General features: G+C 58.2%; 194 protein-coding genes and 2 pseudogenes (2 of these 196 only partly in view). 122 read left to right on the forward strand and 74 right to left on the reverse strand.

From position 1 onward, the window contains the following. The 4 genes in view from V6582_RS23745 to V6582_RS23760 are tightly spaced (at most 58 nt apart) and all read left to right on the forward strand, a layout consistent with a single transcriptional unit that may run on beyond the window. Positions 1-570 carry the 3' portion of an amino acid ABC transporter permease/ATP-binding protein gene (locus tag V6582_RS23745; protein WP_156633095.1) on the forward strand. 1,194 nt of this gene lie to the left of the window's left edge, so only the last 570 of its 1,764 coding nucleotides appear in the window; the start codon falls outside the window, past its left edge; its stop codon occupies positions 568-570. A 53-nt stretch (positions 571-623) separates the two neighbouring features. Further along, positions 624-1,562 (forward strand): ABC transporter substrate-binding protein, encoded by a 939-nt coding sequence (locus tag V6582_RS23750; protein WP_156633092.1) that lies wholly within the window; start codon positions 624-626, stop codon positions 1,560-1,562. 58 nt (positions 1,563-1,620) lie between these two features. Further along, entirely contained in the window at positions 1,621-2,556 is a 936-nt protein-coding gene (locus V6582_RS23755; RefSeq protein ID WP_156633090.1) for an ABC transporter substrate-binding protein, read from the forward strand. Between the two features lie 42 nt (positions 2,557-2,598). After that, on the forward strand, positions 2,599-3,678 hold the full coding sequence (locus V6582_RS23760) for an LLM class flavin-dependent oxidoreductase (protein ID WP_156633088.1): 1,080 nt from the start codon (positions 2,599-2,601) through the stop codon (positions 3,676-3,678). Positions 3,679-3,906: 228 nt separating this feature from the next. Here the strand turns inward: V6582_RS23760 and V6582_RS23765 are convergent, their stop codons facing one another. From V6582_RS23765 to V6582_RS23775, 3 genes are all read right to left on the reverse strand, one after another. Further along, positions 3,907-4,998 (reverse strand): IS5 family transposase, encoded by a 1,092-nt coding sequence (locus tag V6582_RS23765; RefSeq protein ID WP_349508847.1) that lies wholly within the window; start codon positions 4,996-4,998, stop codon positions 3,907-3,909. Positions 4,999-5,120: 122 nt separating this feature from the next. Further along, on the reverse strand, positions 5,121-6,491 hold the full coding sequence (locus V6582_RS23770; RefSeq protein ID WP_156630423.1) for an ATP-binding protein: 1,371 nt from the start codon (positions 6,489-6,491) through the stop codon (positions 5,121-5,123). Next, positions 6,484-7,209 (reverse strand): response regulator transcription factor, encoded by a 726-nt coding sequence (locus V6582_RS23775; RefSeq protein WP_156630422.1) that lies wholly within the window; start codon positions 7,207-7,209, stop codon positions 6,484-6,486. The genes V6582_RS23770 and V6582_RS23775 overlap by 8 nt, the downstream gene beginning before the upstream one ends. A gap of 380 nt (positions 7,210-7,589) precedes the next feature. Here V6582_RS23775 and V6582_RS23780 point away from each other — a divergent pair, with 380 nt between their 5' ends. Genes V6582_RS23780 through V6582_RS23790 form a run of 3 tightly spaced genes read left to right on the forward strand, consistent with a single transcriptional unit; the run spans position 7,590 to position 12,705 of the window. Next, positions 7,590-8,666, forward strand: a complete 1,077-nt coding sequence (locus tag V6582_RS23780; RefSeq protein WP_156630421.1) for an efflux RND transporter periplasmic adaptor subunit — start codon at positions 7,590-7,592, stop codon at positions 8,664-8,666. Next, positions 8,663-11,767, forward strand: coding sequence for an efflux RND transporter permease subunit (locus V6582_RS23785; RefSeq protein ID WP_337739163.1), 3,105 nt, complete (start codon positions 8,663-8,665; stop codon positions 11,765-11,767). The genes V6582_RS23780 and V6582_RS23785 overlap by 4 nt, the downstream gene beginning before the upstream one ends. Continuing rightward, the gene (locus tag V6582_RS23790) at positions 11,764-12,705 is read left to right on the forward strand and encodes a DUF3313 domain-containing protein (protein WP_420360147.1); all 942 of its coding nucleotides are present in this window, start codon (positions 11,764-11,766) and stop codon (positions 12,703-12,705) included. Before V6582_RS23785 ends, V6582_RS23790 begins: the two co-directional genes overlap by 4 nt. Before the next feature lie 79 nt (positions 12,706-12,784). Here V6582_RS23790 and V6582_RS23795 read toward each other — a convergent pair whose 3' ends face one another. Beyond that, positions 12,785-13,720, reverse strand: coding sequence for a helix-turn-helix domain-containing protein (locus V6582_RS23795; protein WP_156630420.1), 936 nt, complete (start codon positions 13,718-13,720; stop codon positions 12,785-12,787). Positions 13,721-13,935: 215 nt separating this feature from the next. On the opposite strand from V6582_RS23795, the gene V6582_RS23800 reads away from it, so the two are divergent. Together V6582_RS23800 and V6582_RS23805 are read left to right on the forward strand one after the other, a co-directional pair. Further along, a complete protein-coding gene (locus V6582_RS23800; RefSeq protein WP_156630419.1) occupies positions 13,936-15,321 on the forward strand; it encodes an NtaA/DmoA family FMN-dependent monooxygenase in 1,386 nt (461 codons plus the stop codon). Between the two features lie 59 nt (positions 15,322-15,380). Next, positions 15,381-15,890, forward strand: a complete 510-nt coding sequence (locus tag V6582_RS23805) for a flavin reductase family protein (RefSeq protein WP_234889554.1) — start codon at positions 15,381-15,383, stop codon at positions 15,888-15,890. A 193-nt stretch (positions 15,891-16,083) separates the two neighbouring features. On the opposite strand, the gene V6582_RS23810 is transcribed toward V6582_RS23805, so the two are convergent. The 4 genes from V6582_RS23810 to V6582_RS23825 all read right to left on the reverse strand — a co-directional run bounded on the left by V6582_RS23810 (position 16,084) and on the right by V6582_RS23825 (position 20,946). Continuing rightward, positions 16,084-17,574 carry an MFS transporter gene (locus V6582_RS23810; RefSeq protein WP_156630418.1) on the reverse strand — a complete coding sequence of 497 codons (1,491 nt, stop codon included), beginning with the start codon at positions 17,572-17,574 and terminating at the stop codon, positions 16,084-16,086. 85 nt (positions 17,575-17,659) lie between these two features. After that, positions 17,660-19,105 (reverse strand): acyl-CoA dehydrogenase family protein, encoded by a 1,446-nt coding sequence (locus V6582_RS23815; RefSeq protein ID WP_234889553.1) that lies wholly within the window; start codon positions 19,103-19,105, stop codon positions 17,660-17,662. A gap of 206 nt (positions 19,106-19,311) precedes the next feature. Further along, the gene (locus tag V6582_RS23820; protein WP_071584492.1) at positions 19,312-19,833 is read right to left on the reverse strand and encodes a hypothetical protein; all 522 of its coding nucleotides are present in this window, start codon (positions 19,831-19,833) and stop codon (positions 19,312-19,314) included. Positions 19,834-20,322: 489 nt separating this feature from the next. Continuing rightward, complete coding sequence (locus V6582_RS23825; RefSeq protein ID WP_156630417.1) at positions 20,323-20,946, reverse strand: TetR family transcriptional regulator; 624 nt, start codon at positions 20,944-20,946, stop codon at positions 20,323-20,325. Between the two features lie 204 nt (positions 20,947-21,150). On the opposite strand from V6582_RS23825, the gene V6582_RS23830 reads away from it, so the two are divergent. Together V6582_RS23830 and V6582_RS23835 are read left to right on the forward strand one after the other, a co-directional pair. Then, complete coding sequence (locus V6582_RS23830) at positions 21,151-22,440, forward strand: D-arabinono-1,4-lactone oxidase (protein ID WP_156630443.1); 1,290 nt, start codon at positions 21,151-21,153, stop codon at positions 22,438-22,440. Next, the gene (locus V6582_RS23835) at positions 22,440-23,606 is read left to right on the forward strand and encodes an alanine racemase (protein ID WP_156630416.1); all 1,167 of its coding nucleotides are present in this window, start codon (positions 22,440-22,442) and stop codon (positions 23,604-23,606) included. Before V6582_RS23830 ends, V6582_RS23835 begins: the two co-directional genes overlap by 1 nt. Positions 23,607-23,665: 59 nt before the next feature. On the opposite strand, the gene V6582_RS23840 is transcribed toward V6582_RS23835, so the two are convergent. From V6582_RS23840 to V6582_RS23850, 3 genes are all read right to left on the reverse strand, one after another. Continuing rightward, complete coding sequence (locus tag V6582_RS23840; protein ID WP_156630415.1) at positions 23,666-24,847, reverse strand: OmpP1/FadL family transporter; 1,182 nt, start codon at positions 24,845-24,847, stop codon at positions 23,666-23,668. A gap of 569 nt (positions 24,848-25,416) precedes the next feature. Beyond that, a complete protein-coding gene (locus V6582_RS23845) occupies positions 25,417-26,847 on the reverse strand; it encodes a coniferyl aldehyde dehydrogenase (RefSeq protein WP_234889560.1) in 1,431 nt (476 codons plus the stop codon). 20 nt (positions 26,848-26,867) lie between these two features. Then, entirely contained in the window at positions 26,868-28,004 is a 1,137-nt protein-coding gene (locus V6582_RS23850) for an MFS transporter (protein WP_234889552.1), read from the reverse strand. Positions 28,005-28,458: 454 nt separating this feature from the next. Between V6582_RS23850 and V6582_RS23855 the strand changes: the two genes are divergently transcribed. The 6 genes from V6582_RS23855 to V6582_RS23880 all read left to right on the forward strand — a co-directional run bounded on the left by V6582_RS23855 (position 28,459) and on the right by V6582_RS23880 (position 34,955). Continuing rightward, a complete protein-coding gene (locus V6582_RS23855) occupies positions 28,459-29,490 on the forward strand; it encodes an AraC family transcriptional regulator (RefSeq protein ID WP_156630412.1) in 1,032 nt (343 codons plus the stop codon). A gap of 130 nt (positions 29,491-29,620) precedes the next feature. Then, complete coding sequence (locus V6582_RS23860) at positions 29,621-31,219, forward strand: xylulokinase (RefSeq protein WP_156630411.1); 1,599 nt, start codon at positions 29,621-29,623, stop codon at positions 31,217-31,219. After that, on the forward strand, positions 31,212-31,865 hold the full coding sequence (locus V6582_RS23865; protein WP_156630410.1) for a class II aldolase/adducin family protein: 654 nt from the start codon (positions 31,212-31,214) through the stop codon (positions 31,863-31,865). The genes V6582_RS23860 and V6582_RS23865 overlap by 8 nt, the downstream gene beginning before the upstream one ends. 7 nt (positions 31,866-31,872) lie before the next feature. Next, the gene (locus V6582_RS23870) at positions 31,873-33,327 is read left to right on the forward strand and encodes an aspartate aminotransferase family protein (RefSeq protein ID WP_234889551.1); all 1,455 of its coding nucleotides are present in this window, start codon (positions 31,873-31,875) and stop codon (positions 33,325-33,327) included. A gap of 7 nt (positions 33,328-33,334) precedes the next feature. After that, on the forward strand, positions 33,335-33,982 hold the full coding sequence (locus V6582_RS23875) for a hypothetical protein (protein ID WP_156630408.1): 648 nt from the start codon (positions 33,335-33,337) through the stop codon (positions 33,980-33,982). 172 nt (positions 33,983-34,154) lie between these two features. After that, complete coding sequence (locus V6582_RS23880) at positions 34,155-34,955, forward strand: SDR family NAD(P)-dependent oxidoreductase (RefSeq protein ID WP_156630407.1); 801 nt, start codon at positions 34,155-34,157, stop codon at positions 34,953-34,955. 308 nt (positions 34,956-35,263) lie between these two features. Here the strand turns inward: V6582_RS23880 and V6582_RS23885 are convergent, their stop codons facing one another. The 5 genes from V6582_RS23885 to V6582_RS23905 form a co-directional block, all read right to left on the reverse strand. After that, the gene (locus V6582_RS23885) at positions 35,264-36,487 is read right to left on the reverse strand and encodes a DUF1501 domain-containing protein (protein ID WP_156630406.1); all 1,224 of its coding nucleotides are present in this window, start codon (positions 36,485-36,487) and stop codon (positions 35,264-35,266) included. 3 nt (positions 36,488-36,490) lie between these two features. Next, on the reverse strand, positions 36,491-38,059 hold the full coding sequence (locus V6582_RS23890; protein WP_156630405.1) for a DUF1800 domain-containing protein: 1,569 nt from the start codon (positions 38,057-38,059) through the stop codon (positions 36,491-36,493). 76 nt (positions 38,060-38,135) lie between these two features. Next, complete coding sequence (locus V6582_RS23895; protein ID WP_156630404.1) at positions 38,136-38,585, reverse strand: periplasmic heavy metal sensor; 450 nt, start codon at positions 38,583-38,585, stop codon at positions 38,136-38,138. Continuing rightward, complete coding sequence (locus V6582_RS23900) at positions 38,582-39,019, reverse strand: hypothetical protein (protein ID WP_156630403.1); 438 nt, start codon at positions 39,017-39,019, stop codon at positions 38,582-38,584. Before V6582_RS23900 ends, V6582_RS23895 begins: the two co-directional genes overlap by 4 nt. Next, entirely contained in the window at positions 39,012-39,590 is a 579-nt protein-coding gene (locus tag V6582_RS23905) for an RNA polymerase sigma factor (RefSeq protein ID WP_156630402.1), read from the reverse strand. The genes V6582_RS23900 and V6582_RS23905 overlap by 8 nt, the downstream gene beginning before the upstream one ends. An 81-nt stretch (positions 39,591-39,671) precedes the next feature. On the opposite strand from V6582_RS23905, the gene V6582_RS23910 reads away from it, so the two are divergent. Beyond that, positions 39,672-39,866, forward strand: coding sequence for a hypothetical protein (locus V6582_RS23910; RefSeq protein ID WP_156630401.1), 195 nt, complete (start codon positions 39,672-39,674; stop codon positions 39,864-39,866). Between the two features lie 36 nt (positions 39,867-39,902). On the opposite strand, the gene V6582_RS23915 is transcribed toward V6582_RS23910, so the two are convergent. Continuing rightward, positions 39,903-40,205, reverse strand: a complete 303-nt coding sequence (locus tag V6582_RS23915) for a zinc ribbon domain-containing protein YjdM (protein WP_337739161.1) — start codon at positions 40,203-40,205, stop codon at positions 39,903-39,905. 335 nt (positions 40,206-40,540) lie between these two features. On the opposite strand from V6582_RS23915, the gene V6582_RS23920 reads away from it, so the two are divergent. Beyond that, a complete protein-coding gene (locus V6582_RS23920; RefSeq protein WP_156630399.1) occupies positions 40,541-42,970 on the forward strand; it encodes a glucose/quinate/shikimate family membrane-bound PQQ-dependent dehydrogenase in 2,430 nt (809 codons plus the stop codon). A gap of 156 nt (positions 42,971-43,126) precedes the next feature. Here the strand turns inward: V6582_RS23920 and V6582_RS23925 are convergent, their stop codons facing one another. After that, complete coding sequence (locus tag V6582_RS23925) at positions 43,127-44,266, reverse strand: ROK family transcriptional regulator (RefSeq protein ID WP_156630442.1); 1,140 nt, start codon at positions 44,264-44,266, stop codon at positions 43,127-43,129. Between the two features lie 99 nt (positions 44,267-44,365). On the opposite strand from V6582_RS23925, the gene V6582_RS23930 reads away from it, so the two are divergent. The 6 genes and pseudogenes from V6582_RS23930 (at position 44,366) to V6582_RS23955 (ending at position 51,210) form a co-directional block, all read left to right on the forward strand. After that, positions 44,366-45,739, forward strand: a complete 1,374-nt coding sequence (locus V6582_RS23930; protein WP_156630398.1) for an ABC transporter substrate-binding protein — start codon at positions 44,366-44,368, stop codon at positions 45,737-45,739. A 69-nt stretch (positions 45,740-45,808) separates the two neighbouring features. Next, positions 45,809-46,740 (forward strand): annotated as a pseudogene (locus V6582_RS23935) (carbohydrate ABC transporter permease). Beyond that, entirely contained in the window at positions 46,740-47,804 is a 1,065-nt protein-coding gene (locus tag V6582_RS23940; RefSeq protein WP_156630397.1) for a carbohydrate ABC transporter permease, read from the forward strand. Before V6582_RS23935 ends, V6582_RS23940 begins: the two are co-directional and overlap by 1 nt. Positions 47,805-47,809: 5 nt before the next feature. Next, on the forward strand, positions 47,810-48,922 hold the full coding sequence (locus tag V6582_RS23945) for an ABC transporter ATP-binding protein (protein WP_156630396.1): 1,113 nt from the start codon (positions 47,810-47,812) through the stop codon (positions 48,920-48,922). Positions 48,923-48,934: 12 nt separating this feature from the next. Beyond that, positions 48,935-49,657 (forward strand): glycerophosphodiester phosphodiesterase, encoded by a 723-nt coding sequence (gene ugpQ, locus V6582_RS23950; RefSeq protein WP_156630395.1) that lies wholly within the window; start codon positions 48,935-48,937, stop codon positions 49,655-49,657. Continuing rightward, entirely contained in the window at positions 49,657-51,210 is a 1,554-nt protein-coding gene (locus V6582_RS23955) for a metallophosphoesterase family protein (RefSeq protein ID WP_156630394.1), read from the forward strand. The genes ugpQ and V6582_RS23955 overlap by 1 nt, the downstream gene beginning before the upstream one ends. Positions 51,211-51,258: 48 nt before the next feature. Here V6582_RS23955 and V6582_RS23960 read toward each other — a convergent pair whose 3' ends face one another. From V6582_RS23960 to V6582_RS23970, 3 genes are read right to left on the reverse strand one after another with little or no spacing between them, the layout of a single operon-like run. Then, positions 51,259-51,807, reverse strand: a complete 549-nt coding sequence (locus tag V6582_RS23960; protein ID WP_156630393.1) for a GNAT family N-acetyltransferase — start codon at positions 51,805-51,807, stop codon at positions 51,259-51,261. Positions 51,808-51,832: 25 nt separating this feature from the next. Beyond that, on the reverse strand, positions 51,833-52,144 hold the full coding sequence (locus tag V6582_RS23965; protein WP_156630392.1) for a DUF6916 family protein: 312 nt from the start codon (positions 52,142-52,144) through the stop codon (positions 51,833-51,835). After that, entirely contained in the window at positions 52,141-52,815 is a 675-nt protein-coding gene (locus V6582_RS23970) for a phage tail protein (RefSeq protein ID WP_197434270.1), read from the reverse strand. The genes V6582_RS23965 and V6582_RS23970 overlap by 4 nt, the downstream gene beginning before the upstream one ends. 397 nt (positions 52,816-53,212) lie before the next feature. On the opposite strand from V6582_RS23970, the gene V6582_RS23975 reads away from it, so the two are divergent. From V6582_RS23975 to V6582_RS23985, 3 genes are all read left to right on the forward strand, one after another. After that, positions 53,213-58,585 carry a putative Ig domain-containing protein gene (locus V6582_RS23975; protein ID WP_156630390.1) on the forward strand — a complete coding sequence of 1,791 codons (5,373 nt, stop codon included), beginning with the start codon at positions 53,213-53,215 and terminating at the stop codon, positions 58,583-58,585. 342 nt (positions 58,586-58,927) lie between these two features. After that, positions 58,928-60,946, forward strand: coding sequence for a LodA/GoxA family CTQ-dependent oxidase (locus V6582_RS23980; RefSeq protein WP_156630389.1), 2,019 nt, complete (start codon positions 58,928-58,930; stop codon positions 60,944-60,946). Between the two features lie 40 nt (positions 60,947-60,986). Beyond that, a complete protein-coding gene (locus V6582_RS23985) occupies positions 60,987-62,087 on the forward strand; it encodes an FAD-dependent monooxygenase (RefSeq protein WP_197434269.1) in 1,101 nt (366 codons plus the stop codon). A gap of 18 nt (positions 62,088-62,105) precedes the next feature. Here V6582_RS23985 and mnhG read toward each other — a convergent pair whose 3' ends face one another. Genes mnhG through V6582_RS24015 form a run of 6 tightly spaced genes read right to left on the reverse strand, consistent with a single transcriptional unit; the run spans position 62,106 to position 68,109 of the window. Then, the gene (gene mnhG, locus V6582_RS23990) at positions 62,106-62,474 is read right to left on the reverse strand and encodes a monovalent cation/H(+) antiporter subunit G (RefSeq protein WP_156630387.1); all 369 of its coding nucleotides are present in this window, start codon (positions 62,472-62,474) and stop codon (positions 62,106-62,108) included. Next, positions 62,471-62,752, reverse strand: a complete 282-nt coding sequence (locus tag V6582_RS23995) for a K+/H+ antiporter subunit F (RefSeq protein WP_156630386.1) — start codon at positions 62,750-62,752, stop codon at positions 62,471-62,473. Before V6582_RS23995 ends, mnhG begins: the two co-directional genes overlap by 4 nt. Further along, on the reverse strand, positions 62,749-63,225 hold the full coding sequence (locus V6582_RS24000; protein ID WP_156547297.1) for a Na+/H+ antiporter subunit E: 477 nt from the start codon (positions 63,223-63,225) through the stop codon (positions 62,749-62,751). The genes V6582_RS23995 and V6582_RS24000 overlap by 4 nt, the downstream gene beginning before the upstream one ends. Next, positions 63,225-64,856: a monovalent cation/H+ antiporter subunit D gene (locus tag V6582_RS24005; RefSeq protein WP_156630385.1), complete on the reverse strand. Its 1,632-nt coding sequence runs from the start codon at positions 64,854-64,856 to the stop codon at positions 63,225-63,227. Before V6582_RS24005 ends, V6582_RS24000 begins: the two co-directional genes overlap by 1 nt. After that, positions 64,853-65,188, reverse strand: a complete 336-nt coding sequence (locus V6582_RS24010) for a Na+/H+ antiporter subunit C (protein WP_012653663.1) — start codon at positions 65,186-65,188, stop codon at positions 64,853-64,855. Before V6582_RS24010 ends, V6582_RS24005 begins: the two co-directional genes overlap by 4 nt. Further along, positions 65,188-68,109: a monovalent cation/H+ antiporter subunit A gene (locus V6582_RS24015; protein ID WP_337739165.1), complete on the reverse strand. Its 2,922-nt coding sequence runs from the start codon at positions 68,107-68,109 to the stop codon at positions 65,188-65,190. The genes V6582_RS24010 and V6582_RS24015 overlap by 1 nt, the downstream gene beginning before the upstream one ends. Before the next feature lie 126 nt (positions 68,110-68,235). On the opposite strand from V6582_RS24015, the gene V6582_RS24020 reads away from it, so the two are divergent. From V6582_RS24020 to V6582_RS24050, 7 genes are all read left to right on the forward strand, one after another. Further along, positions 68,236-68,484 (forward strand): helix-turn-helix transcriptional regulator, encoded by a 249-nt coding sequence (locus V6582_RS24020; protein WP_156630383.1) that lies wholly within the window; start codon positions 68,236-68,238, stop codon positions 68,482-68,484. Between the two features lie 218 nt (positions 68,485-68,702). Next, positions 68,703-69,689: a BMP family protein gene (locus V6582_RS24025; RefSeq protein ID WP_156630382.1), complete on the forward strand. Its 987-nt coding sequence runs from the start codon at positions 68,703-68,705 to the stop codon at positions 69,687-69,689. A gap of 7 nt (positions 69,690-69,696) precedes the next feature. Beyond that, positions 69,697-71,106, forward strand: a complete 1,410-nt coding sequence (locus V6582_RS24030) for an amidase (protein WP_156630381.1) — start codon at positions 69,697-69,699, stop codon at positions 71,104-71,106. Next, positions 71,103-72,623, forward strand: coding sequence for an ABC transporter ATP-binding protein (locus tag V6582_RS24035; protein ID WP_156630380.1), 1,521 nt, complete (start codon positions 71,103-71,105; stop codon positions 72,621-72,623). Before V6582_RS24030 ends, V6582_RS24035 begins: the two co-directional genes overlap by 4 nt. Then, positions 72,613-73,662, forward strand: a complete 1,050-nt coding sequence (locus tag V6582_RS24040) for an ABC transporter permease (protein WP_156630379.1) — start codon at positions 72,613-72,615, stop codon at positions 73,660-73,662. The genes V6582_RS24035 and V6582_RS24040 overlap by 11 nt, the downstream gene beginning before the upstream one ends. Beyond that, positions 73,659-74,603, forward strand: a complete 945-nt coding sequence (locus tag V6582_RS24045; RefSeq protein ID WP_156630378.1) for an ABC transporter permease — start codon at positions 73,659-73,661, stop codon at positions 74,601-74,603. Before V6582_RS24040 ends, V6582_RS24045 begins: the two co-directional genes overlap by 4 nt. 16 nt (positions 74,604-74,619) lie before the next feature. Then, on the forward strand, positions 74,620-75,909 hold the full coding sequence (locus V6582_RS24050) for an amidohydrolase family protein (RefSeq protein WP_156630377.1): 1,290 nt from the start codon (positions 74,620-74,622) through the stop codon (positions 75,907-75,909). On the opposite strand, the gene V6582_RS24055 is transcribed toward V6582_RS24050, so the two are convergent. From V6582_RS24055 to V6582_RS24095, 9 genes are all read right to left on the reverse strand, one after another. After that, positions 75,903-77,510, reverse strand: a complete 1,608-nt coding sequence (locus tag V6582_RS24055) for an amidohydrolase family protein (protein ID WP_156630376.1) — start codon at positions 77,508-77,510, stop codon at positions 75,903-75,905. The two genes, V6582_RS24050 and V6582_RS24055, sit on opposite strands and share 7 nt — an antisense overlap. Next, the gene (locus V6582_RS24060) at positions 77,507-78,553 is read right to left on the reverse strand and encodes a questin oxidase family protein (RefSeq protein ID WP_156630375.1); all 1,047 of its coding nucleotides are present in this window, start codon (positions 78,551-78,553) and stop codon (positions 77,507-77,509) included. The genes V6582_RS24055 and V6582_RS24060 overlap by 4 nt, the downstream gene beginning before the upstream one ends. A gap of 14 nt (positions 78,554-78,567) precedes the next feature. Continuing rightward, a complete protein-coding gene (locus tag V6582_RS24065) occupies positions 78,568-79,386 on the reverse strand; it encodes a creatininase family protein (RefSeq protein ID WP_156630374.1) in 819 nt (272 codons plus the stop codon). Beyond that, positions 79,383-80,864 carry a SidA/IucD/PvdA family monooxygenase gene (locus V6582_RS24070; protein ID WP_156630373.1) on the reverse strand — a complete coding sequence of 494 codons (1,482 nt, stop codon included), beginning with the start codon at positions 80,862-80,864 and terminating at the stop codon, positions 79,383-79,385. Before V6582_RS24070 ends, V6582_RS24065 begins: the two co-directional genes overlap by 4 nt. After that, a complete protein-coding gene (locus V6582_RS24075; protein ID WP_156630372.1) occupies positions 80,857-81,654 on the reverse strand; it encodes an ABC transporter permease in 798 nt (265 codons plus the stop codon). Before V6582_RS24075 ends, V6582_RS24070 begins: the two co-directional genes overlap by 8 nt. Then, positions 81,651-82,529, reverse strand: coding sequence for an ABC transporter permease (locus V6582_RS24080; protein ID WP_156630371.1), 879 nt, complete (start codon positions 82,527-82,529; stop codon positions 81,651-81,653). The genes V6582_RS24075 and V6582_RS24080 overlap by 4 nt, the downstream gene beginning before the upstream one ends. Continuing rightward, a complete protein-coding gene (locus tag V6582_RS24085; RefSeq protein WP_156630370.1) occupies positions 82,526-83,641 on the reverse strand; it encodes an ABC transporter ATP-binding protein in 1,116 nt (371 codons plus the stop codon). The genes V6582_RS24080 and V6582_RS24085 overlap by 4 nt, the downstream gene beginning before the upstream one ends. Positions 83,642-83,644: 3 nt before the next feature. Continuing rightward, on the reverse strand, positions 83,645-84,727 hold the full coding sequence (locus V6582_RS24090; protein ID WP_234889549.1) for an extracellular solute-binding protein: 1,083 nt from the start codon (positions 84,725-84,727) through the stop codon (positions 83,645-83,647). Positions 84,728-84,832: 105 nt separating this feature from the next. Further along, positions 84,833-85,822, reverse strand: coding sequence for a LysR substrate-binding domain-containing protein (locus tag V6582_RS24095; RefSeq protein WP_156630369.1), 990 nt, complete (start codon positions 85,820-85,822; stop codon positions 84,833-84,835). Positions 85,823-86,091: 269 nt separating this feature from the next. Between V6582_RS24095 and V6582_RS24100 the strand changes: the two genes are divergently transcribed. From V6582_RS24100 to V6582_RS24150, 11 genes are all read left to right on the forward strand, one after another. Next, on the forward strand, positions 86,092-87,741 hold the full coding sequence (locus V6582_RS24100) for an ABC transporter ATP-binding protein (RefSeq protein ID WP_156630368.1): 1,650 nt from the start codon (positions 86,092-86,094) through the stop codon (positions 87,739-87,741). Between the two features lie 387 nt (positions 87,742-88,128). Continuing rightward, positions 88,129-88,578, forward strand: coding sequence for a MarR family winged helix-turn-helix transcriptional regulator (locus V6582_RS24105; RefSeq protein WP_060717212.1), 450 nt, complete (start codon positions 88,129-88,131; stop codon positions 88,576-88,578). Between the two features lie 189 nt (positions 88,579-88,767). After that, the gene (locus tag V6582_RS24110; RefSeq protein WP_156630367.1) at positions 88,768-90,099 is read left to right on the forward strand and encodes an NAD(P)/FAD-dependent oxidoreductase; all 1,332 of its coding nucleotides are present in this window, start codon (positions 88,768-88,770) and stop codon (positions 90,097-90,099) included. Positions 90,100-90,302: 203 nt separating this feature from the next. After that, entirely contained in the window at positions 90,303-91,967 is a 1,665-nt protein-coding gene (locus V6582_RS24115) for a peptide ABC transporter substrate-binding protein (RefSeq protein WP_156630366.1), read from the forward strand. Between the two features lie 176 nt (positions 91,968-92,143). After that, complete coding sequence (locus V6582_RS24120) at positions 92,144-93,094, forward strand: ABC transporter permease (protein WP_156630365.1); 951 nt, start codon at positions 92,144-92,146, stop codon at positions 93,092-93,094. 32 nt (positions 93,095-93,126) lie between these two features. Next, a complete protein-coding gene (locus V6582_RS24125; protein ID WP_156630364.1) occupies positions 93,127-94,017 on the forward strand; it encodes an ABC transporter permease in 891 nt (296 codons plus the stop codon). Positions 94,018-94,203: 186 nt separating this feature from the next. Next, entirely contained in the window at positions 94,204-95,343 is a 1,140-nt protein-coding gene (locus V6582_RS24130) for an ROK family transcriptional regulator (RefSeq protein WP_156630363.1), read from the forward strand. Beyond that, a complete protein-coding gene (locus tag V6582_RS24135) occupies positions 95,340-96,107 on the forward strand; it encodes an ATP-binding cassette domain-containing protein (RefSeq protein WP_156630362.1) in 768 nt (255 codons plus the stop codon). The genes V6582_RS24130 and V6582_RS24135 overlap by 4 nt, the downstream gene beginning before the upstream one ends. A gap of 36 nt (positions 96,108-96,143) precedes the next feature. Then, positions 96,144-97,202 (forward strand): sugar ABC transporter substrate-binding protein, encoded by a 1,059-nt coding sequence (locus V6582_RS24140; RefSeq protein ID WP_156630361.1) that lies wholly within the window; start codon positions 96,144-96,146, stop codon positions 97,200-97,202. Between the two features lie 61 nt (positions 97,203-97,263). Further along, positions 97,264-98,259 (forward strand): ABC transporter permease, encoded by a 996-nt coding sequence (locus V6582_RS24145; RefSeq protein ID WP_156630360.1) that lies wholly within the window; start codon positions 97,264-97,266, stop codon positions 98,257-98,259. Then, positions 98,256-99,026: an SDR family NAD(P)-dependent oxidoreductase gene (locus tag V6582_RS24150; RefSeq protein ID WP_156630359.1), complete on the forward strand. Its 771-nt coding sequence runs from the start codon at positions 98,256-98,258 to the stop codon at positions 99,024-99,026. The genes V6582_RS24145 and V6582_RS24150 overlap by 4 nt, the downstream gene beginning before the upstream one ends. Before the next feature lie 44 nt (positions 99,027-99,070). On the opposite strand, the gene V6582_RS24155 is transcribed toward V6582_RS24150, so the two are convergent. Then, complete coding sequence (locus V6582_RS24155) at positions 99,071-99,568, reverse strand: MarR family winged helix-turn-helix transcriptional regulator (protein WP_156630358.1); 498 nt, start codon at positions 99,566-99,568, stop codon at positions 99,071-99,073. Between the two features lie 177 nt (positions 99,569-99,745). Here V6582_RS24155 and V6582_RS24160 point away from each other — a divergent pair, with 177 nt between their 5' ends. The 11 genes from V6582_RS24160 (at position 99,746) to V6582_RS24210 (ending at position 109,840) form a co-directional block, all read left to right on the forward strand. Then, entirely contained in the window at positions 99,746-100,291 is a 546-nt protein-coding gene (locus V6582_RS24160) for a flavin reductase family protein (RefSeq protein WP_156630357.1), read from the forward strand. 233 nt (positions 100,292-100,524) lie between these two features. Beyond that, a complete protein-coding gene (locus tag V6582_RS24165) occupies positions 100,525-101,652 on the forward strand; it encodes an acyl-CoA dehydrogenase family protein (RefSeq protein WP_349508983.1) in 1,128 nt (375 codons plus the stop codon). Continuing rightward, complete coding sequence (locus V6582_RS24170; protein WP_349508984.1) at positions 101,570-101,809, forward strand: hypothetical protein; 240 nt, start codon at positions 101,570-101,572, stop codon at positions 101,807-101,809. The genes V6582_RS24165 and V6582_RS24170 overlap by 83 nt, the downstream gene beginning before the upstream one ends. 72 nt (positions 101,810-101,881) lie before the next feature. Next, positions 101,882-103,204: an MFS transporter gene (locus tag V6582_RS24175; protein WP_156630355.1), complete on the forward strand. Its 1,323-nt coding sequence runs from the start codon at positions 101,882-101,884 to the stop codon at positions 103,202-103,204. Between the two features lie 26 nt (positions 103,205-103,230). After that, on the forward strand, positions 103,231-104,613 hold the full coding sequence (locus V6582_RS24180; protein WP_156630354.1) for a carbohydrate porin: 1,383 nt from the start codon (positions 103,231-103,233) through the stop codon (positions 104,611-104,613). A 62-nt stretch (positions 104,614-104,675) separates the two neighbouring features. Then, positions 104,676-105,095, forward strand: a complete 420-nt coding sequence (locus V6582_RS24185) for a nuclear transport factor 2 family protein (RefSeq protein ID WP_012653703.1) — start codon at positions 104,676-104,678, stop codon at positions 105,093-105,095. 72 nt (positions 105,096-105,167) lie between these two features. Next, on the forward strand, positions 105,168-105,758 hold the full coding sequence (gene gstA / locus V6582_RS24190) for a glutathione transferase GstA (RefSeq protein ID WP_156630353.1): 591 nt from the start codon (positions 105,168-105,170) through the stop codon (positions 105,756-105,758). Positions 105,759-105,770: 12 nt separating this feature from the next. Continuing rightward, on the forward strand, positions 105,771-106,670 hold the full coding sequence (locus tag V6582_RS24195; protein ID WP_156630352.1) for a VOC family protein: 900 nt from the start codon (positions 105,771-105,773) through the stop codon (positions 106,668-106,670). Positions 106,671-106,776: 106 nt separating this feature from the next. Then, the gene (locus V6582_RS24200) at positions 106,777-107,667 is read left to right on the forward strand and encodes an acetoacetate decarboxylase family protein (RefSeq protein WP_156630351.1); all 891 of its coding nucleotides are present in this window, start codon (positions 106,777-106,779) and stop codon (positions 107,665-107,667) included. Positions 107,668-107,682: 15 nt separating this feature from the next. Continuing rightward, positions 107,683-108,534 (forward strand): fumarylacetoacetate hydrolase family protein, encoded by an 852-nt coding sequence (locus V6582_RS24205; protein WP_156630350.1) that lies wholly within the window; start codon positions 107,683-107,685, stop codon positions 108,532-108,534. A gap of 175 nt (positions 108,535-108,709) precedes the next feature. Continuing rightward, positions 108,710-109,840 carry a PQQ-dependent sugar dehydrogenase gene (locus V6582_RS24210; RefSeq protein WP_156630349.1) on the forward strand — a complete coding sequence of 377 codons (1,131 nt, stop codon included), beginning with the start codon at positions 108,710-108,712 and terminating at the stop codon, positions 109,838-109,840. Between the two features lie 17 nt (positions 109,841-109,857). On the opposite strand, the gene V6582_RS24215 is transcribed toward V6582_RS24210, so the two are convergent. The 9 genes from V6582_RS24215 to V6582_RS24255 form a co-directional block, all read right to left on the reverse strand. Continuing rightward, positions 109,858-111,171, reverse strand: a complete 1,314-nt coding sequence (locus tag V6582_RS24215; RefSeq protein ID WP_156630348.1) for a glycoside hydrolase family 130 protein — start codon at positions 111,169-111,171, stop codon at positions 109,858-109,860. Between the two features lie 135 nt (positions 111,172-111,306). Then, the gene (locus V6582_RS24220) at positions 111,307-113,586 is read right to left on the reverse strand and encodes a glycosyltransferase family 4 protein (RefSeq protein WP_156630347.1); all 2,280 of its coding nucleotides are present in this window, start codon (positions 113,584-113,586) and stop codon (positions 111,307-111,309) included. A 118-nt stretch (positions 113,587-113,704) separates the two neighbouring features. Continuing rightward, a complete protein-coding gene (locus V6582_RS24225) occupies positions 113,705-113,971 on the reverse strand; it encodes a hypothetical protein (RefSeq protein WP_156630346.1) in 267 nt (88 codons plus the stop codon). Between the two features lie 141 nt (positions 113,972-114,112). Then, complete coding sequence (locus V6582_RS24230) at positions 114,113-114,343, reverse strand: hypothetical protein (RefSeq protein ID WP_156630345.1); 231 nt, start codon at positions 114,341-114,343, stop codon at positions 114,113-114,115. Between the two features lie 243 nt (positions 114,344-114,586). Further along, a complete protein-coding gene (gene catE, locus V6582_RS24235) occupies positions 114,587-116,743 on the reverse strand; it encodes a catalase C (protein ID WP_156630344.1) in 2,157 nt (718 codons plus the stop codon). Positions 116,744-116,937: 194 nt separating this feature from the next. After that, positions 116,938-118,542 (reverse strand): inorganic phosphate transporter, encoded by a 1,605-nt coding sequence (locus tag V6582_RS24240; protein WP_156630343.1) that lies wholly within the window; start codon positions 118,540-118,542, stop codon positions 116,938-116,940. A gap of 333 nt (positions 118,543-118,875) precedes the next feature. Beyond that, positions 118,876-119,451, reverse strand: coding sequence for an aldehyde dehydrogenase family protein (locus tag V6582_RS24245; RefSeq protein ID WP_234889548.1), 576 nt, complete (start codon positions 119,449-119,451; stop codon positions 118,876-118,878). A gap of 32 nt (positions 119,452-119,483) precedes the next feature. After that, on the reverse strand, positions 119,484-119,789 hold the full coding sequence (locus V6582_RS24250; RefSeq protein WP_234889547.1) for an ROK family protein: 306 nt from the start codon (positions 119,787-119,789) through the stop codon (positions 119,484-119,486). Between the two features lie 14 nt (positions 119,790-119,803). Further along, positions 119,804-120,718 (reverse strand): tagatose-bisphosphate aldolase, encoded by a 915-nt coding sequence (locus V6582_RS24255; protein WP_156630342.1) that lies wholly within the window; start codon positions 120,716-120,718, stop codon positions 119,804-119,806. 275 nt (positions 120,719-120,993) lie between these two features. On the opposite strand from V6582_RS24255, the gene V6582_RS24260 reads away from it, so the two are divergent. The 5 genes from V6582_RS24260 (at position 120,994) to V6582_RS24280 (ending at position 125,710) form a co-directional block, all read left to right on the forward strand. Next, the gene (locus V6582_RS24260) at positions 120,994-121,935 is read left to right on the forward strand and encodes a sugar-binding transcriptional regulator (protein ID WP_156630341.1); all 942 of its coding nucleotides are present in this window, start codon (positions 120,994-120,996) and stop codon (positions 121,933-121,935) included. Between the two features lie 111 nt (positions 121,936-122,046). After that, on the forward strand, positions 122,047-123,036 hold the full coding sequence (locus V6582_RS24265; RefSeq protein ID WP_156630340.1) for an ABC transporter substrate-binding protein: 990 nt from the start codon (positions 122,047-122,049) through the stop codon (positions 123,034-123,036). Between the two features lie 119 nt (positions 123,037-123,155). Further along, positions 123,156-124,202, forward strand: a complete 1,047-nt coding sequence (locus tag V6582_RS24270) for an ABC transporter permease subunit (protein ID WP_156630439.1) — start codon at positions 123,156-123,158, stop codon at positions 124,200-124,202. Continuing rightward, on the forward strand, positions 124,192-124,941 hold the full coding sequence (locus tag V6582_RS24275) for an ATP-binding cassette domain-containing protein (RefSeq protein WP_197434268.1): 750 nt from the start codon (positions 124,192-124,194) through the stop codon (positions 124,939-124,941). The genes V6582_RS24270 and V6582_RS24275 overlap by 11 nt, the downstream gene beginning before the upstream one ends. A 40-nt stretch (positions 124,942-124,981) precedes the next feature. After that, complete coding sequence (locus V6582_RS24280) at positions 124,982-125,710, forward strand: SDR family oxidoreductase (protein WP_156630339.1); 729 nt, start codon at positions 124,982-124,984, stop codon at positions 125,708-125,710. On the opposite strand, the gene V6582_RS24285 is transcribed toward V6582_RS24280, so the two are convergent. The 3 genes from V6582_RS24285 to V6582_RS24295 are packed head-to-tail and all read right to left on the reverse strand — an operon-like array spanning position 125,657 to position 129,042. Continuing rightward, positions 125,657-127,102: a M20/M25/M40 family metallo-hydrolase gene (locus V6582_RS24285; protein ID WP_156630338.1), complete on the reverse strand. Its 1,446-nt coding sequence runs from the start codon at positions 127,100-127,102 to the stop codon at positions 125,657-125,659. The genes V6582_RS24280 and V6582_RS24285 overlap by 54 nt on opposite strands. 42 nt (positions 127,103-127,144) lie before the next feature. Continuing rightward, positions 127,145-128,317, reverse strand: a complete 1,173-nt coding sequence (locus tag V6582_RS24290) for a PLP-dependent transferase (RefSeq protein ID WP_156630337.1) — start codon at positions 128,315-128,317, stop codon at positions 127,145-127,147. Beyond that, positions 128,314-129,042 carry a FadR/GntR family transcriptional regulator gene (locus V6582_RS24295; RefSeq protein ID WP_156630438.1) on the reverse strand — a complete coding sequence of 243 codons (729 nt, stop codon included), beginning with the start codon at positions 129,040-129,042 and terminating at the stop codon, positions 128,314-128,316. The genes V6582_RS24290 and V6582_RS24295 overlap by 4 nt, the downstream gene beginning before the upstream one ends. Before the next feature lie 230 nt (positions 129,043-129,272). Between V6582_RS24295 and V6582_RS24300 the strand changes: the two genes are divergently transcribed. The 12 genes from V6582_RS24300 to V6582_RS24355 all read left to right on the forward strand — a co-directional run bounded on the left by V6582_RS24300 (position 129,273) and on the right by V6582_RS24355 (position 144,555). Continuing rightward, entirely contained in the window at positions 129,273-130,892 is a 1,620-nt protein-coding gene (locus V6582_RS24300; protein ID WP_156630336.1) for an ABC transporter substrate-binding protein, read from the forward strand. Positions 130,893-131,224: 332 nt separating this feature from the next. Continuing rightward, positions 131,225-132,304 carry an ABC transporter permease gene (locus V6582_RS24305; protein ID WP_156630335.1) on the forward strand — a complete coding sequence of 360 codons (1,080 nt, stop codon included), beginning with the start codon at positions 131,225-131,227 and terminating at the stop codon, positions 132,302-132,304. Positions 132,305-132,312: 8 nt separating this feature from the next. Further along, positions 132,313-133,266, forward strand: a complete 954-nt coding sequence (locus V6582_RS24310) for an ABC transporter permease (protein ID WP_081344082.1) — start codon at positions 132,313-132,315, stop codon at positions 133,264-133,266. A 7-nt stretch (positions 133,267-133,273) separates the two neighbouring features. Beyond that, the gene (locus V6582_RS24315) at positions 133,274-134,290 is read left to right on the forward strand and encodes an ABC transporter ATP-binding protein (protein WP_234889546.1); all 1,017 of its coding nucleotides are present in this window, start codon (positions 133,274-133,276) and stop codon (positions 134,288-134,290) included. Then, on the forward strand, positions 134,287-135,261 hold the full coding sequence (locus V6582_RS24320; RefSeq protein WP_156630333.1) for an ABC transporter ATP-binding protein: 975 nt from the start codon (positions 134,287-134,289) through the stop codon (positions 135,259-135,261). The genes V6582_RS24315 and V6582_RS24320 overlap by 4 nt, the downstream gene beginning before the upstream one ends. 21 nt (positions 135,262-135,282) lie before the next feature. After that, positions 135,283-136,428: a M24 family metallopeptidase gene (locus V6582_RS24325; RefSeq protein WP_156630332.1), complete on the forward strand. Its 1,146-nt coding sequence runs from the start codon at positions 135,283-135,285 to the stop codon at positions 136,426-136,428. 186 nt (positions 136,429-136,614) lie between these two features. Then, positions 136,615-137,331: a FadR/GntR family transcriptional regulator gene (locus V6582_RS24330; RefSeq protein WP_156630331.1), complete on the forward strand. Its 717-nt coding sequence runs from the start codon at positions 136,615-136,617 to the stop codon at positions 137,329-137,331. Between the two features lie 52 nt (positions 137,332-137,383). Further along, positions 137,384-138,892 (forward strand): ABC transporter substrate-binding protein, encoded by a 1,509-nt coding sequence (locus V6582_RS24335; RefSeq protein ID WP_156630330.1) that lies wholly within the window; start codon positions 137,384-137,386, stop codon positions 138,890-138,892. A gap of 100 nt (positions 138,893-138,992) precedes the next feature. After that, positions 138,993-139,940, forward strand: a complete 948-nt coding sequence (locus V6582_RS24340; protein ID WP_156630329.1) for an ABC transporter permease — start codon at positions 138,993-138,995, stop codon at positions 139,938-139,940. Continuing rightward, positions 139,937-140,806, forward strand: coding sequence for an ABC transporter permease (locus V6582_RS24345; RefSeq protein ID WP_156630328.1), 870 nt, complete (start codon positions 139,937-139,939; stop codon positions 140,804-140,806). Before V6582_RS24340 ends, V6582_RS24345 begins: the two co-directional genes overlap by 4 nt. A gap of 47 nt (positions 140,807-140,853) precedes the next feature. Next, a complete protein-coding gene (locus tag V6582_RS24350) occupies positions 140,854-142,638 on the forward strand; it encodes a gamma-glutamyltransferase family protein (RefSeq protein WP_156630327.1) in 1,785 nt (594 codons plus the stop codon). 81 nt (positions 142,639-142,719) lie between these two features. Next, entirely contained in the window at positions 142,720-144,555 is a 1,836-nt protein-coding gene (locus tag V6582_RS24355; protein WP_156630326.1) for an ABC transporter ATP-binding protein, read from the forward strand. 127 nt (positions 144,556-144,682) lie between these two features. On the opposite strand, the gene V6582_RS24360 is transcribed toward V6582_RS24355, so the two are convergent. From V6582_RS24360 to V6582_RS24375, 4 genes are read right to left on the reverse strand one after another with little or no spacing between them, the layout of a single operon-like run. After that, positions 144,683-145,837, reverse strand: coding sequence for a glutathionylspermidine synthase family protein (locus V6582_RS24360; RefSeq protein ID WP_156630325.1), 1,155 nt, complete (start codon positions 145,835-145,837; stop codon positions 144,683-144,685). A 1-nt stretch (position 145,838) separates the two neighbouring features. Further along, the gene (locus V6582_RS24365) at positions 145,839-146,435 is read right to left on the reverse strand and encodes a DUF1190 domain-containing protein (RefSeq protein WP_156630324.1); all 597 of its coding nucleotides are present in this window, start codon (positions 146,433-146,435) and stop codon (positions 145,839-145,841) included. A gap of 10 nt (positions 146,436-146,445) precedes the next feature. Beyond that, positions 146,446-146,847 carry a DUF350 domain-containing protein gene (locus tag V6582_RS24370; RefSeq protein WP_156630323.1) on the reverse strand — a complete coding sequence of 134 codons (402 nt, stop codon included), beginning with the start codon at positions 146,845-146,847 and terminating at the stop codon, positions 146,446-146,448. Between the two features lie 27 nt (positions 146,848-146,874). Beyond that, positions 146,875-147,534 (reverse strand): YjfK family protein, encoded by a 660-nt coding sequence (locus tag V6582_RS24375; RefSeq protein ID WP_156630322.1) that lies wholly within the window; start codon positions 147,532-147,534, stop codon positions 146,875-146,877. A 266-nt stretch (positions 147,535-147,800) separates the two neighbouring features. Here V6582_RS24375 and V6582_RS24380 point away from each other — a divergent pair, with 266 nt between their 5' ends. Together V6582_RS24380 and V6582_RS24385 are read left to right on the forward strand one after the other, a co-directional pair. Next, on the forward strand, positions 147,801-148,247 hold the full coding sequence (locus V6582_RS24380; RefSeq protein ID WP_156630321.1) for a YjfI family protein: 447 nt from the start codon (positions 147,801-147,803) through the stop codon (positions 148,245-148,247). After that, on the forward strand, positions 148,244-148,981 hold the full coding sequence (locus V6582_RS24385; protein WP_070147760.1) for a PspA/IM30 family protein: 738 nt from the start codon (positions 148,244-148,246) through the stop codon (positions 148,979-148,981). The genes V6582_RS24380 and V6582_RS24385 overlap by 4 nt, the downstream gene beginning before the upstream one ends. A 111-nt stretch (positions 148,982-149,092) precedes the next feature. On the opposite strand, the gene V6582_RS24390 is transcribed toward V6582_RS24385, so the two are convergent. The 3 genes from V6582_RS24390 to V6582_RS24400 all read right to left on the reverse strand — a co-directional run bounded on the left by V6582_RS24390 (position 149,093) and on the right by V6582_RS24400 (position 153,575). Then, positions 149,093-150,439, reverse strand: a complete 1,347-nt coding sequence (locus V6582_RS24390) for an SLC13 family permease (protein WP_156630320.1) — start codon at positions 150,437-150,439, stop codon at positions 149,093-149,095. 126 nt (positions 150,440-150,565) lie between these two features. Beyond that, positions 150,566-152,080, reverse strand: coding sequence for a malonate--CoA ligase (locus tag V6582_RS24395; protein WP_156630319.1), 1,515 nt, complete (start codon positions 152,078-152,080; stop codon positions 150,566-150,568). A gap of 97 nt (positions 152,081-152,177) precedes the next feature. After that, positions 152,178-153,575: a malonyl-CoA decarboxylase gene (locus V6582_RS24400; protein ID WP_156630318.1), complete on the reverse strand. Its 1,398-nt coding sequence runs from the start codon at positions 153,573-153,575 to the stop codon at positions 152,178-152,180. A gap of 166 nt (positions 153,576-153,741) precedes the next feature. Between V6582_RS24400 and V6582_RS24405 the strand changes: the two genes are divergently transcribed. From V6582_RS24405 to V6582_RS24445, 9 genes are all read left to right on the forward strand, one after another. Then, positions 153,742-154,392, forward strand: coding sequence for a GntR family transcriptional regulator (locus V6582_RS24405; protein WP_156630317.1), 651 nt, complete (start codon positions 153,742-153,744; stop codon positions 154,390-154,392). Between the two features lie 272 nt (positions 154,393-154,664). Next, entirely contained in the window at positions 154,665-156,980 is a 2,316-nt protein-coding gene (locus V6582_RS24410) for a helix-turn-helix transcriptional regulator (protein ID WP_197434267.1), read from the forward strand. 174 nt (positions 156,981-157,154) lie between these two features. Continuing rightward, positions 157,155-158,183, forward strand: a complete 1,029-nt coding sequence (locus V6582_RS24415) for an ABC transporter permease (protein WP_156630315.1) — start codon at positions 157,155-157,157, stop codon at positions 158,181-158,183. Then, the gene (locus V6582_RS24420) at positions 158,183-159,058 is read left to right on the forward strand and encodes an ABC transporter permease (protein WP_156630314.1); all 876 of its coding nucleotides are present in this window, start codon (positions 158,183-158,185) and stop codon (positions 159,056-159,058) included. Before V6582_RS24415 ends, V6582_RS24420 begins: the two co-directional genes overlap by 1 nt. A gap of 2 nt (positions 159,059-159,060) precedes the next feature. Further along, the gene (gene nikE, locus V6582_RS24425; protein ID WP_156630313.1) at positions 159,061-160,728 is read left to right on the forward strand and encodes a nickel ABC transporter ATP-binding protein NikE; all 1,668 of its coding nucleotides are present in this window, start codon (positions 159,061-159,063) and stop codon (positions 160,726-160,728) included. A 25-nt stretch (positions 160,729-160,753) separates the two neighbouring features. Continuing rightward, complete coding sequence (locus tag V6582_RS24430; protein ID WP_337739159.1) at positions 160,754-162,307, forward strand: hydantoinase/oxoprolinase family protein; 1,554 nt, start codon at positions 160,754-160,756, stop codon at positions 162,305-162,307. Beyond that, positions 162,304-163,428, forward strand: a complete 1,125-nt coding sequence (locus V6582_RS24435; protein WP_156630312.1) for a DUF917 domain-containing protein — start codon at positions 162,304-162,306, stop codon at positions 163,426-163,428. The genes V6582_RS24430 and V6582_RS24435 overlap by 4 nt, the downstream gene beginning before the upstream one ends. A gap of 2 nt (positions 163,429-163,430) precedes the next feature. Continuing rightward, positions 163,431-164,507: a DUF917 domain-containing protein gene (locus V6582_RS24440; RefSeq protein ID WP_156630311.1), complete on the forward strand. Its 1,077-nt coding sequence runs from the start codon at positions 163,431-163,433 to the stop codon at positions 164,505-164,507. A gap of 41 nt (positions 164,508-164,548) precedes the next feature. Further along, a complete protein-coding gene (locus V6582_RS24445) occupies positions 164,549-166,123 on the forward strand; it encodes an ABC transporter substrate-binding protein (protein WP_156630310.1) in 1,575 nt (524 codons plus the stop codon). 50 nt (positions 166,124-166,173) lie between these two features. Here the strand turns inward: V6582_RS24445 and V6582_RS24450 are convergent, their stop codons facing one another. From V6582_RS24450 to V6582_RS24465, 4 genes are read right to left on the reverse strand one after another with little or no spacing between them, the layout of a single operon-like run. After that, entirely contained in the window at positions 166,174-166,617 is a 444-nt protein-coding gene (locus V6582_RS24450; RefSeq protein WP_337739158.1) for a response regulator, read from the reverse strand. Next, on the reverse strand, positions 166,614-168,968 hold the full coding sequence (locus V6582_RS24455) for a PAS domain S-box protein (protein ID WP_156630309.1): 2,355 nt from the start codon (positions 168,966-168,968) through the stop codon (positions 166,614-166,616). Before V6582_RS24455 ends, V6582_RS24450 begins: the two co-directional genes overlap by 4 nt. After that, positions 168,968-169,618: a response regulator gene (locus V6582_RS24460; RefSeq protein ID WP_156630308.1), complete on the reverse strand. Its 651-nt coding sequence runs from the start codon at positions 169,616-169,618 to the stop codon at positions 168,968-168,970. The genes V6582_RS24455 and V6582_RS24460 overlap by 1 nt, the downstream gene beginning before the upstream one ends. Beyond that, complete coding sequence (locus V6582_RS24465; protein ID WP_156630307.1) at positions 169,615-170,709, reverse strand: sensor histidine kinase; 1,095 nt, start codon at positions 170,707-170,709, stop codon at positions 169,615-169,617. Before V6582_RS24465 ends, V6582_RS24460 begins: the two co-directional genes overlap by 4 nt. Positions 170,710-171,008: 299 nt before the next feature. Between V6582_RS24465 and V6582_RS24470 the strand changes: the two genes are divergently transcribed. After that, positions 171,009-171,473: an SgcJ/EcaC family oxidoreductase gene (locus V6582_RS24470; protein WP_156630306.1), complete on the forward strand. Its 465-nt coding sequence runs from the start codon at positions 171,009-171,011 to the stop codon at positions 171,471-171,473. A 189-nt stretch (positions 171,474-171,662) separates the two neighbouring features. Here V6582_RS24470 and fucP read toward each other — a convergent pair whose 3' ends face one another. The 6 genes from fucP to V6582_RS24500 form a co-directional block, all read right to left on the reverse strand. Further along, on the reverse strand, positions 171,663-172,937 hold the full coding sequence (fucP, locus tag V6582_RS24475; protein ID WP_156630305.1) for an L-fucose:H+ symporter permease: 1,275 nt from the start codon (positions 172,935-172,937) through the stop codon (positions 171,663-171,665). A gap of 433 nt (positions 172,938-173,370) precedes the next feature. Beyond that, complete coding sequence (locus V6582_RS24480; RefSeq protein WP_156630304.1) at positions 173,371-174,408, reverse strand: sulfate/molybdate ABC transporter ATP-binding protein; 1,038 nt, start codon at positions 174,406-174,408, stop codon at positions 173,371-173,373. A 14-nt stretch (positions 174,409-174,422) separates the two neighbouring features. Continuing rightward, positions 174,423-175,292, reverse strand: coding sequence for a sulfate ABC transporter permease subunit CysW (cysW, locus tag V6582_RS24485; RefSeq protein ID WP_156630303.1), 870 nt, complete (start codon positions 175,290-175,292; stop codon positions 174,423-174,425). Further along, positions 175,279-176,136 (reverse strand): sulfate ABC transporter permease subunit CysT, encoded by an 858-nt coding sequence (gene cysT / locus V6582_RS24490; protein ID WP_156630302.1) that lies wholly within the window; start codon positions 176,134-176,136, stop codon positions 175,279-175,281. The genes cysW and cysT overlap by 14 nt, the downstream gene beginning before the upstream one ends. A 27-nt stretch (positions 176,137-176,163) precedes the next feature. Next, entirely contained in the window at positions 176,164-177,180 is a 1,017-nt protein-coding gene (locus V6582_RS24495; protein WP_156630301.1) for a sulfate ABC transporter substrate-binding protein, read from the reverse strand. Positions 177,181-177,373: 193 nt separating this feature from the next. Beyond that, positions 177,374-178,411, reverse strand: coding sequence for a LacI family DNA-binding transcriptional regulator (locus tag V6582_RS24500; RefSeq protein WP_156630300.1), 1,038 nt, complete (start codon positions 178,409-178,411; stop codon positions 177,374-177,376). A 356-nt stretch (positions 178,412-178,767) separates the two neighbouring features. Between V6582_RS24500 and V6582_RS24505 the strand changes: the two genes are divergently transcribed. From V6582_RS24505 to V6582_RS24560, 12 genes are all read left to right on the forward strand, one after another. After that, positions 178,768-179,808, forward strand: coding sequence for a Gfo/Idh/MocA family protein (locus V6582_RS24505; protein ID WP_156630299.1), 1,041 nt, complete (start codon positions 178,768-178,770; stop codon positions 179,806-179,808). 11 nt (positions 179,809-179,819) lie between these two features. Next, on the forward strand, positions 179,820-180,752 hold the full coding sequence (locus V6582_RS24510) for a sugar phosphate isomerase/epimerase family protein (protein ID WP_337739157.1): 933 nt from the start codon (positions 179,820-179,822) through the stop codon (positions 180,750-180,752). 75 nt (positions 180,753-180,827) lie between these two features. Then, the gene (locus V6582_RS24515; protein ID WP_156630297.1) at positions 180,828-182,060 is read left to right on the forward strand and encodes an ABC transporter substrate-binding protein; all 1,233 of its coding nucleotides are present in this window, start codon (positions 180,828-180,830) and stop codon (positions 182,058-182,060) included. A 137-nt stretch (positions 182,061-182,197) separates the two neighbouring features. Next, on the forward strand, positions 182,198-183,100 hold the full coding sequence (locus V6582_RS24520) for a carbohydrate ABC transporter permease (protein ID WP_156630296.1): 903 nt from the start codon (positions 182,198-182,200) through the stop codon (positions 183,098-183,100). Next, the gene (locus V6582_RS24525) at positions 183,097-183,924 is read left to right on the forward strand and encodes a carbohydrate ABC transporter permease (protein WP_156630295.1); all 828 of its coding nucleotides are present in this window, start codon (positions 183,097-183,099) and stop codon (positions 183,922-183,924) included. The genes V6582_RS24520 and V6582_RS24525 overlap by 4 nt, the downstream gene beginning before the upstream one ends. Next, positions 183,921-185,021, forward strand: a complete 1,101-nt coding sequence (locus tag V6582_RS24530; RefSeq protein ID WP_156630294.1) for an ABC transporter ATP-binding protein — start codon at positions 183,921-183,923, stop codon at positions 185,019-185,021. The genes V6582_RS24525 and V6582_RS24530 overlap by 4 nt, the downstream gene beginning before the upstream one ends. Before the next feature lie 450 nt (positions 185,022-185,471). Further along, the gene (locus V6582_RS24535; protein ID WP_156630293.1) at positions 185,472-186,461 is read left to right on the forward strand and encodes an ABC transporter substrate-binding protein; all 990 of its coding nucleotides are present in this window, start codon (positions 185,472-185,474) and stop codon (positions 186,459-186,461) included. 5 nt (positions 186,462-186,466) lie between these two features. Beyond that, positions 186,467-187,240 (forward strand): ABC transporter ATP-binding protein, encoded by a 774-nt coding sequence (locus V6582_RS24540; protein ID WP_070148004.1) that lies wholly within the window; start codon positions 186,467-186,469, stop codon positions 187,238-187,240. Between the two features lie 55 nt (positions 187,241-187,295). After that, positions 187,296-188,051, forward strand: coding sequence for an ABC transporter permease (locus V6582_RS24545; protein ID WP_060717571.1), 756 nt, complete (start codon positions 187,296-187,298; stop codon positions 188,049-188,051). 117 nt (positions 188,052-188,168) lie between these two features. Further along, complete coding sequence (locus tag V6582_RS24550) at positions 188,169-189,152, forward strand: isopenicillin N synthase family dioxygenase (protein ID WP_420360150.1); 984 nt, start codon at positions 188,169-188,171, stop codon at positions 189,150-189,152. An 86-nt stretch (positions 189,153-189,238) separates the two neighbouring features. Then, complete coding sequence (locus tag V6582_RS24555; protein ID WP_156630291.1) at positions 189,239-190,141, forward strand: LysR family transcriptional regulator; 903 nt, start codon at positions 189,239-189,241, stop codon at positions 190,139-190,141. 69 nt (positions 190,142-190,210) lie between these two features. Further along, positions 190,211-191,599, forward strand: a complete 1,389-nt coding sequence (locus tag V6582_RS24560; RefSeq protein WP_156630290.1) for a cytosine deaminase — start codon at positions 190,211-190,213, stop codon at positions 191,597-191,599. Here V6582_RS24560 and V6582_RS24565 read toward each other — a convergent pair. After that, the gene (locus V6582_RS24565) at positions 191,571-194,597 is read right to left on the reverse strand and encodes a glycoside hydrolase family 2 TIM barrel-domain containing protein (RefSeq protein WP_197434266.1); all 3,027 of its coding nucleotides are present in this window, start codon (positions 194,595-194,597) and stop codon (positions 191,571-191,573) included. The genes V6582_RS24560 and V6582_RS24565 overlap by 29 nt on opposite strands. Positions 194,598-195,144: 547 nt before the next feature. Here V6582_RS24565 and V6582_RS24570 point away from each other — a divergent pair. Beyond that, positions 195,145-196,335, forward strand: coding sequence for an ROK family transcriptional regulator (locus tag V6582_RS24570; RefSeq protein WP_156630289.1), 1,191 nt, complete (start codon positions 195,145-195,147; stop codon positions 196,333-196,335). Between the two features lie 15 nt (positions 196,336-196,350). Here the strand turns inward: V6582_RS24570 and V6582_RS24575 are convergent, their stop codons facing one another. From V6582_RS24575 to V6582_RS24605, 7 genes are all read right to left on the reverse strand, one after another. Further along, on the reverse strand, positions 196,351-197,208 hold the full coding sequence (locus V6582_RS24575) for a formate/nitrite transporter family protein (RefSeq protein ID WP_234889545.1): 858 nt from the start codon (positions 197,206-197,208) through the stop codon (positions 196,351-196,353). Between the two features lie 176 nt (positions 197,209-197,384). Then, entirely contained in the window at positions 197,385-198,749 is a 1,365-nt protein-coding gene (gene guaD / locus V6582_RS24580) for a guanine deaminase (protein WP_156630288.1), read from the reverse strand. Positions 198,750-198,768: 19 nt separating this feature from the next. Then, entirely contained in the window at positions 198,769-199,617 is an 849-nt protein-coding gene (locus V6582_RS24585; protein ID WP_156630287.1) for an aromatic ring-hydroxylating dioxygenase subunit alpha, read from the reverse strand. Positions 199,618-199,643: 26 nt separating this feature from the next. Then, positions 199,644-200,579, reverse strand: coding sequence for an ABC transporter permease (locus V6582_RS24590; RefSeq protein WP_156630286.1), 936 nt, complete (start codon positions 200,577-200,579; stop codon positions 199,644-199,646). Positions 200,580-200,590: 11 nt separating this feature from the next. After that, the gene (locus tag V6582_RS24595; protein ID WP_156630285.1) at positions 200,591-201,637 is read right to left on the reverse strand and encodes an ABC transporter permease; all 1,047 of its coding nucleotides are present in this window, start codon (positions 201,635-201,637) and stop codon (positions 200,591-200,593) included. Beyond that, positions 201,630-203,228: an ABC transporter ATP-binding protein gene (locus V6582_RS24600; RefSeq protein WP_156630284.1), complete on the reverse strand. Its 1,599-nt coding sequence runs from the start codon at positions 203,226-203,228 to the stop codon at positions 201,630-201,632. Before V6582_RS24600 ends, V6582_RS24595 begins: the two co-directional genes overlap by 8 nt. A 73-nt stretch (positions 203,229-203,301) precedes the next feature. Then, positions 203,302-204,414, reverse strand: a complete 1,113-nt coding sequence (locus tag V6582_RS24605; RefSeq protein WP_156630283.1) for a BMP family ABC transporter substrate-binding protein — start codon at positions 204,412-204,414, stop codon at positions 203,302-203,304. Between the two features lie 484 nt (positions 204,415-204,898). On the opposite strand from V6582_RS24605, the gene V6582_RS24610 reads away from it, so the two are divergent. The 23 genes and pseudogenes from V6582_RS24610 to V6582_RS24720 all read left to right on the forward strand — a co-directional run. Further along, positions 204,899-205,132: a hypothetical protein gene (locus tag V6582_RS24610; protein ID WP_156630282.1), complete on the forward strand. Its 234-nt coding sequence runs from the start codon at positions 204,899-204,901 to the stop codon at positions 205,130-205,132. Between the two features lie 50 nt (positions 205,133-205,182). After that, complete coding sequence (locus V6582_RS24615) at positions 205,183-205,890, forward strand: Rieske 2Fe-2S domain-containing protein (RefSeq protein ID WP_156630280.1); 708 nt, start codon at positions 205,183-205,185, stop codon at positions 205,888-205,890. Further along, positions 205,890-206,522 carry a glutathione S-transferase family protein gene (locus V6582_RS24620; protein WP_156630278.1) on the forward strand — a complete coding sequence of 211 codons (633 nt, stop codon included), beginning with the start codon at positions 205,890-205,892 and terminating at the stop codon, positions 206,520-206,522. Before V6582_RS24615 ends, V6582_RS24620 begins: the two co-directional genes overlap by 1 nt. Positions 206,523-206,718: 196 nt before the next feature. Further along, positions 206,719-208,518, forward strand: coding sequence for an adenine deaminase (locus tag V6582_RS24625; protein WP_156630276.1), 1,800 nt, complete (start codon positions 206,719-206,721; stop codon positions 208,516-208,518). Further along, positions 208,518-209,468: a LysR family transcriptional regulator gene (locus V6582_RS24630; protein WP_156630273.1), complete on the forward strand. Its 951-nt coding sequence runs from the start codon at positions 208,518-208,520 to the stop codon at positions 209,466-209,468. Before V6582_RS24625 ends, V6582_RS24630 begins: the two co-directional genes overlap by 1 nt. Positions 209,469-209,562: 94 nt before the next feature. Then, positions 209,563-210,063, forward strand: a complete 501-nt coding sequence (locus tag V6582_RS24635) for a thiamine pyrophosphate-binding protein (RefSeq protein ID WP_156630271.1) — start codon at positions 209,563-209,565, stop codon at positions 210,061-210,063. Next, entirely contained in the window at positions 210,060-210,668 is a 609-nt protein-coding gene (locus tag V6582_RS24640; RefSeq protein WP_156630269.1) for a thiamine pyrophosphate-dependent enzyme, read from the forward strand. The genes V6582_RS24635 and V6582_RS24640 overlap by 4 nt, the downstream gene beginning before the upstream one ends. 13 nt (positions 210,669-210,681) lie before the next feature. After that, the gene (locus V6582_RS24645; RefSeq protein ID WP_156630267.1) at positions 210,682-212,262 is read left to right on the forward strand and encodes a GMC family oxidoreductase; all 1,581 of its coding nucleotides are present in this window, start codon (positions 210,682-210,684) and stop codon (positions 212,260-212,262) included. 45 nt (positions 212,263-212,307) lie between these two features. Continuing rightward, positions 212,308-213,702, forward strand: coding sequence for an amidohydrolase family protein (locus V6582_RS24650; RefSeq protein WP_156630265.1), 1,395 nt, complete (start codon positions 212,308-212,310; stop codon positions 213,700-213,702). After that, complete coding sequence (locus V6582_RS24655; RefSeq protein WP_156630263.1) at positions 213,699-214,565, forward strand: aromatic ring-hydroxylating dioxygenase subunit alpha; 867 nt, start codon at positions 213,699-213,701, stop codon at positions 214,563-214,565. The genes V6582_RS24650 and V6582_RS24655 overlap by 4 nt, the downstream gene beginning before the upstream one ends. Further along, entirely contained in the window at positions 214,565-217,738 is a 3,174-nt protein-coding gene (locus tag V6582_RS24660; protein WP_156630261.1) for a molybdopterin cofactor-binding domain-containing protein, read from the forward strand. The genes V6582_RS24655 and V6582_RS24660 overlap by 1 nt, the downstream gene beginning before the upstream one ends. Next, entirely contained in the window at positions 217,735-218,220 is a 486-nt protein-coding gene (locus V6582_RS24665; protein ID WP_156630259.1) for a (2Fe-2S)-binding protein, read from the forward strand. Before V6582_RS24660 ends, V6582_RS24665 begins: the two co-directional genes overlap by 4 nt. A 1-nt stretch (position 218,221) precedes the next feature. Further along, positions 218,222-219,736, forward strand: coding sequence for an aldehyde dehydrogenase family protein (locus tag V6582_RS24670; RefSeq protein ID WP_156630256.1), 1,515 nt, complete (start codon positions 218,222-218,224; stop codon positions 219,734-219,736). A gap of 161 nt (positions 219,737-219,897) precedes the next feature. Continuing rightward, complete coding sequence (locus V6582_RS24675) at positions 219,898-220,605, forward strand: CoA transferase subunit A (RefSeq protein ID WP_156630254.1); 708 nt, start codon at positions 219,898-219,900, stop codon at positions 220,603-220,605. Further along, a pseudogene (locus tag V6582_RS24680) lies at positions 220,605-221,253 on the forward strand (3-oxoacid CoA-transferase subunit B). The gene V6582_RS24675 and the pseudogene V6582_RS24680 overlap by 1 nt, the downstream one beginning before the upstream one ends. A gap of 216 nt (positions 221,254-221,469) precedes the next feature. After that, on the forward strand, positions 221,470-222,237 hold the full coding sequence (locus tag V6582_RS24685; RefSeq protein ID WP_156630250.1) for an FCD domain-containing protein: 768 nt from the start codon (positions 221,470-221,472) through the stop codon (positions 222,235-222,237). Next, positions 222,234-223,373, forward strand: coding sequence for an FMN-dependent L-lactate dehydrogenase LldD (lldD, locus tag V6582_RS24690; RefSeq protein ID WP_156630248.1), 1,140 nt, complete (start codon positions 222,234-222,236; stop codon positions 223,371-223,373). Before V6582_RS24685 ends, lldD begins: the two co-directional genes overlap by 4 nt. A gap of 408 nt (positions 223,374-223,781) precedes the next feature. Further along, positions 223,782-224,621, forward strand: a complete 840-nt coding sequence (locus V6582_RS24695) for a VOC family protein (protein WP_156630239.1) — start codon at positions 223,782-223,784, stop codon at positions 224,619-224,621. Positions 224,622-224,669: 48 nt separating this feature from the next. Continuing rightward, complete coding sequence (locus tag V6582_RS24700; RefSeq protein WP_156630237.1) at positions 224,670-225,521, forward strand: fumarylacetoacetate hydrolase family protein; 852 nt, start codon at positions 224,670-224,672, stop codon at positions 225,519-225,521. Positions 225,522-225,697: 176 nt separating this feature from the next. After that, positions 225,698-227,341, forward strand: a complete 1,644-nt coding sequence (locus V6582_RS24705; protein WP_337739156.1) for a bifunctional 3-(3-hydroxy-phenyl)propionate/3-hydroxycinnamic acid hydroxylase — start codon at positions 225,698-225,700, stop codon at positions 227,339-227,341. Between the two features lie 623 nt (positions 227,342-227,964). Beyond that, positions 227,965-229,182 carry an ABC transporter substrate-binding protein gene (locus tag V6582_RS24710; protein WP_234889544.1) on the forward strand — a complete coding sequence of 406 codons (1,218 nt, stop codon included), beginning with the start codon at positions 227,965-227,967 and terminating at the stop codon, positions 229,180-229,182. A 174-nt stretch (positions 229,183-229,356) separates the two neighbouring features. Further along, on the forward strand, positions 229,357-230,214 hold the full coding sequence (locus tag V6582_RS24715) for a branched-chain amino acid ABC transporter permease (protein ID WP_197434264.1): 858 nt from the start codon (positions 229,357-229,359) through the stop codon (positions 230,212-230,214). Between the two features lie 9 nt (positions 230,215-230,223). After that, on the forward strand, positions 230,224-230,686 hold the 5' portion of the coding sequence (locus V6582_RS24720; protein WP_156630229.1) for a branched-chain amino acid ABC transporter permease. It continues 536 nt past the right edge of the window; only the first 463 of its 999 coding nucleotides appear in the window; its start codon is at positions 230,224-230,226; its stop codon lies beyond the right edge, outside the window.

The raw sequence follows: 230,686 nt of genomic DNA on the forward strand, positions 1-230,686 counted from the left end.
GGCGAACTGGTCGGCTATAACAGGCGCGGCAATGTGCTTTACGAGTTGAAGGAGAAGGACATCCTGAAACGCCGCGTCGAGATCGGCATGGTGTTCCAGAGCTTCAATCTCTTCCCGCATCTGACCGTGCTCGAAAACCTGATCGAAGCGCCGATTGCTGTGCTTGGCCTACCGCGCGACGAGGCCATTCTGCTGGCCCAGGACCTGCTGGCCCGTGTCGGCCTCAGCGACAAGATCCATGCCTATCCCCGGCAATTGTCCGGCGGCCAGCAGCAGCGTGTGGCGATTGCACGGGCGCTGGCGCTGAAGCCCAAGGTTCTGCTGTTCGACGAGCCGACCTCGGCGCTCGACCCTGAACTGGTGGGGGAAGTGCTTGATGTGATCAAGGAACTGGCGCGCACCGGTACGACGCTGGTAATCGTCACCCATGAAATCGGCTTTGCCCGTGAAGTCGCCGATACGGTCGTCTTCATGGAAGGCGGACGCGTGCTTGATGTCGATACCCCGGAACGGATCTTCAGCCATGCCGCTCACCCGCGCACCCAGGAATTCCTGGCCAAGGTGCTGTGAGCGCCCGCACTGAAACTCAACCCCATCAACCCCATTTCTGACTGGAGAGCAGCATGACATTTCGGAAAATCCTGCCGGGCCTGGCACTGGCGGCATTCACGGCATTGGCCGCAGACAGCACCTTGGCTGCCGACAAATTCGATCTTAGCCCGGATATATCGAACCGGGTGCGGGCCGAGAAAAACGAGGCGGCGATTGCAGCGATCAAGCCCGGGTTCAAATTCACGACGCCAGGCAAATTCACGGTGGCTGTCAGCCCTTTCGATCCGCCGGTCGTAACCTATGCATCCGATGCCAAGACGATCGTTGGAGCGGACCCGGATCTTGCCCAATTGCTGGCGGATTCGTTGGGATTGGAGCTTGAAATTGTCCCGGTGGCCTGGGCGGATTGGCCGCTTGGCATCGCTTCTGGCAAATATGATGCTGTCATCAGCAATGTCACCGTCACGGAGCAGCGCAAGGAGAAATATGATTTCTCCACCTATCGCCGCGACCTTTTGGGCTTTTACGTCACCAAGAACAGCCCGATTACCGAAATCAAGGAGCCGAAGGATGTAGCGGGTCTGAAGCTGATTACCTCATCGGGCACCAACCAGGAAAAAATCATTCTCGACTGGGATCGCCAGAACGTCGCCGCCGGCCTGAAGCCGATCGAGGTGCAATATTACGAGGATAGCGCCGCCAGCGATCTGGCGCTTCAGTCGGGACGTGCCGATGTGCGGTTCAACACCAATGCCAGCCAGGCCTATGGGGCGCTGATCAAGGGCAACACGCGGCTGGTCGGCAATGTCAATGGCGGCTGGCCGCTGACGGCGGATATCGCCACCGTGACCCGCAAGGATGCGGGGCTTGCCGATGCCTTGACCATTGCCACCAACGCACTGATCAAAAACGGCAAATATGGCGAAGTGCTGAAGCGCTGGAACCTGACGGCGGAAGCCATTCCGGAAAGCCGCACCAATCCGCCCGGACTGCCAAAGAGCGGTTCGTAACCTCATGCAACCTTGGGGCGGACGGCCAATCCGCCCCACATTTTTTCAGGAGGTTTCCATGGACCATGCCAAGCGGCGGGCAAGCCAAGTTTTTGCCGCCTTGATGTTCTTTCTGCAAGCAGTTTTGCCGGTTTCGGCTGAACCCTTCGATCTTTCGCCACAACAGCCGGGCCGCCTGCATGCGGAGCAGGATGCAAAGGCCGTAGCGGCCCTTCCGGCGAATTATAAATTCGTCTCCCCTGGAACCCTGACGGTTGCCGTTGCGGTCGGTTCGCTGCCGATTGCGGCCTATGCAACCGACGCCAGCACGGTGATCGGCTTCGATCCCGATCTTGCCCTTCTGGTGGCGGAAAGCCTTGGTCTGAAGCTGGACCTCGTTTCGGTTGCCTGGGCGGATTGGCCGCTGGGACTTGCCTCTGGCAAATATGATGCGGTTATCTCCAATGTCGGTGTCACCGAGCAACGCAAGCAGAAATTCGATTTCTCCACCTATCGGCATGGGATGCACGGTTTTTACGTCAAGAACGACAGCCCGATCACGGTGCTGAGGGAGCAGAAGGATGTCGCCGGTTTGCGGATCATCGTCGCCTCCGGCACGATCCAGGAGCGCATTCTTCTGGAATGGGACAAGCAGAACAGGGCAAACGGCCTGAAACCGCTGGAATTGCAGTATTACGATGACGAGGCCGCCGCCGATCTGGCGTTGCAATCGGGCCGGGCCGACGCCAATTTCGGACCCAACGCCATGCAGGCCTGGCAGGCGGCAACGCTGCACCGCAAGCGGCTGGTGGGCACCGTCAATGCTGGCTGGCCGTTGACGGCGGATGTCGGTGTAACCACCCGCAAGGGGAGCGGTCTGGCAGAACCGATCACCGTTGCCATCAACGATCTGATTGCTGGCGGGATATACCAGGCAGCATTATCGCGCTGGGGTCTTTCCCATGAAGCCCTGACGCAATCGCAGGTCAATCCGCCCGGTCTGCCAAGCTATTGAAGACTCCCGATGATCATTTCTCCCGCATAAAAGGACCGCTCTATGGCCATTGCGATCAATCACATCGGTTTCCTGATCCCGGGTAACTATCCGGAAACGGACCCATTATCCGGCCTTGAAACGACGCTGAACCTGTTCGAATTCGCCGAACACCTCGGCTTCGACTCGGCCTGGGTGCGCCATCGCCATCTGGAGCCGGGCATTTCCTCTGCCGCTGTTTTCCTGGCCGCCGCCAGTCAGCGGACCCGCCGGATCGAGATTGGTACGGCGGTCATTCCGCTGGGCTATGAAAGTCCTTTCCGGCTGGCGGAAGATCTGGCGCTTGGCGATGTACTGTCCGCTGGCCGGTTGAATATCGGCGTCAGCGCTGGCCTGCCCGCCCATCTTGAACTGATCGGCAAGAAGGTGTTCGATGGCGATTGGACGACCTATGATTTTTCCCATAACCGTGTTCTGCGCTTGATCGACAATCTGCGCAGCGACTATCTTGGTGGCGAAGATACAAGGCTGAAAACGCCGTTCGGTCCGCAGCGCCCCAGGCTGCAACCGCATGCGAAAGGGTTGATCGACCGGATCTGGTATGGTGGCGGTTCCATCGCTTCGGCCAGATGGGCGGGGAGCAACGGTCTCAACCTGCTAATCGGCAATGTCACGTCCGGCGAGGATACCGACAATTTCTATGAGGCGCAGGCCCGGCAACTCAGTCTGTACCGCGCAGCAGGCGGGGGTGCCAGCCGGGTGGCGCTGGGCCGGGTGATCGTACCGCTCGATAGCGCCGACGCGCCGACCCGGCGCAAATATCTCGATTTTGCCGCCGGGCGTCTGGAGCGAACGCTGCATCCGAATGGAGAGCGCCGCACGCTTTTCCCGCGTGATCTGGTTGGCAGTTCTGACGATATTCTCGAATGGCTCCATGCCGACCCGATCTTGAGCGAGGTGACGGAGTTGCGTCTGGAACTGCCCTATGAGTTCGAGCAGGACGAATACCGGCAGATCCTACAGGATTTCACCACCAAAATCGCCCCGCAACTGGGATGGCAAGCTCGCAATGAAGATGGCACTCAAGCGCTTGGCTCCGCGCTGGACCACAGTCATACGTGGAGCGCACGCCAGGCCCATTGAGGTAAAGCCCCTTCACCATGCGGTAAGACGGGTCATTTCCAATAATATTCCGTATCGCACATCTCACGCGTCCCTACTGCATAATTGGACACCTCGATTTACCGGTCGCAGTTGGCAAGATGGTGCCGTGGATGTATTTCCGCGATGAACTCGCGCGGATGATCGCCCATTTTTTGTGATGATTGCCGCATCTGCGGCATGCATTTCGGCCTTCCGGCCAGCTGCGCGTTATGCGGTCCGTGGTTTTCCAGTCAGCCAGACATAGCGAAGCATGTTGTAGGTGATATTGGCCATGCCGATCTTCACCCTCGCTCGGCTGATTCCGATGGTGCGCACGAAGAGCTTCATCTTGTCCTTCTGCCGCGCAAAGACATGTTCGATGGCGGAGCGGACCTTCGAACGACGGCCGTTGGCGCGCGACATCGCCTCCGGCATGGGTTTGCCCTTTGGCTTCTTCTGATGGATGTCGGACTTTAGGCCATTGTCCTGCAACCATTCCTCGTTGGTCTTGGAGCGATAGGCCGTATCGGCCCAGACCGTCGACGCGGTATTGTCTTTGGTCACTACGTTTCGAAGCTGGGCTCCGTCATGGGCGCTCGCACTCGTCACCGTCCATCCCCGGATAAAGCCATGGGCTCGGTCGATGCCTGCATGGTTTTTGTAACCAAACATTGGAATGGCAATATCGTGCTGGCCAGTCGTCGTCGACGTCGGCGTCTCCGTTGGCCGTTTCGCCTTGGAATACTTCACTGTCCATCGCGCGTCGCGGTCCTTCTGGGCCAGCCTGGCGGGTTTATCCTTCCAGTCCTCAGGGATTTCGCCGGCCTTGATCGCGTCTTTCTCGTCCTGGCTGTTATGTTGCTTGGGAGCCTGGATGATCGTGGCGTCAACGATCTGCCCGCCTTTGGCCAGATATCCGGAACGTGAGAGATGCTTGTCGAAACGGGCAAACAGATTATCAATGGCACCTGCACGCACCAAACTCTCTCGGAACAGCCAGATCGTCTTGGCATCCGGCACCTTCTGCGAAAGGGAAAGGCCAAGGAAACGCATAAACGACAGCCGGTCCTGGATAACAAACTCTGCTTGGTCGTCGGAGAGATTATAAAGCGCTTGCAGCACCAGGATTTTAAACATCAGAACCGACGGAAATGGTGGACGTCCACCCTTCGATCCGTCGGACCGCTTCAGCGCCTTCGCTAAAGGTTTTTCAAATATCGCCCATGGAATGATGCTGTTGAGCTTCTCCAGCGGATCGCCGACGGCACTCAGCCGTTCGTAACGATCATCCAAATCCCAAAAGCCCGGTTGCCCACGCATCATCCGCTCCCAGAAAATCACACTGGCCGGATTGAATCATGAAACGCGGAAAATGGGGAGGTTTTTAGAGGTGTCCAATTCCTTAAATCGGCATCGATTTCAGGAGAAATTATGCAACAGATCTATAGTGTTACAGCGTCCTTTGTGCGTTTTATAAAACCCACGTCGCTGTAAAGCGCAAGTTGGGGTATGTCGATCTGGACAATCAGGCCCGTCGGATGGTTGGACAGCAGGGTAACTTTGCTCTGATGGGCATGGGCTATATCTGCGACAATCGACAGACCGAGGCCAAAACCGGCGCTTTTGCTACGCGACGCATCTCCTTTGAAAAACGGTTCGAAAACCTTTTCTCTGAGATCTTTGGGAATGCCCGGTCCGTCATCGATGACCAGGATCGAAAAAACCGTGCCATTGACCTGGAGTTTAACGAGGACGGTTTTTCCAAACTTTGTTGCATTGTCGCAAAGGTTGGTGACTGCCCGCATGATTGAGAGCGGTCGGCAATTGGCGATCAGCTTGTTTGGCCCCTGATATTCGACATCGAAGCCGATGTCTGAAAAGTCACTGCAAACGGTTTGCAGGATGCTTGCAACATCAACGCGTTCAATGCCTTCGTTTGCAAAATCGTCACGCAGGTAATTCAGGCTTTCGGTCAGAAGATCATCGATATGGTCGATATCCGCCAGCAGGGCCTCCCGCAAAGCGCCGGCCTCCATGCGCTCCGAGCGTAGTCTCAGCCGCGTCAAGGGCGTGCGAACATCATGGCTAATCCCCCGCAGCATTCGGGTCCGGCCATCCACCATGATGCGAATACGGTTTCGCATCCCGTTCAGGGCGCGGGCCAGCGACAGGATCTCGACCGTGCCGCGTTCCTCGAAGATCTGGGAGCTATTGTTGATATCCGACTTTATCGCCGCCTCGGATATTCTCTTTATCGGTTCGGTCACCGCCCTGATCGCAAAGGCAAAGAAAAAAGCGATCAGGACGACCACGGCGATGAAGTAATATGTCGTTTGGCTAAGAAACGAAGTCGTCAGGATGGTATCGGGAAGACCGAAAAATACAACCATTGTCTGGTCATCAACTTTCTCGGCAAACACACGACGACCATCCAGAAACGCCCGCCAGCCGCCAAGGGGCGGTTCTCCCTCAGGCGGAAACAGAAAATCGACGACGGTCTCGGCAAAGCCCTGGAACTCCGGGGAGGTCTTGAACTGCTCAGCCAGCGATATCGGTGCAAGCGAGACCTCCAAGCCTGCGTGTTGCGCGTTGGTCAGAATGGAGGTGCGTTCGTCAGGAGAGGCCTTGGCCAAAAGCAGCGCGAGTGTCCTGACTTGTGTGGCCGTGCTTTCCAGATTGGGAATGGCATAATCATTCTTCGCAACATTTTCCAATGTCCTGCCTGTTACGATGACAGTGACCAATGCCAGGAGGATGATAACGGTGATTTGGCCGCGAAGGGTTCTTGGTAGCGCGCGGAAATTCCTAGACATGAACCTCTTCCACGGCGGCAGTGAAGACATAGCCACCCAAGCGAACCGTTTTCAAAAGCGCCGGATCTCGCGGGTCTTTTTCGATTTTCTGTCGCAAGCGGCTGATATGAACATCAATGCTGCGTTCAATCGGCCCTGCCAGGCCAGCATGGGTCGCGCTCAGCAATTGCTCCCTGGTCAGCACGCGTCCAGGATTTTGGCAGAAGGCCAGCAGCAGATCGAATTCATGGGTGGTCATCGCAACACGCGCGTGGCTTGGATCGTGAATCTGCCGCCGGGCAGGATCGACCTGCCAGCCATCGAAGCGGAAAAAGCTTTTCCGTAAACTGTCTGGCCGCTGGGAGGTCGCTCTGGAGCGCCTGAGAAGGCCTTTGATCCGCGCCGTCAATTCCCGGAGAACGAAAGGCTTTGTGACATAGTCGTCAGCGCCGATTTCCAGGCCGACGACACGGTCGATATCGCTGCTCACCGAGGTCAGCATCAGGATGGGTATATCGCTACTGCCTCGAAGCCGCCGGCAGATGCTAAACCCGTCTTCTCCAGGCAGCATCACATCGAGTACGACGAGATCGAATTCCAGTACGCGCATCTTGGCGTCCATGGCGGCGCTATCAGCAGCGACCTCGACAAGCATTCCTTGCTCGTTGAGGCTATCGCGGACCATGCCGGCGATCTGCTCGTCATCTTCTACAATCAGGATCTTTGGCGCATCTGACATCGCTTATCCACTGTCGCTTATAAGAGTAACTTCGCCTTCAAGGCACTCTCTTACAGTCTATCCAATAATCGCCGCTGGCCGTCTGCAAATGGCAATTTCTGCGCTTCCGGTCCTCACGTACTTAAGTACGCTCCGTTCCAGTTCTCGAAATCACCATTTTCGCCAGGCCAGCATCAATTCTTGAACAGACTCTTAGCATAATCGTATCCGGCTTCGGACGACTTAATATTAAGTTTTGTTATGGCCGACCGGAATTTGCGGCGTCGCCTTAATAAAACTTAACACAATGCAACGCCTGCCCGACTGCGGGCGTGGGAGAAAACGGCAGTTAATCTGCTGCCTCTTTCACCAGAGGCACGCCAGCAAACACTGGAGTGCTCATGCTTAGACGAATGATCCTATGTACGACAGGCATTTTTGCCGTGTTTCTAACCGCCTGTTCGGATGAAGCCAGCACGCAAAAGACACCTCGCGCCATTAAGGCGGTCACAGTCAAATCGGAGCTTGTCGGAGAAGTCTTTCGCCAGACCGGCGAGATCCGTCCGCGTTATGAAACGCCGATGAGCTTCAGGATCGATGGACAGGTGGCTTTTCGTGTCGAGACGGGTTCATCCGTCAAAAAGGGTGATGTGCTTGCGACGGTAGAAAAGACACCGGCCTTGATCAATGTGGCGTCCGCGTCTGCGCAAGTCGATGCGGCAAAGTCGGATCTGGCGTTGGCGGATGTTACCGCAGCCCGTAACTGGGAACTCATCGCCAAGAATGCGGTATCCCGAGCCCAGGTCCAGCAGAGCGATGCCAATCTGCAAGCGGCGAAGTCAAAGCTCGAGGTCGCCAACGCGACCCTGGCGAGCGCACAACAGAACCTCTCCTATACGGATCTGAAAGCAGGACGAGACGGGGTCGTTTCAGGCGTCTCCATCAATGTGGGCCAGGTCGTGACCACGGGGCAAACGGTCCTGACCCTCAGCTCAGATACCGAACTCGATGCCGTTTTCGATGTGCCAGAACAGATGTTGATCGAAAACCTGAACGATAGCGACGTGGAGGTCAGTCTCCTGTCCAATCCGGCCCTGACCGCCAAAGGAAAGGTTCGTGAAGTCACGCCTTCCGCCGACGCGGCGACGCGGACCTACCGGGTTAAAGTCACGCTGGATGGCGCCTTGGGTGGGGCGCCTCTGGGTGCTGCGGTTGCCGGCAAAGTAACCCTTTCGCCAAAGCGTCTTTTCAAGGTCCCGGCATCCGCGCTGACCAGCCGGGGGCAGGACCAGGCGGTTTTCGTCTACCGGCCGGAAACCAGCACACTCCAGGCTCGCCTGGTCAAGATCGAACGATATGGCGAAAACGACATGCTCATCTCTGAAGGACTGGCCGATGGCGACATCGTCGCCACGGCCGGGGTGAGCAAATTGCGCGATGGCGAGGCGGTTACTGTTGAGAAGGGGGCGCAATCGTGAGCGAACAATCACCCCAGTCGCGTGCCCGGTTCAATTTATCGAAATGGGCTCTCAGTCATCAGTCGTTTGTTATCTTCCTGATGTTTGCCGCGATCATCAGTGGCATCCTGAGCTACCAAAAGCTCTCGCGCAATGAAGATCCACCTTTCACCATCAAAACGATGGTCGTCGGGGCACGCTGGCCGGGCGCTAGTGCTGCAGATACCGTGAATTTGCTGACCGACAAACTCGAAAAGAAGCTCTCCGAGACGCCGCATCTCGATTATACGCGAAGCTACACGCGGCCTGGCCAGTCGGTCATCATGGTAAACCTGCGTGACGACACGCCGCCCGCCGAAGTCGATGGTATCTGGTACACGGTTCGCAAGAAGATTTCTGACATCACCTCGACATTGCCCGAAGGGGTCGAGGGGCCGTTCTTCGACGATGAATTCGGCGACACCTATGGAAGCATTTATGCTTTCCGCGCAGAGGGGATCAACCGACGTGAACTGCGCGACCGCGTGGAGGCAATCCGTGGTGAAATCCTGTCCCTGCCAGATATCGGCAAGGTCAACATTCTCGGCGCTCAGGACGAGCAGATCGTCATCGAATTCTCGCAGAGCAAGCTTGCCAGCCTGGGTATCGATCCGTCTGCCGCTATCGAAGCCATCAGAGCCCAGAATTCCGTCAATCCGATTGGAACCATCCAGACCAAAGAAGAAAAGATTTCGGTTCGTGTCACTGGCGCCTTTGCCTCCGAAGACAGCCTGAAAGATATAACCTTAAAGCTTGGCAGCCGATATTTCCGGCTCGACTCCATCGCGACGATCTCCCGCACGATCACCGATCCGCCCGCCGCCTCGGTGCGCGTAAACGGAAAGGAGGTCATTGCTCTGGCCGTTTCGATGGCCAAGGATGGAAACCTCCTCACCTTCGGCGAGGCCCTGAAAGATCGCATGCACGCGATTGCCTCCAATCTTCCCTACGGGATCGACATGATCCAGGTCGCGGATCAGTCGACGGTCGTCAAGGATGCCGTTAACGGCTTCATGAAGGTTCTGGTGGAGGCGATCATCATCGTGGTGGCCGTCTCCTTTGTCTCTCTGGGGGCGAGGGCCGGGTTGGTTATCACCGCCTGCATTCCGATTGTTCTTGCCCTGACATTCCTGGGTATGGAATTGACCGGTGTCGGACTTCAGCGCATTTCTCTGGGCGCCTTGATTATCGCATTGGGCCTGCTGGTGGATGACGCGATGATCACCGTCGAAAGCATGGTCTCCTGCCTTGAAAAGGGCAAGTCGCGTCTGGTTGCGGCAACCCATGCCTATGAGACCACTGCATTTCCGATGCTGACCGGCACATTGGTGATGATCGCCGGCTTCATTCCGGTGGGTTTTGCCGCCTCAAGTGCTGGAGAATATACCTTCTCCTTGTTCATGGTGATCCTGATTGCGCTGTCGGCCTCCTGGATCGTCGCGGTGCTGTTTTCGCCGATCCTTGGCACCTGGATATTGCCGCGCAGCCTTGCGCATACCCATAAGAAGACGGGTATCGTCATGGCGACCTATCGCAAAATACTGGGCTGGAACCTCAAGCATCGGTGGCTGACGATCCTGTTAGCGATTACCGCTTTTGCCCTGTCCCTTGGTGGGCTCGGACAGTTGAAACAGCAGTTCTTCCCGGCTTCCGACAGACCGGAACTGCTGGTCAGTCTCACGCTTGCGCAAAATGCATCCCGGGCCGCCACAGACATTCGTGCGCGTGAATTGGAAGCGATCTTGCGAACCGACCACGATATCGATCATTTCATCACCTATGTCGGCTCAGGCTCCATTCGCTTTTATCTGCCGATGGATCTGCAACTCGACAACGACAATGTCACGGAAACAGTCGTCGTCGCCAAGAGCGTTGAAAAACGGGAGGCCGTCCGCCGCAAGATCGAAGCGGTGCTCAATGAGCATTTTTCGGATCTCGTCACCCGCGTTTCGCCTCTTGAACTCGGTCCTCCCGTTGGATGGCCGTTGAAGTTCCGGGTTTCGGGGCCGGATTATCAGCAGGTTCGTGCCCTGTCGACAAAAGTGGCTGCGATCATCGGTCAAAATCCAGATACCCGCGACGTCAATCTCACAGCCGGCGAACCGCAGAAAAGCGTGACGATCAAGGTCAACCAGATCGAAGCGCGTACCCTAGGCATGAGTTCGGAATCCATCGCCAGCGAGATCGCCTCGGTCTTTTCCGGATCAAAGGTCACAACGGTTCGCGACAAGGACAAACTCGTTGATGTCATGGTCAAGGGCGTTGAAGCCGACCGTAACTCGGTCTCGACCATCGGCAATCTCGAACTGCGCACCGGCGATGGAAACTATGTGCCGCTTCGGCAAGTCGCTTCGGTCGCTTACGGGGTGGAAGACCCGATCATCTGGCGCCAGCAAGGAAAGCCGATGATCATCGTTCAGGCCGACGTTCAAAAGAATGCGTTGGCCGCCACGGTCGCCGAGCAAGCAGATGCCCAGCTCAATGCTCTACGCGCGGAGCTTCCCATGGGTTACTCTATCATTGCAGGCGGCATCACGGAGGAATCCGAGAAAGGCAATTCGTCAATCTACGCCGTTATTCCTGTGATGCTGTTTGCCATTGCAGTTCTGTTGATGGTCCAGATGCAGAGCTTTTCCAGGATGGCCTTGGCCCTGTTCATGGCGCCATTCGGCCTCATCGGCGTGGTCGCAGCTATGTGGCCGACCGGTACGCCCATGGGTTTCGTCGCGCAACTTGGTGTCATCGCCTTGTGCGGGATGATCATTCGCAATGCCGTCATCCTTATTCAGGAGATCGATCAGAACGTCGCGCTTGGACAATCGCCAAAAGACGCCGTCATCGCTGCCTCGATCCATCGCGCCCGTCCGATCGTTCTGACCGCCTGTGCCGCAATTCTCGGCATGATCCCGATTGCCGCCGAGATTTTCTGGGGCCCCATGGCCTTTGCCATCATTGGCGGGCTTGCCGTGGCAACCATGCTGACCCTGACGCTACTGCCTTGTGCGATGTCGTTGCTACTGGCTGCTGAACAAAAATCGCGCTCGAAAAGTGATCCGGATGGCAAGGCGGAGGCTCAACCGTGAAGACGATCGTTCGACATCTGCCGGAACCGCAATTTCAAAAAACCATCCATTTCATGAAAGTCACGAAAATGCAGACGCATCTAGTCGATAGGAAAACTCCCAACTCGCCTGTTTTCCATGGTCAGTCGGCCAAGGGAAAGGCAGTGGGTCTCTTGCTTGTGCTGGCATTGGCTGGGTGTAGCTCCGTTCCGCTCACCCAGTCCGGTACGCTTTCCTCCTATAAAGGCTTGGGGCCCGTTGTAGGTCGGGTCAGCAAATCGCGCAGTTTTGCTGACACCCCGGCTATACTGGCGGCGCAAACGGTTTCCATTTCTCCCACACGGTTGTCGCCGCTTGCCTCTTCGAGGCTCCATGACGCCGGAAATGACAGGCTGGTCTCCAATGCTCTGGATCGCGCAATGTGTATCGATCTCAGTGACAAATACCGGGTCGTTGGTCCCGGAGAGGCAGCTGATCTTACCATTCACGCCGTGATAACCGACATAGTCCCGACCAGCAAAGCCGTGGCGGGCCTGTCGACCGCAGTCACATTGGGAACCTCCTTTGTTCTTCCCGTAGGTGTCCCGCGCCTGCCGATCGGACTGGGAGGCCTTGCTGTCGAGGCGGAGGCGGTTGACGCAAAAGGTGCTCAACGAGCGGCCATCGTCTGGTCCCGCGGTGCAAATTCCATCACCAACACTGCGCGTGTTTCAGAAGTCGGTGACGCCTATGGTCTTGCATCGTCATTTGCCAGCCAGTTCTCAGAGATACTGGTAAAAGGCCGACAATCCTCCGGTTTGGACCTTTCCTTGCCCTCGGGACAAAAATTGAAGTCGCAGCTGGGTGGAAAGCCTAAAAATGCGGCGTGTGAGGCGTTTGGGCGGGCGCCGGGTCTCCGGGGTGTTCTGGCCGGAGTCGTTGGCGCTCCGCCGTCCTGGACAGATCGCCCAACCAGGTGATGTCATGCCTTTGGGGAGATGAACCGGATCGGCGTTATCGTCGATTGCTTCGTCGCATAGACGGCGCCGCAAGCGCCGCCTACTGGCCCCGATAGTCGCGAGGAGCCACTCCGAAATGGTGCCTGAAGGTTTTGCTGAAGTGCGAAAGGTCGTTGAAGCCCCAACGGAACGCGATTTCGCTGATCGAAATAGCGGCCTCAGCACGAAGATCGTCGGCACATCGCTCCAGACGCCGCTTGAGCAGCAGCCGGCTGAAGGTCTCGCCGCTCTCCTCAAGAAGACGGTGGACGTAGCGGACAGATATCTTGAAATGCTGCGCTGCTTTGGCGGGGGTCAGTGTGGGGTCTGCGGCATGCGCGCCAATAAACTGGATAACCGACCGGGAAAGTTGCGATCTGAGTGTCCCACGGGCGCGGTCTTCTTCGCTTGTGGACACGCCTGCCGTCAAGGCGACGAGATCAACGATGTGATTTGCAATCGGGGTCGAGGCAGATCCAATGTGCTCCGCATTCTGCGCGACGGATTTCAGATAGTCGATGGCGACGGACGCTATGGGATGCGCACTGGTAAAGCGGATTGCCGTCTGTTTGTCTGCCTGCTTCAGCAACGGTTTGAGCATGGCTCGCGGGATGCGGAAGGAATATTGGGTCCAGTCATCGCTACAGTAATCGTTGAGATAAGGCTCGGTTGAGTCCACAAGCGAAAAATCACCCGGCTCCAGCAGCGCTGCCCGGGAGCCTTGCATCATCCGGCACTGTCCCTTTACCTGAAGATTGAGAAAATAGACTTCGTGCGGCATACGGCTGATATCCAGGGGTCTGCGATGGATCTTCTGCCGGCTCGATGAAATGGTTGTCACGTTGATGCAATCGAGAAGATTGGCCTTAACCTCCCCCTTGAAGCGCTGCTCGCCCTCAAGAGTGGGATTGAGGGCGATATAGGCTTCGCACAGAACCTCCCTCCAATAGGGAAAGCGGTCCCGCTCCGGCATTTCGTTCGCGTTCCAGACTGCCATGTCATCGCCTCCGGGGCACAATTCCCGAATTTGAAGCAATTATCATGCCAGTCATCTGATGGGGCTCGCAAACGGCAGTGCCGCGAATTCGAAAGGCTGATGGCTTCCCTGCACGGTCAGCATAGTCGGTGTTCACTGTCAGCCAAGACGGGAGGCGATCTGTCTCATAATCTTTGTTTTGGGAGGAGCAACAAAGATCAACAGGAGCAGCAGACATGCGCAAACGGCTTATTTTCAATTGCTTCACGATGAACGTTCCCTCGCACATCTACCACGGGACATGGCGGCATCCGAAAAATCAACTCGCCCGCTTCAACGAGTTCGAGACCTGGTCAACGCTGGCGACAAAACTGGAGGAGGGGCGGTTCGACGCGATGTTCTTCGCGGATATTCTCGGCATCGATCCGGCCTATGATGGCAAGTGGGATGCTTATTTCGAGCAAGGTCTTCACATGCCTTGTAACGACACCTTCACCTTGTGCGCGGCCCTTGCGGGGGTAACGAAAAACCTCGGCCTTGTTTTCACCAGTTCGATCCTGTCCGAGCATCCTTTCGCGTTTGCAAAGAAGGCCTCGACCCTCGACCATATCAGCGGTGGCCGCATCGGCTGGAACATTGTCACAAGCGTGACAGACAATGCCGCCCGCAATTTCGGCTATGACAAGATCGTGCCCCATGACCAGCGCTACGACTGGGCGGACGAATATATGTCCGTTCTCTACAAGCTCTGGGAAGGGTCATGGGAGGACGGCGCGATGATCGCAGACCGTGAAAGCGGCGTGTTCAGCGATCATACCAAAGTGCATCGGATCAACCATGTCGGAGAGCGTTACAAGGTGCAGGGGCCGCATCTCGTCAGCCCTTCTCCGCAGCGGACGCCGATGCTCTATCAGGCCGGGGCCTCCAAGCGTGGAAGCCAGTTCGCGGCGCAGCATGCGGAAGGAACCTTCGTTCTCTATCCGAATGTCGACGGTGCCCGGATCGGAATTGCTGGCACCAAGGCGGTGGCGGCGCAAATGGGACGCGGTGCCGAAGACCTCAAGTTCATTCAGGGCCTGTCCTTCGTCGTCGGCAGCACGATGGAAGAAGCGGAGCGAAAGGCAGCGGAGATCGACGAATGGGTCAGCTATGAAGGCCTCGCCGCGCATGTCAGCCGCGATATGGGTGTCGATCTCTCCAATCTCGACCCCGACAAGCCAGTCGATGAGTCCGGTCTCGATGGCCTGCAAGGTTACGCACGCATGATCGAGATGGGCAAGCCAAATGGCGAAAAGGCCACCGTCAAGGAGGTTGCAAACGCGCTTTCCTACAATTGCCGTATTGTCGGCACGCCGGAAAGTATCGCTGACGAATTGGCGCTTTGGCAGGATGCGGGCATTGATGGCATCAACATGATCTGCCAATTGCATCCCGACACCTATATCGACTTCATCGATCACGTCACGCCGGTCTTGCAGGACCGTGGCCTTGCCCAGCGTGACTATGCCGAAGGCCCTTTGCGGCAAAAGCTGTTCGGTCACGGCCCGCGTCTTCCAGATAACCATCCCGGGGCGGCACATCGCGGTGCGTTTTCCCAATCCACCCAGGCTGCTGCTGAATAATGTCGCAGGGGAGCCTGCTGACGCCGGGTTCCCCGCCTATCAATTCTGGAGGGATTGGAATGTCTGAGATAATCCATATGGGTGCTGCTGATGATGTGCAGTTCAAGGACGCAATGGCTATGATGGCCGCAGCCGTAAAAGTGGTGACAACTGATGGCCCTGCCGGGCGGGGGGGTCTGACCGTAACCGCTGCCTGCTCGGTGTGCCAGGAGCCGCCGCGACTGCTGGTCTGCGTGAATGTGACCGCTTCGGCGCATCCGTTCTTGCAGCAGAATGGCAGGCTAACGCTGAACATCCTTGCCACCGACCAGCAGGATGTCGCAATGGCTTTTGGCGGAAAGGTTGCTCAGGACAAGCGGTTCGACATTGGCGAGTGGGCTGAGGACGACCTTGGGCAGCCATCGCTTCAAGGTGCATGCGCGCGCTTCACCTGTTCTGTGTATGAAACAATGCAGTCAGGCACGCACACGATCTTCATCTGCAATGTCCATGTCGCATCCGGTGACAAGGACAAGCTGCCGCTGATCTATTTCGACCGCAACATGATGCCTCTGGCGAAAGTAGCGTGAACCGCGTGGTCGCTTCTTAAGCCAAAGGCCTTGAAGATACCAATGCGTTGCCGCATCGAAGAGAGTAAAAATAAATCAACTGCATCAATGGCTTGAGGCATTTGCAAAGGAATGCCAAGGGTCATTTTTAATGACCCTTGGCATTGTGAAACAAGCCCTGCGGCTGGGTTGGCCCGGTTGAGCAAGATATGGCCTACGAGGTTGCCGTTGTCGCCCGGCTGGGCCCTGTGTCTGCCGAGGGCTGATGGAGCACCCATGGTTTCGGGTATCTCGGAAGCATGGCAGCGAGAACGACCGCGACCAGGGCGATTCCAGTCAGCATCAGCAGTGGACCGACATAGCTGCCCGAGCTTGTCTTGACCACACTGACAAGGAATGGCGCCAATGCCAAGGCCGGGGAGGTGATCGCGAGGCTGAGACCTTGCAGGGCGGCGAAGGACTTCAGCCCGAAATACCTGGCGATCAATGTCGGACCGAGAGTGGATTCTGCGCCGGTTGCGAAACCGAGAAGCGCCATGGAAAGATAGAGAAGCGCAGGATTGCCGCTGTTTACGAGGGCAAGTGCCAGACCGATCGGAACCGTCGCCAGGAGAACCGGGACCACCCAGGGATGATTTGCCCGATCAAGGACGGCTCCGGCGGCGAGCAAACCGATAACCGATGTACTGAAGCATAAGGACAGCGCAAGAGACACGGTTGCCGGATCGATACCGGTCTGGCCGTAGAAGTCCACTGCGTTCTGGCGCATGGCAATCGGCCCGGCGGCGGCGAATGCGATGAACAGCGTGATCGAGATCCAGGCACGTGTCGGAATGGCCTTCTTGAACGGCACGCCGGGCAGGTTGGCATCCACGGTCTTCGGTACCTCCGCAGCCGTGCTCACCTTCGGTTCGGAGATAAGCCAAAGGGCCGCGGGGATACCGATGACGGCGATTGCGACTGCGATCACGTAATAGGCGCCGTTCCAGCCAAGCCCGGCGTAAATGTTGGGGTCGATGGCTGCAACCACCGCTGCGGGTTTGGATGGCGCTTCAGTGCCCATGCCTGGCATCATTGGTAGTGACACCGGCGCATTGCCGTTTACAAGCCATTGGAACAGAGGAGAAAAAATTGCGCTGAACAGGCTGGATGCGACCCCGATAAGACCGAAACCGACGCCCCGATGCTTGGGGAACCACTCGGAAATCACCTTGAACGCTATACCCAAACTGGACCCAAATCCAAAAATCGACGCGAGAACGAGAAGTATTCCCATCAGCCAGAGCTTGCCCGCCGCAAGCGGTATGATCGCCGTGAGAAGTGCGTAGAGGACGATCCCGGGAAGAGCGACACGTCGGGCACCCAACCGATCGACCCATTGTCCGGCGAAAGGCAGGACGAGCGGACCGATAATCAGTGGCAAAGCGACAAACATCAGCATAGCTTCCGGCAGCGGCGTCCCGGTTTTCATCGCGAATGCAGGCACCACGAACGGAGTGAGCGCCGAGAGGCCAGCCGGCCCCATGGCCACAAGAAGAAGACTGCCGACAAGTGCGGCTTTTGCCTTGCTGGGGGCCTTTACGAAGTCGGCGATATACTGTTTCCAGCTGACTTTCGGCGGAGCGCCATCGCGCGCCGGCATTGTTCCACTTGAATAGGGCGTAGCGGGAAGCCCCTTCGCCATAGATAGATCCGTTTGAGACATCGGAACTCCTTGAACTCAGTGAAGGCGGACGCCGACGGTGATGACCGCGCTATCCGAAATTGATGATGGCGACCGGTAGGGAGGCTTAACCTCGCGCGGGTGTCATACCTGGTGGGGGGGCCATGCCTGGTGGTGGCGCCATGCCGGGCGGCGGTGTCATGCCCGGAGGAGGCATTTGCGATGGACCCTTACCAGTAGGAGGTAAGCCCGGAGGAGGTGAACTCAGGGCGGCAATCATCGGGAAAGGTTCGAGACCGAACATGTCGCGTCCGTTGATTTCGGCCATTGGATCGATCCGGAACGCACCATGTGTCGCCAGCACATGGATATCGCGCAAGGCGCGTTGCAACGGATTGCTGAGGACGACAGCAGATGAGCCAAGTGCGAGTAGGAGCCCGTCGACCACGCGCAGGCATTCGTGGATCTGGTGGACAAGGTCCATGGTGATCTCGGGTTCGTTCCAGGGGAAAAACTCTTCCCCTGCAATCGCACGCCGGTCGATTTCGTCGGCGTGGCGCCAGAGCACGGCATTCGCTCCGTTGATAACGGCGCGCGCCTTACCGGCAACCATTTGAATGGAGGCCATTTCCGACATCGTCTTATAGGGAAGGTTGAAGGGTGGCCGCTTCTTTGCCTGTTCGAGGAAAGAGTCGAGGGCGCCTTGCGCGATGCCGACTGCGAGGGCGGCGAAGGTGCATGTCATGGCGACCATGCCGCCAATCGGGCTGTGCTTGAAGGCTAGCCCAGAATATTTTCCCTTCAATGAGTCCATTATCCGCGGCAGGTCATTGGTGTGAACAACGCGGTAGTCAGGAACAAAAATCTCCTGGTCGGCCCGGACGCTGTTTGAATTTGTCGCTTGCAGGCCCATGACATGCCAGTCATCGACGATTTCATATTGGTCGCGTGACAGGATACCCATGGCGCGCAGCCGCGCTCCGCTTGCCGGGTCGTCATATTCGAAACCGACAGCCCCCCAGGCGGCATGTTTGCAACCGCTGCCGAAGGACCATTTTCCCTGCACCATGTAGCCGCCTTCGACCTTGCGACCGTCGCCAACCTTGGGCGCGAAGACAGTGGCGCCAAACATGATTGGCCCAACCCAATCTTGAATGCCGGCGAAGACCTCATCGCGGGCCTTTGGATCAAAGCCCAGAGCGTTTCTGGCCGCGCTTGAGACGATCACCAGCCAACCGGCGGAAGCATCGCCCTGGCCAAGTGCTTTGACGATTTCCGCAGCATCGCGAGCGCCCAATGCATAGCCTCCAAGCTCGGTCGGGATGGTGATCTTGAAGGCACCGGAGCGATCGACGGCCGCTAGCGTCTCCGGTGCAAGCGCGCCGAGCTGTTCGCTCTCAGCCGCATGTTTGCGCAACAGCGGCAGCATCTCGAGAATGTCGTCGCGTATCCGACGCCCAATCTCACTGAGATACGGCGAGTCTGGAAATTTCGGCTGTTGGGGCAGGGCCCCTGCCAGCGGTGGAAACTCCGGAGGAAGACCCCCTACAGGCGGTTTGTTTTGCAAGGTCATCGGTTGCTCCACTTTACAAGAGTATGCCAGGTTCAGATCGAGCCAGACACACGCTCGGTTCTCTTGTTTTCGTTTGTCTTTTCGGGGATATTGGCTTTCACTTGGTCCCTGACAAACTCTACTCGGCGATGTCGGCGATGTCGGCGATGTCGGCGAACCCGGCCAAATTCGTCCACAGATCTGGCGCGCGATCGTCTTCTATATTCTCAATTCCCCATCGGGTTTTGACCGGGAACGACCTTGCGGAAGGTGCTCCAATGTTCCGCGATCTTGCCGTTGTGGACCCGGAAGACAGTCAGGATGTTCCATTCGTAAACCGCACCCGGCACGACCGGATCGGGCGCGAGCTCGCGCATCATCAGGCAACCGACCTCGCCGTCGAGAATGACGCTCACCACGGGCGGCGGAGTCGAGCCGGCGATAGGCACCAGTCGGAATTGCTCAATGAGTTTTTCACGGCCATGGCCGAATGCGTTTGGGTCGTGCTGAATGTAGTCCTCGGCGATGTACTTCGTCATCACCTCAACGACCCGCTCTTTCACGACATTGTCACGGACGATCCTGGAAAGGTCGGCTTCGAACTCGATCAGTAACCGCTTGATCGCTGTGCGCTCTGGCGATGGATCGGCCGCGACCGCGGCTTTGAACTCTTCGTTGTCAAGCCAGTTGGTGTAGATAGCAGGATCGCTGATCTCAGCGATGCCGTTGACAATTGTGAATCCGCTCACTGTCTGGGGTCCTTTGTTTCTGGTATTTTAAGGCGCTAAAGCGCAATGACGACATCTAAGTCGGCGCACAAATCCGTTCACCGTGACACGGCGTCGGCATATAGGGTAATGATTTGTCCTAGGCTTTTCGCGGATGTCGCGATTCAATCCGGTCAATCAGTTTGACTGGCATTTCAGCTGAAGGGTACCGCCGGACAACGCACGGCTTACCAAGCATAGGGCGCATATTGCGCGACTGTGTGGACATGTGAACTCCTCCTTTGATTGATCGCAACCCAAAGGCGCTTTTTAGATCAATCCCTCCGAAACTGATCTAAACGGTACAGTACAGAAATGTCAAGCGCTTTTTGCCGACGGTGGCCCTCGTGAAAACAGAGTGGGACCGAGCGTTTACAAGTGGGGCTATGGGGCTCGGACATAGACATTGTCCGCTGTTTGATGTCCGTCAGCTTGCTGTCAAAACATGGAATAGCCGGCCCATTCCCGATCTTATAGCTGTTCGAATTGGCTGAACCGGCCACGAATAAGACGTCGATAATCATCAATGATCACAGCGCCTTTTTCGTCATTCTCATGCAAGGCCAGACGAATTGCAGCGCTGGCGAGCTGGAACAGCAAATAGACGGCGCGGGCATATTCCTGCCTGCAACTTTCCGCCAGAAAGACCTCTGTGCTCCGACTGAACTGATCGGCCTGCCTGAGGGTTTCCTCGATGTCGAGATTATGCAGTGCCTTGTCCGCATGAATGGCGTCGAGCAGGTCCTGCACGGCAGGGTCATTCCGGACGCGATTATAGTAAAAATCGACGATCACTTCCGCTGTATCGCCAATACCAGAGGCATCCTTGATGTCCTGAAGAGCCGTATCGATGACTTCGCGTGTTCCCTCGGAATATCGCTCAAAAAGCGTAGCGATGACTGCGGTTCTGTTTGGGAAGTAATGGTAGACGGTCGCCAGAGGCATGTGGCTCGCGGAGGCAATGCTGCGCATGGTGACAGCAGCGCTGCCCTTTTGACCGATGAGCTCCATTGCTGCCGAAAGGATATCATCAATGCGATCTCTGCTGCGCTCCTGGCGGGGTTGCCTCCGCAATGCCTTTTGGTCGCTCGTCATGGCATGCTCCCCTTTCTCGTTGACAAAATCGCGTCATAGGCCAAAGTAAAATTGACACAGTGTCAGCTTTTCTCGATTACCATAGCAAATGGGCATGCTGGCGCACAGCGAGAAAGCAGAAATGATTGGAGTTGCATGAATATGGCCTCAAGGCTTGCCTGTCGGCGTGGCCAAAGAGGACTCTTATAAACAGGGGAGGTTATGATGATTCCAGGCGACAATTTGTCGTGGAGTAATTGGTCAGGCAGCGTGGAGACCAAACTGAAAGCAATTCTTCGTCCCAGGACCAAGGAGGAACTGGAGAGTGCCATCCTCTCGGCGCCTGGACCGCTCCGGCTCGTTGGTTCGGGCCATTCATTTACGCCGCTTGTCTCAACCCCTGGAACGATCGTGGATCTGTCGGCTCTATCCGGCTTGATCGATTATGACCGTGATGCCCTGACGGCAACGATTGGAGCGGGCACCAAGCTTGGCGATCTGACGGAATTGCTCGCCGGGATTGGTCAAGCGCTGCCCAACATGGGCGATATCGACAAACAGTCTGTCGCTGGCGCGCTTGGCACGGCAACGCATGGCTCGGGACTTAGCCTGGGCGCTTATCATTCGCAGTTGAAAGGCATGCAATTCATCGATGGTCGCGGTATGCACCGGGAATTTACAGCCGGACGCGATGACGAGATGATCCATGCGACCGGTGTGACGCTTGGTAGTTTCGGAGCCTTGACGGCCGTCACCTTTCAGAATGTCCCGGCTTATAATCTGCGCCGCAAGCGGACAATGCTGCCGATTGGCGATACGCTTGAAAACTTCGAAAGCCTGATGGCAGCCCATCGATCGGCGGAGGTTTTCTTTGTTCCCTTTGCCAATCATGCTGTTTTTCAGACATTGGATATCGCTGACGGGCAGGGTGGTTTTCAAGTCACGTTGGAGGACGAGGACGCTATTGCGACGCTGAAAAAAATCAGAACCTTTCTCCGCTGGTTTCCGGGCTTGCGGCGCAAATTGATCGGCAATGCCATGGCAAAGCTGTCCGATGAGGAAGCCGTGGGTGAATGGATGAAGGTCTATGTCACCGACCGCCAGACCAAGTTCAATGAAATGGAATATCATTTGCCGTTCGAAGAGGGAGCCGGAGCTCTGGCGGAAATCATTGAACTGATTGAGAAACGTTTTCCGGAGATCTATTTTCCGATTGAAGTCCGTGCCGTCAAAGGCGACGAATTCTGGCTAAGCCCGTTCTACAAGCGTGACACGTGTTCGATAGCCATTCATCACGGCATCGGGGAAAATCCGGCGGCGTTCTTCCTTGCTGCCGAAGCCGTGTTTCGCAGGCGGGGCGGGCGACCGCATTGGGGTAAATTGCATAACCTGACAGCCGCTGATCTGGCCGGCATCTATCCGCGATTTAAGGACGCGATGGAGATCAGATCCGAAATCGATCCCGAAAATCGCTTTATCTCGCCTTACATGGCGAAGCTTCTTGGGGTTCGGTAATGGCTGAAGCCGATTATTTTCGGATGCTCTCCGATGCGCTTTCCCAGGCTGACCTGTTTCGTCCCGTGCTTGTTGTCGACCGAGATCGGCTCGATGCAAATATTGCCACGATTGCGCGCGGTCTCGCGCCGGGTCTTGGCCTAAGGGTCGTCGATAAGTCTCTGGCATCCCTCCCATTGCTCGAGCGTATTCTGACACAAGCCGGAACGATGCGGCTGATGAGCTTCCATCTGCCGATAACCTGTGCCGTATTGGAGGCTTTCCCGAAGGCGGAAATCCTGTACGGGAAACCGCTTCCTATAAGAGCGCTTGCGGCTTGGATGCGGCTCGCGTCTCCTCATCTGGTCGATGATCTTCTGCGCCGCACCGTGTTTCTGATCGATAGCCCGGACCGGCTCGATCAATATGCGGCATTGACGCGCGAAGCTGGGCAAACAATCAGAATAGCGTTTGAGACGGATACCGGCATGCATCGCGGTGGGTTTGAAACGCCTGATGCGCTGGCTGCCATCTGCGCGCGCGCCATTCAGCAAAAGGAATTGAGAATAGAGGGGCTTGTCGGCTATGAGGCGCATATCCCGGAGGTCGCGCGTCTCATCGGAGGCGCTGCGGAAAGGGAGAAAGTCGTATCGCGCATCAAGGCCTTTGTTTCGGTCTTTCCGGATGGCGCGTGTACCATCGTCAATACGGGAGGCAGTAAAACCGCGCTCTCCTATCATGATGCCGGTGCCGCGAATGAAGTCTCCGTGGGCTCGGCTTTCCTGAAGCCGACGGATTTCGACATGCCGTCTCTTCAGGACGTGCAGCCTGCCGTGTTTATTGCCACGCCCGTGTTGAAAGTGGAGGAGGTCCGCCTGCCGGGGCCTCCGTTGCTGACAAGCCTGATGCAGGCGACAGGCTTTTTTCCGCGCAAGGGGTGTTTTCTCTATGGCGGCAAGTGGATGGCCAAGCCGGTTTTTCCCAAAGGCATGCGGGAAAACCGGATCTGGGGGCTTTCATCCAATCAGCAGATGATGGCTCTCCCTTACGACAGTACCTTAAAGCCCGACGATTTTGCTTTCTTTCGCCCGACCCAGAGCGAGGCGGTGCTGCAACATTTCGATGGAATTCACGTTTTTTCCAAAGGCCGGATTATTGAAACCTGGCCCACTCTTCCGCCGGGTTGACGGAAGAGGCTTGTGATATTTTCAGGCATCGGTTCCATTCCGAGCATCCATTGGCATACTCAAAATTCGATCAGATAGCCCAATCCAACGGCGACCGCCCAATCATGCTTGGCTGTTGCATCATAGGTCGCTCCGGCGCTGACGCTCTGCGATCCGGCCGTCAGGTAAGACACGGAGGTGCCGAGATCGAATTTACCGAATTTGGTTTTGTACTCGGCGCCTAGTCCGAGCGACCATGTGTCGGTCGTAATGTCTGCTCCTGTCCCGACGCCTTCATCCCAGGTCACATTGATGGTTCCAGACAGTTTTTCTGTAAATTCATGACCGACACCAATCTGGACCGTATAGCCGTCCTTGTAGTTGAAGGTCTTGTCGCTTGTGCCAAGCCCGGTGACGTCATATCTGAAGTTTTGAAGAACGCTCCAGTCTGTCCAGGTCAAGGAACCGTAAACCAGCCAACCCGGCGCCACGCCGGTCTGGGCAGACAGCTTGATCGACTGCGGGAGGGTTCCGGTTCCGTTAGCAGGTGCAGTGTCTGTCACACCGGCGGCGGCGGCAAGCGCTGAGGGCGTAAATGTCCCCTCCGCATCGTGCGACACCTGCGACCGGTACAGGAGCTGGAAGCGCATGGCATATTCGGGAATGTCGTAAGCGGCACCAACTCGATAGCCTAAGGCACCGTCATCCTTCAATCGAATATTGCCGTAAAGGGTATTCTCCTTATACTCGAAGCTTTCCAGAAAAACGCCGCCGATCATGTAAAAGCGGCCCGGCCCTGCGTCGACCCGCACATCGCAGGTCGCACCATATTCATCCGTCGAAAACTGCATCTTTGAGGTCGGATTGACGAGTGCCAATCCTTGGCTCACAGCTGTGGTATATTCGGCGTTCTGGGCTTCCCTTCCATACGTTGCAGATGCGCCAAATGGTTGCGTATATGTCAAAGCGCAGGCAATACCGGAACCCAGTGTTGCCTTGACGGCGACGCTTGGTATCCAAAACTCATCCGAATAGGCTTTATCAGAGGCACGTGCGCCGTTCAGGGTTGAAAATGAGCGGCTTGGTGAGACATATATCGCTCCGGTGCGGAAACTATAGTTTCCATCCGTAAAGAGAATATCGGTGTCAGCTTCGCCTCGGCTAAAACCTCCGGCAAGTGCAAGGCAAGGCGCAAACGATATTGCGCCGACACATATTGCCAGCGCAAACTGAGGTGCTTGCCAAAAACAGTGTCTGTTCATTTCGTTCCCTCTTTTTTGTTATGTGTCGTCTCGAGCCTGTCAGGTTCAGATCGAAGCAGTCATCCTTTGGATTTCTTTGTTTTCGTTTGTTTTTTCGGAAAGCTTTGGCCTGCCTATCCCCCGACAAATGCCAAATCGACTGCCGCCTCCAGCGGTTCGATGCCCTGGCCGCAACGGTTCAAACGCGCGGCATATGACGGTTCCCCAATTCAACGACGATAAATTGGACAGCGCTTCCATCAAGGGAAAACCTGGTCATATTGGTGTCATATGAGGCCAAGTCTTTGCCCGCGGATGGAGCAATTCTGTTCAGCTGGGATCGGGATATGGTTCTTGTCCCAACGGATGAGACTGGAAGGTCATGCTGGTCATGAAGGAAACCGATGACTTACGCAAAACTCTGCCGTATCGGACCGAACCTGACCGCTATACGGTCGCCCCAACGCGGCTACAGCGCCGTGCGTTTAAAATCGCACGGCGCTGTAGGGGTTCAGTAAAAATTACAATATTATCAATGTCTTAGATGTCTGAATATGACACTTCAAGCGTTATTTAGTCGCCTGTTGGCATTAGCCGCGGGTCATGAACCAGGCCAGCAGCTTAGCCATGCGTCCGTAGGGAGGCATGGCGAGGCGGGCAGGATTGAAAAGACGGACTTTCGCAATGCCGCGGGCATGGGAAAAGCGCTTGAAGCCCTCATGGCCGTGATAGGCCCCCATGCCGCTTGGCCCGATACCGCCAAACGGCAGGTCGTTTTGAGCGATATGCAGCAGCGTCCCATTGATGGTGACATTGCCGGAAATCGTGTTCGACAGTGTTTTTTTCTCGGTCGCCCGGTTTCCAGTGAAGAGATAGAGCGCCAGAGGGCGCGGGCGCTCGCGGATAAATTTCAATGCAGAATCAAAGTCCTCATAGGGAATAAGGGGCAGGACCGGCCCGAAGATTTCCTCTTCCATCAGCAAGCAGTCGCCAGGCGGATCGATTGCCAGCGTGGGAGCAATCGCTCGCCCTTTGGAGGGCATGTCAATATCAGCGGTGATGAGTTTGACCCCACGAGCGCGGCATTCCTCGATCCCTTTGAGCAATCGTTCATGCGCTCTGGCTCCGACAAGGCTTGAATACTGCCCTTGGCCCGCGTGTTGGGGATCGGCGTGTTGATCCTCTGCCTGTTTTGGATAAAAAGCCTCTGCATGAGAGATCAGCGCGGATGCGATTTCCTCGATTTTTGATTTTTCGACCAGAACATAGTCCGGCGCAATGCAGGTCTGGCCCGCATTCATCAGTTTTCCGAAGGCGATATCACGGGCCGCACCGGCAATGGAATAATCCGGGGCGATGATGACAGGTGACTTGCCACCAAGTTCCAGGGTGAGCGGGGTAAGATTAGCGGCCGCTGACGCCATAACCTTGCGGCCCACGGCGGTTGAGCCGGTGAAAATCAGATGATCGAATGGCAGGGCAGAAAAGGCTGCGGCAATCTCCACTCCTCCTTGGATAACGGCAACCTCCTCCGGGGTGAAATAGGCCTCGACAAGCTTGGAAAGAAGAGCCGAGGTCTCCGGCAGCAATTCCGATGGCTTGATGATCGCCCGGTTTCCGGCAGCCAGAATGTCAATCAGCGGGCCAAGAGCCAGTATAAGCGGATAGTTCCACGGCACCATAATGCCAATCACCCCGAGCGGCTGGTATTGAACCCAATTTGCAAGCTGGAGAAACTCAATCGAGCGCCCACGGCGTTCGGGTTTCATCCATTTGCGCAGATGGGACCGTGTGTGGCGAAGCGCGCCCATCAGCGGGGCAATCTCCAACTGCACCGTTTCATGATGGGATCTATGACCAAAATCCCGCGAAACCACGTCGCACAACGCTTGTCGGTTCTCCTTCAGCAATCGGCCGATCCGGTTCAGCCGGTCCAGACGCAAGGTCAGTGACGGATAAATGTCATGCAGGAAGGATTGACGCTGGCGTTCCAGGACAGGCTGGAGAGTTTCAATGGCCATATCGAACAAGGTTCACTCCGCTATTTATTGACGACAGTCGCTGGAAAGCTGCGGTGCAGTTGGCCAAAGATGATTGCAGCAAAGATCGCCGCGATTGCCAGGGGCAACAGACAGGACCAGGCGAAAAGGCTTGAATCGTAGCCTTCAAAGATTGGCCCGGCAATTGCTGTTCCCAGCGTGGCCCCCACTATGGCGACCACCAGGGTTCGTGACATCACCGACCCATCTGGGTCGTTTTCGGTCAGTATACCCGTGATAAACGGGGTCACGATATAGAAGCCGATATTGACCAGAACCTGCGTCATCACGAAAATCAGGGGTGTTAGCATGGTGAACAGGAAATAGATCGACATCGCCATGGTCAGAAAACCCAGCAGCACGGCTGGCAGTCTTTTGGCCTTGTCATGGGTGAAAGAGGGAATGATTGCCCCCAGAAAGCCTACCAGCGACGATAGGGCGAGATAGAAGCCAACTTCACCATTGCTGAGCCCCACTTTTTCCCCCACATAGCCGCAGACTGCCCATTGCGCTGCCTGTACCCCATAAACGAGAAATACAACCATCATTGCAAGCAGCATTTTCCCATTGTTGAGTTTGGCATGATGGCTTGCCACAGGCAGCCGGGACGAGCGCCTGGCAACGAAAAAGATAAGCGGCGCAAGGATGGCGGTGAACGCGCCCAGCATGAGAAAGACAGGTGCTCCGGCTTCGTCCGGTGGCATGAGCGATACCACGAAAAGCAGCAGTCCCATGGCAGTTCCGCCAATCAGGCTAAGCGCGCCCCAGTATCTCTCGGCATTGGCAAGCGAGGCAAGGCTCATTGAAACCAGGCTGAACAAAGCGCCTTCCCCCAGGCCGGTTGCAAATCTTGCGGTGGCAAGGCTGTAGGGGTTTTGAAGCCAGAAACTCAGTGCTTCACCGGCCATAACCGCGACAATGCCGCCAATCGCCACGGCTTTCCATGATCTGAGTGCCAGTTTGGCTAGGAATATCCCGTAAAACGCAATTCCCGCGAGTTCGGCGCTGGCGACGATTGTCGCCATGGCTTCGCTATAGCCGGCCAGTTTGCTTATCGACAGAACGACGACGGGCATAACCATTGTACCATTCAGCGCGACCGCATAGGCAGCACTCAAGCCGAGTATCCACAAAAGCATCGTCATTCTCCCAGAGAGGTTTCCCCTCTGAGAGGTTGATCCCTAGAGAGGCCGGGTCGCTTTTCGCTTACCCAATGTTCCGCCTGTTCTTATTGTCCGGCCCTTGAAGAGCGCGGTGAAATTCAGAATAGGAGGACGACACCGCATCACAAGGGAGTTCGGGGACACTGTGGTGTCATATCCGGCCAATCTATCTTCCAGGGCCGCCCCGGCATTGACTGCTGTCATGGAGGTGTCTTTGTATTTCATGCTCCGCGCAGCGGCTATACTTGGGCTGAATGGTCAGTTGCCAGCCAAGGAATATTGTAGGCTTGGGGAAAGTGCCGCATGATACCTGCTATTTCCGGCCATAACCGGCTCTCTTGGAGGAGAATGAAGCAGGTGCAGGCATGGCTGACGCGGTGGAAATGGACGTGAAGGATACGTCACAAGGATAAGTCATAAGGGGGGTCCGATGAAGACAGTCGATGCGCGTTACGTGACTGCCAATATCCCGGCATTTCTCATTCGCAGCCTCGTCATGACGCTGACGGATTTTGGTCTTGATGCTTCGCGACTAACTGCGGGCCTCGGCATTCCCATGGAGGATCTTGCGGACCCAGCCTGTCGTGTTTCGTTTCGCCAGGGACGCGAGGCGATCCTGCGCGCCATGAAAATGACCAGGGGCAAGGCGCTTGGACTGGAGACCGGGATTCGCGAAAAGATTACCTCTGTTGGCCTGGTCGGCTACGTGATGGTGACGGCAGCGACTGTGGGTGATGCGGTCAAGCTTGGTCTCGATCTGCAAAAAGATACCGGCAGCATGCTGGAATTCGACACCAGGGAAAGCCCGGAGGGTGTCGTCGTCACGGCGGCAAGCCGGTTTCACGATCCCGATATCTATGTTTTCCTGGTGGAAGAGGCTTTTGCCAGCTTCATGGGGGTAGCCCACGGTCTTGTCGGGGAGGGCTTCAAGCCGGTCCGGGTCGATTTTGCTTATCCGGCGCCAGCCCATACGGAAGCCTATCAACGGGTCTTCGGGTGTCCTATTCGATTTGGCCAGATGGAAAACGCGTTTATCTACGATGCCGCCTGGTACAAGCAGCCGCTGCTGACCTCCGATCCTCTTAGCCACCGCCAGCTCCTTGAATTCATGGCCTATAACCGGGCCAGAAGCCGCGAAGCGGCGGAAATTATCGAATCCGTCGAAAGGGTTCTCCGGCAGAAACTGCATAGTCGCACCCATATTTCCAAGGTGGCCCGGGCGCTTGGCATGAGCGAGCGCACCCTGCGCCGCAGACTTGCCGAAAGCGGGGTATCCTTCCAATCGCTTCTGGATGATCTTCGCAAGAACCGCACGCTCGAACTATTGGGCAACAGGAACATGTCTGTCGAGCAGATCGCCTTTGCGGTCGGATTTTCGGACCCTCATAATTTCCGGCGCGCCTTCCGCCGTTGGACCGGCACCACGCCCGGTGCGCTTCGTGCGGATCTCTCACCTATTTGACCGGTAAAGACCCCTCAAAGGACAGCTTCACCGCTACGCATCAGGCGGGTATCCCCCCTATTATAGGTGCAATAGCCAATAAAAATGGGGAGTGGCCTGGAATCTATCCAGGCTGCATGCACGGCAAGAGATGGCCAAGTCTGACCAATATGTTTTATCGATCGATCTTGGCACCAGTGGCTGCAAAGTCGGATTGGTGTCGACGACCGGACAGGTGGTTGCCTGGGCATTTCGGCCGGTTCCGCTCCAGGTCATCGATACGATCGGGGCAGAGCAGGACCCCTCGCAGTGGTGGAACGCCTTCATTGAGGCAAGCCAGGATGTGCTCCGCCAGAGTGCCGCATTGCGTCAGAATATTGTTGCGATCTGCTCATCCACCCAAGGGGAGGGAACCGTTGCCGTTGACCGCGACGGCAATGTGCTGATGAACGCGATTATCTGGCTCGATATGCGCGGCGCCCGCTATCTGAAGAAGGAAATGCGGGGGGCAATGAAGGTTGCGGGCTATGACGCGATCAAGTTGCAGAAATGGTTGAGGCTGTGTGGCGGCGCCCCGGCTTTGTCCGGCAAGGACCCCGCGGGCCACATGCTGCTGATCCGCGATGCTTTCCCTGATATTTACGAGAAGACCTACAAGTTTCTCAACGTTCTCGATTTCTTCAATCTGCGGCTGACGGGCCGGTTTTGCGCCACGCAGGATTCCATTCTCACCTCCTGGGTGACTGACAACCGCGACGTCAACCATATCCGCTATGACGATGGGTTGATCGGTGCCAGCGGCATCGACAAGGCGAAATTTCCCGATCTCGTCAGGTGTACGGATATCGTTGGAACCCTGCTTCCTCCCGTCGCCGATCTGTTGGGCCTGTCACCGAAAACGCCGGTCGTTGCCGGTGCCATCGACAATTCAGCCGCCGCCATCGGCGCTGGAACGCTGGCCGATTATGATGCCCATCTCTACATGGGCTCATCGTCCTGGATCTCGGCGCATGTGCCTTTCAAGAAAACCAGTGTCATGGACCAGATCACGTCTGTTCCTTGTCCGGTGCCGTCGAAATATCTGATGATCGCCATGCAATCGAGCGGGGCGAGTAATATCGCCTTCCTGAAGGACCGGATCGTCTTCCATGACGATGGCCTGATCGATTCCGAACCGACGCCTGATACTTACAGACTTCTCGATGAGATTGCCGCCCGCACCCCTGCCGGAGCGGCTGGCATGATGTATCTGCCCTGGCTTTTCGGTGAGCGCTGCCCGGTGGATGACCCTACCCTTCGGGCCGGTATCTTCAACATGAGCATGGAGCATAACCGCGAGACATTGGTGAGGGCGGTCTTCGAAGGCGTGGCGCTCAATACACGGTGGATGATGAAGCCGGTCTCGCGGTTTCTTGGCCGCAGACCTGAGGCAATCACCATGATCGGCGGCGGCGCGATGTCGCCCGCGTGGTGCCAGATCTTTGCGGATGTTCTGGGCGTCCAGATCCGCCAGCCGCATGATCCGATGAAGGCCAATGCACGCGGTGCGGCCTTCATCGGAGCTGTAGGGCTCGGCCTCATCCAGTTCGATGATGTCGCGCGCCATGTGGTGATCGACCGGGTCTATGAGCCTGATCCGGCAACGCAGCGGCTCTATGACGAGCGCTTCGGTATCTTCACGGAACTCCATCGGCGCCTGGCGCCGCTTTACAAACGCTTGAACGGATCGAAGGGCAAGATTCATGGCTAAATTCATAGCCCAGCGGCAGGAGATTGCCGATATGTGCCGCTATTTTGCGGATAACGGCTATTTTGCCGGAACCGGCGGCAATATCGGTGTCCGCGTCGATAGCCGATTGATGGCTGTCACCCCCTCGGCTACCGACTATTACGCAGTTGAAGCCAAAGACGTGGTGATCCTCGATATCGAGACCCTCGACATTGTCGAGGGTGACATGACGCCGACCGTGGAAAAAGGACTGCATGCCAGGATGCTCCTCATGCATCCTAACCGTCATGCCAGCGTTCATACCCACCAGCCCATCGCAAGCGCTGTCGCCCTGCTACATGAAATCCTGCCCTGGCCAAGAGGCAGCGATCTTGGGGCGCTTGGTCCCCACATTGCGCTTATTCCCTACAGGCCGTCGGGCACGGGAATGCTGGCAAAGATTTTTGCCAAGTCGCTGCGGCCCGACATCTTTGCGTATCTGCTGGCCAGCCACGGCGTCATTTGTGCGGGGGCCGATCTCAAGACCGCTGCGGGCATGATCCGCAAGATCGAAGCCGCTGCCGCCGTCCATCTTCGTGAACGCATCAACAAACACCTCAACCTCGATCGGCAACTCCAGGCGTTCATTCTGAACGTTCTGGACAAGGCTGAGACCAAGGGAGCTTGAAATGAACATGGCAGCTCGTAACTCAGAACTTTCCTACAGCATCAGTGCCTGGCCTGATAACAAAGACCTCATGGACCGGCTGAACGCCCTGCTGAAACAACCGCCCAAAGGCATCTCCAAGACCAATATGCCGAAGGTGCTCGATTATTTCGAACAGAAATGCCAGACCTCCAAGGCCTGGGCGGCCCGGGCGGCGGAGGTCATTCCGGGTGGTGTCCAGCATAACCTCGCCTTCAATTATCCGTTTCCCATTGCGGCTACGAAAGTCGATGGCGCCTATATGTGGGATGCGGACGGCAATCGCTATACCGACTTTTTGCAGGCGGGTGGACCGACATTGCTCGGCTCCAACTATCTGCCGGTGCGCGAAAAAGTGCATCAGCTGATCGATGAATGCGGCCCGGTGACGGGCCTGCTTCACGAATACGAATTCAAGCTCGCCGAGATCATCCGCAAATTCATGCCTGGTATCGAAATGTTCCGCATGCTCGGCTCCGGCACGGAAGCCTGTATGGGGGCCATTCGTCTGGCCCGCGCCCATACCGGCAAGAAATGGGTGATCAAGGTCGGTGGCGACTATCATGGCTGGAGCGACCAGATGGTCTACGGCATGCGGGTGCCTGGTACGGGCCGGCGCGAAGCCACGGGCATTCCGAAAGGCGTCACCGGCTATACCCAGGAAGTTTTCCCCAATGAGATTGGCACGCTCCGGCGCAAGCTGATGCTGAACCGTATTCGCGGCGGCACAGCAGCGGTTATTCTCGAACCGCTGGGGCCGGAAAGCGGCACGCGGCCTGTGACGCCCGAATACAATCGCGAAGTTCGCAAACTCTGCGACGAATTCGGCGCCTTGCTGATCTTCGATGAGGTCGTCACCGGTTTTCGTGTCGGCATGGGTGGCGCGCAAGGCTATTTCAACGTGACGCCCGATATCACCGTGTTCGGCAAGTGCCTCACCGGTGGCTATCTGATGGCAGGTGGGATCGGCGGTCGCAAGGATATCATGATGACGCTGGTCGGCGGGATCGGCACATCGAGCAAGCGCGCCTTCGTCGGCGGTACGCTTTCGGCCAATCCGCTGTCCTGCGTGGCCGGTTATTATGCAATCGAGGAAATGGCACGCACCAATGCGCCGGTTATTGCCGGGCGGGCCGGAGACCGGCTGGCCAAAGGCTTGAAGGAGATCCTGAGTAGGCTCGGCCTTCCCTATGTGGTCTATAATATGGGCTCCATCGTCCATCTCCAGACGTCCGCCGTGCTGTTGATGAGCATGCGCAATCCGATCAAGCTGATGCGTGAAGCCAATGCCCGCAAGCACCTGATGGAGGAAATGGGAGCGGCCTATATGGCCCATGGCATCCTGACCCTGGCGGGTAGCCGCATCTATACCAGTATGGCGGACACCGATGAGGTGATCGACGATGCCCTTGAACGTTTTGAAACCGTTTTCCGTTTGGTGTGACATGCTTATGAACGTCAACACTGTCTCTATCGAGGAGGCTCTGGGCCAGGCTGCGGCACGCCTTGCGGGAAAAGGGCTTCTCAAACCGGGCGATGTGCTGTCGCAACGCATTCCCGAACAAAACGCCTTTGTGGCTGTCCGGATCAACTCCGGCCAGGACGTGCCCGATGAATTCGAATGGACAAGCCTTTCCGCGCCGCCGCAGAGCTTGCATCACCGCATCTATCGGGCACGCCCGGATGTGGGTGCCATTGCCTCAGGCGGGTTGACCTGGACATCAGCGCTGGCGCGTCTCGACCTCTCCATGCCGGCAATATTCGATGAGCAGGTCCGTCATCTGGGCCTGGAGGCAAAACGATTGGGCATGTGCTCGACCGATGACCCGACAAAGGCCTTGTCGAACGGCGCCAACGCTTATTGCCTTGATGACATGGCGCTGTGCTTTGGCATGGGTCTTGAGCGCCTGCTGCTTAATATCGAGACCCTGGAAAAATGTGCTGAATGTTTCATTCTTGCGCAAAGTGCCACGGTCAAGGTCAAGCAGATCCCATGGCTCATCAGGTTCATTGCCAATGGTCGTTTGAAGAAAGATCAGAAAGAGGCCGCAGCCCGGCATCTTCGCGGAGAACGATCAATCATGAAGGCCGGATACTGAATGAAGCGCTACAGCGCCGTTCCAACATAGTGGGCGGCAGGCCAATGGCACGATTGCTGCGTGGAACTGTCTTTTTGCCTTCGGGCCGTCCGCAGATTTGTGCTTCGTAAAACGCACGGCGCTGAAGGCAGGCCGGAGAAACAGGCGACAATAGCCGGGGAGGAGATCGATCATGCATTTCTCAGGAAAGATTATTTTGATCGTCGGCGCGTCCTCCGGCATGGGGCGGCTGCTTGCCCTGCGGCTTGCAGGCGAGGGTGCCAGGGTGATCGTTACGGCGCGGCGCAAGCCGATGCTCATCGAATTGTCCGAGGATATCAGCAGTGCCGGTGGCGAGTGCCTGGCCATCGCGGCTGATGCAACCGATCCGGATGCCGCCGCCGAGGTGGTGAAAACGGTGGTCGAGCACTATGGCCGGATCGACATGATCTATCTTAACGCAGGCGGTGCGCCAGCGCTGGATATGCGGCTGATGAGCGCCGTTGAGGTTAACGCCTGCATGCGTTTGAATTACGATGTCGTGGTCAATTACCTCTTCCCGGTCTTGAAGCAGATGATGCGACAGGGTGGCGGCCATGTCGCGCATACGAATTCGCTCGCTGGCTTCCTCGGCGTACCGCTTCAAGGCCCTTATTCGGCAGCCAAGGGAGCGGCGATGCTGCTCATCGACACCTGCCGCATCGAATTTGCCCGCTATGGCATCAAGTTCACCAGTGTTTATCCTGGGTTTGTCGCCACCGAGGCGACGGCAAGCGATGGGATGCCTGCGCCTCTTGAGATTTCGGCGGACAAGGCCGTTGACCACATCCTCTATGCGCTGAGAAATGAGAAGGCGGATTATCTGTTCCCGTTCACCCTGCGCTGGTTAATCCGGCTCACCCATATTCTGCCCAAGCCTCTAACGCTCTGGATTTTGGGCAAGTCGATGCCGGACTTGCCGGAGATCGGACATACGCAACCGATCTCGACCTGACAGGCGGTTTTTGAGCACCTCACCATGTTCGAACTTTTCCAACGTGCCTCGAAAGCCTCTTTCTCGCGTTTTGCCGACAGGATCAAATCAGGCAAACAGCCAAGGCTGTCCTACTGCATAATTCTTTAAACCGGAATCGGTTTAAAGAGAAAATTATGCAGCAGATATAACGAGCTACAGCGAACCTTTGTGCGCCATATATGGCGCACGGCGCTGTAGCATGATTAAGGCTTGGCCGAGTTTCGGCACGAAAGTCTGTCCGGGGAGCATGGAACCTGCCAGACTTTCGTGCTGGGGGATCTCTGGTTTTACACGATGAGACCCTTCATAGGCTGAACACTGTCCGATCCTGGAAATACGACGCTGGCCAGATGACCGGCACTGGCGCCGAGCAGATCGACCGCCATGCCTTTGATGACGGCGCGAATGTCGGTGGTGGCGGCGAGATCCCGGCCTTCGAACAGCTGGTTCTGTTTGAGCCCCGGCCAATCGGTGATGACGCGGCCACCCCGCACGGCACCGCCAGCGAGAAAGGCGGTCGTGCCGGTGCCGTGATCGGTTCCGTCAGTGCCGTTGATGCGTGCCGTGCGACCGAATTCGGTCGCGACGATGATCGCCGTATCCTTCCATGCGGGTCCAAGTTCCTGTTCGAAGGCGGCAATAGACTTGTCGAGCCCGGCCAGAAGCTTGGCCAACCGGTCGATTTCCTGCGCGTGGGTGTCCCAACCCTCGAAGGCGAGTGCTGCGACACGCGGGCCATCCGGTTGGGCCAACAACCGGGCAGCGCCGCGGGCCATCTGCTCCATGCCGTTCGGGTCGCCGGGGCCGCCCTTTGATTTCATGTCGAGGCCGGATGCGATCTTGCCGGTCTGGATGCCTTCAATCAGAAGCTTCGAGAGCATAGGGTCCGTGCGGCCATAAAGATCCATCAGGCGCGGTGCAAGGTCGCCGTCGGCGGGTCTAAGCACGGATGGTGCCCAGCCGAGTACGGGTGCCTTGCCGCGAATGACGAGGGGTGCGGTTGCCCCGACGGAAAGCCCTTGCACGCGTTCTGCCGCACCGGGAGCGATCTTGTCACCGGCTGGCAATCCCTCCAGCATACGGTTCATCCAGCCGGTTTCGACATGGCCTGGCGTCGGAAAACCGGATTCCAGCACATCCTGTCCGTCGAAATGCGAGCGCTCACGATAGGCGGTGGCACTGGCATGCACCACGGCGGCCTGATTGGCGCGGAACAGGCGTTGGAAATTCGGCATCGAGGGATGCAGTCCGAAAAAGCCATCGAGCGGCAGCACCGGCTTGTCTCCATCGAGCCTCAGCGCAATCGACTGGCGCAGGCCTTCATAATCGGGATCGCCGATGGGCGGAACGGCGGTCAGCCCATCCAGCGCGCCGCGCAGGATGATGGTGACGAAGCGGGGGTCGCGTCCGCCAGCCGCATGGGCAAATCGGGGCATGAAGGCCCAGGCAAACAAGGCGCCGGATGTGCCGAGAACGGCGCGGCGGGTGGGGGAGAGGTTTTCGCACAGCATGGTTCAGCGCCTCTGAAATTCGGGGGAAAGGAAGGCAATCGACAGGCCCTGCGGTCGGGTTTCCGCCCGGGAAATCGCTTGCAATGTATCGGCGGTGAGAAGCGGTCCCAGCCGGTCACCGGCAAAGGCACGGGGATCGACTTGGCCCTGGATCTGATGGGCAAACAGGTTGGCCGCATCGATGCGGGTCGCCAGTGATTCCGACGAGGCCCAGGCATCGGTAACGTCGGAAAAACCGTTGGGACCGGCGGGGTTCCAGAGCGGCTGGCCAAGCGCGTTCAGCATGGAAATGATCTGCTCCGGCTTCGGCCTGATCCCGCTGGTGCGCAGCATTGCCGCCACATAATCCTGTGGCATGCGCATTTTCGTCAGTGTCGGGTTCCAGGCTTCGTCGGCATCGACAAGGGCTGTATAGACAGCCGAGAGATCGCCCTGCGACTTGGTATAGGCGGCGGCCAGTTTCGTCACCAGGGCCGGGGGCGGCTGGTCGGCGACGAAATGCCGGACAAGTTTCGTAGCAATATGTCTGGCGGTTGCCGGGTGGCGGGCGAGGTCGCGCAAGGCGGTGCGGCCCTGTTCCACATTGCCCTCGGCATAGGTCATGCCCATCACCGTGTGGTCGCCCGGTTCATGGGCATTGGCGTTGAAGATGAATTTGCCTTGCGGGCCGGGTCGCTTTTCATCGCGATAGAAAGTCCAGCCGGTAATAATCCGCGCCAGCGATGTCACATCTCCCTGATTATAGCCGCCATCGACGCCGAGCGTGTGCAGTTCCATGATCTCACGGGCCAGATTTTCATTGAGGCCCCGCTTGCCGTTCTTGTTGGCGGGCGAGGTCGGGCCGATGGATTGCTGGTTATCGAGGAAAACCAGCATGGCCGGATGGGTTTCGACCGCCAGCAGCATATCTTCGAACCTCCCAAAGACATGGGGACGGATGGCCTCCCGCTCGAACGCGCCAGCCAGAATATGCACTTCGCCACCCTTGCTGATCGCCACCGAAAAATGGTTGGCCCAGAACATCGCCAGCCGTTCGCCAAAGCCGATCAACGGTTGGTGGATCGTTCCGTTGAAACGGGCATCGGCCTCCGCAAGCAGGATCTGCTGCGGGAAATAGGGTCGCTTGGAAACCGGCATGTCCGGCTTTTTGTCCATGGTCTGGGCCTGGGCCTGGGCCTGAGCTTGAGCTTGAGCTTGAGCCTGGGGCGGCATGGCCCCCGCCTGCACGCCATTGCCCTGCATGGCATTGCCTTGCATGCCGGCAGCCTGGGGCGGGCCGCCCGCGCCCTGCATCGCATTCGCTCCAGCCATGGCAGCGCCCGCCATGGCACCGGCTGCGGGTTGCTTGTCGCGCTCGGCTTTTACCTGTTTTTGGTATTCGTAAAGCGCCACCAGCAGATCGGAGCTGGAGCGCAATTGCGCGCCGACTGGTGTTGGTACAGCACGCTCCGTGATCTCTTCCTTCAAAAGATCGCGAGGGGCATCCTTGATGGCGGTGATCCCGCCATCCGCAGCGCCAAGGCCGAAGCGCCAGAGCGCCAATGCGGCATCGACATCGTTGGAATTGGACATGGCCGATATGAACTCCGTTTCATCATCGGCCTTTCAACGTCGCTATCGGTTCAAATCCGTCGCTTTTGAAATATGATCATTTCGTGGCAGGCCGTGGCGCCTCCCGCTGGATCAATCCGTCCGCCAGACGGCGGCGTTCATCGACCGACAGGGTGGCTACAAAATCGATGGCCTTTTGCTCGGTGGCGGCCCGTACCGCATATTCGGCCTCGCGGGCCCGTTTCAGCGCATCGGCCAGCGCCACACCGTCGAGATCCGGCTTGCCCATCAGGGCTGCGGCCTCGACCCGTGCTTGCCGTGCTTCAAGCCCGGTGGAGCGCACGTCACGGCGCGCATCGTTCAGGGCCTTTTGAAACTCACCGCGCAATTTTGAAGGCAGTTGTTCGCCCGCCAGCGGCAGACGCGAGGGCGGCACCGTTGCATTGTCATAGAGATAGAAAAAACCGGCCCCGGCAAGGGCGCAGATCAGGAAGGTGTTGAGCACCAGAAGGCCGATGGCCAGCCGCTTGAAACCGTGTTCCGTCATCGTAACTCCTGGGCAATCTCGCCTTCGGTCATGATATTGCCAAACGCCGTCGCGGTATCGGTCATCGGGATCTGGGTGGGCGGCGCAACTATTGCAACCGCCAGCGCACCGGTAAGGCCCCCCGCAAGGCCGACGCCGAGAAGCCCCGCGCCGACCAGCCAGCGATGCAGCCTGCGGCGCAGTGTGACGCGCTTGTCCGCCGATTGCAGGATGCGGCCTGTCAGGGCAGCGGACGGAGAAGGTGGGGCTGCCCGTGCGAGAAACACATCCAGGCGGGACGCCTCCTTCACCATGGCGCGACCGGCTTCGGTTGCGGCAAAAATCTCAGCCGCACCGCGCCGGTCTTCGGGCCAGCGTTTGCGGTCGCCGCCATAGGCTTCGACGAGCGCGCGAAATCGCTCCGCATCCATGCCTTGCTTGTTGTCATCACTCATTACCATCTCCGTTCAGCCCGTCGCTGGTCAGACCGTCTGCGGTCAGCGTCTTTTGCAAAGACCGTCGTCCACGCGCCAAAAGGCTTTCCAGCGCATCGACGCTGATCTGCATCACACTGGCCGCCTCCAGGTTCGACATGTCCTGGTAGTAAACCAGGACGATTGCTTCCCTTTGCCGGGGGGCGAGCGCCTGCAAGGCCGCATTGACCTGCTGACTGTCTGCTTCGCCTTCCGTCAGCCCGGCATCGGGCAGAGGCGCTTCGTCCATCCGGTCCGGGGGCTCGGCCATCAGCACGTCACGCCGCTTGCGCAGCCGGTCGTAGCAAAGGTTGATTGCCACGCGGTGCGCCCAGGTATCGAACCGGGCACGGCCTTGTCGCCAACCGCCGGCATGTTTCCAGATGCGCAGAAAGGTTTCCTGCGCCACATCCTCCGCCTCCACCGGGTCTGCGAGCATGCGATTGGCAAGCGCCAGAAAACGCGGCAGCTTGCGCGCGACCATGGTCCGCATCGCAGCCTGATCGCCCGTCGCAACTTGTCTGACCAACTCTTCATCGGGATCGTCGGTCATGTCCTCTTCCGCAACCCATCCACCGCAACTCGGGCAGCTTCGCGGACACGGCTGCTCTGTTTTGCCTCGTTGGAGGTCAAAATGCGCAAGGACCTGGGAAGCATCAAGGTGAGGCGGATCAAATTTTCTCCCGAAGATGAGATAGGACAGCTCAATCGATGGATCTTCAACGCGGGAGAAACGCAATTCCGTCGCTCATTCAGAGATTTTTTTGGTGAATATCCGGCACTTGGCCCGGCGCCAGGGCTGGGCGCCTTGGGAGTCTGGGCGCCTTGAGAGTGCAGGCCGAGTTTTCGCCCGGCCCGCCGATCATCAACGCTTCTTGACGAATTCCGTCCGCAGCACCAGTCCCTTGATCGCGTCATGACGGCAATCGATCTCTTCCGGGTTGTCCGTGAGGCGGATCGATTTGATGACGGTGCCCTGTTTCAGCGTCTGGCCAGCGCCCTTGACCTTCAGATCCTTGATGAGGGTGACGGAATCGCCATCCTGCAAAATATTGCCCGAAGCATCACGGACCTCCGATGCCTGAGCGGCAGCAGTTGCCACTTCGGAGGCGGGGCGCCATTCGCCGGTCGCTTCATCATAAATGTAATCGTCGTTATCGCCAGCCACGGACCCTGCTCCTGAAGTGAATGTTATCTGATCTTCGTCGCTTACAGGAGCAAGGCCCGGTGTTGCAACGAGAACATCCGTTAATTCGAACATGAGGAACGGTTTCGTCCGCTATAGCGATGACTTTTCCATGCGAGTTTGTTGTCTCTTGTCAAAAAGGCGCGGACGAAGGATAAGCGGGACAGGCAGACATGCCTCCGGCGAACCCTGTGACGGGAGGGCAGTGTCCCCGGAAATCCAACCATAGAAGGCGTTCGGGCTCGTGTCGATCTGGCGAAACCTCATGCGATCCGTTGACTGTCGATCCGATCAACCTTTCAAGGAGCTGAAATACGATGGTCCAACAAAAAGGCGCCCTCTCGGCGGTTGCCAAACTCTGGCTGATCCTGCTGGGCACGGTGCTCATTCTCGCCGGTTTATTTCTTGCCATCGGCGGCTATCGACTGATCACGCTGGGCGGTAGCTGGTATTTCATCATCACCGGTATTGCCGTGGTCCTGTCCGGTCTGCTGGTTTTGATGCGGCGCCCGCTCGGCGCTGTGCTGTTCGTCATCATTACGCTGTTGACCGCCATCTGGGCGATCTGGGATGCCGGTCTGGATTTCTGGCCGCTGATCTCGCGCCTGCTGGCCTTCGGTATCGGCTCCACCGTGGTGCTGCTTTCGCTGCCGCTTTTGCGCAAGGCGCGCGGCCTGGCACCCGGCTATGCCGGTTCGTTCACGTTTGCCGCAGTTCTGGCCTTGGCGTCCGCAGGCGGTGTGGCCGGCATGTTCATGCCCCATCCTTCCGTGCCGTTTACCGGCACTCCGATTGCCCGTGTGCCGGTCGATCCGGCAAGCGAACAGAAGAACTGGGAACATTACGGCAATACATCAGGCGGTAGCCGCTTTGCCGCGCTCGACCAGATCAATATCGATAATGTCAAAGCTCTGACGGTCGCCTGGACCTATCATACCGGCGACACGCCGATCAGCCCCGGCAACAACGGTGCGGAAGATCAGGAAACCCCGTTGCAGGTTGGCGAAAAGCTGTTCCTCTGCACCCCCCATAACAACGTCATCGCCGTCGATATCGATAGCGGCAAACAGCTTTGGAAGGCCGAGATCAACGCCAAGTCGTCGGTGTGGATGCGGTGCCGCGGTCTTGCCTATTTCGACGCGACCCGTCCGCTGGATCAGCCAACGGTTCCCGGCTCGACGCCGGTCTCTGCGGTGACTGTTGCACCGGGTGCGCTTTGCGAACGCCGCATCCTGATGAACACGATCCAGGCTCAGTTGATTGCACTCGATGCAGATACCGGCGCGTTTTGCCCGGATTTCGGCACCAATGGCCGTGTCGATCTGAAGATCGGCATGGGCGATGCGCCCGATCCGCAATATGTGTTGACATCGGCACCCACGCTTGCCGGAACCACTGTCGTGGTCGGTGGCCGTATCGCCGATAACGTCCAGGTCGATATGCCGGGTGGTGTCATGCGTGGTTTCGATGCTGTCACCGGTGAATTGCGCTGGGCATTTGATCCCGGCAATCCTGATATCACCAAACTGCCGCCTCCGGGCCAGACCTACACGCGCTCGACGCCGAATGTCTGGGCTGCGATGTCCTACGATCCGGCCTCCAATACGGTGTTCATGCCGGTTGGCAGCCCATCGGTCGATCTTTACGGCAAGACACGCACAGCGCTTGATCATAAATACGGCGCATCCATGCTGGCGCTTGATGCCACCACGGGCCGTGAAAAATGGGTCTACCAGACGGTCCATAACGACCTCTGGGATTTCGACGTGCCGATGCAGCCGTCGTTCATCGATTTCCCGAAGGCGGATGGCACCAAGGTTCCGGCCCTGGTTTTCGGCACCAAGGCCGGTCAGCTCTACGTTCTCGACCGGCAAACCGGCCAGCCGCTGACGGAGGTCAAGGATATCACGGTCAAGGCGGCCAACATTCCGAACGAGCCTTACTCTCTTACCCAGCCCCTGTCGGTCGGCATGCCGCAGATCGGTACCGGTCCTTTTACCGAGTCCGACATGTGGGGTGCCACGCCGTTTGACCAGCTGATGTGCCGTATCGCCTTCAAATCCATGCGCTATGAAGGCCTGTATACGGCTCCCGGCACCGATACCTCGCTTGCATTCCCTGGCTCGCTCGGCGGCATGAACTGGGGTGGTCTTTCCACCGACCCGGTCCACAACATGATTTTCGTCAACGACATGCGCGTCGGGCTTTGGGTGAAAATGCAGGAAGCGGCACCCACGGCCAAGACGTCAAATGGCGGCGAAAGCGTCAATACCGGCATGGGCCTCGTGCCGATGAAGGGGACGCCCTATGCGGTTCTCAAGGATCGCTTCCTCTCAGCCGCAGGCATTCCCTGCCAGAAGCCGCCGTTCGGTACGCTGACAGCGGTGGATATGAAAACCCAGAAGATCGTCTGGCAGGTACCGGTTGGTACCGTCATGGATCAGGGACCGCTTGGCATCAAGATGGGTCTGCCCATTCCAATCGGCATGCCGACACTTGGTGGCACGCTTGCCACGCAGGGTGGTCTGGTCTTCATCGCCGGCACGCAGGACTATTATCTGCGTGCCTATAGCGCGGCGACGGGCGAGGAAGTTTGGAAAGCCCGGTTGCCTGTCGGCAGCCAGGGCGGCCCGATGACCTTCAAGTCACCCAAGACCGGCAAGCAATATGTGGTGATCTCGGCAGGCGGCGCGCGCCAGTCGACCGATCGTGGCGACTACGTCATCGCTTACGCTTTGCCGAACTGAAAATAACGCTATGACAGCAAACCGCCCGGAGGCAGCTCCGGGCGGTTTTTACATCGACAATGGTTTTAAAGTTGAGCCGGGGCACGGAGCGATTTCAGTTCTCCGCTCGATCAAAACCGGAATGCCTTTCAGGCGTCCTCCAGGTGTGGAGAGAGATCAGACACCCGGATTGCCCGGCACGCTATGAAGGATCATAGCTGCGGCGCCAAAAGCGACGGCATCGACCGCTGCGATTTGCGGGAGACATATGTCCGGTTGAATGACCCGTGCTCCATCGAACGGATCCGATGTTGAGAAATCAAGCCAGGGTGCAAGCTGTTCCCGAACCAGTCTGGGTAGTGTTCCGCCGATATAGATCGCCGATGGTGCAAGAACGGCTGTGACCATAAAGGCGAGCGTGGCTAATTCCGGCCCGGCTCTCTCCAGCCATGCGTGAAAAACCGCTGGGTTAGCCTCCAGATATGCCGTCCATTGGTCTGAAGACCGGCCTTTCGGTATGTTTCCGTGATGTTCTTTGCACCAAGCCGCAAGATCGTCAAAAGAGGGGCGCGATAATCCTCGCGCACGAAGCGCACCCACTTCGCCGGCATTTCCCAGATTGCCGCGATAGAGTTCCTTGCCAATGATGATGCCGCTGCCGATGCCCTCGGACAGGTACAGATACGCAAAATTGTCGTGTTCGGTGGTATTGCCCAAGGCAAGTTCGCCCATGGCCGCAGCATTGGCGTCGTTTTCAATCATCACTGGGCAGTCAAGTGTCTCGCGCAGGGTCGAGGCAAGATCTGCGCCTGCCCAGGATACGATTTCCTCTGCGAGATCGAGGAATGCCGTGCCATGGCGAAAACGGGTCGGCATGGCCACACAAGCGCCGATCAGCAGGCGTTGATCAATACCATTCGATGCCAGTAAGTCGGCCTTGAGAGTTTTGATGGTCGTTTGAACGTCGGAAAATCTGTCGTAAGGCCCTTCAACCTGCTGTTCGCCAATCCGGTTGCCGCAAAAATCGAGCAGCGTCAGTGTCAGCGAATAGCTGTTGGCATGGACACCAAGCGCATACCCGATGTTTTCGCAGAGCATGAGGTCGATATGCGGTGCGCCGCGCTGACTCTGTCGCCTGGCTCCCTGCACGATGATACCGCGCTCTATCAGGTCACGGGTCATCATGCTGACGGCGGCCTGGGTGACGCCACATAAATCCGCGAGTTCTGCACGCGATGCGATGCCTTTTCGCCGCAAGTGCTTCAGCACCGCTGCTTGCGTATGGCCGATGCCGTGCAAAGGACCTCGTTTGTTCAGCACAGGCTTTCGTTTCTCCACCTCACTGATCCGGCGATGTCATAAATCAGTTACTTAAGCAAGTTAATTAAATAAATACCATCAACTGGATCGACAGTCATGACCAAATGCCTTGCCCTTCTCGCCACCGTGGCGATTTCTGCGCTTTCCACTGGATGGGCGCATGCAGAAGACATCAAGATCAAGCTTTCGACGCTTGCCGATAAGACGGCTCCGGCGCGCATCACCAATATTGAAGCCGCCGCAGACATCATGAACCGGCAGTTCAAGGCGGCTGGCGTCGATAAGCATATTGTCATCGAAGCCAACAACAGCACCGTCAAAGGCTGGGACGATCTGGCGCTCGATACGCTGAAGGCATTTTCTGTCGGTCAGGGGCCGGACATCTATGTCGTGCCGCATGAATGGATCAGCAAATTCGCCGAGGATGGCGATGCGCTGCCGATGGACGAACGGATCGCTGCTGCCCCTTGGGTCTATGGCGACATCCTGCCGGTTCTCTGGAAGGCCGCCAAGGGCAATGATGGCAAGATCTACGGCATACCGCAGGATGCCGAGATCCGTATGTTCTTCTATAACAAGGACATGCTGCGCAAGATCGGCAAGGATGAGGCCTTTATCGAAGGATTGCCGGCCAAGGTTGAGGCCGGCGAATTCACGCTCGATGATCTGACGGCGCTGTCCAAGGAAGTGGTTGATGCGAAGGCCGCTCAATATGGCATGCTGCATCGCCCCAATGTCGGCATCGACTATCTGATGGTCTTCCAGTCCTATGGCGTCAAATTCCAAGATGAGAAAACTGGCAAGCTGGTGTTTCCGAAAGCGGAAATGACCAAGGCGCTCGGCTGGTACGAGCGCAATGCCAAGCAAGGCGTGACCCCTGTCGACAACACGGCGATGAGCTGGGACGCGATCCAGGGCGCCTTCAAGCAGGAAAAGGCATTCATCTTCCATCAGGGTGTCTGGGCGGTTGCCTGGCAGCTCGGCGAGATGAACGGCGCCACCTGGCCGACGGATCGTGCTGGCTACTTCCACAAGATCGGCTGGATTCCGGCGCCAGCTGCCGAAAAGGGCGGCAAACCCTCCAATCTGTCCCATCCATTGCTCTATACCGTCAATGCCAAGAGCAAAAATGCTGACATTGCCGCTGATCTCGTAGCACTTGCAACATTGCCGTATTTCAACAACCAGCATGCCGTTACGTCTTATCATACGGCCATCAGCAACGCCCAAACGGCGATGCCGAAATACAAGGACAATTGGGTTCTGTCTGCGGCATCGCCGATGATGGCCCATGCCGGGTTCGTGCCGAACCATACCCAGTTCGGCAGCTACAACAAGATCCTTTTCAGCGGCTTACAGGCCGTGGAAACCGGCAAGATGAAGGCGTCCGATGCCGTTGAATTCATCGCCGACGAACTTGAGACGCAGTTCGGTTCTGACGTCGAAATCCGCGATACCGCCAGCAACTAAGCTTGGCCCTGCTGCGTGCCGCCCGTCTCTTCGTCGGGCGGCATCTTTTATTCTCATTGGTAATCCACAATGTCCCAATTCCAGCTTCGAGCGCATCGACCGGCCCGGCCAATTTTTTACCTCGCGCCAGCAATCGCGCTGCTTACCGTGTTTTTTCTGGCGCCGATCCTGGTCAATGCGGTGATCGCCTTTACCGACATGGGGTCGAACCTTCGGGTTGGCCATTTCACTTTGCAGAACTTCGAACGGATCGTGCAGCGTGATGCGCGTATCCCCATGGTGTTGTTGACGACGCTGATCTACGTTACCGCGACCCTTTTCATCTTCAATGTTGGCCTCGGCGCGCTTCTGGCGATGACCTCAACCGCGATTCCCGACCGATTGGGTAATTTCTTCCGTGGACTATGGCTTTTGCCGCGCATGAGCCCGGCTGTGCTCTATGGGATTTTGTGGATCTGGATCGCCGATCCGACGCCCTTGGGATTGCTCAACCAGGTGACGGGCGCATTTGGCCTGCCACCGGTCAACCTGCGCAATGATTTTCCGCTGCTGCTGGTCATTCTGGCAAATGGCGTCGTCGGGGCCTCCTTTGCAATGGTTATCCTGACCTCGGCGATCCGCTCGATCCCTTCGCATCTCGCCCATGCAGCGCGGGTCGATGGCGCCAGCGAATGGGGTGTGCTGCGCCATGTGGTGGCGCCAGCGCTCTCGCAGCCGATCCGCTTCATCACCATCTATCAAGCACTCTCGCTGATGACGACCTATGAATATATCCTGCTCATCACCGCTCATCACCGCTCATCACCGGTGGCGGGCCTGTTTACGATTCCACGCCTTACGCGCTCTACATCTACCGGCGGGCCTTCGAAAGCGGCGCCTATGCCTATGGTGCGGCGCTGGCGCTCGGCCTGATGGTTCTCGGGGTTGTCGTGACCTTGGTGCAATGGCGTTTTGCCAACATGCGCTCCACCTTTGCCGCTCCAAAAATCGAGGTTCTGTGATGTCACTGGTCCAGGCCGATACCATGCCGTCCACCGATTGGGCACGCCTTGAACGTCGGGGCATTGCTCATCGTGCTGGTTTCCTTTCGGCGCTCATCCTCTTCCTGACAATCGTTTCGATCCCAATTCTGCTGCCTTATCTCTGGTTGCTGGTGAAATCGCTCACCTCGTCCGACAGCGCCGTCAGCCGGCTGGTGTTATGGCGCAGCACTGCGCTTGCCGGTACCGGTTATCTCGGTGCGATAGCGCTGGCTCTGCTGGCGGATCGGCTGCGCAGGCCCGGTCTTTGCTGGGCGGTGCTTGGGGCCGTGATCGTCGTTTTGGTGGCGATTTTTCTCGCTCCGAACCTGACATTCGACAATTATCGCTTTCTGTGGAACCCTGATATCGCTAAAATCGGCACTAATCGCATGGACCTGATGCCATCGATCTGGTCGGCGCTCGGCACGTCGCTGGTGTTTGCGATTTCCCAGACGGCCATCGTCACACTCGTCGCCACGCCCGCGGCCTACGCGCTGTCACGGTTCGCCTTTGCGGGGCGCGAAAACATTCTGCGCGGCCTGCTTCTGCTGCATGCCTTTCCGGCGCTGGCGCTCACCGTCGCGATCTTCATCCAGCTGTACTATATGGGCCTGCTCAACAATTTGGTCGGTGTCGTGCTGGTGTTGAGTGCGCTGGAAATGCCGTTTGCGATCTTCGTCCTTAAAGGGTTCTTTGACGGCGTGCCATGGGACATCGAGATGAGCGCGGTCACAGATGGCGCAACGCGCTTCCAGGCGTTTCGCATGGTGATCCTGCCGCAGATCCGCGGTGGCCTGATTGCGGTCGCCACCTTTACCTTTCTCAGAGGCTGGGAAGAATATGTCTTCGTCCAGACGCTGCTGATCGAAAAGAACCAGATGACGATGAGCCTCTACCTGTTCTTCGTCGCGCAGGATCATATCGGCGCGGACTACGGCATGATCGCCGCCGTCGGCATCGTCTATCTCCTGCCTGTGCTGGTCCTTTACACCTTCACCCAGAAGTACATCACGCAAATGAGCTTCGGCGGGATCAAAGGATAACCGAAATGGCCAAGATCACTCTCGACAACATCACCAAAAGCTGGGGCGAGACCCAGGTCCTGAAGCCGATGAGCTTGACCATAGAGGATGGCGAGTTGGTCGCCATCCTTGGACCTTCCGGCTGCGGGAAATCGACGACGCTGTTTCTGCTCGCCGGTCTGTATGCGCCGACATCCGGGCAGATCACCTTCGACGGACACATCGTCAACCGCGTCGACGCCCGCGATCGCAATGTCGGCATCGTCTTTCAGTCCTATGCGCTCTATCCAAACCTGACGGTGCGCGAAAACATCGCTTTTCCGCTTCGCTTCAAAACCATGCGCAAGGACGAGATTGCCAGGCGTGTCGAAGAGGCAGCAAGCCTTGTCCAGATCAGCTCCCTGCTTGACCGCCGTCCCTCGCAGCTTTCCGGCGGCCAGCAGCAGCGTGTGGCCTTAGCCCGTGCGCTGGTGAAGGAACCGAATATCCTTTTGCTCGACGAACCGCTTTCCAATCTCGACGCGACCCTGCGCATCACCATGCGGGCCGAGTTGAAAAGCATACAGAAGCGGCTCGGCTTTACCACGCTGATCGTCACCCATGACCAGATCGAGGCGATCACCATGGCAGATCGGATCATCTGCATGAACAATGGCGAGATCGCGCAGGTTGGCACGCCGGATGATCTCTATCGCCGCCCCAGCAATCTGTTCGTGGCAGGCTTTATCGGCACGCCGCCGATGAACCTTCTCAAGGGGCATGCCATGGGGTGCCGATTGCGTATCGGCGAGGCATCCGTGGCGCTCACGGCGCAGTGCGAAGGGGAGGTGACGCTCGGTCTGAGGCCCGAAGACATCACACTTGTTTCGCATGCAGATGCGCTGCTCGGTGGGGACATTATCAGCGTGGAGCCTATGGGGCGTGAAGTGTTCTACACGATCGACACGCCCGCAGGCGTCATCCATGCGCTGGAATATGGCGAAGCCGTGCGGCATGCGCCCGGCACCAGGGTCGGCATCGTCTGTAAGCCGGAACACACGCTTTTGTTCAACGCCTCCGGCAATCGTATCGTTGATCTCAACGCCAGGTTTTTGCATCATTCCGACATAAGGGCGAAAGCACTCGAGCCGGCAAACTGACAGGATTTTTCAATGACCAAAATCGTATCCCATCGCGGGGCCAACCGGTTTGCGCCGGAAAATACCTTTGCGGCAGCCGATCTTGCCCTCCAGCAAGGGGCAGACTACATTGAGCTTGATGTGCGAGAGAGTGCTGACGGTGTGCTCTACGTCTTCCACGACGAAACCTTGGACCGCACCACCAATGGCACCGGCCCGATCGGCCATGCAATGTCGGACGAAATCGACACTCTGGACGCAGGAAGCTGGTTCTCCCTCGCCTTCAAGGGCGCGGTCGTGCCAAGGCTTGATGCCTATCTCCAGCATCTGCGTGGCCGCGCTGGCGTCTATATCGAGCTGAAATATTGCGATCCGGCCAAGGTGGTTGCATTGGTGCGAAGCCTCGGCATGGTGCGCGACACATTCTATTTTTCGTTTTCCGAAGACATGCGCCGTGATCTGCAATTGATCGCGCCGGAATTCCGTAAGATGATGACGCTCAATATTGCCAAGTCGCCGTCTCTGGTCGGTGCCGTCCATCATGCCACGATCATCGAGATGACTGTTGAGCAAATGCGGCGGCCGGGTCTGTTGAATGCATGCCGCAAAGCCGGGCTTGAGGTGATGATCTATTACGGAGGGGACGACAGGGCCATTCACCGCGAAATCGCCAAAGCCGGTGTCGATTACATCAATCTTGACCGTCCGGACCTGTTTGAGGCCGCCCGTTGCGAACGTCAGGAAGCTGCCGCCTGATGCAGATCGCAGTTGTCGCCGATGTCCATTTGCATGATTTGTACGGCGGGTATGGCATGGTGGAGGAGGGCGGTGGACTTGCCCTTCGCACGCTGGCGGATACCATGGCGTCAACCCGCGTGTTCAACGAGAGCCATGCTGCCTTTCGAGCTGTGCTTGACGATATCGTTCGGCGCGGCATCCGCGATGTCGTGCTTCTCGGCGATTATTCCGATGATGGCCAGGTTGACGCGGTTGCAGCCGTCAAACGCCTTCTTTCCGACTATGAAGACAGACACGGCCTGCGGTTTTTCGCAACCTTCGGCAATCATGATTGTTACGGACCGGCGCCGCGTCATCTGGCCAAGCTGCTGACGCAGGCAGATGGGCTTGATCCTCTGTTGGTGACGAGTGATGAACGTGCTCTGGCACCGGCAATCGTCTGCCCGGGGATGCGTGGCATGTCGACAGCTGAGGCTGTGGAGGCCATGGCACCCTATGGCGTCACGCGCCCCGCCACCATTCTCCATTGGGAGTCTCCTTATGACACTCTGGAGGACGGTGCGCCCCGACACTTGCCAACCGACGAGTGCGTGCATCTTGACGCATCTTATCTTGTCGAGCCGCAGGAAGGGCTCTGGCTTTTGATGCTGGACGCCAATGTTTTTCACAAAATTGGCGATATCTGGCAGGTGAGGGCGGATGCCGCATGGGATCATGTTCTGGCGGAACGGCCCTCTCTCCTGACATGGATAGAGGATGTAGCTGAACGTGCCAGCCGTTTGGCTAAGACCTTGCTGGCTTTTTCCCATTACCCGGCCTTGCCTTTGGCATTGGCGGGAGAAGGAAACAGCGTGCGGGCGGCGAGTACGCCGGACTGGTCGAAGCGTATGCCATCGCCTGAAAGTGGCCGGCGTCTCGCTCGTGCCGGGCTTCGATTGCATTTCAGTGGCCATATGCATGTCGCCGGGCGGGTTGAACTGGAGGGTCTCGTCAACATCGCCGTGCCGTCGCCCGTCGCCTATCCCGGTGGATACGCTATCGTCACATGTGGCGCCAGGCAGATTGACGTAGAGATCGCCCAGCTTGAAGACGTCTCGGGTTTCGACGCCGCGTTCCCGGCCTATGAGGTCCAGTCCGGTGATAAAAACAGCGCATGTTTGGCCAAGGTGCTTGATTGCGGGACCTATGCAGAGTTTCTGCGGGTCCATTTGCAAAATCTGATCGAAGCGAAACATATTCCCGATGATTGGCCACCTGAGTTTCAGGCATGCCTCGACGTGCCGATAGGGCGCATATTCCATGAAGATGCCGGTCTGGAAGGCCTTAACGTCGGATACTCGGAGGTTATGTCCCAGCCGTTTCGGCAGATGGTCGAGGATTATTACCTCTTCCGGGCTGCCGGACGACATGCCTTGGGAGACATTCCGGCAGAGAGGGTGGCGTTCTACCGCGATCTCGCCAAGCATCTCAGTTCGCAAGAGCGTGTTGGGACCGGAATGTCCGGAAAGATTGCCAAATTTCTGGAATTATTCGCCGCTTGCACACATTTTGATAGCTGGCTGGATGCGTGATTGCGTCGTCAACGAGAGAAACCAGAATATGGCGGGTTCAATCAGAGCCTACCGTCCCACTCCATTGACTCCGGACATTTCCTTTCGATCAGGATGACCAGGAGGAAACCATGCCATATGAATCATCGGCGGCTGTGCCTGGACGACCTGAAACCCAAGCCGCTGGTACATAGGAAAGCCGTTTGAACCAAAGACCGGCGTTGAAAGCGTCAGTGGAATGTTGCCGTTCAAAGCAGCCGCCTGCAACCCTCTGATGACATTGGAGCCTATTCCTGCGCCTCTGGCCTGCTTTAAAACCTGCAACTCGGAAATCCGCCAATCTGCATATCCCAGGTCGATGATGGTGCGTCCGACTGCGGAACCAAGCCGCTCAATGATAAAGTCGAGATGATCGGGATAGACGCTTTCAACACCGGTACGCATGGTCTTGAATTGCTGTTCATAGAGATCACGAATAAAATCGGGTTTTCCTTCCGCCCATGCGAGCCAGGGGCGGGTTTCGATAAACAGTTTGAAAATCAGATCCTGATCGCTCGGCCGAACAAGACGCAAATTCAAACCGTTTCCGAATGCGAAAGAGCCGGTAAAACCATTCATATATGTCTCGTCCACCTCACCACGATCAATTGAAAGCAACTTCCAAACGGATAACGCCGGGCTGAGGGCTGAGGATACGCTCAATATACGCAAACCCGATCTTATCCAGACTGCGATGCTCGATGACGTAGTCTCCGCTTTGAATCTCGGGAAAAGCGTTGTGCTGGACGCAGAGAAAAAGGCTGAAAGCCGTTCGCGCTGCTCCCGGTGCGGTACTGGCAGGATATTCGACAACCTTGGCCAACACCGCGTTGATCACTGTCTCCTGCGCGGTCAGTGTGAAATCGTCGCCGATATAGGGCGTGAATTTTGCTGCATTCAGAATGAGACCAGTCATTGACGAACCGGGTAGAGGCCTTGAACGCAGAAAATGAAGTTGATCGCCAGGTAAGGAGGCCTGGCGTCAATCGCCGCACCGGCGCCAAATGGCTGCACGGCGACAGCTCCGCCAGTTATCGCATTGGTGGCAATGCTCTGCGCCGCCGTCGGCGCATTTCCGGAAATCGCAACGCTGCTACTATCGAGGGTGATCGGGGCGCTTGAAGCAGCGCCGTAGATCCTTGTCGCAGCCGTATTTCCACCTGCAAGGGCAGAGCCCGTCGTTGGCAACTGAGACGTTCCCGCAGCGGGGCTTGCCTTCAAGGTTGCAGTCTGGCTTCCTGTCTGCGCGGGTATATTCACTGTTGCCTGGCCAGTGGGCGTAAAGACAGCTGCATGGGTATGGGCAGGAATCTGGCTCGAATTCAACGAAATGGTGTCGTTTCCGCCTTTGCTACCAATCCCGTAATCGGGGCTGGTGGGCAAGCGTTGTCCATATCCAATGGGCATTTTGCCGCGCAGGTCCGGTAGGTTAAAATAGGTTTGCTGGTCGCCACCGTAATAATTTGAAACAAGAGAATAAACGGCAGTATATTGATTTACCGTCAGTTTTTGACCCCAGCACATGAGCCAGCCTTCGGTCGCATAATTGAAGCCTACCGGCAAAATAGTCGCAAGATATGCATCCATAATAATCCTCCATGGGGACCGGAACATCGCTGATCAACGGCCGATTCGGGCTGATGAGATTTGAGCATATTTATTAACTTTAACTTAGTAAAATAAACTATTGCAATTTTTTGAGGGAGCTCGCAAGGACAAATTTCGAAAGCATCATCCCATGTCTGCTTCTGCCGAAAACTCTACCTAGGCGTTTAGAGCGATGTGTTTTAGCCACAGTCGAGACAAAACAGTGGAGGACATCGACTCTTCGCATTTGATGAGATTGTCATTCAACCAACGCTCGAATAATGCTCGAATGACGGGCGTCTTGTGGTGAGCGCTCGCTTTAGGGGCGGTATATCTTTGTTCGTCAAACGACAAGATTGATTATCGCTGCCTTGATTGAGCAGGGGTTTAGATAAGCATGCAATGCGGTAAATCGTTTCGTGTCACGCCTGCTCTGGCAAAGACAAAAAAGGCGGCATGGACTTGGCTCAAGCGATCAGCTAACGCCGTCTTCCGGGCTTTCATCGGCATCCTCACCATCCTGATTACCGGCTTGAGCTTTGCGACGGCGGCCAATGCCGCACTTTCAGCGTCATGCAGCCAAGTCAATTCAGACTTCAGCTCACCACGCTATCTCACCAATACCGACAACTTTTCCCCTGATTATCAAGGCTTGAGCGCTGGAGAGTATATCTCCTGGAGCTTTTCCACTACTGGAACAGCAGCTGGCGGCACCTCATCGGCAATTGTCATATACAGCGACAATTATAACAATCTTCTCGTCAACGAGAGTAATCTTGGTGGAAATATCAATAAATCCGGCAATTTTACAGCCAGTGCTTCGGTAGACAATCTACAGATGATCCTTGATGTCACTCAGGATTCATCAGCTAGTCCTTCCAATTACAACACACTCACATTCAGTGCCGCGTGTTACGCTAGTGCGCCGACTGTTCCCGGTGCGCCGACAATCGGAACGGCCACACCTGGTAACGCCCAAGCCACGGTATCCTTCACCGCCCCGGCCAGCAATGGTGGCGCGGCGATCACCAGCTATACCGTGACGGCAAGCCCGGGTGGGGCGACGGCAAGCGGATCGGCAAGCCCGATTACCGTGACTGGCCTGACCAATGGTACGGCCTATACATTTACCGTCACCGCCACCAACAGCATCGGAACCGGTGCGGCTTCGGCAGCAACGAGCGCGGTCACCCCGACAGCGCCAACCTTTACCTTCTCCCCGGCTTCCGGCTCTTTGACAGCGGCAACCGTGGGGACAGCCTATAGCGAGACAATCACCGCTTCAGGTGGAACGTCGCCCTATACCTATGCAGTCACATCGGGGACACTTCCCGCCGGTTTGAGCCTCAACACGACGACCGGGGAGATTTCCGGCACACCGACGACGGCCGGAAGCGCCAGCTTCACCATCTCAGCCACGGATGCCAATAGTGCGACGAGCTCGGCAAGTTATTCCCTTGCCGTAGCCGCAGGCCTTCCTGGTGCGCCGACAATCGGAACGGCTACAGCTGGCAACAGCCAGGCCACGGTGTCCTTCACCGCCCCGGCCAGCAATGGCGGCGCGGCAATCACCAGCTATACCGTGACAGCAAGCCCGGGTGGCGCGACGGCAAGCGGCTCGGCAAGCCCGATCACCGTGACCGGCCTGACCAATGGCACGGCCTATACGTTTACCGTCACCGCCACCAACAGTGCCGGAACCGGTGCGGCTTCGGCGGCAACGAGCGCAGTCACCCCGACAGCGCCAACCTTTACCTTTTCGCCTGCCTCCGGCGCTTTGACAGCGGCAACCGCGGGGACGGCCTATAGCGAGACAGTCACCGCTTCGGGCGGAACGTCGCCCTATAGCTATGCAGTCACATCAGGGACACTTCCCGCCGGTTTGAGCCTCAACACATCGACCGGCGAGATCTCCGGCACGCCAACAGCCGCAGCCAATACTAGCTTCACCGTCACAGCCACCGATGCCAATAGCGCAACGGGATCGGCGAGCTATTCGCTTGCCGTGGCAGCAGACCTTCCAGGCGCACCGACGATTGGGACGGCGTCCGCCGGAGATACCCAGGCGACCGTTTCGTTTACCGCTCCGGCCAACGATGGTGGCGCGGCGATCACCAGCTATACCGTGACGGCAAGTCCGGGCGGCGCAACGGCAAGCGGATCAGCAAGCCCGATCACCGTGACCGGCCTCACCAATGGCACGGCCTATACGTTTACAGTGACCGCCACCAACAGTGCCGGAACCGGTGCGGCTTCGGCGGCAACGAGCGCGGTCACCCCAACAGCGCCAACCTTTACCTTTTCGCCTGCCTCCGGCGCTTTGACAGCGGCAACCGTGGGGACGGCCTATAGCGAGACAGTCACCGCTTCGGGCGGAACGTCGCCCTATAGTTATGCAGTCACATCAGGGACACTTCCCGCCGGTTTGAGCCTCAACACATCGACCGGCGAGATCTCCGGCACGCCAACAGCCGCTGCCAATACCAGCTTCACCATCACAGCCACCGATGCCAATAGCGCAACGGGATCGGCGAGCTATTCGCTTGCCGTGGCAGCAGACCTTCCGGGCGCACCGACGATTGGGACGGCATCCGCCGGTGATACCCAGGCGACCGTTTCGTTTATCGCCCCGGCCAGCGATGGTGGCGCGGCGATCACCAGCTATACCGTGACGGCAAGTCCGGGCGGCGCAACGGCAAGCGGCTCGGCAAGCCCGATCACGGTGACCGGCCTCACCAATGGCACGGCCTATACGTTTACCGTGACCGCGACCAACAGTGCCGGAACCGGGACGGCTTCGGTCGCTTCGAACTCGGTCACCCCGTCTGCCGTTCTCCAGGCCCCGGTTGCCAACGCCGTCTCCGAAACAGTTGCGGCCAATTCGTCGGCCAGCGCAGTTACGCTGAACATTACCGGCGGCACGGCCTCTTCCGTTGCGGTCGCCTCAGCGGCATCGCATGGAACGGCCACAGCCTCCGGCACGTCGATCACCTATATGCCGACGCCGGGCTATTCCGGCTCCGACAGCTTTACGTATACTGCCACCAATGCCACAGGAACATCCTCGCCAGCTACGGTGACCATAACGGTCACAGTGCCAACCCTGGTCCTCTCGCCCTCGGCTGGTACCCTTGCAGCAGGCACGGTTGGTGCGGCCTATAGCCAAACCATTGCGGTCTCCGGTGGCGCAGAGCCGTATGATTACGAATTCCTGTCTGGATCCTTGCCAGCCGGCCTGTCCGTAACGTCAAGCGGCGCCGCCGCTGCCAGGGTTCTCTCCGGCTCGCCGTCGGCTGCCGGAACGAGTAACTTCACGGTTAAAATTACCGATGCATATGGCGCAACGGTCACCGCATCTTATTCCATCACCATCAATGCAGCAGCGCCAATCGCCAATGCGCTGTCGGCAACGGTGACGGCAAACTCTGCGGATAACGTTCTGGCACCCTCCATCACCGGTGGTGCCGCGACGTCGGTTGCCATTGCCTCCTCGCCAAGCCATGGGGCAGCAACGGTATCCGGCACCACCCTTATCTATACGCCAACGGCTGGCTACTCTGGCTCAGACAGTTTTACCTACACGGCAACCAATGCCACGGGAACATCCTCGCCAGCCACGGTGACCGTCACCGTCACAGACCCGACCTTCACCCTATCGCCGGCCTCCGGCACATTGACAGCGGCAACCGTGGGAACGGCCTATAGCGAGACGGTCACCGCTTCGGGTGGCACGTCTCCCTATAGCTATGCCGTCAGTTCCGGCACGCTTCCATCTGGTCTGACGTTGAACACTGCGACCGGCTCGATTTCCGGCACGCCGACGACCGCTGCCAATACCAGCTTCACCATCACGGCCACCGATGCCAACGGCGCCACAGGATCGGCAAGCTATTCGCTTGCCGTCACGGAGCCATCGGTAACGCTGACTCTGTCTCCTTCTTCAGGAACGCTCACCACGGCAACAGTGGGCACGGCCTATAGCCAGTCCGTCACGACAACCAGTGGTACCGCTCCTTATACCTACGCTGGAACCGGCCTGCCGGATGGCCTTGTCCTTGATACGAGTACCGGAACCATCAGCGGAACGCCGACGACGGCAGGAAGCTATGCTGTCGCTGTGACGGTCACCGATAGCGCGTCGCCCGCCAATAATGGCTCGGGCAACTATACGCTGACGGTTAACGCCGCGGCATCCATCGCCTTCTCGCCGGCTGGCGGAGCGCTAAAAGAAGCCATGGCGGGCGAGGCTTATAGCCAGCAGATATCGGCAACAGGCGGAACGGGATCGCTGATCTACAGCCTAGCCTCTGGAAGCCTGCCGAAAGGCATGGTGCTGAATATCTCGACCGGTGCGCTCAATGGTCCGCTCGATGCGGGGACGGAAGGCGACTATTCCTTTTCCATCCAGGCCCGTGACAGCAATGGTGTGACCGGTGCGGCAAGCTATACTGTCAAAGTGACCACGCGCGCGGTAACTGTGGCGGATCATGTGGTCGAGGTTCCCGCAGGCTCCACGCCGAATAACGTCTATCTCAACAAAGACGCCACCGGGGGCCCGTTTACCGAGGCCGATATTGTCTCCGTCGAGCCTCCCGAGGCAGGGACGGCGACCCTTATTCAAGGTGAGGTTGCAGCCGTCTCTTCAGCTTCGCCTGTCGGCTGGTATTTGAAATTCACCCCGAACCCCGCCTATTCAGGACAAGCCCGCATCAGCTATCGCCTTGCCAGTTCGCTTGGAAATTCCAACACGGGCACTGTCACCTACAACATCAATTATAATGCCGAGCAGGTCGCAACGGATATCGACAACCTCGTACACAGCTTCGTAGAGACCCGCCAAAACCTGATCTCCTCTGCGATCAAGGTGCCAGGCCTGATGGAACGAGGCAGAATGGCCAGGGCGACGACCCCGGTGACAACCAAAATGTCTCCTTCCGCGCAGGGAATGACATTCGGCTTTTCCACCAGTCTTGCACAGATGGAATCGGCCCGTGACAGTGCTGACGGCATTGCTGGCGGCTATTCTTCGCCGTTCAATATCTGGATTGATGGCGTCTTTTTGGCCCATAACGACAAGGATACCAATGGCAGCAAGTGGGGGAGCTTTGCCATGATCAACATGGGAGCCGACTATCTGCTGACCGACAAGGCGCTGCTGGGTCTTTCGTTTCACTACGACCGGATGACGGACCCGACGGATGAGGACGCCACGCTGACCGGCAATGGCTGGCTGGCTGGCCCCTATACCTCTTTCGAAGTAAGCAAAGGCCTGTTCTGGGATGCAAGCCTGCTTTATGGCGGGTCCTCAAACACCATCGATACCCAGCTCTGGGATGGCAATTTTGAGACCCGGCGCTGGATGTTGGATACGTCCATCAAGGGAAAATGGGCTTTAGACGAAGCGACCGTGGTGACACCGAAGCTAAGAGCGGTTTATTTTTCCGAAACCGTCGACGATTACGCCGTGGAAAACAGCTCCGGCGACACGATCGATCTGGACGGTTTTACCTCGGAGCAGTTCAGGGTGAGCCTCGGCGCTGAAATCGCCCGTTCCTTTACGCTTGCAAGCGGCTCGACCCTGACGCCAAAACTTGGTCTCACCACCGGCTTTTCTGGCCTTGACGGCTCCGGTTTGTTCGGATCGGTCACGGCTGGGGCATCACTGCAAACCTCCGAGGCTTGGGCGATTGAAGGCAATCTTCTGTTCAATATTGAAGGTGAGGGTGAAAAATCGGTCGGTGCGAAAGTCGGATTGTCGCGGAAATTTTGACGCAAGTCAGAGAGACAGGATTTTGAGCTGAGCATGGCTGCGGATAGCCAGTCTCGGCTCATTATCCGCTGTCGCGTTGGTTTGAAACAGCATTGGTTTGCCGGGTCAGGCAGTAATTTACCGCCCTCTCATAGGCCGTAGAGAGCTGTTGTTTGGATGACGGGGCAGGCTCAGCGATACCCTGATTTGTCAGATGACCGATGGGTGTCAGCACTTTTTACTAGGGGGTTGAGGGGCGCTGACGGAGGGCCGTCATTCAAGGCAAGGATAGCTTTAAGTTGCTTATTTTATAAATATTCTTCTTATAAGTGTAATTTGTTGGCAATTGAGGAGGAAAGCGCCATGGATCACATGAAATCATCTGCTGAGAGTAACGCGCCAAAGGTCGGTGACACGGTCATCGTGCGCGCCGCAATCCATCCAGCCATCGGCATTGCCCGTATTGGTGATGCCAAAACAGAATATTTCATCGGCCCCGAAGTTACCGATGCCCCTCCGGAAAATGCACCGCCGCCATCATTTTACCGAGACAAGACGGGCGCCATCAAGCGGCAGGCTGCCCGGTTTCGTATCTATGGCTATAATGCTGCCGGCGATGTCGTCAGCGAACTGACCAGCGGCAATGCCGATATCCATTGGACTGTGCATGTCGCCAATCGTAAAGCGCAATGGTACCAGTTCCAGTATGCTCTGGATATTCCAGAGGCAATCAATGCGCCTGACAATGCCTTTCCCCTGCGCAATCCAAAAGTCATGGATCGTTCGACCCTTGCCATCGATCCCGGCCCCCGCAGCATTTCAGGCTGCGATGTATCTGGACCGGCCTATGCCTTCGACACTGGCACCTTCAAGGCGGCCGCCGCCGAGCCGGTTGTCGTGCCGCTGGGTGAACTCAAGACGGATGCGGAAGGGCGACTGATCTTCCTGGGTGGGCATGGTAAATCGGCCTCGCCGACCAATGCCCCGGTCTTTGATCCGGCTAACCCGCCGAGCTTCAACAATGCCAATGATTGGTATGACGATACGTCCGACGGCCCTGTGATGGCGCAGGTTTCCATCAATGGTCAATCGATCCCGGTGGAATCGGCCTGGGTGGTGGTGGCTCCGCCAAATTACGCGCCCGACATCATCAGTTGGCGCACGATGTATGACCTGATGTGCGATGTATCGGTTCAGGCGGGCTGGATGCCGATGCCCAGTGAACCATCCTTTACGCAAGACATCCTGCCGATATTGCAGCGTCTCAGCAATCTGCAATGGGTCAACAAGGGCTTTGCGGCTTATTTCGGCAAAGGCTGCCCGCTGGATTTCAATAATCCCGATCTGCTTGCCAAGCTGTCGCAGAAACCGGCAGGGTTGAGGGATGGCGATGATCCCTACGGCGAATTGCGCCGCGCACTGTTCAACAGTTTCCGCCCGTCGGCGCCTATTGTGGCCGAGCCGGTGCAATGGCCGCATGTGCAGCCTTGGATCTATGGAGATGCTTTCGGCAGTTTCTCCGAAACTGGCCCCGGCAACATGCTGACCATGACGGGTCTGCAAGAAGCCATTCTGCGCAAATGGGTGGGAGGCAGCTTTATCGACGACTGGCCGGAGGCGATAAAACCGGTCTCGAAGATTGAAGAGGTTCCGCTTGCTGGGCAGCCACATATGCTGGATAAGGCCGCCTTGCATTATTGCCTCTCCGACACATTCCATCCGGGCTGCGAGATGACCTGGCCAATGCGCCACGCCAGTCTTTACTCCGCCCCCTTCCGCATCCGTCTGCGTCCTGCCAGTACCCCTGAGCCGGACTATGGATCGACCATGACGCCCATTCTGGTGGAAAAGGTTGGCGGACCGCTCTACGCCCAGCCGCCGGGCGGCATTACCCGTTGGATGGCCATACCCTGGCAGGGCGACACGGCTTTCTGCCGCTCGGGTTACGATCCAGAATTTGATCCTTATTTGCCGACTTTCTGGGCGGCGCGCGTGCCCAATCAGGTGCTGAGCGAGGAGGATTACAACAAGGTCATCGACACCTCCCTGCCACGCGCGGAGCGTCTTGCGGCCTATAGCCGCCGCGTCAACTGGCTGCGTGCAATCATGAACCACGATACGGCGCAGGTCATGATGGATATGATCGCGGAATTCGGGCAGCTCGGCATTGTCGAGGCACGGCCGGGCGTAAAGGATGATCCTGATTTCCCCGAGTATATCTATGTCGAGACATTGGCCGTCAGCAAACTCAAGCATGCCGCCGATCATGCGGTTCGCTTGCTTGCAGAGGCTCCGCAGCCGCTGACCAAGCTGGAAAAGGCCGGTTGGGCAAGCCGCGAGCAGTTTGAAGCGTTTCGGGCTGTCCGTGTTCAAAAGCGTTAAAAATCAGGAGCCAACGGCCCCGCCGGAGGGCGGCGGGGCTGTGTTCGATATTGTTGTGGCCGGGGCGGGACCGGCAGGGGCCATTGCCGCCCGTCACCTTGCTCGCGCAGGCCGGTCTGTCGTCATGCTCGACCGGCTGCGTTCCCATACACCGCGTCTAGGCGAAACATTGCCGGGCGCGGCGCAAAGGCTTTTGGTTCAGCAGGGTCTTGCCGATCTTGCCGTGCCAGGGCCGCACCATGCTCCGGTTGGCGGCGGCCTGACGGTCTGGGGCGATGAGCATGTGGTGGCAAGCGATACTTTGCGTGATCCCTATGGGCCTGGTCTGCGCCTGGATCGTGCCCAGTTCGATGCGGATCTTCGCAATGCCAGCCTTGAAGCCAATGGCCTTTGGTGGAAGGTGAATGTCAGCGACATCAAAAGGCAAGACGGGTTGTGGGTGATCGGGCTGGATGACGGGCGTATCATCCGCGCTCCCTATATTATCGATGCGACGGGGCGTTCGGCGCGGATTGTCCGCCTGCTTAGTGTTGCACAGCAACGCGGGGCTGCGCTGGTCTCTCTATATCAAGTCGCAAAGCCCCAAAAAAATGCTGATCTGGAGCGGACGCTGATCGAGGCCACGCCTGATGGCTGGATTTATGCGGGCCGGCTTGCAAATGGCTTTTGGGCCGTTGGCTATCACACATCGCCCCAGGAGGCTGTGCGGCTGCGGCGATTGCCCGATCGCCGTATTGCAATTTTTACTGAAGCGCCCCATTTGACCTCCTGTCTGGGGGCGCTGGAATGGGAGGGGCCGGTCTTTGCCCGTGATGCCCGCAGTCTGAGCGCCATCGCACCGTGCGGTGAAGGTTGGTATGCTGTCGGGGATGCCGCCCTGGCTTTTGATCCGATTGCAGGCCAAGGCCTGTTCAATGCCCTTCGCACTGGAATGGCAGCAGCCGAGGGCATTCTTGCTTCTTCAGCGACGGGCTTGTCGTCTTACACGCAGGAACTGGCGCGCGTCCGGGCAATCTATAGCACCCGGCGGCAAAGCCTCTATTGCTCTGAAAGCCGTTGGCTGGAAAATGATTTCTGGAGAGTGCAGCAAGATCGGGAGACTGGACCTATTGATGTGGCTCGCCAACGCATCGCCACATGAAGGGCTGCCAAGCGGGTTTTACTCCCCTTGAGATTTTGCAATCTGTTTGGGCGGCACATTTCCATTTCTCTCGACCCGGTCACGGTGAAGCGCCGCACGGGCCAGCATCATCAGCGTGACTGGTGTTGTGACCGTAACGAAAATGCCGATCAGGATTTCATGGATCGCCAGGCGCGACGATGCAATTGAAAAAAAGATCATCGATCCAAGCATGATCCCACCGACGCCCCAGCTGGTTCCAAGCGTTGGCGCGTGGATGCGCTCATAGAAGGTTGGCAAGCGCAGGAATCCGATTGCGCCAATCAGCGCCAGCGTCGCGCCAACCAGCAGGAAAAAGGCAATGCAGATGGCGGCCCAGACCGGAATATCCGTTGCGGAATAGATCATTCGATCACCTCCCCACGCATCAGAAATTTACCCAGGGCTACGGAGGCCACAAATCCCAACATGCCGATCACCAGGGCGGCTTCAAAATAAATCACCCGGCCCGTGCCGATACCGAAAGTCACCAGGAGCAACATGGCATTGATGTAGAACGTGTCGAGGCCGATGATCCGGTCCTGAGCGCGGGGTCCGATGAACATTCGCACCGAAACGATAGCCATGGAGGCGACGAGCATCAATTGGGCGAGCGAGACGGCGCTGAAGAGAATAATTGCACTCATGCGAATATCTCCAATAGCAGTTTTTCGTAGCGGTTCTTGATCGTATCGCGCCAGACGGATTCGTCTTTGATATCGAGCACATGAAGAAGCACGGAATTGTCGTTGGAATCATATTCAAGCCAGGCCGAACCCGGTGTGCTTGTCAGGATCACCGCCAGCACTGCTAGTGCGAATTGGCTCTTGATTTCCAGCTGAATAATCACAAATCCCGGATCGTGCTGCCGCGATCCGCTCCTGATGATGATGGCGGCCACGGCAATGTTCGACTTGGCGATATCGTAGAGCACGACAAGAAACAGCTTGGGCAGAAGATACCATTTTTTCAGGTGCGGCTTTTCAGGACGCAGCGATGCCATGGCCCAGCCTGCGAAGACAGCGACGAATATGCCCAGGATCAAATGGCCAAGGGTGAAACCATTGAGCAGCAGCCACATGACGACCAGCGACAGGGTGAGAACCGGATAGGGCAACATTACTCGCTCTCCTTTCCGGCGCTGGGCTCGATTTTAAAGGCGGGAATTTGCGTCGCATTGCGAACCGCATCGATGTAATTTGCCGGCTTGCTCAATGCGCGGATCGTCGTGTCCATATATTGCATTGCCGGTCCGGCCTGGATGGTCAGAGCGAGCGTGAGCGCCAGCAAAAACATCACGGGTACGATTTCGATGACGAGGACACGCGGAACGGTGCCTTCGATAGAGCTCCAGAACGTGCGGATGCCAGCGCGGGTCATGGAAATCAGCGCGGCGATACCCGAGAGAATGACCAGCACGATCAGCGCCCAGATCGCTATGGTCGGTGGCGACCCGATGGCACCGGTGCCCATCATCGCCGACAGCATCGCAAATTTGGCGATGAAGCCGGACAGCGGCGGCAGGCCGGAGAGCAATATTCCGCAGGCAGCAAAACAAACGCCGAGGATCGCCATGGTGCCGGGCATTGTGACGCCCTCTTCTTCATAGGGCGCCTGCTCATCCGCATCGCCATAGGCATCCATCGTCACCGCAAGAACATTGGCGCCGGCATCCTGCCCCCGTTCGACAAGCTCGATCAGCATGAAGAATGCGCTGATGGTCAGTGTCGAGCTGACAAGATAAAGCAGAGCGCCAGAGGAGACGGCCCCGTCATTGATCCCGACAACCATCAACAAGGTACCCGAAGACACTAGAACCGAAAACCCGGCCAGCCGCCCAAGGGCCTGGGAGGCGAGGACACCAATCGTCCCGAAAATAAGCGTTGCCATGCCGCCATAGAGCAGCACGCCCGCGCCAAAGCCCGCCGATGGGCCTTCCCCGAACAACAGCATGGTCAGCCGCAGGATGACATAGATCCCGAGCTTGCTCATGATGGCGAAAATGCCGGCCACGGGAGCCGCCGCGGCGCTATAGGCGGTCGGTAGCCAGAAGCAGAGCGGCCACATGCCCGCCTTAATGAGGAAGACGACACCCAATATGCCAGCGCCTGCTTCCATCAACATGCGACGGTCCGGTTCCATTTCAGGAATGCGGGCCGCAAGATCGGCCATGTTGAGGGTGCCAGCCGTGCCATAAATCAAGCTGACGCCGATCAGGAACAGCAGGGCGGCGACCAGGTTGACGGCAATGTAATGCAGCCCCGCCTTGACCCGAAGCGGTCCGGACCCATGCAGCAGGAGACCATAGGATGCGGCCAGCATCACCTCGAAAAACACGAAGAGATTGAAGAGGTCTCCCGTCAGGAAAGCGCCGTTGACGCCCATCAGCAGCAGTTGGAACATGCTGTGAAAATGTGCGCCGACCGCATGCCAGCGGGCAAACGAAAACACCAGGGCCGGGATGGCGAGCAATGCCGTCAACAGCAGCATCAGGGCCGACAAACCATCCAGCACCAGCACGATGCCGAACGGCGCGGCCCAGTTGCCAACCAGATAGACGCCCTCGAAGCTGTTCGGTCCGCTCTCGATGCGAAACAGAATAATGGCGATGGCAGTCAGCACGACCGCGGAGACAAGGCTGATCATCGCCTTGGTCAGCCTTCGGCGCTCATCGACGAGCAGAAGCACCGCACTGGCAACCAACGGCACCAGCACGGGTGCAATGATCAGATGGTGGGCCCAACCATTCATTTCGGTTCGTTCCTCCCATCGACATGGTCGCTTCCCGTCAGACCGCGCGAGGCCAGCAACACCACCAGAAACAAGGCGGTCGTTGCAAAGCCGATGACGATAGCCGTTAAAACGAGCGCTTGCGGCACCGGGTCCGCCAGATGTCCAGCCCCGTCATCGCCAAGGATGGGTGGCACATTGGCCTTGACGCCGCCGACACCGAAGATGAACAGGTTCACGGCATAGGACAGCAGCGAAAGCCCGACGATTACCTGATAAGTGCGAGGACGCAGGATAAGCCAGACGCCGCAGCCGGTCATGACGCCGATGGCGATCGATAGAACAAGCTCCATCACCCTTCCTCCGATTTCGAAGCATCGATCGTGCGCAGACGATTGATGCGCAAGGACTGATGCGCGAGAGCGACGAGAATAAGAACCGTGGAGCCGACCACGAGAGAAAACACGCCGAGATCAAACAGCAGCGCCGTTGCCGCCGGGATCTTTCCAATCAACGGTAAGTCGATATAGCGGGAATGGGAGGTGAGGAAAGGATATCCCAGCAACCAGGCGCCGATGCCGGTGGCGACAGCGGTTAGCAGGCCTGCACCCATCCAGCGCAGCGGCAGAATACGGATACGATCTTCCGCCCAGCGTGTGCCACCCGCCAGATATTGCAGCAGAAACGCAATCGACAGCGTCAATCCGGCAGAAAAACCACCGCCCGGCAGGTCATGTCCACGCATGAACAGGTAGACCGACAACGTGACGATGACTGGAAACAGCCATTGCATGATGACCGAGGGAACCAGAAGATAGTCACGCACCGTATCGCCCGCCGACCGTTCCGGCCGTTCCTCATCGAAGCGGTTTTGCGCCTGCTGCTGTTCCGGCATGCCCATGCTGTCTTCGGCAGGGCGGAAGCGGCGCAAAAGCCCGTAAACCGTCAGTGCCACGACCCCGAGAACGGCGATCTCGCCCAGCGTATCGAAACCACGGAAATCCACCAGTATGACATTGACCACATTGCGGCCACCGCCCTGCGAATAGGCGTTTTCCAGGAAATAGCTGGCGATAGCATCGGGAACCGGCATGGTCATCACCGCATAGGCGGTGAACGACATGGCGACACCGCAGAGAACCGCGAGGGCAAAATCCCGAAACCGGCGAAACCTCGCCCTCAAGGTCATGGTCTCACCAAGTCCTTCGGACCGCTTGGGCAGCCAGCGCAGGCCGAGAAGGATGAGGACCGTGGTGACGATTTCGACCAGCAATTGGGTGATGGCGAGATCAGGGGCCGAGAGCCAGACGAAGGTGAGGCAGACGATAAGACCGACGCCACCGAGCATCACCAATGATGCGAGACGGTGGTATTTCGCCAGATAGGCGGTGCCGAGGGCAAGGCAGATGCCGATGGCCCAAAGGGCTGCAAACACCGGATCGGCGCCGGAATAGACAAGCGGGCGAACCTCGAAGCCTCTGAGGTAAAGAGGCAGCATTCCCGCCGCAAAACCCACTGTCACCAGCCAGCGGAGTTGCGGCTGTAGCTTGCGGGTGCCGAGACGACGTTCGGCGATACGTGCCCAGTGCCAGGAGACTTCAACGATAACGCGCTCGAAAATGCGCTGGCCTTTGAACTTGTGAAAAAACGGCGGACCATCGTGGCAGCGGGCGAAATAATCCTTCAACAGGAAATAGATCAGTCCGCCGCCGACAAGGGCGATCATGCTCATCACCAGGGGCAGATTGATGCCATGCCAGATTGCCAGACTGTATTCCGGCGTATCGGCTCTGAGAACACTGACGACGGCGACGTGAAGAAAGGGACCGATCGAGATTGCCGGGATGACGCCGACGATCAGGCAGACCAGCACAAGAAACTCGACGGGAAACCGCATCCAGCGCGGCGGCTCGTGTGGACGGGTAACCGGGAGATCCTGAGGCGGCGGGCCAAAGAACACGGTATGAATGAACCGCAGGGAATAGGCGACGCTGAAAGCGCCAGCAAGCGTAGCGACATAGGGCAGGATGATATCCAGGATCGAATCCGCATGGGTTTCAACCGCTTCGGCAAAGAACATTTCCTTGGACAGAAAACCGTTGAGAAGCGGAACGCCTGCCATGGCGGCACTGGCGACGATGGCAAGCGTTGCGGTGAACGGCATGAAACGGAACAGGCCGCTCAGCCGTCGCATGTCGCGGGTTCCCGTCTCGTGATCGATGATCCCAGCTGCCATGAAGAGCGACGCCTTGAAGGTCGCATGGTTCAGCATGTGGAAAATGGCCGCCACTGTTGCCAATGGGCTTCCCAGGCTGAGCAATGTGGTGATCAGTCCGAGATGACTGATGGTCGAATAGGCAAGCAGCCCTTTGAGATCCTGCTGGAACATCGCAAAATAGGCGCCGAGCAACAAGGTCGTGATCCCAGCCGCTCCGACGATCCAGAACCATTCATAGGTGCCTGATAGCACAGGCCAGAAACGAACCAGCAGAAACACCCCGGCTTTGACCATGGTTGCCGAATGCAGAAAGGCCGAAACCGGGGTTGGAGCGGCCATGGCGTTTGGAAGCCAGAAATGAAACGGAAACTGGGCGCTTTTCGTCAATGCGCCGAGCAATATGAACACTAGGGCGGGGACATAAAGAGAATGTTCGCGAATGACATTGCCGGAATCGAGAATGGTATCGAGATCATAGCTGCCGACGATATTGCCGAGCAGAATAAGGCCGATCAACAGGCAGAAACCGCCAATCCCGGTAATGGTCAGCGCCATTCGGGCGCCGTCGCGCGCATTAGGGTTGTTGTGCCAATAGCTGATCAGCAGGAATGAAAAGATACTTGTCAGTTCCCAGAAGACCGACAGGAGGATGACATTTCCCGAAAGCACGATGCCAAGCATCGCGCCCATGAAGGCCAGCAGAAAGGAGAAGAACCGGGGAACAGGATCTTCTTCAGACATATAATAGCGGGCATAGAGCACGACCAGAAAGCCGATGGCTGCGATCAGCATGGTGAAGATCCATGCCAGGCCATCCATCCGCAGCGTAAAATCCAGACCAAGCTGCGGCAGCCATGGCATGTTGAACTTTACGACGCCGCCATCGGCGACCGCCGGATAGAGACTTGCCGTCAGCGCCAGCGAAATGAGCATGACAATAGCGGCCGAGCCTGCCGGAAGGCGGCGAGATGGCGTATTCAGCAAAAATACAGATAAGAGACTTCCGACGAACGGCAGAAGCAACAGAACAACGAGCAGAGACGGTCCAGCTGTTATCCCAACGCATTATTTCCTTTTGATTCGAGCCCGGATTGCATACGCAGCTCAATGGATTGGCATCTAGCGATCCGCGCTTTATTGCGCTATATGATGGATATCAATCAATATGGGTGATACTTGGCGATGGGTCAAGGAAATGAGTCCAAGTTTTTAACACCAGCGCTGTGTCGCGCAGCACGCGGCCTTCTGGATTGGACGCAACAGGACCTTGCCGAGCGCGCGGGTGTCTCGCGCAGCACCATCAAGGATTACGAAAACTGTCGTCACGATCTTCATCGTGCCACCGCAGCCCAGTTGAGCCTTGCTTTGGAAGGGGGAGGTGTCGTCTTCCTTCGCCTTGATGATGGCAAAGTTGGGCTATGCTCCAAATGATAATGGAATGTATGCTGCCAGAAGGCTTTCTTCCCGATGTGCGTTAGAATTATTGCGCAAGTGGCTGGCTGACGTTTCGTTGTTCAAGCGTCTTGCATGCTATGTCCGTCCGGTTCCAGAAACGCGAAATTGCTCATTTTATAATCGCCCCGCGTGCTTGACACATTTTTAGGCCACCCTTAACAATTTCTACCAAATGGTAAAAAAAGGGGTTCAGAATGGGTAAGCAGTTTTTGATGTCGCGTCGGTCCATACTGGCGTCGGGTATGGCTCTGGGTGTCAGCGCTTTTGCGCCATCCTTGCGGGCGGCAGCGCCGATCAAGGTGGCTGGCATTCATGGTTCGCCTGTGGAAAATGCATGGAACTCGGTGCTGCACAAGGCTTTGCAGGATGCAGCCAAGGAAGGCGTGATTGAATATGTGTTTTCCGAGGGCGTGTCCGGCACAGATTATCCGCGCGCGATGCGCGAATATGCCGAGCAGAATGCCAAATTGATCATTGGCGAAACTTTCCCCGTCGAAAAGCAGGCGCGCGAAGTTGCTGCCGATTATCCGAAGACGGCCTTTGTCATGGGCTCCAGCGGCAAGCTGTCCGGCGATAATTTTGGTGTTTTCGGCACATGGAATTTTGACGGTGCCTATCTGGCCGGGATGCTGGCTGGCAAGATGACCAAATCCAACATCGTCGGCTCTGTAGGTGCCATGCCGATCCCGGAAGTGAATATGCTGATCAACGCATTTGGCGCAGGCGTAAAAGCCGTCAACCCCAATGCCAAGCACCTTGTGACCTTCATCGGCACGTTCTTTGATCCGCCAAAAGCACGCGAAGCGGGCCTTGCCCAGATTGATGCAGGCGCAGACATTCTGTTTGGTGAACGCATTGGCACGGCAGATGCAGCCAAAGAACGCGGCATCAAATCCGTTGGCTCGTTGATCGATTACACTCCCCGTTATCCCAACACAGTGTTTGCCAACGCGCTGTGGAACTTCCGCCCAATCCTCAATGCCGCTCTGGCCGATGTTGCAGCCGGTAAACCAACCGGCCGCGATTACACCGCCTATGGCCTGATGAAGGAAGGTGGCAGCGACATTGTTTTCGTCAAGGGTGTGGCTCCCGCTGATGCCGAAGCGGCCATGGAAGCCAAGCGCGCCGAGATCAAGGCCGGAACGTTTGAAGTGCCAAAAATCATGACCGAGCCAAAGTAAGCCAACCATGCAAGCTGATGCTACTGCTCTGGCCCAAGCAATCGCACGCGGTCGCTTGTCTGCAACCGAGGCAATGCAGGCCGCAATCTCTGCCACTGAGGCGCTCAATGATCTGGGTGCCATTGCCTATATCGATGCGGAAAAAGGCCTTGAGGCGGCGAGGACACTCGATGCCCTGCCGCTGGACGCCACGCCGCGCTCTGCCATGGCCTTTGCAGGCGTGCCAACGCTCGCCAAGGATCTGGGCGGGCCGTTTGCGGGTTTTCCGGTGGTGGCGGGATCAAGGCTCATGGCGCGCCGTGGCGGGCTGGTTGATTCCGATCTGGCGGTGCGTTTTCGAGCTGAGGGCTTTTGCGTTTTCGGCCTGACCACCAGCCCGGAATTTGGCCTTTCGCTGGCAAGCGAGCCGCAGATTGGCCCCATCTGCCGTAATCCGCTGGATAGTGCCCGCACGGCTGGCGGATCTTCTGGTGGTGCTGCGGCCGCTGTTGCTGCTGGCATTGTGGCCATTGCCCATGCCACCGATGCGGGCGGCTCCATCCGCGTGCCCGCCGCTTGCTGCGGCCTTGTTGGCCTGAAACCCAGCCGAGGGGCCATGCCCTCTGGGCCCAGCTTTGGCAATCATTTGGGCGGTATTGCCAGCGAGTTGGTCATTTCCCGATCCGTGCGCGACACGGCAACTAGCTTTTCTGTGCTCAGTGGCAATGTGAAAGGTCCATTCCCGCCATTTTCGCCCACGCCGCCAAAGGCTGGCCGCTTGCGCATCGGCATTCTCACCGACACTGGCGATCAATACGCCACCGACAGTGACCGCTTGGTGGCAATTGATGAGGCAGGGCAAGCATTGGAAGCCGATGGCCATCAGCTTGTGCCCATTGCCTTTTCACAAATCGCCCAGCCAGCGGCGGCAAGCAACGATGCCTTTGTCAATATCGTCTGTGCTAATCTCGCCGAAACGTTTTCGAAATTCAACCTTGATGCATCCAAGACCGAAACACTGACACAGGCGACCATTGAGCGCGGACTGGCACTGCCCGCCGCCCATCTCTGGCGCAGCCTTAACGCCATGGTGCTTGTCAGCCGCGATCTATGGCGGTTGTTCGAGGATGTTGATTGTCTGTTGTGCCCGATGCTGTCATCAGCACCCTTGCCAATCGGCTCTTTCCCCAGCGATCATCGCGATACCGATCTGCATTTCGACCGTATGGCGCGCTTTGCACCGCTCGCAGCCCTTGCCAATGCGTCAGGCTGCCCGGCCATCACCCTGCCATATGGAAGCGATGCTTCCGGCTTGCCACTTCCGGTGCAAATGCTGGCCCCGATGGGCAGTGAGCCGCTGCTTTTACAACTGGCGGACCGCCTTGAGCAGGACGAGCGATTCCAGCAAAGATTTCCGATTGCTGGATTTGCACCATGACCGTGCCAGTGCTCGACATCATTGGGGTCAGCAAACGGTTTGGCAGCAATCGGGCCAATGATGACATTTCGCTATCACTGGCGAAGGGCGAAATTCTGGCGCTACTGGGGGAAAACGGGGCGGGAAAAACCACCCTGATGAGCATCCTTTTTGGCCATTATGTGCCAGATACCGGCAAGGTTCTGGTGGAGGGCAAGGAGTTGCCACCCGGCAAACCGCGCGCCGCCATTCGGGCAGGCATTGGCATGGTGCATCAGCATTTTTCGCTGGCCCCAAACCTGACCGTTTTGGAAAACGTCACAACGGGAACAGAGAGCCTATGGTCCCCGCGGTCACGGCGTGCGCAGGCACGGGAAAAGCTCATGGCCATTTCCAGCCGCTTTGGCCTGAAAGTCGATCCCGATGCCCGTCTCGGTGATCTCTCGGTGGGCGAGCAGCAGCGTGTCGAAATCCTCAAGGCGCTCTACAATGATGCCCGCATTCTGGTGCTGGATGAACCGACCGCCGTTCTCACCCAAGTTGAGGCGGAAACACTGTTTGCCACCTTGAAAGACATGGCAGCACAGGGCCTGTCGCTGATTTTCATTTCCCACAAGCTGGATGAGGTGATGTCTGCCGCCGACCGGATCGTGGTGCTGCGGGGCGGGCGGCGGGTGGCGGAACGCAAGGCAGCAGATACCAGCAAGGCAGAGCTTGCCGAGCTTATGGTGGGGCGCACTGTGACCCGACCCGTGCGAGAGGCCTCCAAACCCGGTGATATTGTTCTGGAAGCAGCACACCTGAGCGTCCGCAAAGACGGGGTCGATGTGCTGAAGGCAATCGATTTCCGGCTGCGGGCTGGCGAGGTTCTCGGCATCATTGGCGTTTCCGGCAATGGTCAGGGCGCTTTGGCGCAAGTGCTCTCCGGCACCATGCCGCATACGGCTGGCAACCTTCTGGTGTTCGGCACCCCGATGGATAGTCTCTCGGTGGCAGATGCCGTGACGGCTGGCATCGGTCGCATTCCTGAAGACCGCAATAAGGAAGGCGTGATCGGCGAGATGGCGATCTGGGAAAATGCTATCCTTGAGCGCCTCCCTGCCTTTTCACGGCGCGGTCTTGTTAATCGCAAGGCGGGGATGGAATTCGCCCGCACCATCATCGAACAATTCGATGTACGCGGTGGCACGCCCGCCAGCCGCATCCGGCTGCTGTCCGGCGGCAATATGCAGAAACTTATTCTGGGCCGCAACCTCATCAATCGACCCCGTATTCTTCTGGCGGCCCAGCCCGCGCGGGGTCTGGACGAAGGGGCGGTGGCGGCGGTACATGAGCGCATTCTCGAAGCACGCAGGGCCGGAACCGCTGTGCTGCTGATTTCCGAGGATCTGGACGAGGTTATGGCGCTAGCCGACCGCATTCAGGCCATTGTTGGTGGAAAGCTCTCGCCGCCGATCAACGCGGAGGACGCCAATGCCCGCAAACTCGGCCTGATGATGGCAGGTGAATGGCAGACGGAGATGTCCCATGCGGTTTGAGCGACGCGAACATCGTCCGCTTGTGCTGGTTATCGCCACGCCGATCATGGCCATTGTCGCCGCGTTGGCGATCTCAGGCATTCTCATTGCCATAGCCGGTGCACCGGTTCTGGAAGCCTATTGGCGGATTCTCACCGGTGCTTTCGGCTCGCGACTTTCAACCACAGAAACACTGACCCGCGCGACACCCCTGATACTGACAGGTCTTTCGGCGGCAGTGGCGTTTCGGGCGCGGCTGTGGAACATTGGGGCCGAGGGCCAGCTTTATCTCGGTGCCATCACCGTTGCGGCGGCAAGTTCGCATCTTTTGGGTGATTTACCCCCAGTGATCCAGATTCCCGCCCTGCTGATCCTCGGCGCACTTGCGGGCATGGTTTTGTTGCTCCTGCCGCTTTGGCTGCGCCTGCGCTTTTCCGTGGACGAAGTGGTGACAACCCTGCTGCTCAATTTCGTTGCCGTGCTGTTTGTCTCAATGCTGATTGATACCGTGTTGAAAGACCCGATGGCTTTCGGTTGGCCGCAATCGCAATCGGTGGCCGATGCTGCCATGTTGCCAAAGCTGCTTTCGCGCTCACGCCTGCATTTGGGCCTCGTCATTGCCGTGCTGCTGGCTCTTGTGCTGCATTTTGTCCAGCAGCGTACGGTGTTTGGCATTCGCTCAAGAGCGGCTGGCCTCAACCCGGCAGGGGCCGTTTTTGCTGGCGTGCCGCTTGGCCGCACGCTGGTCACAGTTGCCTGCATTTCCGGTGGTCTTGCGGGGCTTGCAGGGGCTGTGGAAGTCATGGGCGTCAAGGGCTATGTGACGACGGACCTTTCTCCCGGCTATGGCTATTCGGGCATTGTGGTGGCCATGCTGGCCAATCTTAATCCGCTGGGCGTTGTGCTGGCGGCGCTGTTTACGGCCACCATGTTCGTCGGTGCCGACGGCATGAGCCGCGCCATGGGCATTCCCAGCTATATTGCCGATGTGACGGTGGCGCTCTCGCTACTGACCATGCTGACCGCGCTGTTTTTCACCCAATACAGGATTGTCCGATGAGTGCCATGATGGACATCCTTGTTTCAACGGGTCTTTGGGCCGCAGTCCTCAGGATTGCGACGCCACTGATTTTCGGCACGCTGGGCGCTTTATTGTGCGAACGGGCGGGCGTGCTTAATCTCGGCATCGAAGGCATTATGACGTTCGGTGCCATGATTGGCTGGTTATCGGTCTATCACGGTGCTGATCTGTGGACTGGCCTTTTGATTGCGGCACTTGCGGGCGGTGTTTTCGGCACTTTACATGCGCTTTTGACGGTCACGCTCGGACTATCCCAGCATGTCTGTGGCCTCGGGATTACGCTGTTTGCGTCCAGCTTCAGCTATTACACCTTCCGTCTGGCGGTTCCAGTCGCAGGCTCCCCGCCCACCATCGTTCCGTTCAAGCCGATAGCCATTCCGGGTCTCAGCGATCTGCCCTTTGTCGGCCCTGCCTTTTTCGTGCAGACACCGCCAACCTATCTTGCCATTCTGCTGGCGGTCATTCTCGCCTATGTCATCTTTCGCACCCCACTGGGCCTTGCCATCCGCATGACCGGCGAAAACCCCCATGCGGCGGAAGCGCAAGGAATTAACCCAATGGCGGTGCGCTACGGTGCCGTGATTGCTGGCTCGGCCCTGATGGGCATGGCCGGGGCTTTCCTGACGCTGTCGGCGTTCAACAGCTTTTTCCCCACCATGGTGCAGGGACGCGGCTGGATTTGCATTGCACTCGTGGTGTTTTCATCGTGGCGTCCGGGGCGGGCGCTGCTGGGTGCACTGCTTTTTGCATTTTTCGATGGCTTTCAACTGCGCCTGCAAACGGCGCTGGGCGGGGCAGTGCCCTACCAACTGTTTCTGATGACCCCCTACATCCTGTCCATCGCCGCCCTTGCGGTGATGGCGCGCCGCGCCCGCGTACCGCAGGCGCTGATGCAACCCTATCGGCGCGGCGAGCGCTGAGCGAAGGAAACACGCCATGTTCGATCTCATCATCCGCAATGCCAACCTGCCAGATGGCCGCAAGGGTTTCGATATTGGCCTTTCCGGCGGAAAGATCACCGCCATCGAAAAGCGGCTGGATGCTGTGTGCGGCGAGGAGATCGATGCAACGGGCCGCCTCGTTAGCCCACCCTTTTGCGATCCGCATTTTCACATGGATGCAACGCTGTCACTTGGCATGCCGCGCATGAATGTGTCAGGCACATTGCTGGAAGGCATCGCGCTCTGGGGCGAGCTGCGACCGCTGCTGACCAAGGAGGCGCTGGTTGAACGCGCCTTGCGCTACTGCGATCTCGCGGTCTCTCAAGGCCTGCTGTTTATCCGAAGCCACGTCGATACGTCCGATCCAAGACTGGTCACAGCAGAAGCTTTGATTGAGGTGCGCGAACGGGTGGCACCCTATATCCAGTTGCAGCTCGTGGCCTTTCCGCAGGATGGCTATTACCGTGCTGAAGGCGGCGTTTCCTCGCTCAACCGCGCACTGGATATGGGCATAGACATCGTCGGCGGCATTCCGCATTTCGAGCGGACGATGGATGAGGGGCGATTGTCGCTGGAGGCTCTCTGCCGTATCGCTGCCGAGCGGGGCCTGCCAGTCGATATCCATTGCGACGAGACTGACGATCCGATGTCACGCCATATCGAGACGCTGGCGGCGGAAACCATTCGCCATGGGCTGCAAGGCCGCGTGGCGGGATCGCATCTCACCTCCATGCATTCCATGGATAATTATTACGTCTCCAAGCTTATTCCGCTGATGGCGGAAGCGCAGATCAATGTCATCCCCAACCCGCTGATCAACATCATGCTCCAGGGCCGCCACGACACCTATCCGAAACGTCGCGGCATGACACGGGTGCGCGAGTTGATGGCGGCGGGCCTCAACGTCTCCTTCGGTCAGGATTGCACCATGGACCCTTGGTATTCTATGGGATCAGCCGACATGCTGGAGGTGGGCCATATGGCCATCCATGTGGCGCAGATGGGTGGGCTGGACGACAAGCGACAGATTTTTGACGCTCTCACCGTCAATTCCGCGAAAACCATGGGTCTCGAAGGCTATGGCCTAGAGATTGGCTGCAAGGCCGATCTCGTGGTGTTGCAGGCCGCTGACGTGTTTGAGGCGCTACGCCTCAAGCCCTCGCGCCTGTTCGTGGTCAAGGGCGGCAAGGTGATTTCCCGCACAGCACCCCGCATTGGAGAGCTGTTTCTGGAAGGTCGCCCTGCGGCTATTGATAGCGGGCGCGATTACGTGCCGGTTTACTGATCCGACATTGAATTGTAGCGGTAACGACGATAACCAGCCCCAAGGCCAAGCTGGCGCAGGCTGGATTCGAGATGCGGTAGCAGCGTTTCTACCGCCTGCCAGGCGTCTCGTTCCGCTGATGTTTCCGGGCGTGATAAAATGGCCTCGATTTCCGCCATCACGGCATCGCGGTCCACGGTTGTCACGCGACCGCCATCGACGACCAGTCTTCCACCAACGAAAACCTGTTCTATGGCGTGACGCCCACCGCGATGCAGCAGGGCTTCCACGGGCGGAGTGCGTGGGTTGATGGCTGGGCGGGCGATGCGGTTCATGTCCATCAGCACGATATCGGCTTGCCAGCCGGGTTCGAGGCGTCCGGTAAATCCACCGAACCCGGCAGAGGCCGCGCCATGTTCGCTGGCCATTTGCAGTACCGCGCCCGCATCCGGCCTATCGTTCCAAAGCCCGGTTTCCCGATGCAGCGCCCAGACCAGTTTCATTTCCAGCGTCATGTCGCGGTCGTCGGCAATATTCGACTGGTCGATGCCGAGGGCCACCGGAATACCACGCCGCCGCATCTCGTTGAGAGGCGCGATGCCACTGCCGAGCCTGAGGCCGGAAGAGGCATTGTGGCAGATGGTACAGCCGCAGGAGGCGATGATGTCGAGATCCTCGCCGCTCGTCCAGTTGCCGTGGCCAAGCGTCACATTGGCATCAAGGCATTGCAGTTTTTGCAGATGCTTGACCGCGCTGCGGCCATAGGTGCGCCGGGCAAATTCCGCCTGCCGCTCGGTTTCGAGAAGATGCATGTGAACCTGGCCACCAGCCGCCTTGGCCGTCTCGAAAATCGTCTGCAAGGCATCATCGCTGCACCAGTGCAGATTGGCGGGCGCCAGATTCATGCGGATATGCTGCGGGTCGTTTTTCATAAAACGATTGCGCAGGTCCTGGTAGAATTCCATCAGCCGGGCTACCGGAATATCGGCATTCGCCAGCTGTGGCGCAATCCAGTCACGCGCCTTGGCAGGCAGGCGGCTCAAGATATCGGCATCCGGCTCGTAGGACAGAATATTGCGGTCGCGGATCATGAAGCAATAGCCGAGCCGCATGCCGATTTCGCCATAGGCCGAGATGGTTGCTTCTGCCGTCTGCATCCAGCTATCCGGCGTGCCGGAAAAGCCGCTATGGATGTGCTGCACGGTGGTCGTGCCGCTTTCCAGCATTTCGATCGCCGAATAAAGCGTATCCAGCCGCTGGTCGATGCGGCGCATGGCGCGAAATTGCGGCAGCCAGAGTTCCAGTGGCGCAAAAGGCACGCCTTGCATCAGCGGCGTCACACCGAAATGGTGGTGCGCGTTGACGAGGCCCGGCATGGCAATCATCCGGCGCGAGCCAAAGCGTGGCAGGTGGTCATTGCCATAGCCGACCGCTTCCATCGGCCCGATTTGGGCAATCATCCCCTTCTCGACGCGGATACCGACATCGTGACGCATGGTCATTTTGCCATCCGCGCCAAGGCCGGTCAGCCCGGTGCCGGCCTCAAGGCCGGTCAGCACGGTGCCGGCCTCGATGATGCAATCTGCGCCGGGATTGTCCGGCATCGCAATGGCCTGTGTCATGTCCGATAGTCTCCAATCAGGCCGAGACGCCGCGCTGCGGCCACGCGACAGAGCGGGTCTGCATAGATCGTCATTTCCTGCGCTGCCGAATAGGCAAGGCTGATATCATGTTCGTCATAGCTGCTGGCTGCCGCCGCAAAAATCTCCGGCCAATCCGGTACGGGCAGCGCACGCCAGCGCGAGATCTCCTCCTCCAGCGGCAGGGTCGGAAAGTCCAGTTCACGCATCAGCGCCGCAATCGCCTGCCAGAATACCCGCAGCAGGGTGCCCTGGGTTTGCCGGTCGCAAGTGGGGCTGAGCAGGCGTATCCAATGCAGGCCTGTGACCACATGAAGGGCGGCGAAATGCTGAGTGGCCGCAAATAAGCGGATGGCGACATCAGCCATTTTTTCCATCGTATCGGAGCCGATCTCTAGCCAGTCTACAACAGGAACAAAATCCGGCAGGGCGGCAGCGTCACGCATGTTCTGCCACAGAAGATCATGAAGCGTCAGCGTGTGCATGGGGGCGATCAGCGTGACCCGGCGCAGCACTTCTGCCGGATCATCGGTGACAGGGCTTGCGCCGGTCGCAGGCGGCAGTGCCAGATAGGTCGCCGCCCAATAGGCAAGCGCAATGGCGATATCATCTTCGTTTTGGCGCAACACGCCATAGGCCGTGCGCATCAGGGCGTGGAAGGCGCTTGCCGCTACGCCTGGTGCAAGATCCGGCAGATAGTGCTTGAGCGCTGCCTCTATTCCGAGCCGGGAGACTTCAGCGGAAAAAAACAGCCGCAGATCCGGCTCCCGCTCGCGTTGACCGAGAACGGAGCGCCAGCTTGCTGCATCAAGCGGCGTGGATGGCTGGCCGAAGGGCAGCAGTTTTTTATAGCTTTTATAGTGGTTGAAAAAACGGCGCATCTGGGCAGGTGTGCCGCCAATTTCGGCCAGGGCGCAGAGCACCATGGGCGCATGGTTGGCGAAGGTACCGGTAAATTCCGATCCCCAGACGGGCATTTCGGCAAGCAGTGCCTCGACCTCCGCTGCTTTGGCTGGTGCCATCATGGTGTTCTCCTCGCTCAGCACAGGTTCGAAAAGCGCGTCTGCGATGTAAGTTGCGAAAGATCGAAGGCCTGCGTCGCAGCAATCAGGTTGACAAGTCCGTCGGCGGCACGATCAAGCACGATCTGGCCCTTCTGCGCCGTTGCATTGCTGGCATTTCCGCAGACGCCAGCCGGATGCAGATCCTGCGCCTGCCAGCCGAAACCCACGGCACCTTCTGCCGTCAACATGCTACCGGCCTCGGCAATCGCCACCGTCAGGGGGATGAAATCCTCGGCTTTGTCCATGGCCACCCGCTCCGGCGCAATTGCCAGCATCATGCTGGTTTCGATGTCGCCACCATGGATGCCGTGGTCGATTTCCTCGCGTGAAAACAGATCCTCCACCGGCGCGATGCGGAACCAGGAAAAGGAAACCGCCAACATGCCAAGCTCGATACGGATATCGCGGCAGATGATGTCCATCAGCGCCATCTGGCCGCCATGGGAATTGAACAGAATCAATTTCGCCGCACCCGCACGTTTGACGCTGCGGGCCAGATCCAGCCAGACGTGGCGCAGGGTTTCGCCGGAGATCGCCAACGTGCCGGGGAAGGCGATGTGCTCGTCGGATTTCCCGACCACCATGGGCGGCAGGAACAGGACGTCGGTGTCCGGCTGCAAGCGTTCCACCGTGCGCCGGATGATCTCCGCATTGATGGCCGCATCGACATCGACGGGCAGATGCGGGCCGTGTTGCTCGACAGCGGCGATGGGAAGCACCACCACGGTTTTTGAGAGATCCCGATCGGCAAAGGCCTGGGTTGAATGATCGACCCAGTAGAAAGACCTGATCATGATGCTTTTTCCATCATCCGTGCCGCATTTCGGGCAGCAATATCAGCTTCGAAATCATCACTGACCGGCAGGTCCTGCGAGCAATAGGCCTCCAGCCCCGGCAGGATAGCCTGTTCCTGATCCAGCAACATTCGGCGCTCGATACCGCGCACCACCCTTGGCAGCGCATAGCGATGGCCGCTGATCGAGGTGGAATGCGGGCCATGGCTGACGAAACTCGCGCTGTTGAAGGCAAAAACCCGGCTGACCCAGCTGTCTTCCGGCACCTTCGGTAGGAACGCATAATAGGGGTCGAGATAGGGCAATTGCGACAGCCGCGCATCTTCCTCTCCGGCGGGAGGCGTGAAGTGCTCACTCCAAAGCGCAACTTTTGGGGCCAGGGTTTTCAGTTCCGGGCGTGCTGAGAGATCGACATCCATGCCGGTTGCCAGCAAAAGGTGATCGAAAACCAGCACGCCATCGGGCGTTTTCACCGACACGGCGCCGTCCTTTTCAAAAACCTCCAGCCACGGTGTGGCGGGGCGCAGGGTAAAGCCCGGCAGGGCCATGGCCGTCTCAAAGGCGCGCACCGGCGGTGGCTGATCGGTACTGCGGAAAAACCGGGCGATTTGCCAGCGAGTATGGTCGGAAAGCGCCCCAAAACCACTGAGAAGCGGCGGTGCTTCCAAAGCGCGGTGCGGATTGGTGCGGGGCAGACGTGTCCGGCGAAAGCAGAGATCGACCGAGGCAGCGCCGCTGTTCAGCGCGGTGACGGCATTGTCGAAGGCTGAGGCGCCGTGACCGAGAATGCCGATCCGCTTGCCCTTCAAGCGATGGAAATCCACCGGTCCGTTGGTATGGTCATAGAACTCTGGTGGCAAAGCGTCTGAAATGAAGCGCGGCACCCGCCAGGCACCGGCACCGTCAAATCCGGTGGCCAGAACCACGGCCCGCGCCAGATGGCGCTCGACATGTCCCTGCCGCAGAGTGATGACGGCCATAAGGTCGCCTTCGGGCGACACATCCGTAACGCTTGTTTCATTGGTAATGGCAATGTCGAAAACCTCGGCATACCAGTCCAGATAGGCCTTCCAATCGGTGCGGGGGATGCGGCCCAGCGTCTGCCAGGCCTCGAGCCCATAGCGGGTTTCGAACCAGCGGCGCACCGAGAGATTGGCGACGTTGAATTCGTTGCCGACCGCCGTTTTGGGGGTGCGCAATTCTTCCATGCGGGCAAAGGTGATCCATGGCCCTTCCGCGCCAGCCGGGGCGCTGTCGAACAGGCGGATCTGCTGGACCCCATCCCATTTCAGCGCCGCCGCAATGGTGATCGCCGACTGTCCCCCGCCAACGATGGCGACATCGCAGACGGATGGGGCAGAGACGGACAGTGGCGCAAGCCAGGGAGCCGCCGGATAGGCGAGGGCGGCAAGATCGGCTCTTGCAGCGTCCTTTAAACGGGCAAGTGCTGCGACGGCGTCGGGGAGAGGGTCAAGCATGGTCTGAGGGTCCTGAAACACTGTGTTTGTGCCGATTGCGGCGATAAAGCTCGCTGGCAATGACAATCAAGGCTGTCAGCAAAAGCACCACGACCTGCATGGCGTTGAGGTCGGGCTTCAGCTCGCGCCGGAATTGCGATGCGACGATCAACGACAGCGGCTGGGTGCGACCGGCGAGAAACATCGAAATGGTCAGATCTGCGAGCGACAGGATGACACCGATGGAATAGGCCGCGCCGATGGCGCCCTTCAACTGCGGCAGCACGATACGGCGAAAACTTTGCCAGGGGGTGGCCCCCAAATCGCGAGCGGCATCTTCCAGCCGTTTGTCGAGACGGATGACGGTGGCGGCAATGATGGTGGTAGCAAACGGGATGGCGACCAATGTTTGCGCAGCGATCAGCGCACCGGCCCCGCGTCCCAGCCCTACCCAGTTCATCAGCATGGCCTGGGCAATCGACAGCACCGTTTTCGGTACCAGAAACGGCAGGACAATCAGAAAGATGAAGACCGGACGAAGGGCGAGCTTTGACGAAGCAAGGGCCAGGGCCGCGCAAAGACCGATCAAGGCCGCCAGCAGGCCAACGGGCTGTGAGATCAGGAAACTGGTCAGGAAGCCATTCAGAAAGGTCGCATTGCCGAACAGGTCTTTGTACCAGGACAGCGTGAAACCGCTTAACGGAAAAGCCATCAGGCTGGAGGCATTGAAGGAAAAAAGCGCCAGCACGATGATCGGCAGGTAGAAGAAGCCGACAGCCAAGCCAAGTGTCAGGATGATCCGCCGGTTCATTTCAAGCTCCCCTGAAGGACGGCCCGCGCCCCTTTCAGCCGCAGCAGCAGCCAGGCCATAGTGCTTGCCGTTGCAAACAGCGCAATTAACAGGCACAGCGCCAGGGCTGAGGCGAGCGGCCAGTCGAAAGCCGTGCCGAACAGGTTGTCGATCATCGTCATCGGGGTTGCGCCGGAGGTGCCACCCAGCATGCTTGGTGTCAGCATGTCACCGGCGGCGAGGGCGAAGACTGCCAGCAAGCCGACAGCAAGGCCCGGCACCGTCAGCGGAAAGATCACCCTTGTGAAGGCATCGAGTGGGCGGGCGCCGAGATCGCGGGCGGCTTCGATCAAGCGTCGATCGATCAATTCCGTCGAAATCCAGATTGGCAGCACCATGAAGGGCAGCGTGTCGTAGAGAAGAACGAGATGGGTGGTGAAAGGCGAAAACAACAGGAATTTGACGGGCTGATCAATCAGACCAAGCCATTTCAACACCGCATTGACCAGCCCTTCGGAGCCCAGAACCACACGCCAAGCATAGATGCGGACGATTTCGCCGGTATAAAGCGGCGTCAACAGCACGATCTGGGCAATGCCCTTCCAGGCGATAGGCAGCCGGGAAATGGCGAGCGCGATGGGATAACCGAGCACCGCCGCCAGAAGGGCGGTGACCAGCCCGGACAGAACCGCCTTGCCGATCAACAGGGCAAAGACCGGATTGGAGATCATCTGCCCCCAGCTATGCAGGGAAAGGTCCGGCACCATGACGAAAGCATCCAGATCCACCGTGAACAGGCTGAAGGCCACCAGCAGCATCAGCGGCAAGAGACAGCCCAGGACCAGCAGCAGTGAGACGGGAAGCGCCAGATGCGCACGGTTGAGGGCGAGCGTCATGATGCAAGCCTCGTGATGAAGCAGGAAGCGCAGTCGAGCGTCATCGTGATTGTCGAGTCCGGTTCCGCTGGCCGGTCAGCCATCAGCCGCGCCGTCACGCCTGATATGTCCGCCTCGATCAGATAACGGTCGCCCTTGAAGACGGCATGTCGGACCTTCCCTGTGAGAGCTAGAGATGGCGGAGCATGTCCATCCGTTGCGCCGAGCCGCAAATGTTCAGGCCGGATCACCAGGGCGGCGCGTTCGCCTTTCGCAAGACCATGGATGGCTGAAGTGGTGATGGTTCCAAGCGGCGTCCCGATGGTTGCCGTCTCCGTATCAATCGCCAGAATTTCGCCCTCCACCAGGCTCGCCGAGCCGATAAAATCGGCGACGAACGTGTCGGCAGGTCGCGCATACAGCGTCACCGGGTCGGCTTTCTGGGCGATCTTGCCCTTGTTCATCACCACGACGATATCCGACAGCGCAAACGCTTCCTCCTGGTCATGGGTGACATAGACGAAAGCAATGCCGAGGCGCCGTTGCAGGTCTTTCAGCTCGATCTGCAAATGCCCGCGCATCTTGCGATCCAATGCCGAAAGCGGCTCATCAAGCAACAGCAGATGCGGCTCGGCGATGATGGCGCGGGCCACCGCCACCCGTTGCTGCTGGCCACCCGACAGCTGGTGCGGATAGCGGCTGCTGAATTCGCCCATGTGTACGGCGTCCAGCGCGCGCTTCACACGCGGTGCCGGGTCCTGTGCGCCACGGCGCAAGGTGAGGGAAAAGGCGACATTCTCGAACACGGTCAGATGCGGAAACAGGGCGTAATTCTGGAACACCGTGTTGACCGGCCGCCGCTCGGGCGGCACGCCCGCCAATGAGCGTCCGTCGAGAACCAGCGACCCGGCATCCGGGGCCTCGAAACCGCCGATCATCCGCAGGATCGTCGTTTTGCCGCAGCCGGAGGGGCCGAGAAAGGTGGTGAAGGCGCGCTCTGGAATCTCCAGGTCCACGCCATCGACCGCACGGTTGCGGCCATAGGACTTGACGAGGCCTCTTGCGGACAAGAGCATCGGCAAACCGGTTCCGAGGTTTTGGTCCGGTGCTGTCGTATCCCATGCCTGCGTCATGCCTCAGCTCGCCTTGACTTCGTTCCAGATTTTCAGCCAGTCGGAATAATTGGGCGGAGCTACCGGCCACATGAAGGATTTCATCACGTCCATATCGTCAACGAAGATCGTTGCCTGTTCTTCATGCGAAAGCTTGTCACGGATAACCGAGGAGGTGGTGGCGTAATGACCGATCCGGGCCACATCGGTGGAATAGCTCGGCCCAAGCAGATAATTGATGAATTTATAGCCGATTTCGGTTTTTTCCGGCGAAAGATCGGCAGGCATGCCGAAGCAGTCGCACCAGCCCATCACGCCAGCTTTCGGCTTGGCCATGCCCATTGGCAGCTTGGCCTGTAGCTCGTCATAGGGTACGCGCCAGGAGAAGGCGCAGGAGACTTCGCCTGTGGCGAAAAGATTGGTCAGGTCGCCGATGGTCTGCCAGTAGGTGCGCAGCAGCGGCTTCTGGGTGATCAGCAGTTTCTTCGCCTCGGCCAGTTCCTTGGCCTCCATCACGAACACTTTGTCGCGCGGCACACCGGCAACCAGACCGGCGATGGCGATGGATTCCAGGGCGTAATCGCGCATGGCGAGCTGGCCGGAATATTTCGCATCGAAGAGCGTGGTATAATCAGGCTCCTTGTCGAACTTGTCCTTGCGGTAGACGATCGGGTTCAGGCCCCAGAGATAGGGAATGGCAAAGGTCTTGCCAGCCTCGTCCATTACCTTGGGTGTGGATTTGAAGACATCATACATCAGGCTGGCATTGGGAATTTTCGACAGGTCCAGCTCCTTCAGCAGACCGGCCTTGATATAGCGCCAACTGCCGTTCAGCGACGGATTGATCATGTCCCAATCGGCAGCGGCCCCGGTTTTCAGCGCGGCAAACTGTGCGTCTTCGCTGGAGAGATAGGAAAGCTTGACCTTGACGCCGGTTTCCTTTTCAAAGGCGGCAACATATTCAGGATGGCCGTTGGAGTCCCAGGTTGCCCAGACCATGTCGGAGACTGCGGCGCGTGCGATGCCCGCATTTGAAACCACCCCTGCGGCAGCACCCGCCGCCATTCCCGCCAGCACGTCACGCCGTGTGATACCTGTCCGTTTCATGGAGCCCCATCCGGTTCTTGTTGCGATGAGGACAGTGTGCGGACTTTCGATCGAAACGGCCATAAGGCAAAGGCAATAGTGTCTATTGCGTTGATCGAACCACCTTCAGCTGAGCTGCATGTGGCGCACCGGCGGAAGAGGCAAGGGGCCGGGGCGGTCGAGCGCTTGCATCTCGGTGGAGGCATTCTTGATCATCCGGCGCAGCCACGCCTGGTCTGGCGCGTGATGTTTGCGGTCGTGCCAGAGCGTATAGAAGTGCATCTGCCCCAATTCAACCGGAGCGTCCAGAACCGCGAAGGGGAAGGTTTGCGCCACCTGTTCGGCAAAGTGCCGTCCGGTGGTGAAGACGAGGTCGGAGCGGGCCAGCACGTAGGGCGCGATGGAATATTCCGGCACCGTGGCGCGGATATGCCGCTTGACGCCGAGATCGAGCAATCGTCCGTCGATGGGGCTGAATTGCGCGTCCCGTTCTGACGTCGGGGACAGATGGCTTTCCTCGAGATATTCATCGAGCCGGATGCGATCCCGGTTGCGTCGCGCAAAACGATGCGTGGATCTGACCATGCAGACGATATCGGTCTTCAGCATCGGCGCGATGCGCAGGTGCTCCGGCGGGTGGGGCCAATTGCCGATCACTGCGTCGATCCGGCCCTCAGACAATCCCGATAGCAGGTCATCCTGGGATGGCATTGGCGAGGCATCGATGGAAATGCCGGGGGCCATGTCGGTGATCGCGCCGATCAGTTGCGGCATGAACACGGTGCCGAGACAATTGCTGGCAACAATGCGAAAATGACGAACGGATGCGGCGGGATCGAAAGCGGTCGGAGAAATCAGGTGGGTATCGATCCGTCCGAGAATGTCATTCATAGCCGAGCGCAGCGCCAGCCCGCGCTCGGTCGGCACCAGCGCGCTGCCGGAACGCACCAGCAGCGGGTCCTGAAAAATATCGCGCAGCCGCTTCAGGGTCAGGCTGACGGTCGGCTGCGCCTGGCCCAGCAGATCGGCTGTGCGCGACACGCTGCATTCCGTCAGCAGCAAGCGCAGGGTGCGCATCATACGGATATCGAGATTTGCATAGGCCTGCTCCGACATGCTCGTACTCCTTTGACGGTGAGTAACTTGATGAAAAGCATTTTCTATGCCAGTTGCCGGCTGGGTAACGGGGGCCTTTCCGCTTTCGAGCCTATGCCAGGCGACCCCGCCGCCAGCACAGGTCCCAAGCACAATGAGGCGGTTTCGCCCGGTCATTGGGTCTTGGCGCATAGTCATATGTAACGGATTGGGGACCCTGCGGCGTTACGGCACCTTTCTTGCATCTCTGTTTTCAAAAGAGCGTCAAGCGCAACAATAAGGGGAAACTCATGGCGAAAACTGTTCAAGACGATGCTAGCGAGGCAGGTAAGCTGCTGTCCGTACGAGGATTGACTGTCGGCTTGCCGCCGGGCATGGACCGCCGATATGCGGTGGAAGATATGTCCTTCGACCTGAAGGCTGGAGAAATTCTCTGCATTATCGGCGAATCCGGCTCGGGCAAATCCGTGACGGCCAATGCCACGATGGGACTTCTGGCACAGTCTCTCCACATTGTATCCGGCAGCATTATGCTGGAGGGCCAGGAACTGGTGGGGGCCGATGACGCCACCTTGCGCGCGTTGCGTGGCCGGGTCGTTTCGATGATTTTCCAAGACCCTTTGTCGGCGCTCAACCCGCTGATGACCGTAGGCGATCAGATCGCCGAGGTCATGGAAGCTCACGGCATTGGCACGCAGCAGGAGCGCAGGGTCCGCGTTCTCGAGTTGATCACCGAAGTGGGGCTGCCGGACCCGGAACTGATGCAGCATCAATATCCCTTCCGATTGTCCGGCGGTCAACGACAGCGCGTGATGATTGCCATGGCGCTGGCGCTTGAACCGAAGGTGTTGATCGCCGACGAGCCGACCACCGCCCTCGACGTGACAACACAGGCGCAGATCCTTGAACTGATCGCGTCTATCCAACGCCGCAAGCAGATGAGTGTAATGTTCATTACCCATGATTTCGGCGTGGTGGCCGAGATTGCCGACCGTGTGATTGTCATGGAAAAGGGGCATGTCGTCGAACAAGGGCCGGCATCCGTGGTGCTGAAAAACCCTGATCATCCCTATACGCAAAGGCTGCTTGCCGCCGTGCCGCGTATGCGCGCCACCGACCGCGACAATGAGGCGGATACCCCCGTTGTTCTGGAGGCCCGAAATCTCTGCAAGACCTATGGCACAAGTTCAGGTTTCCTGTCGAAAGGACGCGTGATCAAGGCGGTCGATGATGTCTCGTTCACGATCGCCAAAGGCCGGACGCTGGGTATTGTTGGGGAATCCGGGTCGGGGAAATCATCGCTTGGGCGTCTTCTCGTCAAGCTGATGAACAGCGATTCCGGCGAAATCCTCTTCGGTGGCCGTGATATTGCACCCCTGTCGGAAGAGGCCTTCCGCCCGATGCGGCCCTATATCCAGATGATCTTTCAAGACCCTTTCGCCTCCCTCAATCCCCGTCAGACCATCGGCCGCATCTTGACCGTCGGTCCGGTGGCGCAGGCGACGCCCATCCATGAGGCGAGAACACGGGCGATGCGGCTTCTGGAGCGGGTCGGTCTCGATGCAGGCGCTTATGACCGGTATCCGCATGAATTTTCAGGCGGCCAGCGGCAGCGTATCGGCATAGCCCGCGCATTGATGTTCAATCCCATGCTGATCGTTGCGGATGAAGCCGTTTCGGCGCTCGATGTTTCGATCCAGGCGCAGATCCTTCAGCTTCTGACGGAAGTGCAACAGGAAATGAAACTGGCCATGGCCTTTATCACCCATGATCTGCGCGTCGCCAGCCAGATCTGCGATGAGATCGCGGTGATGTATAAGGGCCGTATTGTTGAATACGGACCACCCTCGCAGATCTTCCGCAACCCTACCCATGACTATACCCGCCAACTCGTCTCCGCTATTCCCGGCAGCGAATGGGAACCTGCCGTGATGGCATAATGCCCACATTGGCCTGGCCCGGCTTCAGCTCGAAATGACCTTGGGTGCTTGTCCTCAATCGAGGTTCGGTTGCCTGCCAATCGTGCAGGAATGGGTATGTCTTCTGGCTGATCGGCTATATATTGGGCGATATTGCGAGATGCGTAAATTTGCATCTTCAATCTCAAAAAAATAGTTGCAAATGTCCATTAATGGGCGTTCAATCCTATCAAGAAGAGAGTAGGCCATAGAATGGTCCCACGTCCTTTCGTCACTATCACGGGTTCAACAAACTGAAAAAATTGTGCTTTCGGGCGTAAACCGAAAATCGGTTAATTGTGTCTTTCGCTTGAGTAGCTGTACGGCGGGGTGTTTTTTGTTGATGGCGGTGGGGCAGGGGGCGACCAGATGGCGGCGGTAGAACTGGATGTTCTGGAAAATGTCCTTAGCTATTACATCCGCACGATCAACATGGCGGTTTCCCGTGATCTCGATCAGAAACTTGGTAAGCTCGAAGTTGCCAAGGGGACCGGCAAGATCACCACGCTGCTGCTGGTCGATAGCCATCCGGGCATCCGGTCTTCTGTCATCGCGCAACTGATCTTCAAGGACCGGTCGGCCATGGTGCGGCTGGTGGATCAGATGGAAGAGCAGGAACTGCTGCGCCGTGAGGCGGATGATGACGATAACCGCGCTCAGGGGCTGTTCATCACACCCAAGGGTGCTGCGCTGGCAAAACGTGTTCGTCCCCTCGTGGTGAAGCAATCGCGGGATTTCTTTCCCGATATTACCGACGAAGAACATCAGATGCTGATTTCAGTACTCGGACGTACTTATCGGCGCATCGTGGGGCTTTAGGGCTTGCCCTACTGCATAATTCCTTAAATCGGAATCGATTTCAGGAGAAAATTATGCAGCAGATATAAAGAGCTACAGCGCCGTGCGCCATATATGGCGCACGGCGCTGTAGAGTTTGTCAGAGAAAAGTGGAACCCGCATTTCCCGAAACAACAAACAACAACTGCCAGCTTGAGGAGTTTTTCTGCCATGCCAGGTCCCTATGTCGTTCCCGTCCACGGGGATGCGGAACTACCGAGCCATGTGGATGTCGTTGTTATCGGCGGCGGCATTATCGGTACATCCACGGCGCTCGAACTTGCCGATCAGGGACTGAGAGTGGCGCTCTGCGAAAAAGGCGGCATCGGCCACGAACAGTCCAGCCGCAACTGGGGTTGGGTGCGGATTTCCAGGCGCGATCCGCGCGAAGTGCCGCTGATGGCCGAGTCGCTGCGCATCTGGGCCGATCTTAACCGCCGCACGGGCCGGGAAACCGGATTCAAGCGCTCTGGCATCGTGTTTACCTGCGCCACCGAGAAGGAATTTGCCGAACACGAGCGCTGGAACAGCAATCTGGACGGCTACCAGATCGAAAGCCGGATGCTGAGCGCCAAGGAGTTCCGGGAGAAATATCCAGGCTCCGACATGAACATTGCCGGTGCGCTTTACACAGTGGGCGATTGCCGCGCCGAACCGCAGAAGGCCGCACCCGCTATTGCCGAGGCGGCCCGCGACCGGGGCGCTTTCATCCTCACCGAATGCGCGGTGCGGGGTCTTCAGCTTTCCGGCGGCAAGGTGTCGGGTGTGGTGACGGAGCGCGGCGAGATCGCCTGTCAGTCCGTCGTTCTGGCGGGTGGTGCATGGTCCAACCTGTTCTGCGGCAATAACGGCCTCGACCTTCCGCAGTTGAAAGTGATGAATTCCGTGCTGCGCACCAAGCCGCTGGAGGGTGGACCGGAGGAGGCCATCTGGTCGAATGGATTTGCCATTCGCAAGCGGTCGGATGGCGGCTACACGATTGCCAACGGCTTTCAGAACATCGTCGATATCGTACCGGCCTCTTTCCGGTATGCCCGCAATTTCCTGCCCGCGCTGCGCCACGAATGGCGCTCCCTCGATCTGCGGCTGACGGGCCGGTTCTTCGATGAGTGGCGCATTCCGCGCCGCTGGTCGCTCGATGAGGCGTCTCCTTTCGAATACAACCGCGTGCTGGACCCGGTGCCGTCAAAGGCGATGACCGACGGAGCGCTCGCCCAACTCAAGAAGGCCTTCCCGATCTTCGAAAAGGCGGAGATTTCACAGCGCTGGGCCGGCATGATCGATGTGACGCCCGATGCCATTCCGGTCATCGATGCCATCAATGCAATCCCAGGCTTTCACGTCGCCACCGGCTTTTCCGGCCATGGTTTCGGTATCGGGCCAGCTGCCGGTCGGCTGATGGCCGATATCGTCACGGGACGCAACCCGATCGTCGATCGCAAGGATTTCCGGTTCAGCCGCTTTAGCGATGGCTCGAAAATCGAACTGATCAGCGGCTTTTGAACGCGGCATGGCTTATGCGAAGGCTTCGAAGATGCTCACGCATCCTCGCCTTCATACTTCGAATATCTCAAATGCATCAGAGGCTTGAGATATTCGAAAATGCAATACGGCGCACCATTTTCAATGGTTTGCCATATTAAATCGCTCCGGCAGAGAGCGAGCAGGATGAAGGTCGATAACCACCAGAAAAAAGGGAACATGCAATGTCCGATAAGGAACGCAATTCGATACCGCATCCCACGCGTCGCCAGACGCTTGGTCTCATGGCGCTTGGAGCGTCCGGCGTGCTTCTCTCGGGACTCTCAGGCATTCGCGCGGCCAGTGCCGCGACCAAATCGATCAAGGGGCAACTGACTGTCGGCTTTTCGCAGGAGCCGACGGTTTTCAATCCGCATATGCCTCATATCGAAGTGGATGAAGGCATTCATTTCAGCATATTCGATACGCTGTTCAGCGTTGACGCCGCTGGCAAATTCGTTCCGGGGTTGGCCGTGGAAGTGCCGAGCGTCGAAAACGGCGGTATTTCCGCCGATGGCCTGAAGTGGAAGGTCAAGCTGCGCGACGGCGTGACATGGCATGACGGCAAACCGTTCACCGCTGAAGACGTCAAGGCAACGCTCGAACTGTTGGTCGATGCCAATTTCCGCAGCTGGCGTAAGACCGGACATGAATTCGTCCGCGACCTGACCGTTGTTTCGCCCACGGAAATTACCTGGCGGATGGACAAGCCCTTCGCGCCCTATCCGTCCATCCTCGCCTCGACCTTCATCACGCCGAAACATCTTCTGTCTGCCAGCGCCGATCCGAACAATGCGCCGTTTAACACCGCGCCGGTTGGCACCGGTCCGTTCAAATGGGCTGAGCGGGTCGCTGGAGATCATATCCTGCTGGCTGCCAACCCGGACTATTTTGGTGACGGCCCCTATGTCGAAAAGCTGATTTACAAATACGTTCCCGATCTGAATGTCATGTACACCCAGTTCAAGACGGGTGACATCGATGTGGTCGGCCTGCAATGGATCACGCCCGATCACTACGAGGAAGCCAAGGGGCTGGATGGCAAGGTGGTCAATGTGGTGCCGGGTTCGACGGTGGAATCCTTCACCTTCAACATGGAGCGCCCGCAGTTCAAGGAAGCGGCGGTGCGCGAAGCGCTGTATGCCGCCATCGACAAGCAGTCGATTATCGAAGCGCTCTATTACGGACTGCCGACCCCCACCGAAAGCTACGTTCCGCAGCAGTCCTTCTACTTCAATCCTGATTTGCCGAAGCATGAATATGATATCGCCAAGGCCAAGAAGCTGCTGGATGACGCTGGCTGGATGGCCGGTAGCGACGGCATTCGCGCCAAGGGTGGGGTTAAACTATCTTTCACCTGCTCGACGACAGCAGGCAACCATATCCGCGAACAGGTGCAGCAATTCCTGCAACAATCCTTCAAGGATATCGGCGTGGAAATGACTATTTCCAACTTGCCGCCAGCGGTGATGTGGGGGGATTACTGGACGCTGTCGAAGTTCGATGCCGTTATCGTCGGTCTGGATTTCCTGACGGGGTCCGATCCTGACACCTCCAATTTCTTCCGGTCTACGGCCATCCCGGCCAAGGGCGGTTCCGGCCAGAACACCTGGCAGTTTTCCAACCAGCAAGTAGACGAGTTGCTCACCACGGGTGGCGAATTGTTCGTTCCGGAGGAGCGCAAGGCCGTTTACCTGAAGATCCAGGAGATCATGCGCAAGGAACTGCCGCTTCTGCCAATGTTCCAGTATGCGACCGTGCGCGGCCACAAGCAGGGCGTCGAGAACGTGACGCCCAACGTGAATGTGCGCATCGACACCTGGAACGTCGCCACCTGGCGCTGGGCCTAACGACATGTTGCATAAATCTTTAAACCGGAATCGGTTTAAAGAGAGAATTATGCAACGAATATAAGGAGCTACAGCGAACCTTTGTGCGCCATATATGGCGCACGGCGCTGTAGTGCGCCGGACGCCTCGGCGTCCGGCATGCCTGAGCCCGTTCACCCATGAACCGGAGCCTGCCTATGCTCTCTTATCTTTTCAATCGGCTGATGCAGAGCCTGGTTCTGCTGCTGCTCGTTTCGATCATCGGCTTTGCCATCCTCAATCTCGCGCCTGGCGGCCCGCTTTCGCAATATGCGCTGACGCCGGGCACGACGCGCGAGGCGATGGACCGGATCGCCCATCAGATGGGTCTCGACCGGCCCCTGCCCATCCAGTATCTCGATTGGGTCTGGCGCCTGCTGCAAGGCGACTGGGGGAAATCCTACCGCGACCAGCAGCCGGTGCTGTCGATCATATCAAGCCATTTCTTCGCCACCCTGCTTCTGATGGGAACATCGACCGTCATTGCCGTCATTGTCGGTGTCTGGATCGGTATCAAGGGCGCCACCCGTCGCTATTCCATGTTCGACTATGCGGCGACTGTCGGCGCCATGGTGGCGCTCTCGATCCCGACATTCTGGTTTGGTCTTGTGGCGATCTATGTGTTTGCCTTGAAGCTGAAATGGTTGCCCGCTGGCAACATGTATACGATCGGCAATGGCTCCCTGTCCGACTATGCCATCCATCTGGTCATGCCGAGCCTTGTGCTGGCGCTGGTCGATATCGCTGTGTGGAGCCGCTATATGCGGTCTGCCACGCTGGAGGTGATCAACCAGGATTTCGTGCGGACCGCCAAGGCCAAAGGCGTATCACCCCGCCGCGTGCTGATGAAACATGTCGTTGGCAATGCGTTGCTGCCGATGATTACGCTTGCCGGCATGCAGCTTCCCATCGTGCTCGGCGGCGCGCTCGTCACCGAGACGGTGTTTACCTGGCCGGGTATGGGTCGGCTGTTCCTCGACAGCCTTGGCTATCATGACTATCCGGTCGTGATGGGCCTGCTGATGTTTACAGCCGTCTTCGCGCTGATCGGCAGCCTTGCCGCCGATCTTCTTGTCGCATTCGTTGATCCCCGCATTCGGCTCGGTTGACGAAACCCTGTCGCGAACCGAAGGAGAAGCCCATGTCCATTGCCATTCCGTCTCCGGTGCCGCCCACGCGGCCTTCGCGCTGGTGGCGGAGCCGCGTCGCGCGCCGGTTCTTTCGTCACAAACTCGCCCTTGTCGGCCTGGTGATGATCACACTGTTGATCTTTGCCTGTGCGGTCGGTCCCTCTCTTTTGCCCTATGACGAGTTGTTTATCGACCTGCGCGCCCGCTTTGCGCCACCCCTGACCGGGGCGCACATTTTCGGCACAGATCCGCTGGGGCGTGATATCGCCGCGCGACTGTTCAATGCCGGACGTATTTCGCTGCTGATCGGCTTCTTCGCCATGTTGATGTCCACCGCTATCGGTGCCGTCGTCGGTGTGGTCGCGGGGTATCGCGGTGGATTGATCGGCACGGTGCTGATGCGCTTTGTCGATGCCTTCCTGTCGTTTCCGTCGATCTTTCTGCTGCTGGCACTTGCCGCCTTTATCAGGCCAAGCCCGTTGATGATCACGGTCATCATCGCGGTGACATGCTGGATGGAAGTCGCCCGGATCGTGGAAGCGGAGGTGCGTTCGCTGCGCGAGCGCGATTTCGTGCTGGCCGCCCGAATGCTGGGGCTGCGCAACACCCATATCATGATCCACGAGCTTTTGCCCAATTCGGTCGGTCCAATCATCGTTGCCGCCACGCTGACAGTGGCCCGTGCCATCCTGCTCGAAGCCTATGTCAGCTTCCTCGGCTACGGCATCCAGCCGCCCTTGCCGAGTTGGGGCAATATGCTCAACAGCGCGCAGCAATATCTGGGAAGCGCGCCCTGGCTTGCCATCGTGCCAGGTGTCGCCATCACGCTTGCCGTCACCAGTTTCAACTTCATTGGCGATGGCTTGCGTGATGCGCTCGACGCGCGCAGCGACAGCGAGTGAGCGAGAGTCTGTCTGTTTGGGAAAACCGGTGACCACTTTTCCCTGACAAACTCTAGCTTTTGCCTTTTATGACGCTCCCGGAAGACGTCATCCTGCGACCGCAGAAATAGCGGGATTCTTTTTTGAAAACCGTTTGACTAAATAAAAGACCGGTGTCACTCTTCTGTCATCCAGGGGGCTTTCAACATGGCTTTGCGTGGCACCAATCAAGAATCGGGAAGGCCGTATAATCGGCGGATCGTTTTGGAATCGATCCGGCTGCACGGGCCGACAACACGCGGCGATGTTGCCGAACGGGTGGGCCTGACGGTCCAGACCGTGTCCACCATTGTGCGCGAACTTGAGGATCAGGGGCTTCTCCTTTCGGTACGGGAAAAACCGAAGGGGCGTGGCATTCCTCCATCGGCACTGACCATCAACCCGGAAGGCGGCCATGCTGTCGGCATTCACCTGACGCCGCTCGGCATTGAAGCGGCACTCGTCAATCTTCGTGGCGAAGTGGTCGAAAGCCGCCAGCGCCCGGCGCCGAATGCCATGCCGGACGAGGCTTTTGCCTTGATTGGCGAGATGGTCGCAGACCTGAAGGCAAGCCCGCGCCAGGGCCGGTTGCTCGGTGCAGGTCTGGCTCTGCCAGGGCCGTTCGATGTGGACTCCATGAGCTTTGTCGGGCCGACCACCATGGCGGGCTGGAAGAATGTCGATATCCGTCAGCGGCTTGCCGATGCGACGGGTCTGCCAGCCTTCATGGAAAACGACATGGCAGCGGCTGCTTTGGGCGAGCAGCTTTATGGTCTCGGACAGCAGTTCTCTGATTATTTCTATCTGTTCTTCAGCGTCGGCCTGGGTGGTGCCATGATGCATGACGGTGTCGTCATGCGGGGAGCCTGGGGCAATGCCGGCGAAATCGGCCATATCGCCGCCATTCCCGATGGTGAACTGTGTCATTGCGGAAATCGTGGCTGCCTGGAGCGCTATCTGTCGCTCGATGCATTCAAGAGAAGTGGTTTGTCTGAGGAAGCTTGGGTCGATGCGATTGCGCCGATTTTCCGCAGCGCTGTCCGCACGATCGAGAACCTGTTCGACCCAGAAACCATCGTGCTGGGCGGTCTTGCGCCGCAGTCCCTGATTGAACGGCTGGCGACGCTGAGCAACGGTCTCACCAACTCGATTTCCGCCCGCACCAATCGCACCGTTCCACGGGTTGTTGTCGCCAGCGACTGTCAGCGCTCGGCGCTGCGAGGGGCTGCTGCACTCGCGGTCTTCGGCGTTCTGTCGCCGCGCTTTGGTCAGATGTTTGAAACCTCAGATAAAGGGATTGCCGTATGACCGAAAACCTCCTCGTCCTCGACGATATCCGCATGAATTTCGGCGCAATCGAAGCCCTGAAGGGCATCAGTTTCTCCATCGGCAAGGGCGAAGTTGTGGCCTTGCTCGGGGATAATGGTGCGGGAAAATCGACGCTGGTGAAAATCATTTCGGGCGGCTTGCAGCCGACCTCGGGACGCATGCTGTTTGAAGGCGAGCCTTTTCAGGCAAAGACGCCCGCCGAGGCCAAGGGTGCCGGTATCGAAACCGTCTACCAGGACCTGTCGCTCTGCACCAATGTCGATGTGGTCGGCAATTTCTTCATGGGCCGCGAGCTGACCCGCAAGGTGGCGGGCATTCCCTTTCTGGATGAACGCGCCATGGAGAACATTACCGCCAAGGCGCTGGCCAGCGCCGGCACCCGTATTCCCTCCATGCGCACCAAGGTCGAGCATCTGTCCGGCGGCCAGCGCCAGGCCATCGAGCTCAACCGCTTCGTGCATTGGGGTGGCAAGCTGGTCTTGCTCGATGAACCCTTTGCAGCGCTTGGCGTCGAACAGACCCGGCGTGGGCTGGACATGATCCGTCATGTCGCCAGCCAGGGCATCGGCATCGTCATCATCACCCATATCATGCAGCAGGCCTTTCAGGTCGCAGATCGCATTGTCGTTATCCGCCACGGCGTTGTTGCCGGAGATGTGGAACGAAGCCAGACAAGCCCGGATGCAGTGATCGAGATGATCACAGGGCAAACCCTCGCCGGAGCCGGACCGGTGAGCCAATAAAAATGAAAAGGGGTCCGGTGAACTGGAGAGAAACCAATGAAACGACTATTGACAGTCTTGCTGGGCATTCTGATGCTCAACCTTGCGGCGTGGACATCGGCTGCCGCCCAAACAAAAGGGATGGTTTATTACCTCGTTCCGACCTTGCTGGATGAATTCCAGACCGGTTCGGTGAACGCGCTGAGCATGTTCCTGGGTCAGGTCGGCTATGAGATGAAAACACTCAACGCTGACAACAAGACAGATGCCCAGCAATCGCAGATGAATGACGTGATTGCGCTGAAACCTGCGGCCATCATCCTTGCCGCAGTAGACTTCAATGCGCTCAAGCCCTCGATTGAGGCTGCGCGCTCAGCAGGCATTCCCGTCGTTGAATTCGACCGGCAGATCACATCGACACCCTCGGATTTCACCTCGGTTGCGGGGACAGTCGAGATTGGCCATATCGCCGGTGACCACGCGATCACTTTGCTCAAGGGCAAATATGGGCTCAAAGACAAAAATGGCGATGTGAAGGGTACGATCCTTCAGGTTCTCGGCGATCCCGGCGATCCCTACACGCTCGATATCCAGAAGGGCTTCGAAGAGAAAATGAAGGCCTTCCCCGGCGTCAAGATCATCTCGGTACCCGCCGTGCAGTGGGAAGCCAGTGCCGCCGGAACAATCGTTTCTGACCAGATGCTTGCCAATCCCGACATCGATCTGATCTTCCTGCATGCCGCCCATCTTTCGGTCGCTGCCGTTGCCTCACTTGAGGCTGCCGGCAAGAAGCCGGGCGACGTGATGTTGATGAGTTCCAACGGTGCGCCCGTTGGCCTCGACCTGATACGTAAGGGCTGGCTGAATGTCGAAGTCGAGCAACCGCTCTATGCACAGGCAGCGGCCATTGCGATGTTCATGGACAAGGTCGTCGGCAAAAAGCAGATCAAGGCTGGAGACTATGATGTGCTTGGGCTGAAGAGCGTCGTGACCATGGAAACCTGGGGACCGAATATCAAGATTCCCGGCTCGGCCATCACTAAGGAGAATGTCGATAATCCGTCCTTCTGGGGCAATCTGAAGCCACCGTCAGCTTCGATCAAATCCGTCGAGTGAACGGCTTTCATTCCGGGGCCTGATGGCCCCGGATTTCCCTTCTCCAATCCGGATTTGCCGCATGACGCCTCATACACGAAAAACTCTTGAATTCGTCCTCGACAATCTCGTCTGGTTCATGCTCATCCTCGTGCTGGCCATGTTCTCGGCGCTGATCCCGAACTATTTCCAGATGGGCATCTTCACCAATATCATCGAAGCATCGAGCGTATTGGGGGTGATGTCGATTGGTCTCGCCCTGGTGATCATCACCGGCCATATGGATCTGTCCGTCGAGTCGGTCGCAGCACTGTCGGCCATGGCGGTCGGCATTCTGTTCTGCTCGGCAGGCATCGGGCTTGGCATCAAGCTCTCGCCAGAGTGGTTGATGGTGCCTGTCTCGCTGCTGGTGGCCTGCGCCATCGGCGGATTGATCGGCCTGATCAACGGCGTTCTCGTCGTCAAACTGAAGATGAGCGCTTTCATCATCACGCTCGCCTCCTTCATCTGGGTGCGAGGCATCGTGCTGGCCGTTTCCGGCGGACGTTCAGCCCAGGATCTCGCCCCTGCCATCCGCTGGTTCGCCATCGAGCGCTTTCTCGGCATCCCCATGACAGCCTGGATCGCTATCGCCTGCTTTCTGATCTTTTCGGTGATGATGGCAAAGACGCCGTTTGGCCGCCATCTGGTGATGATCGGCGGCAATGAGACGGCAACCTTTCGGGCGGGCATTCGTGTTACCCGCAATCTGATCATCGCCTTCGTCATGGCTGGCGCCATTGCCGGTCTTGCCGGCTGGCTGCTGGCGGTTCGCACATCGGGTGCGACGGCCAATCTCGGTGTCGGCCTGCTGTTCAATGCCTTTGCAGCGGTGGTGATCGGCGGTGTCAGCCTCAAGGGCGGGGTTGGCGCTTTGCCGGGCGTCTATGCCGGGGTGCTGCTGCTGTCTTCCATCAATACAGCCATCAACCTGATGGGGCTGCCGGCGAATTACACCCAGGTCATTCACGGCTTCCTGGTGCTCGCAGCCGTTCTTCTCGATACGTTCAAACAAAGGCTCCGCCAGAGGCTCGCATGACAGACAGATTGAAAGACAAGGTCGCACTGGTGATCGGTGCATCGCGTGGTATCGGCAAGGCGATTGCCGTGCGCTTCAAAGAGGAGGGCGCGAAACTCGTGCTCGCCGATTTCAATGCGGAAGAAGGCAAGGCAGCAGCTGACGAACTCGGCATCGATTTTATCCGCACCGACATCGCCAGTATGGAGGACGCGGTGGCTGCCGTGGAATTCACCATTGAACGCCATGGGCGGATCGATATCATCGTGCAGAATGCCGGCATCTATCCCTGGCAATTGATTGAACATACCAGTCCGGATGATTGGGATCAGGTGATGGCCGTCAACCTGCGCGGTTGTTTCAATGCCGCGCGTGCGGCTCTTACGCCGATGAAGGCGCAAGGATCGGGGCGCATCCTCTTTACCTCATCGATCACCGGTCCGCACGTCACTAGTCCCGGTCATGGCCATTATGCGGCAAGCAAGGCTGGTATCAACGGGTTCATTCGCTCGGCCGCACTGGAGTTTTCGTCCTATGGCATCAACGTGAATGGGGTCGAGCCGGGCAATATCATGACAGAGGCCATCCAGCTGCACCGAAGCGCTGCCTTCATCAAGAATATGGAAGACGCGATCCCGCTCGCGCGTCTTGGGTCTCCCCGGGATGTTGCCAATGCTTTCCTGTTCCTCGCCTCTGATGATGCGAGCTACGTGACCGGCACGACCATCGTTGTCGATGGGGGACAACTTCTGCCTGAGGGTGCCGACTTCAGGATATTGCCATCCTGATCGTATTTCCGGCTGCTCTGATGCCCATTCTTACAGGATGGGCGTCACAGAACCTGGATCAATTTGGCAAGAAGCCGGTCCAGGCGGGTGCGTTCAGGCGCGGAAAGGCTGCGAATGCCGTCCAGAAAATGCGAGGACCTGGCCACCTGAACCCGCGTCTCTCGCAACAGCTTTTCTCCGCTTTCGGTCATTTGCACATAGACCGTGCGTTTATCTGACAGAGACGGGACGCGCTCGACGAACCCTTTGTCTTCCAATCTGGTGATACGGCCTGTTATAGCCCCGGTCGTGACCATGCAAAGCTCGGCAAGATCGCTCGGCCGCAAACGGTAGGGTGGGGATTGATGCCGAAGATGGGTGAGAACATCGACTTCCCCGATGCCGATATCGAATGCCACCAGCACTTCCTCCAGGGAGGCCTGGTCCAGGATATAGAGATGCCGAAGTCTCATGGCAATCGCGATGGGACTGCTGTCTTCTCCCGGGAAGTCCTTTTCCCATTGGCTGATCAGGTCCGAAAACAATCCTTCGGCTTGTGGCATTGCGCTTCACTTTTATCTCATGACGAACACACGTCATTTTCCGACGTCCTAAACTTCTTAATGTTTTCGGGCGCTTCACGCAATGCGCCATAAGAACGCGACCCTTCCAAACATTTTCAATTGACGAAAGTTATCTTAGTGCTAAGATACTTCTAAGGAATATGGAGGAGATATTCGATGGTTTCGAGTTCGGCGAAGCTGCATGATCCGGAGGAGGGATCAGCAGCAAATTTTCCTGATATTGATAATTTGAAGACCGCGTTTGGCCAGCTTCCATCAGGCGTTGTCATTGTGACAAGCAAGGGTTGCGACGGTGAAATGGTCGGTGCAACTGTGAGCAGTTTCACCTCTCTGTCATTCACGCCCCCTCTCGTCATGCTCGGTTTGGCGCAAAGTTCCACAACGCTGTCTGCCATTCTGGATCATGGGCATTTTGCAGTCCATGTCGTTGCTGAGCCGCAGCAGGATATCGCTATGCGCTTTGCTTCCAGCCGTGCAGACAAGTTCAGCGATATCGATTTTAAATTATCGCCCTCCGGCGTGCCGATTCTGAGTGAATTTGACACGTGTTTTCATTGTGCCCTTGAGCGAGCCCAGTCGGCAGGGGATCATCAATTGCTGATCGGCCGAATTGTCGATGTATCGACAGTAGAGCGGGACACAACGCCCGTCGCATGGTTTAATCGGCGTTTTCACATCTGCGAGCCGCGCGCTCTCGTCTAGTTTTGGCGCCTAATTTTGGCGTCCTGATTTTCTTCAGGAAAAGTGCAGCCAAGTTTTCCTGAAAAGACAAGCGAAAACAACAGAGTTTAGTGCATTGATCCGAACCCGGCTGTCGCCGCGCTTGGAGACATTCGCTCAAAAACATCAGGTACACGATGGTTTGGATGGCGCGCTTGCGTCAGCGCCATGGTCGTGTGCACTCAAAAATTCCTGTTTTAAAGTGAGGAAATCCCATGGAAATGAACGCAAAGCAGTTTGACTATGTACTGCCCAATCCACCCATCTCTCCTTATAGCACCGAGGTTGGCCGTGAGATCCGCGCCAAGGCCGCGGCATTGGTGCCGCTGTTGCGCAAGCACGCCCAGGAAGGCGAGGAATTGGGTGCCCTGGCGCCGGAAAGCTTGAAAGCCCTAAGCGATATTGGTGCGTTCAAGCTTACATTGCCAACGGATTTTGGCGGACATGCGCTTGGAGCGCGCGATGTGGTCGAAATCGTCACCGAATTTGGCAGAGGCGATGGTGCGGCAGGCTGGATGGCCTTTGTCGCCGGTGGCCTGCGCAATATCCTGGCGTTTCCCGATCAGGCTGTGAATGAAATCTTTGCGGATGGACGCGATTGGGTCGGCCCTCTGGCTGCCGGCGCATCGATCTTTGCCACCAAGGTTGGTTCCGCGCGCCGGGTCGATGGCGGCTGGATGGTCAGCGGCTCCTGGCATTTCGGCAGCGGTTGCAAACATGCCAAATGGATTGCCGTTGGCGTCGATTATGAGGTTGCGCCGGGCCATATGGGCCGCGCCATGGCGGTTTTGAAGGCCGAGCAGGTCAAAATCATCGACAACTGGCATGTCATGGGCATGAAGGCCACGTCTTCCAACAGCCTGACGGTGACCGAAGAGCAGTTCGTTCCCGACCACCGTTTTATGGACATGGCCGATTTCCCCGTTCGCATGGATGGGACACGCAAGCGGTTCCAGGGCTTTGCCAGCAAGTTCGATGGCCGTGGTCTGATGATCATGACCAATCTCACCCATATGGCGATTGTGCTGGGGATGGCCCGCGGTGCGCTGGAATCCTACATCGATATGGCCAGAAAGCAGCAGCCCTTCAATCTGCCTTATCCTCGGGTGGCCGAAATGGCATCGACGCAGGTCTGTGCTGCAAAAGCCTATGCGATGATCAAGATGGCGGAAACCACCGCCCTTTGCGCCGCCGATCTTCTGGATCGCCATGCAACGGAAGGACGCGAGGTCTCGGAAGAAGCTGGAACAGGCCACGATGATGGAAAACGTCTACGCCGCGCACACCTTGGACAATGCCGTCAGCATCCTGCAGCTCAATATCGGCTCGGCAACCGCCCATGAGAGCAATCCGTTCCAACGGTTCGTGCGCGATATCCGGGTGGCAATGCTGCATGGGGCGGTCAGGTTGGAGCCAACGGCTGAGATTTTCGGTCGGCGGATGATGGGCCTTGCTCCATTCTCGATGTTTGCAGGTGGATTGCCTGATCGCGCTGCTTAGCCCGCGACGGATTTGAGCTGTAGGCGGGCTGTGGAGGCGGCCCGTCGACGGTTAACAAGAGGAGGATTTTTTATGCAGTCGAATAAGACGCATGCCCCTGCCAATTTTCGGGTAAATAAAGGTTTCGAATACAGTTTTCAGGCTGCCAAGGTGTTGGGCGCGCTATGGGCAATCGTGCTGCTGGTCGTGGCTGTGCCAAGTATCGGTACCGCCGTCGTCAACGCCCGAATGATCACCGATCTCAATATGGATCGAGCGGTCTTCGGCATAGGCTTTGGCCTTTTTGTGATGATGATGGGTTTTCAGGCCCCAGTCGTCGCGGTGCTGATCCGCAAATTCGGGTATCGGTCAACAGTTGCTTTCGGATGCCTTGTGTTGTGCCTGGGGTCGGTTGCCATGGCGACTGTCGTGCATAATGGCTGGCAATATGCCGTGGCTTTTGGCCTGTTGGCCGGTTCCGGCGTCTGCATTGCCGGCATGCTGCCAGCCCAGACAATCGTGACGAGATGGTTTCACGCCCGCCGGGCCCTGGCTGTCTCCATCGTATTTTCAGCAGTCGAAATTGGTGGTTTCTTTTCTCCACCGGCGCTGGAAAGACTGATGGCGATATCAGGCGATTGGCGCACAGCCTGGTGGCTTATTGCCGGATCGGCGCTCATTGCGATGATAACGGCCTATGTCGCGCTGGATGAGCGGCGGGTCGAAAATTACATTTCCCGAAATCCTGCTCCATCCTTCGCACGCGAAAACAGCAAGGTTTTCAAGAGTTCGGTTCATTGGACGCTCCGCGAAGCACTGGGAACGAAGGCTTACTGGCTTATTCTGACCTATATGAGCATTGCAGGGGTCGCCTGGATCTTCCTGATGGCTCATGGTGTGGTGCATCTGCGTGATGTCGGCTATTCGCCTGCTGAAGCGGCTAACGCCGTCGCGGTCATTATCGTCGCCTCGTTCATTGGCAACATGACCGCTGGTTTTCTGGGTGATCGCATTTCACCATCGCTGATCTCAGCAGCAAGCATGGTATTGATTGTTTTCGGCTTTTGCATGGTGATCAAGCCCGTAGGCTTTACCGGAATCCTGCTCTATGCGCTTCCTGCCGGCATTGGCTACGGTGCCTCGCAAGTCTGCCTGATGGCACTCCTGGGCAATTATTTTGGCAAGGCATCCTTTTCCGCCATTCTGGGTTCAATGATGCCGGTATCGACGCTCTGCGCGGCGATTGGCGCGGGGTCGGCAGGGGCCGTTTTCGATCAAACCGGCACATATCAATGGGTGTTTATCACGATCATCATCCTGTGCGTGGTCGCGTTCCTTGCCATTCTTGCAGCATCACCACCGCAAAACCGGGGAGACAAGGAGGAGGTCTCCGGGAGTCCAATCGCAGCGGAATAACGAATGATAAAAATGGGAGGGTGATAATGCGAACTTTAAATCTGCTGGCAGTGCCTTTGCTGCTCGTATCCCTGATGCCGGCCGCAGCAGCCGATACAGCGGAACCGCCGTCAAGCGATACGCCACCTGGCGAGGGAGCCATGCCCGGTCCGGTCTATTCCGGCCCCTTGGCCAGCGTGGGGAGAACTCTGCATGACAATGGTATCGACCTTCAACTCGATTTTGTCGATTTCTATCAGAATGCCCCCTCCTTTGGGGCGGCAGGTGGCTCATCGGCCAATTACGGGATGTTTATTTTAGGTGTTACCGGCAATCTGACGCCTGATCTTCGGGTCAATCTGGTCGAGACCATCAACGCCCCGAGCTACAATGTCGACAACTACCTGTTTGACATGTCGAATGCCTTTTTTCCTGTCCCGATCGTCAATTCGGATACCGATCTGACCCGTTTGACCGTCGAGGCCGACCTTTTCAACGATCGGATGACCGTTGAAGCGGGGCGCATGGGCCTCAACCGCGACTTCATGAAAAAAGGCTTCTGCGGTGGCATTGGCTGTATCCCCTCAACGCCGGCAATTACGCTGAATATTCCAGGCGAAGCCCTGTCCGTTTGGGGCGGGAGAGTGGCCTATCGGCTGGATCAAACAACCGCGCTGGGATTGGGAGTCATCGAGGACAATTCTGACAATTGGCAGAATGGTGATGGATGGGATTGGGGAACCGGCGATGCCAAAGGCTATATCTCCGTTGCCAATATCAGCCATGAAGAAACCTTCATGCACAATTCCAATCCTTTGAAATACGAGGTCGGCGCCTATTACCGTTCCACCTCGTATGACGATGCGCTTTACAATAGCGGATGGGGCAATCCGACCTTCGGGGCCAATACCAGGATTGTCAATCACGACGGCGGAACGAGTGGCGTTTACGGTCAGGTTCGCAAGGTGGTGTGGAGTGCGCCATCCGCAGGCCCGATTCCTGAAAACCTGGCTGTCTATGGTGGCCTTTTCCATACATTCGGCGATGGGCAGGCTTATCCCTGGGAGGCCTATGCCGGTGTCGAGTATTCCGGGTTCTGGAAGCAAAATCCGCTCGCAACGGTCGGGGCCTCCGTTCACTACATCCGCTTGAGTGAAGAGCGCGCGCAGTATGAACAGAATGCCCGGCGGTTCTTTTCGGGCGTCAACCAGAAACAGCCGCAGGACACGTTCATGGTCGACGTGCATGCAAGTACAGGCTTTTTCGGCAACGGAATTCTCGATATCGGCGCTGCCTATATCATCAATCCAAACAACTCCATTCTGGCTGATTACTCAACCGGAAGAGAAAAGAACGGTGTCGTCATTTACGCGGCATTGGCTTTCGACCTGGGCGGCAGCCTCGGTCTTTCCCCCCGCAAGGGTCCCTGAGCCTGGTTCGATCTGAACCGGCGGTACTTTCACAATCACTTTATCGACAGGAGATCGACGTCATGCACGACACGAAGACCCATGACCATGCGAAACTTGAACGCCACAAGCATCTGGTCCGGGAGTTTTACCGCCGGGTGTTCGATGGCCAGAACCCGGCAGCCGTCAAGGATTTCGTCACAGAGGATTATAAGCAGCACAGCCGCCATATTCCGACCGGGCGCGAAGGCTTGGAACGGTTTGTGCAATCGGTATTTCCAAACGGACCAGTTCCCGAGCCAGCCGAGATGCGCATCCCTCCCGCCTTCATGGTGGCGGAAGGCGACATGGTCGTGGTCGCCGCCTATCTGCCGCAGCCTGACCCCGACAAGCCGGGCGAAACCTACGACTACTTCGTTTTCGATGCCTATCGGCTTCGAGACGAGCGTCTGGCGGAGCATTGGAGCGGCGTGAACAAGATCGCGCCCCCAAAACAGCCCTGACGGCACAACGGTATGCTGTCATTGCAGGCAGCATACCGGCAACCATCGATCACCATTCATCAGGATTACAGCATGCAACTCTACCATACGCCCGGCACCTGCTCCACCGCATCCCGCATCGTTCTGCAGGAGGCCGGTATCGCCGCCTCGTCCATCCCGGTCAATCTCAGGGAGAAAACCCTTCCCGATGGAACGAGCTATCTTCAGGTGAACCCGAAGGGCCAGGTTCCGGCTCTTGTACTCGATGATGGCGACGTGCTGACGGAAGGCGCGATCATCTTGCAATATCTGGCCGATCAGGCCCCGGAAAGCGGTCTTTTGCCACCGCCCGGCGATCTTGCCCGCTACCGCGTGCTGGAATGGACCAATTACGTGGCAACCGAATTGCACAAGACCTTCACCCCCCTGATGCGGCCGAATACGCCACCGGACTTTGCCGAAATCACCAAAACGGCGTTGTTGCCGCGGGTTTTCGGCACTCTCGATCGCCGTCTGGGGCTAAGCGATTATCTCGCCGGGGCAACATTTTCGATCGCGGATGCCTATGCGTTCGTCATTCTCGGATGGGCAAAGCTACAGGCCATCGATCTGGCCGCCTGGCCAAACATCCAGGCCTATCTCAAGCGGATTGAGAGCCGTCCTTCCGTCCAATCGCTACAGTAAGTGGAGAAAGCCATGACCTATCTTATCAGACAAATGGGCCACGTGATCATCTCCTCGCCGGATCCCCTGGGCGCGGCAAAGGATCTTTGCGATGTCGTTGGCTTGAGAATCACGGAAGTCGACGGCGAGACCGTCTATCTTTCGAGCAACGACCGCCACCACGAAGTCACCTATATCAAGGGCGACGGAAAGGCCGTTGCCTGCGGGCTGGAGGCTGTCAGTGCGGAAGCGGTAGACGAGGTCTATCGCCGTGCAAAATCCGATGGACTGGAGATATTGTCGGACAGGCCCCTGGGCAAACATTATGACCGCGCCGTTCGTCTGGTTGCGCCCGGCGGCACGATCTTCGAAGTCCATACGCCGATCGCTCGCGACCAGCCCCGTCAATACAGCTATTCGACACCGGGCGCCCGTCCGCGCCGGATCGAGCACATCAATTCCTTCGCACCTGACACAGCGGCCTACGGAGATTTCTGCGTCAAAGTTCTGGGTTTGAAGCTGTCGGATATGACCGAAGACGGTGCCTTGCGTTGGTACCGTGCTGAAGATGGCTACCATCACACCATCGCCATGGGGCCGGGCGAAAGCGGATTGCATCACTATGCCTTCGACTTGCATTCGCTTCAGGATCTTCAGACGATCGCCGACAATCTTGCCGGCAAGGAGCGCGCTTTGGTCTGGGGTCCGGGCCGTCACGGGGCGGGCGGCAATGTCTTCACCTATTATGCCGATCCGCACGGATGCCTGGTCGAGAACTCCATCGAACTCGATCGCATCGACAATGATGCAACCTATGAACCGCGCAGCTGGGACATTTCGGAGGGGTTGGCGGGGCGCTGGCTCAATCTCTGGGGCACGCCACCCACTCCGTCGTTCCTGTGCCCGGGCATCGCTTTCGATCCGACTGTCTAGAGCCTGTCAGGCTAGAATTTGTCAGGCGAGGATGCGTGTGCATCTTCGAGACTTCGTATTCATCAGCCATGCCAGCATGTCTGGCTGGCTGGGAGAGGTTTTAAAAATGAGTTTTACGATAAATCCCGCATTCCGTTATCGAATGCCGATGTCCTTCGGGCCAGCTCCTGGACCGCGCCAAAAGCCCGGCGGTGGCATGTGGGCGGTCGAAGAGACCGGCCGGATGAACGCCGAGTGGATGGCCGTTACCTACAGAACTTTGCCCGAAAAGCTTGAGGCACTGCTTCCGCCGGGCATGGAACTGCGCGGCGAACCCTTGGTGACGGTGTCCTGCGCCTGGTTCAAGAATCTCTACTGGCTTGCGGGTCGTGGTTACGGGATTGTCGTGGTGGATTTTCCAGTCACCTACCGTGGCAAGACCGAGACGCTTGAAGGCACCTTCTGCCCCGTCTTGTGGGAAGGTGCGCCTGACGCCATCATGACCGGGCGCGATGAGCTTGGCTTTCCCAAGATGTTTGCCGATATTCCGGAAATCGAGCACGATAAGGCAGAAGGCACAGCTGCTTGCTCTGCCTCCTGGATGGGCTTCAAATTCTTCGATATCTCGCTGACCGACCTGGTCGAGGCTGGCAATGAGCCAGCACTTCCCGGAGCGGATAATGGTCCGTCGATGTATTACAAATATGTGCCCCGCACCAGTCCCGGCGGACGTGAGGGGGCCGATATTGCTTATGTGACCACCGCAGCAGCACCGCCCGAGACTGGCGGCAGGGTCGGCAATATCAATTTCGATGGCTTTGATTTCAAACGCTGGACGGCAAAAGGCAGCGTGGCGTGGCACCGGGCGACATTCGAGCAATTGCCGCTCAGCGCCCATGTCGTCAATGGAATGGCCGATCTGGACATTCTTGAAATCACGAAAGTGCAGATGGTGGCCTTTTCAGGCCCCGGTATTGCGGTTTCAGTCAACTCCATGCGTGCGGTCGAACCGTCTTAGATAGGGAATATTTTTATGAAATTGGCAAGATTCACAATCGATGGCGTGACCCGTCTGGGCAAGGTCGACAATCAGCGGATCGTTGATCTGACCGCCGTTGTTCCAGAGTATGGCCATTCGATGCGCCTGCTGTTGGAAGCCTATCCGACATTGCGGCCAGCGCTGGAGGCGGCCACCGAGCCGTCTTACCTGCTTGCGGATGTGCGGCTGGAAGCGCCGATCGCCGATCCACAGAAATTCCTGGCCATCGGCATGAATTATCAGGCCCATGCCGAAGAAGCGGCGGCTGCGGGGATCAAGACCCCTGAAAGCCAATTGTGGTTCAACAAACAGGTCAGTTGCATAAACGGACCTTACGGTGACATCGTCGTGCCTGCCGTTTCAAAGATGGTGGATTACGAGGCCGAACTCGGTTTCGTTATCGGCAAACGCTGCCGCCATGTGAGCCGTGAAGATGCCCGGAGCGTGATCGCCGGTTATCTTGTTGCAAACGATGTGACTGCCCGCGATTGGCAATTCCGTTCGCCCACCTACACATTGGGCAAATCATTCGACACCCATGGCCCCATCGGCCCCTGGATCACCACGGATGACGAGATAGCCGATCCGCATGACCTCACGTTGACCTTGTCGTTGAATGGAGAGGAGCGTCAGCGCTCATCGACCGGCGACATGATTTACCACATCTATGACCAGATCGCCTATTTATCGACGGTCATGACTTTGGAGCCTGGCGACGTCATTATCACAGGGACACCATCAAACGTCGGAATTGCGACGCAGACATTTCTGAAAGCCGGTGACGTCGTCCGCGTCGAGGTGCAGGGCTTAGGGAGCATTGAAAACCGCTGCGTTGCGGAAAACTAGGACCGTCTGGTTTAATCTCAACCACAGCCTCCTACATTATACGAAGGGACATTAAAGATGGCCTTTCGTATTCGTTTTGCAAATATCTCAAGCCTCTGCCGCATCTGAGATATTCGCAATGCCTTCTTCAAGGCGAGAATGCGTTGGCATTTTTGTTTTGATAGAGGGAGGAGACATGAAGTTTCTATCTGTGATGGTTGTCTGGGCTGTATGGATCACCTCGGCTCACGCACAAAGCATCAATGCCGGCAATCATCCTGTCTCCTCCACCAAGCCCTTCACTGCTAAAGAAGTCGCACGCTTCGACACTCCCTGGGCGCTCGCCTTTCTGCCTGACGGTCGAATGCTGGTGACGGAAAAGCCGGGCCTGATCTTTCTCGTCCTCCAAAACGGACGGAAAACGCCGGTTGCCAATGTCCCCGCCGTGGCCGCCGAAGGTCAGAACGGTCTTCTCGACATCGCCGTTTCCCCGAACTTTGAAAGGAACCGCGAGGTCTATTTTACCTATTCGGAACCGGGAGCGTCCGGCAGCCGTCTTGTTCTGTCCCGCGCGCAACTGGCTGCATCCGGCACAAGTGCCTCGCTGGAAGACATGAAGGTGATCTGGCGCCAGACGCCAGCTGGAGGTGGCGGGCAATCCGGAGGCATCATCGCTTTCGATCCAGATGGCACGCATCTTTATCTGACGGTTGGTGACCGGATGCGCCCGGATACGGCACAGGACCCCGACCAGGCGCGGGGCAAACTTCTGCGGCTCAATCTGGATGGCTCGACGCCTGCGGATAATCCCCATGCGGATCAAGGCGGCGTGAAAGCCCAAACCTTCACGACCGGCCATCGTAATCCCTATGGTCTTGCCTTTGGGCTTGATGGAAAACTATGGCTGCATGAAATGGGGCCGCGCGGTGGCGACGAACTCAATCTGATAAAAGCCAATGGCAATTATGGCTGGCCGCTGGTGTCGAATGGCGATAATTACCGCGGCACACGGATACCGCGTCACTCCACCAGGCCGGAGTTTATTGCCCCGGCTCTTTACTGGAACCCGGTGATCGCTCCGGCTGGCCTTGCGATCTATGACGGTCCAATGTTTCCGCAATGGCGCGGCTCGGCGCTGATTGGTGGCCTAGCATCCATGGCTTTGGTCAGGGTGACATTCGACGGTCAAGGTGGAGCGGAAGAGGCGGATCGCTTCGATATGGAAGCGCGCATCCGCGATGTCGCGGTTGCGCCTGATGGGGCGGTATGGGTTATCGAAGACGATAGTGAGGGGCGTCTATTGCGTCTGACGCCCGTCAAAGGGTGAGAATTGTTGGGTGATCGTCACCCCGCCTGCCCGGCGGGGTGCATTGAACTCAGGAGCGCGCTGATCTTCACGGTGCTGAAGTTTGAATAGGTGTCCGACACGGCATAGGGCAGGGCGATGAGGTCACCGTGGCGCATGGCGCCGCAGGAATAGACGACATTGGGCACGTAACCTTCACGCTCGGTTGGTTCCGGTTGCAACAAAGGCTCGACCGTGCGCGCCAGGATGATGCTGGGGTCCTCCTTGTCGAGAAGGGTGACGCCAATCGAATAGCGGCGCATCGGGCCAACCCCATGAGTAAAGAGCAACCATCCCTCATCGATCTCGACGGGTGATCCGCAATTGCCGATCTGAACGAACTGCCAGGCGAATTCCGGTTTCATCAGAACAAGACCCTCGTCCCAGTGATGGAGGTCGTCTGAATACAGCAGGAAGAGGTTTTCGCTGTCCTGACGCGCAATCATGGCAAAGCGCCCGTTGATGCGCCTTGGAAAAAGCGCCATGCCCTTGTTGCGGGCTGCCGGACCCCGCAGCGGGGTCAGCGTGAAATTCAGGAAATCCTGGGTTTCCAGAAGCTCAGAGCGGATCGACGAGCCACTATAGGCCGTGTAGGTGGCGAAATAGACGGTTTTGCCCTCGTCATCGAAAGCCACGAACCGGGCATCCTCTATCCCGTTCGATTGGGCTTCCGTGACCGGAAAGATCACGCGCTCGCTGAGGTCGCTTTCACTGTCAAAGCTGATGCCGATGCAACCTGCCGGCGACAAGCCGTCAGTGGCATGGACCTGGGGCAGGCCCGCAAGCCGGACCGGCGGATCGATGGTCACCGCTCCTTCGGCATCGATCATGCCTGTTCGGAAGGTCAGCGAAGAAATATGTCCTTCTCCAACGGCACGCAGGCTGATGATTACCCGGCAGCACCCTTGTGTCGTCCCGGTCTGGTCGGGATGTGCAACGATGCTCGGATTGAAGAGGGCTGCGGATTCGAACGAGTATTCGTTCATGAAATACGCGCCGACCAATTGTCTTTGCTGCTGACTGAAGCTTTGATGTTGGGAGAAGGCATCCTCCATCGCATCGGCCCGCAATTCGAACTGGCGCAGCAGGTTGCGATGCCGGCCTTCGAAATTGTCGAGAATGTCTCGCAGCTGGTTCGTCGTGCCGGTCGGATCGAGAGACAGGACACGATCGACAATTTCATTGGCCCGGTTTTTATCGCGCGGGTTCAGGTGGCGTGGTTCCGTCGAGGGCTTGAAGGGCCGGACGATGACACGGGTGGGATCAGGCCGGAGATAGAGGGCCTGCCGATTGAGGAGGCTTGAATGGGGCAAGGCTGATCCTTTTTTGATTGGGCGCTGGAAGAGTGCTTAGAGTTTGTCAGGGAAAAGTGGTCACCGGTTTTCCCGAAAAGACAAACGAAAACAAAAAACGAGGGTCTGTCTGGTTCAATTTGAACCTGACAGACTCTAAGAAAGCTGTTGTAGCTCTGCCAGCTTTGGTGCGGTCTGCGTCAGGCGGGCTGCCCGGCCAACTTCAAAGCAGGAGATCAAGTAGCAGAGCACGGATTCCGCTCCCCGGTTTTCGTTGGCCCGATCTGGATGCAATCCGTCCCGGCAACTGCCGGTTTCTGGATCGACTAAGGAAACACCGTGATCGTTGCTGCCGGTAAACCAGGTAAAGGTGCGCGTGGCGGCCTCCAGCCATGTCTTGTCGCGGGTGGCATCATAGGCGGCAAGGCAGGCGGAAATCGTCGCTGTCGCTTCCACCGGCTGCTGGTCGAAGAGCTTGGGCGCTTCGCCCACATCGAAAAATCCATCAGTGCCGACCGGCCTGAACTGGCCACCGGAAGCCGTCTGCTGGTGCATGAGCCAGCGTAGCGTCCTAAGACCCGTATCCACCATTTTGTCTGAGCCGGTTGCCATGCCTGTGGCGATCAGCGCTTGCGGAATTCGGGCGTTTTCGTAGGAGAGCCCGTCTTCAAACCAATGGCGGTCGGCTGTCGATACCTGGCGTTCGAGCCGCACCAGACGCTCAGCAAGCACTGTGCGCAGCTGTGCTGCCGTGTCGTCTTCTGGCGTGACGCTGCAATAGGCCTCGAGGCCGATCAAGGTGAAGGCCCAGGCCCGTGGCGAATGGAAATGTTCTACCACAGGGGCAGCTTTGGCAAACAGAGCCGCAGCCCAACGGCGGCGTGGACGGTCGTTATCGGACACTGCGCAAACTCCCAGCGCCCAGAGCGTTCTGCCATGGCTGTCTTCGGAGCCCTTGTCTTCCAGCCACCGGCGATCAAAGCTCATGAAGTTGCGAAACTGTTTCAGGTCTGGGTTCCAGGCATGCTGGATGAAACTGGCGAAAGAGGCGGTTCTAGCGTCATGGATGCCGGTTTCTCCGGCGCCAGCCAGATGGCAGGCAAGGATCAGCGCGCGCGCATTATCATCGACGCAGTAGCCGTGCGCACGGTCCGGCACGGAGAATACCGCATGCTGGAAGATGCCGGTATCGTCGCACATGGCATTGAAATGACCGAGTTTCAGGGTCGTGCCTTGCTGCGGGCGGGGCATGCTTTGCGTTATGAGATCGCGGATTAGGCGCGGCCGGTAGGCTGCGCGCGCTGTCTCGATGCTTTTCAGATAGAGCGACGCGATCTGCGGCCAGATCATCGATCGGCCAGTCTCATAGGCGGCCTTGCGCATCGCCTGACGCGCCTGATCATCACCCAGCAATCGGGCGATCGCCTCACCTGTCGCCTGCGCATCGCTGAACGGGACAAGGATGCCGCGATGGTCATCGAGAAGCTCACGGGCGTGCCAATAGGGGGTCGACACCACGGCGCTGCCCATGCCGAAACTGTAGGCCAGCGTTCCAGAGGTCATTTGTGCCTCGTCACGATAGGGCGTGACATACACATCGCACATGGCGATGAAATCGAGGAGCGTCGGCACATCGACGAACTGATTGAGAAAGACGACGGATCGTTCGACGCCGAGCTGTTCGGCACGGATGCGCAGGCTATCGCGATAAGCTTCCTTTTCGCGGCGCAGTAGCGTGGGATGGGTCGCTCCAAGCACGATATAAAGCGCGTCGGGCTGTACCTTCAAAATGGCCGGCATGGCATCGATGACCACTTCGATGCCCTTGTTGGGGGAAAGAAGTCCAAAGGTCAGAATGATCTGCCGCCCGCTATAACCCATCTTGCCTTTGGCAAGCTCCGGGTCGTGGAAGGCTTTGTCGGGAATGCCGTGAGCGATGACATCGATCTTGCCGGGGTCCACGCCGTATACATTTTCGAGAAACTCGCGTCCCTTGTCGGCCATGACCACCACTCGGCTCGAGGCCCGGGCGACCTGTTGCAGCACCCGTTTCTGGGACGGTGTCGGCTCGGCAAGGATGGTGTGGAATGTCGTGATGACGGGAATTCGCAGGTGTGACAGCAGGGTGAGAATGAATTCGCCATCCGGGCCACCGAAAATACCGAACTCGTGTTGCAATGAGACGGCCCGGTAATCCCCATTATTCAGAATACGGGCCGCAGTCACATAGTCCTCGATCTCGCCATCGCGGATGTCAAACACGACATTGGCCGGATAGGCGTAGTTCAGCTTGTCATCCGTCATCGCGACGATGCTGGTCTCTATACCCTCTGCCGGATTGGACATGGCGTGGCTGAGATCGGTGGTGAACGTGGCGATCCCGCACTGCCTTGGAAGCGAATTACCGATAAATGCGATACGCTTGGTCTTGATCATCAGAGGTTCCCTTCAGAACGCCGTCGCCGGTGGGTTGACTGCCGGCTCGTCCCTGGACCGGGAGCCTGCGATGGTGTGAACAGTGAGTGTCTTCTGGTTCCTCTTGAACCTGGCGCAGCTATCCAGTTGCGGCGACGGATGTCGTCCGATCCTTTTCCATGGCAGCGTCCAGATCGAAATTGTCGATGGCGACAAGGCTTGTTGTCGCTCCCCTGGCAATTTCGATCAGCGTTGCCACCCGCCGATAGGCGAGCCAGGAAATACCGGTAATCTGTTCCTCATCATCCTTGACCTGATAGTCACCGGCGGGCTGCGTACCCTCAAGACCGGGAAGGGTGAACGGACATTTGAAATGGACGATACGGCTTGTGGTTCTGGTAAACATCGATCTGGCTTCCTTGAACGGGCATGGCAGGATCATCAGGCTGGCACGGCGGGTTCGGCACGGCATGAACCGTGTTGCGCAATTTAAAAAAATGGAGGCGCCGCATTTATAGACGGTGAGTTGCAATCTGGGAGCTGGAATTCAACCGTTCCGTAACGAGGCTGAAACTGTTTTATCAAAGTCATAAGCGACAAAACGAATGCCTTGCGCAGATGGAGCCATCATAAAACGAGTGACGTTTCGGCGCAGGCCCGGTTTAATCGTGAGATATCCCAGGCAAGTGCTTTGTGATGCCTTTGGTGCCAGGCCGAGGCGCACGTTGCCAATTGGCTTGGAAGGGTCGATTGGCTTGAAAGGAGTGTCGGAAGACATTTCGTCCTCCTTTATTGGGGCCAGGGTGCGTGCCGCCCAGAAAATGACAGTGCCCTTACAATGGCTGACATCGAGATAGAAGTGGGGTTCTGCGTCCAGATTGCAAGGCGCGATTGTGATTTATCTCGTGGCACCTCCCTCAATCACGTGTTTCCAAGATAGTCTACCCGGTCTCGCTTGGCGTAACCGCTGACGTCAGCGGTTACGATCATTTTTTGGAGCGGAGATCAGGATTTTTGCCGATCAATCGTCCAGAGGCACGGATGCTTTTCCGAGTTTTACCGAGGGCTCCCGAGCCCAGACGCGAAGCTTGCCCAGCTTTTCGATGAAATCGGCAAGACCATCTTCTCCGGGGAGACCAATGGTGCCTTCATCGAGATCTTCGGTTATGCCAGCCTTCTCCAAAAGGGGCATGGCGCTTTGCGTATAACCGATGAACTTGCAGTGCTGAAAGGCGTCGGCAACAAAATCCCGTGCCGTTGCTTCCTTCACAAGATCTGCCATGCCCGCATCTGAGGCCAGAATTGCCACGGCGTCGAACAAGACGGATGGCCCGCCATCGATCATATGATGCGCTTCGATCCAGGTTCCGTCGGAACCCGTCACCCCGCCAACCTTCGGGGCAATCAACTCGAATTCGGCTTTTACCGCGGTGACAGCGCCAGTCAGCGCCTTGAGGAGCTTCACGTCCACACCATCGGTGATCAGAATGCCGAGTTTGCGGCCTTCGAAGCGCTTGGGGCCGCGCTTGATGATGCTGAGTGCAGGGGACGGCTCAAGGTCGTCGCGTGTCGGCACTGCCGTATCAGCCGGCTTGGGCATGCTTTTGAAGCCCAGTTTTTCCGCAACGGTCGTGGCGAGCGTTTCATCGATATTCATCAGATGCGCCACCATCCGTTCCCGGATAACAGGCATTTCCACCTTGCTCAGCTCGAAAGTGAGAGCGGCTGCAATGTGGCGCTGTTCCGGAGGCGTCTGGCTGATATAGAATTGCTTGGCCTGGCTGTAGTGGTCGGCAAAGCTTTCCGGGCGCAGGCGAACCTTTGCGCCCTGTTCCTCAGCAGGGAAATGACGATAGCCGCGCGTTGGCGATTCCCGCGGTCCCTCACCGAAGGAGTTGGGCTGATAATTCGCCCGACCGACCGGATTGCGCATCGCCATATGGCCATCCTGCTGGAAATGCGCGAAGGGACACTTCGGCGCATTGATCGGCAAATGGGTGAAATTCGGTCCGCCCAGACGTTTCAGCTGGGTGTCGAGATAGGAGAAGTTGCGGCCTTGCAACAAAGGGTCGTTGCTGAAATCGATCCCCGGCGGAACATTCTGGGTCATGAATGCCACTTGCTCGGTCTCTGCAAAGAAATTATCCGGCATCCGATCCAGCACCAGACGACCGATTGCCTTCGGCGGCAGGATTTCTTCCGGGATGATCTTTGTCGGGTCGAGGACGTCGAAATCAAAGTTGTCGGCGAATTGCTGGTCGAACAGCTGGACCTGCAATTCCCATTCGGGAAAGTTTCCGGATTGAATCGATTGCCAGAGATCGCGTCGATGGAAATCCGGATCGGCACCATTGATTTTGACCGCTTCATTCCACGCCACTGACTGAAGACCGAGCTTCGGTTTCCAATGAAACTTCACGAAGGTGGATTCGTCATTGGCATTGACGAAGCGGAACGTATGGACGCCGAAACCCTCCATGAAACGGAACGACCGTGGGATTGTCCGATCCGACATGATCCACATGATCATGTTCATGCTCTCGGGCGTCAGAGAGATGAAATCCCAGAAATTGTCGTGGGCGGTCTGCGCCTGGGGGAATGCCCGGTCCGGCTCTTGTTTGGCGGCGTGGATAAGATCGGGAAACTTGATGGCATCCTGAATGAAAAACACCGGAATGTTGTTGCCAACCAGATCCCAGTTGCCTTCCTTCGTGTACATTTTCACCGCAAAGCCGCGTACGTCGCGGGCAAGGTCGGCTGAGCCCTTGTTTCCCGCTACCGTCGAAAACCGAACGAAAACAGGGGTTTTTTCACCGGGCCGCTGGAACACGTCGGCGCGCGTATAGTCCGCCAGGGACTCGTAGGTTTCGAAGAAACCGTGAGCGCCATAGCCGCGCGCATGAACAACGCGCTCTGGAATGCGCTCATGATCAAAATGGAAAATTTTCTCTCTGAAATGGAAGTCGTCAACGACAAGCGGACCGCGATCACCGATGCGAAGGGAGTTCTGATCGTCTGCGACAGGGCCGCCCTGGGCAGTGGTCAAAACCGCATCGCCTTCGGCGATCTGGTGAAGTTCGCCACCCGCGCCGCGCACAAGTTTCTGATCGTGGATGGTGGCCTCATTCGAGATTGCAGCCGCATTCTTGCCTGAGGTTTGGGACCGTTGCTTTGGCATATTCTCTCCGCGATTTTGTTGAGGTACAAAAGCGAACTGAATACGCAGCTGTTGGTTCCATTATTTTCGCCCGCAACCGGTCAAAATGCGACCCGGACATCTGCCGCGGCGCATTCCATCACCATCAGAAATGCTCCCTGGTTTTCGCGAAACAGGTGGTCAAAGGCACCAAGGCTCTGTCTGTTTGGGTGACTTCAGAATATTTGGCGCAGGACCACGTAAAGCACAAAGGCGATGGCAATCGAGGCTGGCAGCGTCAAAACCCAGGCCATCAGCATGTTGCGGACTGTGGACCATTGCAGGCCGGAACCGTTGGCGGTCATCGTGCCGGCAACCCCCGATGACAGGACATGGGTCGTTGATACCGGCAGGCCGAAATGGTCGGCGGCTCCAATCGTCACCATGGCGACGATTTCAGCGGCTGCACCCTGGCCATAGGTGAGATGGGTTTTGCCGATCTTTTCGCCGACAGTGACGACGATGCGCCGCCAGCCGATCATCGTTCCCAGGCCAAGCGCCAGTGCCACGGCAACCTTCACCCAGGTCGGAATGAACTTCGTCGCATTGTCGACTGCCTTGTGATAGGCGCTGACGGCAGCAAGATCGCTTGCCTCCATCGGCAGCAGCTTCTGCTTGTCGATCAGCTTCAGAGCCTCACCGATCAGATAGATATCGTTTCTGATATTTTGCACCAAATGGCTCGGGACTGCTTCCAGGGTTGGGAAAGCGGCGACTTCCGCGCTTGTCGCGTGGATATATTGCTGGAGGGCGAATGTCGTGTTGTCGCTCCAGGTCTTGGTCTTGACGGCATCCGCGACGGTGGCTTTTGCATCTGCAACCGACACACCGGGCTTGATATATTTGCCGAGCGCGGTTTCGACCTGTGCCGAGGAGGATTTATAGGCTTCGAGATAATTCACATCCGGTGTGCGATTAAGGGCGAAGGCCGTCGGCACCAGGCCGATCAGGATCAGCATGATCAGGCCCATGCCTTTCTGGCCGTCGTTCGATCCATGCGCAAAACTGACGCCGGTGCAGGTGAAGATCAACAGGCCTCTGATCCAGAGCGGCGGCGGCTGATTGGTTTTCGGCTCCTGGTAGAGCGCCTTGTTCTTCACGAACAGTTTCATGGCCAATAGCAGGATTGCGGAAAAGCCAAAGCCGATCAGCGGTGAGATCAACAGGGACAGGCCGATATTGGTCGCTTGCGACCAGTCGACGCCGCTGGTTGCCGAACCAGCTGGTGCCAGAAACTGATTGGCGAGACCGACGCCGATAATCGAGCCGACCAAAGTGTGTGAACTGGAGGAGGGCAGGCCCAGATACCAAGTGCCGAGGTTCCAGACGATGGCGGCGATCAGCAGGGCAAACACCATGGCAAGGCCGGAGCCTGAGCCAACCTGAAGGATCAGTTCCACCGGGAGAAGGGAAAGAATACCGAAGGCGACAGCGCCGCTCGATGTCAGAACGCCGAGAAAATTGAAAAATCCCGACCACATGACCGCGAATTCAGCGGGCATCGAGCGGGTGTAAATCACCGTGGCGACGGCATTTGCCGTATCGTGAAAGCCGTTGACGAATTCAAACCCAAGAGCGATCAGCAGCGCCAGGCCGAGCAAAATCCATGGAACTGCGACGGTGCTGGTGAGGTCCTGGCCAAGCGCATAGGCGATATATCCAAGTCCAAGCAACAGCACGATACCGAAGACCGGTAAGAACCACTTTCCGGTTCCATGGGGTCGATCGAGAGGATGGCTAGCGCTGTTTATCTGCGAACTTGAAGATGCTAATTCAGCCATTCCAGATCCTCACATTTGATATCTGTCATTTGTTGAGGAGTTTTGGAGCCTTTGAATGAACCTTTCATGACACCCAGTGTCTGTCGGCTTCAAATTAACCCCGAAAGGCACTCGTTGTGTCTGATGGCTTTTGTCTATCGGTCTCGTATCGTGGCTGTGTGCGACTATACTGCTGTCGGGTGATTGTGTTGCAGATAGCGCGTGAATTCAGGCTTCAGACACCTCATTGCAGGCGACATCTGTCCGATCACGTCACCCTGTTCTCGGTCAGGCTCTGAGAGACGCCGGAGAACCTGCACCGCCGTCTCCAGCGATGCAGGTTCCGTTGTCGGCTTATCGCTGTACCGAGATGAAATGATCCGTGGTGAACTCTTCAACGGCCCATTTGCCGTTAAAGCGTCCGAGACCGGAGTTTTTCTCTCCACCAAACATCACATGCGGATAGTCATGGATGGTGATGTCGTTGATATGGGACATTCCAGCTTCAATCTGCTGAGCAAAGGCCAATCCACGGCCCTCATCACGGGTGAAGACGGCGCTGGAAAGGCCAAATTCGGTATCATTGGCGAAGGCCAAGGCCTGTGCTTCGTCTTGGGCGCGGATGATGGGTGCGACCGGGCCGAAGATCTCATTGCGGGCGAAGTCGGAATCATTGGTCACGTCGGCGAAGACATGCGGTGCCACCACCCGTCCCTCGATTGGGCCGGATACGCATTCGCGGAATCCGCTGTCGCGGGCCCGCGCAATACTTGCGGTCACGCTGCGCAGCTGGCTGTCGTTGCAAAGCGGGCCGATCAAGGTATCCGGCTCGTTCGGGTTTCCGAATTTGATCGTTTTTACCGCAGCAGTGAAAGCCTCGACGAAGTTGTCATAAATCGAGGCATCGACGATAATGCGGTTTGTGCTCATGCAGATTTGGCCTTGATGCATGAAGCGGCCTATCAGAGCTGCTCCCACGGCCTTTTCCACTCAGACTGTAGATCGCAGCCGGATAAATTCAGAAATCCACCCGATATGATCTTTCCTGTCCAGCCATCGACACGGCCGGGTATTCCTATTCCAATCGCCGCGGCGTGCGCACCGTCCATCTCGTGGATCAGGCTCTTTATAAGAGTAACGGCCTTGGATGGGTCGCGGCTGCCTGTAACCGACGTCTTACGGATGATTTCGCCTTTTGGCGAAATCTGTGCCGCACGCATGTTGGTTCCGCCGACATCGATGCCGATAGAGAACAATTGAAGAGACATGACATCCGCCGATCTTACGCCGCAACTCTCTGCTTGTTGCGATAGCGCCCGATGATGTCTTGAATATCATGCAATCGGGACACGGCAATTGTCGAAAGCTTCTGTTGTGAGACATTTCGGTCGAGGTCGATACAATCTTTCCAAAGGGAACGGCCAGCGATGACGCCGGAGGCGCCGTTCTTCATGGCGGCCTCGACCTGATGAAGAAAGGTTTCATGGTCGACGCCAGCCGAAAGCACGGCCCAAGGGACGTCCCCGGCAACCTTGGTGACTTCGGCGCAGGCTTGTTCAGAGCCGGGATAAGGAATTTTCAGAACTTTGGACCCCAGTTCCAGGCAGGCGCGCGAGCCTTCGACGATAAGCTGCGGAATCTTGGCCTGATAGTCTTCGCGGCTTTCGCCTTCAAGTTGGTAGGTCAGGAATTCGACGACCAGAAGAAAGTCTTCGCGGGCGAAATCTTCAATAGTCTTCTTCAAGGTTTTAAGGTTTGCAACGTTTGCCGCCGGGGTATCCATCCGCAGATAGACCATGATCTTGCCGCCGGTGGCACCAAGAGCGCGAACGCGCCGCGCATCGACACCTTCCACCATCTTGGAAATGCGATAGCCTTCTGGCGATGTGTCCCACCCGGAGGCATCGATACCGATCAGAAGGGCGGTATCCCTTGGAAGGATGTCGTTGTCGATCAGCCCAGGTACGGCGCAGACTGGGTCGACGAGCACGCAGCCGGCATGAGAGGCGAGATAGCGCGCAATGTCAGCCTTGGTTTCTCCAAGAATGTCATTGCCGATTTTCGCTTGTTCTTCCGGGGTCGCGGCAAGAATGGAGCGCATACCACCGCGCTGGTCGCATGCAATAACCATCATGGATCCGCTACCGTCGCAAATTTGATGGTATCCGCGTCGTTCTGCCGTCGTCATTGCCGTCATGTGTCCACTCCGAAAGAAATTGCAGGCAAAAGCGGGCACCGCAAAGCTTTAGCCATGCGCGGGCTCTCCTGCGTCAGGTGATTTGATGATGCCGTGAAAGTCGCAGGGCCTTGGACGTCATAGGGCCTGGGAAGTCACAGGGAAGGGCGCCGTATTGCATTGAGTCCGGAGCCGTTTCAGTGTAGCCTTCCCGCTTCGTGTAACACATTTCAGAAAGGAATTACAAGCTGCTTCCGCAAACTTCACAGGATACTGCGTCCCGGGCGACATTGCATATGGTCGCAAAGATGCATTACGAAGCGGAGATGCCTCAGGTTGAGATCGCGCGCAAGCTTGGAATCTCGACCGCGACCGTCTCCCGTTTGCTTCAACGGGCCAGGGTGCTTGGGATCGTCAAGATCGAGGTGCTTGACCTTGTCTCGCCCGCCGGTCTGACCCAGGAACTGATCGAGGCGCTGTCCCTGAAGAGGGCGGCGGTGATCGATACGCCATCGACAGGTGTTCTGGGTGCGCTGGCAAAGCCGCTGGGCGATTTGCTCAAGGAAGAAGGGCTGGCCGCAGGGTCGGTCATCGGTATCGGTTGGGGGCGTGCCATACGTGAGGTTATTGCCGCAGGTTTGCCGCGTATTCCTGGCATTATCGCCGTTGCGTTGAACGGTGGTCTCCAGCAATCAGCGCCGCATTTCCAGATTAGCGAATTTGTCCGCCAGGCCGCCGATCAACTGGGTGGAAGCGCCCATTTCCTGCACGCGCCTTATCTTTCCTCAGCCGAATTGAAGGATGCCTTTCTTGCCGATGCATTCGTGCAGGAAACGACGAAGCTTTGGGATCGCCTGGATTGCGCGATTGTCGGCATAGGCTTGCCGCACGCTATCAATCCGCCTGAGGCGAGTGCGGCGACAGTGAATGAGCGCGCCATTGGAGGCGCGGTTGGTGACGTCATCAGGCACTATGTCGATATCAACGGCAAGCTTTTGTCCTGGGATGGGGAAGAGCGAATGATTGCGGCATCCAGCCAGCAGCTTTGCAAGGCCAAACTGTCTATCGGCGTGGCCGCGACCGTTGAAAAAGCGGCTGGAATCATCGGCGCCGTCCGTTCCGGAATGATCAATTCCCTGGTCACCGACGCCAATACCTGCATCGCAATTCTCAATCTGCTCCAACAGAATGGGCCTTCTCAGGGCGAGGAAAAACAAATGAAAGCGAAAAAGAAATAAGTTTCTGAAAAAAATTTCTTGACGGCGAACTGAAAACGGCGTGATGATGCTGTCGTGAATTGAGTGCTTAATTCACGGGAGATGACTGTTTCGATTTGGGAGGAGAGAAACATGGAACGTCGGCGTTTTCTTCAATCTGCGACCGCGCTTGCCTTGTCCGCACCGGCTGTCCTGGCGGTTACGCGTGCCCAGGCTCAAAGTAAGAAATTCACAATTGCTCTTATTCCGGGCCTGACCACAGATGCATTTTATATCACGATGCACAAGGGTGCAGAGGCGGCAGCGGCTGCGATTGGCGCGAAGATCATTTTTCAAGGCGCTCCAGACTTCAATCCGGTGACACAAGTTCCGGTCCTTGACGCGGTCATTGCGAAAAAGCCGGACGCCATTCTCATCGCTCCCACCGATACGACCCAATTGGTGCAGCCGCTCAAGAAAGCTGCCGATGCCGGCATTCCGTTGATCACTGTCGATACCTTCATCGGTAGCGGCGACTATCAGATCGGTACGGGAGATGCGGATTTTCCGTTGTCCTATATCGCATCCGACAATGTTCTGGGTGGCGAAATCGCAGCCCGCGCGCTCGCTTCGGCGATTGGAGACAAAGGCAAGGTCTATGTCTCCAACGTCAAGCCCGGCGTGTCGACAACGGACCAGCGGGAGCAAGGATTCAAGGCCGAGATGGCCAAGCACCCCGCTATCACCGTTCTCGAAACGCAGTTCAATGACAATGATGCCAATAAGGCTGCGTCCCAACTCCAGGCGGTTTATGCCCGTAATCCTGATTTGGCCGGTGTCTTCGGTGCCAATCTGTTTTCCGGGCTTGGATCGGCGAACGGCGTCCAGCAGGCTGGTCAATCCGGCACGATCAAGATCGTGGCGTTCGACGCCCCAGGCTCGGTGGTGGACAATCTGAAATCCGGCCTTATCGATTTTGCGATTGCCCAGCACCCCGCAGAAATCGGGTATTACGGGGTGATCTCTGCCTACGCGCACCTGACCGGGCAGTCCATCCCAACCAAGATTGGGACTGGCTTTACGGTCATCAACAAGAGCAACGTGACTGATCCTGCGATCGCTCGGTTCATCTACGCTGAATAGACTCCACGGCCTCGTTAAAACGTCAGCCAAGGCTGATCGGACGCCAGGATAAGCGTCCAAATCCCTTCATTGATCGCCGACCAGAACTCAGGATGGAATTCATGCTGGAAAACCAGACCATGGCGCCCGAGAACACCCACGCCATCGCACCTCAGGCAGACCATGCCGACGTCACCAAGACGATCGTGCAGCGTATCGCTCAGTTGCGGGCATGGGTCTTTCTGGCCGCACTTATTGTGATCTTCGAGATTTGGGCGCAGACAGATTTTGGAGGGACGTTCGTTGGTTCACCCTTCAATTGGCAATCGGTCGCGGTCTTTGCCGTTGCGCCCCTTCTTTTGGCAATCGGCCAGACCTTCGTCATCATCTCTGGCGGCATAGATCTTTCTGCGGGTTTCATCATGGGGCTTGCGGCGGTCGTCGCTGCCCACGCCACCAATTATTTCGGGGTTTTCATGCCTTTGCCGGCTGCGATGGTGTGCGGCATCCTCGTCGCTATCCTCGCCGCGACAATTCCAGGCATCATCAACGGTCTGCTGATCTCCAGGCTCAACGTACCCCCTTTTATCGGCACGCTCGGCATGTTCGGCGTTGCCAGAGGCGCGGCTTTCCTTCTTGCCGGAGGAACAACCGTGCCGGTCAAGAACTCCTACTTCGCGATGCTGGGGAATGGACGGATAGAGGGCATACCGTATCTCGTTCTGGTAACCGCCGTTTTCGTGCTGGTAATGCATTATATTCTCAGCCAGACCCGATTTGGACAGCATAATTATGCGATCGGCGCCAATGCCCAGGCATCACGCCGGGCAGGTATCGATATCAAAGGCCATATTTTGCGGCTTTATATCCTGTCTTCGGTCTGTGCAGGCCTTGGCGGCGCATTATACGCCGCGCGCTTCACGGCAGGCGCTGCCCAGGCTGGGGAACCCTTGCTTCTCGACAGCGTGGCTGCCGTCGTAATTGGCGGCGCCAGCCTGTTTGGAGGCTCTGGAACAATCATCGGCACGGTGGCGGGCGCCCTGGTCATTGCGGTCATCCAGTATGGCCTTGTCTTCATGAATGTTGAGCCATTCTGGCAATTCATTGCCGTTGGCGTCGTTATCATCATTTCCGTTCTTATCGATCAGGCGCAACGCCGCTTCAGTGGAGTCAAACATGCTGAGTAATGTCGCACCCCTTCTTGAAGTCCGCAATTTTTCCCGGCATTTCGGCGCTGTGAAAGCCCTTGATAATTGTTCGCTGACGGTCGGTGCCGGTGAAGTCGTGGCTTTGGCCGGAGACAATGGCGCCGGAAAGACCACGATGATCAAGGCGATCTCGGGTGTCTATTCCCCGACATCGGGTGAAATTCTAATCGATGGACAGCCGGTTGCTTTTTCCTCACCGCAGGATGCGCGGGAAAAAGGGATCGAGACCATCTACCAGGATCTGGCGCTCGCCGATAATCTGTCCATTGGCGCCAATATTTTTCTTGGCCGTGAGCCAATGAAACGCGCTTTCGGCTTTATTCCCGTCCTTGATCGGAAGGCGATGGCCAAGGCCGCAGCCGATACCATGGCGCTTCTCGACTTTCATGTGAAGCGATTGGATGCTCCGGTCAGCAACTTTTCGGGCGGACAGCGCCAGGCGGTGGCAATCGGTCGGGCGGTTTACTGGAATGCCAAGATCCTGATCATGGACGAACCGACAGCGGCGCTGGGCGTGCCGGAACAGCGTAAAGTTGTCGCATTGATCAAATCGCTGAAAGCCCAGGGGAGAGGCGTTATTTTCATCTCCCATAACCTCCAGGACATATTTGCCGTATCGGACCGTATCGTTGTCCTGAGACGGGGTATTGTCGCGGGAACGCGCAATATTGCCGATACCAACCACGACGAAATCGTCAAGCTGATGATTGGTGGCTAATCCAAGAATTCACCAAGAAAATCAACGCGGGATTATACTCATGTGGGACCTTGATGGTAAAGCAATCCTCGTCACCGGTGCCAGCGGTGGCATCGGTGGCGCGACGGTGAAGAAGCTGAGAGAAGCCGGGGCCAGGGTCTATGCGGCCGGACGGTCGCGAGACGAGCTTGACACGCTGGCCGCGCAAACCGGTTGTGAGACGTTGATTTTCGATCTCACCTCGGAAGACGAAATTCGCAAGGCTATGGAGGCTTTGCCATTGTGGGGCGTGGTGAACTGTGGTGGCTTTGGCGGCGAAATCGCCACCCCGCAGGAAACCGACATCTCGATCTTCGACAAAGCCATTGCCATCAATGTGAGAGGCGCGCTTCTCGTCACGAAATACGCATCGCGCTCGATGATCAAAGAAGGCAAGGGTGGGTCGATCGTCAATGTCTCAAGCCAGGCTGCATTGGCGGCATTGCCGGGCCATGTCTCCTATGCGTCTTCCAAAGCGGCACTTGATAGCATCACCCGTGTCAGCGCGCTTGAACTTGGCAAATACAAAATTCGGGTCAATAGCGTCAATCCCACCGTGGTCATGACGGAGATGTCCGCATTTTATTGGGGCCGCCCGGAGATAGGCGAACCCTTCCTGCAAAAAATGCCGTTGGGACGGTGGGCTACCGTCGATGACATCGCAAAGCCGATCCGCTTTTTGTTGAGTGATGAGGCGTCAATGATCACCGGTGTCTCGCTCCCCATTGACGGTGGCTTCACGGCCTGCTGATCGCCTTTCGCTTAGGCCCTGTAAGATCCGTACCCAGGATCGAGTGCCTTTATGAAAAGAGGTGAGGTTGTATTTTTCATTGGGCGAGTGAACGCAGTCATCCTTCAGCGAAAAGCCAACCAGCAAGGAGTCCATGCCGAGCATGGATTGGAAGCTGCCGACAATCGGGATCGATCCGCCGCCGCCGACAACGATGGCGGGTTTTGGCCATTCCTGTGAAAGAGCGGCCTTGGCCTTGGCCAGGATTGGCGAGTCATAGGGCAATTGAATTGCAGCCGAGGCCCCTTCGGCGTGAAATTCTACCCGGCAATCCCTAGGTAACTTTGAGGTTACATAGGCGCGAAAGCTATCGCGGATTTTTTGCGGGTCCTGTTTTCCAACAAGACGGAACGATACCTTGGCCATGGCTTCGGCAGCAATCACGGTCTTGAAGCCCTTGCCGGTATAGCCGCCGGACATGCCGTTGATCTCGGCGGTCGGGCGGGCCCAGAGCAATTCCAGCACGCTACGGCCTTTTTCGCCTGACGGGACGGAAAGACCGATATCCGTTAGGAATGCGGGTTGGGTTTTTTCCAGTTCGGCCCAGACGGCCTTGATATCGGGCGGTGTTTCTTCAACACCATCGTAAAAGCCGGGCAGCGTCACAGCACCGGTTGCATCATGCAGGCCAGCCATGACATCGCTCAGCACATGCAGAGGATTGGCTGCGACGCCACCATATCCGCCCGAATGCAGGTCGCGGCTGGCGGCCTTGATGGTGATTTCCTCGCCAACCAGACCGCGCAGGCTGGCGCAGATCGCCGGTGTTTGCGCGTCCCACATGCCGGTGTCGCAAACCATGGCAAAATCAGCCTTCAACTCCTGGGCATTGGCTTCGAGAAAAGGCTGAAGCGATGGCGATCCCGATTCCTCCTCGCCTTCGAAGAGAATGGTGACGCGCACAGGCAGCCCGCCCCTGGTGTCCTTGAAGGCGCGTAAAGCCTCGATGAAGGTCAGGAGTTGTCCCTTGTCATCCGAAGTGCCCCGTCCGGTGATGATCTTCTCTCCGGTTGCGCTGTCGCGGATGGATGGGTCGAACGGGTCGTTCTGCCATAAGTTCAGCGGGTCGACCGGCTGAACATCGTAATGACCGTAAAACAGCACATGAGGGCAATCCGCGCCCTGCCCCTCGTGATGGGCAACCACCATCGGATGGCCTAACGTGTCGCGCACGGAGGCGGCAAAGCCCAGTCCGCTCAGATAGGACGCCAGGAAGTCCGCAGCCTTGCGGCAATGCGGGCTGTAGGCCGGATCGGTGGAAATCGAGGGAATACGCACCAGTTCGAACAGTGTTTCCAGACTGGAGGGCAGATTGTCATCGACACGGGCGAGGACGGTTTCAATATCGGTCATGGGGGATTTCCAGTCGATCATGGGATGGATGTTTGCGACAGATCAGTCTGTTCGGGCCGCCGCCATTGCCGCCTGCAAATCGCTCCACAGGGCCTCGGTTCCCTCAAGCCCGACATGGAGACGCACAGACAGCGGATCGACGCCGAAGGCAGCCGCGAAACTCGGCGGGGCTTTCTGGTTGGCCACCACGTCGCCGGGGACGACAAGGCTTTCATGGCCACCCCAGCTGACGCCCAGTTTGAACAGTTTCAAATGATCGCAGAAGGTTTGAATACGGATGCCATCCTTGAAGATGAAGGAAAACAGCCCGGACGTGCCATGCAGGCCCGGCGGCAAGCCATTGTTCAACGCCGGATGGCAGACTTTTTCAACGATATCGAGCGCCTGCAAGCGATGGGCGATGTCCAGCGCCGAGGCCTCATGCGCCTTCATGCGGATTGGCAGCGTGCGCAGACCCCGGATCAGCAGCCAGGCATCGAAGGGAGACAGTTTTCCACCGAGATAAGGCAGCGTTTCATTGCGGATACGATTGATCAGCGCCTTGGGACCCGCCACCACACCGGCGACAACATCGCTATGGCCACCGAGATATTTCGAGGCCGAATGCAGGACGAGATCGACGCCGAGCGATAATGGCTTTTGGAAAACCGGGCTTGCCCAGCTGTTGTCAATCACCGATAGCACGCCGTGCTGCTTGGCAAGGGTGGCGAGCGCGCCGACATCATGGGCATCCATCACCCAGCTGGTGGGGCTTTCCAGATAGAGAAGCTTTGCGCCCGGAAGCGCCTTTGCCACCGCATCCTCATCGCGGCCATCGACGTAAGTGACCTCGATGCGCATGCGTTTCAGCATGGTTTCGAAAAACCTGTAGGCATCGGGATAGAGATGGCGAACGGCAACGACACGATCTCCCGGCTCGACAAAGCTCAGGACGGTAGAGGATATCGTCGCCATGCCGCTGGCAAAGGCAAGGGCATCTTCCGCCCCTTCCAGTTTGGCCAGCATCTCCTCGAAAATCCGCACGGTGGGGTTTAGCCCGCGTGAATAAACCGGCCGAAGCTTTTCACCGCGATAGGTCGCGACCATCTCGTCATAATCGCTGAAGGTGAACAGCGAGGTCTGCACAATCGGCGGCACCACCGCATCATAAGCATTGGCCTCATCATGCGCCGTAATCAGCGATGCCTGTTGCAGATAATCGAGAGCGTCGCTCATTTGGACATTTCCTTGATGTCTTCTTCCACCACGGCAAGAATTTTGAGGGTTTCACGGCGGGCTGCGTCACTATCCTGATCGGCTATCGCGCTGAACAGGGTGCGATGAAAAGGAAAGGAGCGGCGGGCAAAATCCGGCCTGTCGAAAGGCTTATGCCAGAAGCGCTCGAAGGCTTCGCGCATCTGCTCCAGAAGCTGTTTGAACAGCGGGTTATGCGTGGCATCGTAGATCGCCACATGGAACGCCAGATCTTCCTTGCCGGACGTGCCCTTGGCAAGATGTACCCGCTCCATCTCATCGAGCTTTTCCTCGATGATCCGCAGATCCTCCTCCGTTCGGCGCATGGCAGCCAAGGCTCCGGCCTCGACTTCAATGCCGCGTCGCACTTCCAGCGTTTGCAAAAGAGCGTCGCGTAAATTTACCGTCTCCAGCATCAACGGCATGTGAACCGTCGCAGCACTCACGGGCTGCAAAAGATAGGTTCCGCTACCTTTCCGGGTCTCAACCACGCCCAAGGCCTGAAAACGCCCGATCACTTCACGCACTGTTGAACGGCCAACACCGAGCGCGTTCATCAACTCGCGTTCCGTCGGCAGGCGATCTCCACGCTTGAGACCGGCCTTGTTGATATAGCCGACCATGGCCCCAGTTACCTGCTGGACACGGTCCAGCGGTGGCAGCGCGGCGATGTGCTGGGTGTCGTTCAGCGCGTTTCCGGTGCGCATTGTCATTGAGATTTCTTCCTCCTGCCGACCGCTTGACAATTGGTCTGACATCTTAGCAGTATGCCGCCCACGAACAATGTCAAGGCGACCAACGAGGCATTTGGTCTACTACAAAAACTGAATTTCATCGTCGCGGATACGGTGGAAGAAATGAAAATTACAATTTATCCGCACAGATAAAAAATGAGGGTGCCGCAAAGGCGCGAACAAACAAACTGGGGATTAAAGGCATGAAATTTCGTCTATTCGGCGGAGCTGTGGCCGTGTCGGTTGCTGCTTTGCTCACCAGCCCGGCTGTTGCTTTTGAAGGCAAGAGCCTTGTGGCGCCCGATTGCAACTATGGTGGCAAGATCAAATCCATCGTGGCGACCGACGAGCATACGGTGACCTTCTCGATGTGCTCGCCCGACCCGGCCTTCAAAGCCAAGGCGGCCTTCGTGCCCTTCGGCATCCAGCCCGCCAAGCATATCGAAGAGGCTGGTCCGAAGAAGAAGCTGCTCGACAATCCGATCGGCACCGGTCCCTTCAAATTGGAAAGCTGGAATCGCGGCGATTCCATCACCATGACCCGCAACGAAAATTACTGGGGCGCCAAACCGGCTTTCGACAAGCTGGTGTTTCGCTGGAACCAGTCCGGCGCGGGTCGCCTGAATGAATTGCGCTCCGGCACGGTCGATGAAATTAGCAATATCAGCCCTGACGATTTCGACAGCGTCAAAAACGATCCGGACCTGCAATTCCTGCCGCAGGAAAGCCCGAACATTCTCTATCTCGGCATGGTCAACACCGCCAAGCCCTTCGAGAATGAGAAGGTGCGCCAGGCGATTGCCATGGGCATCGACCGCCAGCGTATCGTCGATAACTTCTATCCGAAGGGCTCGGTCGTCGCCAGCCATTTCACCCCCTGTTCGCTGCCCAATGGCTGCGCCGGCAAGGATTGGTACGGGTTCGATGCCAGCGCCGCCAAGAAGCTATTGGCCGATGCCGGCTTCCCGAATGGCTTTAAGACCAAGATCTACTACCGCGATGTGTTCCGCGCTTACCTGCCAGAACCGAGCGTCGTGGCCGTCGAATTCCAGACGCAGCTAAAGAAAAATCTCGGTATCGACGCGGAAGTCGTTCCGATTGAATCGGGCAAATTCATCGACGATACCTCGGCAGGCCGGATCGATGGGCTCTATTTGCTGGGCTGGGGCGCGGACTATCCGCATGTCACCAACTTCCTCGATTATCACTTCGGCAAGACGTCGAAAATGTTCGGAACCACCTTCCCGGAAATTACCGATGGCCTGACCAAGGGCGGGACCATTGCCGATACCAAGCAGGCTGAACCGGTCTATGCCGCTGTCAACGATGCCATTCGTCAGCATGTGCCGATGGTGCCGATCGTCCATGGTGCCGCTGCCTACGCAGCGCGTGCGACCTTGAAGAATGCCATCGTCCGCCCCTTCGGCTCACCACTGTTGCAGGATGAGATTCCAGGCAAGGATACGTTGGTCTTCATGCAGAATGCCGAGCCGATCAGCCTCTATTGCGGCGACGAAACGGATGGTGAAACGTTGAATGCCTGCACGCCAATCACCGAAACGCTGCTCAACTATGCCAAGGATAGCGGCGATATCCTTCCGGGCCTTGCAAAAAGCTGCGACGCCAATGCCGACTCCACTGTCTGGGTCTGCCATTTGCAGGAAGGCGTGAAATTTACCGATGGCTCTGCCTTCAATGCCAATGACGTCGTCGTTTCCTGGGCGGCCGGCCTCGATGCATCCAATCCGGCCCATGTCGGCAATACCGGTTCCTTCGATTATTTCTCCTCCCTCTGGGGCGGATTGATGAACGCCAAGAAGTAATCGTGAGGATTTCGACGCTTCGGGCTAGACGTAAATGTCTGGCCCGTCCTGTCTGACGGGATCGTTTTTATATGCCGTTTACCCCCCTCTGTCCTGCCGGACATCTCCCCCTCAAGGGGGGGAGATCGAATAGGGTAACCCACCCGCTTCATTGGATATGTAGCAAGTTTCGATGCATGAGATTCCAGCGAGGGGCAAACCCCGCATCGATCTCCCCCCTTGAGGGGGAGATGGCTGGCAAGCCAGAGGGGGTAATCTTGCTCCATCATCCATTCATTGATGACATCTGACAAACCAAACGGCGCTGTAAAATCTGGTAATGAGGACCTGTGATGCTCGGATATGCAGCCAAACGTCTGCTGATTTCCATTCCCGTGATTTTCGGTATCCTGATCGTGACTTTCGCGCTCGCCCGGCTGATCCCTGGCGATCCCTGCAAGGCCATGCTGGGAGAGAAGGCCACCGCCGAGACCTGCGCCGCCTTCATCACCCGCTACGGCTTCGACAAGCCGCTGCCGACGCAATTCTTCATTTATATGGGGGATATGCTGCGGGGTGATTTCGGGACATCGGTGCGCTTCTCGCGGCCTGTGACGCAGATCATTATCGAGCGCCTGCCGATGACCGCCGAGCTTGCCGTCCTGGCGCTGATCACCGCGACCATTATCGGTGTCGGGCTCGGGGTTATTGCCGCCCGTCGCCATAATTCCGCAGCCGATGTCGGCACCATGATTGTTGCCAATGCCGGCATTTCCATGCCGGTGTTCTGGCTGGGGTTGATGCTGGCTTATCTCTTCGGGGTGATGCTGCGCGGCACGCCCTTCTGGCTGCCGCCATCCGGACGGCTTTCCGCCGGGGTCAATTCCATTCCCTTTTACGAGGTCTGGCACTGGCAATTGGCGGCGGAGAGCGGCTGGAGCAAGGTGCTCGAATTCTTCTCCAATTTTTATATTCTGAACGCCTTGATCACCGGCAACTGGACAGTGTTCTGGGATGCCATACGCCATATGATCTTGCCGGTGATGGCGCTCTCCACCATCCCGATGGCAGTGATTGCCCGCATGACCCGCTCCTCGCTGCTGGATGTGCTGGGGCGTGATTATGTCCGCACCGCCCGGGCCAAGGGCGTGCCGGAAAAGCGCGTGGTCAGCGAACATGCGCTCGGCAATGCGCTGTTGCCGGTTGTCACCATTCTGGGCTTGCAAATGGGCGCGCTGCTCAGTGGCGCTGTGTTGACGGAAACCGTTTTTGGCCTGTCCGGCGTGGGGCGCATGCTGGTTGAGGCGATTTTTGCGCGGGACTATCCTGTCGTGCAGGCCTTCACGGTGATGATTGCCGTGTCCTACGTGGCCATCAACCTTTTGGTGGACCTTTCCTACACCTATCTCGATCCCCGCATTCGCCCACAATAGGACAGTTCATGACGCGCTTGAATAGTGTATCGGCCAGTGCAGCAGAGGCCATTCTTGAAGATGGCCTGATTGGGGAACCGGTCGCCCAGTGGCGGAGAACCTGGGGACGGCTGCTCAGGCTGCGCTCCGGGCAGGTTGGGTTGTTCATCATTGGCATGCTGATCCTGATTGCCATTTTCGCACCGGTGCTTGCCCCTTACGATCCCGATCAGGTGTTGATCGGTGTCGAGCAGGTCAAACGCCGCGAGCCGCCCTGCGTGCATCTGCTTGGATGTGACGCCAGCCGTCCGCAGCACATCATGGGTATCGATGGCAATGCCCGGGATTCCTTTTCGCGTATTCTCTATGGCACGCGCGTCAGTCTGGTCATTGGGCTGACCACCGTCACCTGCGCGCTGTTCTTTGGCGTGCTGCTGGGGGCGATTGCCGGGTATTTCCGCGGATGGGTGGACAATATCATCATGCGGATCATGGATGTGATCCTCGGCTTTCCGTCACTGCTGCTGGCCATTGCCATTGTTGCAGTTCTGGGACCGGGCATTCGCAATGCATTGCTGGCCATCTCCATCGTCTCGGTTCCCGCCTATGCCCGCGTCACCCGCGCCAGTGTGCTCTCGGTGAAAACCTTCGATTTTGTTGCCGCCACGCGGGTGCTGGGTGGCAGCAAATGGCGCATCCTGTTTCGCCGCGTGCTGCCCAATGCCATCACGCCGATTGTGGTGCTGGCAACGCTTGGGGTCGCCACCGCCATTCTCGATGCCGCTGGTCTCAGCTTTCTTGGCCTTGGCGCACAGCCGCCGACGCCGGAATGGGGGACGATGCTGGGGGCCGCCCGCAACGAGATCTTTTCCGCGCCGCATCTGGTGTTCTTTCCCGGCCTTGCCATCATGCTGACCGTGCTTGGCTTCAACCTTCTCGGAGACGGGCTGCGTGATGCCCTCGATCCGCGGCTCCATACGTGAGGACAGCATGACCCGGCCTATTCTGGAGATCCGCGATCTCACCACCCATTTCCAAACCCGATCCGGCACCGCCCGCGCCGTCGATAAGGTCTCGCTGTCGCTGGAGGCAGGACAAACGCTCTGCGTTGTCGGCGAGAGCGGCTGCGGCAAATCGATCACCGCGCTGAGCATCATGGGGCTGGTGCCCTATCCCGGCAAAATCATCGGTGGCGAAGTGCTGCTGGATGGGCCCGATCTGCGCAGCATGTCACCGATGGACCTCAGCAAGGTGCGAGGCAACCGGATTTCGATGATCTTTCAAGACCCGTCTTCCTCGCTCAATCCGGTCCATACCGTGGGGCGGCAGATTGCCGAAGCCTACCGCCTGCATAAAAACATGGGCAAGCAGGAGGCCGAAGCGGCGGCAATCGCCATGCTGAAAGCCGTCGGTATTCCCGATCCTCAACGACGCATGAAGGCCTATCCGCATGAAATGTCCGGTGGCATGGCACAGCGGGTGATGATTGCCATGGCGCTGGCCTGCCAGCCGGAAGTGCTGATCGCCGATGAGCCGACCACCGCGCTGGATGTGACCATTCAGGCCCAGATTCTCGACCTTATGCGCGATTTGCAACGTGATTTCGGCACTGCCATCATCCTCATCACCCATGATCTTGGCGTGGTCGCCGAAATGGCCGACCACGTTGCGGTGATGTATGCGGGCCAGGTGGTGGAGCTTGCCGATGTCCGAACATTGTTCAAGTCACCCAAGCATCCCTACACGCAAGCCTTGCTGCGCTCGGTGCCGGTGCTGGGGGAATCCCCCGACATGCTCGAGGTCATCGATGGTCGTGTGCCGCAATTGACCCATCTGCCACAGGGCTGTCTGTTCGCGCCACGCTGCACAGCCCGGCGCGAGGCCAATGAACCGCGCTGTCTGAGCGATGTCCCGGCACTGACCGAAATCCACAAGGCCCATCACTGTCGATGCTGGCTGACCGAACCGGCCACACTTGCCGGTGAACAAGAGGTTCAGCCCGCATGAGCGCCCTGATCGAAATGAACGGCATCAAAATGGCTTTCGCCGTGACCGGCGGGGCGTTCCAGCGAGTGAAAGGCTATGTCAACGCCGTCAATGATGTGAGCCTGACCATCGAGCGCGGGCGCACGCTGGGTGTGGTCGGTGAAAGCGGCTGCGGAAAATCCACACTGGCCCGCATCGTGGTTGGTCTGTTCGCGCCGACCGCAGGCGAAATCATCTTTGATGACAAGCAGATTGCCGGACCCGGCATGGGTGTTGATTTTGCCTCCAGCCGCCGCATCCAGATTGTCTTTCAAGACCCTTACTCCTCGCTTGATCCACGGCTGCCGATTGGCGATTCCATTGCCGAAGGTCTGGTCATCCATGGCATCGGCGACAAGGCCAGCCGTCGAAAGGCCGTTGCCGACATGCTGGAACTGGTGGGCCTGCCACCGCAAGCCGCAGACCGCTATCCGCATGAATTTTCGGGTGGCCAGCGCCAGCGCATCGGCATTGCCCGCGCCCTCATTCTCCAGCCTGAATTTCTGGTGTGTGATGAGCCAACCTCGGCGCTTGACGTTTCGGTGCAGGCGCAAATCCTGAACCTCTTGAAGCGGCTGAAAACCCAGCTCGATCTGACCATGATGTTCATTTCCCACAATCTGGCCGTGGTGCGCCACATCGCCGATGATGTGGTGGTGATGTATCTCGGCCATGCGGTGGAACTTGGCCCGGTGGAAGCGCTGTTTACCAATCCGCGCCATCCCTATACCAAGGCCCTTCTTTCGGCGACGTTGATTGCCGATCCCGACCGGCGCGGCGAGCGGATCAAGCTCGTCGGCGAAATGCCGTCTCCGCTCAATCCACCCACGGGCTGTCCCTTTCATCCGCGCTGCACGCTGGCCAATGACCGCTGCAAGGCGGAAATGCCGCTGATGACCATGACAGACACTGTGCAGGTGGCCTGTCATGCGGTTGAAGAAGGCCGAGCTTGAGTTTTACCAAGGAAAAAGACCATGTCCTCACCTCTATCAGCGCCGAAAATCTCCATGGAAGAGCGGGTTCTCCGGCTGGAGACCCTTCGAAAGACCATGGCGGAAAAGGATATCGGCGCCATGCTGATCGGCTCCACCGAGAGCCTGCGCTATTTCACCGGGCTGGTCTGGCATGGTAGCGAACGGCTTGTGGGGGCGGTGATTACGGCATCGGATCTCGTTTATGTGGTGCCGGGCTTCGAGCGCAGCCGGGTGGAGACATTGCCGCATCTTCCCGGCGATATCAGGGTCTGGGAAGAAGATGAAAGCAGCGCCGCCCTTGTCGCGTCCTTCCTGCCACACGGTGGCACGTTTGCGGTGGACGATTCCGTACCGCTTTTCGTCTACAATGCCCTAAAGCGCGAAATAGTCGCAGATCGGTTGATCGATGGGGGACCGCTGCTGCGCGGTCAGCGCCTGCGAAAATCCGCCACTGAAATCGCCATCATCCAATATGCGATGAACCTGACCCTGGATGTGCAGCGCAAAGCGCACGCCATGATCCGCCCCGGCATTGCCGCTTCGGAGGTCGTGCGCTTTATTGATGATGAACACCGACGCCTAGGCGCCAGCAACGGCTCCACCTTCTGCATCGTTTCCTTTGGCGAGACCACGTCCCTGCCGCATGGGGCCGATGGCGAGCAATATTACCAGCCGGGCGATGTGGTGCTGGTGGATACCGGCTGCCGCATCGATGGCTATAACTCCGACATCACCCGTACCTATATGCTGGAGGAGCCAACTGCCGAGTTTGCCCGCATATGGGATATCGAGCGGGCGGCCCAGCAGGCGGTTTTTGATGCCGCCCGGATTGGCGCCACCTGTGGTAGCCTGGATGATGCCGCCCGCGAGGTGCTTACCCGCCACGGCCTCGGCCCAGATTACCAGCTTCCCGGACTGCCCCACCGCGCCGGTCATGGTCTTGGCCTTGAGGGACATGAGGAGCCCTATATCGTGCGAGGCAACACTGTTCGCCTTGAAGCGGGAATGTGCTTTTCCTGCGAGCCGATGATCGTGCTGCCCGGACAATTCGGCCTGCGTCTGGAAGACATCATTTACATGACCTCGGGTGGGCCGAAATGGTTCACCCAACCCGCCAAGGGGCCGACGGAGCCTTGCCCGGGATAAAGCTGACATCTGTCTGCATCCGTAAATTGAGTGCATCCTTATCGTGATGCCAGTGCTGGTGATGAGCGCCGGCACAAAGGCGTTTGCCTAAAATAAAAGCAGCATGAAAAAATATGCAGAGTCGGATTGACTCATCTCTTCGTTCGTCTGAGTATGAACCAATTATCAATTGGTTCGAACCAATGCATGATTGACGATCACGACAATTCCAATCTCGCCCTCAACAAATTGCGTGAACTGCTGAGCTCAGGCCGGTTCAGTGCGGGGGAAAAACTGCCGACGGAGCGGTCACTCTGCGAGGAACTTTGCCTTGGCCGCCGTTCCGTTCGCCGGGCGCTGGAGGTTCTGGAAGCAGAAGGGCTTATCTGGCGGCGGCAGGGGTCTGGTACGTTTGCTGGCGCACGCCCCGACGCATTCGATGACTATGTCGGCGCCCTGGTTGCCGGAACCGATCCGTTGGAAGTCATGGAAGTGCGTCTGCGGCTTGAACCGCAACTGGCGCAGCTGGCGGCCCTGCGGGCCAATGCCGCAGATGTGCAGGCCATGTATGATCTGGTGGCAAAGATCGGCGCCAGCAAGGATGCCGATGGGCGCGAGCTTTGGGATGGAGCGCTGCATCGAAAGATTGCCCAATGCGCTGGCAACAGCCTTTTCCTGGCGCTGTTCGATGTGATGAACCGGACGCGGCAGGACCCGGCCTGGCAGAATATTCGTGAACAGGCCCGGGCTTTTGCCCAAACCCGCCCCGTCACCCACGGCCAGCATCTCGCGATTATCGACCGGATTGCATCGCGCGATCCGATTGGAGCAGGCGAAGCCATGCGGGTCCATCTTCTCACCCTGCAAGAGAGCCTGATCCGCATTACGTCGATCGATACCGCCGTCCACCTCGCAGAGGCATGACGGCCGAGAACTGCCTATCATCAGCATTAAAAACAACAATGAGGGGAATGGCATGAAACTGAACAGAGTTTTGACCGCGCTGCTCGTCACCGCCGCTTTTGCCGCACCTGTGATGGCCGCAGACCTGAAAATTGGTTTGTCGGAAGACCCTGACGTTCTCGATCCGGCGCAGTCGCGCACGTTCGTGGGGCGCATCGTCTATACGGCGATGTGCGATAAACTGGTCGATGTGTCGCCCGACCTGAAGATCGTCCCGCAGCTTGCCACCGGCTGGGCCTGGAGCGAGGGCGGCAAGGTTTTGACCATGACGCTGCGCCAGGGCGTCAAATTTCACGACGAAACACCCCTCGATGCCGAAGCGGTTGTCGCCACCATCCAACGCAACATGACCATGCCGGAATCGCGGCGCAAGAGCGAGCTTGCCTCGGTTGAAAAGGTCGAGGCTATAGGCAGTGATACGGTGAAATTCACGCTCAAGGCGCCGGATTCGACCCTGCTGGCGCAATTGTCCGACCGGGCCGGGATGATCGTCTCGCCCAAGGCCGCCAAAGAACTGGGCGCTAATTTCGGCAGCCATCCCGTCTGCGCTGGTCCGTTCAAATTTGTCGAGCGGGTGCAGCAGGACCGGATCGTGCTGGAGAAATTCGGCGATTACTGGAACAAGGATCAGATCTTCATCAACAAGCTCACCTATCTGCCGATTGTCGATAGCACGGTGCGCCTCGCCAATCTGCGCTCCGGCGATCTCGACATGATTGAGCGGGTGGCGCCGACCGATGCCGCCTCCATCAAGTCCGATGGTAAGCTGGACTTTGAACAGGCGGTCGGCGTCGGTTACATGGCGATGTATGTCAATATCGGCAATGGTCCTCGCGCCAATAACCCGCTTGGCAAGGACAAGCGCCTGCGTCAGGCCTTCTCACTGGCTATTGATCGCGAAGCACTGAACCAGATCGTCTTCGAGGGGACAGCATTGGCGGGCAATCAGCCATTTCCGCCTGTCAGCCCCTGGTATGACAAGCGGATTCCCGTGCCTGCCCGCGATGTCGAAAAGGCAAAAGCCCTGGTCAAGGAGGCTGGATTTGACCGGGTGCCGATAGAACTCCAGGTGTCCAACAGCGCGACGGTGTTGCAGATGATGCAGGTTGTCCAATCGATGGTCGCTGAGGCTGGTTTTGACGTGACGCTGAAGACGATGGAATTTGCCACCATGCTCAACGAGCAGACGGCTGGAAACTACCAGATCAGCCGCTCGGATTGGTCCGGGCGTGTGGACCCGGATGGTAATTTGCATCAGTTCGTCACCTGCAAGGGTGGCATCAACGATACCAAATATTGCAATCCCGCCGTCGATACGCTGTTGAACGAAGCACGACAGTCCACCGATGAAGCCGTGCGCAAGCAGAAATACGATGCGGCCGATGAAATCCTGAACGACGATCTGCCGATCATCTATCTCGGTCATCAGTCCTGGCTCTGGGCGTCCAGCAAGAAGATCACCGGCTTTGTGCCGTCACCGGATGGAATGATCCGCCTGACGGGCATGCAAAAGGCCAATTGAGCTCTTGCTTGTCGCCCTGATGATCCTGTCACGGAAGTGATCTGTGTCAGGCGGCAGGTCCGCCGCCTGACACAAACGTCTCATTCATCCGGAGACTGTTATGCCAACTTTCCTTGCCCGGCGCCTGTTGCTGGCAATACCGACGCTGCTGATCATTTCTGTCTTCGTGTTTTCGCTGCAAAAGCTTCTGCCTGGTGATCCGGTGCTGATCATGGCGGGAGAAGATCGCGATCCCGCAGTGATGGAAATCCTGCGCGAGAAATATCACCTGAATGATCCGATGCCCGTGCAATATGCGATGTGGCTTGGCGCTGCGCTGAAGGGTGATCTCGGCATGTCGTTGCGGACCAACCAGCCGGTGCTGGAACTGATCGGCGAGAAATTGCCCGTCACCTGCCAACTGGCCATCATGTCGATGATCTTTGCTCTCGCCCTCGGCATTCCCTTAGGCATTCTGGCGGCGGTCAAGAAGAATACGCTGATCGATTATCTGGCAAGCGTGGTGGCGCTGTCTGGCCTTTCCATTCCGAATTTCTGGCTTGGCATCATGCTCATTCTGCTGGTTTCGGTCCGGCTCGGCTGGTTGCCGGCCTCCGGCTATCAACCGTTCTTTTCCGACCCATGGATGTCGATGAAAACCATGCTGATGCCGTCTTTCGTGCTGGGCAATGCCTTGGCAGCATCGATCATGCGCCATACACGCTCGGCCATGCTGGGGGTTCTCAGTTCGGATTATGTGCGCACCGCCCGCGCCAAGGGCATGCCCGAACGTTCGGTCATCCTGTCTCACAGTTTTCGCAATGCCGTTTTGCCGATCGTTACGCTGATCGCCTTGCTGTTTGGCGAATTGCTGGCCGGTGCGGTGCTGACGGAGCAGATTTTCACCATTCCCGGTTTTGGCAAGCTGATCGTCGATGCCGTTTTTAATCGTGACTATGCTGTGGTGCAGGGCGTTGTGCTTTGCACCGCCATCGGCTTCATCCTGATGAACCTGATGGCCGATTGTCTCTATCTTCTTCTCAATCCTCGCATGAGGGCCAGCCTATGACCGCCATGACCGAGGCCGCAACCGGCCTGTCCCACCCATCCGGCAGAGGCTGGCGAAAACTGAAAGCCAACAAGGCGGCGTTGGTTGGCCTGGCAATCATCCTGTTCTTTCTCACGGTAGCGCTGCTGGCACCGTTGCTGCCGATTGCCGATCCCTTAGCGTCGAGCTGGTCGGCCATTCGCAAGGCACCGTCGCTGGCCCATCCGTTCGGCACGGATGACCTGGGCCGGGATATCATGTCCCGGATGATCTGGGGGGCGAGGGCTTCGCTTGCGGCAGGGATTTTCTCCGTGGCGATTGCCACCATCCTCGGTGTTCCGCTTGGCATTCTCTCCGGTTATTTCGGCGGCTGGATCGATATGGTGATTTCCCGCATCACCGAGGCGTTCCTGGCAATGCCGTTTCTGATCATGGCTATTGCCCTTGCCGCCTTTCTTGGGCCGAGCCTGACCAATGCGATGATCGCCATCGGCCTTTCGGCACTGCCAACCTTCATCCGGTTGAGCCGCGGTCAGGTTTTGGCGGTGAAAACGGAAGATTATGTGGAGGGCGCACGCTCCATCGGTCTTGGACATGTGGCAATCATGAGCCGTTACATCTTTCCCAATATCCTGGCGCCTGTTCTGGTCCAGGCAACGTTGACGGTCGCCACTGCGATCATCGCCGAAGCCAGCCTGTCTTTTCTGGGGCTTGGACAGCAGCCGCCAGCCCCAAGCTGGGGCTCGATGCTGAATGTCGCCAAGAATTTCCTCAGTCAGGCACCGTGGATGGCCATATGGCCGGGCGGTGCGATTTTTCTCGTCGTCATTGGGTTTAATCTCCTGGGGGATGGGCTGCGTGACGTTCTCGATCCGCGCTCTTCCTGAGGCAAACAGCCGAAACACACCTTCATTTCAATTCTGGGATATATGCTATGACTGACTTTACCACCCGGCCTGAAATTCTCGGCACGTTTGGCGTTGTTACCTCCACCCACTGGATTGCCTCCGCTGTCGGCATGGCCATTCTGGAAAAGGGCGGCAACGCCTTCGATGCTGCCGTGGCCACCGGTTTCGTGCTGCAAGTTGTCGAGCCGCATCTGTGCGGTCCGGGCGGCGATATGCCAGCCGTGATCTATTCCAAAAAGAAGGACAAGGTTGAGGTCATCTGCGCTCAAGGTACAGCACCGGCGGGCGCCACCATCGAGCACTACACGGCGGAAGGCCTGGATCTCATTCCCGGCGATGGCCTGCTGGCAACCGTTATCCCCGGCGCCTTTGACGGCTGGATGCTGATGCTGCGCGATTGCGGCACGATGAGCGTGCGCGACGTGCTGGAACCAGCCATTTATTACGCCGAAAAAGGCCATCCGGTTCTGGCCAGAGTTTCGGCCACCATCAAGGGACTTGGCAGTTTCTTCGAACAGCATTGGCCAACCTCGCACCAGACCTGGTTGCCGGGCGGCTTCGCCCCGGAGCCGAACAGCCTGTTCACCAATCCAGTTCTGGCCGAGACCTGGAAGCGGATCATTGCGGAAGCCGAGGCCAAATCCGGACGCGAGGCCCAGATCGAAGCAGCGCGCGACGCCTTTTACCGTGGTTTCGTCGCCGAACAAATCGATCGCTATGTCCAATCCACGGAGGTAATGGATGCGAGCGGGGCATGCCACAAAGGCGTACTGACGGCTGACGATATGGCCCATTGGTCTGCGACCATAGAGGAGCCGCAAACCTTTGACTATCATGGCTGGACGGTGGCCAAGACCGGACCATGGGGGCAGGGGCCGGTGCTGTTGCAGGCCCTTTCTCTTCTCAAGGGCTTCGATATTGCGGCCATGGCCTCGGATGGCCCGGATTTCGTTCACACCGTCACGGAGGCCATGAAGCTGGCCTATGCCGACCGGGAGATCTATTATGGCGATCCGGCTTTCGCCACAGTGCCGATGCAGCATTTGCTGAGCGAGGCCTATGCCAAGGAGCGTCGCGCCTTGATCGGCGAGACGGCGTCTTTCGATCTGGTGCCGGGCCGGGTTGCGGGCTTTGAGGATCAATATACCCGCACCATGGAGATGTTGGGTGCTACGTCGAAAACCGGGGCGGTGTTTGAGCCGACCATGGCGCATTTGAGCGAAAAGCGCGGTGATACCGTGCATATCGATGTGATCGACCGCGACGGCAATATGGTCTCCGTCACGCCATCCGGCGGCTGGCTGCAATCCTCGCCGATTGTGCCGGGACTGGGCTTCTGCCTCAATTCCCGGGCGCAGATGTTCTGGCTCAAACCCGGCTTGCCCACCTCGTTGCAACCGGGCAAGCGCCCACGCACCACCTTGACGCCATCCATCGCGCTGTATGAGGGCCGTCCCACCCTGTCGTTTGGTACGCCGGGCGGGGACCAACAGGATCAATGGCAGCTGTCGTTTTTCCTGCGCTATGTTCACCATGGCTTCAATCTTCAGGCGGCTATCGACCAACCGCTCTTCCACACCTCGCATTTCCCCGGCTCGTTTTATCCACGCACCCGTGAGCCGGGCAGCCTGATGGTGGAGAAGAATTTCCCCGAGGCGACGATTACTGAGTTGGCCAGACGCGGCCATGCCCTGACCGTTGCCGAACCATGGTCTATCGGACGGTTGACCGCAGCGCGGCGCGATGCCGATGGACTGTTGCGAGCCGCAGCCACGCCCAGATTGATGCAGGCTTATGCTGTCGGACGATAGGGTTTGCCTTGGGAAAGGTGAAATCCGCTTTCCCGAAAAGACAAACTCGAGTCTATAGCCCGTCGACAATGAGGACCCGCCATGAGCGCGCAAACACCTGCACCGATCTTGTCCGTAGAAGGGCTAAACACCGCTTTTCTGGTGGATGGACGCTGGAAAACCGTGGTCCGCGATGTGTCGTTCGATGTGATGGCGGGCGAGACGCTCGCCATTGTCGGCGAGAGCGGTTCGGGCAAAAGCGTGACGTCGCTATCGATCATGCGGTTGCTGGCTGACCAGACCAGCCGGACGACCGGCAGGATCATGCTGGAGGGCCGCGATCTGATGGCTCTATCCCGAAAGGCCATGCGCAACGTACGCGGCAGGGACATGGCGATGATCTTTCAGGAGCCGATGACCAGCCTCAATCCGATTTTCACCATCGGCCGGCAGATTTCCGAGGCCTTGATTGCCCATGGCGGTCTGTCCAAAGGCGAGGCGCGGGCGCAGACCATCCAGTTGCTGGACAAGGTTCGCATTCCCAATGCCGGGGCGCGGTTTGATGATTATCCGCATCAATTCTCGGGCGGAATGCGCCAGCGGGTGATGATCGCCATGGCGCTGGCGCTGAAACCGAAAATCCTGATCGCCGACGAGCCGACCACGGCCCTTGACGTGACGATCCAGGGCCAGATCCTTGATCTCATCAAGCAATTGCAGGCGGAAGAGGGCATGTCGGTGCTGTTCATCACCCATGACATGGGCGTTGTGGCCGAAATTGCTGACCGCACCATGGTGATGTTTCGCGGCGATGTGGTGGAAACCGGCACGACGGGCGATGTGTTTCACAAGGGCCGCCATCCCTATACCCGCGCCCTGCTCTCTGCGGTTCCGCGCCTGGGGGAAATGGGCGATGCCGCCTGGCCACGGCGCTTTCCGGTCGTGGATATGGTGACCGGTGAACGGGTGGAGCCCACGGTTGTCGCCGATACTGTTGAGCGGGGCCTGACGCCAGTTCTCCAGGTGCGCGATCTGGTCACCCGGTTCGACATCAAGGGTGGGCTGTTTGGCAGAAAAACCGGCGTGATCCATGCCGTGGAGGATGTCTCCTTCGATCTTTTCCAGGGCGAAACATTAGCGCTGGTGGGAGAATCCGGCTGCGGAAAATCGACCACCGGACGCTCCGTCATGCGGCTGATCGATCCGCTCAGCGGCTCGGTTCAGCTGGATGGCTATGATGTCCTCTCCCTGCGGGGTCCCGATATCAACCGGATGCGCCGTTCCATCCAGATGATTTTTCAAGACCCTTTCGCCAGCCTCAATCCGCGCATGACCGTCGGTGCTTCGGTGGCCGAGCCGATCACCACCCACCGGCTGGCCACGCACCGGCAGGCGCGGGACAAAGCCGCCGACCTGATGGAGCGCGTGGGCTTGAGCTCCGATATGGCCAACCGTTATCCGCATGAATTTTCCGGTGGCCAGCGCCAGCGTATTGCCATTGCCCGGGCGCTGGCGTTGGACCCGAAAGTCATCGTCGCCGATGAAAGCGTGTCTGCCCTCGACGTTTCCATCAAGGCGCAGGTCTGCAATCTGCTGATGGATCTGCAAGCCAGCCTGAAAATCGCTTTTCTATTCATTTCCCACGACATGGCGGTGGTGGAGCGGGTCAGCCACCGGGTCGCGGTAATGTATCTGGGCGAAATTGTCGAGATTGGACCGAGAGCTGCTGTCTTCTCCAACCCGCAACATGCCTATACCCGAAAACTGATGAAAGCCGTGCCGGTACCCGATCCTTCCCGCCGAAACATCCGGCGCGATCTGGACAGCGAAGAGCTGAAAAGCCCGGTGCGCCCGCTCGGCTATCAACCACCCAAAAGACGCTATGAACAGGTGTCACCGGGCCACATGGTCATGCGGGATGACGCGAGGGTAGGATAGGATTTCGGACAAATCCGCTGCACTAGTTTATCAGGGAAAAGTGGAAACCGGTTTTCCCGAAAAGACAAACGAAAACAAAAGAATCTAGAGTCAGTCTGGTTCAGACTGAACCTGACTGACTCTAACTTCAGAGGATCACATGCGGCACAAAGCGCGAGAGATTGGCGGTGATGCGGGATCGGTCCTCGCGGATGCCAAGGGCGCAGGCACGATCACCGACAATCCAGCTACCAAGTACTGCAAAGCCCGCCTCGCTCTTAAACAGCGGCGCATAGGCTTGCACGATAAATCCTTCCTCGCCGTAACCGCCTGGAGACGTGATTGAGGCCTTGCCGTTCTGGAAAAGCGTGACGTTTTCGCCTTCGCGTGACAGAAGTGGCTTTCGCACGTAGTCGCCAAGGCTTGAGGCGGCAGGGTCGTCCGCAAAGAAGCTCGGCAACAGATTGGGGTGATTGGGGTGGCGCTGCCACAGCAAGGGTAGCAGCCCTTTGTTGGACAGGATTGATTTCCAGGCAGGTTCAACAAACACGTCGCCGGACCGCGCCAATTGCCGCGAAAACGGCTCACGCAGCATGAATTCCCAAGGGTAAAGCTTGAAACACTGGTCGATCACCCGGTCTTGCAGATCCGTGAATCTGCCTTCCGCGTCGATGCCAATATCGCCGATATCGAGAAGCTCGACACGGTGTCCCGCCTGGAGAGCGCAATCCATCAGATAGACCGTGGTGCCGCGATCTTCCTCATTATCGGTCATCGCCGCGAAATGGAACATCGGCTGTTTTGGAAACTGCTCGAAGGCTTCCACAAGGCTTTCCTGCAACAGGTTATACTGGTCGGCATCGGTGGGCAGCGCGCCAAGCGCCTGCTGGTCGGTGAGCCAGTTGAACTGGAAATAGGCTGTCTCGAAGACCGAGGTCGGCGTATCGGCGTTATATTCCAGCAGTTTGGCAGGACCTTCGCCATCATAGGCGAGATCGAAACGTCCATAGAGATGCCGGTCCTGGCGTTGCCAGGATCTGCGTACCACGTCGCGAAGATCGTCTGGAATGGCCAGCCGGTCGAGTATCTCCTCACTGCCGACGATATCGCCGATCAGGTCCATGCACATATCGTGCAACTCCTGGCTTGGCGCCTCTATGAAGGCCTCGATCTCTTCCAGGGAGAACACATAGGCGGCATCGTCCACCCAATAGGGCTCGCCATACATTTCATGAAAACCAAAGCCGACGGCGCGTGCCTTGTCGCGCCAATCTGTACGTTCCGCAACGGTAATGCGCCTCATATCAGCCGCCGAAACTGAAAGAGGAGCGTCCCCCGAAGCCCTGGCGGCTCACCGTGCGGGTATTGACATTGGCGGGCTTGGAACTCGACGGAGCGAGGATCGTGTCGCGGCCTTTGTTTATGGTCACGGTCTGGCCGCTGCGGTTGCGATAAATCGGCGTGCCGCCTCCACCATAGCTGCCTGCGCCATAGCTGCGGCCCTGCGTTTCTTCCCGCCGGTATCGATTATAGTCACCAATATTGTTGATGGTCGAAGACAGTAGATAACCGGCCATGAAGGGCATGAAAAAGCTACCACTACCGCTAGTGCCATCGGTATTGGAGGCTGTCTGCTGCACGCATTGTTTTGCGCCATATTCAGCCTCGCAGGCGGCCATGCCATCAAAGCGCGGTGCGTTGGCCATATGGGCTTTAACGGCATCCTGGTAGGCCGTCTGACACACGTCCCGATCCATCCCCTGAGAGATGCATTGATCGACGGAGGTGAAGGTGCGCTCGGTGGGCGCATCCTCGCCGCAGCCCGATAGCAGCAGGCTGGAGGCGGCGATGGTGCCAAGGGCGAGGATTGGGGGCGTTCGCCCGCTTAAACGTCTGCGCATCCTGGCCTCCTCAATAGGTCATGCAGGCAGCATTGAGAATGCCGACGATCAGCGCGATGCCGCCGCCCCAAAGACCTGCGGCAATATCACCTGCGGTGATTTTCTCATGCAGATCCTTCATGGTGAAATTGGCGATGTAAAAGGCGAAAATCTGCACGAGAATGCCGACGAATGCCCAGAGAATATAATCGATAATGCTGACGGAATTGGCCGCCGCCGAGGCAAGCGGCAGGCTGAAGCCCATGAGCGCACCGAGAAATGCCGTGACCGCCGCCAGATTGCCCGCCCGGATCAATTCGACTTCCTTATGGGGTGTCAGGCGCGTGTAAATTGCTGCAAAAACCCCATAAGCCGCGATGCCAATGAAAAAATAGCCCAGAAAGGCCGGAAGTCCCGCCATGTAATTCAGCATTCATATGCCCCTTGGTAAAGATTTTGGTCAGACGCGACGGACATCGGCGGCACCGATACCGTAGCCAATGAGAAATTCGACAGAGCGGCCCGCCTGCGCCTGGGAGGGATCGAGATCCTGCTCCACATTGATCAGCAGCATTTCCTGGGTGTTTCCAAGGGGCCGATAATACAGCATGCAGGATTGATGGATCGAACGCCTGGTTTCACCATCCTCGATATCTTCGACGAATTGCACGGTCTCGGCGCGTTCCGGCCCCTCGCCCCAGAAGCGGTTAAACAGGATGCCGTCGGCGTCGTAGGACGGCGCACCAATCATGCCTGATGGTCCTGTCCAGCGGCTCCACTCGCTCTGGCTCACAGGTACGACGCTATCCCAGGGGCGGTAGAAGCTGATATCGTCTATGCCATCGCCCGGCATGCCGGATGGGGACATGACCTGGATCATATGGTGGTTCTCATCGTAATAGCGCGACAGGACCGATGCTGCATCGAGCCGGACTTCCCCATAGGCGGCAATGATGAAAGCGCCGCTTTGAGGCAGCGGCATCGCCGGTTGCGCCCCCAGCGCATCGGCCTCCAGCGACAGGAAATCAAGATCGAGCGCGCCACCGATGACGGCCCCCAGGGGGCCGAGTTCCTTTTGCATTGGCTTTTCGGTCTTGCGTCCGCTGAACCAGCCCAACATCAAGCATCTCCTATAAGGCACAATCGATAGCTGCGGTGAATATGGCATCAAGATTGAAAAGAGCAACCTTGACCATCATTCTATCGTCGTGGAAAACCGGCAAGATAGCGACCGCTCCTTGAAAACGACGAGAGGAAAAAACCGGCAAGGGCACAGACGTCATCACTTGAGCCCTGTCTTTACGGCGTTTTCCACGCAAACTATTTAGCATAACAGGCTTTTAACTGCCTGCCGGAATACCCAGATAACGATCAGAATTTCAACCGATGGAGGAATGTTTGGAACCCTGGACTTTGACAGGTTTGACCCGTCTGTTTGCAGCCGATCCCGAGGCGCTGGGCGATGTCGATGTGACCGTGCCTGAAAGCGGCGACGTGATCTGCGTAACGCTGAAGGAAAAGGGTGACATGGACGTTTTCGTCGCGGTCAGCGGCGAGCGTGATATCCTCGCCAGCATTGTTTTGGTGCCGTGCAATGACGTGCCGAACCGCGCGGATTTTGAGCGCATGGTGCTGAAGACCCATAAATTCGTGCCGCTCTCCAGCTTCGGCATTACCACCATCGACGGTGAGGAATGGTATGAGCTGTTCGGGTCGCTCTCAACCCGCTCACGGGCCGAAACGGTCGTTGAGGAAGTGGCTATTCTGGCTGCCAATGCGGTGGATGCAGCCGTGATGATCGAGGAATGGAAGAACGGGGAGATGGCGGCATGAGCACCTGGGCAAAGATTTTCACCGCCATTCGCGGCGGCGTCAACGAGGTGGCAGAGGCTGCTGCCGATAGTCAGTCCATGCGTATTCTGGATCAGGAGCTTCGGGACGCCGAGCAGTCCTTGCGCCGGGCGCGTTCGGATCTGGCTGGGATCATGGCATCCAACAAAAGCGTCATGCGCCGGCTGGAAGAGGCCCGCGCCAAGGAGCTGAAGGATAGCGACAGTGCCCGCGCCGCCGTCAATGCTGGCCGTATGGACCTTGCCCAGGGTTTGGCACAGCGCATTGCCAATATCCGCGGTGAGATCCAGCGCGACGAAGAGGAATTGAACCGCCTGCTGCCGCGTCAGCAACAGATGCTGCGGACAATCCAGGACACCGAGGCGCGCATTACCCAGATGAAGCGCGAAGTGGAAAATGTGAAGGCAAACGAATCGCTGCTGCGGGCGCAATCGGCCATTTCACATAGCCAGTCTGGCATTAACACCCGTCTCGGCAGTGCGGTGGAAAGCCTTGAGCGGATCAAGAAACGCCAGGAAATCACCGCAGGCCGGATCGAGGCCGGTGCGGAATTGGCGGCGCTGGAAAATGGCAGTGATCTTGATCGTCAGCTGCGGGAAGCAGGCATCGGTGGCTCCAGCCAATCGGCCGACGATGTGCTGAAGCAGTTGATGGCCCCCAGCGGTTCCGGCGCCCAGGTTCTGCTGCCTGCGCCTGCTGAGAAGATTGAACGCTAAGAAAAGGGACGCCCGGTTTTCCGGACACGCGAACCTGAGCCGACATAGTCCAAAACAAATCGGGTGGAACGCTGATGCATTCCACCCGATTCTGGCCACCCGGTTTTCGTATCAAATGATGCCGGGCACGACGAAGACAAGCCAGGCGATGACCGGTCCGATCAGCGCGATAAGGGCGCTGTAGATCAGCATCTGGCGCATGACCTTATCGCGTTGCTCATCTGGCGCATTGGCAACCACCAGGGCCCCATTGGTGGAAAATGGGCTGGTATCGACAATGGTCGTAGAGATCGCAATCGCCGCAACCACGCCGACAGCGCTGATATGCCCTTGCAGCAGGAAGGGAACGGCAAGCGGAATAATTGCCCCAAGCAAAGCTGTCGATGAAGCGAAGGCCGAGACGATGGCGCCGGTAAAGCAGAGCAGCAGGGCTACGAGGAGCGGCATGCCGAGGCTGGATATGCCATGGGCCACGTAATCGATCGTACCGGCTTTTTCCATCACGCCGACATAGGTGATTATGCCGGAGATCAGCAGCACGGTCGACCAGCTTACCTTGTCGATGGCTGCCTTTTGCGTTGTGGGCGAAAGCAGAGCCAGCAGAACCGCAACAGTGATCGCCACCAGGCCAACATTGAACTTGAAAACCAGAGCCCCGACGCCAAGCGCGGTAAGACCGATGAGGGTCGTGACCTTCTCGGTCGTCAGCCGGACCTTTGCCTGCGTGTCTGCGGCTGTGCCATAGGCATGGTCGCGGAACGGCTTGGCAGGCGTGCCGCCATGGCCTTTTATCGAGGCCGAGATGCCTTCAGGATGAAGCTCGGGCAGGGGGCCTTTGACAGCGGATCGCTGTTTCAGGATGGAAAGGCCACCAAAAACGAAGAAGACCAGAACCGCAATCGCCAGGTTGAAGAAGAAGCTGGAGAGAAACAGCGAGGTCGGCGCGAATGGAAGTCCTGCCTTGGCAACGATCTGGTTGGTAATGCCGCCATAGATGCTGATCGGCGAGAACCCGCCAGCCTGTGCGCCGTGAATGACCATCAGGCCCATCAATACCGGATGGATCCTATATTGAACCGCAAAGCTGAGTGCCACGGGCGCGAGGATGGCCACCGCAGCAGGCCCTAGGGCGCCGAAGCCGGTGATGATCGCTGCAACGAGGAACATCACCCAGGGTATCAACCCGACACGCCCGCGAACCATCCGGACAGACCTCTCCACAAGCCAGTCGATGGTTCCGTTAATCTGAGCGATAGCAAAGAGATAGGTGACGGCCACCAGTGTGAGGAACAGGTCGGCGGGAAAGCCTGCAAAAATGTCGGCGGGCTTCATGCCGATAATCAGCGAGCCCAGGACGAAGGTGCAGCCAAAGGCCAGGACCCCCATATTGATCGGCTGGATCGTCGCGATAATGAAGATCGCAACCAGCAGCCCTATAGATAGGATTTCGATGCTCATAAGTCCCCTCCCTGCGGCGTGATGAGCGCCAGCAGCATGTGCGTTTTCGGATTGAATATGTCCGCACGCGCCCCTCCCAAATGACGCGGCGTAATCCGGGAGCTTGATGATTGCTCCCGGGCTTAATCAGGCTGCGGCGTAAAGATCGGCATATTGCTGGCGCAGAACATTCTTCTGGACCTTGCCCATCGTGTTGCGCGGCAGGTCTTCCAGGAAAATAATGCGCTTGGGCTGCTTGTAGCGGGCAAGCCGATCCTGAAGCGCATTGAGAATTGCCTTCTCATCCAGCGAGACGCCCGGCTTGCAGATAACGATGGCGGTCACGCCCTCGCCAAAATCCGGGTGCGGTACGCCAATAACAGCACTTTCGACCACGCCTTCAAGCTGGTCGATCTCGCTTTCGACCTCTTTGGGATAGATATTGTATCCGCCTGAAATCACCAGGTCCTTGCCGCGTCCAACGATATGAACATAGCCGTTCTCATCGATCTTGCCGAGATCGCCGCTGATGAAAAAGCCGTCCGCGGTGAATTCCGCAGCGGTCTTTTCAGGCATCCGCCAATACCCCTTGAAAACGTTCGGTCCTTTGATTTCGATGGACCCTGTTTCTCCTGTCGGGAGAATGGCACCGCTGGCGGGATCGGTGATGCGCACGGTCACGCCCGGCAGCGGCAGGCCGACTGTGCCTGGAACCCGGTCTCCGTCATAGGGATTGGACGTGTTCATGTTGGTTTCGGTCATGCCATAGCGCTCAAGGATCGCTTTGCCGGTGCGTTTGCCAAACTCGACATGGGTCTCGGCCAGCAGTGGCGCCGAACCGGAGATGAAAAGGCGTATATTGGCCGTGATCTCCCGGTCCAGTTTCTGGCTTTGCAGGAGGCGTACGTAAAAGGTCGGAACGCCCATGAGAAGCGTGGCATTCGGCATCAATGACAGCACTTCGTCAGGATCGAATTTTGGCAAGAGGATCATCGACGCGCCCGACAGCAGGGTCACATTGGTGGCGACGAACAGCCCGTGCGTATGGAAAATCGGCAGGGCGTGGATCAGCCGGTCATCGCTTGTGACGCGCCAGAAACCGCGCAGGGTCAAGGCATTCGACAGGAGATTGTCATGGGTCAGCATCGCGCCTTTGGAGCGACCGGTCGTTCCCGACGTATAAAGGATGGCGGCGAGATCGTCGGGCGCGCGGGCGACATTGGCGAAATCGGCCGGTTCGATGCGGGCAAGATCGATCAGCGAGCCTGAGCCGTCGGCATTCAGCGTTTCGACGCGCGCTCCATAGGGGGCAGCCACTTTCCTGATGGGTTCCAGCGCGGAGGAGGAGACAACCACCAGCTTCGGTTCGGCATCGCCAATGAAATAGTCCAGTTCGGCAAGCGTATAGGCCGTGTTCAGCGGCAGATAGACCGCCCCGGCGCGAAGGCAGGCCAGGTACAGGATCAGCGCCTCCGGGCTTTTTTCGATCTGCACGGCAATCCGGTCACCGGGCTGAATGCCGAGCTTGGCGATAGCGCCAGCAATCTGTCCGGAAAGCGCAATCGCATCGGCATACGTCCAGATCCTTCCGCCATTGGTCAGAATGAACGGTGAATCAGGCCGTGCTGCGGCTTTGATAGCATCAAAAAGATGGTTGCTCATATTACTCTACTCCTCCGATCATGGTGATCGCCGTCTGTGCCGCGGACCGTAAATCCGTCCTGGCTCCAGGCAGCGTGCGGGTCTCTGTCCAGTTTGTTTAAGAACCGGACAGGCTCTCCGCCTTTTTGATATCCTTGGTTTTTTCGGGAAGACCCAGCTCGATTTTTCCCTGCAAGGCTTTGACGGCTGGCGACGCTGCCACTTCTCCGCGCTGTGCCAGGGCCTCGTGATTGGTCTCGATGTCCTCCAGCTTGTAGAGATAGTTGACCATCAGCCCATGCGCCTGGCGCATTGCCTTCACTGAGCGGTCGCCCAGAAAGTTAAGCCGCTCCAGCCTGGCGCCATTGCCAAGGTGGAAGCGGGCAACCGGATCGACCGGGCGGTTGTCCGGCGTTCTCTCAGTGATGAAATATCGTGCCGCGAGCGGCAGCAGCACGCGCTCTACGGCATCCGCCCTTGCCTTATCCTCAGGCCATGTCGGATCATCCAGCAAGGCCAGCGTGTTGCGGTCCTCTTGCGACAGCGGGAAACCGGATTTCGGATCCCTGATCTTCGAAATCCAGCGGGCAAAACCCGGAACTGGCGAGAGTGTGACGAATTCCTTGAGGCCGGGAAGATCCCGCCGCAGGTCTTCCACCACCTGCTTGATGAGAAAATTTCCGAAGGAAATGCCGCGAAGGCCGTCCTGGCAGTTGGAAATCGAATAGAAGACCGCAGTCGTTGCGGTATCGGCGCCAATATGATCCCGGCTTTCATCCAGCACATCGGCGATGGTGCTCGGTATCGAACGGGTCAGCGCCACTTCTACGAAAACGAGCGGGTCATCGCGCAGGCGCGGATGGAAAAAGGCGAAGCAGCGCCGGTCTGCCGGCGCGAGCCTTCGGCGCAGTTCTTCCCAGCCGGCAATCTCATGCACGGCCTCGTATTTGATGATCTTTTCCAGAATATGCGCCGGTGTCGTCCAGTCGATGGGTTGCAGCGTCAGGAAGCCACGGTTGAACCAGGAACTGAAAAGATGGGCGAAATCGGTATCGACGGCACCAAGATCGGCGCGATCCTCCTTGGTCTCCAGCAGGCGTTCGCGCATGCGGACAAGCTTTTGCGTGCCGTTGGGCGCAAGGTTGAGGCGGCGCAAAAGTTCCTGCCGACGCGGTTCGGCTGCATTGTGCAGCGCGATGACGGCCATGGGGCTTTTGTCGGTCCGATAGGCGTCTATCGCCTTGTCGAGCGCTGCGGCTTCCGCGCCGAAACGGTCAGACAGCATGTGCAGAAACTGGACAGCCTCTGCGGCATTGAAACGGCTCCAGCGATCCAGAATTTCCGCCGCGATTGCCATGCCCGACGCTTCGCCGCGACTTGAAAGCAGCATTTCACACAGGGTTTCGATGTCGGTATCGACCACCCTGTCGCGTGCTTTCGATCCCGAAAACAGCAGCGCGCGCCCGCGTTCCGTGACGCCCGAAAGCAGGTCACTGAGAAAAGAGGTTCCGGCCATCCAAAATTCCTCCGATCATCAGGACGGCGCCCCCCGCGCTGTCCTTTTATTATCATTGTCTATTCAATATCCACCGCAATATGGTATGTAAGCTGGCCCACAATGTGCACGGTGTCAACAGTCTTGTATACAAGAATGGGAAAATTGCATTATGAAGGCCGGATGCATGTCTGAAAACGCGGGGCGTTGGCTGCGGGACGAAATTGAAAATGCGATTTTGTCTCATGAATTCGCACCCGGTCTCCGCTTGGATGAGACCTTGCTGGCCAACCGGTTCGGTGTGTCACGCACACCCGTGCGCGAAGCGCTGATGCAGCTGAACGCCATTGGCCTTATCGAGATCCGTCCGCGTCGTGGGGCCGTCGTTATCGATCCGGGGCCGCACCGTATCTATCAAATGTTCGAGGTCATGGCCGAGTTGGAAGGTCTGGCCGGTTCACTTGCTGCCCGTCGGCTGGATGAGCAGTCCAAGGAAGCGATCCTTGATGCCCATAAGCGGTGCGAAATCTCCGCGTGTGCTGGCGACAGCGATAGCTATTATTATGACAACGAAGCCTTTCACAAGGCGATCTATGCGGCAAGCCGGAGTGAATTTCTGGAGGAGCAGTGCAACCAGCTGCATCGTCGCCTGCGACCTTACCGGCGGCTGCAATTGCGGGTGCGCAACCGCTTGTCGACGTCATTTGCCGAACATGGGGCGATTGTTGAGGCGCTTTTCCGAGGCGATGTCGAGGAGACAAGACGGCTGCTTGGAATGCATGTGGCCGTTCAGGGTGAAAGGTTCAGCGACCTCGTTGCCAATATGGCTGCACGGTGATTAGAGTATTATAATTGCGTTTTGGTCTCTTACAGTCTGTTCAAGAATTGCTGTTGGCCTGGCGAAAATGGTGATTTCGAGAACCGGCGCGGAGCGTACTTAATGTACGTGAGTACAAGCATTCCAGGAAAAGTGCGAAGCGGTTTTCCGTTTGGAAATGCGAATGAAGCAGGCAAGCGCAGAAATTGCCATTTGCAGACGGCCAGCGGCGATTCTTGGATAGACTGTTAGGCAGACTGTAAGCGCTGATGTCGAAGCATAATGCGAAATCCATGACCTCACCACCCGATGCGCCGATTGCGCGAAGCGATCTGATCGCGCGCATCGTCCATGACATCCGCCCCGTCATCGTTGTGACTGCGCCCGCAGGCTTCGGCAAGACCTGGCTTTTCCAGGCCTTGATCGCGACACTGGGGTCTGATGCCGCCCAGTGGACGGTGTATGATTGCTCAACCGTCTCTCCTGACCTTTCGCGGCTTGAGCTAGGACATCGCTATGCCATTGCCCTGCGCCCCGGCGAGAGCTTGCCCGGACTGGAGCGGCTGCGCCTTTATGGTCAGGTGCTGGATCTTGATGGTGAGGATCTTCTTCTGTCTCAGGACGGATTGAGCCACCGTGATTGGGACAGATGTGCCGGCTGGCCGGTTCTGTTGTCACCGGGGGTGGATTGTCAGGATACCCATGCTGGGCAAAATCGGCTTTCGAGTTTTCTGGCCGATGACTGTCTGGTGGGCCTTGATGATGCTGATATGTCGGCGCTGCTGGTCTGTGGACAGGACTGGCCGTCCTGGCTTGCCATGCGTCTGCCACCGCTTGCCCATCCCGCCACCGCGGCCTGCCAAAGGATCAACAGCGCTTTGCCCGGCGCGCTGGAGCAAGAAATGCTCCGACGTCTCGCCGATCCGTTTCGGGCTGCTGATCCGTCTGGCGTTCTGGCGCAGGCTTTACGCCGCAACCCGCGAAATCTGGAGACGGTGATCCTGCGGTTGCTGGCGTGCAATCAGGGCAAGGACGCGCTGGCACTGTTTTGCAAGGCAGGCGGCTGGTTTCTCTATTATCGGCTGGGCCATGAGGCGTTCTTGCGTGTGGTGACAGGTCTTGAGGCGGGCTGTGACGATCTGCCGGAAGAGCTGGCCATCAGTCGCGCCTTCCTGATGATCAAAGCCGGTGATGTGGCATGGGCAATGCAATTTCTGGTCCAGCGCTTCGGCGTGGAAATGCGCAATGTCTTGGCTGTTTTCGCAGGCGATAGTGTGCTTTCCCTGCGTGTCAGGCTGTTTCGTATCACGGTCCTGATTTACGAGGATGTTGCGCCGACCGACAGATTGCTGGAAGCGCTGTTTGAGATTGGCGGCGAGTTACCGCTGGACGAGCCGGAGCAGCGCGGATCATTTTACAACGCCATGCTGGAATTTTTCCTTCGGCTCCGGCGCTACGAAGAGGCAAATGGCATGGCCGAAAAGGCCATGAAGGCCTATCGGCAGGCGGATTGTCCCATTCTGTGCTTTTATATAGCGCTGCATCAATCGGTGCTCAGCCTTTTGACCTCCGATTTCAACCGCATGGGCCAGTCTCTGCGGCTTGCCGAGGATATGCTGGCAAAAACAGGCTTTGACAGTCCCGGAGATCGTCGCTTTCTTGATCTGCTGACGGCTTGCATGGCCTATGAAAACGGCGAACCAGCGGTGCTGCTTGGCTTTTTGCAAGAAGATATGGCCGCAATGATTGCGGGCGAGTTGTGGCCAAGTCTGGCGGATGTCGCCATTTACTACGGCAGCCATGCTTTGAGCGTCCACATGTCCACCCGCGTCGCTCTTCGTTTTCTGGATGGCTGGAGCGTTTACCAGCCGATGAACCGGCAGTTTCGCCTCTCATTGGATGTGCGCAAGGCGCAGATCCTGCAAAGCGGCAATTGCTGGGGCGATGCGACTCGGCTTCTTGCGCCGTTGCGGGCCGGGTTTGATCGGGTGTGGATTGAAAGCGCACAGGAGGCGCTTGCCCGATTGGCGGGTCGAGACGAGATTACGCTGGCCTTGAGCTGGCTGCGGCAAATCTCCTACGAGCGCCCGGGTTTTCCCCATCTCGACCGCAAGCTTGAGGTGATGTTGACCAACCCGCATCTGCTGGTCCGGCAGGAAATTGCGGTTTCCCTCTGGCTGGCCTTCGTCTTGCGGCAAACGCAGCAAAATTCCAAAGCCCGCACTCTGCTGCGGCAGGTGTTTGAACGCTGCGCAAGCCATGGCGGACTGACGGCCCTTTCAGAGGAATGGCTGTTTCTCGATCACTTGCTGCAAGACAGACGGATAGTCGAATTCGTGATGGCGGCCACCCCGGCGCGGGCTATCCTGCGGCGGCTGGACAAGGGGCGTCACAGTAGTCTTGCGGCGGCCCGAACCCGGTTGACCCAGCAGGAATTGAAAATCCTGACCATGCTGGCGGAAGGTGCCTCCAACAAGCTGATTGCCCGCAATAGCGGCATTTCAGAGCCGACGGTGAAATTTCATCTGAAGAATGTCTATCGCAAACTTGGCTGCTCCCGTCGTCACGATGCGATTGCAGCGGCAAAGGCGCTGGGGTGGGTGCGCTAATCGCTGCTCACTGAAATACTTTAGCTCTTTGTCTTGCGTGCCGCCCGCAAAGCGGGTTCCGGTCACAGCTGGAACGCTTTAAAACCTATCCTTATTTTGTAAAAACCTATCCTTCGCCCGCATTGCTCTTGCCAGTCCTTCCGCGCCACCATGGCGCAAAGAGGGAATGGTGGGATGATTTTGCATGTTGTCGAACAGATCGTGAGACGGGTGTTTTCCGTTGTCATGGTGCTGTTCGTGCTGTCTTTGATGATTTTTGCGCTGGCCCGTGTGGTGCCCGGTGATCCGGTCCGCATGGCGCTGGGGCCGTCGGCATCGCAAGAGCAGGTCACGGCGCTGGCTCGCGAAATGGGTCTCGATCAGCCGGTGATCGTGCAATATGGCCGCTATATCGCCAACGCCCTGCAAGGCGATCTTGGTCAATCGCTGTCGTCGCATCGCCCCGTCATTCATGATGTCGTTGAATTTCTCCCCGCCACGCTGGAGCTTGTGGTGGTCACCGTCATTCTTGATCTGCTGATTGCCATTCCGCTAGGCGTCATTACGGCACGCCATCGCAACACCTGGATCGACAATCTCGGACGGCTGTTTTCCATGGTGGGTGTTACCGTTCCGTCCTTTCTGTTTGCCATCGGCCTGCAATTGTTTGCGGCGAATTTTCTACCGGGTTGGCCTTTGCTGGGGCAGGTGAATTTCGATCTTCATGCCCCCGCCGGGCCAACTGGCTTTCTGCTGGTGGATAGCCTGATCCATGGTCGTGCCGATGTGTTTGTGGATGCCCTGCAACATCTGATCTTTCCGGCATTGGCGCTGGCTATGGCTGGCATTGGCCAGATCACCCGCATCATGCGCTCGGCAATGATTGAAAACCAGCGCAAGGACCATGTGTTGACGTTGCTGAGTTTTGGTGTGCCGGATCGTGTCGTGACCTTTCGCTACCTGCTCAAGCTGTCGTCTGTAGCGCCTCTGACCATCATGGGGCTGGAATTTGCCTCGCTGATTGGCAATGCCTTTGTGGTGGAAATGGTGTTTGGCTGGGGCGGGTTTGCCTCCTACGGTCTCAACGCCATCCTGCAAAAAGACCTCAACGCTCTGATGGCGGTGGTGCTGATTTCCGGCCTTTTCTTCATTCTCGCCAATCTCGTCATCGATCTGGTTGTCAGCCTGATTGATCCGCGTCTGCGTTTTCGGGGAGGCCAATGATGAGCCCCAATTCTATGATGAACAAGCGCGATCTCTCAGCCGGTTACATGAGCTGGTATCGCTTTTCTCGCAATCCTGCCGCTTTGATCGGCGCGTTGATTGTGCTCTCCGTCGTGGTTATGGCGATCCTTGCGCCGCTGATCACGCCCTTTCCCAGCCATATCGGCTCCATTGTCGATTTTCGCCATCGGCACAATCCGCCGAACCTCATCAACTGGTTTGGCACCGATAAGGTGGGCCGCGATCTGTTTACCCGCACCATTTTCGGCTTTCGCGTCTCGCTGCTGCTGGTGTTTGGCGTGTTGGGGATTTCGGTGCCTGTTGGTGCGGTTCTGGGCCTCTGCGCTGGCTATTTCGGCGGCTGGACCGAGCGGTTGATCACCGGCTTTACCAATATCATGCTGGCCATTCCGCCGCTGGTGATGGCGCTGGCGATTGGCAATGTGCTGGAGCCAAACCTGATCAATGCCATGATTGCGATTACGCTTTTATGGTGGACCTGGCATGCGCGGCTTGTCTACCGCGTCACGGTCTCCATTGCCGGAGAGGATTTTATCGAGGCGGCGCGTTTGGCCGGGGCTGGTCCCATCCATATCCTGTTTCGGGAAATCCTGCCCAATTGCATCGCGGTGATCTCGGTCAAGACCACGCTGGATGCCGCCTTTGTCATTCTGTTTGGCGCAACCTTGTCCTTCCTCGGTTTTGGGGTGAAGCCACCAACACCAGACCTCGGCTCCATGGTGGCCGATGGGCGTCAGTTTTTGCCGGAAAAATGGTGGGAAGTGCTGGCTCCGGGTGGTGCGATTTTCTACGCCACTCTCGGCTTTAACCTGCTGGGCGATGGTCTACGCGACATGTTCGATGTGGAGGCGTGACCATGGCTGATCCTTTGCTGAGCGTGCAGGATTTGACCGTTGCCTTCTCCGGCTATGGCGGGGTAAATCGGGTGTTGCACGATATCTCTTTCACCATCGATGCTGGAGAACGGGTCGCGCTGATTGGCGAAACCGGATCAGGCAAATCCGTCACGTCAAAGGCCATTCTCGGCACTTTGCCGGGTAATGCCAAGGTCGAGGCGGGCGCCATTGCCTATCGCGGACGGCAATTGCTGACGCTGCCATCGGCTGAGCGCAACAAGCTCAAAGGCACAGCTTTTTCCATCATCATGCAGGATCCGCTGTCCTCCTTCAATCCGGTGTTTCGCATTGGTCGGCATCTGGAAGATGTGATGCATTATGCCGATAGCAATCAGGGCATTTATGACACGCCGAAGGGGCGTAAGCAGCGGATTTTCGAAGTGTTGCGCAAGGTGCAACTGGGCGATGTTGAACGGGTGTTCAACGCCTGGCCGTTCGAGCTGTCGGGCGGCATGCGCCAAAGGGTGCTGATTGCGCTGGCGCTTTTGCACCAACCCGATCTGTTGATTGCCGACGAGCCGGGCACGGCGCTGGATGTGACCACGCAGGATGAGATTCTGCGGCTGATTAACCGTCTTGTGACAAACGAGGGCCTGTCGCTACTGATGATCACCCACAATCTCGGCGTGGTGCGCCAGACGGCAGACCGGGTGATTGTCATGCAGCATGGCCGCGTTGTCGAACACGGATCATTGTCATCCGTATTTCAGGCGCCACAACAGGCCTATACCCGCGAGTTGATGGCGGCGGTGCCGCCGCTCTATGGCGAAGGCGTGGTTGATCAGCCGGTCAGTGATAGGGCCCCGATCATCACTTTGAGCAATGTGCGCAAACTCTATGCCAAGCGGGTGCTGTTTGGCGCAAAGCGCGGCCATCTGGCCGTTAACAACATCAATCTTCAGGTCAATGCGGGCGAAATTTTTGGCCTTGCCGGAGAAAGCGGCTCTGGCAAAACCACGCTGGCGCGGATGATGATGGACCTGTTGCAGCCCAGCGATGGCGAGATTGTCGTGAGCGGAACGCCCAGAGATGGTGCGTTGCGCCTCAGCCAGATTGTCTACCAAAATCCTGGCACGTCGCTGAACCCCAAGCGCACGGTGGCGCAGATTTTGGCCGTTCCCTTGGCCCATGTGGGTCTGGATAAGGAGCAACGTAAATCACGAATGGCCGAGCTTCTCGACCTTGTGCGCCTGCCCGCCAATTTCGTCTCAAAATACCCGCATGAGCTATCTGGCGGGCAAAAGCAGCGCGTTGCCATTGCCCGCGCCTTGGCGGCCAATCCGCAGATCATCATTCTGGATGAGCCGACATCGGCACTTGATGTGTCGGTGCAGAAAACCGTGATTGAGCTGCTGTTGGACCTGCGGGCAAAGCTTGGCCTGACCTATGTGATTATTTCCCATGATCTGTCTTTGATGCGCAATTTCTGCTCGCGCATCGTCATCATGTACAAGGGCGAAATCGTTGAACAGGGCACGCCTGCCGAGGTGTTCTCAACCGCCCGCCACCCTTACACCCGCGCCCTCATTGCCGCCATTCCGGTTCTAACCGATGCGCAAGAGGCGTTGAAACCCACCATTAGTGAAGAGGAACGAGGCCGCTTTCTGGTGCAAAGCACCGGACTGTGAACTCGTTGTTGAAAGGAAAACACACGTGTACCGATTGGGAATAGATGTGGGCGGCACCAATACGGATGCTGTGGTCATGCAAGGCGGCAAGGTTCTGTCCGGGATCAAGGCTCCAACGTCGGAGGATGTCACGACAGGCGTGGTCGAGGCCATGGAAGGGGCCATCAAGGCCGCAGGCATTGACCGCAGCCTTGTCACCAATGTGATGATCGGCACCACCCATTTCACCAATGCGGTGATTGAGCGCAAGCATATGACGCAGGTGGCCGCCATCCGCCTCGGCCTGCCCGCCACCGCCTGCCTGCCGCCTGCCATCGATTGGCCGGAAGATTTGAAGCCCGTGGTTGGTAAGCACGGCTATATGGTGCGCGGCGGCTATGAATTTGATGGCCGCGAAATCTCGCCGCTGGATGAAGACGAGATCAAGCGCATCGCCGGTGAAATCCGCGCCAACAATCTCAAAGCCGCTGCTGTTACCTGCGTGTTCGGCCCTATCAATGCGGCGATGGAGCAACGGACCAAAGCGATCTTGCAGGAGCATTGCCCCGGTCTGCCGGTGGTGATGTCCACCGATATTGGCCGTATCGGGTTGCTGGAGCGCGAAAGTGCGGCGATCATGAATGCCAGCCTGTTGGAACTGGCTTACAAAACCGTGCGGGCTTTTGGCGAAGCGCTGAAAAGCGCTGGCCTGACCTGCCCCTTTCATATCACCCAGAACGACGGCACACTGATGGCGGCAGAGACGGTGAAGGATTTCCCGGTTCTGACCTTCGCCTCCGGCCCGACCAATTCCATGCGCGGTGCGGCCTTCCTCACCGGCGTGCAGGAAGCGATTGTGGTCGATATTGGCGGCACGACCTCGGATGTCGGGGCACTGCATCTGGGCTTTCCGCGGCAGGCGGCAACGGTGGTGGATGTTGGCGGCGTGCGCACCAATTTCCGCATGCCGGATGTGTTTTCCATCGGTCTGGGTGGCGGCTCCTTGGTGCGGGGTGAGGCTGAGACCGTGACCGTTGGCCCACAATCGGTGGGCTATCGCATCACCTCTGAGGCCAAGGTATTTGGCGGTGCAACGCTGACGGCCACCGATATCGCCGTGGCCGCTGGCCATGCCGATGTGGGTGACAAGAGCAAGGTGGCCGATGTTTCGCCTGAGCTTGCCAAGGCGGCCCTTGCCCGCATCCATCAGATGCTGGAAAATGCCATTGAGCGCAGCCGCGTTTCACCAGAGCCGATCCCGGTGATTGCCGTTGGCGGCGGCTCCATCCTGATGCCGGATAAGCTGGGTGATTTTCAGATCATTCGGCCGGAAAATTTCTCCGTTGCCAATGCCGTTGGTGCCGCCATTGCCCAGATTTCCGGCGAAGTGGATCGTGTCTTTGCCCTTGAAAATGGCCTGACCCGCGAGCTGTGCCTAAAGCAGGCCGAAGAGGAAGCGACGAAAAACGCCGTTGCTGCCGGGGCTGATCCAACCACCATTCAGGTGATTGAGCGTGAAGATGTGCCTTTGGCCTATCTGCCCGGCAATGCCACCCGCATCCACGTCAAAGTCGTGGGTGAGATGGGTGGCCAGCTATGAGCGCTATCATCTCCCAAAAGGATTATTTTGATCCGAAAGATCTCTGGATTCTCGATCACGACGATCTCCTGTCGCTGGAAATTGGCGCAGGTATTCTGGGCACCGGCGGCGGCGGCAATCCCTATATTGGCAAGCTGCGGGCGAGGCAGTTGCTGGATGAGGGTTATACGCTTTCCGTTCTGCCGCACCAGAAAATCCACGATGATGCGCTCTGCGTGTCCGTGGGAGGCATTGGTGCGCCCGTGGTTGGCATTGAGCGTTTGCGCGAAGGCCGTGAGGGCCTGCGCTGCATTCGGGCGCTGGAAGCGCATCTGGACCTATCCATCGATGCCATTGTCTGCGAGGAAATCGGTGGCTCCAATGCCATGGAGCCGCTGGTCGTGGCGGCCTTGACGGGCCTGCCGGTGATCGATTGCGATGGCATGGGCCGGGCCTTCCCGGAAATGCAGATGACCACGTTTTCCATCTACGGCCACAGCTCCACCCCATCGGCGATGTGCGATGTGCATGGCAATGTCGTGCTGTTTCAGCATGCGGTGTCCGAGCTTTGGCACGAGCGCATGGCGCGGGCCTGCGTGGTGGCCCAAGGGGGGGCATCGACCCTGGCCTCGGCACCCATGACCGGGGCTTTTGTCAAGCAATTCGGCATTCCCAATTCCTACACCCAAGCCGTCAGCCTCGGGCAGGCGGTGCGGGCCGCGCAGAAAAACCATGATGACCCGATTGAAGCCATCTGCAAGAAGGAGAATGGCAAAAAGCTATTCACCGGCAAGATCAGCGATTTGAAGCGCCATTTGCGCGGCGGTTTTGTGCGCGGCGAAGTGCAGCTTTCCGGCATTGATGCCCACCACGGCGAAACCGGCTCAGTGCTGATCCAGAATGAAAATCTGGTGTTTTTCCATGATGGCGAGATGGAATGCTGCGTGCCGGACCTGATCCTGGTGCTGGATGTCGATAGCGGCGAGGCTATCACCACCGAAATGCTCCGCTACGGCCAGCGCGTCGCCATCGTTGCCCTGCCGTGCCATGCATTGCTGCGATCACGCGAAGCGCTGGACGTGGTTGGCCCTAAAGCCTTTGGGTTGGATGGCATTGTCTACACCCCGATGAAAGGATCGTGATCATGGCCACTCTGGTGCAAGAACACGATTTGGAGGCTATTGCCTTGGGCGGTGCCTATCTCGGCACGGGCGGCGGCGGCGATCCCTATATCGGCAAGCTGATGGCGCAGGCGGCTCTTCGGGAACACGGACCTGTCTCCGTGGTGGCTGCGGATGAAGTGGATGACGAGACGCTGTGCATTTCCGTCTTCATGATGGGCGCGCCGACTGTGATGCTGGAAAAACTGCCCTCTGGTGCGGAAGTGCTGAAAGCCCTGCACGAGCTGGAGCAGTTTCTGGGTCGCAAGGCTGGAGCGATCCTCTGCGTTGAGGCGGGCGGTTTGAATTCCACCATTCCCTATATGGTGGCTGCTGTGACCGGACTGCCTTTGGTGGACGGCGATGGCATGGGCCGGGCTTTCCCTGAATTGCAGATGGTGAGTTTCACCCTGCATGGTATCTCGGCAAGCCCGCTGGTTTTGGCCGATGACAAGGGCAATTCCTCACTGTTCTCAGCTGTTTCCAATTTGTGGACCGAGAAAATGGCCCGCGCCGTGACCATTCAAATGGGCGGTGCCGCCCTTGTGGCCGCCTATGCCATGAGCGGCAAGCAGATGAAGCAGGCGCTGTTGCATGGCACGATGACGCAAATCCGCACCATTGGCGAAACCATCCTGTCCGAGCGCGCCCGTTCACGTCATGCTGGGAACGCCTTGCGCGAAAAGCTTGGCGGTACCCATCTTTTCACCGGTCGCGTGGTGGATGTGGAGCGCGCCACAACGGGTGGCTTTGCCCGTGGCAAGCTGATCTTGCGCGGTGTGGACCGCTTTGCAGGTCAGCGCTTTGCCGTGCATTTTCAAAACGAGTTTTTGCTGGCCGAAGGCGAAAATGGCGAAACCGTTTGGGCCACGCCCGACCTGATTTGCGCTCTTGATGCCGATATGGGCCTGCCCGTCACCACTGAACAGATGCGCTACGGCTTGATGGTGGAATTCACCGGCATCCCCGCTGATCCGCAATGGCATACGCCAGGAGGGCTCGCGCTCGCGGGGCCGGGCTATTTTGGCTACGGCGACTGCGCAAAGCCACTCTCAGCGTGATCTTTTAAAATACAGCGAACTGTCAAAAAAAGGGGAATGAGATGAACGCAACACAGACTTTAAAGCGCCTTACGGTGGTTCTGGCGATGGGAACCGCCATTGTCGCGCCACACGTGGCCATGGCGAAAACATCGACCGTGATGAATGTCACGCAGGTGTTTGGCACCATCGATCCGGCCAAGATCACCGACTACACTCAATATCTCGCCGCCGTGAACCTTTACGACGGTCTGACCACGGTTGACAGCACCGGCAAGATCATCCCCGAGCTGGCCGAAAGCTGGGATGTGTCCAGCGACAACCTCACCTACACTTTCCATCTGCGCAAGGACGCAAGTTTTCAGGATGGCTCACCGGTTGAGGCCAAGGATGTGGTCTATACTGTCCAGCGTCTGCTGGCGATTAACAAGGGGCCAGCCTATCTGTTTGCATCGCTGATCAACCCCGACAATGTGAAGGCGGTGGATGCCCACACCGTCTCCATCACGCTGAACAAGGTCTACGCGCCATTCCTGACCACCACGCCGCTGCTGCTTGTGATCAATGAGGACGCCGTCAAAGCTACTTCAAAGCAGCCCTGGGGTGAGGATGTTGTCGGCGAAAAATCCATGGGGGCAGGGCCTTATGTGCTGTCCAGTTGGCAGCGCGGATCGGAAATGGTCATCAGCCGCTATGAGAAATATTACGGGGGCTGGCCAACAAACCCGATTGATGAAGTGCGCTTTGTCCAGACCAATGACGAGGCAACCGTCAAGGCGCTTGCCACATCCGGCCAATTGGGCATTTCCTCGACCACGCAGGCCAATGAGACCTATGATGCGCTCGCCAAAACCGATGGCTATGTGGTGCAAACCACGCCAACAGCGACAGGTTTTTATCTCAAGCTCAACACCAAGGCCGCGCCGACAGACGATGTGCATGTGCGCCGCGCCTTGCAATATGCCACCGATTACAAGACCATTCAGACCCAGATTATGACCGGTGACACGCTGGCCGGGCCAATGGCACCGGTCTTCACCGAGGCCTATCTCGACAGCCTGAAAGCATCCGAATTCGACCTTGAAAAGGCCAAGGCCGAGCTTGCTCAGTCCAAATATGCTGGCAAACCCATCAAGCTGACGTTGACCTATGTGGCGGGCCTGTCGTTTGAAGAGGATATCGCGCTTCTGATGCAATCCAATCTCTCGCAGATTGGCGTGGATGTGGATATCAAGCCCGAGCCCTGGAACCGCATCACCGAACTGGCCGCCAAGCCGGAAACCACGCCTTCGGCAACGCAAGTGTTCTATGGCCCAACCTATCCCTCGCCGGATAGCGTATTCTACGTGCAATATCATTCCAAATCGGCGGGAACATGGGCCTCGATGGAATGGTTGCAGGATGCCGAGGTCGATAAATTGATTGATGATGCCCGCTCCACCACCGATAGTGCCAAGCAGAATGCGCTTTACAAACAGATCCAGCAGGTCATTTCCGACAAGGCGCCGGATGTGAATTTGCTCACGAAAGTGCAGCGTGTCGCCTTCAGCAAATGCATTTCGGGCTATAAATTTGTACCGATGCAAAGCTGGGATTACAATTTCCATAACCTGACATGGACCTGCCCGGCCAAGTAATCCCGGGTCTCTTTGCGACTATTTCAACCCTGGAAAATCCGGCTGTCCAGCTAACGATTTTCCAGGGTTGCCGTCTTCAGCGCCTTGAACAGAAAGCGCGTTTCCAACAGATTGACGATACGCAAAACCGTCTCCACCGTATCGATCGGTTTGACGAGGAAATCCTTGGCGCCCAACGAGAGCGCGCGGCGGCGTGTTTCTGGTGTCACATCGGCTGTGAGCACGAGGATGGGGACGAAATCATCCGGTCCGATCAGCCGCGTGAACCTGTCGAGCAAGGCAAAACCATCCAGATGCGGCATCAGAAGGTCGAGCAGGATAATATCGGCCTTATGTTTTGTAAAAAGAGCGGTGGCCTCGCGCGGGTCGGTGGTCGATGCAATTCTGTCGAAACGCTCACGCCGCAAAAGCCGTTCCAACAGGGCGATATTGGCGGGTTCATCATCGATGATCAGTATCTGCGCCTCTGAGGCGAGGTCGAAGGGAAGCTTCACGTCAGAGCCTCATCCAGGGTTTTCATCAGGCGGCGCACGTCCAGCGGTTTGGTCAGGTACTGTGTCGCGCCTTTTTCCATCGCCAGCATGCGTGTTTTTTCCGTGGCATCGGCGCTTATCACAACGACCGGGGTGGTTTGCGTACGAGGATCGGAGCGTAAGGCGGCAAGCACTGACAGTCCATTCATGTCGGGCAGATCGACATCCAGCAAAATAAGGTCAGGATGGTGCTCGAAGGCAAGCGTCAGGCCAAGACCACCCAACATGGCCGGAATGATCCTGGTCTTTAAACGGCGGCGCACGAGGTTCTCGATCAGGTTGAGATTGACAAGGTTGTCCTCGATGCAAAGGACTGTGGCTTTCCCGGTCGATCCGCTTGGCACTGCCCGTTTCTCATCTGTTTTAACGCTCTCTGTGACGGCGTAAGGCGCTTGCGACACGGGAATATGGATGGAGAACACCGATCCGGTCGCGCCGCTCTCGGTCAAGAAAAGATCGCCATCCATTGCCCGCATCAGATTGAGCGACAGAGCAAGGCCAAGGCCTGTGCCGGTCGTGGCATTTCGGTCGGTGCCAAGCCGCTCGAACGGCTTGAACAGCCGGTCTCTGTCCATGTCCGCAATTCCGCAGCCGGTGTCGGTGATATCGACTGCGATGATGTTTTCTGCCAAGCAATGAGCGGACAACCGGATATCACCACCATCCCTGTTGAATTTCACCGCATTTGAAAGCAGGTTCAGCAGCACCTGCAAAAACCGGCGGCGGTCGACCGCAACAATGGCTTGGCCCGCTGCCTCCATCTCGACGCTGATCGTCAATCGCTTCGGTTCGGCCAAGGGAGCCGCCAGGCCAATGGCTTCGGTCACGATTTCGTCCAACCCGACCGGCTCGATCAACAGTTCCATGCGGCCTGCCTCAATCCGGGCGATATCAAGAACTTCATCGATCAGGCTGAGCAGATGCCGTCCGGCTCTGAGGATTTGCGCCAGACTTTCGCGCATTTCCCGATCCTCAATGTCCATGTCGAGGATCTGCGCGAAGCCCAAAACAGAGTTCAAAGGCGTGCGCAATTCATGGCTCATGCGCGACAGAAACTCGCTCTTGGCTTGGCTGGCCCGTTCGGCGTCCCGCCGTGCGGTCAGCAGGGCCTCTTCGGTTCGTTTTCGATCCGTCACGTCGCGGGTAATCTTGGAAAAGCCCCGCAATTGTCCTTGCTTATCGCGCAGGGCTGTCATCACCACATTGGCCCAGAAGCGGCTGCCATCCTTGCGCAGCCGCCATCCCTCGTCTTCGACACGGCCAAAAGCGGCGGCTTGCGCCATTTCCTGAAGCGGCAGTGTTTCTCGATGCTCGAGAGGATAGAAGCGAGAAAAATGCTGGCCGATGATGTCGTCGGCGCGGTATCCCTTGATGCGCTCTGCACCCGCATTCCAGCTCACCACATTGCCCTCGGCATCCAGCCCGAAAATACCATAGTCATGGACGCCATCGACAAGCAGACGGAAGCGTTCCTCGCTTTCCCGCAAGGCTTCCTCGCGTGCTGTCAGCAGGCGGCTTGCTTCCTCAAGCGCGCTCGACAATTCACCGATTTCGTCTGTTGCATGTTCTGACAGCCTCAGGCTTTGGCCCTGGGCGAGGCGGCTGGCGGCCAGTTTCAGCCGGTCGACCCGCCGAACGATACCTTTCGACATCAGGACGATGGCGCCGATGCATCCGATAACGCCAGCGATGGCGCCCAACAGGGTAATCCTTTGCGACAGCGCCCGGATTTCATCGGCCTTGGCCGTTCGTTGCGCCAGAAGCGCATCTTCCCTCAGCCGCATCTCGGCGATCTGCAGGCGCAGCTCGTCCAGGAAGGCCTTGTTGGCAATCAATGTCTGCCGCAAAGCTTCCGGAATCTGGTTATTCGAAACCGAACCTTGCATCAGCGAGGCAAGGCCCTTCAGCTTTTTATCGACCAGTGGTTCCATCCGGTTCAGCCGCTCAAGCTGTTCCGCATCGATGATCAGTGGCCGCATCGCGGCAAACACCGCCGGTAACTCCGTTACTGCTTTGTTGTAGGGGGCGAGGAACGTTTCGTCGCGGGTGAGAAGATATCCCCGCACGCCGGAGGCTCCCTCGGCCAGCAAAGCGTGTAGCTCCAGAATATTCTGCTGAATGGCGAAGGTCACGCGCACGTAATTTTCGGCCTTTCGGCTTTCACGATCAGCGAGGAAGACCGAGCCGAGGGCAATGAGAAGACAGGCCAGGGGCAGGGCAATCACGATCAGGCCTTTGACGGCCAAAGGCTGGTTGAGAAAGCGAAAGCGGCTGTGGGCGGACACCATGGTCTTTGCCGGGATATCCGTCATCATGCTTCTCCATCAACCAATCCGGCCTGCGCTGCCAGCACGGCTGCCTGGGTTCGATCGCCCACCCGCAATTTGGCAATGATGCGCTCGACATGAACCTTGACCGTGCCCGGAGCGATGGAAAGCCTGCGGGCGATTTCCTTGTTGGTCGCGCCCCGTGCCACTTCCTGCAGGATTTCTCGTTCACGGGCAGTCAGCTGCGAAATGGCGTTCTCGGCTGGTGATGTGCGCGAGACGCGGGTCAGCATCCGCCTTACCAATCCAGCATCGAAAAATTCCTGGCCGTCCAGAACGGCCCGGATCATCCGCAGCAAAGTGTCACGCCGCACATCCTTCAGCGCGTAGCCACTGGCTCCGGCCTTCACGGCTGCTTCCAGATAGTCGAGGCTGTCATGCATCGTCAGCATCATGATCCGCGTCGATGGTGATACGCGGCGGATTTCTGTTGCGGCCGCCAACCCGTCCATCGGTGTCATCCTGATATCGAGCAGGGCGATGTCAGGCAAAAGCTGAGCGGCAAGCGCGATTGCTTCCAGGCCGTCCCGCGCTTCAGCCACAACCTCCAGGTCCGGCGCACCCGACAGGACCGAAATAATGCCGGATCGAGCCAGGTCGTGGTCATCAGCAATCAGAATACGCGCTTTGGTCATCGGCTTTCGCCTTTATCGGTCAGAGGAACCCGGGCGATCAGCCGCGTGCCTTGATTGGGGGCGCTGATGATATCCAGCGTGCCGTTGACAAGCGACAGCCTCTCTTGCATCGCGGATAGACCGATCCCGAAACCCCTGACCGGTTTAGTTTCACCTTGTGCGGCGGCAAGGGGAAAGCCGCAGCCATCGTCATCCGCCTCAAGGATGAGATGGTCGGCATCGATCCGCAATTGCAGATGCAGGTTTTGGCAGCCCGCATGTTTGCGGGCATTGACGATCGCTTCCTGTGCCACACGATAGAGAACGATCTCAATGGCTTGAGGCAGACGGCCATCCGGCAACCGGTTGTCCAGCCGACAGGTGATTTCATCGACGGTGTCCAGCTTTGCGCTGATGGCGGCGGGCAGGCCAAGGTCATCAAGTTCGGCTGGCCGCAGGTCGGCAATCGCGTGGCGGATATCCTGGATCGCCAGGCGGGCAATCTCACTGCATTGATCGACCTTTTTTGCGAGTGCCGTTGTCAAGCCCGGATCTGCTTCCAATGCCTGCAAGTGATGCAGCAGACTGACGAGGGTCTGGGCTACGCCATCATGCAGGTCATAGGCAATATGGCTGCGTTCCCGTTCCTGTGTGGAGAGAATGGCGGCCACCAATTGCGCGAGCTGCCTTTCCCGTTCGGCAAGCATCAGGAGCAGGGCTTCCCGTTCCTGCTCGCGGTCAGCGGCGAAAACGGCTGCGGCAAGAAGGTCGGCGACGATTTGAAGACTGGTTTTATCCTCGTCACTCATCGTTGCGATCGATCGATCCTCGAAGGTGATGATCGTTCTGCCATCCTTGCTTGCCAGGGCGTTATCGGCAATCGTCTGGTGTTGCTCTGTTGGGGGACGCAAATGAATCGTCGCGCCACCGCAAAAGCTTCCGATCAATCCGGTGATATCCGTGATCGCCTGCGACAGCGGATACTGATCAAGGCTGGCCCGTGTTTCCACGATGAGACGTAACCGGCTGGCCCTGGCTTCCGCCTCCCGGTAAAGTTTCCGCAACTCCTGAATGGGAGAGGCAAGGTGTTCCGGGTCCGTCGCCGTCATCATTCGCCATCATGCTCCTGTATCAAGGCGCGTTCGCCTACAGCGCCGTGCGCCATATATGGCGCACAAAGGTTCGCTGTAGCGCTTTATATCTGCTGCATAATTCTTTAAACCGATGGCGGTTTAAAGAATTATGCAGTAGCCGATGTGAGAGATAGGACACCGAAGGGCCGGTTTACATAGGCCATTCGGCATATCCTTTCGACACCATGCGGCAGACGTAACAGCCCCTTTTCATAGCCACTTTTCTAAGCAACCGACCAGCGTTTGGCTTGGCTCGGGCTTGATAAAGGAGCTCTTTCATGCAGAAAATTCTTTTGGCATTCGGTGTAACCGCCGTTCTTTCGGTATCGTCTTTTACCGCACCCGCGATGGCGCAAGAGTGCGCGCCGGTGTCCGAGGGACAGGTGGAAAAGTTGTTTGACCGTTGGAACGCTTCCCTTGCGACGCTCGATCCGGAGAAAGTCGTCGAAAATTATGAGGGCAATGCGGTTTTGCTGGCGACCCTGTCAAACCAGCCGCGGCTGACGCAGGAAGAGCGCCGCGCGTATTTTGTCGATTTTCTGAAAAAGAAGCCGCAGGGCGTGGTCAATAATCGAACCATCAAGCTGGGCTGCAACATGGCCATCGATACAGGCGTCTACACGTTCACGCTTGCGGATGGCACGAAGGTTCCGGCGCGCTATACCTTCACCTATGACTATGATGGTGGAAAATGGCTGATTTCCTCCCATCACTCGTCGGCAATGCCGGAACGCACATCGTAATATCAAGGCTCGAAGATGCTAACGCATCCTCGCCTGACAAGAGTTTCGAATATCTCAAATGCGTCAAATGCTTGAGATATTCGAAAAATGAATACCAAGAGGCATTTTCAATGACTCTTGGTATAAAAGGCACCTTATGTGCATGTCGCCGCGCTCGGACGCGCGGCGACATGCAATGGCATCGTTAGTTTATGCAGCTGTTCTGGAGCCTAGCGCGCCATAATAGGCGATATAGACGTAGCAGAAGATCGGCATCAGGAAGGCGAGATGGATGCCGACCGTATCGGCAAGCCCACCCTGTACCAGTGGCAACAACGCGCCGCCGACAATGGCGAGGCAAAGAATGCCGGAACCCTGGCTGGTATGGCGACCCAGACCCTTCAGCGCCAGGCTGAAAATGGTCGGGAACATGATCGAGTTGAAGAAGCCGATCGACAACACGCACCACATGGCGACATGGCCTGTTGTCAGCACGGTGACCAGCAGCAGAATACCGGCTGCGACCGCATTGAAGGCCAGAACCTTGCCGTCATCCATGTAGCGCATCACGGCAGAACCAATGAAACGCCCGATCATGGCACCGCCCCAGAAATAGGAGACGTAATGCGCGGCGGTCTGTTCCGGCAACCCGGCAATGCTGGGTTCGGCCATGAAGTTGACCAGGAAACTGCCAATGCTGACTTCTGCGCCGACATAGAGAAAAATACCGACCGCGCCGAGAACCAGATGGCGATAGCCCCAGGCGGAGCCGGAAATGTCGCTGGACTTGGCGTCTTCTTCGGCCTCGACAGCCGGCAGTTTCAGCGCTGCGAAAATGGCAGCGAGAACAAGGAAGGCGGCAGCCAACATCAGATAAGGAAACTTAACCGCTGCGGCTTCCGCCATGCGCAGGGCGTCCATCTGCTCCGGTGTGGCATTTTCAACGGCAGCCGTTGCAGAAGACAGGATGAGGAATGCACCGAAAATGGGTGCGACGGTGGTGCCCAGGGAATTGAAAGCCTGGGTCAGGGTGAGACGGCTGGAAGCGGTTTCAGGGGCGCCCAGCACGGTCACATAGGGGTTTGCCGCCACCTGGAGAATGGTGACACCTGCTGCGAGCACGAACAGCGCGCCGAGAAACAGGCCATAGATCCGCATGCTTGCAGCGGGGATGAACAGGGCGCAGCCGATAGCGGCAACCAGAAGACCCGTGACGATGCCCCATTTATAGCTGATGCGCTTGACCAGAGCCCCTGCGGGCAGAGAAACGATGAAATAAGCGCCGAAGAAGCACAGCTGGATCAACATGGTCTGTGTGTAATTCAGCTGAAATACGTTTTTCAGATGTGGGATGAGAATATCGTTGAGGCAGGTAATGAAGCCCCAGAGGAAGAAAAGAGAGGTCAGCGCAATCAGCGGACCGGTGTAGGAGCGGCTGGCTCCTGCGCGCGCGGTTTGTGACGCGCCTGTTTGAATTCCTGCCATTTTCGGTTCTTTTTTCTTGATGCGGCGCAGCGGAAACACTGCGGCATGGATTAACGATCTGGCGGAGCGATGGCCGTGGCTGCGGCTCGAATACGCAAGTGCCGGCCCGCAACGCGGAGGAGAACGTGATTGTTCCGCAAAAATGCCTGACCGTGATTTCGGCGTGTTGGCTGCGGGCAACCGCGACTGACAACTGACCACTTTTGGGAGGAGGAGCAGTTGCAAGCCTTGCTGGCTTATCGCTCCTGATAGGGCACTGCAAGAAGATGCAGGGTGTAATCCCGTGCAATTTGAGGGACCGAGCCTTTCGGCCCGGTTTTCTCGATGTGTTTGAGATATTGGTAATTTATGCGAGGCGAAGATGTGTAAACATCCTCCAGCATCGTGCCGATTCCAGTTTTCCGCACGATGCTGGTGCCTTGTGGCGCGCGGGTCAGGCGCTTGCCGGATAGACTTTCCAGCGTTTGGGCCGGAAGGATATCCCGGTCCTGTTGGCGGCCGGATGATCGACGGGAACGTCGATTTCCGCCAGATGCCGTGCGCCGCCAAGCTCCAGTTCCAGACGGCGGGTTCCCGACAGCCTTCGGCTGCTGATCACCGTTCCGGCAAAGCAACCGCCACACCCGTCGACAATCTCGATTTCCTGCGGACGGAAGAACAGGGTGGCATTGCCGTTGCCTTCAGATTTGAGCCCGGTTGGCCGGTCATCAAGCCAGATCTCGCCGGATTCGATGCGCACCGGCAATGCCGAGGATTCACCGATGAAACGATGAACGAAGGGGGCAGCCGGATTGTCATAGACGTCGTCGGCGGTGCCGACCTGCTCGATGCGGCCCTGGCTCATCACCACCACCCGGTCGGCAAGCTCCAGCGCTTCTTCCTGGTCGTGGGTGACGAACACGGTGGTATGGCCGGTGCGGTCATGAATTTCCCGCAGCCAGCGCCGCAAATCCTTGCGGACCTGGGCGTCGAGGGCGCCAAAGGGCTCGTCCAGCAGCAGCACCTTTGGCTCGATTGCCATGGCGCGGGCCAGCGCCACGCGCTGACGCTGACCACCGGAGAGCTGGGCCGGATAGCGTTTTTCAAGGCCCGACAGCTGTACGAAATCGAGCAGCTCCAAGGCCCGTTTGCGGATTTCCGCCTTGGGCGGACGCGACGACTTTGGCCGAACGGTGAGGCCGAAGCCGACATTTTCCAGCACGGTCATATGCTTGAACAGCGCATAATGCTGGAACACGAAGCCGACCTGCCGCTCCTGCACCGTCTTGCGCGACGCATCGTCGTCGCCGAAGAAAATCTGCCCCGCGCTTGGCCGCTCAAGCCCGGCGATCAGCCGCAACAAGGTGGTTTTTCCCGAACCGGACGGACCGACAAGCGCGATCAGCTCGCCGGAGCGGATGTCCAGCGACAGTTCGTGGAGAGCGGCAGTCGCGTTGAAGTCTTTACGGATATTGCGAATATTCAGTTCCATGAGCGAATTCCCGATCAATGCCCACGGGCAGCCGACAATTGGTCGGCATAGCGCAGTTCAATGGTTGTCTTGAGGACGAGGGTGACCAATGCCAGCCCAGCCAGCAGTGAAGCGACCGCGAAGGCGGCGGCGAAGTTATATTCGTTATAGAGAATTTCGATATGCAGCGGCATGGTATTGGTCACGCCCCGGATATGGCCTGAAACCACCGAAACAGCTCCGAATTCGCCCATGGCCCGGGCGTTGCACAGCAGCACGCCATAGAGCAATCCCCAGCGGATATTCGGTAGGGTCACCCGCCAGAAGGTTTGCCAGCCGCTGGCGCCGAGGCTGATTGCGGCCTCTTCATCGCCAGTGCCCTGCTCCTGCATGACCGGGATCAGTTCGCGCGCCACGAAAGGGAAGGTGACGAAAATCGTCGCCAGCACGATGCCCGGCACGGCAAACAGGATCTCGACGCCATGGGTGCGCAGCCATGGGCCAAGCAGGCTATTGGAGCCGAACAGCAGCACATAGACCAGGCCTGAAATCACCGGCGATACCGAAAACGGCAGATCGATCAGGGTAATCAGGAAGGCCTTGCCGCGAAATTCGAATTTCGCAATTGCCCAGGCAGCGGCAATGCCGAAGATCACGTTGGCCGGAACGGCAATCGCTGCGACCAGCAGCGTCAGCCGCATAGCCGAGAGGGCATCGGGTTCGACAAGTGCCTCCAGCCAGGCGCTGGCGCCATTGCGGAATGCCTCGGAAAACACGGCCACCAGCGGAAGCACCAGGAACAGCAACAGAAACAGCAGCGAGACGAGGATGAGCAGACATTGGACGACAGGCGTTTCAGTCGTCGCTCGATGAAAGGTAGGGGAGCGGCGGTCAGTCATTGCCATATTTTCTCCGGCTTGCAGCCTGAATGAGATTGATCAGCAGAAGCATGGCGAAGGAAATCGCCAGCATGACTGCGCCAACGGCGGTTGCGCCCGCATAGTTGAACTCCTCCAGCCGGATGACGATGAGAAGCGGTGCGATTTCCGACACATAGGGTACATTGCCGGCAACGAAGATCACCGATCCATATTCCCCGACCCCACGCGCAAGCGCAAGGGCAAACCCGGTCAGGATGGCAGGTGCCAGGCCCGGCAGCAGCACTTTGAAAATCGTTGCGAAGCGGCTGGCGCCCAGCGTTGCTGCGGCCTCCTCCACGTCGCGGTCGATTTCTTCCATGACCGGTTGCACGGTGCGCACCACGAAGGGCAGGCCGATAAACACCATGGCAACGACGATGCCAGCCTGGGTATAGGCGACTTTCAGACCGAGCGGCGCAAGGAGCGAGCCGATCCAGCCATTCGGCGCGTAGAGCGAGGCAAGGGCGATACCGGCAACGGCAGTCGGCAACGCGAAGGGCAGGTCGACCATCGCGTCGATGATCCTCCGTCCCCAGAAATTGTAGCGCACCAGCACCCAGGCGACCAATACGCCGAATACGACATTGAGCATCGCCGCCAGGATGGCTGAGCCGAAGCTGACCTTCAGGGCCTCAAGCGTCCGCCGGTCGGACGCGATATGCCAGAAATCCGCCCAGCCCAATTCGGCGGAGCGCCAGACCAGACCGGACAGGGGAATGAGAACGATGAGGGCGAGGTAAAACACCGTGAAGCCGAACGTCAACCCAAATCCGGGAAGAACGCTCGGCTGACGGAATTGCCACCTGCCTTGAACAGGACTATGGGCCATTCTGATTTTCTTACTTTCTAAGCCGTCTTACTTTCCGGGCTGATAGATCTGGTCGAACAGGCCGCCATCAGCGAAGAATTCCGGCTGTACTTTTGCCCAGCCACCGAAATCCTCGATGGTGACAAGATCGACCGATGGGAAGCGCTTCAAATCGGCAGGATCGGCCAGTTCCGGCTTGGCAGGGCGATAGTAATGCTTGGCAGCGATTTTCTGTCCGGCGTCGGAGTAGAGATAATCGAGATAGGCCTTGGCGACCGTTTCCGTTCCATGGGCCTTGGCATTGCCTTCAACGACGGCGACCGACGGTTCTGCCTTGACCGAAACGGATGGTACGACGATGTCGAATTTGTCGGGGCCGAGTTCATCGATCGACAGGAAGGCTTCGTTTTCCCAGGCAAGCAGAACGTCGCCGATGCCCCGCTGCACGAAGGTGGTGGTCGAGCCGCGCGCACCGGTATCCAGAACCGGCACATGCTTGAACAAGGCGCTCAGGTACTCCTTGGCCTTCTGCTGATCGCCATTATTGGCCTTCAACGCCCAGCCCCAGGCGGCCAGCACGTTCCAGCGGGCGCCACCAGAGGTTTTCGGGTTGGGGGTAATCACCTCGATCCCGTCCTTGGTAAGGTCGGCCCAGTCCTTGATGCCTTTCGGATTGCCCTTGCGCACCAGGAATACGATGGTGGATGTATAGGGCGAACTGCTGCTTGGCAGTTTGGTTTTCCAGTCGGCCGGGATCTTGCCGGTCTTTTCGGCAATAGCGGAAATATCCGCTTCCAATGCCAGCGTCACGACATCGGCCTCAAGACCGTCGATCACCGAGCGGGCCTGAGCGCCGGAACCGCCATGCGACATTCTCACCGAGACGCTGTCACCGGTTTTTTCCTTCCAATAGGAAGCGAATGCCGGGTTAAAATCCTTGTACAGCTCGCGCGTCGGGTCGTAGCTGACGTTGAGCAGTGTCACGTTGGCCGCAACAGCGGGCATGGCGAGGCTTGCGGCTATCGCCAGCGTGGCAATGATCTTCACGGTACTAAAACGGGACATTGCGATCTCCTTAACCCCTAAGACTTCAAAATCTATTGAGGTTGTAGAGTATGTCAACGGCCAAGGCCAATTCGAGAGAGAACATGCCTCTGGCTGCTGCTAACTGAGCAATTTCAAGCGTAATTCCAGCGAGGCGGGGAGGATTTTTGCGGCGCTGGTCAAGGATGATCCCAAGCACAGTCTTGTGGCAGGTCTATGTCAGCAGGTCGAAGGCATCGCTTTCGCCCGGTACCAGTTCCAAGGGCCAGAGACGGTTGCGGGCATGGGTTCTGTAGGTTTCCGCATAATCCGGCATTGAGGCGAGCAAGGTTTCGGCCAGTTCCACCCCGAGATCCTCCAGGGAAAGGCGGTAGCAGGTCAGGGCGGGTTGCAGAAACCGGGCACGGGGCGCTTCGCGAAACCCAATGACGGCCATGTGCTGGCCGGGGATGACGCCAGCCTCAGCCAGCCGCCGGTATAGGCCGATCGCCATGAGTTCGTAAATCAGGATAATGGCGGTCGGGCGCGGATTAAGCGCCAGCAACTCGCTGCCGACGCTATAGCCGCCGCTTTCGCTGGATTTTGCCCGCAGAACCAAGGCTGGATCGAAGGCCAGACCATTGCGCTCCAGCGCTGATCGATAGGCATCGGTAAACACGGTGCCGAGGTTGATATCGGTGCAGGGGGCGGCGATGGCAATGCGCCGATGACCTTTCGATACCAGCCGGTCGACGGCGGAATTGGCGACGCCGGCAAAATCGAGGTCGATCCAGGTATGGCTGCCGCCGGATGTGCTGCGCCCCAGCGTCACGAAAGGTATCTTCGTCTTGATCAGCAGATCGATACGCTTATCGACCCGTTGCGTGGCGGAAATGATCATCGCATCGACCAGGCGGCGGGCCACCATGCGCTGGAGATATTCCAGGGGGTCTTCGTCGGCGGGGCAGGGGAGCAGGACGAGGTCCAGATTGTGACGGGCAAACACCGTTTGCAAACCGTCCATGACACCGAAAAAGAAGTTGTCGCTGTTGTCGACATTGTCCTTGCCGGACTCGATCATCAGTCCGATGACATTGGTCGTTCCCTTGCGCAGGCTGCGGCCCGACTGATTGGCGACATAGCCCAGCTGTTCTGCGGCCTCCAGCACCCGCCGTCGCGTTTCCGCGTTGACGTCGGGGCGTCCATTCAGCGCGCGCGACACGGTCCCGATGGAGATGTCGAGATGTTTTGCAAGCTGATGTATGCCCTTCATGCCAGATACTTTCTCCCTGAAGTCACCTCACCCAGAGGCGCTAAGATGAGCAGGCCGGTTGTAAATTCCATGCTCTGCCTTGTCCGGTGTACTGCAAAATTTCGCAAGCAGGAATCGGTTTTTCCCTTGAGCCTGACGCAGTTTATCGTGTCGCGGAATGCAATGACCACGCCGCGTATTGACATGAGACGAAAACCACGATTAGTATCGTAAACGTTTACGGAAACCGATGCAAAGAGGAGTTTGCGCGGCTGGAGGCTGTCGGAAGAGCACTTGCTGTTCCGACCTATCGAAAACCGGAAACTGAAACCATGTCTGGCGCGATAGCGACCGGATGGGATGCAAGGGAGGATATCTTGCAATTCAAAGCCGTTTTATGCGGGTGCGGAGCTATGGCCAAAGGCTGGCTCCGGGCCATTGCCGACACGCCCTCGCTTGCCGAGCGAATTTCTATTGTCGGGCTCGTTGACGTCAACGTTTCAGCAGCCGAGGCCCTGGCAGAGGAGTTCGGCCTCGAAGGTGCGGTGACAGGAAGCAGTCTTGCCGATGTTCTCGAGCAGACGGCGCCTGATCTGGTCTTCGATGTCGTCATCCCGGCTGCCCGCTTCGATATCGTGTCCACCGCGCTGAAAGCCGGATGCCACGTGCTCAGTGAAAAACCCATGGCCAATACGCTGGAAGAGGCGAAGGCCCTGGTCAAGCTAGCCACTGAGACGGGGCGTATCCACGCCGTCGTGCAGAACCGCCGCTTCATTCAAGGGGTCCGCCGGATGCGGCAATTCCTGGACAGCGGCGCGATCGGCGAGTTGACGGCAGTGCATTGCGATTTCTTCCTGGCACCGCATTTCGGCGGGTTCCGGGATGAGATGGAGCATGTCCTGCTGCTCGACATGGCAATCCATACATTCGATGCCGCCCGTTTCATAGCCAATCGTCAGCCGCTGGCTGCCTATTGCGTGGAGCGCAATCCGCAAGGCTCCTGGTATGCCCATGGCGCCAGCGCCAATGCGATCTTCGAGTTCGCTGACGATGTGGTCTTCACCTATCGCGGCTCCTGGTGCGCCGAAGGGCGCAGGACCAGTTGGGAAAGTGCGTGGCGGCTGGTCGGCAGCAAAGGCATGCTGACTTGGGACGGGGAAGAGACGTTTGAGGCCTCCATTGCCGCAGACGAACCCGGCCTGTTGCGTGGATATACGACCGTAAACGTTTCTGAAGACGTCGCGCCGGGCGAGACGCACGGCCATGCCAGCGTGTTGGAAAGCTTCATTGCGGCAGTTGCCGGTGGCGATCCGCCTGAAACCGCCGGTTTCGACAATATCAACAGTCTTGCCATGGTGTTTGCCGCTATCGAAAGCGCGCAGAGCGGCAAGCGTATCGACATTTCAGCTTCGCTATAAGGACCATGACTGTGAGCAATCCTGCAAAATCCATTCGTATCGGCACCATGATCAGCGGCAATAACGGCGATGCCGCCACCCGCATCCGGGAAATCGCCGGTCTCGGTTTCGAAAGTTTCGAGCCATTTTTCTGGCAGACGACCAAGGGCCAGAACCTTGCCGAACTCGGCAAGCGCTGCATCGATGCTATCGGCGACCGGGACATCACCATTTCGACGCTCGGCATGTTCGGCAATCCGCTTGAAGAAACCGACATCGACTTTGAGACGCTGGAGGGCTGGAAGCAATGTATCGACAATGCCCATCATTTCGGCGCGACCTGCGTTGCCGGCTTTACCGGGCGGCTGCGGGGCAAGGTGCTGACCGAAAGCCTGCCACGCTACCGCGAAATCTGGAGCGAGCTGGCCAAGCGCGCCGCCGACAAGGGTATTCGCATCGCTTTTGAAAACTGCGCCATGGACGGCAACTGGCAGAGCGGTGACTGGAATATCGCCCACAACCCCGATGCCTGGGAGTTGATGTTCAACGAGACCCCGGATGACAATATCGGCCTTGAATGGGAACCCTGCCATCAGATGGTCTATCTGATCGATCCCCTGCCGCAGATCCGCAAATGGGCATCCAAGATTTTCCACGTGCATGGCAAGGACGCCACCATTCGCTGGGATGTCATTCGTGAACACGGCATTTTCGGCAAGGAGCCTTTCGTGTTCATGCGCACGCCCGGCTTCGGCGACAGCAATTGGACCAATGTGATCAGCGAGTTGCGCCTTGCTGGCTATAGCGGCGCCATCGATATCGAAGGCTGGCACGATCCCGTCTACCGCGACGCTTTGGAAATGACCGGCCAGGTCCATGCGCTCAACCATCTGAAACAGGCGCGTGGTGGCGATTTCATCGACGAAACCGCCGTCTATGGCGGGGGAGACCCAACGCTGAAATAGCATGAAGTCTCGAGATCGTCCGGCATGGAGGTGTCGGGCGATTGGAGGACGGGATAGAAACGGAGGAGGAAACCCATGATCATCAACAGACGTGCCTTGATCGCTGTGCTGGCTCTTGCCACGGCTTGTCCGCTTGCATCGACCGCCCGGGCGGACGACGTTACACTCAATCTCTGGTCGCTCGACAAGGATATCCAGCCTGCGCCAAATCTGGTCAAGCAATTCAACGCACTCAACAATGGCATCAAGATCGAGTATCGGCTCCTTCAGTTCGACGATGTCGTAACGGAAGCGATGCGCGCCTATTCAACCGGACAGGCGCCAGATATCATCGCGGTCGATAATCCGGAACACGCGCTGTTTGCCTCGCGGGGCGCTTTCCTCGATCTTACCGACATGATCGCCAAGTCGGATGTGATCAAGCCACAGAACTATTTTCCGGGGCCTCTGGCATCTGTGACCTGGAAGGAGCGCTATTTCGGCGTGCCGAAAGCCACCAACACCATCGCGCTTTACTATAACCGCGACATGTTCAAGGCCAAGGGTCTCGATCCACTGAAGCCACCGCAGACCTGGGACGAACTTGTGGCCGCTGCCCGCAAGCTGAACGACCCGGCCAAGAACGTTTACGGCCTCGCTTTTTCCGCCAAGGCCAGTGAAGAGGGAACGTTCCAGTTTCTGCCATGGGCGCAGATGGGCGGCGGCGGCTATGACCATATCAATGCTCCGGGCGCGGTAAAGGCGCTGGAGACCTGGAAAACCATCATGACCGAAAAACTGGCCTCGCCGGATACGCTGACCCGTGGCCAGTGGGATTCGACCGGCACGTTTAATTCCGGCAATGCCGCCATGGCGATTTCGGGGCCGTGGGAACTCGACCGCATGCTGAAGGAAGCCAAGTTCGACTGGGGCGTCGCCCTCCTGCCGGTGCCGAGCCCCGGCGCTGAACGGTCTTCCGGCATGGGCGATTTCAACTGGGCGATCTTTTCCAGCACCAAGCACCCGGCGGAAGCCTTCAAGGCGCTGGAATTCTTTGCTTCCCAGGACAAGGACATGTTCAAGAATTTCGGACAGCTACCAGCCCGGTCCGACATCGCTATTCCACCATCGGGTTCGCCTTTGAAGGATGCGGCGCTGCAAGTGTTTCTCGAGCAGATGAAATATGCCAAGCCCCGCGGGCCGCATCCGGCCTGGCCAAAAATCTCCAAGGCGATCCAGGACGCCATCCAGGCCGCACTGACTGGCCAGATGACGCCCAAGGATGCGCTGGACCAGGCGCAGAAAAAGATCAAAGCCGCCCTGGGCTGAGCGTCGACACCATTCCGCAATCACGTCATGCGCCGTCAATGCGCGTGGCATGGCTACCCTTTCCTCCCGGCCGGGGCTGCATTTCTCCTGTGAGAATGCGGCCCCTGGACGGCGCTCTGAATGGAGAAAGAGGTCTCATGAAACGGATCATGTCGAGTATTGTCGATGGGCGTGGCTTCGACTTCGGTCTGGCCGGGGTGCCGCTGGCCTTTCTTCTGGTCATGTCAGGTCTGCCGTTGATCTATAATATCGTGATGAGCTTTCAGGAGGTTGACATGTTCAGCCTTGGAACCTTTTCCCGTCCCTTTGTCGGTTTTCAGAACTATATCGACCTGATGGCGCAACCGGAAACGCTGCCCATATTCACCAATACGGCGATTTTCGTTGTGGCATCGATTGCCGGGCAATTCCTTCTGGGCTTTGGCCTGGCTCTGTTCTTCGGCGTGGGATTTCCCGGTTCCTCCTGGCTGCGCGGCCTGTTTCTGGTGTCCTGGATCATGCCCGGCCTCGTCGTCGGTGCGACCTGGAACTGGATCCTCTCAGGTGATTTCGGCGTATTCAATTATATGCTGCGTGAAACCGGGCTGATCAGCGCCAATATCTTCTGGCGGTCCGATCCGGCCTATGCGCTCTGGGCGGTGATTATCGCCAATGTCTGGCTGGGCACGTCCTTCAACATGATCCTGCTATCGGTCGGGCTATCCGGCATCCCCAAGGATCTGTATGAGGCAGCGCAACTGGATGGCGCGACCGTGCTGCAACGGTTCTACACCATCACTTTGCCGATGATGCGCTCGTCTATCGGTGCGCTGGTGTCGCTGGGGCTGATCTTTACCTTGCAGCAATTCGATCTGTTTGCCGCCATTACCTCCGGTGGACCAGCCAATGCCTCGAATGTGGCGCAGTATTGGGCCTGGGATCTGTCTTTCCGGCAATATGACTTCGCCAAGGGTGCGACGGTTTCGGTGATCATGACTATCTTCGTGCTTCTTGCGTCGCTCGTCTATGTCCGCTCTACACGTCATGAGGTGCGCGGATGAGCGAAACAGTTCGTAACCGTCTGATGCTTGCCATCGCCCTCGTCATGGCGGCGATCTATCTCTTCCCGCTCTACTGGATGTATGTCACGGCACTGAAAACCGGCTCGGCAATGTTTGCCACCCCGCCGCATTTCTGGCCCGACGATCCGCAATGGGGCGTCTATAGCGATGTCTGGCAAAGCCGCACTATGGGCCGCTATCTGTGGAATTCGACCGTGATCGCCCTGGGCTCGGTCAGCATCATCTGCATTCTCGGCACCGGCTGCGCCTATGTGCTGGCGCGCTATCGCAATGGCTGGGTCGATGCCGGGCTGTTCCTGATCCTGATGCTCCAGGTTTTGCCGGCTTCGCTGATGATTACCCCGATCTTCGTCGGCTTTTCGCAGCTTGGCCTGCTGAACACGCCACGTTTTGCCGTCATGCTGGCAATTGCGGCGAAAAGCATGCCGTTCTTCGTGGTTCTGGTGCGTTCCAGCTTCATGACGGTGCCGATCGAGCTGGAAGAAGCGGCCATGGTCGATGGCAATTCCCGGATCGGGGCGTTTTTCAGCATCGTCCTGCCGCTGGCCCGCAATGGCATTCTGGTCAGTGCCATCCTGATCTTCATGCAGGCCTTTGGGGAATTCGTCTATTCCAAATCAATGATCCAGTCGGTGGACCTGCAACCGGCCAGCGTCGGGCTGAACAGTTTCATGGGTCCCAATACCAATGAATGGAACGGGATCATGGCCTATGCCTCGATCTATGTGACGCCGATCCTCGCCATTTTCGTTCTTTTACAGCGCCGCATCGTCTCCGGCCTCACTTCGGGAGCCCTGAAATGACCATCCAGATCGAATTGAACGGCGTCAACAAGCATTACGGCGCTTTCCATGCCCTGAAGAACATCAATCTCGCCATCGAAAAGGGCAGTTTCGTCGCCCTGGTCGGTCCTTCCGGCTGCGGCAAGTCCACACTGTTGCGGTCGCTGGCCGGGTTGGAAAAAATTTCCGCCGGCGAAATGAAGATTGCCGGCAATCTGATGACCAATGTGCCGCCGCGCAAGCGCGACATCGCCATGGTGTTCCAGTCCTACGCGCTCTATCCGCATATGACGGTCGAGGAAAATCTGACCTATAGCCTGCGCATCAAGGGGGTGGGCAAGGCAGAGGCGCGTCAGGCCGCCGAGGCGGTGGCGACAACAACCGGGCTGATGCCGCTGTTGAAGCGCTATCCGCGTGAATTGTCCGGCGGTCAGCGCCAGCGCGTCGCCATGAGCCGGGCGATCATCCGCAACCCGAAGGCCTTCCTGTTCGATGAGCCGCTATCCAATCTCGACGCCTCGCTGCGGGTGCATATGCGAAAAGAGATCCGGCTGCTGCATGACCGGTTGAAGGCGACCTCCGTCTATGTCACCCACGATCAGGTCGAGGCGATGACCATGGCCGATCATGTCGTGGTGATGCGCGATGGCGTCATTGAACAGCAGGGACGGCCCCTGGACCTTTACGACCGGCCTGCTAACCGCTTCGTTGCCGGTTTCATCGGTTCCCCGGCGATGAACTTCATTCCCGCGCGCGTGTCGCCGGATGGGCTTGGTCTGGAACTCGATTTCGTCGGGAAAGCCGAGGTGCTGACATTTGCACCCGGAATGACAGCCGGTCTTGAGCCAGGCCAGCCCCTGACCCTTGGCCTGCGGCCGGAGCACCTGTCGCTGGTACCATCCGGCCAAGGGGCTTTCGACGTTGATGTGGCCCTGGTGGAATCGACGGGATCGTCAACCTATGTGACGACCAGAACCGACCCGGAATTGACCATTGTCGTTTCCGGTGGGCGTGGCCTGCGCTCCGGTGATCGGCTGGGTGTCGGGATCGATCCGAAGACCGTGCATCTTTACGATGCGCAGACCGGTTTGCGGCTGGATTTTGAGGGCGCGCGATAAGAATTTTCCGCTTGTTGTGTTCTAATTATCAGAGCGCTTATTTTTTGACCGATGCCGATTCTTTGCTTGCGGCAAGTTCGTGCCGCAGGCTGTTGAAATATAAGGATCGGGGCCTTTTCAGCCCTGAAGGCTACACGCTGTGAAACTGAGTTTCGCCTATTTTATATGCAAAATTATACATTGTTTAAAACTCTTGCAGAATGCACGCTTGCATGAAATGGTTTGGACGCGAGTAGAAGCGGTCTGAGCCTGACGCTCTGGGCATTGCTCGACGGTGAACCCTGTCGAAGAGATGCTTTCATGCCGCTGTGCTTGTCGCCAATTGCCGAAAAACACCGTCACAACCCTGTCTTTTGGACGCGGGGTGCGCCATTGCACCTCTGCCAGGTTCATGCTTTCCCCCGTCAGCCGTCCTTGAAAATCGAACACTGAGCCTTGGAGAAATGTCCCATGTTTCGTCGTAAGCTTGCATCCACGCTGTTCACCCTTGGCCTCTTTTCCGGGACTGCCCTTGCCGCCGACAAGGTTACGTTTCAGCTGGACTGGCTTCCCGGTGGCGACAAGGCGCCGATTTATGTCTGTATCCATAAGGGCTTCTGTCGGGACGCCGGGCTGGATGTGACCATTGCTTCAGGCCGAGGCTCGACCGAGGCGATTTCGAAACTGGCGGCGGGCTCCTCTGATATTGGTGTTTCGGATATCGGCGCCTTGATGGCGGCTCGTGCCAATGAAGGGGTGAAGGTTGTTGGCGTTCTGTCGGTGTTCAACAAGGGACCGCATGCCTTCTATGTCATCAAGGGCGGCTCGATCTCCTCTGTCGCCGACGTCAAGGGCAAGACCATCGCCACATCGCCGTTTACCTCCTCCAATGTCTATCTGCCGCTGGTGCTGAAGGATCAGTCTATCGATCCGTCCGCGATCAAGCTGATCAAAGCCGATCCCGGTGCGCTCGGTCCGATGCTGATGACCGGCAATGCCGATGGGATCATTGCCTGGATGACGGATTTCACCCGCTATTCCAATCAGGCCCGCCAAGCGGGCAAGGAAATCGTCGCGCTGCCGTGGTCGGCTGCCGGGCTCGAGCTTTATTCGGCCTCGTTGATTGCCAGTGAGGATTTCCTGGCCAAGCGCCCCGATGTCGCCAAACGCTTCATCGAAGCCTACAAGAAATCGGTGGAATTCACCCGCACCAATCCCGATGCCGCCGTCACCTCCGTAACTGCTGTGGTGCCGGAACTGGGCTCGGAAGACGTCAAGGGATCAATCAATGACACGCTGCCGCTGATCTTCAATGAGGTCACGGATAAGGAGGGGTTGGGCGTGTTCGAGCCTAAGCGTTTGACGGAGACCTGGCGCCGGGTTGCCGCCGCTCAAGCCATCGATCCGGCCAAACTCGACCCGGAAACCGTGGTCAACCGCAGCTTCATTCCAACGGAGTGACGATCATGGCTGTACCCGCAATCCGCTTCGACCGGCTTGGTCAGGTGTTTTCGACCCGCTCAGGACAGACGGAAGCGCTGCGTGATGTCAGCTTCGAGGTGGCGCGGCATGAGTTTCTGGCCATTCTTGGCCCCTCCGGCTGCGGCAAATCTACCTTGCTGCGGATGATTGCCGGGCTTCTGGCACCCAGCAGCGGTTCGCTCCAGGTGTTCGGCCATCCGGTGACCGAACCACGCGACGATATCGGCATCGTTTTCCAAAAGCCGACGCTGCTGCCCTGGGCGACAGTCGAGGACAATGTGCTGTTCCCGGCCCGCCACAAGCGCGGTAGGGTCAGCGCCGAGGAGCGGCAGCGCGCAGGCGAGTTGTTGAGGATGGTCGGCCTGGAGGGTTTCGCCTCCCGGCTTCCCGATGAATTGTCCGGGGGCATGCAGCAGCGGGTTGGCATTGCACGCGCCTTGCTGATGGACCCGGATATCTTGCTAATGGACGAGCCGTTTTCGGCGCTCGATGCGCTGACCCGCGAGGTGATGGGCTTTGATCTGCTGCGGATTTTTACGCAGCGTCCGAAGACGGTGGTGTTCATTACCCATTCCGTCAATGAGGCGGCACTGCTGGCCGACCGCGTGCTGGTGATGACCGGCCGTCCCGGCACGGTGCTGACCGATATTGCCGTGCCGGTCGGTCGTCCGCGTGGTCCCGAAACAGCCAACGAGAGAGCAATCCATGACCTTACCGCTTATCTCCGCGACCTCCTCCTCAAGCGACAGGCGGCCTGAGCCGGTGGCTGTAACCCGCCAGCGCCTGCCGTTGCGCAATACGGTTTCCAAGCTCATGGGCCTGCCGGGCCTTGCGGCCCTTGTGTCGCTGGCGGGTGTTATCCTGTTTTGGGAATTGGCTGTGCGGCTATTTGCTGTTCCCTCCTATCTCCTGCCGTCGCCGTCCTCAATCTTCAATGCGTTTTCGTCCATTGGGTTTGATCGCTGGAGCCTGCATCTCTGGGCGACGCTGCGGGTGGCGATGATTGGCTATGTGTTGTCGATAGCCATCGCCATTCCGCTGGCCATTGTCATGATGCGCTCGCCGCTTCTGTCAAAGACGCTCTATCCGCTGCTGGTCGTCATCCAGTCAACGCCGGTCGTGGCGGTGGCACCGATCATCATCGTCGTGCTGGGGGCGGGCGATGCGCCACGGGTGGTGATCACCTGTCTGATTACCTTCTTTCCGCTGGTTGTCTCGACGGCGACCGGGCTTGCGGCAACGCCGCCGGAACTGATCGAGCTTTCCAGAAGCCTGCGGGCGCCCGCGTTCCGCGAAATTACCCAGATCAGGCTGCCCTTTGCGGTGCCTTACATCTTTTCGGCGCTGAAAATCTCGATCACGCTGGCGGTGATCGGCGCGGTGGTTGCGGAATTCTGCGCGTCCGAAGCGGGGGTGGGCTATTTCATCCAGTTTTCGACATCGCTGTTCAAACTGCCCCAGGCCTGGGCCGGATTGTTTGTGCTGGCGGCCTTGTCGCTCATCCTGTTTCAGGCCGTGCTGCTTGTGCAGAAATTGCTCTTTCCGTGGAGCCTGCCGAAGAACAGTTGAAGCCTCTTGCCGGGGAAAATCTCCCCGTTCTTTTCGGAGTAGAAGCAGTCGGGCATGCCCGGACATTGCTCCTCAACGGCCGGTATCCGGCCCAACCTCAAGGAGACTGCCATGACCATGCAAAGCTACAGCCTTGCCGAATTGAACAAGGAAACCACCATTGGCGGCGTCGGCAAGACCGTCGAGCGCGACGTGCCTGTGATTGATCTCGCCGATTTCGACAATCGCAAGGCAGAAATCGCCGATCAATTGTGGGACGCCTCTGTTGGTATCGGGTTTTTCCAGGTCTATAACCACGGCATTCCGCAGCAGGATATCGACGCGGCGTTCGAGACCGCCTGGTCCTTCTTCGAATTACCAGCCGAGGTCAAAGCCCAGTATCCAATGCCCAAAGGCACCAATGCCGGATGGGAATTCAAGGCGCAGGTGCGCCCTTCCACCGGCACGCCTGACAACAAGGAAAGCTACCAGATTACCCGCCCGATGATGGGCGGACTCTGGCCAAGTGAAGAAGAGCTGCCTGATTTCAAGGAGAAGATGCTGCGCTTCGAGCGGCAGAATTGGGAACTTGGCATGCGCATTCTCTCCTGCTTTGCCCTCAAAATGGGCTTTGCCGAGGATTTCTTCACCAAGGCGCATGATCCGGCCTCCGGTGAATACCAATCGACGCAGCGACTGATCCATTATATGTCGATGGAACATGCCAAGCCGGAGGATTTCGAGTTTTGGCGGGCCGGTGCCCATTCCGATTTCGATTGCCTGACCATCCTGCACCAGAAGGAAGGCGAGGGTGGTTTGCAGGTCTGCCCCGGCAAGGATGCGGCCTCCGGCGAGTGGACGGATGTGCCGCCGAAAAACGGCTATATCACCTGCAATATCGGCGATATGCTGATGCGCTGGTCCGATGACCAGTTGCAGTCAACGCTTCACCGCGTCCGCATGCCGCGTCCGGGCGAATATCTGGGCCGCCGCCTGTCGCTTCCCTTCTTCTGCCAGGCCAATCGCGATGCGGTCATGCAGGGTCCGCTCGGCAAATACGAGGCGATCACCGCTGGTGATTATCTGACGCAGCGCATCAACGCCAACTTCGCCCGGAAATGATGTTGAACCCGGCGAGCCATGATGCCATCGTGGTCAGACAGACAGCGGACAGGGGCAAACGCCCCTGTTCTGCGACGGGAACGCTGATGCTTCATGGCCGCGCTTTGCGCTATATCGACGAAGTCGCCCGGCAGGGCTCGATCCGCAAGGCGGCAAAGACACTGAATGTCGCTGCCTCCGCCATCAATCGTTATATCCTTGACCTGGAGCAGGAATTGGATGCGCCGATTTTCGAGCGATTGTCGCGCGGGTTGAAGCTGACCAGTTCCGGCGAAATCCTGATTGCCCATATCCGCGAGACACTGAAAGCGCATGATACGATGCGGGTGCAGATCAAGGCTCTGCGTGGCCTCAGCCGCGGCGAGGTGGTGATCGCCACCATGGCGACGCTGGCGGCGGGCAGGCTTGCTGACATCATTGCTGCTTACCGTGCCGATATTCCGCAGGTCAGCCTGCGCATCAAGGTCGGGGATCGCTCAGCGGTTTGCGACATGGTCGCTTCAGGGGCTGCCGATCTGGCGCTGGCCTATAATCTGCCGGAGGATAATCGCTTGCAGCGCGCGGCGGAATTCATGCATCCGCTCGGCGCAGTCGTTGCGCCCGACCATCCTTTGGCGGCGCGCAAGACGGTGCGGATTGCCGATTGCCTGATCTATCCGCTGGTGCTGGCCGATATGAGCCTGTCGCTGCGGGAGGTGGTTGAAAATCTGACACCAGCCCAGGCCCAATTGATGCCGGTGGTCGAGACAAATTCCATGGAACTGATGAAGCGGCTGGTGCATGGCGCGCCGCATGTCACCTTTCTCAACCGCGTTGATGTCGACCGCGAACTGCAAAGCGGGGAACTGATCTTTCTTCCCCTGACCGGGTCCGCCGGTCTGCAAAGACTGAATATTCTTCACCGGGCGCGCGGTTCGCTCTCGCCTGCCGCCAGCCATTTCATGCACTACGCCCAGGAACGGCTGCGCATGGTGGAAGACAGTCGCTGACGGCGGTGTCCGATGACGTCGCCGCCCCCCATACATTGAAATTCGGCTTATGCCCTATCGAGATCGATCATGACTGACAGTTCCGTCCGCACGCTGGCACGTACCAGCTTCACCGGCCATGGCCGCATTGTTATCCGTCAGGCTCGCGTGCCAACTGTCTGTCTTGCCGACGGCGTGCCGCCAGGAATTGTTCTCGACCGCGACGGCTGTGCTCTGGTCGATATTCTGCTGGATGACGGACGTGTTGCAGCCGTGCTGCCAGCGGTAAGCGGCGTGACCGGCGGTGGCATCGATCTGGAAGGCCGCCATCTCTGGCCGTTGTTGATCGACATGCATGTGCATCTCGACAAGGGCCATACGATCAGCCGGGCGCCAGCCTCCGATGGCACGCATCCCAGCGCCCGCGCGGCAACGACAGTCGACCGGCAGGCCTATTGGCGGCATGACGATCTGGTCCGGAGGATGGAATTCGGTCTCGCCTGCGCGGATGCTCACGGCGTTGCCGCACTCCGAACCCATCTCGATAGCCATGCGGGCCAAGCGGAAACCACCTGGGCGGCATTTGATGAGGTGCAGGCGCGCTGGGCGGGGCGTATCGCGTTGCAGGCGGTCGGCCTCGTGCCGCTGGATGCCTATCGCACCGACCATGGAAAGCAGCTTGCCGATCTGATTGCCCGTCAGGGTGGGCTATTGGGCGGGGTAACCCGCGCCTCGGGCGGCACCCATGGCATCGGGAAGAATGGCACCGGGCTTGATGACATCGATGCTCTGCTCGACAGTCTTTTTCAGTTGGCCCGCGAGCGGGATCTCGATATCGACCTGCATGTGGATGAAGCCGAAAAGGCCGACGCCCTGCCGCATGTGGCCCGCGCCGCCATTCGGCATGGCTATGAGGGCCGCGTCACCTGCGGCCATTGCTGTTCGCTGGCTTTGTTCAGTGAGGCGGAAATCCGCGAGCGGATCGCGCTTCTGGTCGATGCCGGAATGTCTATCGTCACGCTGCCGACCGTCAATATGTATTTGCAGGGGCGGGCTCCGGGCGTCACCCCGCGCTGGCGGGGTGTCACGCTAGTCAAGGAGCTACGCGCCGCCGGTATCCGCGTCGCGGTTGCTGGTGACAATTGCCGCGATCCGTTTTTTGCCTATGGCGATCATGATATGGTCGATACCTGGCGCCAATCGGTGCGCATTCTGCATCTCGACCATCCCTATGACGATGCCGTGGCACTGGCGACCACCCAACCTGCTGCGATGACGGGCTTTTCCGCTGGAACCATCGGTGCTGGGCGTCCTGCGGACCTGATGATCTTCGAGGCCTGGACCATGGACCAGGTCATTGCCCGCCCGCAAACCGACCGGGTGATCGTGCGGGCAGGCAGGTTAAGCGAGGCGGTGCTGCCATCCTATCGGGAGATCGAATTGCCCTTTCTCACCCCATCACTCTCATCCGGAATGTGAGCGTCAGAGGCTCACCCGGCTCGATCATGTATTGAGGATGAGGCAGCGCGCCCCAGCTATCGTCACCCCCGACGCCCATCTGCCTGGCCATCAGCGTGACGATGGTGCGGTTGGCTGGTGGCAGGTCGTAGGGCCGGGCTGCGGCCTCCAGCTGGAAAGCCGTATAAGGCGAAACCCCCAGCTCGAACGGCATATCCACCGCCTCGAAGCGCAATGTGTTGCCGTCAGCGTCGAACAGATCGGCCCAGCGTACGCCGGTTCGATTGCCGGATTCCTGCGGGATGACGTAGGGGGTAACATTGTCGGCAACGGTGCGCTCGTAAATGCCAAGCCGTGCGCCATGGGCGCGGTCAATGTGATTTTCCTCCGGTCCAAGTCCATAATAACGGAAGCGGTTAAAGGTTGCTGGCATCGGGATCGTCAGGCCGAACAGCGGCAGTGAGGGCAGGCTGGCATCGCCCGGCCAATGAGCGGTGACGGCAATGGCGCCATCCGCCTCATAGCGGTAGGAAACCGTGGCCTGCATGCTGCTATCAGGCAGGGCAAAGCGATAATCGGCCCCGGCGTCACGATAGGCATAGGAGGCCTGTTTCTGGTCGAGGCTTGCCCGACGCCAGGTGCCGAATTTGAAGCCGAAGCCTGCGCCCCGGTCATTGTCGGTCGGGGCGCGCCAGAAGATCGGCAGGGGTGGCCGTTCCAGGAATTCCACGCCTGCCATATTGACCAGCGATACCGGTCCGCCAAAGCGGCGGCAGAACAAGGTCCGGCTATGGCCATCGGAAATGCCGAGATTGTAGCTGCCTTCGGCGCGGGTGAGGGGGCGGGAAACCGGGCTTGGTTTTTCACCGGCCACCGTCCAGACATGTTCGCCAAACGCCACTTCGTGGTCAGCCGGTGCCCAGGCGCGCTCATGGCGTTCGCGCAGGGAGCATTGCAGGGCATATTCGCCCGGCTGCTGCGTGACAGGCACGGACAGACGCAGATAGGTTTGTTCCTGGGCTGCAAGCGCAATATCGGCCCGCCCTTCGGCCACCACGACACCATCCTTCAGCAGCTGATACGAGAGATAGAAAGCATCGAGGCTCAAGAACAGGTTGTCATTGATGACTTTGACGCCGTGCGCGTCCGGGATTAACCGGACAGGCTGGTAAAGCGCCTTGATTTCCTGGACTTTCGGGGTCAACTGCCGGTCAGCGGTGATAATGCCGTCACAGCAGAAACTGTAATCGGTTGGCCTGTCGCCAAAATCGCCGCCAAACAGCAGGCCTTCGCTGCCATCCGGGCGGGTGCCGTAGAGGGCCTGTTCGATATATTCCCAGATAAAGCCACCCTGGCACTGTTCATAGCGATAGGTAAGGTCGGTATAGAGATGCATGCCGCCGCAGGAATTGCCCATCGCATGGGTATATTCGCAGGACACAAAAGGCTTGGACGGGTTGCTGCGCAGATAATCCTCGATGTCCTGCGGGCGCGCATACATCCGGCTTTCCATGTCGCTGGAGCGCGCATCAAAGCGGCGGTCGTGGAACACGCCTTCATAATGGACGAGGCGGGAGGGATCGCGGTCCCTAAACCAATCGGCCATATCGGCAATGACGCTGCCGCCATAGCTCTCATTGCCGCAGGACCAGATCAGCACGCAAGGATGGTTTTTGTCGCGCTCCAGCATGTTGGCGGCACGGTCGAGCACGGCGGGTCGCCATTCGTCGCGATCACCTGGCAGGACTTTGTCCAGGTCCAGGGTCTCGACCGACCATGTGCCATGGGTTTCAAGATTGGCCTCGTCGATCACATAGAGGCCGTGCTGGTCGCAGAGCGCGTAGAACTCGCTGCGGTTTGGGTAATGGCTGGTGCGCACCGCATTGATATTGTTGCGCTTGAAGAACAGCACATCCCAGAGCATGTCCTCGACCGTCAGCGCGCGTCCACGGCGTGGGTGGAAATCATGCCTGTTGATGCCACGGAACACGATGCGCTGGCCATTGAGGCGCATAACCCCGTCGCGCATTTCAAACCGGCGAAAACCGATCGGCTGCGGCACGGCCTCGACTGTTTCGCCGCTGCTGTCCTTCAGGACCAACATCAGGCGATAAAGATGCGGCGCCTCGGCGCTCCACAGATGCGGGGCATCAATGGGCAGGGCGATATCCATCTCGGCTGCGGCATCGAAGGCAGTGGACAACACGGTGTCGCCGTTTGGATCATACAGCGTCACGCCAAGACTGGCCGTCTCTGCACCCGGCAGGTCGAGGGCCAGGCGCAAGCGCAGGGAACTACTATTGAAATCATCGGCAAGATCTGTGGTGACGAACAGATCGCGGATATGCAGGCTCCGCCAGGCTTCCAGCCGCACGGGCCGCATGATGCCCGACAGACGCCAGAAATCCTGGTCTTCGAGCCAGGCGCCGGAAGAGCGGTGATAGACCTCGACGGCCAGCAGGTTATCGCCATCAATCAGCGCATCGGTAATATCGAAGCGTGAGGGCGTGAAACTGTCTTCGGCATAGCCGATAAAACGTCCATTCAGCCAGACATAGAAGGCGGTCTCGACGCCTTCGAAGGTCAGAATGACCCGCTGTCCGGCAAGGGCCGGGTCAAGCCGGAAGGTCCGGGCATAGCAGCCGACCCGGTTGGCCTCGGCAGCCTGCCCAAGCGCCAGCGCCTCATGGCCGTCCCAGGGATATTGGGTGTTGACATATTGCGGGCGGCCATGGCCCTGCAACTGCATGGCGCCAGGCACAATAATGTCGCCGAAGCCGCTTCGGTCAAAATCCGGCTGGTGAAAACCTGCCGGGCGCTCAGCGGCGGAGGTGGCTGAGGCGAACTTCCAGGTGCCATCAAGGCTCTGGCGAAGCGGAGAGCCAGAGCCCGCCACGGCGGATGCTTCATCGGGATAGACGATATGGTCGGAATGGGCAGGCAGCCGCCCGACTGCAAAAACCTTGGGATCGGAAAGCCAATCGAGATGTGCTGCTACAGGCAAAGTATTGATCGTCACGTGTCCCTCCCGGACGTCTATCTTACAGTCTATCCAATAATCGCCGCTCGCCGTCTGCAAATGGCAATTCCTGCGCTTGCCGAGGCTCACGTACTTTAAGTACGCTCCACTCCGGTTCTCGAAATCACCATTTTCGCCAGGCCAGCAGCAATTCTTGAACAGACTGTTAGCGAATGATACCGGTGTCTCTTATCCTATAATGGGTGAAATCGGAATCGGATAATGGCAAAAATATCCAGCATCTATAAAGTGTTATCGATTTTTTTACCCGCAAGAGAAGCTTGAGACACAGGAGAAGCCTGGAGCACAGGCAACTCAATCGCGGTGATGAAAAATCCTACGCTGGCTCAGGTTGCATTTTCCTCGGGCAATTTGCGGTGGCATTGATCGTGCTATTGTTCTCGCGTATCAACGGGGTGAGGACGAATTGTGGCAAGACGAGATAATTCGTCATGGGGACGAACTATTTGCGTCCTTGTCTCAGTCATGCGATACGTGTCAGTACAATTTCAACAGGCCGATTGTCGACAGGATGAGGTGATTGCGGATGAATCTGTGGACGAGCACACCGCCGATGTTACGCCAGATTTCCGTTCGTGCCGCCATGGACATTCTTCTGCACCAGGGGCCGACTTCGCGGGCGGATCTGGCAAAAAAGACCGGCCTGTCGAAGCAGACCATGTCCGAGGTTATCCGCACACTTGAGACAGCGGGCTGGGTCCGGGTCAAGGGCATCGTGTCCGGCAAGGTCGGGCGCAGCGCCGTGACCTATGAAGTCGCGCCGGATGCCGGTTTCGTCATTGGCCTCGATATTGGTGCGACGACCATTCGGGTGGCGATTGCCGATATTGCCGGGACAATTGTGCAGGAGGCCGAGAAGCCAGCCGGAGAGCGTGGTGGGGAGGCGCTTCTGGCCCATGTCAGCGGCATTGTCGAAGCGTCGCTTAAAAAGGCACGCATTCCCCGCAGCAAGGTTCTTCTGGCCGCCGTGGCCATGCCGGGGGTCGTCGATCCTGAAACCGGTCGACTTTCTTTGGCCCCCAACCTGTCTGAAATCGGCAGTCTCGATGTGATCAAGGCTTTGCAGGGCCTGTTTCGCTGCGATGTCATCATTGAAAACGATGTCAATGCGGCGGTGATCGGCGAAAGCTGGAAAGGCAGTGGCATCGGGCTTCAATCCGTTGCCTTCGTGTCGCTGGGAACCGGTATCGGTCTTGGTGTTCTCGTCAATGGCAAGTTGATGCGCGGCGCCAAAGGAGCGGCGGGCGAAATCGGCTATCTGCCGTTCGGAGCCGATCCCTATAGCGCTGAAAGTCTGGAGCGCGGCGCGCTGGAATGCGCGATTGGCGCCCGTGGCATTCTGGAGCGCTATGGCAACTCCGGAGACGGCGGGATGACCGTTCGCGATATTCTTGAAGCGGCTGAAAAGGGCGAAGCAAAGGCGCTGGCGACCGTGCAGGAAACCGCCCGGCTGGCGGCTTTGCTGGTGGTTTCGGTTCACGCCATGCTCGATCCGGGCAAGATCATTCTGGGCGGCAATGTCGGTCGAAATCCGTTGATGGTCCGCATGGTCAAGGAGGCGCTGGCAAGCTCGACCCGCAGCAATATCTCGCTTGAGGCCAGCACGCTTGCGTCCCGCGCCACCCTGGTTGGCGCGGTGGCCATCGCGCTCAACCAGCTTCACAACGCGCTGTTTTCACCCCAGGATCTTCCAAGCGAAATGCGCCTGCCAGCCTGAAAATTGCTGTCCATATCATTCCGGCTTGAGTTCATCGCGGACCTGGCAATGGGCAACAACGGCAAACAGTCCGGTGCCGCCGATGATATTGCCGATCAGCGTCGGAAGGATAAAGCCGCCGATAGCGCCCCAGACGCTTGTTTCGCCGGCCAACATCAGCAGCCAGGCCTCCCCGGACCCGGCGACGACATGGCTGAATCCGCCGAGCGCGACCGTATAGGTAATCATCACGATGACCCAGAACTCATTGCCACGGGCATTGGGGAGAATCCACGCGATTGAGGCAATCAGAAAGCCCGCAGGCGTGGCAAGCAGCAATGTCGCTGCAAAATCATGGCCGAGGATCGCCCTGGAAATATCCAGTATCGCCTCGCGTTGTTCCGCGCCGATGATCAACTGGTTCTCCATGAGCACCGCGATGAAAAATGTTCCGAGGAGATTGGCCAGCAGCACCGTCACCCATAAACGAACAAGCCGGAAAAGGTTGCGACGTGTCGGGTGGGCTGCGATAGGAAGCACGGCGGTGACGGTCGTTTCGGTAAACAGTTGCAGATTACCCAGAATGACGATCACGAAGCCGACGGTATAGCCAAGGGAGACGATCAACACCCGCCAAGGCGTGTCGGGTAGTCGCGCGTGCAGGAAAGCTTCCGCCAGCAGGGATGCACAGATTGCCACCCCGGCAGCAAAGCCCGAAAAAAGCAGGGACTGAAGTGGGCGGCCCAATTCCTCGTCGCCTTGCAGACGAACAACTTCATGGACCACCTTGGGCGAACCGGACCCTCGCTCGCCAATATCCTGTTTGTCTTCCTCCGACATGGCGTTGGAGGGCTGCGCCTCCTTGTCGGCTTCCTGTTCGATGATGTCAGGCATTCTTGTCTTTCTGGGGGTGAGGGTGGCGAGCGTGCTCTCTCATCATCCCCAGAATGGGCGGGTCTTTATTAGAGAAGAACCCTTGCCAGAGCGGGGTGGACGCTCGCACGGCAGGCTAAACTGTCGAGAACCCATTCGGTTCCAGCGGCATCTGTGCCGCCGCTATTCCGTGCCGATCAGGCGACCTCGCATCCATCGACAAACACCGCAGAGATATTGGCCCGCGATGCCGTAAAGACGATTTTTTGCAGCAGGGTCTCCGTCATTTCATTGCTCTCGTAGAACCGTACCGTGCCTTGTGCCGCCTGCGGATCAATGACGATGGCATCGAAGCGATAGCCCGGGGCAAATTGCCCGATGGGGAGATCCAGTGCCTTGCCGCCGCCAGCGGTGGCGATGTGGAAGGCGTGGCGAAAGTCGATGCGGGCCTTGGCGCCGCTTGCGCGTTTTTCCGGCGGGAGGCCCGGATCGACGCCGGTTTCCAGCATGCGGGAGACAAGAATGGCGGCGCGCATATTGTCCAGAAGCGAGGCGCTCGGTCCGCCGGAAATATCGCTGCCCATCCCGACATGCAGACCCTTTTCCAGGGCAGCGCGCAGGGGAAAGACCGCACCGGCGAAATAACCGTTGGAGAGCGGGCAATGCGCCACCGCCGCCTGTCTTAGCTTGATCAGGTCCATATCATCAGCAGTCAGCAGATTGGCATGGGCCAGCATGCTGCGGCGGGTGAGAAGGCCGAAGCGATCAAGGCTCATCGCATCCGTCATGCCGTGGCGCGAGAGCACATAGGCATGTTCCCAGTCGCTTTCCGAACAATGGGTCTGCACATGGCAGCCGCAGTCTCGCGCCATCGCACCCAGCCCTTCCAGCGTCGCATCCGTGCAGGCCGGAATGAACCGTGGCGTCACCACCGGCCAGACGCGGGAGGCTGTGTTGTCGGGATGAGTGCTGATATAGTCGATCAGCGCCTGCGTGCCCTGCAAAGCCGCATCTGGTGAGGCGTCGCGGTAATAGTCCGGGCATTGCTCCGCATTGTCCATGGCGACCTTGCCGATCAGGGCGCGCTGACCTTTTTCAAGGCAGGTATCGACCAGAATGCGGGTCGCATCCTGGTGAATGGTGGCGAAATACAGCGCCGTCGTCGTGCCATTCGCCAGCAGATCATCGACCAGCAGGCCATAGACCCGCTTTGCATAGGCTAGGTCCGCATAGCGGGCTTCCAGCGGGAAGGTATGGGCATGCAGCCAGGTTTCGAGCGGCACATCCAGCGCGGTGCCAAGCTGCGGATATTGTGGCGCATGCACATGGCAATCCACCAGCCCCGGCAGGAGCAGGCAACCTGTGGGCAGGCGGGAAAGCCGCCCCTGGCAGTCTGCATCGGCTTTCGCCAATGCATATCCTTCATCGCCCGGTCGCTGCACGGAGAGGATCACGCCATCCGCATCGATGGCGATCAGGCAATCAGTTAGTACATCGATTTCACCAGCCACCGGCGCATGGAAGCCGCTGGCGATCAGCACATGGTTTCTGAAATCACTCATGGCCGATGCGTAGCGTTGGTCATGCAACGGCCTTCAGCGACGTTCCATAGGTCACGCCCTTTTCCTTCAGCCATCGGCGGTAGGCGATGGAGGTTGCGTCAGCACGGGTGGGGATTTCCGAGCGTGGCTCCATCGGCAGCAGAACCGGGCGCTGGTTTTCAAGGATGATCCGGTCTTGCAGGAAAATCAGCTGCTGGAACTGGATCAGCGAGGCGGTGGTCGATTGATCGTCGATCAGATACATGATCGGATGGGCGCGGCAGCGATCCGGGTCCAGGGGTTGGACGAACAGGCAGATCACATCCCAGCGGCTGTCGGAATTTGGACAGGTCTTGTAGAGCAGCGTCGTGAACGGCGTCATCACCCGGTAGATATAATGGGTCATCAACCCGTCCGTGGCGGAAAGGGCGGCCTGCGGCTGGAAGAATTGGCAATTGGTCGCCCAGACCTCATCGACGTCGCGGCGGATTTCCACATTATAGTGTTCGACTTCCGTATGCGGTTCGGAGCCGAGAATATCGGTATGGACGAAGGGAAAATGCGCCATGTCGAGAAAGTTTTCGACAATCCGCAGGCCCGATGCCTTCACGGTGACCGCGCCGCAGGGAACGATGCGGCGATCCGGTTCATCGGCTTCCTCAATGGGGAAAAGCTCCTTGTCCGGGCTGCCGAGCGTCGTCCAGATATAGCCGTAGCGCCGCCGGATTGGCAGGTTGGTTTCCTGCGCCATCACGGTCACGTCACCGTCCTGGGTTCGGTTCACGGCAAGATCGGTACCCAGCAGCCGGTTTGCGGATGAACCATAGGGAATAAGCGTTTCGGTATCGATGGGATACCATTGATCGAGGCTTGTTTTGTCGATTGCCATCACTGGGTTTCTCCCTGCATCCTTGGTCAACGAAGGCTGCGGTAATAGGGCAGGCCAAGGGCGGCGGGTGCCGCCATCAACCGGCGCATGCGCTGCCAGGCGATCACAGGCACGATAATGAAGGCGATTGTTCCGGCATAGGGCAGCATGGATAGAAAGGCCGGAGCAATCGGCCAGCCGCGCGCCTGTCCGACGAAACCGAGTGCGGTGATGAAGCCGAATAGCAGGCCGGACAGAGCGGCTGGAATAGGCCGGTAGCCGGCAAAAATCACCAGCGCCACCGCAATCCAGCCGCGCCCCGCCACCACGCCATCCGACCAGGATGGTACGAAGGCGAGCACGAGATAGGCGCCTGCACCTGAAGCAAGCGCCGCGCCCGCGCAGACATAGCCAAAGCGGATGCGATGGACCGGAATGCCCGCCGCATCGGCAGCCGCCGGATTTTCGCCAACGGCGCGCATATTGAGCCCGTGGCGGGTACGAAACATCAGAAAGGACAGGCCAAGCGGCAGGATGATGTAGATCAGGTAGACGAGAATATTCTGGCTGAAAAAGGCCGGTCCGAGGATGGGGATCTCCGAGAGGATCGGCATCTTGACGCCCTGGAATGTCGCCGGGACCGGCATGCCGGAATAGGATTTACCAATCGTTTGGGCAAGGCCGGTGCCGATCAAGGTCAATGCCAGCCCGCAAAGCACCTGATTGGCCCTGATCGTCACAGTCGCCACCGCAAACACCATGCCGAACAAAGCGCCGACGGCAAGCGCCGCCAAAAAGCCGAGGATGGGAGAGGGAAAGGCGGTGACGGTGGCAACAGCGGTGATCGCTCCCATGGCGATCAGCCCTTCGACGCCGAGATTGACGACGCCGACCCGCTCCGCCAGCACTTCGCCCATGGCCGCCAGCGCCAGGACGCCGCCAGCCAGAAAGGCGGTGGTTAGAAGTCCGGTCAACAGTTCCATCGCGGGTCCTTTCAGGTCTTGTCGCGGACGATGCGGTAATGGGAAATCTCGTCGCCGATGGCTGTCAGGAAGAGGATGAGGCCGGTGATCGCCAGCACGGTCGAGGTCGTCAGCCCCTGCGTTTGCAAAATGATGCCCGAATTGAGGATGAAGGCCATCAGCGCCCCCGCAAGGATAACCCCAATACAGGACCCCCGCGCCAGCACCGCGACCATGATGCCGAGATAGCCGTAATTGTTGGAAATGCCGCCTTGAAGACGATGCACTGTTCCGGTGACTTCCAACATGCCCGCCAGACCGGCAATTGCCCCCGATAGCAGCATGACGGTGATCAGATGACGGCGGGCGGCAATGCCCGCATAGTTTCCGGCCTGCGGATTGGAGCCGATCAGCCGCACCTCATAACCCCAGCGGGTAAAGGCCAGTAGCGCCGCCATGGCCAGCGCGAGAAGCACGGCAATCGGCAGGCCCCAATGCACCAGACCCCAGAATTCCGGCATTTCAGCCTTGATGCGCGGAGTGGCCGAGTTGGCGACGCCGCCACGTTCGCGCCACGCATCCGTGGAGACATAGTAAACCATCAGGATGGCGACGAAATTGAGCAGCAGCGTGGTGATCAGCTCGTTGACATTGGCATAGGCACGGGCAAGGGCCGGAATGACGATCCACACGCTTCCGCCAAGCGCTCCGGCGAAAAACATCGCCACCAGGCTCCAGCCTTCCGGCAGTGGCACAAAAAGGCCAACGGCACTGGCGGCGAAGGCGCCTGCGTAAAACTGCCCCTCCGCACCAATATTCCAGGCACCGATCTGTTGCGCCACGGTGACAGAAAGGCCGGTCAGGATCAGCGGAATAACCAGAAGGCCGAGATCTTCCAGGCCGAAACTGGAGCCGAGCGAGGACGAGACCACCTGAATGCCAAGGTTAACAGGGCTTTTCCCCGCAATGGCCAGAATGACGCCTGCGATCACTAAGGCCAGTGCAATGGCTGCTGCCCGTGCGCCCAGGGCAGCAGCTGGCGTGGCTGAAGGGAAGCGTTGCAGGCGAAGACTAGCCATGCTGCGTGCCTCCTGCTGCCAACTGACCCGGCTTCAGCTGTCGCCCGCCCATCATCAGGCCGATCTGTTCGATATCGGCGCTGTCATTCTCGACGATGCCCATGATCCGGCCTTCGTAAAGCACGGCGATGCGGTCGGAGAGGTTCAGCAATTCCTCGAGTTCCTCCGAGATCAGCAGGATACCGGCACCTGCATTGCGCAGGTCAACGATATAGCGCAGCATGGTATTGATCGCCCCGACATCCAGCCCACGGCTCGGATAGGCGGCGACCAGAATTTTCGTGGCGATCCGCATTTCGCGCCGCGCCACCAGTCTTTGCTGGTTGCCACCCGATAGATTGCGGATTGGCATGGCGAAATCCGGGATGGCGACCTCTGCGACGCTGGCGATGCTGCGGGCCAGCGCCTTGGCGGCGGAGGGGCGAAACAGTCCGCCAACAGTGACCGGCGGTTTGCCATATTCGCGCATCACGGCATTGACGGTGATCGACAGCCCCGGTGCCAACCCGCTCTGCAACCGGTCTTCCGGGATATGGCCGATGCCGCGCCGCACGAAATCAGCGGCATTTGCGTGGCCAATCGCTTCGCCGTCGATTTCGATGGTGCCGGAGGCGACGGGCCGCGTGCCGGTCAGCACTTGCGACAGTTCACGCTGGCCATTGCCTGCCACCCCGGCAATCCCAAGGATTTCGCCTGCGCGCAGATCAAGGGAAATATCGTGCAAGGCCTGGCGTCCGCTATCGTCCAGCGCCGTCACTGTGCTGACCCGCATGACAGGAGCAGACGATAGCGCGGCGGCACCTTGCGGGCGGCCCCGCATATCGGCCAGCACGATATCGCGCCCGACCATCAGCCGCGCCAGCTTGGCCGGGCTGCAATCGGCGGAAAGCTCGGTGCCGACCTTTTGCCCGCCGCGCAGGATCGTCACCCGGTCGGAAATTTCCAGCACTTCATCGAGCTTATGGGAGATGAAGATCACCGCATTGCCGGTGGAGGCGAAATCGCGCAAGGCCTTGAACAGTTCACGCGCCTCAAGCGGTGTGAGGACGGCGGTCGGCTCATCAAGGATCAGTACGCGGGCCTTGCGGGCGAGAACCCGCAGGATCTCCACCCGCTGCTGTTCGCCTGTCGAAAGCTCTGTTATCCGCGCCGAAGGCTTGACCTGGAGGTTGAATCTGGCCGCAAGCTCTGCCGTGCGCTCCTCCAGAACCGGGGCTGAGGCGCGCCGGGGCGTCTCGCTCCAGCCGAGATGAATGTTTTCCGCTACCGTGAAGGCATTCACCAGCTTGAAATGCTGATGGATCATGCCAATGCCAGCGGCAATTGCCTGCTGCGGTCCGGTAAATTGCCTTGCATAGCCGTCGATGATGATCTCGCCCGCATCCGGCTGGTAAATGCCGGTCAGGATATTCATCAGCGTCGATTTACCGGCGCCGTTTTCACCCAGTAGCGCATGGATTTCACCGGGCATGACTTCAAGATCGACATCGCGATTGGCGATGACGCCGGGGAAATATTTGGCAATGCCTTTCAACTGGACGAGAGGGGCTGCCCCCGTCGGCACTGTATATTTCGCAGGATGTTCATTCATTCTCGGCACACCGGCATGAGAGACTGCGAAGGGCCGGGCATCATCGCCCGGCCTCTATATTGCGTCGGGTGGTTTAAAGCCCCGTGACGCCTTCCACCGACCAATCCCAGTTATAAAGCTCCAGTTCGGTCATCTTCTGGCCCTTGGCCACCCGCACGGCGCCCTTGGCGTCCTTCAATTCGCCGACAAATGGCGACCAGCCGCCGAGGATTTTCGTGCGTATATCGTCTGCCGCCTTGCCGACTTCGGCAGGAACCTTGGCGCCCCAGGTATCGCGGTCAACGCCTGCGCCCATCGCGAAGATGCTTTCCGAAGGCGACCATTCGCCTGCCAGCCGCTTGCGGACCTGATCGATATAGAACTCCTTGAAGTCGATAATGATCGAAGACACGTAGGAATTGGGGCCATAGCGGCGGATATCTGTGTTCCACATCGCGGCCCAGACGCCGCGTTTTTCAGCAACCTGAAGATAGGCGGCCTCATCCATGATGCCGAACAGGAAGTCGCAGCCATTGTCGATCAGCGCTGTGCCCGCTTGGGCGGCGGCCTGCGGATCGAACCAGGAATTGATGGTGATGGTCTGGCAGGTGGCATTGGGGTTGACGGTGCGCGCGCCCATCAGGAAGGCATTGGTCGAGGCATAGACCGAAGCAACCGGGAAGGAGGCAACGTAACCAAGCTTGCCGGTTTTCGACAAATGCCCGGCGGCGACGCCGACCACATAGGTCGGATACCAATGGGCCATGTAATACCAGCCGAGATTGTCCATCGTCACATGGCCATTGCATTCCATGAAGGCGGTGTCCTTGGCGCGGCGCACCACGTCATGCAGGAAGTCGCCGGTCGAAGACGTGTCGAAGATCATGTTCGCGCCTTCCGACACGAATTGCCGATAGGTACGGGTGGCATCTGCCGAATAGGGAACGTTCTCGACCTCGAGGATCTTCTTCAGCTTGGGAAATTTTTCCTTGACGGCGAGAACGCCCTGATGATGCGACCAGGTCCAGCCTTCATCGGTCACCGGGCCGACATGGCCAAAGCCGATCACGGCGTCCTCTTCCTTCATGGCAGGCAGGGCACTCGCGGCTGCGGCAGAGCGCAACATGCCGGGCAGCGCCAGCGAGGCGCTACCGGCTGCTGCCATGTTGAGGAAACCGCGACGGGAAAGACTGCGCAGGTCGATCATTGGAACCCCTTGTGTTTTTTGTTTGAACTATACCGGCTGGAAAGCGGTGATCCGCATTCGCCCGCAAAGCGCCGAAATTTCTAAGGCAACAACCGTGCCAGACCGGAAAACCTTGGTGGAAGGCTCCGTATCCTCTTTCAGGATCAGAAGGCGCAGGGGCAAGCAACAGCCACATTTCGGTTCGCAAGGGACCATCAATCCTCGCGCCTTACCTTCGTGAATGGCCTGCGTTTGCCGCCGGTAAACGAGCTTTTCAAATCAAAGATGTTTCGCATAGTCAGAAAAAATGGATCGCTGGAATGCGTTAAAAGCAACAACTCGCTGAAAGAAAATGCTTGTAAGCCGCCATTCGCAAGGACTAGACTGGATAAAATTGAGGCATGCATAAAAATTAATCTTATGCATGGGAAAAATCAATTGGAGGCCAAATGTTTCGCAGAATGGGGTTCTGTCTGGCTGACCTGCTGCTGCCGGTGGATCGGGTATGAGCCGCCCGGTCAATCTGGTGTTCGAAGGGCAGTTTGACTGCGAGAGCTTCCTGACATTTGCCCGCCACCGCGCGGGCCGGCTGGACATTGATTTGGATGTAGAGGCTTGCAGCGACAGCCGGGTGGCGGTGTCGGTCGCTGGACAGGATGCACTGGTCGATATGTTTGAAATGGCTTGTAGCCTCGGGCCGACGGATTGCATCGTGCGGGATGTCTGGCGGCTTTCGTGATGGGCTTGATCTTCTGAAAGGGGTGACCGGAACAATGAGGGATAGGCGCGATGACCACTGAAGCAGGATGGATGCCGGTGGCGCTGTCAACGGCGATTGAACCGGGAACGTCGGCTGGCGCTGTTGTCGATGGCGCTGAAATCGTCATTTGGCGCGATGTCAGGGGGCTGGTGCATGTATGGGAAGACCGCTGTCCGCATCGCGGCATGCGCATGAGTTTCGGTTTCGTGCGCGGCGATCACATCGCCTGTCTTTACCATGGCTGGTCCTATGACGCGGGCGGTCAATGCACCCATATCCCGGCCCATCCCGATCTCGACGTGCCAAAGACCATCAAGATCGCCAGCTACGCGGTGCAGGAACGCAATGGCGTGATCTGGACGGCGCTTGCCGACAGCGCCACTCCTGAGGCTATCCCCGATCTCGGCCTTACCCTGGCAGTTCGCAGCCTTTATGTGGATTGCACGCCGCAAAGGGCCATGGACGGCTTGATGGTGGCGCATCTGCCGGTTGGGAAAGGCTTGGAGGCTGCGCGGTTCGAGGTGCTTGCCAGCAATGTCTGGCGGCTGGAGGCGGGTGATCTTCATCTCGCCATCGCGGTGCAGCGCATCGCCCCGCAAAAGATCGGTCTGCATATCGTCACGGATGAACGGTCGGTGACATCCCGGCCAGCACTTGCCCGTTGGGCGCAAGCATTGCGCCTTTCGCTTGAAACGCCGATTGGTCTTGAAGCATCCGGGCTGGGAAAGGTGGCCTGATGTCGAAGATCACGCTCTATAATTACGATCTGGACGAAAACTGTTACCGGGTGCGGCTGCTGCTCTCCTGTCTTGGCGTGGCCTATGAAACCCTTGCGATCGATATGGTGCCGGGCCGGGAGGAACAGTCCCCGGCGATGCTGGCGCTCAATCCGCTGGGGGAGCTTCCGGTGCTGAGGGATGGCGAACAGGTGCTTTATGGCACGCAGGCCATTCTCACCCATCTGGCCAGGGCCCATGACCCCTCCGGCACGTGGCTGCCGCTCGATCCAGCGGTCTTTGGCGGCATCATGCAATGGACCTTGTTTTCAGCCGCGCCGCTTGGCTGTGCTGTCATAGCCCGGCGGGTGGCGCTGTTTGGCGGGCCGGGTGATGTTGAGGCGTTGAAAGCGTCATCCCGCGCTGCCTTCCGGATCATGGACGACCACATGACGCTGCGCCAATTCGATGGCTGCGAATGGTTTGCCGGGGCAGGCCCGACCATTGCCGATCTCGCCCTGTTTCCAAGCTTCGCACTCAGCCGGGATTACGGCATTGATCACGATGAATTTCCGGCGCTTCGGCGTTGGATAAGGCGGTTTCGCAGCATCCCCGGTTTCCGGACCATGCCGGGCATACCTGATTACCACTGACAGTCTATCCAAGAATTGCCGCTGGCCGTCTGCAAATGGCAATTTCTGCGCTTCCGGTACTCACGTACTTAAGTACGCTCCGTTCCGGTTCTCGAAATCACCATTTTCGCCAGGCCAGCAGCAATTCTTGAACAGACTGTGACGGCAGCACGCAAGCCGGATTTCACTATTCTGCCCATCAGAGGAGTTTATGCCGATGGCTTTAACCCGATTTTCCGTTGCCCCGCTGGCGGGCATGACGCGGCGGCTGGCCGATGTGGCGTCTGGCCGCGCCGCGCCGGATCTGGTGATCACCGGAGCCCGCGTTCTCTCGACCTATTCCGAGCGTATTTTGCCGGACAGGGAAATCTGGCTCACGGGCGGACGGATCGCCGCCGTCAAACCGGCTGGCAGCTCGAAAGCCATGGGCGTTCCACGCTATGATGCGCAGGGCGGCATAATCGCGCCGGGTCTGGTCGATCCGCATATCCATATTGAATCCAGCATGGTCACAGCCTGTGCCTATGCCGAGGCCGCCCTTCTCAACGGTACGACAACGATCTTCTGCGATAGCCACGAGATCGGCAATGTGATGGATGTGGCCGGCGTCGAGGCGATGCTGGAAGACGCCCGCCATGCGCCGCTATCGATTTTCCTCACTGTTCCCTCCACCGTGCCTGCGACCTCACCGGAGCTGGAAACGGCAGGAGGGGATCTGACAGCGGAGAAGATCGCCGCCCTGTTCGACACATGGCCGGAAGCGGTGGCGCTGGGCGAAAAGATGGATTTCGTCCCCGTCACCATGGGAGATGAGCGCGCTCATGCCATTCTGGCCGCAGCGCTTGGCCGGGGGCGTCCGGTTTCCGGCCATGTCTATGGCCGTGAATTTGTCTCGGCCTATGCCGCATCCGGCGTCACAGACACGCATGAAGCCATCGACCGCGACATTGCCGATGATCTGCTGGAGGCGGGGATCTGGCTGTTCCTGCGCGGCGGCCCGCCAACCACGCCCTGGCATTCCCTGCCGGAGGCGATCCGCACGGTGACGGAGCTTGGCGCTTCGCATAAGCGCATCGCTGTGTGCACCGACGACCGCGATGCAGAGGACCTGCTGGCCTTCGGTCTCGATTGGGTGGTGCGCGAGGCAAAGCGCGCGGGCATGAGCCGGGAGCAGGCCTGGGCCATGGGCTCGCTGCATGGCGCGACGCGGTTTGCCATGGACGGGGAGATCGGCGGGTTGGGTGGCGGTCGCCGGGCCGATCTGGTGCTTCTGAATGACGACCTTGAGCCGGTCAGCACCTGGTATGGCGGCGAATTGGTGGTTGACCACAAAAAGATTACTCCGGTTCTCGATGCCGCTCTTTCCAGCCGCTGGCGCTATCCCGATGCCGCTTATCACACAGTCAAACTGCCTGACGTGGTGAAGCTGACGCCGGATCTGCCGAGTAGTAAAGTCATCGCCAATACGATCCGCACCGAATTGCCGGGTATCATCCTCGGACACGAGAAGATCGAGCTGGAACCGGCCAATGACTGGGAAACGCATTTTGCCCGCCACGGCCTGTGCTTCGTGACGGTAATCGAGCGGCATGGCAAATCGCCGGGCAATGTGGCGCATGCGCTTCTTTCCAATTTCGCGCTGAAAAGCGGTGCCGTTGCTTCTTCTATCGGTCATGACAGCCACAACATCATCATCGCCGGTACCAATGAGGCCGATATGCAGGTGGCATTGCGCGCCATTGAATCCCATCAGGGCGGGGTCTGTGTGGTGCAGGATGGCAAGGTGACGGCCATGGTGCCGCTGCCGGTGGCGGGCCTGATGTCCGACAAGCGGGTGCATGAAGTGGCAGCCGAAGTCCAGGCGCTGAAAGTGGAGTGGGAAAAGGCAGGCTGCACCATTCCCTATATGGGCTTCAACCTCATCCCACTGTCGGTGATCCCGGAAATCCGCATTACCGACAAGGGGCTGGTGACGGTGCCGCAAATGGTGATCGTGCCACCCTTCGAGGCGGCGTGATGGATGCCTACCGGCTGGGCCTGGTTGCAACGCGCATCCATTATTTCCAGCTGGTGGCGCGGCTGGGCTCGATCCGCCAGGCAGCCCTTGCCCTCAATGTTGCGCCCTCTTCGGTCAGCCGCATCCTGCGCCAATTGGAAGAGGAAATCGGCACGCCGCTGTTTGATCGGGTGCGCCAGCGCCTGAAACTGACCAGCGCCGGTGAATTGCTGCTGTATCACGCCAAGGCGTCGCTGTCGGAACTCAGCCGGGCCTGCGCTGAAATCAACGATCTGCACGGGCTGCATCGAGGCACCGTCTCGGTGGCTGTGGTGGAAAGCGTGGCGCGAGGCCTGTTGCCAGCGGCGCTGGAGGCATTCTGGAGCCGGCATCCGGCCATTACCGTCGATATCAAGGTCATGGCTTCGCAGCAGGCAGCCAATGCCGTGGCCGAGGGCGAATGCGATCTTGCGGTTATTTTCGACGTGCGCGTGCCGCGCACCGTGCGCCGCATTGCCAGCGTCTCGCTGCCAATCGGCGTTCTGGCTCTGCCGGATAGCGATATGGCCAAGCGCACGGAAATCAAGCTGTTCGATCTCGCCAACCTGAGGGTGATCCTCTCGGATGCCAGCTTGACGCTGGGCGCTTCGGTAGAGGAGGCGTTGAACCGCTCGCTGGTGGATCTCTCGCACCGCTCGCGCACCAATTCCATCGGCCTGATGGTGGAATTGGCCAGGCGCAATCTCGGCCTTGTCTTGCAGACCCGGGTCGGCGTGGAGCAGGAGCTGGCCGAGGGTTCGCTGGTCTTCGTGCCGCTTTCCGACAGCCGCTTGCCGAACCGCAAGCTGATGCTGCTATCGCGCTCGGCCAAGGAGATGTCGGATGCGGCCTCGGCGCTGGGTCGGCTGCTGGAGCAATCGGTCGAGCAACTCGCGCAGGCGGCAGCACAAGTGCCGCGAGACCTACCATAACATGTTGCCTTTTGCGCATTACTTGCGTCGAAAAAAGCCGTCTATTCGAAACACGTCCGGTTTGCGAACCTCACGCGGAAACTGAGGGATCACCATGAAACCATCATCCGTCGATGCCGTTATCCGCGGCCTCAAGAAAGCCGGGGTCAGTGTCGTTTGCTACCTGCCTGACTCGCTGTTCAAAGAACTGTATCCGGCACTCGATGCCGATCCTGATATCCGCACTATTCGCGTCACCAATGAGGGCGAGGGGGCGGCAATCTGTGGCGGTGTGTTTCTGTCCGGCAAGCGGGCGGCGCTGGTCATGGAAAATTCCGGCCTGCGGGCTTCCGTTGAACCGTTGGCTCGCATGGGGCTGGGGGCCGGTATTCCGGTCGTCATGCTGATGAGCTATCGCGGCGAACTGGGTGAAAACAACTGGTGGGCCATTCCCCACGGCATCACCATGGAGCCGGTGCTGAACGCGCTGCGCATTCCCTACCGGGTGGTGCGCGAGGAAGACGAAATCGAGCAGTCGATCTTGGATGCCTATAATTGGTCCTACAATGCCTACTACCACTCGGCCATCGCCCTTGGCGGGAGCATCGTCCGATGAAGCGCTATGATTGCATGAAGCTGCTGGCCGCGCGGCTGGAAAACGAGCTTGTTATCCTCTCGCTCGGTGCCTCCGTCGATGAATGGTATAACGCCGCCCCGCATATGCGCCAGGCCAGCCTGTTCCAGCAGCAGCTTGGCTGTGTCACGCCGCAGGCCTTCGGGCTGGCTGCTGGGCTGCCACATCGCCGGATCATTTCGCTCGATACCGATGGCGGCATGATGTTCAACCTCGGTATTCTCGCCACCCTTGGCAATGAACAACCGAAAAACCTGTTCATCGTCGTCTGGGACAATGAGTGCTACCAGTCGATTGGTGGGCCGCCGACCCACACGGCTTTCGGGCGGGTGGATATTGCCGCCATTGCCCGTGGCGCCGGGATCGATAATGCCTTTACCGCCCGCACGCTGGAAGAATTCGATTCCCATTGCGAGGCGGGCCTGAAGGCGGATGTTCCCTATGTGGTGGTTGCCAAGGTGGCAGGCACTGTGCAGCCGGACATCAAGCGCAAGCATTCGGATGGGCGCGAGGACAAATATATCTTCGTGCGCCATGTCGAGGCCTCGGAAGGCATCGTCATCATGGGACCGAGCGAGCACAATTGAGGCCGATGTCCCCATGTCCAATACGACGACTGTAGCCCGGCCCCTCTTGCCACAACGCCCGCTCCTGAAGGCCTATGACTATATCGTCGTCGGCGCGGGCTCCGGCGGCTTGCCGGTGGTGCGTCGCCTGATCGATGGCACGGATGCGACCGTGTTGCTGGTCGAGGCGGGCGAACCGGGGATCGGCGTGACCGAGATTGACGACCCGCGTCAATGGGTGCCGTTGGGGCGCGGGCGGTGGGATTGGGGTTATGATTATGCGCCCACATCCCGCGTCAACGGCCATACGATTGGTATTCCGCGTGGCAAAGTGCTGGGCGGCTCTTCGGCAATCAATGCGATGATGTGGTATCGCGGCCATCCCAGTGACTATGACGCCTGGCAGGCCGCTGGCTGCGAGGGCTGGTCGTTTGAGGATGTGCTGCCATTCTTCAAAAAGGCCGAGGATTGGGAAGGCGGCGAAAGCCGCTGGCGCGGTGCTGGCGGTCCCCTGAAGATCACGACCAGCAAGGCCCTTCATCCGGTGGCCCGGGCGATGATGGAGGGTGCTGCCGATCTCGGTATGCCCGTGATCGACGATCCAAACGGGCCAAGCAATGAGGGCGCCTGCCCCTCGAATTTCAATATTGTCGATGGCAAGCGCTGGAGTTCGGCTGAGGGCTATCTCTATCCGATCCTTGATCATCCGCGTCTGACTGTGCTGACCGGCTCACAGGTTATCGGCCTGATGGTCGAAAAGGGGCGTTGCACGGGCATTCGCCATCTGGTGGACGGCAAGACAGTTGAGACCCTTGTCCAAAGCCAGGTAGTGCTGGCGGCGGGGGCTTTCGATACGCCGCGTCTGCTTGTCCTGTCGGGCATTGGCGATCCCGAGGCGTTGAAACGGCTGGGCATTCCACTCATCCACGCCCTTCCTGGCGTCGGACGCAATCTTCAGGATCACCCTTTGGTACAGGCCGTGGTCTGCCGGTCGAAAATGCCGCTGGGCGATGTGTTCGACAATGGCGGTGGCACCATGATGAACTGGAAATCATCGGCCCATCTCGGCCAACCGGATGTGCATGCCTTTCCCGTGCAGGGCAATAGCGCTACGCCTGCGCTGCGCGCTCTTTACGACATGTCCGGCCCGGTGTTTTCGATGGGGGCGGGCTTGATGCGCTCAAGAAGCATCGGATACCTGCGTCTGCTGTCTGCCGACCCTCTTGGCCCGCTGGAGATCCAGCCGAATTATTTCGCGGAGCCTGCCGATCTGGATGCGACGCTTCTGGCCGTCGAGACGGTGATGGCGCTGGCGCAGACATCGGCTTTTGCCGGGCTGTTCGATGGCTTTGCCGCGCCGGACGCAAAACTTTCGAGGGCCGGGCTTCGGGATTTCATCCGCAACGGCTGTTCCACTTTCTTTCATCCCGTCGGCACGGCCAAGATGGGCAGTGACGACATGGCGGTGGTGGATAGCCGTTTGCGGGTGCATGGCCTTGCCGGGCTGACGATTGCTGATGCCTCGGTGATCCCCATCATTCCGACCTGCAACACCCATGCGCCGGTGACGATGATTGGTGAGCGTGCCGCCACCTTCCTGATGCAGGCGGCGTGAAATTTGCATGCCCTGAAGGGCGGAAGGAAGACCCTGGAGATGAGCATGACTTCGAGCGCAATGATCGTCACCGCGGACACTCTGTTGACCATGGATGCGAAAAACAGCGTCATCCCCGATGGCGCGGTCGCCATCGAGGACGGTCGTATCCTGGCGGTCGGTGCGCTGGAGATGGTGAAGGCCAGTCATCCGGCTTTGGCGGTCAAGAGGATAGACAATGCACTGCTGATGCCGGGGCTGATCAACGCCCATGCGCATTCCGGCTTCCTGCGCGGCACGGCGGAACATCTGCCGGTCTGGGATTGGCTGACCATCCATATCAACCCGATGCACCGCGTGCTTCTGCCGCATGAAGCCGAGGCGGCGTCATTTCTGTGCTATGCCGAATCCGCGCTGTCCGGCACCACGACTGTTGTCGATATGTGGCGCTATATGGATGGCAGTGCCCGGGCCGCACAGTCCATCGGCATGCGCCTTGTTGCTGTACCCTATGTCGGGGAGCACCCCGATTACAATTATTTCGAAACGCTCGACAATAACGAGGCGATGATTGAGACCTGGCACCGCAAGGCGGGGGGCCGCATCAATGTCTGGGTCGGGCTGGAACATCTGTTTTATGCTGATGCGGCTGGCCAGCAGCGTGCCATCTCCATGGCCAAACAGTATAACACCGGCTTTCACACCCATTGTTCGGAAGCGGAAGTCGAGGTTGGCGGTTTTCTCGACACCTATGGCAAACGCCCCATGCATGTTCTGGAAGATCTCGGCTTCTTCGAGGCTCCACGCACCATGCTGGCCCATGCTGTCTGGCTGGACGAGGCGGAAATCGAGCTGATTGCCAGATACAATGTCTCTGTTGCCCATAATCCGGTGTCGAACATGAAGCTCGCCTCCGGCATCGCACCGATTGCCGATATGCTGGCGGCTGGCATTCCGGTCGGTCTTGGCACGGATGGCGAAAAGGAAAACAACAATTTCGACATGTTCGAGGAGATGAAGACCGCCTCCCTGCTCGGCAAACTGCGCCACCGCGATGCCGCCGCCATGGATAGCTGGCAATGCCTGCGCATGGCGACCATTCTCGGCGCCAAGGCCATCGGCCTTGAGGATGAAATCGGCTCTATCGAGGTGGGGAAACGCGCCGATATCATTGCCGTGCGCACCAATACGCCGCGTATGACGCCGCTGTTTGCCGAGGGTCCCTATTTCAATGTGCAGCACAATCTCGTCCATGCGGTGCGCGGCGGCGATGTCGCCATGACCATGGTGGATGGTCAGGTGATCGTGGAAGATGGCGTGCTGAAAACCGGCGACGTCAAGGCGATCATTGCCGATATCCATGGCATGGCGCCTGCACATTTTGCCCGCCGCGCCGCATGGCTTGCCGAAAATGGCGGCGGCACCAAGCAATGGATCAGCGAAGCGGAGGGTGTCAAATGAAGACGACCGACCAGGTCGCGCTTGACGATTGGTATGCTATCGCCACTGCCGGGGATGTCACGACGCAGCCGGTGAGAACAAGGCTGCTGGGCCAGGAGATCGAATATCGGCTGGACGCGACTGGTGCGCTGCTGGTGCGCGAGATTGGTACGGACGGCTGCTATGGACCGGCCCTACCGTTCCAGGTGAAATACGGTTGCCTGTTTACCACGCTTGGCACACCGGGAAAGGACATTGTCGATATCGCCGAAGCAGAAGAGGCGGATCGCCGGTTCGTGCTGTGCGGTTGGGTGACAATGCGAGCATCGGGCCTGCGCGTTGTCGAAAATTTCCTCGATATGGCGCATTTTCCTTTCGTGCATACCGATATTCTCGGGTCTGAGCCGCATACCGAAGTGCCACACTATCTGTCGGAAATTCGCCGCGATGTGGATGAGGTCTGGGCGACCAATTGCACGTTTTTCCAGCCGCGCATTGCTGCGACCGAGAGCGATGGGGACTTCGTGCACCTGACCTACCGGGTGCCATCGCCCTTCGTGGTGATGCTCTACCGGGTCTGTCCCACATCGCCTGACAGGCTCGATGCGATTGCCCTGTTCATCCAGCCGATGGAAGAGGGGCTTTGCCGCGCCCAGCCAGTGATGTATCTGGTCGATACCGTCTCGCCGCATAAGGCACTCCTCAATTTCGAGCAGGTGATTTTCCTTCAGGACCGGATCATCGTTGAAAACCAGCGCCCCTTGCTGCTGTCGCTTGAGCCGCGCGCTGAAATCCCGACAAGGGCCGATTCCTCCTCCATTGCCTATCGCCGCTGGCTGAAGGAAAAAGGCCTCCGCTTCGGCACGACCGCAGGAGCCGGATGATGAAGGTGCTGGCCCCGAAGACGCTGGACCTGGCCATCGCGGAGGCGCAGCAGCCGGGTGCGCGCATTGTTGCTGGAGCGACGGCGTTGCAACTGGAATGGGCGAAGGGTCTGGCGAGGCCGGAGCGGATGGTCAGCCTTGCTGGGCTTTCCCCGGCGCTGTCGGGTATTGATGAGGTCGATGGGCTTATTCACATCGGCGCGATGACGACACTTGCCGATCTCCTGGCCTCGCGCCATCTCGCTATGGCTTTGCCCCTGCTTCATGCCGCCGCGACAAAGGTGGCAAGCCCTGCCGTGCGCACTCTCGCTACGCTTGGCGGCAATATAGCCGGGCGGGCCGGTTGCCTTTTGCCTGCCCTGCTGGCGCTGGATGCGGTTTTGGAATTTGCGGCCCACCCTCACGGGTTTACCATATCGTTGGAACATTGGCTGGCCGACGCACCGCAGCCTGCCGCGATCCTGACGGCTATTTTGATCGCGCCCCAGGAACCGCAGGAGTGTTTCACATTCCGCAAGATCGGTTTGAGAACAGCCTTCAGCCCCAGTGTCATCAATGCGGCAGGTCGCCTCATAGCCGGTCGGAGCGGTGCCGCTGCGGTGCGGTTTGCCGTGGGCGGCGGCATTGTGCTGCCCGCTCGTATGCATGAGGCTGAAGTGCTAGCGGCTGGTGCTGCCGAGGACGGGATCGATTGGGCGCAGGTTCATCCCTGCTTGATTGAGACAATGCACGTGCTGGGCGACGCATTTCGCTCTGCTGCTTATCGTCGCCACGTTGCGGCGAATGCCCTGACCTTCGGACTCGGTGGCTTTCTGCCCGGACGCATCCCGGACTGTCCTGTCGCCTTACCTATCGAGTTTGCCCGCCCGCCGGAAGGCGAACTGGCGCTTGAGCGCATGCGGATGCCAGCTCGCTGGCATATTCGCCCGGATGTGGAGCAGAAGATCCGGGGCGAACTGACCTATCTTACCGATCACCGGGAGGAGGGCATGCTGGTGGGCCGCATCCTGCGCGCCGGGGTCGCCCATGCGCGTATCCTGTCCATCGACACAGTGGCGGCAGAAGCTTTGCCGGGCGTTGTCTCTGTTGTCACGCATCGTGACGTGCCGGGGCTGAATGCTTTCGGCATTGTGGTCCAGGACCAACCAGCGCTCTGTTTCGATAAGGTGCGCCATCCTGGCGATCCGGTCGCAGCGGTCGCGGCAATCGATGAAGAGACGGCGCAAAAGGCGTTGTCGCTGATCGAGGTCCGCTACGAGCCGCTGCCTGTTGTGGATGATATGGACGCGGCGCTGGAGCCGCAGGCGGAACGGGTGCACGAAAGCGGCAATCTCCAGCGGGAAATACTCTTTACCCGTGCTGATAGTGTCCAGGGTTTCGCCAAGGCCGCTCATATCGTGGAGGAAATCTATATCACGCCGCGCCAGATGCACGGTTTCATGGAGACCGAGGGTGGTTATGCCTTTGTTGAGCCGGATGGACGGCTGAACATGTGTGCTGGCGGCCAGCATGGCGGGCGTGACCGGCTGCAATTGTCGCGTATCCTTGGCTTGGACGAAGACGATATCCGGGTGGTGACGTCGCCGACCGGCGGTGCCTTTGGCGGCAAGGACGAGCTGTCCATCCAGCCAGCGCTGGCGCTTCTGGCGCTGAAGGCAAAGCGGCCTGCCAGGCTGCATTTGTCGCGGGCGGAGTCCATGCTTGCAGGACAAAAACGCCACCCGATGTCGATCCGCATGAAAACCGCCTGCGATGCGCACGGTGTTCTGCTGGCCCAGCAGGTCGATCTGGTGGCGGACGCGGGGGCTTATGCATCGCTTGGCCCGAGCGTTCTGGAAACGGCGCTGGAACATGCCATCGGCCCTTACGTGGTTGCCAATATCACCACGCGGGGCCGTCTCGCCTATACCAATAATGGACTTTGCGGTGCTTTTCGCGGTTTCGGTGCCAACCAGATGACATTTGCGGTGGAGTGCCAGATGGATAGGCTGGCAGCACTGTGCGGCCTCTCGCCTTTGGAGATCCGCAGGCGCAATCTGCGACAGCCAGGCTCTCCCGGCTATTTAGGGCAGGTCGTGTCGACCAGCGAACGACTGGAAGAAATGCTGGCGGCCGCCACGGCCTCTGTGCTTTGGCGCAAGCCACAGGGGATAGGTGCCGATCAGGAGTGGATAATCGGAACCGGCATGGCGCTGAATTATCAGGGCAATGGTCTCGGATCTGTCATTCCCGATCCGGCGGCGGGTAGGCTTGCGCTGAACAAACAGGGCCTGATCGAAGGCGCATTCGGGCTGGACGAAATGGGGCAGGGGCTTTTACCGGCAATCTGCGCAGCCATTTCCGCTGAACTCGGTTGCGCGCGTCAAGATGTGCTTCCGCTGATTGGCGATACATTGCTGGCCCCGGATTCAGGCTCGACCACCGCCTCGCGTGGCAGCCACGTCGTTTGGGCCTCGGTGCGGCTGGCCGCTCCTGAATTTCGCACACAGATGTGCCGTGCGGCGGCAGAATGGCTTGGCTGCGACCCTGAACAACTCGTCCTAGTGCCCGGTGGTTTTGCGGAATACGGCACCCATAGCGGCACAATCTTGCTGTCCTATGCGGATCTCGCCGCAAGCTTGCTGGAGACGAATTTGCCAAGCGTGACGGTGACGTTTGATTTTCCGAAGACCGATTATGCGCATGCCAATGCCCGCTATATCTTTGCCTTCGGCGCTTCGCTTGCCCGTGTCGCGGTCAGCCGGGTGACGGGTGAGGTGCGGGTGCTTGATCTTCATCAGCATTCCGCCGCCGGACCGATCATCGATCTTGCTGCCTATCTCGGGCAATTGGAGGGCGGTGCGGTGCAAGGGCTGGGTTTCACACTGACGGAGGATTGCCCGATGCAGGATGCAGCATATCTGACCGGCAATTTCGACAATTATATGCTGCCCGGCAATTTCGACAATTATATGCTGCCCGGCATTCAGGATGCCCCGCTCGGTCTGCACGTCTTTGCGCTTGACGATCTCGACCCCGGCGACGCACTTGGTCCGCGTGGGGTCGGCGAACTCGGTATCGGCGCGGTCACACCGGCAATTGCCAATGCCATTGCGGCTGCCACCGGCTATTGGCCGCCGGTCATGCCTGTTGTGCCGGAAATGCTTCTCGCACATCTCTCGGTGCCGGCATGAACCTGGCCTTCACACTCAATGGCCAGCGGGTCACTGTGGATTGCCAGCCGGACACGCGGCTTACCGAAATCCTGCGAGACAAGCTACATCTGACCGCCACCAAGCTTGCCTGCGCCATTGGACGCTGCGGTGCCTGTAGCGTGCTGTTGAATGGCAGGCTTGCCAATGCCTGCTTGCTGATGGCCTGGCAGATTGAGGATGCCGACATCGTGACGGCGGAAGGACTGACCGCCCATCCGCTGGGGCAGGCGGTGCGCGAAGGGCTGGCGGAGGAAAACGCCTTCCAATGTGGCTATTGTGCGCCGGGCTTCTCGCTGGCGCTGGTGGCCTTGTTTACGGACAACCCCCAGGCTGGGGAAAAGGACATTCGCGCTGGTCTGGAGGGCAATCTCTGCCGCTGCACCGGCTATCATTCGATCATCCGAGGGGCGTTGAACGCCGCTTGCCGCATTCGCGCCGCACACACCATTTCCGGAGACTGACATGACCCTGGCACTCGACCCTATCGGCCCGAAAAGCGAAGGTGCCAAAGCCTTTCTGGCCCGCCGCCGCAAGCAGATCCTGATTGGCGGGTTCTGGCGTGATGCCGGTTCCCGGCAATGGTTCGAGACGGCTGACCCGGCCTCTGGCGAGGTTCTGGCCGAGCTTGCCGAAGGAACGATTGCCGATGTGGACGAGGCCGTGGCCAGCGCCCGTGCCGCTCTCACCTCTCAGGCATGGAAAGGGCTGACGCCCTCCCAGCGCGGCAGGCTGCTGTGGAAAATCGCCGAGTTGATCGATGCCCATGTGGAAGAACTGGCGGAACTCGAAACCCTCGATCAAGGCAAAAGCTTCAGGACCAGCCGTTTTGCCGAAATTCCAGCCAGCGCCGAACAATTCCGCTACTTTGCGGGGTTCTGCACCAAGATCCTCGGCACCACCATTCCGACCTCTATCGGCTATCAGCCGCAAGACAAGCAGATCTTTGCCTATACCACCCGTGAGCCTGTGGGCGTGGTCGCGGCCATTACGCCTTGGAATTCGCCGATGCTGATGGCGGCCATGAAGCTTGCGCCTGCGCTGGCCGCCGGTTGCACCGTCGTGCTGAAACCGGCGGAAGAAACCTCGCTGACGGCATTGCGGTTCGGCGAGCTGATGCTGGAGGCGGGCTTGCCTGATGGCGTGGTCAATATCGTCACCGGTTTTGGCGAAACGGTGGGGGCAGCGCTTTGCGCCCATCCCGATGTTGACAAGGTGGCTTTCACCGGATCGACCGAGGTCGGCAAGCTGATCGTCAACGCCGCCGCTGGCAATCTCAAGAAATTGACGCTGGAACTGGGCGGCAAATCACCGGCCATCGTCATGCCGGATGCCGACATGGCCCTGACCGTCGAGGGAATCGCGCGCGGCATCTTTAGCAATTCCGGTCAGGTCTGCGTCGCGGCGTCGCGTGTCTATGCCCATCGCTCGGTTTGCGAGCAGGTGGTGGAAGGGTTGTCGAAGGCGGCTTCCACGTTGCGCCTCGGTCATGGGCTGGATCCCGCCGTCGATCTGGGACCACTGGTCAATCGCCGCCAGGCCGACCGTGTGGCGGCCTATGTGGCGGAGGGGAAGGCAGAGGGCGCTGAAATCGTGGCGGGTGGACGCCAGACAGGAGAAACAGGCACGTTTTATGCGCCGACCGTGGTAACGGGCGTGCGGCCTGACATGCGGATGATGCGCGAGGAGATCTTCGGTCCTGTCGTGGCGGTGACACCCTTCGATGATGTGGAAGAGGCGATCCTTTATGCCAATGACAGTCCTTATGGGCTGGCAGGCAGTGTCTGGACCCGGGATCTTTCCCAGGCTCACCGATTGGCGGCACGGGTCAAGTCCGGGACGATCTGGGTCAATTGCCATTCCTATTTTTCCCCCGAACTGCCGAAGGGTGGCCATCGCCAATCCGGCTGGGGTTATGAGAATGGCGCGCCGGGCCTGGAAAACTACCTGGAAACCAAAACCGTCTGCGCGCTGATTTAACGCTAAGACTTTTCCTACTTTAGAGATCAATGTTGATCACGGTTTCTTTCCTCCGTGCGCTCCTTTGCGCTTGCCGGACGCATTGCGATGAAGTTTAAAGTTGATCTGGAGGCGCCAGCTCAAGCAGGTTTCAGGACTGATTATTCAGGCGGGAGATACACATGAAGAAAATATATGGTGACGCAAATGCGGCCTTGGACGGATTGTTGTTCGATGGCATGACGATTTGCGCGGGTGGTTTCGGGCTTTGCGGCATTCCCGAGCGGCTGATCGATGCCATCGTCGCGTCCGGGGTCAAGGATTTGACGATTGCCTCCAACAATGCCGGCGTCGATGGGCATGGGCTTGGAAAACTTCTGCGCACCCGCCAGGTGAAGAAGATGATCTCCTCCTATGTCGGTGAAAACAAGGAATTCGAGCGGCAATTTCTGAGCGGCGAACTGGAAGTCGAATTCTGCCCGCAGGGAACACTGGCCGAGCGCATGCGGGCTGGCGGTGCCGGTATTCCCGGCTTCTACACACGAACCGGCGTCGGCACCCAGGTTGCCGAAGGCAAGGAAACGCATATTTTCGACGGCGAAGTCTATCTGCTGGAACGCGGTATCCGGGCCGATCTATCGATCATCAAGGGATGGCGCGCCGATGAGGCTGGCAATCTGATGTTCCGCAAGACGGCCCGCAATTTCAATGCGCCTGCGGCAACATCCGGCAAGATCTGCGTGGCGGAGGTCGAGGAGATCGTGCCGGTCGGAAGCCTTGACCCTGACGCCATCCATCTTCCCGGCATTTATGTCAGGCGCATGATCGACGGTTCGCCTTATGACAAGAAGATTGAATTCCGTACCGTTACACAGAGAGGAGCAGCCTGATGTCCTGGAGCAGAGATGAGATGGCGGCACGCGCCGCAAAAGAGTCTCGAGGACGGTTTCTATGTCAATCTTGGCATCGGCATTCCGACACTGGTGGCCAATCACATTCCGCCTGGCGTTGAGGTGACGCTGCAATCCGAAAACGGAATGCTCGGGATCGGGCCGTTCCCCTTTGAGGGTGAAGAGGATGCCGACCTGATCAATGCGGGCAAGCAGACGATCAGCGAATTGCCGTCATCCAGCTATTTTTCGTCCGCCGACAGTTTCGCGATGATCCGTGGCGGCCACATCGACCTCACCGTGCTGGGCGCGATGGAGGTCTCGGCCAATGGCGATATTGCCAATTGGATGGTTCCCGGCAAGATGGTCAAGGGCATGGGCGGCGCGATGGATCTCGTGGCCGGTGTCAAAAAGGTCATCGTGGTGATGGAGCATTGCGCCAAGACTGGCGAATCCAAGTTCATTCCCGAATGCACTCTGCCGCTGACCGGGCTGAATGTTGTGGACATGATTATCACCGATCTCTGCGTATTCGTGCGGTCTGATCGCGCCGGAGCATTCCGACTGGTGGAACTGGCACCTGAGGTCACCGTGGCCGATGTCCAGGCCAAGACCACGGCTGCTTTCGAGATCGGCGAAGGTCTTTAAACTCAGGTTTCAAGCCAATCATGCCAAAGCCTCTACGGCGTTGCTGTAGGGGCTTTTTTATTGGGCATTCGTAACCTGTAGGTATTTATTTGCAAAAGTGGTCCTACCAATTTTGGTAAATTCGTTGAATAAATCGGAATATTTGTACGTATTTCTGAGTATTGCTCAAATCATGGAAATTTGGTACGACCAAAGTAATAGAAAAAGGTCTTACCAATGTCGCTGACCGAGCGCATCGAAGCCATGATTGCTGAGCGCCAGCTCAGCCCGGGAGATCGTCTGCCGCCAGAGCGTAGCCTGGCGGCGGAGTTTGACGTCTCGCGGTCGCGGCTTCGGGAGGCAATGCAGCAGTTGATCAGCCGTGGGGTTGTCGTCAGCCGTCGGGGTGGTGGCACTTTCGTCGCCATTGAAGACGCCGCGCAATCGCTGGAACGGGCGCTGGAAAGGGCCCTGAAACCGCTTTTGCCGATGGTTCAGGGCGAGGCGGGATATTGGCGCGATGTGATGGAAATTCGAAAATCGCTCGACACGGATGCTGCCTATTACGCGGCCTTGCGGGCCACCGACCTGGACAAGGAGCGGATGAAAGTGGCCTTTGCAGCGATGAGCGCTGCGGAAGGGGGCAATCCGCAGAGCCAGGCGCGGGCCGATGCGGCTTTTCACATGGCGATTGCCGAGGCCTCGCATAATATCGTTTTGCGCCAGATCGTCGCCGGACTGTCCGAGCTTTTACAGCACAGCATCGCGCAAAGCCTGATGCAGTTCTATCGCCAGCCGGACCTTGCGCCAGCGTTAGAGCGCCAGCATTGCCTGATTCTGGACGCTATCCTGGCCGGGCAGCCGGATGAGGCTCGCAAGGCGGCGGCAGATCACCTCGCCTTCGTGGAGGAAAACCTTCGTATCATCGAGGACAACCGCGCGCGGGAGCAGCGAGCCTCAGAGGCATTGCAAAGACCGGAATTTCAAGGGGAAAATTTATCATGATCATTTCATCCTCGACCGATTACCGCGAGGCCGCCCGCCGCCGCCTGCCGCCCTTTCTGTTTCATTACATCGATGGTGGGGCCTATAGCGAGCACACGATGCGCCGCAATATCGATGACCTTACCGATCTGGCACTGCGTCAGCGGGTGCTGAAAAGCGTGGGTACGGTTGATATTTCCACGACGCTTTTCGATGAAGAGCTGGCCATGCCGGTCATTCTCGCGCCCGTAGGATTGACGGGCATGTATGCGAGGCGCGGCGAAGTGCAGGCCGCGCGCGCAGCGGAAAAAAGAGGCATTCCACTGACGCTTTCAACCGTGTCCGTCTGCCCGATCGAGGAGGTGCAGGCCGCGATCAACCGCCCCATCTGGTTCCAGCTCTACGTTCTGCGGGATCGCGGCTTTATGAAAAATGCGCTGGAGCGGGCCTGGGCGGCGGGCATCCGCAAGCTGGTGTTCACGGTCGACATGCCCGTGCCCGGCGCTCGCTATCGTGATGCCCATTCCGGCATGTCCGGCCCGAATGCTTCTCTGCGCCGTATTGTCCAGGCCGTCATGCACCCGACATGGGCTGTTGATGTCGGCCTGCTGGGAAAGCCGCATGATCTTGGCAATGTTTCGGCCTATCGTCAGCAGAAAACCAATTTGGCCGATTATGTCGGCTGGCTCGGCGAAAATTTCGATCCTTCGATTGGCTGGAAGGATCTCGAATGGATCCGGGATTTCTGGAAGGGGCCTATGATTATCAAGGGCATTCTCGATCCGGAGGATGCGAAAGATGCCGTGCGCTTCGGTGCCGACGGCATTATCGTCTCCAACCATGGCGGGCGCCAGCTGGACGGCGTCCTGTCTTCCGCCCGCGCCCTGCCGGCCATTGCCGCTGCGGTGAAAGGTGACCTGACGATCCTGGCCGATTCCGGCATTCGCTCGGGTCTGGATGTGGTGCGGATGATAGCGCAGGGAGCCGATGGCGTGTTGATCGGACGCGCTTTCGTCTATGCATTGGCCGCCGCCGGTCAGGCGGGCGTGGAGAATCTGCTCGATCTCTTCGCCAAGGAAATGCGGGTTGCCATGACGCTGACCGGCGCGCGTTCCATCGCCGAAATCTCACCCGATAGCCTGGTCCGAGGCCTCTGAAAACCCAGAGTTTGCCTGGAGCATAATTCTTTAAACCGGAATCGGTTTAAAGAGAAAATTATGCAGCAGATATAAAGAGCTACAGCGAACCTTTGCGCGCGATATGGGGCGCACGGCGCTGTAGAGCATTTTCAGGAAAAATGGAGCGGGTTTGGCGGAAAGACCCGCGTGGGCTTTGAAGGAGGTCGGCTCGAATCACGTCCGCAAACATCACCTCTCTGCCGTCCGCACGTTCCCTTTGATGTCTTATAGCCGCTACGCGTGGTTGCGTTCCGTCGATTCCGACAGGAATGGCGCTCGTGCGACCATGTGACGTATATTTATCAAATTTTTTTTCTATCTCGATTTTTTATATTGAATAATTATCAAAAAACGATAATTTGTAAAAACATCATCAGGGAGGATCAAATGGCATTCACAGCCGTTCAAGCAGGTGCGTACCTGCATCACGTTGCATTCGAAAGCTCCAATCCTGAGCGTCTGGCACAGTTTTATGCCGACGCCATGGACATGAAGCTCGAGAAGGTTGGAGACGCGTGGATTTGCGAAGGGCCAAAGCGCCGCTTCATCGCCGTTGCTGGAGCCGACAAGAAGCTGGCTTATTCCGGACTTGCTTGCCGCAATGCCGAAGGACTTGCGCTTCTGCGGGCCCGGGTCGATGCCGAAGGCATTTCGGTGCTGGCCAGCCCTTCGCCCTATTTTGAAGATGGTGCATTCGCAATTCGCGATCCCGACGGACGCATGGTGTGCTTCGGTATTGCCAAGCCCGACAAGCCGGGCGCCAAGGGTATCCAGGGGCCAACGCAGCATCTGACCTATGCATCCGAGGATGTGGCTGCATTTGTCGACTTTTACGTCGGCAAGCTGGGTTTCCAGCTGACAGACCGCGTGCTGCATGAAGATGGCCGGCTTGCCACCGCCTTCACCACCTCCAATCACGAACATCACACCATCGCCTGCTTCTATACGCCGGGCCGCGTTGGCGTCGATCATCATTCCTACGAGGCTGGGGAATGGAACTATATCCGTGATTGGTGCGATCATCTGGCAACCCTTGATATCCAGCTTAGCTGGGGTCCCGGTCGTCATGGTCCTGGCAACAATCTCTTCATTTTCATCACGGATCCGGATGGCAATTGGATTGAGATCTCGGCCGAATTGGAAGTTATCTACGATCGCGACACGATGGATTGGCCGCAGCATCCGCGCACGCTCAACAAATGGGGCGAGGCGATTCTTCGCTCCTGATCTTGTCGTCTGATCTCACTTCCAAGACCAATTCTAGGAATTAGTGACATGCAATTTTTAAGTTACACCCGGCTTGGCCGGGCCGGTTTCGGCGTTCGTGTCGAAAACGGTATCGTTGATCTTACCGGCAAGCTTGCCGGCGATGTGGTCACGCTGAAACAGGCCATCGAAGCCGGTCTGCTCGAGAGCGCTCAGGACTATATCTCCGGGCGGCGAGCAGAGTTCACCGAGGCTGATATCGCGCTTCTGCCTGTTGTGCCGGATGCTGGCAAAATCCTCTGCGTCGGGTTGAATTATGAAACCCATCGTGCGGAAACCAAGCGGCCTGATGCCAAATATCCGACGATCTTCACCCGTTTCGCCGACACTCAGATCGCTCATCGCCAGCCAATCCTGAAGCCTCGGGTCTCGGATCATCTGGATTATGAAGCCGAGCTTGCTGTCGTCATCGGTCGCGGTGGGCGCTATATCGCCGAGGAAAATGCCCTCGATCACGTGGCGGGTTATACCTGCTATAACGATGCGACCATCCGCGATTGGCAGCGGCATACGTTCCAATTCACGCCAGGCAAGAATTTCCCGGCAACCGGCGCATTTGGACCGCAGCTCGTAACCCCCGATGAAGTTGGCGATTACACGAAGCTGAAGATCACCGGCCGTCTCAATGGTCAGGTGATGCAGGATGCAACACTGGCCGATCTGATCTTCCCCATCGCCACGCTGATTTCCTATTGCTCGCACTTCACGCCGTTGCAGCCCGGCGACGTGATCCTCACGGGCACGCCAGGTGGTGTTGGAGATCGCCGGGAGCCGCCTGTTTTCATGAAGGCGGGGGATGTTTTCGAAGTGGATATTCCCGGCGTCGGTTTGCTGGTCAACGCTGTCGGCACGGAGCCCTGAACAGCGCAGCCCTGCGGCGCGGGGCGGGAGGACTGCGCCACCCATCTACAGCGTTGCTCCCTGGGTTCATTCGGACCCGGGGACAAAAACACTGTAATTATAGGGTTTTGCAGTGAAGTTTAATAGACAGAACATGATACGGGCGCTGTAACGTTCAGCGTGGAGAGGAGGGCCTGGTGAACGTCGAGGAACTTGAGACCGAAGTCGAGGTCGTCATTGTCGGGGCGGGTCCAACCGGACTGACCCTGGCCAATCTTCTGGGCGGCATGGGCGTGTCGGTAGCGCTTGTCGAGCGAAACCTGACCACGGTTCAGGAGCCGCGTGCCGTATCCATCGACGATGAGTCGATGCGAACCATGCAGGCCATCGGGTTGGAGGACGCGGTAGAGAAAATCGTGGTGCGCGGCTACGGCTCACGCTATCTTTCGCCGGCTGGCGAGTTGTTTCTGACCGTGGAGCCGACGTCGCGCGATTATGGTTTCGACAAGCGCAATGCATTTCAACAGCCGGAATTGGAAGCGCTTTTGCGCGAAGGGCTTGCCCGTTATCCCAATGTGATCCAGTTCTTTGGCTGGGATATGCAAACCTTTTCCCAGAATACAGACTCCGTCACCGTGGAAATCGCCCATGCGGCGAAAGGAAACCGTGTCATCCGAGCGCGCTATATGGTTGCCAGTGACGGAGGACGTTCCCCGACACGTGGAAAACTCGGCGTCCATCTTGTCGGCTCCACCTTTGTGGAGCGTTGGCTAATTGTCGATCTGGTTCGGACGGAAAATCGTTTTCGCCATACGCAGGTCCATTGCGATCCTGCTCGCCCGTGCATATCGCTGCCCGGTCCGGACAATATCCGTCGCTACGAATTCATGCTGCACACCAATGAGGATGAGAAGGACGCGACTGAGGAGGCCTTTGTCCGTGGCCTTCTGGAGCGTGTTGGACCTGACCGGGATTGTGAATTTCGCCGCGTGCGGGTCTATACATTCCATGCCCGTCTGGCCGATCGCTGGCGGGACGGCAATATCTTTCTCGCCGGTGATGCCGCGCATTTGACGCCTCCATTTGCCGGGCAGGGAATGAATAGCGGCCTGCGCGATGCACATAATCTGGCCTGGAAACTGGCGGAAGCATTGCGTGGCGATATGCCATCCGATTTCCTGGATAGCTACGAGATTGAGCGGCGGCCGCATGCTTGGGAAATGATAGCATTGGCGTTGCGCATGGGGCAGGTGATGATGCCGGAAAATGGCATCAAGGCCCTTTTGACCCGCGCAGCCTTTCGTATCCTTGGCCTCTATCCGCCTGTGCGTGATTATTTCGCCCAGATGCGCTACAAGCCAAAACCGCGCTTCCGTCAGGGACTTCTATGGCCCGACTCCAGACCGGAGAAGGAAACCATGGTGGGCCGGTTGGTGCCGCAGCCGGTGGTGGAAGACAGCCAAAGGCACCGCGTATTGCTCGATCGCGTCTTGCCGGATGGGCCTGTTGCTCTGGTCTTTGATGAATTCCCTGACCGTGCTTTGTCCGTCGATGTCATCAGGGCTCTGGAGGCAGCGGGTGCGACCGTGGTCGGTTTGACCCCCGAATGGATGAATCCCATTGATGGCACGTTCCCGGTTCACCGGGATGTCGGGCGGCTGTTCAGCGCCGGTCCGATGAAATCCTATCTTGGCCATGTGCTCTTGCTGCGCCGTGACCGGTATATCGCGGCAGCCACGCCGATCGGTGAAGCCCTGCATCTGGTGGAAAAGCTAGGGATGCTCGGTCCACGCCCGGTGATCCGCGCAGAGGTGAAGAACCCTTTGGCTGCGGCATCCTAGGGTTTGTCAGGGAACAGTGAAGCCCGGTGTTCCCGAAAAGACAAATGAAAACAAGAGAGACCAGAGTCTGTCTGGTTCAATCTGAACCTGACAGACTCTAGCGCTTATTGGAAGCCAATCTGCGAGATACCCGCACATCAGCCTGTTGTTGAGCGTCAGTGTCGAAAGTATGATGCTTTGCCGCAGAAATCCACCAATTCAGTCAGTACGAAAGCGGTTCGTCACATCCTCGCCCATTGTTATAAAATATCATAAAATGATAATTGAAATTTTAAATACGAAATTCTATTAGATTTTATGATAATAAACTTGATAAAATGCAGGAATTGATAATAATCGTTCTTGCCGTCGCGGAGAAACTGAGACATCGGGAAATGTCGTCAGATAGGCAAGAAGAGGTCCGTGACGACAAGAAAAGACTAGGCCCAAATCTGCAAGACATGCCGTGCCGTTATCGGCGCATGGCCAGCGATCCAGCATCATCAGTTCACTGAACAATTATGCCTTCGATCGGGTCTGTTTTACGGATTTGTCGGCAGCGTCGTGCCTTTTGCGCTGTCCCTTTTCGAGGGCTGGCCAAAGGGGGAGGCACAATTGACGATCATTGGTGGAGGAGCGCTATGATGACCGAACTGAAGTTTACACGCCGAGGTGCCCTTGGGTTGCTTGCTGCTGCGCCATTGGCCGGTTGGGCCGGGCAGGGACGAGCAGCCAGCCAGCCGATCAAGATCGGGCTGGTCTTGACCATGTCCGGTCCGTTCGCATCGAGCGGGCAAATCATGGCCAATGCGGCGAAACTCTATCTGGAGACCGAGGGCAAGGCGGTGCTGGGGGATATTCCGGTCGAACTCGTCATCCGCGACGACGGCGGTGCCAATCCGGACGTGGCCAAACGGTTGGTGCAGGAACTGGTGACGCGTGACAAGGTGCAATATCTTGGCGGCTTCCAGTGGACGCCTAATGCCAATGCTATCGCTCCATTGCTGATGAAGGCCAAGATGCCCTGTGTATTGTTCAATGCGGCGGGCGCCAACACCACGCAGCTTGCGCCCTGGTATGTGCGCACGGCCTTTACCCATTGGCAGGTGAACCAGCCGCTGGGTGAATGGGCGGCAGGCAAGCGCGGTTTCAAGCGAGCCTACCTGCTGACCACGGATTTTGCCCCTGGCCACGATGCAGAGGAAGCGTTCACGAAAGGCTTCACATCCAAGGGGGGAGCCATTGTCGCCTCGGTGAAAATGCCGATCCAAAGCACAAATTTCGTTCCCTTTCTGCTCGCAGCCAAGCAGGAAAAGCCGGATGTGGTCTTTGCGTTCCATCCCGGCGGCGTGCAGGCCTCCGCGTTCATGCGGGCCTATCAGGAAGCCGATTTGCGCGGCGCGGGCATCCAGTTGATTGGTCCGGGAGACCTGACAAGCGACGAGGAATTGCCGAATATCGGCAATGCTGCGCTGGGCGTCATCACGGCTGGCCAATATAGCATGGCCGGTGATCGACCCGCCAATGCCGCTTTTGTCGAGGCCTGGAAAAAGGCCTATACGTTCATGCCCGTCCGGCCCAATTATATGGCCGTCGGCGCTTATGATGGCATGCATCTGATCTGCTCGGCCATTGCCGCCACCAAGGGTGGCGCGGATGCGGCGGGTGCCATGGCCGCGATGAAAACCTTCAAGACGGAGCAAAGCCCGCGTGGGCCGATTTCGATCGACCCCGAGACGCGCGACATTGTGCAGAATATCTACATCCGTGAAGTGCGCGAGAACAACGGCGAGCTTGCCAATGTGGAACTCGAAACCATTCCTGCCGTCAAAGACCCCTGGAAGGTTGAGCATCCTCTCTGATCTCCGGTCGTTCAGAACGTCCAGCTAGCGTTTGTCAGGAGAGGCTGGAACCCGGATTTCCTGAAAAGACAAACGAAAACAAAGGAAGCGAGGGTCCGTCTGGTTCGATCTGAACCTGACGGACTCATCGGACACATCCCGCAATATTGCCGGATGACAGGGAGGAGGCTTGTGATGACACTGGTGGAAGTCGCGTTCCAGTCGCTTGCCTATGCAAGCGTGCTTTACCTCATATCCGTCGGCCTGTCGGTAACCCTCGGTCTGATGGGTTTCGTCAATCTGGCGCATGGCGTTTTTGCCATGGCTGGTGGCTATATAGCGGCTATCGCGATCAGCGTCTGGGGCCTGCCCTGGCCGCTCGTGTTGATCTGCGCTCCCCTTGCTGTCGCACTCCTGGCGGCATTGGCGGAAAAGCTGCTCTATGCCCGGCTTTACGGTCGGTCTGAGCTGGATCAGGTTCTCTTCTGCATCGGATTGATCTTCATCATCGGTGCGCTGGCGCGGTTGTTTTTCGGGCCGCTGATGCGCCCGGTCGTCATTCCCGCGTTTCTGGCGCAAAATCTGACGGTGGGGCCTTTCTCATTCTATCTCTACAAGCTGGTGGTGATCGGTATCGGTATCCTCACTGCCGCTTTCATCCTGTTTGTGCTTGAGCGCAGCCGGATCGGCGCCATCATCCGGGCTTCCGTCGAAAACCGGGGCATGGCGGAATCGATCGGCATTCGCACCAAACATGTGTTCATGGCGACCTTCGCCTTTGGCGGTGCGCTGGCGGCGCTGGGCGGCATGCTGGGGGCTGATGTCTTCGGGCTCAATCCGTCCTATGCCTTCGATATTCTCGTCTATGTTCAGATTGTCGTCGCTGTGGCGGGGCTTGGCACGTTGCGAGGCTCTTTCGTCGCAGCGCTTCTGGTCGGCACGGTCCAAACCGTTTCGGCCTATTATGTGCCGGCTTTTGGCACCGTCATGCTGTTTCTCCTCGTCTTCATCCTGTTGCTGGTCAGACCGCGCGGGCTGTTTGGAAGGGTATGAAGATTGAAAATGTCAGATCGCTCCACTCTTGTCTCTCCACCGTCCACATTTGCCGGCTTCTTGCGACGCAAGCATGGTTTTAATCCGGCTGATGGGCTGATCGTCCTTGCGTTGGCGCTGGTGCCGCTGCTCGGCGACGATTATTACGCGCTCGGTGCCCAAGTCCTCGTGACGGTTATCTTCGCCTTGTCCCTCGATCTTCTGGTCGGCTATGCCGGGATCGTCACGCTGGGCCACGCCGCGTTTTTCGGGGTTGGCGCCTATGCCACCGGCATTGCCTCCAAATACGGCTGGGGCGAGCCATTGAGCGGCCTGTTGATCGGTGCAATGGCAGCCGGGCTGGTAGGCGCGGTGGTTGGAGCCATTGTTTTACGCACGGCACGCTTCACCTTGCTGATGCTGACGCTCTGCACGGTGTTTCTATTTGGCGAGATCGCCAACAAGGCGACCTGGCTGACCGGAGGCGTCGATG

The sequence above is a fragment of the Agrobacterium vitis genome (genome assembly GCF_037039395.1).
Lineage (GTDB): Bacteria > Pseudomonadota > Alphaproteobacteria > Rhizobiales > Rhizobiaceae > Allorhizobium > Allorhizobium vitis_E.

What these genes read in the sequence shown, in the direction of transcription:
- V6582_RS23750 (WP_156633092.1), top strand. Translation starts at nt 624, where the DNA reads ATGACATTTCGGAAAATCCTGCCGGGCCTGGCACTGGCGGCATTCACG.
- V6582_RS23755 (WP_156633090.1), top strand. Translation starts at nt 1,621, where the DNA reads ATGGACCATGCCAAGCGGCGGGCAAGCCAAGTTTTTGCCGCCTTGATG.
- V6582_RS23760 (WP_156633088.1), top strand. Translation starts at nt 2,599, where the DNA reads ATGGCCATTGCGATCAATCACATCGGTTTCCTGATCCCGGGTAACTAT.
- V6582_RS23765 (WP_349508847.1), bottom strand. Translation starts at nt 4,998, where the DNA reads ATGCGTGGGCAACCGGGCTTTTGGGATTTGGATGATCGTTACGAACGG.
- V6582_RS23770 (WP_156630423.1), bottom strand. Translation starts at nt 6,491, where the DNA reads ATGTCTAGGAATTTCCGCGCGCTACCAAGAACCCTTCGCGGCCAAATC.
- V6582_RS23775 (WP_156630422.1), bottom strand. Translation starts at nt 7,209, where the DNA reads ATGTCAGATGCGCCAAAGATCCTGATTGTAGAAGATGACGAGCAGATC.
- V6582_RS23780 (WP_156630421.1), top strand. Translation starts at nt 7,590, where the DNA reads ATGCTTAGACGAATGATCCTATGTACGACAGGCATTTTTGCCGTGTTT.
- V6582_RS23795 (WP_156630420.1), bottom strand. Translation starts at nt 13,720, where the DNA reads ATGGCAGTCTGGAACGCGAACGAAATGCCGGAGCGGGACCGCTTTCCC.
- V6582_RS23800 (WP_156630419.1), top strand. Translation starts at nt 13,936, where the DNA reads ATGCGCAAACGGCTTATTTTCAATTGCTTCACGATGAACGTTCCCTCG.
- V6582_RS23805 (WP_234889554.1), top strand. Translation starts at nt 15,381, where the DNA reads ATGTCTGAGATAATCCATATGGGTGCTGCTGATGATGTGCAGTTCAAG.
- V6582_RS23810 (WP_156630418.1), bottom strand. Translation starts at nt 17,574, where the DNA reads ATGTCTCAAACGGATCTATCTATGGCGAAGGGGCTTCCCGCTACGCCC.
- V6582_RS23815 (WP_234889553.1), bottom strand. Translation starts at nt 19,105, where the DNA reads ATGACCTTGCAAAACAAACCGCCTGTAGGGGGTCTTCCTCCGGAGTTT.
- V6582_RS23825 (WP_156630417.1), bottom strand. Translation starts at nt 20,946, where the DNA reads ATGACGAGCGACCAAAAGGCATTGCGGAGGCAACCCCGCCAGGAGCGC.
- V6582_RS23830 (WP_156630443.1), top strand. Translation starts at nt 21,151, where the DNA reads ATGATTCCAGGCGACAATTTGTCGTGGAGTAATTGGTCAGGCAGCGTG.
- V6582_RS23835 (WP_156630416.1), top strand. Translation starts at nt 22,440, where the DNA reads ATGGCTGAAGCCGATTATTTTCGGATGCTCTCCGATGCGCTTTCCCAG.
- V6582_RS23840 (WP_156630415.1), bottom strand. Translation starts at nt 24,847, where the DNA reads ATGAACAGACACTGTTTTTGGCAAGCACCTCAGTTTGCGCTGGCAATA.
- V6582_RS23845 (WP_234889560.1), bottom strand. Translation starts at nt 26,847, where the DNA reads ATGGCCATTGAAACTCTCCAGCCTGTCCTGGAACGCCAGCGTCAATCC.
- V6582_RS23850 (WP_234889552.1), bottom strand. Translation starts at nt 28,004, where the DNA reads ATGCTTTTGTGGATACTCGGCTTGAGTGCTGCCTATGCGGTCGCGCTG.
- V6582_RS23855 (WP_156630412.1), top strand. Translation starts at nt 28,459, where the DNA reads ATGAAGACAGTCGATGCGCGTTACGTGACTGCCAATATCCCGGCATTT.
- V6582_RS23860 (WP_156630411.1), top strand. Translation starts at nt 29,621, where the DNA reads ATGGCCAAGTCTGACCAATATGTTTTATCGATCGATCTTGGCACCAGT.
- V6582_RS23865 (WP_156630410.1), top strand. Translation starts at nt 31,212, where the DNA reads ATGGCTAAATTCATAGCCCAGCGGCAGGAGATTGCCGATATGTGCCGC.
- V6582_RS23870 (WP_234889551.1), top strand. Translation starts at nt 31,873, where the DNA reads ATGGCAGCTCGTAACTCAGAACTTTCCTACAGCATCAGTGCCTGGCCT.
- V6582_RS23875 (WP_156630408.1), top strand. Translation starts at nt 33,335, where the DNA reads ATGAACGTCAACACTGTCTCTATCGAGGAGGCTCTGGGCCAGGCTGCG.
- V6582_RS23880 (WP_156630407.1), top strand. Translation starts at nt 34,155, where the DNA reads ATGCATTTCTCAGGAAAGATTATTTTGATCGTCGGCGCGTCCTCCGGC.
- V6582_RS23885 (WP_156630406.1), bottom strand. Translation starts at nt 36,487, where the DNA reads ATGCTGTGCGAAAACCTCTCCCCCACCCGCCGCGCCGTTCTCGGCACA.
- V6582_RS23890 (WP_156630405.1), bottom strand. Translation starts at nt 38,059, where the DNA reads ATGTCCAATTCCAACGATGTCGATGCCGCATTGGCGCTCTGGCGCTTC.
- V6582_RS23895 (WP_156630404.1), bottom strand. Translation starts at nt 38,585, where the DNA reads ATGACGGAACACGGTTTCAAGCGGCTGGCCATCGGCCTTCTGGTGCTC.
- V6582_RS23900 (WP_156630403.1), bottom strand. Translation starts at nt 39,019, where the DNA reads ATGAGTGATGACAACAAGCAAGGCATGGATGCGGAGCGATTTCGCGCG.
- V6582_RS23905 (WP_156630402.1), bottom strand. Translation starts at nt 39,590, where the DNA reads ATGACCGACGATCCCGATGAAGAGTTGGTCAGACAAGTTGCGACGGGC.
- V6582_RS23910 (WP_156630401.1), top strand. Translation starts at nt 39,672, where the DNA reads ATGCGCAAGGACCTGGGAAGCATCAAGGTGAGGCGGATCAAATTTTCT.
- V6582_RS23920 (WP_156630399.1), top strand. Translation starts at nt 40,541, where the DNA reads ATGGTCCAACAAAAAGGCGCCCTCTCGGCGGTTGCCAAACTCTGGCTG.
- V6582_RS23930 (WP_156630398.1), top strand. Translation starts at nt 44,366, where the DNA reads ATGACCAAATGCCTTGCCCTTCTCGCCACCGTGGCGATTTCTGCGCTT.
- V6582_RS23940 (WP_156630397.1), top strand. Translation starts at nt 46,740, where the DNA reads ATGTCACTGGTCCAGGCCGATACCATGCCGTCCACCGATTGGGCACGC.
- V6582_RS23945 (WP_156630396.1), top strand. Translation starts at nt 47,810, where the DNA reads ATGGCCAAGATCACTCTCGACAACATCACCAAAAGCTGGGGCGAGACC.
- ugpQ (WP_156630395.1), top strand. Translation starts at nt 48,935, where the DNA reads ATGACCAAAATCGTATCCCATCGCGGGGCCAACCGGTTTGCGCCGGAA.
- V6582_RS23955 (WP_156630394.1), top strand. Translation starts at nt 49,657, where the DNA reads ATGCAGATCGCAGTTGTCGCCGATGTCCATTTGCATGATTTGTACGGC.
- V6582_RS23960 (WP_156630393.1), bottom strand. Translation starts at nt 51,807, where the DNA reads ATGAATGGTTTTACCGGCTCTTTCGCATTCGGAAACGGTTTGAATTTG.
- V6582_RS23965 (WP_156630392.1), bottom strand. Translation starts at nt 52,144, where the DNA reads ATGACTGGTCTCATTCTGAATGCAGCAAAATTCACGCCCTATATCGGC.
- V6582_RS23970 (WP_197434270.1), bottom strand. Translation starts at nt 52,815, where the DNA reads ATGGATGCATATCTTGCGACTATTTTGCCGGTAGGCTTCAATTATGCG.
- V6582_RS23975 (WP_156630390.1), top strand. Translation starts at nt 53,213, where the DNA reads ATGCAATGCGGTAAATCGTTTCGTGTCACGCCTGCTCTGGCAAAGACA.
- V6582_RS23980 (WP_156630389.1), top strand. Translation starts at nt 58,928, where the DNA reads ATGGATCACATGAAATCATCTGCTGAGAGTAACGCGCCAAAGGTCGGT.
- mnhG (WP_156630387.1), bottom strand. Translation starts at nt 62,474, where the DNA reads ATGATCTATTCCGCAACGGATATTCCGGTCTGGGCCGCCATCTGCATT.
- V6582_RS23995 (WP_156630386.1), bottom strand. Translation starts at nt 62,752, where the DNA reads ATGAGTGCAATTATTCTCTTCAGCGCCGTCTCGCTCGCCCAATTGATG.
- V6582_RS24000 (WP_156547297.1), bottom strand. Translation starts at nt 63,225, where the DNA reads ATGTTGCCCTATCCGGTTCTCACCCTGTCGCTGGTCGTCATGTGGCTG.
- V6582_RS24005 (WP_156630385.1), bottom strand. Translation starts at nt 64,856, where the DNA reads ATGAATGGTTGGGCCCACCATCTGATCATTGCACCCGTGCTGGTGCCG.
- V6582_RS24010 (WP_012653663.1), bottom strand. Translation starts at nt 65,188, where the DNA reads ATGGAGCTTGTTCTATCGATCGCCATCGGCGTCATGACCGGCTGCGGC.
- V6582_RS24020 (WP_156630383.1), top strand. Translation starts at nt 68,236, where the DNA reads ATGGGTCAAGGAAATGAGTCCAAGTTTTTAACACCAGCGCTGTGTCGC.
- V6582_RS24025 (WP_156630382.1), top strand. Translation starts at nt 68,703, where the DNA reads ATGGGTAAGCAGTTTTTGATGTCGCGTCGGTCCATACTGGCGTCGGGT.
- V6582_RS24030 (WP_156630381.1), top strand. Translation starts at nt 69,697, where the DNA reads ATGCAAGCTGATGCTACTGCTCTGGCCCAAGCAATCGCACGCGGTCGC.
- V6582_RS24035 (WP_156630380.1), top strand. Translation starts at nt 71,103, where the DNA reads ATGACCGTGCCAGTGCTCGACATCATTGGGGTCAGCAAACGGTTTGGC.
- V6582_RS24040 (WP_156630379.1), top strand. Translation starts at nt 72,613, where the DNA reads ATGCGGTTTGAGCGACGCGAACATCGTCCGCTTGTGCTGGTTATCGCC.
- V6582_RS24045 (WP_156630378.1), top strand. Translation starts at nt 73,659, where the DNA reads ATGAGTGCCATGATGGACATCCTTGTTTCAACGGGTCTTTGGGCCGCA.
- V6582_RS24050 (WP_156630377.1), top strand. Translation starts at nt 74,620, where the DNA reads ATGTTCGATCTCATCATCCGCAATGCCAACCTGCCAGATGGCCGCAAG.
- V6582_RS24055 (WP_156630376.1), bottom strand. Translation starts at nt 77,510, where the DNA reads ATGACACAGGCCATTGCGATGCCGGACAATCCCGGCGCAGATTGCATC.
- V6582_RS24060 (WP_156630375.1), bottom strand. Translation starts at nt 78,553, where the DNA reads ATGATGGCACCAGCCAAAGCAGCGGAGGTCGAGGCACTGCTTGCCGAA.
- V6582_RS24065 (WP_156630374.1), bottom strand. Translation starts at nt 79,386, where the DNA reads ATGATCAGGTCTTTCTACTGGGTCGATCATTCAACCCAGGCCTTTGCC.
- V6582_RS24070 (WP_156630373.1), bottom strand. Translation starts at nt 80,864, where the DNA reads ATGCTTGACCCTCTCCCCGACGCCGTCGCAGCACTTGCCCGTTTAAAG.
- V6582_RS24075 (WP_156630372.1), bottom strand. Translation starts at nt 81,654, where the DNA reads ATGAACCGGCGGATCATCCTGACACTTGGCTTGGCTGTCGGCTTCTTC.
- V6582_RS24080 (WP_156630371.1), bottom strand. Translation starts at nt 82,529, where the DNA reads ATGACGCTCGCCCTCAACCGTGCGCATCTGGCGCTTCCCGTCTCACTG.
- V6582_RS24085 (WP_156630370.1), bottom strand. Translation starts at nt 83,641, where the DNA reads ATGACGCAGGCATGGGATACGACAGCACCGGACCAAAACCTCGGAACC.
- V6582_RS24090 (WP_234889549.1), bottom strand. Translation starts at nt 84,727, where the DNA reads ATGAAACGGACAGGTATCACACGGCGTGACGTGCTGGCGGGAATGGCG.
- V6582_RS24095 (WP_156630369.1), bottom strand. Translation starts at nt 85,822, where the DNA reads ATGTCGGAGCAGGCCTATGCAAATCTCGATATCCGTATGATGCGCACC.
- V6582_RS24100 (WP_156630368.1), top strand. Translation starts at nt 86,092, where the DNA reads ATGGCGAAAACTGTTCAAGACGATGCTAGCGAGGCAGGTAAGCTGCTG.
- V6582_RS24105 (WP_060717212.1), top strand. Translation starts at nt 88,129, where the DNA reads ATGGCGGCGGTAGAACTGGATGTTCTGGAAAATGTCCTTAGCTATTAC.
- V6582_RS24110 (WP_156630367.1), top strand. Translation starts at nt 88,768, where the DNA reads ATGCCAGGTCCCTATGTCGTTCCCGTCCACGGGGATGCGGAACTACCG.
- V6582_RS24115 (WP_156630366.1), top strand. Translation starts at nt 90,303, where the DNA reads ATGTCCGATAAGGAACGCAATTCGATACCGCATCCCACGCGTCGCCAG.
- V6582_RS24120 (WP_156630365.1), top strand. Translation starts at nt 92,144, where the DNA reads ATGCTCTCTTATCTTTTCAATCGGCTGATGCAGAGCCTGGTTCTGCTG.
- V6582_RS24125 (WP_156630364.1), top strand. Translation starts at nt 93,127, where the DNA reads ATGTCCATTGCCATTCCGTCTCCGGTGCCGCCCACGCGGCCTTCGCGC.
- V6582_RS24130 (WP_156630363.1), top strand. Translation starts at nt 94,204, where the DNA reads ATGGCTTTGCGTGGCACCAATCAAGAATCGGGAAGGCCGTATAATCGG.
- V6582_RS24135 (WP_156630362.1), top strand. Translation starts at nt 95,340, where the DNA reads ATGACCGAAAACCTCCTCGTCCTCGACGATATCCGCATGAATTTCGGC.
- V6582_RS24140 (WP_156630361.1), top strand. Translation starts at nt 96,144, where the DNA reads ATGAAACGACTATTGACAGTCTTGCTGGGCATTCTGATGCTCAACCTT.
- V6582_RS24145 (WP_156630360.1), top strand. Translation starts at nt 97,264, where the DNA reads ATGACGCCTCATACACGAAAAACTCTTGAATTCGTCCTCGACAATCTC.
- V6582_RS24150 (WP_156630359.1), top strand. Translation starts at nt 98,256, where the DNA reads ATGACAGACAGATTGAAAGACAAGGTCGCACTGGTGATCGGTGCATCG.
- V6582_RS24155 (WP_156630358.1), bottom strand. Translation starts at nt 99,568, where the DNA reads ATGCCACAAGCCGAAGGATTGTTTTCGGACCTGATCAGCCAATGGGAA.
- V6582_RS24160 (WP_156630357.1), top strand. Translation starts at nt 99,746, where the DNA reads ATGGTTTCGAGTTCGGCGAAGCTGCATGATCCGGAGGAGGGATCAGCA.
- V6582_RS24165 (WP_349508983.1), top strand. Translation starts at nt 100,525, where the DNA reads ATGGAAATGAACGCAAAGCAGTTTGACTATGTACTGCCCAATCCACCC.
- V6582_RS24170 (WP_349508984.1), top strand. Translation starts at nt 101,570, where the DNA reads ATGGAAAACGTCTACGCCGCGCACACCTTGGACAATGCCGTCAGCATC.
- V6582_RS24175 (WP_156630355.1), top strand. Translation starts at nt 101,882, where the DNA reads ATGCAGTCGAATAAGACGCATGCCCCTGCCAATTTTCGGGTAAATAAA.
- V6582_RS24180 (WP_156630354.1), top strand. Translation starts at nt 103,231, where the DNA reads ATGCGAACTTTAAATCTGCTGGCAGTGCCTTTGCTGCTCGTATCCCTG.
- V6582_RS24185 (WP_012653703.1), top strand. Translation starts at nt 104,676, where the DNA reads ATGCACGACACGAAGACCCATGACCATGCGAAACTTGAACGCCACAAG.
- gstA (WP_156630353.1), top strand. Translation starts at nt 105,168, where the DNA reads ATGCAACTCTACCATACGCCCGGCACCTGCTCCACCGCATCCCGCATC.
- V6582_RS24195 (WP_156630352.1), top strand. Translation starts at nt 105,771, where the DNA reads ATGACCTATCTTATCAGACAAATGGGCCACGTGATCATCTCCTCGCCG.
- V6582_RS24200 (WP_156630351.1), top strand. Translation starts at nt 106,777, where the DNA reads ATGAGTTTTACGATAAATCCCGCATTCCGTTATCGAATGCCGATGTCC.
- V6582_RS24205 (WP_156630350.1), top strand. Translation starts at nt 107,683, where the DNA reads ATGAAATTGGCAAGATTCACAATCGATGGCGTGACCCGTCTGGGCAAG.
- V6582_RS24210 (WP_156630349.1), top strand. Translation starts at nt 108,710, where the DNA reads ATGAAGTTTCTATCTGTGATGGTTGTCTGGGCTGTATGGATCACCTCG.
- V6582_RS24220 (WP_156630347.1), bottom strand. Translation starts at nt 113,586, where the DNA reads ATGATCAAGACCAAGCGTATCGCATTTATCGGTAATTCGCTTCCAAGG.
- V6582_RS24225 (WP_156630346.1), bottom strand. Translation starts at nt 113,971, where the DNA reads ATGTTTACCAGAACCACAAGCCGTATCGTCCATTTCAAATGTCCGTTC.
- V6582_RS24230 (WP_156630345.1), bottom strand. Translation starts at nt 114,343, where the DNA reads ATGTCTTCCGACACTCCTTTCAAGCCAATCGACCCTTCCAAGCCAATT.
- catE (WP_156630344.1), bottom strand. Translation starts at nt 116,743, where the DNA reads ATGCCAAAGCAACGGTCCCAAACCTCAGGCAAGAATGCGGCTGCAATC.
- V6582_RS24240 (WP_156630343.1), bottom strand. Translation starts at nt 118,542, where the DNA reads ATGGCTGAATTAGCATCTTCAAGTTCGCAGATAAACAGCGCTAGCCAT.
- V6582_RS24245 (WP_234889548.1), bottom strand. Translation starts at nt 119,451, where the DNA reads ATGAGCACAAACCGCATTATCGTCGATGCCTCGATTTATGACAACTTC.
- V6582_RS24250 (WP_234889547.1), bottom strand. Translation starts at nt 119,789, where the DNA reads ATGTCTCTTCAATTGTTCTCTATCGGCATCGATGTCGGCGGAACCAAC.
- V6582_RS24255 (WP_156630342.1), bottom strand. Translation starts at nt 120,718, where the DNA reads ATGACGGCAATGACGACGGCAGAACGACGCGGATACCATCAAATTTGC.
- V6582_RS24260 (WP_156630341.1), top strand. Translation starts at nt 120,994, where the DNA reads ATGGTCGCAAAGATGCATTACGAAGCGGAGATGCCTCAGGTTGAGATC.
- V6582_RS24265 (WP_156630340.1), top strand. Translation starts at nt 122,047, where the DNA reads ATGGAACGTCGGCGTTTTCTTCAATCTGCGACCGCGCTTGCCTTGTCC.
- V6582_RS24270 (WP_156630439.1), top strand. Translation starts at nt 123,156, where the DNA reads ATGGCGCCCGAGAACACCCACGCCATCGCACCTCAGGCAGACCATGCC.
- V6582_RS24275 (WP_197434268.1), top strand. Translation starts at nt 124,192, where the DNA reads ATGCTGAGTAATGTCGCACCCCTTCTTGAAGTCCGCAATTTTTCCCGG.
- V6582_RS24280 (WP_156630339.1), top strand. Translation starts at nt 124,982, where the DNA reads ATGTGGGACCTTGATGGTAAAGCAATCCTCGTCACCGGTGCCAGCGGT.
- V6582_RS24285 (WP_156630338.1), bottom strand. Translation starts at nt 127,102, where the DNA reads ATGACCGATATTGAAACCGTCCTCGCCCGTGTCGATGACAATCTGCCC.
- V6582_RS24290 (WP_156630337.1), bottom strand. Translation starts at nt 128,317, where the DNA reads ATGAGCGACGCTCTCGATTATCTGCAACAGGCATCGCTGATTACGGCG.
- V6582_RS24295 (WP_156630438.1), bottom strand. Translation starts at nt 129,042, where the DNA reads ATGCGCACCGGAAACGCGCTGAACGACACCCAGCACATCGCCGCGCTG.
- V6582_RS24300 (WP_156630336.1), top strand. Translation starts at nt 129,273, where the DNA reads ATGAAATTTCGTCTATTCGGCGGAGCTGTGGCCGTGTCGGTTGCTGCT.
- V6582_RS24305 (WP_156630335.1), top strand. Translation starts at nt 131,225, where the DNA reads ATGCTCGGATATGCAGCCAAACGTCTGCTGATTTCCATTCCCGTGATT.
- V6582_RS24310 (WP_081344082.1), top strand. Translation starts at nt 132,313, where the DNA reads ATGACGCGCTTGAATAGTGTATCGGCCAGTGCAGCAGAGGCCATTCTT.
- V6582_RS24315 (WP_234889546.1), top strand. Translation starts at nt 133,274, where the DNA reads ATGACCCGGCCTATTCTGGAGATCCGCGATCTCACCACCCATTTCCAA.
- V6582_RS24320 (WP_156630333.1), top strand. Translation starts at nt 134,287, where the DNA reads ATGAGCGCCCTGATCGAAATGAACGGCATCAAAATGGCTTTCGCCGTG.
- V6582_RS24325 (WP_156630332.1), top strand. Translation starts at nt 135,283, where the DNA reads ATGTCCTCACCTCTATCAGCGCCGAAAATCTCCATGGAAGAGCGGGTT.
- V6582_RS24330 (WP_156630331.1), top strand. Translation starts at nt 136,615, where the DNA reads ATGATTGACGATCACGACAATTCCAATCTCGCCCTCAACAAATTGCGT.
- V6582_RS24335 (WP_156630330.1), top strand. Translation starts at nt 137,384, where the DNA reads ATGAAACTGAACAGAGTTTTGACCGCGCTGCTCGTCACCGCCGCTTTT.
- V6582_RS24340 (WP_156630329.1), top strand. Translation starts at nt 138,993, where the DNA reads ATGCCAACTTTCCTTGCCCGGCGCCTGTTGCTGGCAATACCGACGCTG.
- V6582_RS24345 (WP_156630328.1), top strand. Translation starts at nt 139,937, where the DNA reads ATGACCGCCATGACCGAGGCCGCAACCGGCCTGTCCCACCCATCCGGC.
- V6582_RS24350 (WP_156630327.1), top strand. Translation starts at nt 140,854, where the DNA reads ATGACTGACTTTACCACCCGGCCTGAAATTCTCGGCACGTTTGGCGTT.
- V6582_RS24355 (WP_156630326.1), top strand. Translation starts at nt 142,720, where the DNA reads ATGAGCGCGCAAACACCTGCACCGATCTTGTCCGTAGAAGGGCTAAAC.
- V6582_RS24360 (WP_156630325.1), bottom strand. Translation starts at nt 145,837, where the DNA reads ATGAGGCGCATTACCGTTGCGGAACGTACAGATTGGCGCGACAAGGCA.
- V6582_RS24365 (WP_156630324.1), bottom strand. Translation starts at nt 146,435, where the DNA reads ATGCGCAGACGTTTAAGCGGGCGAACGCCCCCAATCCTCGCCCTTGGC.
- V6582_RS24370 (WP_156630323.1), bottom strand. Translation starts at nt 146,847, where the DNA reads ATGCTGAATTACATGGCGGGACTTCCGGCCTTTCTGGGCTATTTTTTC.
- V6582_RS24375 (WP_156630322.1), bottom strand. Translation starts at nt 147,534, where the DNA reads ATGTTGGGCTGGTTCAGCGGACGCAAGACCGAAAAGCCAATGCAAAAG.
- V6582_RS24380 (WP_156630321.1), top strand. Translation starts at nt 147,801, where the DNA reads ATGGAGGAATGTTTGGAACCCTGGACTTTGACAGGTTTGACCCGTCTG.
- V6582_RS24385 (WP_070147760.1), top strand. Translation starts at nt 148,244, where the DNA reads ATGAGCACCTGGGCAAAGATTTTCACCGCCATTCGCGGCGGCGTCAAC.
- V6582_RS24390 (WP_156630320.1), bottom strand. Translation starts at nt 150,439, where the DNA reads ATGAGCATCGAAATCCTATCTATAGGGCTGCTGGTTGCGATCTTCATT.
- V6582_RS24395 (WP_156630319.1), bottom strand. Translation starts at nt 152,080, where the DNA reads ATGAGCAACCATCTTTTTGATGCTATCAAAGCCGCAGCACGGCCTGAT.
- V6582_RS24400 (WP_156630318.1), bottom strand. Translation starts at nt 153,575, where the DNA reads ATGGCCGGAACCTCTTTTCTCAGTGACCTGCTTTCGGGCGTCACGGAA.
- V6582_RS24405 (WP_156630317.1), top strand. Translation starts at nt 153,742, where the DNA reads ATGTCTGAAAACGCGGGGCGTTGGCTGCGGGACGAAATTGAAAATGCG.
- V6582_RS24410 (WP_197434267.1), top strand. Translation starts at nt 154,665, where the DNA reads ATGACCTCACCACCCGATGCGCCGATTGCGCGAAGCGATCTGATCGCG.
- V6582_RS24415 (WP_156630315.1), top strand. Translation starts at nt 157,155, where the DNA reads ATGATTTTGCATGTTGTCGAACAGATCGTGAGACGGGTGTTTTCCGTT.
- V6582_RS24420 (WP_156630314.1), top strand. Translation starts at nt 158,183, where the DNA reads ATGAGCCCCAATTCTATGATGAACAAGCGCGATCTCTCAGCCGGTTAC.
- nikE (WP_156630313.1), top strand. Translation starts at nt 159,061, where the DNA reads ATGGCTGATCCTTTGCTGAGCGTGCAGGATTTGACCGTTGCCTTCTCC.
- V6582_RS24435 (WP_156630312.1), top strand. Translation starts at nt 162,304, where the DNA reads ATGAGCGCTATCATCTCCCAAAAGGATTATTTTGATCCGAAAGATCTC.
- V6582_RS24440 (WP_156630311.1), top strand. Translation starts at nt 163,431, where the DNA reads ATGGCCACTCTGGTGCAAGAACACGATTTGGAGGCTATTGCCTTGGGC.
- V6582_RS24445 (WP_156630310.1), top strand. Translation starts at nt 164,549, where the DNA reads ATGAACGCAACACAGACTTTAAAGCGCCTTACGGTGGTTCTGGCGATG.
- V6582_RS24455 (WP_156630309.1), bottom strand. Translation starts at nt 168,968, where the DNA reads ATGACGGATATCCCGGCAAAGACCATGGTGTCCGCCCACAGCCGCTTT.
- V6582_RS24460 (WP_156630308.1), bottom strand. Translation starts at nt 169,618, where the DNA reads ATGACCAAAGCGCGTATTCTGATTGCTGATGACCACGACCTGGCTCGA.
- V6582_RS24465 (WP_156630307.1), bottom strand. Translation starts at nt 170,709, where the DNA reads ATGATGACGGCGACGGACCCGGAACACCTTGCCTCTCCCATTCAGGAG.
- V6582_RS24470 (WP_156630306.1), top strand. Translation starts at nt 171,009, where the DNA reads ATGCAGAAAATTCTTTTGGCATTCGGTGTAACCGCCGTTCTTTCGGTA.
- fucP (WP_156630305.1), bottom strand. Translation starts at nt 172,937, where the DNA reads ATGGCAGGAATTCAAACAGGCGCGTCACAAACCGCGCGCGCAGGAGCC.
- V6582_RS24480 (WP_156630304.1), bottom strand. Translation starts at nt 174,408, where the DNA reads ATGGAACTGAATATTCGCAATATCCGTAAAGACTTCAACGCGACTGCC.
- cysW (WP_156630303.1), bottom strand. Translation starts at nt 175,292, where the DNA reads ATGGCAATGACTGACCGCCGCTCCCCTACCTTTCATCGAGCGACGACT.
- cysT (WP_156630302.1), bottom strand. Translation starts at nt 176,136, where the DNA reads ATGGCCCATAGTCCTGTTCAAGGCAGGTGGCAATTCCGTCAGCCGAGC.
- V6582_RS24495 (WP_156630301.1), bottom strand. Translation starts at nt 177,180, where the DNA reads ATGTCCCGTTTTAGTACCGTGAAGATCATTGCCACGCTGGCGATAGCC.
- V6582_RS24500 (WP_156630300.1), bottom strand. Translation starts at nt 178,411, where the DNA reads ATGAAGGGCATACATCAGCTTGCAAAACATCTCGACATCTCCATCGGG.
- V6582_RS24515 (WP_156630297.1), top strand. Translation starts at nt 180,828, where the DNA reads ATGATCATCAACAGACGTGCCTTGATCGCTGTGCTGGCTCTTGCCACG.
- V6582_RS24520 (WP_156630296.1), top strand. Translation starts at nt 182,198, where the DNA reads ATGAAACGGATCATGTCGAGTATTGTCGATGGGCGTGGCTTCGACTTC.
- V6582_RS24525 (WP_156630295.1), top strand. Translation starts at nt 183,097, where the DNA reads ATGAGCGAAACAGTTCGTAACCGTCTGATGCTTGCCATCGCCCTCGTC.
- V6582_RS24530 (WP_156630294.1), top strand. Translation starts at nt 183,921, where the DNA reads ATGACCATCCAGATCGAATTGAACGGCGTCAACAAGCATTACGGCGCT.
- V6582_RS24535 (WP_156630293.1), top strand. Translation starts at nt 185,472, where the DNA reads ATGTTTCGTCGTAAGCTTGCATCCACGCTGTTCACCCTTGGCCTCTTT.
- V6582_RS24540 (WP_070148004.1), top strand. Translation starts at nt 186,467, where the DNA reads ATGGCTGTACCCGCAATCCGCTTCGACCGGCTTGGTCAGGTGTTTTCG.
- V6582_RS24545 (WP_060717571.1), top strand. Translation starts at nt 187,296, where the DNA reads ATGGGCCTGCCGGGCCTTGCGGCCCTTGTGTCGCTGGCGGGTGTTATC.
- V6582_RS24550 (WP_420360150.1), top strand. Translation starts at nt 188,169, where the DNA reads ATGCAAAGCTACAGCCTTGCCGAATTGAACAAGGAAACCACCATTGGC.
- V6582_RS24555 (WP_156630291.1), top strand. Translation starts at nt 189,239, where the DNA reads ATGCTTCATGGCCGCGCTTTGCGCTATATCGACGAAGTCGCCCGGCAG.
- V6582_RS24560 (WP_156630290.1), top strand. Translation starts at nt 190,211, where the DNA reads ATGACTGACAGTTCCGTCCGCACGCTGGCACGTACCAGCTTCACCGGC.
- V6582_RS24570 (WP_156630289.1), top strand. Translation starts at nt 195,145, where the DNA reads ATGAATCTGTGGACGAGCACACCGCCGATGTTACGCCAGATTTCCGTT.
- V6582_RS24575 (WP_234889545.1), bottom strand. Translation starts at nt 197,208, where the DNA reads ATGCCTGACATCATCGAACAGGAAGCCGACAAGGAGGCGCAGCCCTCC.
- guaD (WP_156630288.1), bottom strand. Translation starts at nt 198,749, where the DNA reads ATGAGTGATTTCAGAAACCATGTGCTGATCGCCAGCGGCTTCCATGCG.
- V6582_RS24585 (WP_156630287.1), bottom strand. Translation starts at nt 199,617, where the DNA reads ATGGCAATCGACAAAACAAGCCTCGATCAATGGTATCCCATCGATACC.
- V6582_RS24590 (WP_156630286.1), bottom strand. Translation starts at nt 200,579, where the DNA reads ATGGAACTGTTGACCGGACTTCTAACCACCGCCTTTCTGGCTGGCGGC.
- V6582_RS24595 (WP_156630285.1), bottom strand. Translation starts at nt 201,637, where the DNA reads ATGGCTAGTCTTCGCCTGCAACGCTTCCCTTCAGCCACGCCAGCTGCT.
- V6582_RS24600 (WP_156630284.1), bottom strand. Translation starts at nt 203,228, where the DNA reads ATGAATGAACATCCTGCGAAATATACAGTGCCGACGGGGGCAGCCCCT.
- V6582_RS24605 (WP_156630283.1), bottom strand. Translation starts at nt 204,414, where the DNA reads ATGATCGACCTGCGCAGTCTTTCCCGTCGCGGTTTCCTCAACATGGCA.
- V6582_RS24610 (WP_156630282.1), top strand. Translation starts at nt 204,899, where the DNA reads ATGAGCCGCCCGGTCAATCTGGTGTTCGAAGGGCAGTTTGACTGCGAG.
- V6582_RS24615 (WP_156630280.1), top strand. Translation starts at nt 205,183, where the DNA reads ATGACCACTGAAGCAGGATGGATGCCGGTGGCGCTGTCAACGGCGATT.
- V6582_RS24620 (WP_156630278.1), top strand. Translation starts at nt 205,890, where the DNA reads ATGTCGAAGATCACGCTCTATAATTACGATCTGGACGAAAACTGTTAC.
- V6582_RS24625 (WP_156630276.1), top strand. Translation starts at nt 206,719, where the DNA reads ATGGCTTTAACCCGATTTTCCGTTGCCCCGCTGGCGGGCATGACGCGG.
- V6582_RS24630 (WP_156630273.1), top strand. Translation starts at nt 208,518, where the DNA reads ATGGATGCCTACCGGCTGGGCCTGGTTGCAACGCGCATCCATTATTTC.
- V6582_RS24635 (WP_156630271.1), top strand. Translation starts at nt 209,563, where the DNA reads ATGAAACCATCATCCGTCGATGCCGTTATCCGCGGCCTCAAGAAAGCC.
- V6582_RS24640 (WP_156630269.1), top strand. Translation starts at nt 210,060, where the DNA reads ATGAAGCGCTATGATTGCATGAAGCTGCTGGCCGCGCGGCTGGAAAAC.
- V6582_RS24645 (WP_156630267.1), top strand. Translation starts at nt 210,682, where the DNA reads ATGTCCAATACGACGACTGTAGCCCGGCCCCTCTTGCCACAACGCCCG.
- V6582_RS24650 (WP_156630265.1), top strand. Translation starts at nt 212,308, where the DNA reads ATGACTTCGAGCGCAATGATCGTCACCGCGGACACTCTGTTGACCATG.
- V6582_RS24655 (WP_156630263.1), top strand. Translation starts at nt 213,699, where the DNA reads ATGAAGACGACCGACCAGGTCGCGCTTGACGATTGGTATGCTATCGCC.
- V6582_RS24660 (WP_156630261.1), top strand. Translation starts at nt 214,565, where the DNA reads ATGAAGGTGCTGGCCCCGAAGACGCTGGACCTGGCCATCGCGGAGGCG.
- V6582_RS24665 (WP_156630259.1), top strand. Translation starts at nt 217,735, where the DNA reads ATGAACCTGGCCTTCACACTCAATGGCCAGCGGGTCACTGTGGATTGC.
- V6582_RS24670 (WP_156630256.1), top strand. Translation starts at nt 218,222, where the DNA reads ATGACCCTGGCACTCGACCCTATCGGCCCGAAAAGCGAAGGTGCCAAA.
- V6582_RS24675 (WP_156630254.1), top strand. Translation starts at nt 219,898, where the DNA reads ATGAAGAAAATATATGGTGACGCAAATGCGGCCTTGGACGGATTGTTG.
- V6582_RS24685 (WP_156630250.1), top strand. Translation starts at nt 221,470, where the DNA reads ATGTCGCTGACCGAGCGCATCGAAGCCATGATTGCTGAGCGCCAGCTC.
- lldD (WP_156630248.1), top strand. Translation starts at nt 222,234, where the DNA reads ATGATCATTTCATCCTCGACCGATTACCGCGAGGCCGCCCGCCGCCGC.
- V6582_RS24695 (WP_156630239.1), top strand. Translation starts at nt 223,782, where the DNA reads ATGGCATTCACAGCCGTTCAAGCAGGTGCGTACCTGCATCACGTTGCA.
- V6582_RS24700 (WP_156630237.1), top strand. Translation starts at nt 224,670, where the DNA reads ATGCAATTTTTAAGTTACACCCGGCTTGGCCGGGCCGGTTTCGGCGTT.
- V6582_RS24710 (WP_234889544.1), top strand. Translation starts at nt 227,965, where the DNA reads ATGACCGAACTGAAGTTTACACGCCGAGGTGCCCTTGGGTTGCTTGCT.
- V6582_RS24715 (WP_197434264.1), top strand. Translation starts at nt 229,357, where the DNA reads ATGACACTGGTGGAAGTCGCGTTCCAGTCGCTTGCCTATGCAAGCGTG.